The sequence below is a fragment of the Subtercola boreus genome (assembly GCF_003399625.1).
In the GTDB taxonomy this organism is placed as follows: Bacteria; Actinomycetota; Actinomycetes; order Actinomycetales; family Microbacteriaceae; genus Subtercola; species Subtercola boreus_C.
This window is the reverse complement of record NZ_NBXA01000021.1, coordinates 55,210-272,122: the sequence shown is the minus strand read 5'-3', so window position 1 is coordinate 272,122 and position 216,913 is coordinate 55,210. Positions and strand designations below refer to the sequence as shown.

General features: G+C 66.9%; 192 protein-coding genes, 9 tRNA genes, 1 other RNA gene and 1 pseudogene (1 of these 203 cut by a window edge). 140 read left to right on the top strand and 63 right to left on the bottom strand.

Features of this window, described 5'->3' with window-relative positions; all coding sequences use genetic code 11:
* Nucleotides 1-941 (top strand): HNH endonuclease signature motif containing protein (locus B7R21_RS10825; RefSeq protein WP_147305870.1); only part of this gene is annotated, 941 nt, incomplete at its 5' end.
* Between the two features lie 11 nt (nt 942-952).
* Here B7R21_RS10825 and B7R21_RS10820 read toward each other — a convergent pair.
* A tRNA-Asn gene (locus B7R21_RS10820) sits at nt 953-1,025 on the bottom strand.
* Nucleotides 1,026-1,191: 166 nt separating this feature from the next.
* Entirely contained in the window at nt 1,192-1,764 is a 573-nt protein-coding gene (gene def, locus B7R21_RS10815; RefSeq protein WP_116283260.1) for a peptide deformylase, read from the bottom strand.
* A 43-nt stretch (nt 1,765-1,807) separates the two neighbouring features.
* Here def and B7R21_RS10810 point away from each other — a divergent pair, with 43 nt between their 5' ends.
* Together B7R21_RS10810 and B7R21_RS10805 are read left to right on the top strand one after the other, a co-directional pair.
* Entirely contained in the window at nt 1,808-2,755 is a 948-nt protein-coding gene (locus B7R21_RS10810; protein WP_253259751.1) for a DMT family transporter, read from the top strand.
* Between the two features lie 72 nt (nt 2,756-2,827).
* The gene (locus B7R21_RS10805; RefSeq protein ID WP_253259750.1) at nt 2,828-4,141 is read left to right on the top strand and encodes a glycosyltransferase; all 1,314 of its coding nucleotides are present in this window, start codon (nt 2,828-2,830) and stop codon (nt 4,139-4,141) included.
* Between the two features lie 36 nt (nt 4,142-4,177).
* Here the strand turns inward: B7R21_RS10805 and B7R21_RS10800 are convergent.
* A tRNA-Ile gene (locus tag B7R21_RS10800) sits at nt 4,178-4,251 on the bottom strand.
* 265 nt (nt 4,252-4,516) lie between these two features.
* Between B7R21_RS10800 and B7R21_RS10795 the strand changes: the two genes are divergently transcribed.
* The gene (locus B7R21_RS10795) at nt 4,517-5,467 is read left to right on the top strand and encodes an alpha/beta fold hydrolase (protein ID WP_172592130.1); all 951 of its coding nucleotides are present in this window, start codon (nt 4,517-4,519) and stop codon (nt 5,465-5,467) included.
* A gap of 7 nt (nt 5,468-5,474) precedes the next feature.
* Here B7R21_RS10795 and B7R21_RS10790 read toward each other — a convergent pair whose 3' ends face one another.
* Nucleotides 5,475-6,044 (bottom strand): PadR family transcriptional regulator, encoded by a 570-nt coding sequence (locus B7R21_RS10790; protein ID WP_172592129.1) that lies wholly within the window; start codon nt 6,042-6,044, stop codon nt 5,475-5,477.
* 240 nt (nt 6,045-6,284) lie between these two features.
* Here B7R21_RS10790 and B7R21_RS10785 point away from each other — a divergent pair, with 240 nt between their 5' ends.
* Complete coding sequence (locus B7R21_RS10785; protein ID WP_116283278.1) at nt 6,285-6,788, top strand: DUF3145 domain-containing protein; 504 nt, start codon at nt 6,285-6,287, stop codon at nt 6,786-6,788.
* Nucleotides 6,789-6,793: 5 nt separating this feature from the next.
* On the opposite strand, the gene B7R21_RS10780 is transcribed toward B7R21_RS10785, so the two are convergent.
* The 6 genes from B7R21_RS10780 to aceE all read right to left on the bottom strand — a co-directional run bounded on the left by B7R21_RS10780 (nt 6,794) and on the right by aceE (nt 14,480).
* Nucleotides 6,794-8,029, bottom strand: coding sequence for a beta-ketoacyl-[acyl-carrier-protein] synthase family protein (locus tag B7R21_RS10780; protein WP_116283256.1), 1,236 nt, complete (start codon nt 8,027-8,029; stop codon nt 6,794-6,796).
* 93 nt (nt 8,030-8,122) lie between these two features.
* Nucleotides 8,123-8,371, bottom strand: a complete 249-nt coding sequence (locus tag B7R21_RS10775) for an acyl carrier protein (protein ID WP_116283255.1) — start codon at nt 8,369-8,371, stop codon at nt 8,123-8,125.
* An 82-nt stretch (nt 8,372-8,453) separates the two neighbouring features.
* A complete protein-coding gene (locus tag B7R21_RS10770; RefSeq protein WP_116283254.1) occupies nt 8,454-9,479 on the bottom strand; it encodes a beta-ketoacyl-ACP synthase III in 1,026 nt (341 codons plus the stop codon).
* Nucleotides 9,476-10,417, bottom strand: a complete 942-nt coding sequence (locus B7R21_RS10765) for an ACP S-malonyltransferase (protein WP_116283253.1) — start codon at nt 10,415-10,417, stop codon at nt 9,476-9,478. Before B7R21_RS10765 ends, B7R21_RS10770 begins: the two co-directional genes overlap by 4 nt.
* A 94-nt stretch (nt 10,418-10,511) precedes the next feature.
* Complete coding sequence (locus B7R21_RS10760) at nt 10,512-11,717, bottom strand: PucR family transcriptional regulator (RefSeq protein WP_116283252.1); 1,206 nt, start codon at nt 11,715-11,717, stop codon at nt 10,512-10,514.
* Nucleotides 11,718-11,750: 33 nt separating this feature from the next.
* Nucleotides 11,751-14,480, bottom strand: a complete 2,730-nt coding sequence (aceE, locus tag B7R21_RS10755; protein ID WP_116283277.1) for a pyruvate dehydrogenase (acetyl-transferring), homodimeric type — start codon at nt 14,478-14,480, stop codon at nt 11,751-11,753.
* Between the two features lie 197 nt (nt 14,481-14,677).
* Here aceE and B7R21_RS10750 point away from each other — a divergent pair, with 197 nt between their 5' ends.
* A complete protein-coding gene (locus B7R21_RS10750) occupies nt 14,678-15,151 on the top strand; it encodes a peroxiredoxin (protein ID WP_116283251.1) in 474 nt (157 codons plus the stop codon).
* Between the two features lie 51 nt (nt 15,152-15,202).
* Nucleotides 15,203-15,275 (top strand) — tRNA-Val (locus B7R21_RS10745).
* Here the strand turns inward: B7R21_RS10745 and B7R21_RS20975 are convergent.
* On the bottom strand, nt 15,235-15,684 hold the full coding sequence (locus B7R21_RS20975; protein WP_367379401.1) for a DUF418 domain-containing protein: 450 nt from the start codon (nt 15,682-15,684) through the stop codon (nt 15,235-15,237). The two genes, B7R21_RS10745 and B7R21_RS20975, sit on opposite strands and share 41 nt — an antisense overlap.
* A gap of 712 nt (nt 15,685-16,396) precedes the next feature.
* Between B7R21_RS20975 and B7R21_RS10735 the strand changes: the two genes are divergently transcribed.
* From B7R21_RS10735 to rnpB, 6 genes are all read left to right on the top strand, one after another.
* Nucleotides 16,397-17,572: a class I SAM-dependent methyltransferase gene (locus B7R21_RS10735; RefSeq protein WP_116283250.1), complete on the top strand. Its 1,176-nt coding sequence runs from the start codon at nt 16,397-16,399 to the stop codon at nt 17,570-17,572.
* A 37-nt stretch (nt 17,573-17,609) separates the two neighbouring features.
* Nucleotides 17,610-18,257 carry a SatD family protein gene (locus B7R21_RS10730; RefSeq protein WP_116283249.1) on the top strand — a complete coding sequence of 216 codons (648 nt, stop codon included), beginning with the start codon at nt 17,610-17,612 and terminating at the stop codon, nt 18,255-18,257.
* Nucleotides 18,251-19,117, top strand: coding sequence for a hypothetical protein (locus B7R21_RS10725; protein WP_116283248.1), 867 nt, complete (start codon nt 18,251-18,253; stop codon nt 19,115-19,117). The genes B7R21_RS10730 and B7R21_RS10725 overlap by 7 nt, the downstream gene beginning before the upstream one ends.
* A gap of 112 nt (nt 19,118-19,229) precedes the next feature.
* Entirely contained in the window at nt 19,230-20,075 is an 846-nt protein-coding gene (locus tag B7R21_RS10720; protein ID WP_116283247.1) for a Nif3-like dinuclear metal center hexameric protein, read from the top strand.
* An 88-nt stretch (nt 20,076-20,163) separates the two neighbouring features.
* Nucleotides 20,164-20,898, top strand: coding sequence for a zinc ribbon domain-containing protein (locus tag B7R21_RS10715; RefSeq protein WP_116283246.1), 735 nt, complete (start codon nt 20,164-20,166; stop codon nt 20,896-20,898).
* Between the two features lie 41 nt (nt 20,899-20,939).
* Nucleotides 20,940-21,346, top strand: an RNA gene (gene rnpB, locus B7R21_RS10710) — RNase P RNA component class A.
* Between the two features lie 56 nt (nt 21,347-21,402).
* Here the strand turns inward: rnpB and ppgK are convergent.
* Nucleotides 21,403-22,155: pseudogene (gene ppgK, locus B7R21_RS10705) on the bottom strand (polyphosphate--glucose phosphotransferase); the annotation flags it as partial.
* A gap of 47 nt (nt 22,156-22,202) precedes the next feature.
* Nucleotides 22,203-23,081: a type I methionyl aminopeptidase gene (gene map, locus B7R21_RS10700; RefSeq protein WP_116283245.1), complete on the bottom strand. Its 879-nt coding sequence runs from the start codon at nt 23,079-23,081 to the stop codon at nt 22,203-22,205.
* A 36-nt stretch (nt 23,082-23,117) separates the two neighbouring features.
* Here map and B7R21_RS10695 point away from each other — a divergent pair, with 36 nt between their 5' ends.
* On the top strand, nt 23,118-23,303 hold the full coding sequence (locus B7R21_RS10695; protein WP_116283244.1) for an SPOR domain-containing protein: 186 nt from the start codon (nt 23,118-23,120) through the stop codon (nt 23,301-23,303).
* A gap of 30 nt (nt 23,304-23,333) precedes the next feature.
* Here the strand turns inward: B7R21_RS10695 and panB are convergent, their stop codons facing one another.
* Together panB and B7R21_RS10685 are read right to left on the bottom strand one after the other, a co-directional pair.
* A complete protein-coding gene (gene panB / locus B7R21_RS10690; RefSeq protein ID WP_116283243.1) occupies nt 23,334-24,152 on the bottom strand; it encodes a 3-methyl-2-oxobutanoate hydroxymethyltransferase in 819 nt (272 codons plus the stop codon).
* Nucleotides 24,153-24,176: 24 nt separating this feature from the next.
* Nucleotides 24,177-25,925, bottom strand: a complete 1,749-nt coding sequence (locus B7R21_RS10685; protein ID WP_116283242.1) for an NAD+ synthase — start codon at nt 25,923-25,925, stop codon at nt 24,177-24,179.
* A gap of 55 nt (nt 25,926-25,980) precedes the next feature.
* On the opposite strand from B7R21_RS10685, the gene B7R21_RS10680 reads away from it, so the two are divergent.
* From B7R21_RS10680 to B7R21_RS19730, 3 genes are all read left to right on the top strand, one after another.
* On the top strand, nt 25,981-27,318 hold the full coding sequence (locus tag B7R21_RS10680) for a glutamine synthetase family protein (protein ID WP_116283241.1): 1,338 nt from the start codon (nt 25,981-25,983) through the stop codon (nt 27,316-27,318).
* A 10-nt stretch (nt 27,319-27,328) separates the two neighbouring features.
* Nucleotides 27,329-30,346, top strand: coding sequence for a bifunctional [glutamine synthetase] adenylyltransferase/[glutamine synthetase]-adenylyl-L-tyrosine phosphorylase (locus tag B7R21_RS10675; protein ID WP_116283240.1), 3,018 nt, complete (start codon nt 27,329-27,331; stop codon nt 30,344-30,346).
* Between the two features lie 131 nt (nt 30,347-30,477).
* Complete coding sequence (locus tag B7R21_RS19730) at nt 30,478-30,684, top strand: hypothetical protein (RefSeq protein WP_147305869.1); 207 nt, start codon at nt 30,478-30,480, stop codon at nt 30,682-30,684.
* A 97-nt stretch (nt 30,685-30,781) separates the two neighbouring features.
* On the opposite strand, the gene glnA is transcribed toward B7R21_RS19730, so the two are convergent.
* Nucleotides 30,782-32,206 (bottom strand): type I glutamate--ammonia ligase, encoded by a 1,425-nt coding sequence (glnA, locus tag B7R21_RS10670; RefSeq protein WP_116283239.1) that lies wholly within the window; start codon nt 32,204-32,206, stop codon nt 30,782-30,784.
* 162 nt (nt 32,207-32,368) lie between these two features.
* Between glnA and B7R21_RS10665 the strand changes: the two genes are divergently transcribed.
* A complete protein-coding gene (locus B7R21_RS10665; RefSeq protein WP_116283238.1) occupies nt 32,369-32,794 on the top strand; it encodes an RDD family protein in 426 nt (141 codons plus the stop codon).
* A 34-nt stretch (nt 32,795-32,828) separates the two neighbouring features.
* Here the strand turns inward: B7R21_RS10665 and B7R21_RS10660 are convergent, their stop codons facing one another.
* Together B7R21_RS10660 and B7R21_RS10655 are read right to left on the bottom strand one after the other, a co-directional pair.
* On the bottom strand, nt 32,829-35,003 hold the full coding sequence (locus B7R21_RS10660; RefSeq protein ID WP_116283237.1) for a glutamine synthetase III family protein: 2,175 nt from the start codon (nt 35,001-35,003) through the stop codon (nt 32,829-32,831).
* Between the two features lie 121 nt (nt 35,004-35,124).
* Entirely contained in the window at nt 35,125-35,847 is a 723-nt protein-coding gene (locus B7R21_RS10655; protein ID WP_116283236.1) for a DUF4191 domain-containing protein, read from the bottom strand.
* Between the two features lie 143 nt (nt 35,848-35,990).
* On the opposite strand from B7R21_RS10655, the gene B7R21_RS10650 reads away from it, so the two are divergent.
* On the top strand, nt 35,991-37,439 hold the full coding sequence (locus B7R21_RS10650) for a hypothetical protein (protein ID WP_116283235.1): 1,449 nt from the start codon (nt 35,991-35,993) through the stop codon (nt 37,437-37,439).
* Between the two features lie 19 nt (nt 37,440-37,458).
* Here the strand turns inward: B7R21_RS10650 and sucB are convergent, their stop codons facing one another.
* The 3 genes from sucB to B7R21_RS10635 form a co-directional block, all read right to left on the bottom strand.
* The gene (gene sucB / locus B7R21_RS10645) at nt 37,459-38,952 is read right to left on the bottom strand and encodes a 2-oxoglutarate dehydrogenase, E2 component, dihydrolipoamide succinyltransferase (RefSeq protein WP_116283234.1); all 1,494 of its coding nucleotides are present in this window, start codon (nt 38,950-38,952) and stop codon (nt 37,459-37,461) included.
* 175 nt (nt 38,953-39,127) lie between these two features.
* Complete coding sequence (gene lpdA, locus B7R21_RS10640; protein WP_172592128.1) at nt 39,128-40,522, bottom strand: dihydrolipoyl dehydrogenase; 1,395 nt, start codon at nt 40,520-40,522, stop codon at nt 39,128-39,130.
* A 73-nt stretch (nt 40,523-40,595) separates the two neighbouring features.
* Entirely contained in the window at nt 40,596-42,107 is a 1,512-nt protein-coding gene (locus tag B7R21_RS10635) for a leucyl aminopeptidase (RefSeq protein ID WP_116283232.1), read from the bottom strand.
* A gap of 104 nt (nt 42,108-42,211) precedes the next feature.
* On the opposite strand from B7R21_RS10635, the gene B7R21_RS10630 reads away from it, so the two are divergent.
* The 5 genes from B7R21_RS10630 (at nt 42,212) to B7R21_RS10610 (ending at nt 48,123) form a co-directional block, all read left to right on the top strand.
* The gene (locus B7R21_RS10630; protein ID WP_116283231.1) at nt 42,212-43,147 is read left to right on the top strand and encodes a proteasome assembly chaperone family protein; all 936 of its coding nucleotides are present in this window, start codon (nt 42,212-42,214) and stop codon (nt 43,145-43,147) included.
* Between the two features lie 30 nt (nt 43,148-43,177).
* Nucleotides 43,178-44,491, top strand: a complete 1,314-nt coding sequence (locus B7R21_RS10625; RefSeq protein WP_116283230.1) for an MFS transporter — start codon at nt 43,178-43,180, stop codon at nt 44,489-44,491.
* Between the two features lie 218 nt (nt 44,492-44,709).
* The gene (locus B7R21_RS10620) at nt 44,710-46,023 is read left to right on the top strand and encodes an RNA polymerase sigma factor (RefSeq protein WP_116283229.1); all 1,314 of its coding nucleotides are present in this window, start codon (nt 44,710-44,712) and stop codon (nt 46,021-46,023) included.
* Between the two features lie 4 nt (nt 46,024-46,027).
* Nucleotides 46,028-47,311, top strand: coding sequence for a MurT ligase domain-containing protein (locus tag B7R21_RS10615; protein ID WP_116283228.1), 1,284 nt, complete (start codon nt 46,028-46,030; stop codon nt 47,309-47,311).
* Nucleotides 47,308-48,123: a type 1 glutamine amidotransferase gene (locus tag B7R21_RS10610; protein WP_116283227.1), complete on the top strand. Its 816-nt coding sequence runs from the start codon at nt 47,308-47,310 to the stop codon at nt 48,121-48,123. The genes B7R21_RS10615 and B7R21_RS10610 overlap by 4 nt, the downstream gene beginning before the upstream one ends.
* A 128-nt stretch (nt 48,124-48,251) precedes the next feature.
* Here the strand turns inward: B7R21_RS10610 and B7R21_RS10605 are convergent, their stop codons facing one another.
* Nucleotides 48,252-50,339, bottom strand: coding sequence for a DNA gyrase/topoisomerase IV subunit B (locus B7R21_RS10605; RefSeq protein ID WP_116283226.1), 2,088 nt, complete (start codon nt 50,337-50,339; stop codon nt 48,252-48,254).
* Nucleotides 50,340-50,569: 230 nt separating this feature from the next.
* Between B7R21_RS10605 and B7R21_RS10600 the strand changes: the two genes are divergently transcribed.
* Entirely contained in the window at nt 50,570-50,800 is a 231-nt protein-coding gene (locus B7R21_RS10600) for a DUF7455 domain-containing protein (protein WP_116283225.1), read from the top strand.
* A gap of 76 nt (nt 50,801-50,876) precedes the next feature.
* Here the strand turns inward: B7R21_RS10600 and B7R21_RS10595 are convergent, their stop codons facing one another.
* Nucleotides 50,877-53,465, bottom strand: coding sequence for a DNA gyrase/topoisomerase IV subunit A (locus tag B7R21_RS10595; RefSeq protein ID WP_116283224.1), 2,589 nt, complete (start codon nt 53,463-53,465; stop codon nt 50,877-50,879).
* Nucleotides 53,466-53,554: 89 nt separating this feature from the next.
* Between B7R21_RS10595 and B7R21_RS10590 the strand changes: the two genes are divergently transcribed.
* Nucleotides 53,555-54,700, top strand: coding sequence for an alkaline phosphatase family protein (locus B7R21_RS10590; protein ID WP_116283223.1), 1,146 nt, complete (start codon nt 53,555-53,557; stop codon nt 54,698-54,700).
* Nucleotides 54,701-54,705: 5 nt separating this feature from the next.
* Here B7R21_RS10590 and B7R21_RS10585 read toward each other — a convergent pair whose 3' ends face one another.
* From B7R21_RS10585 to sepH (B7R21_RS20705), 6 genes are all read right to left on the bottom strand, one after another.
* Nucleotides 54,706-54,924 carry a hypothetical protein gene (locus B7R21_RS10585; protein WP_116283222.1) on the bottom strand — a complete coding sequence of 73 codons (219 nt, stop codon included), beginning with the start codon at nt 54,922-54,924 and terminating at the stop codon, nt 54,706-54,708.
* 425 nt (nt 54,925-55,349) lie between these two features.
* Nucleotides 55,350-56,381: a matrixin family metalloprotease gene (locus B7R21_RS10580; RefSeq protein WP_116283221.1), complete on the bottom strand. Its 1,032-nt coding sequence runs from the start codon at nt 56,379-56,381 to the stop codon at nt 55,350-55,352.
* Nucleotide 56,382: 1 nt separating this feature from the next.
* Entirely contained in the window at nt 56,383-59,187 is a 2,805-nt protein-coding gene (locus tag B7R21_RS10575) for an Ig-like domain-containing protein (protein WP_172592127.1), read from the bottom strand.
* A gap of 119 nt (nt 59,188-59,306) precedes the next feature.
* Nucleotides 59,307-59,771, bottom strand: a complete 465-nt coding sequence (gene sepH, locus B7R21_RS10570; protein WP_172592117.1) for a septation protein SepH — start codon at nt 59,769-59,771, stop codon at nt 59,307-59,309.
* Nucleotides 59,772-60,000: 229 nt separating this feature from the next.
* Nucleotides 60,001-60,498 carry a GNAT family N-acetyltransferase gene (locus tag B7R21_RS10565; RefSeq protein WP_253259748.1) on the bottom strand — a complete coding sequence of 166 codons (498 nt, stop codon included), beginning with the start codon at nt 60,496-60,498 and terminating at the stop codon, nt 60,001-60,003.
* 3 nt (nt 60,499-60,501) lie between these two features.
* Nucleotides 60,502-62,004: a septation protein SepH gene (gene sepH / locus B7R21_RS20705; protein ID WP_253259747.1), complete on the bottom strand. Its 1,503-nt coding sequence runs from the start codon at nt 62,002-62,004 to the stop codon at nt 60,502-60,504.
* A 202-nt stretch (nt 62,005-62,206) separates the two neighbouring features.
* Between sepH (B7R21_RS20705) and B7R21_RS10555 the strand changes: the two genes are divergently transcribed.
* A complete protein-coding gene (locus tag B7R21_RS10555) occupies nt 62,207-62,500 on the top strand; it encodes a DUF4193 domain-containing protein (protein ID WP_104244106.1) in 294 nt (97 codons plus the stop codon).
* Nucleotides 62,501-62,512: 12 nt separating this feature from the next.
* Here the strand turns inward: B7R21_RS10555 and B7R21_RS10550 are convergent, their stop codons facing one another.
* Entirely contained in the window at nt 62,513-62,965 is a 453-nt protein-coding gene (locus tag B7R21_RS10550) for a DUF3093 domain-containing protein (protein WP_116283218.1), read from the bottom strand.
* A gap of 51 nt (nt 62,966-63,016) precedes the next feature.
* Between B7R21_RS10550 and dut the strand changes: the two genes are divergently transcribed.
* From dut to B7R21_RS10525, 5 genes are all read left to right on the top strand, one after another.
* Complete coding sequence (gene dut, locus B7R21_RS10545) at nt 63,017-63,469, top strand: dUTP diphosphatase (protein ID WP_116283217.1); 453 nt, start codon at nt 63,017-63,019, stop codon at nt 63,467-63,469.
* A gap of 84 nt (nt 63,470-63,553) precedes the next feature.
* The gene (locus tag B7R21_RS10540; RefSeq protein ID WP_116283274.1) at nt 63,554-64,225 is read left to right on the top strand and encodes a DUF3710 domain-containing protein; all 672 of its coding nucleotides are present in this window, start codon (nt 63,554-63,556) and stop codon (nt 64,223-64,225) included.
* A gap of 8 nt (nt 64,226-64,233) precedes the next feature.
* Nucleotides 64,234-64,998, top strand: coding sequence for a DUF3159 domain-containing protein (locus B7R21_RS10535; RefSeq protein WP_116283216.1), 765 nt, complete (start codon nt 64,234-64,236; stop codon nt 64,996-64,998).
* A 22-nt stretch (nt 64,999-65,020) separates the two neighbouring features.
* Nucleotides 65,021-67,411 carry an HAD-IC family P-type ATPase gene (locus B7R21_RS10530; protein WP_116283215.1) on the top strand — a complete coding sequence of 797 codons (2,391 nt, stop codon included), beginning with the start codon at nt 65,021-65,023 and terminating at the stop codon, nt 67,409-67,411.
* Between the two features lie 111 nt (nt 67,412-67,522).
* Entirely contained in the window at nt 67,523-70,360 is a 2,838-nt protein-coding gene (locus tag B7R21_RS10525; protein ID WP_116283214.1) for an aconitate hydratase, read from the top strand.
* A gap of 71 nt (nt 70,361-70,431) precedes the next feature.
* On the opposite strand, the gene B7R21_RS10520 is transcribed toward B7R21_RS10525, so the two are convergent.
* The gene (locus B7R21_RS10520) at nt 70,432-72,108 is read right to left on the bottom strand and encodes a YncE family protein (protein WP_147305868.1); all 1,677 of its coding nucleotides are present in this window, start codon (nt 72,106-72,108) and stop codon (nt 70,432-70,434) included.
* Nucleotides 72,109-72,260: 152 nt separating this feature from the next.
* Here B7R21_RS10520 and B7R21_RS10515 point away from each other — a divergent pair, with 152 nt between their 5' ends.
* Nucleotides 72,261-73,520 (top strand): virginiamycin B lyase family protein, encoded by a 1,260-nt coding sequence (locus tag B7R21_RS10515; protein WP_116283212.1) that lies wholly within the window; start codon nt 72,261-72,263, stop codon nt 73,518-73,520.
* Between the two features lie 110 nt (nt 73,521-73,630).
* Nucleotides 73,631-75,574 (top strand): 1-deoxy-D-xylulose-5-phosphate synthase, encoded by a 1,944-nt coding sequence (gene dxs / locus B7R21_RS10510; RefSeq protein WP_116283211.1) that lies wholly within the window; start codon nt 73,631-73,633, stop codon nt 75,572-75,574.
* Between the two features lie 77 nt (nt 75,575-75,651).
* Here dxs and B7R21_RS10505 read toward each other — a convergent pair whose 3' ends face one another.
* The 4 genes from B7R21_RS10505 to B7R21_RS10490 all read right to left on the bottom strand — a co-directional run bounded on the left by B7R21_RS10505 (nt 75,652) and on the right by B7R21_RS10490 (nt 80,934).
* Entirely contained in the window at nt 75,652-77,787 is a 2,136-nt protein-coding gene (locus B7R21_RS10505) for a 3-hydroxyacyl-CoA dehydrogenase NAD-binding domain-containing protein (protein WP_116283210.1), read from the bottom strand.
* Nucleotides 77,788-77,802: 15 nt separating this feature from the next.
* The gene (locus B7R21_RS10500) at nt 77,803-79,011 is read right to left on the bottom strand and encodes a thiolase family protein (RefSeq protein ID WP_116283209.1); all 1,209 of its coding nucleotides are present in this window, start codon (nt 79,009-79,011) and stop codon (nt 77,803-77,805) included.
* Between the two features lie 80 nt (nt 79,012-79,091).
* Nucleotides 79,092-80,333, bottom strand: a complete 1,242-nt coding sequence (locus B7R21_RS10495; protein ID WP_116283208.1) for an HRDC domain-containing protein — start codon at nt 80,331-80,333, stop codon at nt 79,092-79,094.
* Nucleotides 80,326-80,934, bottom strand: a complete 609-nt coding sequence (locus B7R21_RS10490; RefSeq protein WP_116283207.1) for a DUF3000 domain-containing protein — start codon at nt 80,932-80,934, stop codon at nt 80,326-80,328. Before B7R21_RS10490 ends, B7R21_RS10495 begins: the two co-directional genes overlap by 8 nt.
* Before the next feature lie 88 nt (nt 80,935-81,022).
* On the opposite strand from B7R21_RS10490, the gene B7R21_RS10485 reads away from it, so the two are divergent.
* Nucleotides 81,023-82,234: an alpha/beta hydrolase family protein gene (locus B7R21_RS10485; protein WP_116283206.1), complete on the top strand. Its 1,212-nt coding sequence runs from the start codon at nt 81,023-81,025 to the stop codon at nt 82,232-82,234.
* A 163-nt stretch (nt 82,235-82,397) separates the two neighbouring features.
* Here the strand turns inward: B7R21_RS10485 and B7R21_RS10480 are convergent, their stop codons facing one another.
* The gene (locus B7R21_RS10480; protein WP_116283205.1) at nt 82,398-82,844 is read right to left on the bottom strand and encodes a SufE family protein; all 447 of its coding nucleotides are present in this window, start codon (nt 82,842-82,844) and stop codon (nt 82,398-82,400) included.
* Nucleotides 82,841-83,746: a sulfurtransferase gene (locus B7R21_RS10475; RefSeq protein WP_116283204.1), complete on the bottom strand. Its 906-nt coding sequence runs from the start codon at nt 83,744-83,746 to the stop codon at nt 82,841-82,843. The genes B7R21_RS10480 and B7R21_RS10475 overlap by 4 nt, the downstream gene beginning before the upstream one ends.
* Nucleotides 83,747-83,808: 62 nt before the next feature.
* Between B7R21_RS10475 and zapE the strand changes: the two genes are divergently transcribed.
* Together zapE and B7R21_RS10465 are read left to right on the top strand one after the other, a co-directional pair.
* Nucleotides 83,809-84,846, top strand: a complete 1,038-nt coding sequence (gene zapE / locus B7R21_RS10470) for a cell division protein ZapE (RefSeq protein WP_116283203.1) — start codon at nt 83,809-83,811, stop codon at nt 84,844-84,846.
* Between the two features lie 234 nt (nt 84,847-85,080).
* Entirely contained in the window at nt 85,081-86,388 is a 1,308-nt protein-coding gene (locus B7R21_RS10465) for an ammonium transporter (protein ID WP_116283202.1), read from the top strand.
* Between the two features lie 75 nt (nt 86,389-86,463).
* Here B7R21_RS10465 and B7R21_RS10460 read toward each other — a convergent pair whose 3' ends face one another.
* Complete coding sequence (locus B7R21_RS10460; RefSeq protein ID WP_116283201.1) at nt 86,464-88,155, bottom strand: long-chain-fatty-acid--CoA ligase; 1,692 nt, start codon at nt 88,153-88,155, stop codon at nt 86,464-86,466.
* Between the two features lie 164 nt (nt 88,156-88,319).
* Between B7R21_RS10460 and B7R21_RS10455 the strand changes: the two genes are divergently transcribed.
* The 3 genes from B7R21_RS10455 to B7R21_RS10445 all read left to right on the top strand — a co-directional run bounded on the left by B7R21_RS10455 (nt 88,320) and on the right by B7R21_RS10445 (nt 89,517).
* On the top strand, nt 88,320-88,514 hold the full coding sequence (locus tag B7R21_RS10455; protein WP_116283200.1) for a hypothetical protein: 195 nt from the start codon (nt 88,320-88,322) through the stop codon (nt 88,512-88,514).
* A gap of 106 nt (nt 88,515-88,620) precedes the next feature.
* Entirely contained in the window at nt 88,621-88,932 is a 312-nt protein-coding gene (locus B7R21_RS10450) for a DUF3072 domain-containing protein (protein WP_116283199.1), read from the top strand.
* A 36-nt stretch (nt 88,933-88,968) separates the two neighbouring features.
* Nucleotides 88,969-89,517 (top strand): type II toxin-antitoxin system PemK/MazF family toxin, encoded by a 549-nt coding sequence (locus B7R21_RS10445; RefSeq protein WP_253259745.1) that lies wholly within the window; start codon nt 88,969-88,971, stop codon nt 89,515-89,517.
* A 36-nt stretch (nt 89,518-89,553) separates the two neighbouring features.
* Here the strand turns inward: B7R21_RS10445 and B7R21_RS10440 are convergent, their stop codons facing one another.
* Together B7R21_RS10440 and B7R21_RS10435 are read right to left on the bottom strand one after the other, a co-directional pair.
* Nucleotides 89,554-90,798, bottom strand: a complete 1,245-nt coding sequence (locus tag B7R21_RS10440) for an alanine racemase (protein WP_116283198.1) — start codon at nt 90,796-90,798, stop codon at nt 89,554-89,556.
* A gap of 54 nt (nt 90,799-90,852) precedes the next feature.
* Nucleotides 90,853-90,928, bottom strand: a tRNA-Val gene (locus B7R21_RS10435).
* A 195-nt stretch (nt 90,929-91,123) separates the two neighbouring features.
* On the opposite strand from B7R21_RS10435, the gene B7R21_RS10430 reads away from it, so the two are divergent.
* From B7R21_RS10430 to B7R21_RS10415, 4 genes are all read left to right on the top strand, one after another.
* Nucleotides 91,124-91,195: transfer RNA gene (locus B7R21_RS10430), tRNA-Gly, on the top strand.
* Between the two features lie 36 nt (nt 91,196-91,231).
* Nucleotides 91,232-91,302, top strand: a tRNA-Cys gene (locus B7R21_RS10425).
* A gap of 68 nt (nt 91,303-91,370) precedes the next feature.
* Nucleotides 91,371-91,442 (top strand) — tRNA-Val (locus B7R21_RS10420).
* 160 nt (nt 91,443-91,602) lie between these two features.
* The gene (locus tag B7R21_RS10415; protein ID WP_116283197.1) at nt 91,603-91,893 is read left to right on the top strand and encodes a putative quinol monooxygenase; all 291 of its coding nucleotides are present in this window, start codon (nt 91,603-91,605) and stop codon (nt 91,891-91,893) included.
* Nucleotides 91,894-91,971: 78 nt separating this feature from the next.
* Here the strand turns inward: B7R21_RS10415 and B7R21_RS10410 are convergent, their stop codons facing one another.
* Both B7R21_RS10410 and folP read right to left on the bottom strand, forming a co-directional pair.
* On the bottom strand, nt 91,972-92,730 hold the full coding sequence (locus B7R21_RS10410; protein ID WP_116283196.1) for a dihydrofolate reductase family protein: 759 nt from the start codon (nt 92,728-92,730) through the stop codon (nt 91,972-91,974).
* A gap of 24 nt (nt 92,731-92,754) precedes the next feature.
* On the bottom strand, nt 92,755-93,654 hold the full coding sequence (gene folP, locus B7R21_RS10405) for a dihydropteroate synthase (RefSeq protein ID WP_216364200.1): 900 nt from the start codon (nt 93,652-93,654) through the stop codon (nt 92,755-92,757).
* A gap of 160 nt (nt 93,655-93,814) precedes the next feature.
* Between folP and thrS the strand changes: the two genes are divergently transcribed.
* The 12 genes from thrS to B7R21_RS10345 all read left to right on the top strand — a co-directional run bounded on the left by thrS (nt 93,815) and on the right by B7R21_RS10345 (nt 106,782).
* The gene (gene thrS, locus B7R21_RS10400; protein WP_216364204.1) at nt 93,815-95,737 is read left to right on the top strand and encodes a threonine--tRNA ligase; all 1,923 of its coding nucleotides are present in this window, start codon (nt 93,815-93,817) and stop codon (nt 95,735-95,737) included.
* Nucleotides 95,737-96,309, top strand: coding sequence for an HIT family protein (locus B7R21_RS10395; protein WP_437184186.1), 573 nt, complete (start codon nt 95,737-95,739; stop codon nt 96,307-96,309). Before thrS ends, B7R21_RS10395 begins: the two co-directional genes overlap by 1 nt.
* 83 nt (nt 96,310-96,392) lie before the next feature.
* Entirely contained in the window at nt 96,393-97,292 is a 900-nt protein-coding gene (gene pdxS, locus B7R21_RS10390) for a pyridoxal 5'-phosphate synthase lyase subunit PdxS (protein ID WP_116283194.1), read from the top strand.
* Nucleotides 97,243-97,881, top strand: a complete 639-nt coding sequence (pdxT, locus tag B7R21_RS10385; protein WP_116283193.1) for a pyridoxal 5'-phosphate synthase glutaminase subunit PdxT — start codon at nt 97,243-97,245, stop codon at nt 97,879-97,881. Before pdxS ends, pdxT begins: the two co-directional genes overlap by 50 nt.
* 29 nt (nt 97,882-97,910) lie before the next feature.
* Nucleotides 97,911-98,669: a YebC/PmpR family DNA-binding transcriptional regulator gene (locus tag B7R21_RS10380; RefSeq protein ID WP_116283192.1), complete on the top strand. Its 759-nt coding sequence runs from the start codon at nt 97,911-97,913 to the stop codon at nt 98,667-98,669.
* A gap of 12 nt (nt 98,670-98,681) precedes the next feature.
* On the top strand, nt 98,682-99,332 hold the full coding sequence (ruvC, locus tag B7R21_RS10375; protein WP_116283191.1) for a crossover junction endodeoxyribonuclease RuvC: 651 nt from the start codon (nt 98,682-98,684) through the stop codon (nt 99,330-99,332).
* An 87-nt stretch (nt 99,333-99,419) separates the two neighbouring features.
* Complete coding sequence (ruvA, locus tag B7R21_RS10370) at nt 99,420-100,055, top strand: Holliday junction branch migration protein RuvA (RefSeq protein ID WP_116283190.1); 636 nt, start codon at nt 99,420-99,422, stop codon at nt 100,053-100,055.
* Between the two features lie 11 nt (nt 100,056-100,066).
* Nucleotides 100,067-101,131 carry a Holliday junction branch migration DNA helicase RuvB gene (gene ruvB / locus B7R21_RS10365; protein ID WP_116283189.1) on the top strand — a complete coding sequence of 355 codons (1,065 nt, stop codon included), beginning with the start codon at nt 100,067-100,069 and terminating at the stop codon, nt 101,129-101,131.
* Nucleotides 101,132-101,208: 77 nt separating this feature from the next.
* Nucleotides 101,209-101,634, top strand: a complete 426-nt coding sequence (locus B7R21_RS10360) for a preprotein translocase subunit YajC (protein WP_116283188.1) — start codon at nt 101,209-101,211, stop codon at nt 101,632-101,634.
* 130 nt (nt 101,635-101,764) lie between these two features.
* Nucleotides 101,765-103,477, top strand: a complete 1,713-nt coding sequence (gene secD / locus B7R21_RS10355; protein ID WP_116283187.1) for a protein translocase subunit SecD — start codon at nt 101,765-101,767, stop codon at nt 103,475-103,477.
* Nucleotides 103,477-104,502: a protein translocase subunit SecF gene (gene secF, locus B7R21_RS10350; protein ID WP_116283186.1), complete on the top strand. Its 1,026-nt coding sequence runs from the start codon at nt 103,477-103,479 to the stop codon at nt 104,500-104,502. Before secD ends, secF begins: the two co-directional genes overlap by 1 nt.
* A 27-nt stretch (nt 104,503-104,529) precedes the next feature.
* Complete coding sequence (locus B7R21_RS10345; RefSeq protein ID WP_116283185.1) at nt 104,530-106,782, top strand: RelA/SpoT family protein; 2,253 nt, start codon at nt 104,530-104,532, stop codon at nt 106,780-106,782.
* Here B7R21_RS10345 and B7R21_RS10340 read toward each other — a convergent pair.
* The 3 genes from B7R21_RS10340 to B7R21_RS10330 all read right to left on the bottom strand — a co-directional run bounded on the left by B7R21_RS10340 (nt 106,769) and on the right by B7R21_RS10330 (nt 109,540).
* Nucleotides 106,769-107,338 (bottom strand): hypothetical protein, encoded by a 570-nt coding sequence (locus B7R21_RS10340; protein WP_116283184.1) that lies wholly within the window; start codon nt 107,336-107,338, stop codon nt 106,769-106,771. The two genes, B7R21_RS10345 and B7R21_RS10340, sit on opposite strands and share 14 nt — an antisense overlap.
* A 158-nt stretch (nt 107,339-107,496) precedes the next feature.
* Nucleotides 107,497-108,723, bottom strand: coding sequence for a DUF349 domain-containing protein (locus tag B7R21_RS10335; RefSeq protein ID WP_116283183.1), 1,227 nt, complete (start codon nt 108,721-108,723; stop codon nt 107,497-107,499).
* A 13-nt stretch (nt 108,724-108,736) separates the two neighbouring features.
* Nucleotides 108,737-109,540, bottom strand: a complete 804-nt coding sequence (locus B7R21_RS10330) for a peptidylprolyl isomerase (RefSeq protein WP_116283182.1) — start codon at nt 109,538-109,540, stop codon at nt 108,737-108,739.
* Between the two features lie 155 nt (nt 109,541-109,695).
* Between B7R21_RS10330 and B7R21_RS10325 the strand changes: the two genes are divergently transcribed.
* The 44 genes from B7R21_RS10325 to pyk all read left to right on the top strand — a co-directional run bounded on the left by B7R21_RS10325 (nt 109,696) and on the right by pyk (nt 158,932).
* Nucleotides 109,696-111,027, top strand: coding sequence for a replication-associated recombination protein A (locus tag B7R21_RS10325; RefSeq protein WP_116283181.1), 1,332 nt, complete (start codon nt 109,696-109,698; stop codon nt 111,025-111,027).
* Between the two features lie 184 nt (nt 111,028-111,211).
* A complete protein-coding gene (rpsD, locus tag B7R21_RS10320; protein ID WP_172582275.1) occupies nt 111,212-111,847 on the top strand; it encodes a 30S ribosomal protein S4 in 636 nt (211 codons plus the stop codon).
* Nucleotides 111,848-111,960: 113 nt separating this feature from the next.
* Nucleotides 111,961-112,389: a DUF948 domain-containing protein gene (locus B7R21_RS10315; protein ID WP_116283179.1), complete on the top strand. Its 429-nt coding sequence runs from the start codon at nt 111,961-111,963 to the stop codon at nt 112,387-112,389.
* A 53-nt stretch (nt 112,390-112,442) separates the two neighbouring features.
* Nucleotides 112,443-112,664, top strand: a complete 222-nt coding sequence (locus B7R21_RS10310; RefSeq protein ID WP_116283178.1) for a hypothetical protein — start codon at nt 112,443-112,445, stop codon at nt 112,662-112,664.
* Nucleotides 112,664-115,330, top strand: coding sequence for an alanine--tRNA ligase (gene alaS / locus B7R21_RS10305; RefSeq protein ID WP_116283177.1), 2,667 nt, complete (start codon nt 112,664-112,666; stop codon nt 115,328-115,330). Before B7R21_RS10310 ends, alaS begins: the two co-directional genes overlap by 1 nt.
* A gap of 67 nt (nt 115,331-115,397) precedes the next feature.
* Nucleotides 115,398-115,877 (top strand): Holliday junction resolvase RuvX, encoded by a 480-nt coding sequence (gene ruvX, locus B7R21_RS10300; RefSeq protein WP_116283176.1) that lies wholly within the window; start codon nt 115,398-115,400, stop codon nt 115,875-115,877.
* Nucleotides 115,878-116,022: 145 nt separating this feature from the next.
* Nucleotides 116,023-117,075, top strand: a complete 1,053-nt coding sequence (mltG, locus tag B7R21_RS10295) for an endolytic transglycosylase MltG (RefSeq protein WP_253259744.1) — start codon at nt 116,023-116,025, stop codon at nt 117,073-117,075.
* Nucleotides 117,072-117,932: a shikimate dehydrogenase family protein gene (locus tag B7R21_RS10290; RefSeq protein WP_116283175.1), complete on the top strand. Its 861-nt coding sequence runs from the start codon at nt 117,072-117,074 to the stop codon at nt 117,930-117,932. The genes mltG and B7R21_RS10290 overlap by 4 nt, the downstream gene beginning before the upstream one ends.
* 40 nt (nt 117,933-117,972) lie before the next feature.
* On the top strand, nt 117,973-119,319 hold the full coding sequence (gene aroC, locus B7R21_RS10285) for a chorismate synthase (protein WP_116283174.1): 1,347 nt from the start codon (nt 117,973-117,975) through the stop codon (nt 119,317-119,319).
* Nucleotides 119,316-119,816 (top strand): shikimate kinase, encoded by a 501-nt coding sequence (locus tag B7R21_RS10280; RefSeq protein ID WP_116283173.1) that lies wholly within the window; start codon nt 119,316-119,318, stop codon nt 119,814-119,816. Before aroC ends, B7R21_RS10280 begins: the two co-directional genes overlap by 4 nt.
* Nucleotides 119,813-120,928: a 3-dehydroquinate synthase gene (gene aroB / locus B7R21_RS10275; RefSeq protein WP_116283172.1), complete on the top strand. Its 1,116-nt coding sequence runs from the start codon at nt 119,813-119,815 to the stop codon at nt 120,926-120,928. The genes B7R21_RS10280 and aroB overlap by 4 nt, the downstream gene beginning before the upstream one ends.
* Entirely contained in the window at nt 120,925-121,371 is a 447-nt protein-coding gene (locus B7R21_RS10270; protein ID WP_116283171.1) for a type II 3-dehydroquinate dehydratase, read from the top strand. Before aroB ends, B7R21_RS10270 begins: the two co-directional genes overlap by 4 nt.
* Before the next feature lie 69 nt (nt 121,372-121,440).
* Nucleotides 121,441-122,004 carry an elongation factor P gene (efp, locus tag B7R21_RS10265; RefSeq protein WP_116283170.1) on the top strand — a complete coding sequence of 188 codons (564 nt, stop codon included), beginning with the start codon at nt 121,441-121,443 and terminating at the stop codon, nt 122,002-122,004.
* 12 nt (nt 122,005-122,016) lie between these two features.
* A complete protein-coding gene (gene nusB, locus B7R21_RS10260; protein WP_116283169.1) occupies nt 122,017-122,439 on the top strand; it encodes a transcription antitermination factor NusB in 423 nt (140 codons plus the stop codon).
* Nucleotides 122,440-123,049: 610 nt separating this feature from the next.
* A complete protein-coding gene (pyrR, locus tag B7R21_RS10255) occupies nt 123,050-123,685 on the top strand; it encodes a bifunctional pyr operon transcriptional regulator/uracil phosphoribosyltransferase PyrR (RefSeq protein WP_116283168.1) in 636 nt (211 codons plus the stop codon).
* Nucleotides 123,682-124,656: an aspartate carbamoyltransferase catalytic subunit gene (locus tag B7R21_RS10250; RefSeq protein WP_116283167.1), complete on the top strand. Its 975-nt coding sequence runs from the start codon at nt 123,682-123,684 to the stop codon at nt 124,654-124,656. Before pyrR ends, B7R21_RS10250 begins: the two co-directional genes overlap by 4 nt.
* Nucleotides 124,653-126,023: a dihydroorotase gene (locus B7R21_RS10245; protein WP_116283166.1), complete on the top strand. Its 1,371-nt coding sequence runs from the start codon at nt 124,653-124,655 to the stop codon at nt 126,021-126,023. Before B7R21_RS10250 ends, B7R21_RS10245 begins: the two co-directional genes overlap by 4 nt.
* Nucleotides 126,020-126,670, top strand: a complete 651-nt coding sequence (locus B7R21_RS10240; protein ID WP_116283165.1) for a PH-like domain-containing protein — start codon at nt 126,020-126,022, stop codon at nt 126,668-126,670. The genes B7R21_RS10245 and B7R21_RS10240 overlap by 4 nt, the downstream gene beginning before the upstream one ends.
* Nucleotides 126,670-127,830: a glutamine-hydrolyzing carbamoyl-phosphate synthase small subunit gene (carA, locus tag B7R21_RS10235; protein WP_116283269.1), complete on the top strand. Its 1,161-nt coding sequence runs from the start codon at nt 126,670-126,672 to the stop codon at nt 127,828-127,830. Before B7R21_RS10240 ends, carA begins: the two co-directional genes overlap by 1 nt.
* On the top strand, nt 127,830-131,171 hold the full coding sequence (gene carB, locus B7R21_RS10230) for a carbamoyl-phosphate synthase large subunit (RefSeq protein ID WP_116283164.1): 3,342 nt from the start codon (nt 127,830-127,832) through the stop codon (nt 131,169-131,171). Before carA ends, carB begins: the two co-directional genes overlap by 1 nt.
* Nucleotides 131,168-132,079, top strand: a complete 912-nt coding sequence (gene pyrF / locus B7R21_RS10225) for an orotidine-5'-phosphate decarboxylase (protein WP_253259743.1) — start codon at nt 131,168-131,170, stop codon at nt 132,077-132,079. Before carB ends, pyrF begins: the two co-directional genes overlap by 4 nt.
* Nucleotides 132,076-133,002 carry a guanylate kinase gene (gene gmk / locus B7R21_RS10220; protein WP_116283163.1) on the top strand — a complete coding sequence of 309 codons (927 nt, stop codon included), beginning with the start codon at nt 132,076-132,078 and terminating at the stop codon, nt 133,000-133,002. Before pyrF ends, gmk begins: the two co-directional genes overlap by 4 nt.
* Nucleotides 133,003-133,064: 62 nt before the next feature.
* Nucleotides 133,065-133,331, top strand: a complete 267-nt coding sequence (gene rpoZ, locus B7R21_RS10215; RefSeq protein ID WP_104243599.1) for a DNA-directed RNA polymerase subunit omega — start codon at nt 133,065-133,067, stop codon at nt 133,329-133,331.
* Between the two features lie 122 nt (nt 133,332-133,453).
* Nucleotides 133,454-134,710, top strand: coding sequence for a bifunctional phosphopantothenoylcysteine decarboxylase/phosphopantothenate--cysteine ligase CoaBC (gene coaBC, locus B7R21_RS10210; RefSeq protein WP_116283162.1), 1,257 nt, complete (start codon nt 133,454-133,456; stop codon nt 134,708-134,710).
* The gene (metK, locus tag B7R21_RS10205) at nt 134,703-135,914 is read left to right on the top strand and encodes a methionine adenosyltransferase (RefSeq protein ID WP_116283161.1); all 1,212 of its coding nucleotides are present in this window, start codon (nt 134,703-134,705) and stop codon (nt 135,912-135,914) included. The genes coaBC and metK overlap by 8 nt, the downstream gene beginning before the upstream one ends.
* 101 nt (nt 135,915-136,015) lie before the next feature.
* A complete protein-coding gene (locus B7R21_RS10200; RefSeq protein ID WP_116283267.1) occupies nt 136,016-138,052 on the top strand; it encodes a primosomal protein N' in 2,037 nt (678 codons plus the stop codon).
* Complete coding sequence (gene fmt / locus B7R21_RS10195; RefSeq protein ID WP_116283160.1) at nt 138,049-139,029, top strand: methionyl-tRNA formyltransferase; 981 nt, start codon at nt 138,049-138,051, stop codon at nt 139,027-139,029. The genes B7R21_RS10200 and fmt overlap by 4 nt, the downstream gene beginning before the upstream one ends.
* On the top strand, nt 139,026-140,675 hold the full coding sequence (locus B7R21_RS10190; protein WP_116283159.1) for an RsmB/NOP family class I SAM-dependent RNA methyltransferase: 1,650 nt from the start codon (nt 139,026-139,028) through the stop codon (nt 140,673-140,675). The genes fmt and B7R21_RS10190 overlap by 4 nt, the downstream gene beginning before the upstream one ends.
* A 108-nt stretch (nt 140,676-140,783) precedes the next feature.
* Entirely contained in the window at nt 140,784-141,296 is a 513-nt protein-coding gene (locus B7R21_RS10185) for a hypothetical protein (RefSeq protein ID WP_172592125.1), read from the top strand.
* 10 nt (nt 141,297-141,306) lie between these two features.
* Nucleotides 141,307-141,969 (top strand): ribulose-phosphate 3-epimerase, encoded by a 663-nt coding sequence (gene rpe, locus B7R21_RS10180; RefSeq protein ID WP_116283266.1) that lies wholly within the window; start codon nt 141,307-141,309, stop codon nt 141,967-141,969.
* Between the two features lie 58 nt (nt 141,970-142,027).
* Nucleotides 142,028-142,291, top strand: a complete 264-nt coding sequence (locus tag B7R21_RS10175; RefSeq protein WP_116283157.1) for a phosphoribosyl-ATP diphosphatase — start codon at nt 142,028-142,030, stop codon at nt 142,289-142,291.
* 36 nt (nt 142,292-142,327) lie between these two features.
* Nucleotides 142,328-143,167, top strand: a complete 840-nt coding sequence (hisG, locus tag B7R21_RS10170) for an ATP phosphoribosyltransferase (protein ID WP_116283156.1) — start codon at nt 142,328-142,330, stop codon at nt 143,165-143,167.
* Nucleotides 143,168-143,228: 61 nt separating this feature from the next.
* The gene (gene hisF / locus B7R21_RS10165) at nt 143,229-143,990 is read left to right on the top strand and encodes an imidazole glycerol phosphate synthase subunit HisF (protein WP_116283155.1); all 762 of its coding nucleotides are present in this window, start codon (nt 143,229-143,231) and stop codon (nt 143,988-143,990) included.
* The gene (hisI, locus tag B7R21_RS10160) at nt 143,987-144,397 is read left to right on the top strand and encodes a phosphoribosyl-AMP cyclohydrolase (protein WP_116283154.1); all 411 of its coding nucleotides are present in this window, start codon (nt 143,987-143,989) and stop codon (nt 144,395-144,397) included. Before hisF ends, hisI begins: the two co-directional genes overlap by 4 nt.
* 5 nt (nt 144,398-144,402) lie before the next feature.
* Nucleotides 144,403-146,052: an anthranilate synthase component I gene (locus B7R21_RS10155; RefSeq protein WP_116283265.1), complete on the top strand. Its 1,650-nt coding sequence runs from the start codon at nt 144,403-144,405 to the stop codon at nt 146,050-146,052.
* Nucleotides 146,049-146,777: a Trp biosynthesis-associated membrane protein gene (locus tag B7R21_RS10150; RefSeq protein ID WP_116283153.1), complete on the top strand. Its 729-nt coding sequence runs from the start codon at nt 146,049-146,051 to the stop codon at nt 146,775-146,777. Before B7R21_RS10155 ends, B7R21_RS10150 begins: the two co-directional genes overlap by 4 nt.
* 130 nt (nt 146,778-146,907) lie before the next feature.
* Nucleotides 146,908-147,138, top strand: a complete 231-nt coding sequence (locus B7R21_RS10145; protein WP_116283152.1) for a DUF6704 family protein — start codon at nt 146,908-146,910, stop codon at nt 147,136-147,138.
* Nucleotides 147,139-147,144: 6 nt separating this feature from the next.
* The gene (gene trpC, locus B7R21_RS10140; protein WP_116283151.1) at nt 147,145-147,918 is read left to right on the top strand and encodes an indole-3-glycerol phosphate synthase TrpC; all 774 of its coding nucleotides are present in this window, start codon (nt 147,145-147,147) and stop codon (nt 147,916-147,918) included.
* Nucleotides 147,915-149,252 (top strand): tryptophan synthase subunit beta, encoded by a 1,338-nt coding sequence (trpB, locus tag B7R21_RS10135; RefSeq protein WP_116283150.1) that lies wholly within the window; start codon nt 147,915-147,917, stop codon nt 149,250-149,252. The genes trpC and trpB overlap by 4 nt, the downstream gene beginning before the upstream one ends.
* An 11-nt stretch (nt 149,253-149,263) precedes the next feature.
* Nucleotides 149,264-150,049, top strand: coding sequence for a tryptophan synthase subunit alpha (gene trpA / locus B7R21_RS10130; RefSeq protein ID WP_116283264.1), 786 nt, complete (start codon nt 149,264-149,266; stop codon nt 150,047-150,049).
* A gap of 228 nt (nt 150,050-150,277) precedes the next feature.
* Entirely contained in the window at nt 150,278-151,261 is a 984-nt protein-coding gene (gene lgt, locus B7R21_RS10125; protein ID WP_437184187.1) for a prolipoprotein diacylglyceryl transferase, read from the top strand.
* Nucleotides 151,262-151,386: 125 nt separating this feature from the next.
* Entirely contained in the window at nt 151,387-155,964 is a 4,578-nt protein-coding gene (gltB, locus tag B7R21_RS10120; protein WP_116283148.1) for a glutamate synthase large subunit, read from the top strand.
* Entirely contained in the window at nt 155,957-157,414 is a 1,458-nt protein-coding gene (locus tag B7R21_RS10115; protein ID WP_116283147.1) for a glutamate synthase subunit beta, read from the top strand. The genes gltB and B7R21_RS10115 overlap by 8 nt, the downstream gene beginning before the upstream one ends.
* Before the next feature lie 66 nt (nt 157,415-157,480).
* Complete coding sequence (gene pyk / locus B7R21_RS10110) at nt 157,481-158,932, top strand: pyruvate kinase (RefSeq protein ID WP_116283146.1); 1,452 nt, start codon at nt 157,481-157,483, stop codon at nt 158,930-158,932.
* Nucleotides 158,933-159,151: 219 nt separating this feature from the next.
* On the opposite strand, the gene B7R21_RS10105 is transcribed toward pyk, so the two are convergent.
* Nucleotides 159,152-159,232: transfer RNA gene (locus B7R21_RS10105), tRNA-Leu, on the bottom strand.
* A gap of 39 nt (nt 159,233-159,271) precedes the next feature.
* Here B7R21_RS10105 and B7R21_RS20100 point away from each other — a divergent pair.
* The 3 genes from B7R21_RS20100 to polA are packed head-to-tail and all read left to right on the top strand — an operon-like array spanning nt 159,272 to nt 163,045.
* Nucleotides 159,272-159,877, top strand: coding sequence for an ANTAR domain-containing response regulator (locus tag B7R21_RS20100; RefSeq protein WP_172592124.1), 606 nt, complete (start codon nt 159,272-159,274; stop codon nt 159,875-159,877).
* A gap of 59 nt (nt 159,878-159,936) precedes the next feature.
* Entirely contained in the window at nt 159,937-160,281 is a 345-nt protein-coding gene (locus tag B7R21_RS10095; protein WP_116283144.1) for a hotdog fold thioesterase, read from the top strand.
* Nucleotides 160,282-160,339: 58 nt separating this feature from the next.
* Entirely contained in the window at nt 160,340-163,045 is a 2,706-nt protein-coding gene (gene polA, locus B7R21_RS10090; protein WP_116283143.1) for a DNA polymerase I, read from the top strand.
* Between the two features lie 62 nt (nt 163,046-163,107).
* Here polA and B7R21_RS10085 read toward each other — a convergent pair whose 3' ends face one another.
* Genes B7R21_RS10085 through B7R21_RS10075 form a run of 3 tightly spaced genes read right to left on the bottom strand, consistent with a single transcriptional unit; the run spans nt 163,108 to nt 169,181 of the window.
* Complete coding sequence (locus tag B7R21_RS10085; RefSeq protein WP_116283142.1) at nt 163,108-166,764, bottom strand: error-prone DNA polymerase; 3,657 nt, start codon at nt 166,762-166,764, stop codon at nt 163,108-163,110.
* Between the two features lie 30 nt (nt 166,765-166,794).
* The gene (locus tag B7R21_RS10080) at nt 166,795-168,387 is read right to left on the bottom strand and encodes a DNA polymerase Y family protein (RefSeq protein WP_116283141.1); all 1,593 of its coding nucleotides are present in this window, start codon (nt 168,385-168,387) and stop codon (nt 166,795-166,797) included.
* Between the two features lie 2 nt (nt 168,388-168,389).
* Nucleotides 168,390-169,181, bottom strand: coding sequence for a hypothetical protein (locus B7R21_RS10075; RefSeq protein ID WP_253259742.1), 792 nt, complete (start codon nt 169,179-169,181; stop codon nt 168,390-168,392).
* A 300-nt stretch (nt 169,182-169,481) separates the two neighbouring features.
* On the opposite strand from B7R21_RS10075, the gene B7R21_RS10070 reads away from it, so the two are divergent.
* The 4 genes from B7R21_RS10070 to coaE all read left to right on the top strand — a co-directional run bounded on the left by B7R21_RS10070 (nt 169,482) and on the right by coaE (nt 174,055).
* Nucleotides 169,482-169,811, top strand: coding sequence for a hypothetical protein (locus B7R21_RS10070; protein ID WP_116283139.1), 330 nt, complete (start codon nt 169,482-169,484; stop codon nt 169,809-169,811).
* Between the two features lie 98 nt (nt 169,812-169,909).
* Nucleotides 169,910-171,652: a DUF885 domain-containing protein gene (locus B7R21_RS10065; protein WP_116283138.1), complete on the top strand. Its 1,743-nt coding sequence runs from the start codon at nt 169,910-169,912 to the stop codon at nt 171,650-171,652.
* 183 nt (nt 171,653-171,835) lie between these two features.
* Nucleotides 171,836-173,296 carry a 30S ribosomal protein S1 gene (gene rpsA, locus B7R21_RS10060; protein WP_116283136.1) on the top strand — a complete coding sequence of 487 codons (1,461 nt, stop codon included), beginning with the start codon at nt 171,836-171,838 and terminating at the stop codon, nt 173,294-173,296.
* A 111-nt stretch (nt 173,297-173,407) separates the two neighbouring features.
* Nucleotides 173,408-174,055 (top strand): dephospho-CoA kinase, encoded by a 648-nt coding sequence (gene coaE, locus B7R21_RS10055; RefSeq protein ID WP_116283135.1) that lies wholly within the window; start codon nt 173,408-173,410, stop codon nt 174,053-174,055.
* On the opposite strand, the gene B7R21_RS10050 is transcribed toward coaE, so the two are convergent.
* Nucleotides 174,052-175,077, bottom strand: coding sequence for an ATP-dependent 6-phosphofructokinase (locus tag B7R21_RS10050; protein ID WP_116283133.1), 1,026 nt, complete (start codon nt 175,075-175,077; stop codon nt 174,052-174,054). The two genes, coaE and B7R21_RS10050, sit on opposite strands and share 4 nt — an antisense overlap.
* Nucleotides 175,078-175,170: 93 nt before the next feature.
* On the opposite strand from B7R21_RS10050, the gene uvrB reads away from it, so the two are divergent.
* From uvrB to B7R21_RS09985, 12 genes are all read left to right on the top strand, one after another.
* On the top strand, nt 175,171-177,234 hold the full coding sequence (uvrB, locus tag B7R21_RS10045) for an excinuclease ABC subunit UvrB (RefSeq protein WP_116283132.1): 2,064 nt from the start codon (nt 175,171-175,173) through the stop codon (nt 177,232-177,234).
* Nucleotides 177,235-177,350: 116 nt separating this feature from the next.
* A complete protein-coding gene (locus B7R21_RS10040; RefSeq protein ID WP_116283131.1) occupies nt 177,351-177,650 on the top strand; it encodes a helix-turn-helix domain-containing protein in 300 nt (99 codons plus the stop codon).
* Nucleotides 177,651-178,078: 428 nt separating this feature from the next.
* On the top strand, nt 178,079-180,970 hold the full coding sequence (uvrA, locus tag B7R21_RS10030; RefSeq protein ID WP_116283130.1) for an excinuclease ABC subunit UvrA: 2,892 nt from the start codon (nt 178,079-178,081) through the stop codon (nt 180,968-180,970).
* Nucleotides 180,967-182,820: an excinuclease ABC subunit UvrC gene (gene uvrC / locus B7R21_RS10025; RefSeq protein WP_116283128.1), complete on the top strand. Its 1,854-nt coding sequence runs from the start codon at nt 180,967-180,969 to the stop codon at nt 182,818-182,820. Before uvrA ends, uvrC begins: the two co-directional genes overlap by 4 nt.
* A 51-nt stretch (nt 182,821-182,871) precedes the next feature.
* Nucleotides 182,872-183,750, top strand: coding sequence for an RNase adapter RapZ (gene rapZ, locus B7R21_RS10020; RefSeq protein ID WP_116283126.1), 879 nt, complete (start codon nt 182,872-182,874; stop codon nt 183,748-183,750).
* Nucleotides 183,751-183,810: 60 nt separating this feature from the next.
* The gene (whiA, locus tag B7R21_RS10015) at nt 183,811-184,788 is read left to right on the top strand and encodes a DNA-binding protein WhiA (protein WP_116283125.1); all 978 of its coding nucleotides are present in this window, start codon (nt 183,811-183,813) and stop codon (nt 184,786-184,788) included.
* A 42-nt stretch (nt 184,789-184,830) separates the two neighbouring features.
* Nucleotides 184,831-185,454 carry a superoxide dismutase gene (locus tag B7R21_RS10010; RefSeq protein WP_116283123.1) on the top strand — a complete coding sequence of 208 codons (624 nt, stop codon included), beginning with the start codon at nt 184,831-184,833 and terminating at the stop codon, nt 185,452-185,454.
* Nucleotides 185,455-185,564: 110 nt separating this feature from the next.
* Entirely contained in the window at nt 185,565-186,572 is a 1,008-nt protein-coding gene (gene gap, locus B7R21_RS10005) for a type I glyceraldehyde-3-phosphate dehydrogenase (protein WP_116283121.1), read from the top strand.
* Between the two features lie 13 nt (nt 186,573-186,585).
* On the top strand, nt 186,586-187,806 hold the full coding sequence (locus B7R21_RS10000) for a phosphoglycerate kinase (RefSeq protein WP_116283120.1): 1,221 nt from the start codon (nt 186,586-186,588) through the stop codon (nt 187,804-187,806).
* Nucleotides 187,803-188,588 (top strand): triose-phosphate isomerase, encoded by a 786-nt coding sequence (tpiA, locus tag B7R21_RS09995; RefSeq protein ID WP_216364198.1) that lies wholly within the window; start codon nt 187,803-187,805, stop codon nt 188,586-188,588. Before B7R21_RS10000 ends, tpiA begins: the two co-directional genes overlap by 4 nt.
* 109 nt (nt 188,589-188,697) lie before the next feature.
* Complete coding sequence (secG, locus tag B7R21_RS09990; RefSeq protein ID WP_116283117.1) at nt 188,698-188,949, top strand: preprotein translocase subunit SecG; 252 nt, start codon at nt 188,698-188,700, stop codon at nt 188,947-188,949.
* Nucleotides 188,950-188,959: 10 nt separating this feature from the next.
* Nucleotides 188,960-189,331 (top strand): RNA polymerase-binding protein RbpA, encoded by a 372-nt coding sequence (locus B7R21_RS09985; protein ID WP_116283116.1) that lies wholly within the window; start codon nt 188,960-188,962, stop codon nt 189,329-189,331.
* 123 nt (nt 189,332-189,454) lie between these two features.
* On the opposite strand, the gene pgl is transcribed toward B7R21_RS09985, so the two are convergent.
* From pgl to tkt, 6 genes are all read right to left on the bottom strand, one after another.
* The gene (gene pgl, locus B7R21_RS09980) at nt 189,455-190,225 is read right to left on the bottom strand and encodes a 6-phosphogluconolactonase (protein WP_116283115.1); all 771 of its coding nucleotides are present in this window, start codon (nt 190,223-190,225) and stop codon (nt 189,455-189,457) included.
* A gap of 22 nt (nt 190,226-190,247) precedes the next feature.
* Nucleotides 190,248-191,222 (bottom strand): glucose-6-phosphate dehydrogenase assembly protein OpcA, encoded by a 975-nt coding sequence (locus tag B7R21_RS09975; RefSeq protein ID WP_116283113.1) that lies wholly within the window; start codon nt 191,220-191,222, stop codon nt 190,248-190,250.
* The gene (gene zwf, locus B7R21_RS09970; protein ID WP_116283112.1) at nt 191,219-192,760 is read right to left on the bottom strand and encodes a glucose-6-phosphate dehydrogenase; all 1,542 of its coding nucleotides are present in this window, start codon (nt 192,758-192,760) and stop codon (nt 191,219-191,221) included. The genes B7R21_RS09975 and zwf overlap by 4 nt, the downstream gene beginning before the upstream one ends.
* A 95-nt stretch (nt 192,761-192,855) precedes the next feature.
* Nucleotides 192,856-194,472 carry a glucose-6-phosphate isomerase gene (locus B7R21_RS09965; protein ID WP_116283110.1) on the bottom strand — a complete coding sequence of 539 codons (1,617 nt, stop codon included), beginning with the start codon at nt 194,470-194,472 and terminating at the stop codon, nt 192,856-192,858.
* Nucleotides 194,469-195,590 carry a transaldolase gene (gene tal, locus B7R21_RS09960; RefSeq protein WP_116283109.1) on the bottom strand — a complete coding sequence of 374 codons (1,122 nt, stop codon included), beginning with the start codon at nt 195,588-195,590 and terminating at the stop codon, nt 194,469-194,471. Before tal ends, B7R21_RS09965 begins: the two co-directional genes overlap by 4 nt.
* Before the next feature lie 43 nt (nt 195,591-195,633).
* Nucleotides 195,634-197,730, bottom strand: coding sequence for a transketolase (gene tkt / locus B7R21_RS09955; RefSeq protein ID WP_116283108.1), 2,097 nt, complete (start codon nt 197,728-197,730; stop codon nt 195,634-195,636).
* A gap of 181 nt (nt 197,731-197,911) precedes the next feature.
* Here tkt and B7R21_RS09950 point away from each other — a divergent pair, with 181 nt between their 5' ends.
* The gene (locus B7R21_RS09950; protein WP_116283106.1) at nt 197,912-198,847 is read left to right on the top strand and encodes a heme o synthase; all 936 of its coding nucleotides are present in this window, start codon (nt 197,912-197,914) and stop codon (nt 198,845-198,847) included.
* Between the two features lie 655 nt (nt 198,848-199,502).
* Here B7R21_RS09950 and B7R21_RS09935 read toward each other — a convergent pair.
* Entirely contained in the window at nt 199,503-199,991 is a 489-nt protein-coding gene (locus tag B7R21_RS09935) for a YajQ family cyclic di-GMP-binding protein (protein WP_116283104.1), read from the bottom strand.
* A gap of 200 nt (nt 199,992-200,191) precedes the next feature.
* On the opposite strand from B7R21_RS09935, the gene B7R21_RS09930 reads away from it, so the two are divergent.
* Nucleotides 200,192-201,001 (top strand): lytic transglycosylase domain-containing protein, encoded by an 810-nt coding sequence (locus B7R21_RS09930; RefSeq protein ID WP_216364197.1) that lies wholly within the window; start codon nt 200,192-200,194, stop codon nt 200,999-201,001.
* Nucleotides 201,002-201,098: 97 nt separating this feature from the next.
* On the opposite strand, the gene B7R21_RS09925 is transcribed toward B7R21_RS09930, so the two are convergent.
* On the bottom strand, nt 201,099-202,118 hold the full coding sequence (locus tag B7R21_RS09925; protein ID WP_116283103.1) for a LacI family DNA-binding transcriptional regulator: 1,020 nt from the start codon (nt 202,116-202,118) through the stop codon (nt 201,099-201,101).
* Between the two features lie 223 nt (nt 202,119-202,341).
* On the opposite strand from B7R21_RS09925, the gene B7R21_RS09920 reads away from it, so the two are divergent.
* A tRNA-Tyr gene (locus tag B7R21_RS09920) sits at nt 202,342-202,423 on the top strand.
* A gap of 52 nt (nt 202,424-202,475) precedes the next feature.
* Here B7R21_RS09920 and B7R21_RS09915 read toward each other — a convergent pair.
* From B7R21_RS09915 to B7R21_RS20970, 3 genes are all read right to left on the bottom strand, one after another.
* Entirely contained in the window at nt 202,476-203,729 is a 1,254-nt protein-coding gene (locus tag B7R21_RS09915) for a tyrosine-type recombinase/integrase (RefSeq protein WP_253259752.1), read from the bottom strand.
* 8 nt (nt 203,730-203,737) lie between these two features.
* The gene (locus B7R21_RS09910; RefSeq protein WP_116283100.1) at nt 203,738-204,112 is read right to left on the bottom strand and encodes a hypothetical protein; all 375 of its coding nucleotides are present in this window, start codon (nt 204,110-204,112) and stop codon (nt 203,738-203,740) included.
* 70 nt (nt 204,113-204,182) lie between these two features.
* Nucleotides 204,183-204,374 carry a helix-turn-helix transcriptional regulator gene (locus B7R21_RS20970; protein WP_116283099.1) on the bottom strand — a complete coding sequence of 64 codons (192 nt, stop codon included), beginning with the start codon at nt 204,372-204,374 and terminating at the stop codon, nt 204,183-204,185.
* A 203-nt stretch (nt 204,375-204,577) separates the two neighbouring features.
* Here B7R21_RS20970 and B7R21_RS20095 point away from each other — a divergent pair, with 203 nt between their 5' ends.
* From B7R21_RS20095 to B7R21_RS09850, 14 genes are all read left to right on the top strand, one after another.
* Nucleotides 204,578-204,799: a helix-turn-helix domain-containing protein gene (locus B7R21_RS20095; RefSeq protein ID WP_172592122.1), complete on the top strand. Its 222-nt coding sequence runs from the start codon at nt 204,578-204,580 to the stop codon at nt 204,797-204,799.
* Entirely contained in the window at nt 204,799-205,065 is a 267-nt protein-coding gene (locus B7R21_RS09895; protein ID WP_116283096.1) for a helix-turn-helix domain-containing protein, read from the top strand. The genes B7R21_RS20095 and B7R21_RS09895 overlap by 1 nt, the downstream gene beginning before the upstream one ends.
* 149 nt (nt 205,066-205,214) lie before the next feature.
* Nucleotides 205,215-205,655 carry a hypothetical protein gene (locus B7R21_RS19725; RefSeq protein WP_147305866.1) on the top strand — a complete coding sequence of 147 codons (441 nt, stop codon included), beginning with the start codon at nt 205,215-205,217 and terminating at the stop codon, nt 205,653-205,655.
* Nucleotides 205,656-205,661: 6 nt separating this feature from the next.
* Nucleotides 205,662-205,976 (top strand): hypothetical protein, encoded by a 315-nt coding sequence (locus B7R21_RS09890; protein WP_116283094.1) that lies wholly within the window; start codon nt 205,662-205,664, stop codon nt 205,974-205,976.
* 199 nt (nt 205,977-206,175) lie between these two features.
* Nucleotides 206,176-206,484, top strand: coding sequence for a hypothetical protein (locus tag B7R21_RS09880; protein WP_116283092.1), 309 nt, complete (start codon nt 206,176-206,178; stop codon nt 206,482-206,484).
* A 41-nt stretch (nt 206,485-206,525) separates the two neighbouring features.
* Nucleotides 206,526-209,633 (top strand): phage tail tape measure protein, encoded by a 3,108-nt coding sequence (locus tag B7R21_RS09875; protein WP_116283090.1) that lies wholly within the window; start codon nt 206,526-206,528, stop codon nt 209,631-209,633.
* A 37-nt stretch (nt 209,634-209,670) separates the two neighbouring features.
* The gene (locus tag B7R21_RS20090) at nt 209,671-209,913 is read left to right on the top strand and encodes a hypothetical protein (protein WP_172592121.1); all 243 of its coding nucleotides are present in this window, start codon (nt 209,671-209,673) and stop codon (nt 209,911-209,913) included.
* Nucleotides 209,914-209,964: 51 nt separating this feature from the next.
* Nucleotides 209,965-210,456, top strand: coding sequence for a hypothetical protein (locus B7R21_RS09870; protein WP_116283088.1), 492 nt, complete (start codon nt 209,965-209,967; stop codon nt 210,454-210,456).
* A 72-nt stretch (nt 210,457-210,528) separates the two neighbouring features.
* On the top strand, nt 210,529-211,185 hold the full coding sequence (locus tag B7R21_RS09865; RefSeq protein ID WP_116283087.1) for a hypothetical protein: 657 nt from the start codon (nt 210,529-210,531) through the stop codon (nt 211,183-211,185).
* Nucleotides 211,182-211,358, top strand: a complete 177-nt coding sequence (locus tag B7R21_RS20085) for a hypothetical protein (protein WP_172592120.1) — start codon at nt 211,182-211,184, stop codon at nt 211,356-211,358. The genes B7R21_RS09865 and B7R21_RS20085 overlap by 4 nt, the downstream gene beginning before the upstream one ends.
* Nucleotides 211,359-211,690: 332 nt before the next feature.
* A complete protein-coding gene (locus B7R21_RS09860; RefSeq protein WP_116283085.1) occupies nt 211,691-212,314 on the top strand; it encodes a hypothetical protein in 624 nt (207 codons plus the stop codon).
* A gap of 385 nt (nt 212,315-212,699) precedes the next feature.
* A complete protein-coding gene (locus B7R21_RS20080) occupies nt 212,700-213,089 on the top strand; it encodes a hypothetical protein (protein WP_172592119.1) in 390 nt (129 codons plus the stop codon).
* A gap of 10 nt (nt 213,090-213,099) precedes the next feature.
* Nucleotides 213,100-213,507, top strand: a complete 408-nt coding sequence (locus tag B7R21_RS09855) for a helix-turn-helix domain-containing protein (RefSeq protein ID WP_172592118.1) — start codon at nt 213,100-213,102, stop codon at nt 213,505-213,507.
* Nucleotides 213,504-213,974: a hypothetical protein gene (locus tag B7R21_RS09850; protein WP_116283082.1), complete on the top strand. Its 471-nt coding sequence runs from the start codon at nt 213,504-213,506 to the stop codon at nt 213,972-213,974. The genes B7R21_RS09855 and B7R21_RS09850 overlap by 4 nt, the downstream gene beginning before the upstream one ends.
* 367 nt (nt 213,975-214,341) lie before the next feature.
* Here the strand turns inward: B7R21_RS09850 and B7R21_RS09845 are convergent, their stop codons facing one another.
* Complete coding sequence (locus B7R21_RS09845) at nt 214,342-214,557, bottom strand: hypothetical protein (RefSeq protein WP_116283081.1); 216 nt, start codon at nt 214,555-214,557, stop codon at nt 214,342-214,344.
* Nucleotides 214,558-214,672: 115 nt separating this feature from the next.
* Between B7R21_RS09845 and B7R21_RS19720 the strand changes: the two genes are divergently transcribed.
* The 3 genes from B7R21_RS19720 (at nt 214,673) to B7R21_RS09835 (ending at nt 215,982) form a co-directional block, all read left to right on the top strand.
* A complete protein-coding gene (locus B7R21_RS19720) occupies nt 214,673-214,855 on the top strand; it encodes a hypothetical protein (RefSeq protein ID WP_147305863.1) in 183 nt (60 codons plus the stop codon).
* A 214-nt stretch (nt 214,856-215,069) separates the two neighbouring features.
* The gene (locus B7R21_RS09840) at nt 215,070-215,516 is read left to right on the top strand and encodes a Panacea domain-containing protein (protein ID WP_116283080.1); all 447 of its coding nucleotides are present in this window, start codon (nt 215,070-215,072) and stop codon (nt 215,514-215,516) included.
* A gap of 40 nt (nt 215,517-215,556) precedes the next feature.
* Nucleotides 215,557-215,982 (top strand): hypothetical protein, encoded by a 426-nt coding sequence (locus B7R21_RS09835; RefSeq protein ID WP_116283079.1) that lies wholly within the window; start codon nt 215,557-215,559, stop codon nt 215,980-215,982.
* Here B7R21_RS09835 and B7R21_RS09830 read toward each other — a convergent pair.
* Nucleotides 215,979-216,203: a hypothetical protein gene (locus B7R21_RS09830; RefSeq protein ID WP_116283078.1), complete on the bottom strand. Its 225-nt coding sequence runs from the start codon at nt 216,201-216,203 to the stop codon at nt 215,979-215,981. The genes B7R21_RS09835 and B7R21_RS09830 overlap by 4 nt on opposite strands.
* Before the next feature lie 432 nt (nt 216,204-216,635).
* On the opposite strand from B7R21_RS09830, the gene B7R21_RS09825 reads away from it, so the two are divergent.
* Nucleotides 216,636-216,913, top strand: partial view of a dihydrolipoyl dehydrogenase family protein gene (locus tag B7R21_RS09825; RefSeq protein WP_116283077.1) — the start only. 1,123 nt of this gene lie beyond the right edge of the window; only the first 278 of its 1,401 coding nucleotides appear in the window; the start codon lies at nt 216,636-216,638; the stop codon falls past the right edge of the window.

Sequence of the window (216,913 nt, the reverse complement as noted above, 5' to 3'; positions counted from 1 at the left end):
GGTTTGGGTATTCGGTTCGGGAGGTCGATGATCTTGCGATTCGGTACCGGGAGCACCTCGACCCTGACGGTACGGAACCCCGGGACGCGGACCTGTTCGAACGCCGCTTCCTGACGTTGACGCCGCATTGTTCGGGGATGACCCGTGTCACGGGGATGCTGACAGGCTCGATGGCCGGGGTCATCGGCGCCGCCCTGGAACCGTTCACCTCCCCCCGGATCGTGTCCTTCCAACCCGACGCCCCGGAGCCGCTTGCTTCGGATACGTCCGATGGCAGCGCACAGGCTGACGCGACTACCGCGGATGTGCGGAGTGCGGGTCAGAAGCGCGCCGACGGCCTGGTGCAGCTGATCGAGCTGGGGGCGAAGGACCCAGCCGTGCCACGGCTGAATGGTGCGGCTCCGACCGTGAACCTGCACGCCACCCTCGAGGATGTGACCTCGGGGCGGGGTGTGGGGTGGATCGATGGGCTCACGGAACCCGTCCCGTACAGCACCGTTGAGACGCTCCTGTGTCATGGGGACGTCATCACGACCCTGTTCGGTGAGCACGGGCAGGTCCTCCAGCACGGCAAGACCCGGCGCCTGTTCACCACCGCACAGAACCGGGCATTGGCCGCACGCGACGGCGGGTGTGTCTGGCCAGGCTGCAACGCACCACCGTCTTGGTGCGAGTCGCATCATGTCGACGGGTGGCTATCCCCAGCGCATCCGGGCGGGCTGACGGACCTCGACAACGGGGCTCTGCTCTGCCACTTCCACCACTCGAACGTGCACAAAACACGCTGGAAACTGACCATCCGAAATGGCACCCCCCACGTCATCCCACCCGCAACACTCGACTGGAACCAGACACCCAGACCCTGCCAACAGAACAGGGCCAGACAAGAGAGAGCCAGGCAAGACAGGGCACAAAAAAGGCCACCCGGGGTGGAGCCCTGAGTGGCCTTTCGCTCCCCGACTTGGACTCGAACCAAGAACCTGCCGGTTAACAGCCGGCTGCTCTGCCAATTGAGCTATCGAGGAATGCTGAAACAGCTTAGTCACGTTATCACGAAACCGTTGGAGTGCTTTTCAGATGGAATCAACCGAAGCGCACTGCCGAAACGCAGCAGGGAAAAGCATACCGCACTGGTGGCGAGACGACGATTCGAGGCCGACGCCAGGAGGGGAGAAGCGCGAGTGCGGCCGCTCAGGCTCCGCCGTCGAATGTGTCGACCCCGGGCATCCACTGCTGTCCGGGGCTTCCCCAGCTGCGTTTGCGCGCGATTTTCGAAGCCGCCTTGGCATACGAGAACTCCAGCCGGTCGACATACAGATATCCGTCGAGGTGGTCGTATTCGTGCTGGAAGATGCGCGCGAGCCAACCAGTGGCACTGACTTCGAAGGGTTCGCCGTCGACGGTGTAGGCCCGCAGGAGCGCATCGGTCGACCTCACCAGAGGGAACCGCTCGCCGGGAAACGAGAGGCAACCCTCCGCGTCGAGGTCTTCGTGCGCCTCCTCCACGGGCGGGGGACTGATCAGCAGCACCGGGTTCACCGCAGCACCCGAATGCAGCACGTCGTCGGTGTCCGTGTACTCGTAGACGAACAGGCGGAGCGCCACACCGACCTGCGGTGCTGCCAAACCGACACCAGGCGCGGCGTGCATGGTCTCGACCATGTCTGCGACGAGGCGATGAAGCTCGTCATCGAACGCTGTGACGGGCAGGGCGGGGGAGTGGAGTACGGGATCGCCGAAGATCCGAATGGGAAGAACAGCCATGTCGCCAAGCCTATCCGCGCAGAAACCGCGATACTGTCGAACGGTGCCTCCCGAACTCGAAGCTGTGACCGAGCTCGCCCCGAACCTCTTCCAGTCCGTGGGGATCCCCATCGCCCTGATCGGCGCTGTCTTCCTCTCGTTCGGTGCGCAGTTCCAGCACAGGGGGGTCGCGAAGGTCGAGGCCGCCAGCCGCGAGGTCAGCGGTGGCCTGGATGTGCGCCAGCTCCTGGCGCTCCTCGGTCGTCCGTCCTGGGTACTCGGCACTCTCATGCTGGGCCTCGCAATCGTGTTCCAGCTCACGAGCCTGAACTTCGCGCCGATCATCGTGGTGCAGCCGCTCGGCGCGGTGGCTCTTGTCATCACCTCGGTCCTGAACGCCCGAATCAGCCGCACGAAGCTCAACCGGGCATCCGTTGTCTCCATCGTCATGTGCGTCGGCGGGGTCGCGATCTTCGTGCTCATCGCTGCCTTCACCGCCGTCGACAAGCCGATCGACGACGCGCAGCTGGTGACGATCGTCATCATCCTGGCTGTTGTGCTCGCGGCCTTCATCACCCTGTTCGTTCTGTTCAGGGAGCGGATGCGCGCCGTCTCGTACATCCTCGGCGCCGGCGTGCTCTACGGGTTCGTCGCCACGCTCGCGAAGGTCGTCATCAGCCGGCTCCAGCAGGGCGACTTCGAGTGGCTGACGTTCGTCTGTCTGGTGGGGCTGCTGGCATCCGCAGCCTTCGGCGGGTATTTCGTACAGACGGCCTACGCCTCCGGCCCGCCCGACCTCGTCATCGCCGGACTGACCGTGATCGACCCGCTGGTGGCCGTCGGTATCGGCATCATCGTGCTCGGAGAAGCATCCCTCGCTCCGCCCCTGGCCCTGGTCGGCTTCGTGCTGTCCGGCGTCCTCGCAATCGTCGGAGTGTTCGGCCTTGCGCGGTACCACCCCCAAACCGGTGTGAAGTCCGTCACGAATCACTCCACACAGTCCGTTCACTAGGGTAGATTCACCCCCACAGCGAAACAATCCTCGGATGCTCGACCTCCTCGTCCCGAATCAGAAAGTTCTCACTTGTCAGTTTCTTCCGGCACAAACCCTGCTTCAGCAGACGCAGCCCCCGCGAAGCCCTTGAAAGTCATCATCGGTGCCGACACTTTCTCGCCGAACGTGAACGGCAGTGCGCGATTCTCGCAGCGTCTGGCATCCGGATTGGCTGCACGCGGGCACGAGGTTCATGTCGTCGCGCCCTCGGCCTCCCGCAAGCACGGCACCTGGACCGAGTCCTACGACGGCCAGAACATCACGGTGCATCGCCTCCGGAGCTTCCGCTGGTACCCGCATGACTGGCTGCGCTTTGCCGAACCGTGGTTCATCAACAAGAACAGCGACCGCATCCTGGCCGAGGTCGACCCTGACGTCGTGCACTTCCAGTCGCACATCATCGTCGGCCGCGGCCTGTCGATTGCTGCGCGCAAGCGCGGCAACGTGCGCGTGATCGGCACGAATCACTTCATGCCCGAGAACCTGCTCGAGTTCACCCTGCTGCCGAAGTCGTGGCAGGAGAAGGCCGTCGGCATGGCCTGGAAGGCTGCCAAGCGCACTTTCGGCCGCGCCGACGTCGTGACCACGCCGACCCAGAAGGCCGCGGAATTCCTTGAGAAGTCGACGGGGCTCGACGGAGTGCTCGCGATCTCCTGCGGCATCGACGCCGACAACTACACCCCGAGTTTCGAGCGTCGCACGGCCAACCGGATCCTGTTCGTGGGCCGCGTCACGGGCGAGAAGCAGATCGATGTGCTCATCAAGGCTGTCAGCCTGGTGCCCTCCGATCTCGACGTTCAGCTCGACATCGTGGGTGGCGGCGACCTGCTGAAGCACCTCGAGAACGTGTCGAAGACCCTGGGGGTGGGCGACCGGGTGCACTTCAGCGGCTACGTGACCGAAGACGAACTGCGCGAGGCGTACACGAATGCCACCATCTTCGGCATGCCGTCGATCGCCGAACTTCAGAGCATCGCGACCATGGAGGCGATGGCCTCGGGCCTGCCCGTCGTCGCCGCCAATGCGATGGCGCTCCCGCACCTGGTGAAGGACGGCGTGAACGGCTACCTCTTCGCGCCCGGCGACGCCCAGCAGATGGCAGACCGGATCGAATCGCTCCTCCGCCTGCCGCAGGACGAACTCGACGCCTTCAAGAACGCCTCTCTGAAGCTCATCGAGAAGCACGACCTGGTACGCACGATCGTGACGTTCGAGCGCCTCTACCGCGGCGAGAGCACAGTGGATGTTGCGGCCATCGACGAGATCATGGCGGCCGAGTCGCTCAACACATCGTCGATCCGTATCGTCGATGTGACGCCCGAGCAGTCCGACGCAGCGCACTGAGCGACGGCTCCCCCTGCCATGTCGGCAGTGTGAAAGTAGGGCGTGCGGGACTTGAACCCGCGACCGACGGATTATGAGTCCGCTGCTCTAACCAGCTGAGCTAACGCCCCGTGCGCGGAGGGCCATGGCTCTCGTTGCTCCTTCACGATACAGCGTCCGGAGCGGATGCCGGTGCAGCGCCGCCTCACGGGGCCTGTGGTGACGGCTGAGACTTCGGCAATAGCATTCTGAATTCCTTTGTTGACGCGGCTGCGGTGTGCCGTTATCGTTTTCACGGCCCGCTTTCCATGGGTCTTAGGGGACAGCATCACCGGGCGCGCACCTTCGGGCGGCGTGCCTCAGAATTGGGATAGACGCATGCCAGCACCTTCATCGGTGGACACATCTTCCTCGCAACCGGTCGACAGACACCTCACCAAGGACATTGCGGTTCGGGGCGGCGTCATGCGCGTGGGGGAGTGGTCTCCGGCGTCCCTGCAGACGGCGGGTTCCGCGTCGGCGCCCGTCGTGCTGGCGCTCCACTCGCTCGCCGGAGCGCATCTCTCCTGGGCATGGCTGGCCGATCAGCTTCCGGAAGCCCGGATCGTGGCCCCCGACCTCCGCGGTCGTGGCCTGAGCGCCGATCTCCCGGGCCCGTACGGCATCGATGCACACATCGACGACGTGCTGTGCGTCGCGGATGCCCTGCAGCTGTCGGAGGTCACGCTCATCGGTCACTCCCTCGGTGCCTTCGTGGCTCTGGGTGTCGCCGCGGCCCGACCGGGGATGATCGTGCAGGTCGTGCTCGTCGACGGCGGGCTCCCGCTCACGGTACCGCTCTCCCTGCATACTGACGATCTGGTCGAGCTGGTCTGCGGACGGCCGAAGTCCCGGGTCGACTTCGCCTTCAGCAGTCGTGCCTCCCACCGGCGCTTCTGGCAACTGCACCCTGCTCTCGCGAAGGTCTGGTCACCCCGTTCCGAGGAGTACGCCGACTATCTCGTCGATGAGGTGATCGCGAAGGACGCGAGCATCGAGTTCCGGCCGATCGCGTGCTCCGAGGCGATCGACGTGGATACCCGCGAACTCAGCGGCACCGTGACCATTCGTCGGCGGCTGAAGGAGGCACCCGGCCCTCTTCTCCTTCTGACGGCAGCGCGCGATCTCTCGAACCACGTGCCCGGCATCTACGCACCCCGGGAAGTCGAACTGACGACCGCCGACGTGTCGCACCTTCTCATTCGCGAGGTGAGGGAGGTCAACCACTACACGATCGTCGAGAGTGTTCGCGGAGCTTCAGCGATCGCCCGGTTCGTGCGGGAGGGTCTGCAGGCGAAACGGATCTGAACGAGCGTCAGCTCGGCTGGTGAGGTCGTCGTCCTCGCCGTGGCCGTTCGCTCGAGAGCGGGTGCGGTTGGATGTCTCCCCTGTCGATCGAGGCGCACAGGTCGTCGAGCCAGCTCAACGCCGCCGATGAGAGCAGCTGGTCGGCCTTCCCGGCTACCCGCGCGACTCCGTCGCCTCCGGAGCCCGTACCGAGCTCAGAGCCTCGCTGCAAAGCGCCCCAGGCTGCGGTGTAGTCGACGATCAACGGCCCCGGATCGACGCCCGGGAGTGTGGCGACGAGAAGAATGTGCTCAACCATCTCGGCCCAGTCGGGCTTTCCGGGCCCGCAGGTGGCGATCCACTGGCGAGCCTCTGCGAGGCCAGCCGGGGAGAGCGAGTAGCGCGGAAGCTGGGCCTCGTCATCCCGTGCCACCGGGTGGACGAGCCCGGCGTCCGTCAGGCGGTTCAGGGTCGAATAGATCTGGCCGACGTTGATTCTCTGTGCGCGGGCCGTGCGCATTTCGAGCTCCGTGTGGAGCTGGAGTCCGTACGCTGGCCCGAGTGTCAGGATTGCGAGGATGCCGGACCGCACAGACACGGAGAACTCCCCTTCATCGCTGACGGCCGGCCACAGGTGCGCCCGTCTAATTATCTACCGAGTATACGATCGGCGAATCACAGCCTTGTGATTCGCCCGGCCAGTCGTGCATACTGGGACGAGTGCACGGCCGGGAGGTCGAGCCACAACTGAACACGCAGGTCACCGTTCAGGGTCTCTTGGCCCGAGCATCCATTCACAGGTCGTTGGGGAAGACGTACCTCACGAATGGAGATGAAGATGGTGGCATCAGTCGCACGCGGAGTGATTTACGTTCACTCCGCTCCCCGCGCGCTCTGCCCTCACGTCGAGTGGGCCGCAGGTCGCGCCATTGGTCGTGCCGTGAACTTCGAGTGGATCGAGCAGCCCGTGCTTCGCGGTTCGCAGCGTTCGGAGTTCTACTGGGAGGGTGCCGCAGGCACCGGCGCCGCCATAGCGTCGGCCCTCCGCGGCTGGGAACACCTCCGCTACGAAGTCACCGAGGATCCCGCTCCCGGTCGCGACGGCGGGCGTTGGATGCACACGCCCGACCTCGGCATCTACTTCGCCCAGACCGACAGCGCCGGTAACACGGTCATCCCTGAAGACCGCGTGCGTGCGGCGATGGAGACGGCCGGCACCAATGCGCTCGAACTGCACCGCGAGCTGCGACTGGCCCTCGGCCAGGCCTGGGACGACGAACTGGAGCCGTTCCGTTACGCGAGCGATTTCGCCCCGGTGGTCTGGTTGCACTCAGTCGGCTAGCGGCGCTAGAGCGTCTTGAAGGCCGCCACAGCGTTGTGGCCGCCGAAGCCGAACGAGTTGCTGATTGCCAGCAGGTCTCCCTCGGGCAGGGCACGGGGCTCTGTCACGACGTCGAGGAGGATCGCCGGATCCTGTTCGGTGAGGTTGATGGTCGGCGGGGCCAGGCGCTCCTGCAGGGCTTTGACGACGAAGATCGCCTCGATCGCTCCCGCGCCGCCCAGCAGGTGGCCCGTCGAGGCCTTGGTCGCCGAGACGGGAATGCCTTCGACCGCTTCGCCGAACACCCGTCGGAGGGCGTTGTACTCGGCGATGTCGCCGACCGGCGTACTCGTCGCGTGGGCATTGATGTGGCCGACGTCGCTGAGCGAGAAGCCCGCATTCTCGACAGCGGCCTTCATGGCGCGCGCCGCGGCCGAACCCTCGGGGTCGGGTGCTGTGATGTGGTATGCGTCGCTGGTGACGGAGCCACCGAGCAGTTCTGCGTAGATCTTCGCTCCGCGGGCGACAGCGTGGTCATAGGTCTCGAGAACGACGGCTGCGGCGCCCTCGCCGAGAACGAATCCGTCACGGGTGACGTCGTACGGGCGGGAGGCGGTGGCCGGGTCATCCATGCGCTTCGAGAGGGCCTGCATGGCGGCGAATGAGGCGATGGGCAGGGGGTGGATGCACGCTTCTGAGCCGCCCGCGATGATCACGTCGGCGAGGCCGGCCTGGAGGTGGTCGTAGGCGTTTGCGATCGACTCGGTGCTCGAAGCGCACGCGGAGACGTCGGTGCGGCTGAACGCGCGCGCTCCGATATCCATGCTGATCGCCGCGGCCGCACCGTTCGCCATGAGCATCGGCACGGTCATCGGCAGCACGCGGCGGGGTCCACGCTCACGCAGGGTGTCCCACGCGTCGAGGAGGGTCCAGAGGCCACCGATTCCGGTCGCCCAGTTCACTCCGAGGCGTTCGGGCTCCACACCGGGCGAACCGGCGTCGGCCCAGGCTTCGCGGGCAGCGGTCAGTGCGAACTGGCTGTTGGGGTCGAGGCGCTTCGTCTCCTGGCGCGAGAGTACGTCGACCGAGGGCACCACGACCTGGGCGGCCATGGTGATCGGAACGTCCCACTTCTGAACCCAGTCCTGTTCGAGCGCACGGTTGCCGGAGACGCCGCCCAGGAGGGCCTGCCAGCTCTCTTCGGCGGTTCCGCCCAGGGGAGTGGTCGCACCGATTCCCGTGACAACGATTCTTTTGCTCATGCGAGGAACTTTCTGTGGTTCAGGAGATCAGTGGTGCAGGAGACCGGGGGCGCGGACGGCGACCCCGGTCATCCGGAAGCGAACGGGAAGCGGTTACGCCTGTGCGTTCGTGATGAAGGTGACGGCGTCGCCGACGGTCTTCAGGTTCTTGACCTCTTCGTCGGGGATCTTGACGTCGAACTTCTCTTCGGCGTTGACCACGATGGTCATCATCGAGATGGAGTCGATGTCGAGGTCGTCGGTGAACGACTTGTCGAGCTCCACCGTGTCAGCCGCGATTCCGGTTTCGTCGTTGATGAGCTCGGCGAGGCCGGCGAGAACTTCTTCGGTGGACAATGCCATTGTTTTTTCTCCTTGGGTGGTGCCCCTGGAAGGCGGGGATGCTCTCTCCAGTGAGGCGGTGTCGTTTGAGGCGACATTCAGTTTAGGTCAGGCTGGGCGTGTTCCCCGGCAGAACGACCACCTGCGCGCCGAAAACGAGCCCCGCGCCGAAACCGATCTGCAGGGCCAGCCCGCCGGCGGCTTCGGGATGCTCGGTGAGCAGGCGGTGCGCAGCAAGGGGGATCGACGCGGCAGAGGTGTTTCCTGTTGTGACGATGTCTCGCGCGATCAGCACGCTCGCGGGCAGCTTCAGCACCTTGGCGAACTCGTCGACGATTCTCATGTTCGCCTGGTGCGGGATGAACGCGGTGAGCTCGTCGGCAGTGATTCCCGCGGCATCCAGTGCCTGCTGCGCAACCTTCGCCATCTCCCACACCGCCCAGCGGAACACGGTCTGGCCGTCCTGGCGCATGGTGGGCCATTCGTTGTCGCCGGCGCGGAAGCCCGTGTACGTGCCGTCCATGCCGACGGCACCCCACTTCGACCCGTCCGAGCCGAGGATCGACTTCGAGATGCCGGGGAAGTCACTCGGCCCGACGACTGCGGCTCCCGCGCCGTCGCCGAGCAGGAAGGAGATGGAGCGGTCGGTGGGGCTGACGAAGTCGGAGAGCTTCTCGGCGCCGATGACCAGCACGTAGTCGGCCACGCCCACGCGCACGAGCGAGTCGGCCTGGGCGATGGCGTACGCATATCCTGCGCAGGCCGCCTCGATGTCATAGGCGGCGGCGGTGCCGGCCCCCACGCGGTGCGCGACGAGCGAGGAGACCGAGGGGGTGACGACGGGATTGCTGACGGTCGCCACGATGACGGCACCGATCTGGTCGGCCCGGATGCCCGACCGCTCGATCGCCTCGAGGCCCGCCTCGACTGCGAGATCCACGGCCGTCACCTCTTTGGGCGCACGGCGACGTTCGACGATGCCGGTGCGCTGCCGGATCCACTCGTCTGAGGAGTCGATCGCCTCGATGAGCTGGTCGTTTCCGACCACCAGGCTGCCGCGTGCGGCACCGAACGAGAGGATGCGGGTGAATTCGTGGCCGGTTGCCTGCTTCAGGCGCGGAGTCGTCATGAGGAGGCCTCCGAGCCGGCCTGGGCCGAGGTGAGGAGTGCAATCGCTGCCGGCAGGTCGTCGGGAGTCTTCACGGCGACAGACGGCACGCCCTTCAGCCCTCGCTTCGCCAGGCCGACGAGGGCCCCGGCGGGAGCGACCTCGATGATGCCGGTGACGCCCGCATCCTGGAACGAGGCCATGGTGCGATCCCAGCGGACGGGCGAGGAGACCTGGCCCACGAGCAGGTCGAGGAATGCGTCACCCGTGTCGACGACGCCGCCGTCCCGGTTGGTCCAGATGGTCAGCGACGGATGGGCCGGGGTGAGCGTGGCCGCAACCTCGGTGAGGCGCTCCACCGCGGGCTGCATGTAGCGGGTGTGGAAGGCGCCTGCGACCTGGAGCGGGATGACCCGGGCACCGCGCGGAGCGAGCGTGGCGAGTTCGGCCAGCCTGTCGAGCGCGCCGGCGACCACGATCTGGCCGCCCCCGTTGAAGTTCGCCGGCTGCAGGTCGAGCGTCTCGAGAACGGTGAGCAGTTCTGCCTCGTCGCCGCCGACGACGGCACTCATGCCGGTGGGAGCCAGTGCTGCCGCCCCTGCCATGGCCGAGCCGCGTTCGCACACGAACGTCATGGCCTCGCTTTCGGTGAGGATGCCCGCAGCCTGGGCGGCCGTGATCTCGCCGACGGAATGGCCGGCAACACCGCCGACAGCCGAGCGGCGGCCGTCGGCCAGGAGCGCCCCCAGAGCGAGAAGACCGGCCGCGACGATGAGGGGCTGGGCGATGCGGGTGTCACGGATGGTGTCGGCGTCGCTCTCGGTGCCGTACGTCAGCAGGTCGAGGCCTGCGAGTTCGGAGAGTGTGCCGAGGTGGTCGGCGAAGGCCGGCTCAGCCACCCAGGGCGCGAGGAAGCCGGGAGTCTGGGAGCCCTGTCCGGGGCAGACGATGACGATCATGGGTTCAGTCTTTCAAGGATGTGGAGCGGAGTGATGTGAGAAAGCGATCAAAGATTCGCGGAAAGGCTGTAGGAAGCCTCTCGCTGAGACGGAATCAGCGCCTCCGGACGGAGGGCTCGGGTTCGTTCATCGACCCGAGAATGAGCGCGGACTGCAGGATGAGGGCCTCCCGGGCACCCGTGGCGTCCCAGCCGATGACCTGCGAGACGCGCTTCAGCCGGTAGCGCACCGTGTTCGGGTGCACGAAGAGTTCGCGGGCGGTGCCTTCCAGAGAGCGCCCGTTGTCGAGATAGCACCAGAGCGTGGTCATCAGCTCCGGGCTCTGGTCCTGGAGGGGCCGGTACACCCGGTTCACCAGGGTCGAGCGCGCGAGAGGATCACCGGCAAGGGCCCGCTCGGGCAGCAGGTCGTCAGCGTAGACGGGGCGGGGGGCGTTCCGCCAGGACTTCGCAACAGCGAATCCGGCCAGAGCCGCCTTGGCACTCCGCGACGCCTCCACGAGGCTCGGAACCTCGTGCCCGAGCACGAGATGGCCCGGGCCGAACCCCGGTTCGAGCGCACGGGCGATGTCCATGAACGAGAGCGTCGGGGCCACCGCGGCGCCCGGGAGGGGCTCGTCAGCCGACCCGACGGCGGGTTGCGAACGACCGATGACCAGCACGAGCCGGCCGCCCTGCACCCCGATCAGCACATCAGCCGAGAGATGCCGGGCGGTGCGCCGCAATTGGTCGACGTCGAGCATCCGGGGCGTCGTGCCGACCAGCACGCTGACCTCACCGTGCCCGTGCCAGCCGAGCGCGGCGATCCGGCTCGGCAGTTCGTCGTCGTATTCACCCGAGAGGATGGAGTCGACGACAAGGGCTTCGAGCCGGGCATCCCAGAGTCCGCGTGCTTCGGCGGCCCGGGCATAGACGTCGGCCGAAGCGAAGGCGATCTCCCGCGAATAGAGCAGGATCGCCTCACGGAGGGACTGGTCGCCGTTCGCGATGCGTTCCTCCACCACCTCGACGACGACACGGATCAGCTGCAGCGTCTGCTGCAGGCTCACCGAGCGGAGCAGCTCCCGGGGGGCCGAACCGAAGACGTCGGAGGCAATCCACGTGGTCGTGGTGGGGTCGTCGTACCAGGTGATGAACGACTTGATACCAGCCTGCGCAACCAGCCCGACGGCCGAGCGCCTCCCCGGCGGCATGTCGCCATACCAGGGAAGCGTCTCGTCGAGCTTCTTGATCGTCGCCGTCGACAGCTCGCCTGACACCGTGCGGAGCCAGGCGAGCGTCTGTTCTTTCGTGCGGGCCATCGTGAGTCAGCCGTGCGCCTCAGCGTGCGCCGGTCAGCTCTCGCCGCCCGCCGACCCTGACGTTCCGGCCGACACGTCGTGCAGCCGGTACTTGTCGATCGCCCACTGCGGGGCGTTCGGGTCGACCTCGTTACGAGCGGCGAGCTGTTCGAGCACACGCACCACGACCGACGGGCCGTCGATCTTGAAGAACCGGCGGGCGGCGGGGCGCGTGTCGCTGAAGCCGAAGTCGTCGGCCCCGAGCGTCGCGTAGTCGCCGGGCACGAACTGCCGGATCTGGTCGGGGATCGCGTGCATGTAGTCGCTCACCGCCACGAACGGCCCCGCGGCACCCGAGAGCTTGTCGGTCAGATAGGGCACGCGCGGCTGCTCGCTCGGGTTCAGGAAATTGTGCTCCTCAGCCCTGAGGCCGTCGCGGCGGAGCTCGGTCCAGCTCGTGACCGACCAGACGTCTGCGGAGACTCCCCAGTCGTCGGCGAGCAGTTGCTGGGCCTCGAGCGCCCACGGCACACCGACACCCGACGCGAGCACGTTGGCCCGGGGGCCCCCGTCGACCCAGCCGGACTTCAGGTGGTGGATGCCCTTGACGATGCCCTCGACGTCGACGTTCTCCGGCTCGGCCGGCATCACCATCGGCTCGTTATAGAGGGTGATGTAGTACATGACGTTCGGGTCGGTGTGGGTTCCGCCGTACATCCGCTCGAGTCCGGCGCGCACGATGTGGCCGATCTCATAACCGTAGGCGGGGTCGTACGACACCACGGCCGGGTTGGTCGAGGCGAGCAGGTGGCTGTGGCCATCCGCGTGCTGCAGGCCCTCACCGGTGAGCGTGGTGCGACCGGCGGTGGCGCCCATCACGAAGCCCCGTGCCATCTGGTCGCCAGCGGCCCAGAGGGCGTCGCCGGTGCGCTGGAAGCCGAACATCGAGTAGAAGACGTAGACCGGGATGAGCGGCTCACCCTGCGTCGAATACGAGGTGCCAGCCGCGGTGAAGGCCGCCAGGGCGCCCGCCTCGTTGATGCCGACGTGCACGATCTGGCCCTGCGGGCTCTCCTTGTAGGCGAGCAGCAGGTCGCGGTCGACCGACGTGTAGTGCTGGCCGTTCGGGTTGTAGATCTTCGCGCTCGGGAAGAACGCATCCATACCGAAGGTGCGGGCCTCGTCGGGGATGACCGGCACGACGCGGTTGCCGAAGTCCTTCGACCTCGTCATCTCCTTCAGCAGGCGGACGAACGCCATGGTGGTGGCGATCTCCTGCGTTCCGGAGCCCTTCTTCATGATCGCGTAGGCCGAATCCTCGGGCAGTGTGATCGCAGTGTGCTTCGTGCGGCGCTCGGGCAGGTAGCCGCCGAGCGCGCGACGCCGCTCGTGCATGTACTCGATCGCCTCGTCGCCCTCGCCGGGGTTGTAGTACGGCGGGAGGTACGGGTTCTCCTCGAGCTTGGCGTTCGTGATCGGGATGTGCATCTCGTCACGGAACTGCTTGAGGTTGTCGAGCGTCATCTTCTTCATCTGGTGGGTCGCATTGCGGCCCTCGAAGCTCTTGCCGAGGCCGTAGCCCTTGATGGTGTGGGCCAGGATGACCGTGGGCTGGCCCTTGTGCTCACTCGCCGCCTTGAAGGCTGCGTACACCTTGCGGTAGTCGTGGCCGCCGCGCTTCAGGCCCCAGACCTGGTCGTCGCTGTAGTCCTCGATGAGCTTCAGGGCACGCGGGTCGCGGCCGAAGAAGTTGTCGCGCACGTACCCGCCGTCTTCGGTCTTGTATGTCTGGAAGTCGCCATCCGGAGTCGTGTTCATCAGGTTGAGCAGGGCGCCCTCGGTGTCGTTCGCGAGCAGCGAGTCCCATTCGCGGCCCCAGATGACCTTGATGACGTTCCAGCCGGCCCCGCGGAAGAAGCTCTCGAGCTCCTGGATGATCTTGCCGTTGCCGCGCACCGGGCCGTCGAGCCGCTGGAGGTTGCAGTTGATCACGAAGTTCAGGTTGTCGAGGCCCTCGTTGGCTGCCACCTGCAGCTGGCCGCGGCTCTCGACCTCGTCCATCTCGCCGTCTCCGAGGAACGCCCAGACCTGCTGGTCGCTGGCATCCTTGATGCCGCGGTTGGTGAGGTACTTGTTCGACTGGGCCTGGTAGATCGCGTTGATGGGGCCGAGGCCCATCGAGACGGTGGGGAACTGCCAGAACTCGGGCATGAGGCGCGGATGCGGGTAGGAGCTGAGGCCGCCGCCGGCGTGAGACTTCTCCTGGCGGAAACCGTCGAGCCGGTTCTCGTCGAGCCGGCCCTCGAGGAAGGCGCGGGCGTAGGTTCCGGGGGAGGCGTGGCCCTGGATGAAGACCTGGTCGCCACCGCCCGGGTGATCCTGGCCGCGGAAGAAGTGGTTGAAACCGACTTCGTAGAGGCTGGCGCTCGACGCGTAGGTCGAGATGTGGCCGCCGACCGCGATGCCGGGGCGCTGTGCACGGTGCACCAGCATGGCCGCGTTCCAGCGGATCCAGGCACGGTAGCGGCGTTCGATGTCCTCGTTGCCCGGGAACTCCGGTTCGTTCTCGGAGGCGATCGTGTTGATGTAGTCGGTGGTCGGAACCATCGGAACGCCGAGGTGCAACTCCTTGCTGCGCTTCAGCAGGCTGAGCATGATCTCCCTCGCCCGGCCGTGGCCGCGAGCGGCGACCAGAGCGTCAAGGGATTCGGACCATTCGGCGGTTTCATCGGGATCTGCATCGATGTTGGTCACCGAATACGGGTCTTGATCGTTGACAGTCAACGTCAACCTCTCTCTTCTGGGTTGTAGAGATCATTCATGGCTGGGGTCTCCGGTTCACGGAATCCACACCGCCCTCAAGCCTAGTGAATCCGAGTCGGCCGAGACGCCCTCGCGGAGGGGTTGTCTGCTGATTGGAGGAATAGACTGGATGATTGGGTCTGGCGGGCAAATTACCTGCCACCGGAAGGATCGCCGTCATGGCACTCGAAAACGACACATTCGCCCCCGACTTCGAACTCTCGAACCAGTTCGGCGAGAAGGTGCGTCTGAGCCAGTTCCGCGGCATCAAGCCCGTGGTGATCGTCTTCTTCCCGCTCGCCTACTCCGGCGTCTGCACCAGCGAGCTCTGCACGCTGGAGGACAACATCGCGATGTTCCGCGACAACAGCGTCGAACTCCTCGGCATCTCGGTCGACTCGAAGTCGGCCCTCCGCGCATGGAGCGAGGAGAAGGGCTTCGACTTCAACCTCCTGGCCGACTTCTGGCCGCACGGTGAGGTCGCCAAGGAATACGGGGTCTTCCTCGACGGCAAGGGGTTCTCGAACCGGGCGACGTTCGTGATCGACACGCACGGCATCATCCGTGCCAGCTTCATCACGGCGCCGGGCGAGGCGCGTTCCATCGAGGCCTATCGCGCCGCCCTGCAGGAGCTCGAGCCCGCCGGAGTGTAGGCTCTTTGCTGCCTGTAAAATTCTCCGCTGCCTGTAGAATTTTGGCACCAAGCGCCTTTAGCTCAGCTGGTAGAGCGCCACGTTTACACCGTGGATGTCATCGGTTCGATCCCGGTAGGGCGCACTTCGTTTCTTCTTCGGCTGCCGTCGAGCGCCCGCAGTACGCGTTCCAGGGGTCCCTGGCCGAACAGGGGCCGCCAGAGGGTCGCGAAGACCAGGCTCGCGAGCGTGAGCACCAGCCACGCCAGCTGGTTCTTCACCGGCTGGCCGGGGTCGAGCCAGTAGCGGAACGACAGCACCAGCACGTGGCCCGTGTAGATCGTGAGGGGCATCATCCCCACCGAGGCGAGCGGGTACAGGATGCCGCGGACGATCCGGTTCGTGCTGACGAGGCAGAGCCCGCCGACGAGCGCTGCAGCCACTCCGACGGCGGAGATGTGCAGCACCAGCTCGGCGGGGAACGTCTTCGGAGTCACCGCGTACTTCTGCACCAGCTGCCCGGCCACCCCCACGGCGAGGCCGCAGCCGAGCATCCAGAGCTGCGTGCGCCTCTTCGCGATGTCGAGCCGGGCCAGCACATACCCGACGGCGAGGAACGCGATCCAGATGAGGAGCGGATAGCTCCCGTCGACGAACCAGTCGAGGGGCTGGGTGAAGATGCTGCCGGGGATCCTCAGGTGCGGATCCCAGCCCGCGCCCGCGAGGTCGAGGGCGACGCCGATCGGCAGCGCGACGGCGGCGCCGCCCACCAGCCAGCGTGTCGGAATCCTCAGCAGCGGCAGGAAGAACAGAAAGAGCAGCCCCCAGGTGTCGAGCACGATCGACACGCCGCTGTACATGGTCTGGAGGAACAGGCCGAGGGCGATGAGTGCGACTCCGCGCACGGCCACCGTCTGGCGGATGCGGCGGCTGTCGTAGCCGGGCCGTCCCGTGAGGCTCTGCACGAAGAGGGCGAGCGAGAGGCCGCCCACCACGGCGAAGAGGGTGCGCGGCCGTTCACCACCCGCGAGCCCCTGGAGCACCGAGGAGAAGAGGCCGGGGGAGTCCGGCCAGGTGTGGGCCACGAACATACCGAGCACGGCGACGGCACGCGCGACGTCGAGGCCGGTGAGTCGTACGGAGCGATCTGCCATGGTGTGCGTCCCCCCGGGTTGCGTGAGACGACGATACCCCACCGGCCGGAAGGAGGGTCGCGGTCGCGGTGGCGGGCTGGGAGCGTCGGTGGTGTGGGCCAGACTGGGACGCATGTACGAACTGTTCGAGACGCTGCGGCGAAGCCCCGACATCGAAGCACCGAACCTGTTCGCGAGCGATGCGAGCGACCGGCTGGTGCTCGACGAGGCGGCGGGGATGCTCGCCGCGAGCAGCGCCGGCGAGGTGGTCGTCATCGGCGACCGGTACGGGGCGCTCACGCTGGGGGCCGCCGCCGAATTCGGGCTGGCGGGCATCCGCACCCACCAGGACAGGCTGGTGGGGGAGCAGGCGCTGGCCCGCAACGCCGAAGCCGCCGGGTTGGCCGACCGGTATCTTCCGCTTCCCCTGACAGAGGAGCTCCTCTCGGGCGCACGCGTGGTGCTTCTTCAGCTGCCGCGCGGTCTTGCCGAGCTCGACGAGCTCGCCGACGCCATCGCGCGGTACGCCCATCCGGAGGTCGTGGTGTTCGGCGGTGGCCGCATCAAGCACCTCACCCATGCCATGAACGACACCCTCGCGGTGCACTTCTCCGAGGTGCATGCCTCGCTCGCCCGGCAGAAGTCACGGGTGCTCGTCGCTCGCGGCGCGCGTCGGCCGGTGGATGCCCTGCCGTATCCGAAGCGCGAGCACAACGCCGAGCTCGGCCTCACCGTCGCCGCCCACGGAGGTGTGTTCGCCGGCGTGGGTCTCGACATCGGTACGCGGTTCGTGCTGGAGTTCCTCGAGCGGGCTGTCGGCGAGGTGACCGCTGCTCTGCCGACGGAGCGTTCCCTCACCGCCATCGACCTCGGGTGCGGCACGGGAATCATCGCGGCCGTCCTGGCGAGACGCTTCCCGTCGCTCACGGTGATCGCCAGCGACCAGTCCGCGGCGGCGTGCTCCTCCGCCAGCGAGACGATGGCTGCCAACGGGCTCGCCGGGGTGCAGGTGGTGCGTGACGCCGGGCTTGCGCTGCAACCGGATGCGTCGGCAGACCTGATCGTCTGCAATCCGCCCTTCCATGTGGGGAGTTCAGTACACACCGGGGTGGCTCTCGCCCTCTTCCGTGACGCGGGGCGGGTGCTCCGGCCGGGCGGACTGCTGCTCACCGTGTTCAATTCGTCCCTCGCCTACCAGCCCGATCTTCGCCGCCTGGTCGGCCCGACGCGGGTGTGGGGACAGAACACGAAGTTCTCGGTCACCGCCTCCACCCGATCTGCCGTCAGCCGGGCAAGCAATCAGTTCTGAACTTATATCTGGTGATTATCAGTGTTATGCTTATTTCATGAGCGATGCGAAGGTGGCGGTGATCCTGGATCTGGTCGACTCCCGGCAGATCGCCGACCGGGCCGCCGCCCAGAAGCTGCTCGAACGAGCCTTCGCTGTCGTGAATGACGCGGTGGATCATCTGGAGCCGTTCGCCGCGACCGTCGGCGACGAGTTCCAGGCGGTCTACTCCACGCTGGCCGATGCGCTCGAGGCGACACTGCTGGCGAGACTCTCGATGCCGGAGGGGCTCGATGCTCGGGTGGGCATCGGGTGCGGCAAGATCCGCTCCGTCGGTACGGGGATGACCGGCGTGCTCCAGGACGGCTCGGCCTGGTGGGCGGCGCGGAGCGCGATCGACGAGGCGCATCTCCGGGCCGACACCCGTGTGCCGACGCTCCGCAGCTGGTACCAGGGCAAGGGCGAGCCGCTGTTCGCCGACGCCGCCGTCAATGCGTACCTGCTCGGGCGGGACTACATCGTCGGCGGAATGAGCGCCCGCGAGAGGCGACTCGCTCTCGGGAGGTGGCTCGGCAACTCCCAGTCGGTGCTGGCCGAGAAGGAGGGTGTCTCGCAGTCGGCCGTGTCGCAGTCTCTGAGGCGCGCTGGCGTCACGGCTCTCCAAGCAGGAATCGTTGCGCTGCGAGAGGCGGGTGGAGAATGCTGACGGCCGTGCTGCTCGCCGCAATCGGGTCGGCCGACCTGTGGCGGAGCCTGTTCCGGGGCCGACGGGTCGGCCGGATTTCCGCCGGGCTGCTGGCGTCGATCGGCGCGAGCTGGGTGCTGCTCGCCGTGCTGGTCACCACCGGGCTCGGCGTGCCGCTCGGGTGGGTGGCGCTTTGCCTCCTGGCAGCGGGGGGATGGCTCGCGCTCACGACCTCGGACGAACATTCGACGGGGCGTGCCGGTCGCGCGGCGGTCGCCGTGCTCATCGCGCTGGTGGTCATCCTGCTGCTGGCCGACCGGACGGGGCTCACGCTCTCCGGCTACCTGGTCGACGGACAGCGGGATGCGGCAACCGCCGCCCTCCGCGACGCGCCGCTGCCCCAGATCGCGCTGTTCTTCGGCGTGGGGCTGTTCCTCGCCGAGAGTGCGAACATCGTGGTGCGGATCGCCCTGCACCCCCGGAGCCGGGTGTCGGCTGCGACGATGCCGGTCGATGTCGATGCTGGCCTGCACGACGATTCTTCCCACAACGATTCTTCCCACAACGATGCTTCCCAGGACAGTTCTGCCCGCGACGAGGATCTCACCCGCACCGACCTCACCCGCACCGACCTCAAGGGTGGCCGCCTCATCGGGCCGCTCGAGCGACTGCTCATCGTTGCCATCGTGCTGGCCGGTCTTGCCCCCATCGCGGCTGCGCTGGTCGCGGCGAAAGGCATCGTGCGGTTCCCGGAGATCGCCCAGGATGCCCGGGGCGGCGACAGTCTGTCGGGAACCAAGGCCGAGTACTTCCTGGTCGGCAGCCTGGTCAGCTGGGCCACTGCTGCCGGCGCCATCGCACTCCTGGTCGCTGCCCGCTGACCATCAGTCTGCACCTGATATTCGACGAATATAAGCCCCGCTCTTCAGCACCGAACCATCCCTGAGGGTAAAGGAATTCGACAGAACAGGGGTCGGCCCTAGAATCGGTGACGTGGAATCCTCAGCTCCCCGCTTCACCCTCCGGCAGGCCAACGACGTCATCGAAGGCCTCTGGCCGCTGGGGAACGCCGAGAGCTGGGATGCGCCCGGCCTGTTGTCCGGCTCGCCGGACGCCGTGGTGACGAGCATCCACCTCGCCGTCGATGCCGTCTCCGAGACGGTCGACGAGGCGCTCGAGCTGGGCGCCGACCTGCTGCTCGTGCACCACCCGCTTCTGCTCCGAGGCGTCACATCGGTCGCCGAGACGACGTACAAGGGATCGCTTCTGGCTCGACTCATCCGTGGCGGATGCGCACTCGTCGCCGCCCACACGAACGCGGACATCGTCGAGAACGGCGTCTCCGACGTCATCGCCAACAGGCTCGGGCTCACGGGTGCCGCGCCCATCGTGCCGGCGAGCGGTGCGTCAGCCGTGCCGGATACGGGCATCGGCCGCGTCGGTGACCTCGCCGGGCCCACCAGTCTCGGGCACCTCGCGCTGAAGCTCGCGGAACTGCTGCCCGCCACGGCGACAGGCATCCGCGTCGCCGGAGCGTACGATCATCCGGTGACGCGCGTCGCTCTCTGCGGGGGAGCAGGCGATTCGCTGCTCGGGGAACCGGCCGTTCGCACGGCGGATGTCTACATCACCTCGGATCTCCGGCACCATCCGGCATCGGAGGCGCGGGAACAGGCCGCCCTCGGAACAGGCCCTGCGCTCATCGACGTGTCACACTGGGCGAGCGAGTGGTTGTGGCTCGACGTCGCCGCGGCCGAGTTGCGCGCGGCCCTGCCGGGCGTCACCGTCACCGTGAGCGAGCTCCGCACAGACCCGTGGGACTTCGTCGTGACGCAGTAGGCCTGCCCGGCATCCGCAGGTCGCATCAGCCCGCACATTCCAGACAGAACTCCAGACAGAACTCCATACAGAACCGAAGGATCCCCTCATGAAAGCACCTGTCTCAGAGCAACGGTCGCTGCTCGACCTGCAGGCGGCCGACACGCGCCTCAGCCAGCTCGGGCACCAGGCGAAGACCCTCCCGGAGCTGAAGCGGCTCGCCGAACTGAAAGACCAGATCGGAACCGTGTCGCACCGGCTCTCCTCGGTTCGCGGTGAACTCGAAGACGCCGAACTGGAGATCTCGCGGGTCGAGTCCGACGTCGCCGTCGTGACCACACGCATGGAGCGCGACCGCACCCGCCTGCAGACGAGCACCTCCACGAAAGACATCCAGGGCCTCGAGCACGAGATCGCCTCCCTGCTGAAGCGCCGGAGCGACCTGGAGGACATCGAGCTCGCCGTGATGGAGCGGATCGACGAGATCAACGCTCGCCTCGCTGTGGTCACGGAGGAGATGGGTGCCCTGACGGCCGAGCAGGATGAGCTCCGAACGCATCGCGACGGCTCCCTCCTGACGCTCGACTCGGAGCGGAAGGGCGTGCAACTGAACCGCGACCTCATCGCGGGGGCGATCGGCGACGAACTCCTGGCCCTCTACGACCGGCAGCGGGCGCGCTACGGAATCGGCGCTGCCCTCCTCACCCGCGGCGTCTCGATGGGCAGCAATGTGAAGCTGCACGAGAGCGACCTCGCCAGGATCCGCCTCGCAGCCCCGGATGACGTGGTGCTCGACCCCGACAGCAGCTGCATCCTCGTGCGCACGGAGGAGTCCGGCCTCTGACACTGCTCCGTTCGCTGGCCCGGTAGACTGGGGCCCGCGAAAGGGTCGACAAGACGGTCGCGTCGGCTCGATCATCCGTTCTGCGGATGGGCAGCCGCCGAGGAACGTCCGGGCTCCGCAGAGCAGGGCGGTGGGTAACACCCACCCGGGGCAACCCGAGAGAACAGTGCCACAGAGAACAGACCGCCACGGGCGCCGCTTGCGGGGTTCGGGGTAAGGGTGAAACGGTGGTGTAAGAGACCACCAGCGGCCATGGTGACATGGCAGGCTCGGTAAACCTCGCCCGGAGCAAGGTCAGACAGAAGGCGATACGGCTGCTCGCCGTGCCTTCGGGTAGACCGCTGGAGGCGTGCGGCAACGTACGTCGTAGATAGATGGCCGTCCATGGGCGCGCGGGCTTCGGCACGCACGCCCAAGACAGAACCCGGCGTACTAGTCGGCCCTTTCGCTTTCGCCCGGCTCGCCGACGAGCTGGTTCGCATTCGGCAGCACCTTCGGCTCGAGGGCGAGGCTCGCCGCGCCGAGGATGCCCGCGTTGTTGCGGAGCGTCGCGGGGACCATCGGCGTGTTGATCGAGATCTTCGGCAGGAACTCCTGGTAGCTCTTCGACACACCGCCGCCGACGATGATCAGATCGGGCCAGAGCAGCTTCTCGAGTTCCGCGTAGTAGGTCTGCAGGCGTGCTGCCCACTGCACCCAGTTGAGGTCGTCGCGCTCCTTGGCTGCAAAGGACGCCTTGTGCTCGTAGTCGCCACCGTCGATCTGGATGTGCCCGAGCTCAGCGTTCGGAATGAGCACACCGTTGTAGATGATGGCCGTGCCGATTCCGGTGCCGAGCGTCGTCATGATGATCAGGCCGTTCTTGCCCTTGGCTGCGCCGTAGCGCACCTCGGCGTAGCCCGCGGCGTCGGCGTCGTTCACGAACGTGATGTCCCGCTTCAGCGCGTCTTCGAAGAGCTTCTCCGCCTCGAGCCCGATCCACTTCTTCGACACGTTCGCGGCCGACATGGTCTTGCCGTTCTGCACCACCGCGGGGAAGTCGATGCCGATGGGGGCGTCGTCGGGAGCATCCGTCAGCTGTGCGAGCAGTTTCTCGACGGTGCCGACGACATCCTTCGGCTTGCCGCCCTCGGGGGTGTCGAGCTTGATGCGGTCGCTCAGCAGCTCGCCGGACGAGGTGTCGACGATCGCACCCTTGATGCCCGTCCCGCCGATGTCGATGCCGATGGCTATCGAAGAGTCCGTGCTGCCAGTCATCGTGTTCCCTCGTTCTCTGTCTCGGCCGTGAGACGCGGCCGGCGGTTCTATTCTGCCGTGTCGGCGATGGTCAGGACTTCGGCGCCGCGCTCGGTCACCACAAGTGTGTGTTCGAACTGCGCGCTGAACGAGTGGTCGCGGGTGGCGACCGTCCAGCCGTCGGGCCAGAGCTCGTTGTCCTGGGAGCCGAGCGTGAGCATCGGCTCGATGGTGAAGACCATGCCGACCTGGATCTCGTCGTCGAACCGGGGTGCCGAATCGTAGTGCGGGATGATCAGCCCCGAGTGGAACTGTTCGCCGACGCCGTGCCCCGTGTAGTCGCGCACGACCCCGTAGCCGAATCTCTTGGCGTAGGACTCGATGGCGCGGCCGATGACGTTCACCTGCCGGCCGGGTGCCACGGCCTTGATTCCGCGGTTCATGGCTTCGCGGGTGCGCTCCACGAGCTGGCGCACGTCTTCGGCGGGCTGCCCCGCGAAGAAGGTGGCGTTCGTGTCGCCGTGCATGCCGTTCCTGTAGGCGGTGATGTCGATGTTCACGATGTCGCCGTCCTCCAGCACGGTGCTGTCGGGAATGCCGTGGCAGACGACCTCGTTCACGCTCGTGCAGAGCGACTTGGGGTAACCGCGGTAACCGAGCGTGGACGGATAGGCACCGTGCTCGACGAGGTAGGCGTGGCCGAGGGCATCCAACTCGTCCGTCGTGACGCCGGGCGCGACATGGGCTCCGACGTGTGCGAGAGCATTCGCGGCGATACGCGAGGATTCCCGGATGCCCAGCAGACGTTCGCCCGTGTAGACGTCGCTGCCGCCGCCCTCGTCAGGCTCCTGGCGACCGACATACTCGGGTCGTCCTATGGCTGCGGGGACGGTGCGGAGAGGGGAGATCCGGCCCGGGGTGAGGTGGCCGGCGGAGTCCTTGGGCATAGGATCTATCGTAGTTCACGACCCCTTGGAGCACTCATGTCAGGCGATCCCTCGAAGCAGTACTGGTACAACACCAACACCGGTGACGTGGAGTTCGGTTACGTCTCACCCGCTCCCGACCGGGTCGGCCCGTTCGAGACGAAGGAAGAGGCCGAGCACGCCCTCGAGACGCTCCGCGCGAATTCGGCCAAGTGGGCCGAGGAGGACGCCGCGAACGACTGACTCCGTCTTCGCCGCCTGCACTGAGTGCGGTCAGCCCTCGTACTCGTGCTCCGGGGCCGGGTAGGCGCCGGAGGCGACATCGGCGCGAAACGCGGTGACGGCCTCCGTCAGCACCTGGGTGAGGTTCGCGTACTGCTTAACGAAGCGGGGGGTGCGGCCCTGGGAGAAGCCCGCGAAGTCGGTCCAGACGAGCAGTTGGCCGTCGGTGTCCGGGCCCGCACCGACACTGATGGTCGGGATACGGAGTTCCTTCGTGATGCGGCCGGCGATGTCGCTCGGAACCATCTCGAGCACAACGGAGAAGGCCCCCGCGTCCTCCACGGCGTGGGCATCGGCGACGAGCGCTTCGGCGCCCTCGCCCCGGCCCTGGATGATGTGCCCGCCGAGGCCGTGCTCACTCTGCGGGGTGAAGCCGATGTGTCCCATCACGGGGATTCCGGCATCCACGATGCGGCGGATCTGCGCTGCGCTCCGCACGCCGCCCTCGAGCTTCACAGCGTGCGCATTCGACTCCTTCATGAATCGCACGGCGGTGTGCAGAGCATCGTCGGGGCCGCCTTCATAGGAACCGAACGGCATGTCTGCAATCACCAGGGCGCGCTTGGAGGCGCCGGCGACGGCCCGCGTCAGGGGAATGAGCTGGTCGACCGTCACCGAGAGCGTGGTCTCGTTGCCGAAGACGTTGTTCCCCGCTGAGTCGCCGACCAGCAGGAAGTCGATGTCGGCGGCGTCGAAGATCGCGGCTGAGAGCTGGTCGTAGGAGGTGAGCCCCACGATCGGGACGCCGTTCTCCTTCGCGTTCTGGAAGTGCCGGGTGCGTACGCGCTTGCGGGGGGACTGCTCCGTCATGCCCTCAGTCTACCGAGGGCAGTCTCACGAGACGGCGGTCGGGCGATAGGTGATCGGTAGGCGACGGTCGCGCCCGAAGGCGGTGCGGGAGATCTTCGTGCCGATCGCGCTCTGGCGACGCTTCCACTCGGAGTGGTCGACGAGACCGATGATCCGATCGACGGTCTCCGCCTCGAAACCGCGGGCGACCAATTCGTCACGGCCGAAGCCGCCGTTGATGTAGTCCTCCAGGAGGGCGTCCAGGATCTCGTACTCGGGCAGCGAGTCCTGGTCGGTCTGGTCGGGCCGGAGTTCGGCCGACGGGGGCTTCGAGATCGAGTTCTCGGGTATCGGCGGTGTCTCGCCGCGCCGCGCTGCAAAGGAGTTGCGCCAGCGAGCCAACTCCCAGACCAGCATCTTCGGAACGTCCTTCAGGGGCGCGAAACCGCCGACCGAGTCGCCGTAGATGGTCGAATAGCCCACCGCGAGCTCGCTCCTGTTGCCCGTCGTGAGAACGAGGTGGCCCAGCTGGTTCGAGAGCCCCATGAGGATGATGCCCCGGATGCGCGCCTGCAGGTTCTCGGCCGCGACACCGTCGAGCGCGAGCTGGGTCTCGATGGGCTGCACGAGATCGGCGATCGCCTGGGTCTCGTAGTGCACGCCGATCCGCTCTGCGAGATCGTCGGCGTCGGAGCGCGAGTGATCGCTCGACCAGCGACTGGGCATCGACACGCCGTACACGTTGGTGGCCCCGATGGCGTCGGCGGCGAGCACGGCGCAGACGGCCGAGTCGATGCCTCCGGAGAGCCCGAGGACGACCGAGCGGAACCGGTTTTTCCGCACGTAGTCGCCGAGGCCCAGCACGAGCGCGTTCCAGACCTGCTCGAGTTCGTCGGGCACGACGGCGATGTCGGAGGTGAGGGCGGTCTGCGGCGAGGAGGAGCCGGTGGCAGGCAGCGAGAGCGTCACGCGCGCGACATCCGGGGGCAGATCATCCAGCGTCGCCGCCTCGGGGTCGATGTCGACCACGAGCAGGTGCGGCTGGAACTGGGGTGCGCGCGCCAGGATCTCACCGCTGGGGGAGACCACCACGCTGTCGCCGTCGAAGAGCAGGTCGTCCTGGCCGCCCACGATGTTCACGTAGGCGACGATGGTGTCGTTCTCCTTTGCACGCCGCACCACGAGCGGCAGTCGCACCTCGTTCTTGTCGCGCTCATAGGGTGAGGCGTTGATGACGAGCAGCACCCCGGCGTCGGCAGAGGCGACGCGGTTCACCGGCCCGCCGTCACGCCAGAGGTCTTCGCAGATGATGAGCGCGACGTCGACTCCGCGCATCCGGAGCACGAGGAGTTCGTCTCCGGCGATGAAGATCCGGTACTCATCGAACACCGAGTAGTTCGGCAGGTGATGCTTGGCGTAGCGGGCCTTGATCTCACCGTTCTGGATGATCGAGGCCACGTTCTGGGCGATCGCCGTCGGCGCATTCGTGGTCGTGAAGGCGCGGGGCTCGAACGGCCCGTCGGGGTGCCCCACCACGACCACGATGTCGCCGAGGCCGGACTCGGCGAGCTCCGTCGCCAGCGCGGCGACGCGGGCGCGGCAGGCGGCCAGGAACGACGGCCGGGAGGCGAGGTCTTCGATGGGGTAGCCCGAGAGGGCCATCTCCCCGAACGCGACGAGGTCGGCGCCCGCGTCCCGGGCGCGGCGGACGGCGGCGACGATCTCGGCGGAGTTGCCTTCGAGGTCTCCGACAATGGGGTTGGTTTGGGCCAGCGCTAAGCGAAGTCTCGGCATAGCCACTAGCCTAATAGCGGCAGAACCACGTGCCGGAAAGAGGTAACAACCGTCGATGGATAAGCAGCGCGACTTCGTTCTTCGTACCATTGAAGAACGCGGTGTCAAGTTCGTTCGGCTGTGGTTCACCGACGTGGTCGGCACCCTCAAATCCGTGGCCATCGCGCCCGCAGAGGTCGAGGGGGCCTTTGCCGAGGGGCTCGGTTTCGACGGCAGTGCCATCGAGGGCCTGACCCGCTCGTTCGAGGCGGACGTGCTCGCGCATCCCGATCCCACCACCTTCCAGATCCTGCCGTGGCGAGGCGAGGTCGACCCGACCGCGCGCATGTTCTGCGACATCACGACGCCCGACGGGCAGCCCGCCGTGGCAGATCCTCGCAATGTGCTGAAGCGCACCCTCGCGAAGGCCGGGGATCGAGGATTCTCGTTCTACACGCACCCCGAGATCGAGTTCTACCTGCTGAAGTCGTCGAAGTACGGCCCCGACGGCCCCGAGCCCGTCGACAAGGCGGGGTACTTCGACAACGTCCCGGGTGGGACGGCCCACGACTTCCGTCGCCGGTCGGTGCGGATGCTCGAAGACCTCGGCATCTCGGTGGAGTTCAGCCACCACGAGGCGGGCCCCGGCCAGAACGAGATCGACCTCCGCTACGCCGACGCTCTCACGACGGCCGACAACATCATGACCTTCCGCACCGTCGTGAAGGAGGTGGCGATCGAGCAGGGCGTCTATGCGACCTTCATGCCGAAGCCGCTCTCCGGGCATCCTGGATCGGGCATGCACACGCACATGTCGCTCTTCGAGGGCGACTCGAACGCGTTCTTCGAGGCCGGGGCCGAGTACCAGCTGTCGAAGATCGGCCGCCAGTTCATCGCAGGGCTGCTGAAGCATGCCCCCGAGATCACGGCTGTGACGAACCAGTTCGTGAACTCCTACAAGCGGCTCTGGGGCGGCGACGAGGCGCCGAGCTTCGTCTGCTGGGGCCACAACAACCGTTCTGCGCTGGTGCGGGTTCCGCTCTACAAGCCGAACAAGGGGCAGTCGTCCCGCGTCGAGTACCGGGCGATCGACTCCGCCGCGAACCCGTACCTCGCATACTCGCTGCTGCTCGCTGCCGGGCTCAAGGGCATCGAGGAGGGCTATGAGCTGCCCGCCGAGGCCGAGGACAACGTCTGGAGCCTCAGCGACACGGAGCGCCGCGCGCTCGGCTACAACGCTCTGCCCGCGAGCCTCGACCAGGCCATCGGCGAGATGGAGAAGTCGGAGCTGGTGGCGGAGACCCTCGGCGAGCACGTCTTCAACTACGTGCTTCTGAACAAGCGCCAGGAATGGGCCGCCTACCGCGACCAGGTCACGCCGTTCGAATTGCAGAGCAACCTGGAGATGCTGTAGCGAGGCCCCGATGGCACGCATTCAGGGCCCGCTGAGCCTCACCGAACTGGCCAGGGTCGGCTTCTCAGAACTCTCGGCGGCGACGCGGGATCTGGAACTGGCGAGCGAACTGGGCTCGGTCGGCATCGATGATCTGCTCGCGTCGCTCCGGCTGACGGCCGACCCCGACCAGGCACTGACCTACCTCGTGAGGCTGTTGCGCCTGACTGCGACGCCCGTGGTGTCGTTGCTCGCTGAGGAACCGACGCGCACCCGCTTGCTGCGGATCGTCGGTGCGTCAGCCGGGTTCGGCGACTTCTTCCTCCGGCACCCCGAGGAACTCGGAGCGCTGGCTGAACGCATCTCGCGCCTGCCGACGGCCGACGAGCTCCAGGAAGACCTCCTGAACTCCGTCGCTGCCGCCGACGGCTTCGCTACGGTGCAGGGCGGCGGCAGTTCGGGCGACGGCGATTGGACCCTCCTCCGCATCCGGTACCGCCGCGTGCTTGCGCAGATCACCGCCTACGACCTCGAGCAGTCCGACCCCGTGGCGGGCGTCGGCGCGATCGCCCACACCCTCGCCGATCTGGCGGCCGCCGCGCTCGACGCCTCACTGGCGTGTGCGCGCAGCCGGGCATCCACCCGGGGCCGGAGCCGATGGGTGTTCGGGCACGACGAGGTCGCTCTGACGAAGCTGGCGATCATCGGCATGGGCAAGTCGGGGGCCCAGGAACTCAACTACGTGAGCGACGTCGACGTGATCTTCGTCGGCGAGGGTGACGAGGATGCGGGGCTCAGCACCGGCAGGGCGATCGACATCGCGACCGCCCTGGCCATGATGACCATGCACGGCATCATGGAGACCACCATGGAGCCGCCGCTCTGGGAGGTCGACCCGAACCTCCGTCCGGAGGGCAAGGCCGGCGCTCTGGTGCGCTCGCTCGAATCGCACCTCGCCTACTACGAGCGCTGGGCGAAGAGCTGGGAGTTCCAGGCACTCCTGAAGGCCCGGCCGCTGGCGGGGGATCGCCCGCTCGGTGCCCGGTACGTCGAGGCGGTCGCCCCCAAGGTCTGGACGAGCGCGTCGCGGGAGGGGTTCGTCGAGTCGGTACAGAAGATGCGGCAGCGGGTCACCGACCACATCCCGGCAGACGAGGTCGACTACCAGCTGAAGCTCGGCCCCGGGGGGCTGAGGGACATCGAGTTCACCGTGCAGCTGCTGCAACTCGTGCACGGGCAGAACGATCCGCTGGTGCGCCAGGCCGGTACCCTCGCCGCTCTGCCCGCGCTGGCAGACCAGGGGTACATCGGGCGGGTCGAAGCGCACGAGTTCGCCCACGACTACCGGGTGCTCCGCCTGATGGAGCACCGGCTGCAGTTGCGGCGGCTGAGTCGCACGCATCTCGTTCCGCGCGACGAGTTCGGCCAGCGGGTTCTGGCGCGGGCGACCGAGCTCGCGACCAGCGCACCGGCGCTGCTCGAGATCTGGAACGCGATCAAGGTGCGGGTGCGCACACTCCACGAGCGGCTGTTCTACCGTCCGTTGCTCGCCGCCGTCGCAGCGCTCGGGCCCGACGAGATCAGCCTCACCAGCGAGCAGGCCACCGCGCGCCTCGCCGCGATCGGCTTCCGTGACCCGAAGGGCGCGCTCGGGCACATCCGGGCGATGACAGCCGGCATGTCGAGGCGCGCCGCCATCCAGCGCCACCTGCTGCCCGTGATGCTGCAGTGGTTCGCGAACGGGGCAGACCCCGACTACGGCCTGCTTGCCTTCCGGCGGCTGAGCGACACACTGGGTGAGACCTACTGGTTCCTGCGGATGCTGCGGGACTCCTCGGGCGCCGCAGCACGCCTCACGCAGGTACTCTCCGGCTCCCGGTTCGCAGCCGAGCTGCTCGAACGCATCCCCGAGGCCGCAGCCTGGCTGGAGAACGACCACGAACTCCGGCCCCGGCCGTTCGACGTGCTCACCGGCGAGACCGACGCGATCATCGCGCGCCACGACACCCCCGACGCCGTTGCCGCGGCGCTCCGGTCGGCCCGCCGGCGGGAGGTGCTGCGGCTCGCCTGCGCAGCGATCCTCGGGCTGGTGACGGTAGAGGAGCTCGCCAAAGGCTTGACGGACATCACCACCGTGTTCCTCCAGGGGACGCTGAACGCGATCCGAGGCTCCGCTGCCCTGGCACGCGGTGACGGCATCGAGTTCGCGGTGATCGGCATGGGGCGCTACGGCGGACGCGAGATCGGTTTCGGATCGGACACTGACGTGATGTACGTCTACCGCGCCGTCTCCGTCGACGCCGAAACAGCCCAGTCGGTCGCACGCTTCATCGTGAACGAACTGGTGCGCCTCACCGAGGACCACCGTCTCCCGCTCGAACTCGACATCGACCTCCGCCCCGAGGGCAAGAACGGGATCGTCGTGCGCTCGCTCGACAGCTACCGCGCCTACTACAAGCGCTGGTCCCTGACCTGGGAGGCACAGGCGCTGCTTCGCGCCAGGGGAGTCGCGGGCGACGTGTCCCTGATGCGCGCCTTCGAGGCGGTCGCCGACGAGGTGCGCTACCCGCGCGCCATCGAGGAGAACGCGGTGCGCGAGGTCAAACGCATCAAGGCGCGGGTGGAGAAGGAACGACTGCCGCAGGGAGCGGACCCCGCCCGCCACCTGAAACTCGGCCGGGGATCGCTGAGCGATGTCGAATGGTATGTGCAGCTGCTCCAGCTCGAGCACGGGGCCGAGCATCCGGAGTTCCAGACCACGTCGACCCTCGATGCGCTCGATGCCGAGGTCAGAGCCGGGTACGTGAACGAGGAGGATGCCGCAAGACTCCGGGAGGCGTGGATCTTCGCCTCACGGGCCCGCTCGGCGATGACGCTGTGGATCAACCGCACGGTCGACGTGCTTCCCTCCGACCGCCGGCAGCTCGAGGGTGTCGCCCGGCTCCTGGAGTACCCGCCCGGCTCAGCGACGGCGCTCGAGGAGGACTATCTGGCCGTGACCCGCCGCTCCCGGGCGGTCTTCGAGCGGGACTTCTACGGCGTTCAGTAGGCTGCGGTGTGCTGACGCACTCGACCTCGAGTTCCTGTCGCGGGTCACGCTGGCACAGAACCTGCAGTGATTCCAGCGAACTTCGGTGCGAGGAGCAAACGGTCGTCTCCACGGCTCCGAACAAATCATCTGTGAAAGCGTCCAGACTCCTGAAATCCCACCGCCGTGCCCAGAGACTCGTGAAGAGCGAGGCAGAGGCGGCAGCGGAGCGGGAGGTGGAGCAGGGGCTCCGCGAACTCGGCCGGATGCGCCGTCACGGTTCGATCTCCGAGTCGGAGTTCGTCTCTCGCCGGAGCGCGCTCCTGCTGCCGGTGATCGAGCGGCCTGTCCTCGGCTAGAGCAGGCTCGTCGCCCGGACTCGCAGCCCGGACACGCAGAAGCGGGGCCGCCCCTTCCCGAAGGAAGAGCGGCCCCGCTCGGTCTGCAGAGGGGTGACTACACGCCGTAGTAGAGCTCGAACTCGAACGGGTGCGGACGCTGGGCGATCGGCTTGATCTCGTTCTCCCGCTTGTACTCGATCCAGGTCTCGATCAGGTCCTGCGTGAAGACGCCGCCCTTGGTCAGGAACTCGTTGTCGGCTTCGAGAGCCAGCAGGGCCTCACCGAGCGACGCGGGAACCTGGGGGATGTTCTTGGCCTCTTCGGGCGGAAGCTCGTAGAGGTCCTTGTCGACCGGCTCGTGCGGCTCGATGCGGTTCTGGATGCCGTCGAGGCCGGCCATGAGCTGCGCGGCGAACGCGAGGTAGGGGTTGCCCGAGGCATCCGGAGCCCGGAACTCGATGCGCTTCGCCTTCGGGTTCGTGCCGGTGATCGGGATGCGGATCGACGCCGAACGGTTGCCGGCCGAGTAGACCAGGTTCACCGGAGCTTCGAAGCCCGGAACCAGGCGGTGGTACGAGTTGACGGTCGGGTTGGTGAAGGCGAGCACAGCGGGAGCGTGCTTCAGGAGCCCGCCGATGTACCAGCGGGCGATGTCGCTGAGCCCGCCGTAGCCGGCCTCGTCGTAGAACAGCGGGGTGCCGTCGTTCCAAAGCGACTGGTGGGTGTGCATGCCCGATCCGTTGTCGCCGAAGAGCGGCTTCGGCATGAAGGTCGCCGTCTTGCCCCACTGGGCCGCCGTGTTCTTCACGATGTACTTGAACTTGAGGATGTCGTCGGCCGCGTGCACCATGGTGTCGAAACGGTAGTTGATCTCGCCCTGGCCGGCGGTGCCCACTTCGTGGTGCGCACGCTCGAGGATGAGGCCGGAGTCGATCAGCTTCAGCGAGATGTCGTCGCGGAGATCAGCGTGCTGGTCGACCGGGCTGACAGGGAAGTATCCGCCCTTGAAGGGGGTCTTGTTGGCGAGGTTGCCGCCCTCTTCCTCGCGGCCCGAGTTCCAGGCGCCTTCACTGGAGTCGACGGAGTAGAAGCTCTTGTTCTGCTTCACTTCGTAGCGCACGTCGTCGAAGATATAGAACTCGGCCTCGGGGGCGAAGAACGCGGTGTCGGCGATGCCGGTCGAGGCGAGGTACTTCTCGGCCTTCTTGGCGACCTGGCGCGGGTCGCGGGAGTAGATCTCACCGTTCCGCGGGTTGTAGATGTCGAAGATCACGATCAGGGTGCGCTCGACGCGGAACGGATCGATGTAGGCGGTCGAGACATCCGGGATGAGCTGCATGTCGGATTCGTGGATCGACGCGAACCCACGGATCGACGAGCCGTCGAACATCTGGCCGACGGAGAAGAAGTCCTCGTCAACTGTCGAAGCGGGAATGTTGAAGTGCTGCTGCACACCGGGAAGGTCGGTGAAGCGGATATCAAGGAACTTGACGTCGGTGTCCTTGATGAACTTGAGCACCTCGGAAGAATCACTGAACATTTGAGAGACTCCAAATGGCTTGGTACTGAATGGCTTGGATGTGCTCAGTTGTGAACACAACTTCCGTCAGGGTATCGCGAAGCCATTACTCCGCCGTGTCACGATTGTTTCGGGCATGTTACGTGCAGGCTCGTCAAAGAGAGGTGTCCTAGACTCGCACGCGTGTCGAACGTAAAGCCCCCGTCCCGCTGGTCTGGCGCTGCACCGAGCAAGTGGCCCGGTGAGCGACTGGGTTTCCCTGATGAGGGTCGTGGCTCTGTCGGCCGACCGGGGCGGCGCATCTTCGCGCTCCTGATCGACTGGGCAGCCTGTTTCGTGGTGTACGCCGCTTTCTTCTTCCAGAATCCCTGGGCTTCGACCATCATCTTCATGATCGAGCAGATCGTGCTGATCGTGTTCACGGGCGGCGGATTCGGCCACCTCATCCTCGGCCTCCGCGTGGTGAAGGTCGACGGCACCTACGCGGGATGGTGGCGCCCGATCATCCGCACCGCCCTGCTCGTGCTCACGATTCCCGCGCTGATCTGGGATTCAGACCAGCGCGGGCTCCATGATGTGTTCGCGGGAACGGTGTTGGTGCGCCGGTAGCGGCGCCGGGCATCCGGATGCCCGCTCCGACGGTCTACAGGATGAAGAGCATCTCCTGGTAGGTCGGCAGGGCCCAGAGGTCGTCGGCGACGATCTCCTCGAGCGTGTCCGCCGCGGCGCGCACCGCCGACATGGCGGGCAGCAGGGCGTTCCGGGCGTGCTCGGCCTCGGCCAGCGCTTCGTGGTGACCGTCGTCGTCGAGCGCGTCCTTCAACACGACGAGTGCTGCCCGGAGCTCTGCGAGAGGCGCTGAGACCACATCCAGCGTCGAGGTGTCGGTCTCGACCCCTGCGGCTTTGAGGGCGCCGATGTTCAGGGCGAGTTCGGTCTGGTGGCGAACGGCCGCCGGCAGCACGACAGTGGTCCCGAGCTCCAGCGTCAGGCGCGCCTCGACACCGATTGTGAGCGTGTACTGCTCGAGTCCGATCTCGTACCGGCTGTGCATCTCGCGGTGGTTGAAGACCTTGTACTTCTCGAAGAGTTCCATCGCCGGCTCGGTGATCAGCTCGGGCAGGGCATCCAGCGTCGTCTTCAGGTTCGCGAGCCCGCGCTTCTCTGCTTCGATCGGCCACGCATCGGCGTACCCGTCACCGTTGAAGACCACAGAGCCGTGTTCGTTGATGATCTCGGTGAGGAGGGTCTGAACGGCCTGGTCGAAGTCGGTGCCCTCGGCCACGGCAGCCTCGAGGTACGTCGCCATGTAGTCGAGCGAGTCGGCCATGATCGTGTTGATGGTCGTCATGGGCCCCGCGACCGACTGCATCGAACCGGGAGCACGGAACTCGAACCGGTTGCCGGTGAAGGCGAACGGGCTGGTGCGGTTGCGGTCCCCGGGATCGGTCGGCAGCACCGGCAGCGTGTCGACACCGATCACCATCTTCCCCTTGCCCTTCGAGCTCGTGGCCGGGCCCTTCGCGATCTGCTCGAACACGTCGGCCAGCTGGTCGCCGAGGAAGATCGAGATGATCGCCGGGGGAGCCTCGTTCGCGCCGAGACGGTGGTCGTTGGTCGCGCTGGCGACGGATGCCCGGAGGAGCCCCGCATACGTGTGCACGGCACGGATGACGCCCGCACAGAAGACCAGGAACTGCGCATTCTCGTGCGGGGTGTCGCCGGGCACGAACACGCTGCCGACCTGGGAGTTGCCGAGGCTGAAGTTCACGTGCTTACCCGATCCGTTGACGCCCTGGAAAGGCTTCTCGTGGAACAGGCACTCCATGCCGTGCTTCTTGGCGATCGTCTTGAACGTCGTCATCAGCAGCTGCTGGTGGTCGGCCGCGAGGTTGGCCTTCTCGAACATCGGGGCGATCTCGAACTGGCCGGGGGCGACCTCGTTGTGGCGGGTCTTCGCGGGGATACCGAGCTTGAAGAGTTCGCGCTCGGTGTCCATCATGAAACCAAGCACGCGCTCCGGGATCGCGCCGAAGTAGTGGTCGTCGAATTCCTGGCCCTTGGGCGGCTTCGCACCGAACAGCGTGCGGCCGGCGTTCAGCAGGTCGGGGCGGGCGAGGAAGAAGTGCCGGTCGACGAGGAAGTACTCCTGCTCGGGGCCGCAGTACGACACCACGTGTTCGGGATCCGTGTGTCCGAAGAGGGTCAGGATGCGCTCGGCGTGGGTTCCCATCGCCTGCTGCGAGCGGAGCAGCGGCGTCTTGTGGTCGAGGGCCTCGCCGGTCATCGACACGAAGACGGTCGGGATGCACAGGGTGTTGCCGTTCGGGTTCTCGAGCACGTAGGCGGGGCTCGTGACATCCCAGCCGGTGTAGCCGCGGGCCTCGAATGTGTTGCGGAGTCCGCCGTTCGGGAAGCTGGACGCGTCGGGCTCACCCTGGGTGAGTGTCTTGCCCGCGAACTCGGCGAGGGCCGTGCCATCGCCGATCGGTTCGAAGAAGCTGTCGTGCTTCTCGGCGGTGAGACCGGTCAGAGGGTAGAAGACGTGCGCATAGTGGGTGGCACCCTTCTCGAGCGCCCAGTCCTTCATCGCACTGGCCACGGCGTCGGCGACAGCCGGATCGAGCATTGCTCCGTGCTCGATCGTCGCGGTGACCGACTTGTAGACCGACTTCGGCAGGCGCTTCTGCATGACGACCTGGTTGAAGACGTTCTCGCCGAAGACCTCGCCGGGAGCCTCCGAGTCGATGAAACTGACCGCGGGAGGCACGTAGGCCTCGACGTCGCGAATGGCCTGCTGCCTGGCCTTGTTGCTCATGATTGCCCCTTGCGTGCGCGGACACGATCCGCACGTCGGCGGTATCCGGTGGGGTAAATCTAGAGAGCTGTTGAGTCCGGGTTGTTTCGGATGCGTGACGGTCTGTAACGGATCGCTACGGTCAGCGGCCGCGCTGCGGGCGGGCCTTCATCGGGTCGACACCCTTCGGGATCGGCAGGTTGCCCGAGCCGAGGGAGGTGAGCCTGTTGCTGACGGCGAGCACCTCGGGCTTGGTGAGGTTCGGCTTGATGCGGTTCAGCTTTGCGGGCACCTTGTGCAGGGGGATCGCGTCGTCGTCGGGCCCGACGTAGAGGAAGGTGACCGGAACGTTCGGCAGAACGCGCAGCACCTTGCGGCGCTCCTCCTCGAGCATGCGGGTGGTGCGGGACTTCGGTCCCTCGCTGATGAGCACGACACCGCCCCGGCCGACCGCACGGTAGACCGCGTCCTGCGTCTTGCCGTTGACGGCCACGGGCATCTCGCTGCCCCGCCAGCTGCGCTTCAGCGAGCTGCGGAGCACGGCGCCGACAGCGCCCGGCTGGCCGGCGATCTGGCCATAGGCGGCCGCTTCGGCCCGTCGACCGAGCACGATGAGCGCGATCAGCACGCCGGCGAGAACCCCGGCGACGATCCACATGGCGATCACGAAGCCGTTGCCGTCGCTGAGCAACAGGGCGAGAACGAGGCCGACGACCACCGGCACGAGGATGCTCAGCGCCAGCAGCAGGACGATGTTCTTGTCGTACCGGCGGGTCATCTGGAAGACCTGCCACATCTGCTTGAGGCGGCCGTCCTCCTTCGGCTTCTTGGGAGCCTTCGGGGCTTTGTCTTTGCTTCGTGCCATACCCCCATGGTACCGAGTCGGAACGTCGACGGATGCTCGGAAGGCCGCATCCGCTCGTCCACTTGTGGCGCTGTGGGCGAACTGTCCACAGATGCGGGTTCTGGATGCCCGGGTGCCGCTGTCTGGCGGCAGGCTCGTGTTCCATGCACCGAACACTCTCCGCGTCCCGCACACCCTCCGCGTCCCGCACCCCCTCCACGTCACGGATGACGCTCGCCACCCTGTTGGCCGAGCGCCCGCTTGCCGCGGGGGAGGCCGTCACCGTGCTCGTGCCTCTGCTGCACACCCTTGACGACCTGCACTCACTCGACTGCACTCACGGTCGGGTCTCGATCGAGACGGTGCTGTTCGACGACACGGGACGAGCAACCTTCGATGGCTGGGACGACTGCGTTGAGCACAGGCGAGGTGATGTTCTGGCACCGTCCTTCCGGGCGGCCATGGTCGATGACTGCCGGCGGTTCGTCGAGCTCGTGCGTCAGGTGGTGCCCGTCGGTTCGTCGGGTGCTGGCGGCGCGTTAGGTGCCGGCGGTGCGGGTGGTGGAGGCGGTGCGGGTGGTGGCGGCGGTGCGGGCGCGCTCCCGTTCCTCGTCGAGGCGTTGTCCAGGCTGGAGCACGGGCGACGGGAACCGTTCGTGCGGGAGTGCGAGGAGTGGTTGTTCGCGCTGGGCGTGCCGTTGCCGGTGCCAGTACCGGGGGAGGGCAGGGGTCTCGCCGAAGAGGAGTACGACTGGGGTTCGGAGAGTGCCGGCGCGCTTGCCAGCGTGCAGGCTGAGGTCGATGCGGTGGCCCGCGACGACGCGGAGGCGGATCGTCTTCGGGCGCGCATGAGGTCCGGGCTGACGGGGGCGATCACCTGGCTGCGCCAGCGAGGCGGCTCCGCGGGGGCGTGGGTGGGCGCGCGGGAGAGGGGCCGGCGGGTCCGGCTGCGTACTGTGGCAGTGGCCATCACGGTCTGCGCACTGGCCGTCGTCGGTGCGCTGGTCACCCTGCCGGTCGGCGGTGCTGGAGGCCGCGGAGCGGAATCGCCCGCGGCACCCACCTCCGCAGCACCCGGATCTGCTGCACCCACCTCCGCGACACCCGGATCTGCTGCACCCACCTCCGCGACACCCGGATCTGCTGCACCCACCTCCGCGACACCCGGATCTGCTGCACCCGCAACCGCTGCACCCGCAACCGCTTCACCCTCGGTGGCGGCCACGATCTCTGCGGCGGAATCGGCGGCCGTGGTGGCCGCGGACCCCGTCGCGGCGGCAAGCGCCCTTCTCGATCTCCGGGCCCGCTGCCTGGCGGCGAGATCAGAGACCTGTCTCCGTGGCGCCGAACAGGCAGCTTCGGCTGTACTGCAGGCGGACGCGGCGTCGGTCGCCGACGCGTTGTCCGCGGTCCCGCCGGGTGTCGGCGGAACTCTGGCGCCCGGCGTCGGCAGGACTGTGGCGCCTGGCATGCTCCGGCTGGTGCAGACCGCGGGGGCCTCGGCGCTCGTGGAGGTGGTGGAGGCTGATCCACAACGAGAACCGGCCTCGCTCCTTCTGGTGAAGGGCGAGGCCGGTTGGCGTCTTCGGGAGTTGTTCGGTGACTGGGCGTAGGCCCGGTTCCGGATTCCTCCTAGATTCCGAGCACAGCTTCGAAGTTGCCGTCTTCGAGGCGGTTCTTGACCGCGACGAGGAACCGGGCGGCGTCTGCGCCATCGACGATGCGGTGGTCGTAGCTGAGCGCGAGGTAGACCGTCGAACGGATCGCGATCGCGTCGCTTCCGTCGACCGTGACGACGACGGGCTTCTTCGCGACGATGCCGGTGCCGAGGATGGCCACCTGGGGGAGGAAGACGATCGGGGTGTCGAAGAGCGCGCCACGCGAACCGGTGTTCGTGAGCGTGAACGTGCCGCCACCGAGCTCGTCGGGCTTCAGTTTGTTGTCGCGCGTGCGGGCAGCGAGGTCGGCGATCTCCTTGGCGAGCCCGGAAAGATCGAGCTCGCCGGCGTTCCGCACCACGGGGGTGAGCAGACCGCGCTCGGTGTCGACTGCGATGCTGATGTTCTCGTGGTCGGGGTACACGATCGAGTCGCCGTCGATCGTGGCGTTGATGATCGGGTACGCCTTCAGCGCCTCAGCGGCGGCGAGGGCGAAGAACGGCAGGAACGAGAGCTTCGTACCGGTCTTCTCGGCGAACTGGCCCTTGACGCGGTCGCGGAAGGCCGCGACCTTCGTCACGTCGACCTCGACCACCGAAGTGAGCTGGGCGCTGGTCTGCATCGAGATGACGGCGCGCTCGGCGACCACCTTGCGGAGACGAGACATCTTGACGGTCGATCCGCGGAGCGGAGACGTCTCGAGTGCTACCGGTGCCTGCGCGGCGGCGGGCGCCGAGGCCGGAGTTGCCGATGCCTTCGCGTCGACAGCAGCCAGCACGTCCTCCTTGCGGATACGTCCGCCGACACCGGAGCCGGTGACCGTCGAGAGGTCGATGCTGTTGTCGTTGGCGAGCTTCCGGACGAGCGGGGTCACGTAACCGGCGTTGCTGCCGGTGGAGTCGGCGGCCGGGGTGGCTGCCGGTGCCGGAGCGGCTGCCGGAGCAGGTGTCGCGGCGGCGGCGGGCGCGGCCGCGACGGGTGCAGGCGGGGCCGCGACGGCGGGTGCGGGCGGGGCTGCCGGTGCGGGGGCTGCGGCGGCGGGAGCTGGTTCGGGAGCGGGGGCAGGAGCTGGTGCCTGGGCCTCGGTCGGAGCGTCCACGGACGGAACCTCGGCTGCGGGAGCTTCCGCTGCGGGAGCTTCCGCTGCGGGAGCCTCTGCGGCCGGTGCCGGTGCGGCCTCTGGAGCAGGTTCAGCGGCGGGGGCCTCAGGCTCGGCGGCAGCCGAGCCCGATCCGTCGCCGATCGTGACCAGCGGGGTGCCGACCTCGACGGTCTCGTCCTCCTGCACCAGGATCTGCTCGATGACACCTGAGATGGGAGAGGGGATCTCCGTGTCGACCTTGTCGGTGGACACCTCGAGTAGGGGCTCGTCGACTTCGACGTGGTCGCCCACGTTCTTGAGCCAGCGGGTGACCGTTCCCTCGGTCACACTCTCGCCGAGTGCCGGAAGGTTGACGGATTCGCTCATCGGTAGGTCTCCTCTTCGCAGAAGGTTTCAGTTCTGCGTGTTCAGTGTGTCAGTTCGTACAGTCACTCGGTACGAGTTTAGGCGGGCGGCCCTCTCGCGGGGTGCTGCTGCACGGCCCGGTTGCGCTGGGCGCGTGCAATGCCCGCCGCCGCAGGAGCGACGGCGGGCAGGGGTGCTACATCGCGTGAAGCGGTTTGCCGGCGAGCGCGAGGTGCGCTTCACCGAGTGCTTCGTTCTGCGTGGGGTGCGCGTGCACGAGCGACGCGACGTCTTCGGGGTAGGCCTCCCAGTTGACGATGAGCTGGCCCTCGCCGATGAGCTCGCCGACGCGGGCGCCGATCATGTGGATGCCGACGACCGGGCCGTCGTTCACCCGCACGACCTTCACCGAACCGGCGGTGCCGATGATGTGGCTCTTGCCGTTGCCGGCGAGGTTGTAGTCGTACGACGAGACCTTGTCGGCACCGAACTTCTCGGCGGCCTTCGCCTCGGTGTAGCCCACGGAGGCGACCTCGGGGTCGGAGTAGGTGACCTTCGGGATGTTCACGTCGTCGACGACCTGCGGCTTGAGGCCCGCGATCTCCTCGGCGACGAAGATGCCCTGCTGGAATCCGCGGTGCGCGAGCTGGAGACCGGGAACGATGTCGCCGACAGCGTAGACGCCCTCGAGGTTCGTCTGCAGCCGCTCGTTCGTGATGACGAACCCGCGGTCGATGGTGACGCCCGCCTCTTCGAAGCCGAGCCCCGCCGTCGACGGACCACGGCCGACGGCCACCAGCAAGAGGTCGGCCTCGACGGTGGTGCCGTTCTCGAGGGTCACGACCACGCCCTGGTCGTTCTGCGTGACGCTCTGGAAACGGATGCCCAGGGAGAACTCGATGCCGCGCTTGCGGTAGGCCCGCTCGAACTGCTTGGAGACCGACTCCTCTTCGTTGGGAACGAGGTGCGGGAGAGCTTCGATGATCGACACCTCGGCACCGAACGACTTCCACACGCTGGCGAACTCGACCCCGATGACACCGCCACCCAGGATCGCGACCTTCTTGGGGATGTAGTCGAGCGCGAGTGCGGTCTCGCTCGTGATGACGCGGCCACCGATCTCGAGGCCCGGGAGCGTGCGTGAGTACGACCCCGTGGCGAGGATCATGTTCTTGCCGGTGTAGAGGTCGTCTCCGACCTGCACCGTCTTGGGGGCGACGAGCTTGCCCTCACCGCGGACGACAGTGATCTTCCGCGCCTTGATGAGGCCCTCGAGCCCCTTGAACTTGCTGGTGACGATGCCCTCGCGGTATGCGGTGACCGCAGCGATGTCGACACCGTTGAACGTCGTGTTCACGCCGTACTTGGCGGATTCACGCGAGACATCCGCGACCTCGGCAGAGTGCAGCAGCGCTTTGGTGGGGATGCACCCGCGGTGAAGGCACGTGCCGCCGAGTTTGTCCTTCTCGACCAGCGCGACGGTGAAGCCGAGCTGCACGGCGCGGAGGGCGGCAGCGTAGCCACCACTCCCGCCGCCGAGGACGACGATGTCAAAATTGGTTTCCGACACTTGAGAGACTCCCTTATGCATCGAGCTTGGTGACTGCACCCGCGCCTCGGCAGGTGTCTTGACGGCGAGTTGTTTTTTCGCCCAACTGAGCCTACTACGCTCCCTCGGTGCTCATCCTTTCGGCCAGGTCGATCAGCGTGCGGACGGTCACGCCGGTCGGCCCCTTGCCGGTGAAACCGTAACCCTCGCCGCCGTTCAGCGCGGGGCCCGCGATGTCGAGGTGCGTCCACGGGATCGGACCGCTGCCATCGGCCTTCTGCCCGACGAACTCCCGCAGGAAGATCGCCGCGATGAGCATCCCACCCGCCGTGTTGCCCGGCTTGATGTTCTGCAGGTCGGCGATGTCCGAGTTCAGCAGCGGCCGGAGCTCCGCGGGCATCGGCATGTGCCAGAGCGTCTCTGCGGTGGATGTCGCCGACGCGAGTACTGACGCGACGAGATCGTTCTCGCCCATGACTCCGACATACCGGTTGCCGAGCGCCGTGACCTGCGCGCCGGTCAGTGTCGCCACATCGATGATCGCGTCAGGGTGCTCCTCGCTCGCCGCGACCAGGCCGTCGGCCAGCACGAGGCGCCCCTCCGCGTCGGTGTTCAGCACCTCGACGGTCTTGCCGCCGTGGATCTTCAGCACGTCACCGGGGCGGATCGCCGAACCCGAGGGCATGTTCTCGGCAAGACACAGCCACGCCGTGATGCGGACGGGCAGGTCGAGAGCGGCGGCGGCGAGAGCCACAGCGAGAACGGTCGCGGCTCCCGTCATGTCGTCCTTCATGCCGATCATCGAGGCCGGGGGCTTCAGCGAGAGTCCGCCGGAGTCGAACGTGATGCCCTTGCCGACGAGCGCGAGGTGCCGGGATGCACCGCTCGGCTGGTACGAGACCCTGACGAGTCGCGGGCCGCGCGTGGAGCCCTGCCCCACACCGACGATCCCGCCGAAGCCCTCGGCTTCGAGCGCAGGCACGTCCCACACCTTCAGGTCGACCGGAAGTTCACCCGCAGCCCGCCGGGCCTCCTCGACGAAGGACTCGGGATAGAGGTCGAGCGGGGGAGCGTTCACGAGGTCCCGCACCAGGGCGACGGCGCGGGCCGTCTCACGGGCCGGAACCACGGCCGACTCGGCGCCCTCGAACGCGGTCGCGAGCACCAGGCTGCTGGCCGCCCGGGAGCGGCCCTCCATCGTCGAGAACCGGTACTCGGTGTAGTCGTAGGCGCCCATGGCCGCGCCTTCGAGGATCGCCCGGGCATCCGCCACCGAGGTGACGGGAAGGCCGAGCGCGACGGTGTCGAAGCCCCGCACGCGACGGGTGGCGGCCCCGGCGGCGTACCGCAGGGCATCCGGCGTTGCATCGGACGCGCCGAGCCCCACCAGGATCACGACAGGGGACTGGATGCCCGCGATGGGCCCGACCCGCTGCACCTCATCCTTCTTGCCGCCGAACCCGAGGCCCTCGAACATGCCCTCGAGGGCGGATCGCGCCTCGCCCGGCAGGCCCTCACCGCCCAGGATGACCACGCGGTCATCCACCTTCGAGACAGCGAGGACGAGGGCATCCGCAGCGAACTCTGCGGCGGACTGTGACGTGACGGAAATATCGTAGAGGCTCATGCGCTTAACCCTATCTACGCCGATGTGTCACCACGGCGCCTGCGTTCGCCACGGGCGGACCGTTCCCAGCGGGTGCCGGGCGGTGACCGGATTAGAGTGGGTACATGAAGGATCCGACTGAGTTGTTCGAGCTGGCAGACGAGGTCGACCTGATTCCAGAGGGGTTGCCACTCGTGGCCGCGCTGACCGGTTTCACCGACGCGGGGGCCGCGGTGAGCCAGTTCGGCGACTACGTGCTCGACACCCTGAACAACCGCGTGGTCGCCGAGTTCGACCCCGACATCCTGCTGGACTACCGTGCCCGCCGGCCCATCGTGGACTTCGACCAGGACCACCTGAGCGACTACCAGCCGCAGACCCTCCGGCTCTATCTCGTCAGCGACGAGCTGGGCCAGCAGTTCCTCTTCCTGAACGGATTCGAGCCCGACTTCCGCTGGGAGCAGTTCACCGCGGCGATCGTGCACCTGGTCGACCGGTTCCAGGCGAAGACCACGACCTGGGTGCACGCGATCCCGATGCCCGTGCCGCACACCCGAGCCATCGGAGTGACGGTGAGCGGCAACCGGGTCGAACTGACCGATGCCCTGTCGGTGTGGCGGCCGCACACCCAGGTTCCGGCGAACGTGCTGCACCTGGCCGAGTACCGGCTGCAGCAGCTGGGACACCCGGTGGCAGGATTCGTGCTGCTCATCCCGCACTACCTCGCCGACACCGAGTACCCCCTCGCTGCGGTCTCGTCTCTCGAGAGCATCAGCGCGGCGACCGGGCTCATCTTCCCGACCGACAGGCTGCGGGAAGAGGGGCGTGAGTTCCTCACGAAGATCGACCAGCAGGTGAAGGCGAACGCCGAACTCGAGAAGCTGGTCGGCACGCTCGAGGAACGACACGACAGCTACATGCAGAATGCCGGCGTGCGTTCGCCGCTGACCGACGAAGACGGCGAGCTTCCCTCCGCCGACGAGATCGCAGCGGAACTCGAGAACTTCCTGGCGATCAAACGCCGCGGTGACGACTCGGGACCCGGTTTCGGCGGACTGTAGGGCACCTCTCACCATCGGTAAACTTGACCGGTGAACTCAAAACGGTCGTGGTTCGTCTTCGGGATCGCCGCCCTGGCCTACGTGTCGGCGGTGCTCCAGCGGACCACGCTCGGGGTGGCGGGCGTCTCCGCCGCTGAACGCTTCGATACGTCGGCCGCGATCCTGTCGAGCCTGGCCGTCGTGCAGCTGATCGTCTACGCGGCGCTCCAGATCCCGAACGGCATCCTGATCGACCGGGTCGGACCGAAAGCACTGATCGTGGTGGGAACCGCCGTGATGGTTGTCGGCCAGCTGACCCTCGCCTTCTCGACAGACGTCGGCACGGCGATCCTCGGCCGGATCCTCGTCGGTGCAGGAGACTCGGCTGTCTTCATCTCGGTCATCAGGCTGGTGAACTCGTGGTTCTCGGGTCGGATCGTGCCGCAGCTGTCCCAGTGGATGGGTAACCTCGGAGCGATCGGCCAGATCCTCTCGGCCGTGCCGTTCGCCATCGTGCTGCACGCCGCCGGCTGGACGACCGCCTTTGCTTCCGCGGCGGCCGTCGGTGTGCTGGCGTTCATCCTCGGTGTCATCGTGCTCGCCGACCGTCCGGCCGATGCCGTGGTCGGCACCCAGCCGACCCTTCGCGACGTGCTGTCCCGGCTCGGCCCGACTCTCCGCCGGCCCGGAACGCAGCTCGGGTTCTGGTCGCACTTCGTCACGCAGTCCTCGGGCACGGTGTTCACGATCTTCTGGGGCTTCCCCTTCATGGTGTCGGCCCTCGGCTACAGCCCCGGGCTGGCGTCGGGCCTCCTCGTCGTGATCGTGCTGGTGGGTCTGGTGTCGGGCCCGATCCTGGGTGTGCTGACGGCAAGGTTCCCGATGCGGCGCTCGAACCTGGTGATCGGGATCGTGGTGATGCTGGCTGTCGTCTGGACGGCCGTGCTCCTCTGGCCCGTCGCCCCGCCGCTCTGGCTGATGGTGGTGCTCGTCGTGTCGATGGGGGCCGGTGGGCCCGGATCCCTCATCGGGTTCGACTTCGCCCGCACCTTCAACCCGCCGCACACGCTCGGGTCGGCGAACGGCGTGGTGAACGTCGGCGGGTTCACGGCGAGCTTCGTGATGCTCTTTCTCATCGGAGTCATCCTGGATGCCCTGCACACCGCGGGATTCAGTGCGGATCTCTACGACGTGAACGCCTTCCGGATCGCGTTCGCGGTGCAGTACGTCATCATCGGGATCGGAGTGCTGTTCCTCCTCAACGCCCGTCGGCGGGCCCGCCTGCAGCTGGAGGAAGACGAGGGAATATCGGTGGGGCCGCTCTGGGTTGCACTCTCTGCGGCCTGGGCCCGAAAGCGGACTTGACAAAAGCGCCACCTGTCAGCCAAGGTTCGCAATCCGTGCAATAATTGTAGACAGAGACCCGTTCTTGTGTTGGGGTGGTCCGCATGTCGGCCACACAGAGTCCCAGCACTTGACATGGGTCTTAGTAATGTCAAAAAACAACTCTGGGTGACAGTGGCGCGGGGGCGCAGATCTCTTACGTCCCATCGCAACCTCTTCCCGTGTGAAAGGTGATCCATATGGCCACCACGAAGGCTCCTGCGGCAAAAGCCGCCGCCACGAAGACCTCCACTGCCGCGAAGGCGGCAGTCAAGACCCCCGCCAAGACGGCGGCTCCGAAAGCCACGAAGACAGCTGCCAAGGGCAGGGCGACGGCCAGCAAGGCGAAGTCCGATCCCGACTCCGAAGAAGAGGATGCGGTCGACGCCGGCGAGCTCGAGACTGACGCCACTGACGACGCCGTTGTGGTCGTAGCCGAGGGCGAGGCTGCCGTCGACGGTGATGCCGCTGCAACGGGCGACGACGACTCCGACGACGACAGCCCCAAGAGCGCGGCGACCGAGGCCCTGCCGACCGGTGCGCTCGTACTGTCGCTCGTCGACGACGACGACGACGTGCCCGTGTACTCGAGCGCCATCACAGGCGCGACGGCCGACCCCGTCAAGGACTACCTGAAGCAGATCGGTAAGGTCGCCCTGCTGAACGCGGCCGAAGAGGTCGAGCTCGCGATGCGCATCGAGGCGGGCCTGTTCGCCGAAGACAAGCTGGCGAACTCCGAGGGTCTCAGCCCGTCCGCCAAGCGCGAGCTGCAGTGGGTCGCGAAAGACGGACAGCGAGCGAAGAGCCACCTGCTCGGCGCCAACCTCCGTCTCGTGGTCTCGCTCGCCAAGCGCTACACCGGCCGCGGAATGCAGTTCCTCGACCTCATCCAGGAGGGAAACCTGGGCCTCATCCGTGCCGTCGAGAAGTTCGACTACACCAAGGGCTTCAAGTTCTCGACGTATGCGACCTGGTGGATCCGCCAGGCCATCACCCGCGCCATGGCCGACCAGGCCCGCACCATCCGTATTCCGGTGCACATGGTCGAGGTCATCAACAAGCTCGCCCGCGTGCAGCGCCAGATGCTCCAGGACCTGGGCCGCGAGCCCACGCCCGAGGAGCTCAGCCGCGAGCTCGACATGACGCCCGAGAAGGTCGTCGAGGTTCAGAAGTACGGCCGCGAGCCGATCTCGCTGCACACGCCTCTGGGTGAAGACGGCGACAGCGAGTTCGGTGACCTCATCGAGGACACCGAAGCGGTCGTCCCCGCCGACGCCGTGGGCTTCACGATGCTGCAGAAGCAGCTCGAGTCGCTGCTCGACTCCCTGTCCGAGCGTGAAGCGGGCGTCATCCGCATGCGCTTCGGCCTGGGGGACGGCATGCCGAAGACTCTCGACCAGATCGGCGACACGTTCGGTGTGACGCGTGAGCGCATCCGCCAGATCGAGTCGAAGACCATGGCCAAGCTCCGTCACCCGTCGCGGTCGCAGTCCCTGCGCGACTACCTCGAGTAGACCGGTGGGAGTTCGCACCAGCGCGGCCGTCGCAGTCGGCCGCGCTGTACGGGTTGCCGCACGGCTGCGCGGCGGCGGATCTGCTATCCCCGGTACAGTCGCGCTCCGCATCGCGCCGCGCTTCCTCGAAGACACCATCGCTGCTATCCCGCGCGGAGTCGTCGCGGTGTCGGGCTCGAACGGCAAGTCGACCACCACGAACATGCTGGCGGCGATCCTCCGGGAGCACGGCCTGACGGTGTTCACGAACCCGTCCGGCGGAAACCTGCCGCAGGGCATCGCCTCGTCTGTACTCTCGCAGGTGGCTCTGAACGGGCGCCTCGACGCCGACATCGCGATCCTCGAAGTCGACGAGGGGTATGGGCCAAAACTTGCGAAGCTGCTGAAGCCGCGCACTGTGCTGCTGCTGAACATCCAGATCGACCAGTTGAACCGCTACCACGAGCCCGACCGGGTCGTGCGGATGCTCGAACAGGTCGCCATGACGGCCACCACCTCGCTCATCCTGAACCGTGACGACAACCATCTCGTCGACATGGACAAGCGCATTCCGGGCAGCAGGGACGTCGCCTTCTTCGGTGCCTCTGCCGAGCTCATCTCCGGAGCGGTCCATGGCGTGGCCTCCGCCGATCGTTTCGGCGACGCCCACGCGGCCGCCGGTACGCGCGAAGCCGCCGTGACCGTCACCGCGCTCGGCGACTCGAGTGCGACCCTCAGCATCGACGGTCAGCAGATCGACGTGCGGCTCCCCGCGCGTGGCCTGCACTACGCTCTGGATGCCGCGGGCGCAGCCGCCACGGCCCGCTCCGTGCTCGGTGCCGACTTCCGTGCCGAGAAGGTCACCTCGGCCCTCGGCGGGCTCACGACGGTCTACGGTCGCGGCGAGCTCCTGGAGGTCGACGGCGAGAGCATCGAGATCATCATGATGAAGAACCCCGCCAGCCTCCAGCTGAACCTCGACTCGCTCGAGACCCAGCCTGAGCAGGTCTTCATGGCGATCGACGAGGGCACCCCCGATCCGTCGTGGATCTACGACATCGACCTGTCGAGCCTGTCGCATGTCGACGTGATCACGGGGTCGAAGGCCTGGCAGTTCGCGGTGCGCCTCGGGTATGCCGGCATCCCGGTCGGAACGGTCGATCTCGATGTGCGCGCGGCCGTGAAGCAGTTCCTCGCGTTGCCGCGCCCCGCGAGCGGCCGGAAGACGATGATCCTGAACTACGAACAGATGATGGGGATCCGCAAGATCCTCGGCTTCAAGGAGCTGGAAGGCGGTGGGCAGGCATGACGGATCTGAATATCCTGCATCTGTTCCCGCGCACCCTCGGGATGAACGGGGAGAACGGCAACGTCGACATCCTCGTCCACCGTGCCGAGGCCCGCGGTCTCAGCGTGAACGTGAAGCGCTACGAAGACGGCGATTCTCTGCCCGCTGCGGTGGACCTGGTGTTCATCGGAAGCGGCCCCGTCTCGGCACAACTCCAGACGCACCCGTACCTGAGCGTGGTCGCGCCTCCGCTTCGCGCGCTGGCCGCCCACGATGTGCCCTTCCTCGCGGTCGGCGCCGGCTTCCAGCTGCTCGGTGAGACGGTGACGCTCGCCGACGGTACGGTGCTCGCCGGTGCCGGGGTCTACCCGGTCACGACCACGGTCGCGGGAGAGCGCGTGGTGGGCGACTTCGTCGTCTCGTCGCCTGTGCTCGGCACGCTCGTCGGGTTCGAGAACCGTGGATCGTACGTCGACATCCGGGACGCGGCGCCGATCGGCCACGTCGTCTACGGCCGGGGCAACGTCGCGGCGACAGGGCCGGGAGCCTCTGCGGGTGCCGCAGCCGTCGCGGCCTCGGGTGCGACGGCCGAGGGCACCGTGCGGGTGGCACCAGATGATCGGGTCGAGGGGTACTGGGTCGGCAACCTGGTGGGAACCCACCTGCACGGCCCGGTTCTTGCGAACAACCCCGCCCTCGCGGACTGGCTGCTCACGGCGGCGCTGGCGCGTCGCGGCGAGACCCTGCCCGCCGCGCCGCCCTCGCTCGCCGAGATCGACCGCCGCGCATCCAAGGCGCGCGACACCATCGCCGCGGCCCCCCTCAGCGAATAGGTGAGCGCGGCGGGCGGCCTGAACGGCCGCTCGCTCCCAGCGCGGCACGCCTCGCCTGTTCGTCGAGTCGGGAGTCCCAGTCGTTCTGACGCGAGCGAAGCGACGGGAACTCCCGAGTCGAGGGGCTACTACGTGTCGATGCGGTCCTTCGACATGGTGTCGCTGCCCGCGATGATGAACTCCTTGCGGGGGGCCACGTCGTCGCCCATGAGCAGCTCGAAGGTACGCTCGGCGGCGGCGGCATCATCCACCCGCACCCGGCGGAGCATGCGGTGCGCCTTGTCCATCGTGGTGAGCGCGAGCTGGTCGGCGTCCATCTCGCCGAGGCCTTTATAGCGCTGGATGGGGTCCTGGTACTTCTTGTTCGTCTTCTTCAAGCCCGCCAGCACGCCGTTCAGTTCAGCCTCGGAATACGTGTAGATCGTCTCGTTCGGCTTGGTTCCGGGGTTCATCACGACCACACGATGCAGCGGCGGTACCGCGGCGAACACGCGTCCGGCGTCGATCATCGGCCGCATGTACCGGAAGAACAGGGTCAGCAGCAGGGTGCGGATGTGCGCTCCGTCGACATCCGCGTCGCTCATCAGGATGATCTTGCCGTAGCGCGCGGCAGAGAGGTCGAACGTGCGGCCGGATCCTGCGCCGATCACCTGGATCATCGAGGCGCACTCGGCGTTCGAGAGCATGTCGCTCACGGAGGCCTTCTGGACGTTCAGGATCTTGCCCCGGATCGGCAGCAGCGCCTGGAATTCGCTGTTGCGGGCCTGCTTGGCCGTACCGAGGGCGGAGTCGCCCTCCACGATGAACAGTTCGCTGCCCGTCACGTCGCTCGAGCGGCAGTCGACCAGTTTGGCGGGGAGAGACGAGCTCTCGAGCGCGTTCTTGCGGCGCTGTGTCTCCTTGTGGGCCCGGGCGGAGATGCGCGACTTCATCTCGGCGACGACCTTGTCGAGCACCAGGGCGGTCTGCGTCTTGTCGTCGCGCTTCGTCGAAGAGAACCGTTCGGTGAGCGTCCTGGTCACCACAGAGGTGACGATCGCCCGCACAGCGGGCGTGCCGAGGATTTCCTTCGTCTGCCCCTCGAACTGCGGCTCGGGCAGGCGCACGGTGAGCACCGCGGTGAGCCCGGCGAGCACGTCCTCCTTGTCGAGCTTGTCGTTGCCGACCTTCAGCCGACGCGCATTGTCCTCGACGGTCTTGCGGAGAAAGCGCAGCAGCCCCGCCTCGAATCCGGCGAGGTGCGTGCCGCCCTTCGGCGTGGAGATGATGTTGACGAAGGTCTTGAGTTCGGTCTCGTAGCCGGTTCCCCAGCGGAGGGCGATGTCCACCGCGCAGTCGCGCGTGAGTTCGGTGGGCACCATCGCCCCGGCGTCGCTCAGCACCGGCACGGTCTCGGTGAAGGTGCCGGCCCCTTCGAGACGCCAGGTGTCGGTCAGCGGGGCATCCGGAGCCAGGAAGTCGACGAACTCGGCCAAGCCACCGTCGTACTTGAACGACTCGTGGAGGGGCACTTCGCCGCGGTTGTCGGTGATGTCGAGAGCCAGGCCCGACACCAGGAAGGCCGTCTGCCGGGCCCGGTCGATGAGCTCCGAGGTCTGGAACTCTGTCGATTCGGTGAAGATCTGGGGGTCGGCCCAGTACCGGATGCGCGTGCCTGTGACACCGCGCTTCACCTTGCCCACCACCCGCAGCTCGCTCTGGTTCTCGAAGGGTGTGAAGGGAGAACGCGGAGAGGGAGTCGCCGGATCGGCGTCGGCGAAGTTGCCCGGCTCGCCTCGATGGAAGGACATCGCGAACGTCTTGCCGTCGCGATCCACTTCCACGTCGAGCCGCTCGCTCAGCGCGTTCACCACCGAGGCGCCCACGCCGTGCAGGCCTCCGGATGCGGCGTACGATCCCGACCCGAACTTTCCGCCGGCGTGGAGCTTCGTGAACACCACTTCGACACCGCTGAGGCCCGTGCGGGGCTCGATGTCGACCGGGATGCCGCGGGCCCGGTCACGCACCTCCACGCTGTTGTCGGCGTGGAGGGTGATGGAGATCTCGTTGCCGTGGCCGCCGAGCGCCTCGTCGACTGAGTTGTCGATGATCTCCCACAGGCAGTGCATCAGACCCTTGGGTCCGGTCGAGCCGATGTACATTCCGGGGCGTTTCCGCACCGCCTCGAGACCCTCCAGTACCGACAGGTGCCTGGCCGAGTAATCGGACGATGCCAAAGGAGCTCCTAGCTGAGACGTGACTGAAGATGACGGCAAGGGGGGCGCGGAGCCCGTCCCAACGATTTAGCCTAGTGAGATCATCCATCATCCACCGCGATGACACTCGCTCCAGAGGGCTCGGCTACGCGCAGAGCGAAACACAGGCGAATGTAACATCGTGGGAACATACTCATGCTTGTATGGGTTCTACAGATTGTCTGAGGTAACAACCCGTGAGGAGCCAGAAGATGCAATCAATTGCAACAGAGACCAACGTGGTGGGCGATCTGCAGGCGAGCCGCCAGCTGACCGGAGCAGACCGTTGCGACAGCTGCGGTGCACAGGCTTACATCCGTGTCGAGATGAACAGCGGCGACCTGCTGTTCTGCGCGCACCACGGCCGTGAGGTGCACGCCAAGCTGTTCCCGATCGCCAAGAGCTGGCACGACGAGTCCGACCGACTGCTCGAGCAGCGCTAGGCTCCACCGCCTCCCCGAACGCAAGCGGCCCCTTCGTCCACCGGACGAGGGGGCCTCTTCTTCGTGCCCGCTCCGGTCAGGGAAGGGTGGCGGCGGAGCCGACCGAGTCGACCGGGGCTGCCAGCGGAGTGCCGGAGGCGTCACGCTTCGCGCCCGCGTCGGGCAGGGTACGCACGGCACCGTCTGCCGAGACCGCCAGGGCAGGCGCCGATCCCACCCAGGCGAGCTGCAGGGCGTCTTCGCCGCGGAGGAAGCGGTGTGCGCGCACTCCGCCCGTGGCGCGGCCCTTCGGCGGGAACTCTCCGAACTCCGAGACCTTCGCCGAGCCCGCGTCGGTGCCGGGCAGGGTGCCGGAACTCGAGGCCACTGTCACAACCACGATCCGGGGGGCGGATGCCTCGGCCAGCTCACCCTCGATGGGATCGTCGCCATTCGCAGCCGTGGCGGGCGGTGACGAATCGACGGCGCTGAAGGCGATCACGGTCGCACCCGCGCCGAGGCTGATGCCGGCCATCCCGCCGGCGAGCCGGCCCTGGGGGCGCACGGCGGCCGCTCCAAAATGCAGCAGCTGGGCATCCGACGCCACGAAGACGAGGTTCGCCGCCTCGGGGGCCTGCTCGGCGCCGACAACCTCGTCGCCCTGCTTGAGCGTGATGAGTTCGAAATCGGGCTTGTTCGGCCAGTCGCCCGGGGTGACGCGCTTCACTGTGCCGAGCTTGGTGCCGAGGGCGATGGGTACCTCTGAGGTGAGCGAGACGAGGGCGAGAACCCGTTCGCCGCGCCCGAGGGTGAGGTAGTCGGCGATCCGCACCCCTGCGCCGAGCTGCACCGAGTTGGCCGGGGCGACGGGCAGGTCGAGCACGCTCATCCGGAGCACGCGGCCGAGGGTTGTGACGGCGCCGATCTCGGTGCGCGTCGTCGTGTCGACGACCGACCGCACGGCGTCGTGCTTGCTGCGCCGCGGGGGGGCACCGGAAGGGCGCGTGGAGGATGCCGCTGCCGGGCCGTCAGCACCGTCGCTGTCGCCACCGCCCGAGATGACCTCGGCCGCCGTGGGCAGGTCGACCCGCATGGTGCGCCCCGTCGTCGACAGGAACACGCGGCACGGCACATCCGCCAGCTCGAGCGACACCTGCGCCCTGCGGGCAGCGGCCGTCGAGGCGGGCGCTGCCCGCGCCTCGGTCAGGAGGGTGCGGCGGGGGGTTCCGAGGGCATCGGCGACCTCATCCAACTCCTCGGAGACGGTCTGGCGAATGAGAGCCTTGCTGGCCAGCAACGCCTCCAGATGCTCGATCTCCTTCAGCAGTTGATCGCGTTCGGTCTCGAGCTCGATGCGCGAGAAGCGGGTCAGCCGGCGGAGCCGCAGCTCGAGGATGTAGTCGGCCTGCAGCTGGTCGAGGTCGAACACATCGATGAGCCGCGTGCGGGCCTGATCGGTGTCGTCCGAGTTGCGGATGACCTGGATCACCTCATCGATGTCGAGGATGGCGATCAACAGCCCGAGCAGCAGGTGCAGACGCTCGCGGCGCTTCCTCAGCCGATACCGGGTGCGGCGCGTCGTGACCTCGATGCGGTGGTCGACGTAGACCTGCAGCAGCTGCTTCAACCCGAGCGTCTGCGGGCTGCCGTTCACCAGGGCCACGTTGTTGATGTTGAACGAGTCCTCGAGCGGGGTCTGGCGGTAGAGCTGCTCGAGAACGGCCTCCGGGCTGAACCCCGTCTTGATGCCGATCACGAGCCGCAGCCCGTTCACGCGGTCGGTCAGGTCGGTGACATCCGAGATGCCCTGCAGCTTCTTCGAGTTCACGCCGTCCTTGATCTTCGAGATGACCTTCTCGGCTCCCACGAGATAGGGGAGCTCGGTCACGACGAGGCCGACCTTTCGCGCAGTGAGGGTCTCGACACTGACCTTGGCGCGGGTCTTGAAGGCGCCGCGGCCGGTGGCGTAGGCGTCGCGGATGCCCGCCAGACCCACGATCGTGCCGCCGCCCGGCAGGTCGGGGCCCGGGATGAACTGCATCAGGTCATCCACACTCGCGTCGGGATGGGTGATGAGGTAGCGCGCCCCGGCGATAACCTCGATGAGGTTGTGCGGGGCCATGTTCGTGGCCATGCCGACGGCGATCCCGCTCGCCCCGTTCACCAGCAGGTTCGGGTATGCGGCGGGCAGCACATCCGGCTGCACCTCGGTGTTGTCGTAGTTGGGGATGAAGTCGACGACGTCTTCGTCGAGGCCGTCGGTCATGAAGAGTGCGGCGGGCGCCGGGCGGGCCTCGGTGTACCGGGATGCTGCGGGGCCGTCGTCGAGCGACCCGAAGTTGCCGTGGCCGTCGACCAGCGGCAGGCGGAGCGTCCAGCTCTGGGCGAGGCGCACCAGAGCGTCGTAGATGGAAGCGTCGCCGTGCGGGTGGAGCTTGCCCATCACGTCGCCGACCACCCGGGCCGACTTCACGTGCCCACGGTCGGGACGCAGTCCCATCACGCTCATCTGGTAGATGATGCGGCGCTGCACCGGCTTCAGCCCGTCCCGGGCATCCGGGAGCGCCCGCGAGTAGATGACCGAATAGGCGTATTCGAGAAAGGACCCCTGCATCTCACTCGACACATCGATGTCCTCGATGTTCTCGACGATGTCGGGCGCGGGCTCGGGTGTTCTCGGCGTCATTTGCCCCCCATGATACCGGCTCGGCCGGCTCGGGCCGGGTACCGCCGGGTACGTGTCCCGGCGGGGGTCGACCTGTCAGACTGGAGGGGATGACCGCACCGCTTCCCACCCTCTCTCCCGACGTGCCGCACCTCGTCGACGTGCTGCCCAGCTGTCTCCAGGCGTTCGACGGCCAGCCCAACGTGCTCGAGCTCCCTCGCGCCGAACGGATCGTCGTGGTGCTGGTCGATGGGCTCGGGGTCTCCTCCCTCCGGGCGCGGGCCGGGCATGCGCGTCACCTCATGGCGGCGCTCACGAAGAAGGCGAAGCTCGCAAGCGGGTTTCCCACCACGACGGCCGCCGCACTCGCCTCCCTGACGACGGGTACGTCGCCCGGCACGAACGGGATGGTCGGCTACACCGCTCTCGTTCCCGGGCACGACGTGGTGCTCAACCAGCTGAGCGGCTGGAATGCGCAGATGAAGCCTCTCGAATGGCAGGCGCAGCCGACCCTGTTCGAGCGGGCGAGTGCAGCCGGCATCGGATGCTCGGCCATCGGTGCGCCCCGCTACGAGTCGAGCGGCTTCAGCGAGGCAGTGTTGCGCGGCGCGCGCTACATCGCCGGGAAGAGCATCGCCGACCGCTTCGCCGCAGCGCGCACGGCACTCGACGCCGGTGGGCGCCAGCTCGTGTACCTCTACGTTCCCGAACTCGACATGGCGTCTCACGCGCACGGTTGGCAGTCCGCGCAGTTCATCACCGCCCTCGAAGCCGTCGACGCAGGCATGGCCGGGTTTGCCGGCACACTGCGAGCGGGCGAGGGGATGCTGCTGACCGCCGACCACGGAATGGTGGATGTCCCCACCACCTCCCACGTGCTCTTCGACACCGTGCCGGCCCTCGTCGACGGCGTGCGTCACGTGGCCGGCGACCCGCGCTGCCTGCAACTGCACCTCGAGCCCGGGTTGCCGGCGGGAGCGGCGGATGCCCTCGCCGCGGCCTGGCGCGCGGTCGAGGGGTCGCGGGCTTGGGTGGCGACCAGAGACGAAGCGATCGACGCCGGATGGTTCGGTGAGGTTCTGCCGGGCATCCGGAACCGCATCGGCGACGTGCTCGTGGCGGCGCGGAAGAACATCGCCTACTACGACTCCAGGCGCACGCCCCCGGCGAAGCGCTCGATGATCGGGCAGCACGGCTCGTGGAGCGACGATGAGCTCTACGTGCCGCTGCTGCGCTTCGGGGCGTTCGCGGCCTGACCCGCTCAGTTCGCGGGCAGGAACATGCAGTCGTCGAAGGCGACGTTGTTGGCGACGTTGCCTGTCTGGTGGGCCGTCCATGGCGCCGACAGTCCCAGATCGATGGTCTCTCCATCCATGAAGCTCTGCACCTTCTCCCCGGTATGCACCAGCTCGATCTCGTGCCCGACCAGCAGGGGAGTCAATTCGAGCAGGTAGCCCGATCGTTTAAGGTTTCCCGACACCCAGCGATGCGGCACGGTGTCATGGGCGCTGGGGTCGGCGATGGTAGTACCGGCTAGGCGCTTGCCGTCGCGCGCGAGATTGTCGACGAGTTGGAAGGTGGTGGTAGCCGAAGCTGGATCAGCATGGTCTTGGAGGACGATCCTCCTCGGATACTGGAAGGCGGCGTACGGGCATCGACGGCCAACGGATATTGCACCGGGGCACTGAGAACCCCGCCCTTCGCCGCGTCGGTCCTGATCGGGTCGAAGGCGTAGGTAATGGTCGAGGGCTCGGCTGCCGGCAGCACGCTGACAGGATCAGAACAGCGTGAGGAGGAGCACTGTGGCGGCGATCAGACCAACAAAGAGGATGAAAACCCTTTCGTTGTTTCGACTGCCGAATGAAGTTCAGGACATTTCTCCGGGTGGGTTTCACGAGCGCTCGCCTAGTTTGCTGGCAGGAACATGCAGGGGTCAAAGGCGCGCGAGTCATAGGCATTCTCTGTCTGGTGGGCTGACCAAGGCGCCATAACGAGGCCTACGGTGGCGATCGGTGCCATCACGGAATCGACATTTTCGGTCTGATGATCCAGCCCGAGAACGTGGCCGATCTCGTGTCCGACCACGGCCGGGGTGAGAAGGTTTGGATTCGTGGTCAGCCTGATTTCGCCTGACTTCCAACGAACATCGGAGCCTGAGCGGTCCCACTCATTGCCGTGGGTGATCCCTAGAGCGGGGTCATCGTCCGCCCCGTGCAGACTGGGAACCAGTTTGAAGAGAATGCTGGGCGGAACGGTGGAAGCCGGGTCGAGAGCGACCATCTGCTGGGGGTATTGGAATGCCGCGTCCTGTGCATCAATGGCGAGTGGATACTGCACCACAGCGCTCAGAATCACGGCCTTTGCCCAGTCGGGCACGCTCGGGTCGAACGCATACGTCAAGACGGAATAGCTGGGCGGACCCCACCCCTTACCCTCCTTCCGCTCCGCTGGACTCGTCGTTCGTGAGCGCACCTTGCAGCCCTCGTTCGCCGGACGAATACCCCGGAGAATCAGAGATTGCGCTTTGACGTTGGCCATTTCAAGGCGGAACACCGCTTTTTCGTCTTCTGAGATGGCCCTTCCGGTGGCTACTGCATCCTTGAACTTCTGCAGCGCGTCGAGAGCGTTGAAGGCGCTCAGATCGAACAGTGACCGTACGTCGAGCCTCCAGCTGGGCTCAGTCGGCGACTCGACAATAGTCATCTTGTCGGGACCGATCTTAATGGCCAGAACGGTCTTCCACTCACCGCCGATACAGGCCTGTGTCTCGAGGTAGTCGGTCGTGCCTGCTGTGTTCACTCTCTGCGGATGGCCCGCATCCGAGCATGCTTCTGCGTGGGCGACGGGGCTGCTGGCCGGTAGGACGACCGTGGTGACGAGGAGCGCGAAGACGACAGCGCCGAGCGTTCTGGTTCGGATGCGGTTGCTGGTCGACATGTCATTTCTCCAGGACGTGGATGGTCACGGTTGCGGCGGCGGATCGGGAGCCCTCAGCCCAGCCGGTTCCGCGAAGCAGATATTTGAAGGTCACATCGCCGACATAGTGCGCGTCTGGAGTGAACATGAAGGCGCCTGTGGAATCGTCCATTGCCAGCTTCCCGTGCAGGGGAGCGTTCCCCTCCTGAATGGGCCACGTACCTGCGGGACCGGTCAGGACATCGTTGGCGAGCACCCCCTGGGGAGCCGGCACGGTGAGCGACTGGCCCTTCGCGACGGAGTACTCGTCGTTCTTCGGGGTCGCGGCCGCGTTCACCGTGACGGGGATCAGCACGGATTCGCTCGAACGCAGAGCGCCGTCGAGGGTTGTGACTCTCACCGTGTCCGTTCCAGTGAAGGTGGCGTTCGCTGTGTAGGTGATGATCCCGGTGGCGTTGATGCTGGCTGAGCCGTGGGCGGCACCGACGGCGACCGTGGCTTTCGCCGAGGTGCACTGGGCACCCTTCAGTGCCGTAGCAACACCTGTCACGACGACCAGCGGGTCGCTCGGCAGGGTGCAGACGGGCTTCGCCGGAGCGAGCTTCGTTTCGGCCCGACTCGCTGTGCCCACACCGTTCACGGTGGCGTTGACAGCACTGACCTGCGCGGTGGCGAGCGCGTTCGTGTTCTTCAGGTGCAGCGAGAACACGGCAGAGTCGCCGGCGTTCATGAGCGTTGTGCGGTAGGTCAGGGTGTTGGGCGCATCGGATGCCGCTCGAGTCCAGTAGGTGGGGATGCTCGATTCCGACTCGAGCGACAGCTGATCCAGATCGAGCACGACTTCGGCCGAACCCGCCGAGGTCGCCGTCACGCTGAGTCCGTAGACGATGCCAGAAGCACCGGGTACGACTGGCGAGGGACTCAGGAAGCTGGTTGCAGTGACTGGCGCAGGCGCGTACGCCAGAGTGGGCTGTGCCTTGCCGCGCGTCTCGTAGTGCACCTCGGAGTTGAGTTGGGATGCGAGCTGGTTCCGGAGGTTCGCGGGAAGGTCGAGGTGAGGGTTGAAGGCATTGGCCGCCACAGTGAAGGTGCGGATGGGGTTGCTGTGTTCGTCCGGTACACCGCCGTCCACGTAGTTCGGTAGCTTCTCCAGAGGGAGAAAGTAAGGAGGGCCGCTGTCCTGGATCACTGTCAGATCCTTCACACCGCGGAGGTCCCCCGCCTCGGAGGAGAACGCGATCTGGCTCCCGTTCGACGTGGCCGGAGTCTTGCCGTCGGCGATGGAGTCACCACCGCCGGTGCTGGAATCGCGGAGGAAGAGGTCCATCGTGTTGCCGAATGTCTGGTTGTCACGCTTCAGCGAGATCGGTTGCACGGAGGCGGGGCGGCCGTCTGCGGTGAGCCTCACCTGGAACACGTCGAGAGCGTTGTTGTTGTCCTGGAAGGTCTGGCAGCTCATGCAGTCTCCGTGGATCTCGACGAGCGGATTCATGGAGGTCAGTACTGCGCTCTGACCGTCACTGGCCAGGGACACTCGGGTTGTCGAGACCCACGGCTCGAACCACCGCCGGGAGCGCATCATCGAGGGTTTGCCGCCCTTCGAGTCCGCGAGGTCTGCACGCGGTTCGTCGACCATGACGACCGAGATGCGGTGGGTGGTCCCGGTGGAGAGGGTGCGCACGTAGGCATCTGTCATGTGGTTGGCCGTCTTGGGTACCTCCGTGGTACCGATGAGGTTGGTTGCGCCCGAGATGAAGGCGACCTTGTCGCCGTCTGCGGAGATCGACGGGAGGTACGAATCCTCGTCTGTCTGAGTGGGCTTGTCAGGGGCGTCGGATGCCGCGGTGCTCACGAGCGCGGTCGTGCCCGTCTGGGCATCCCACCGGTAGACGTGACTGCGCGGCTTCTGGACGTCGGCGGGTGCCGGGGTGGCCGGAGCGGGCGGAGAAGACGGAGTGGGTGTCGAGGTGGCGGTCGCCGTCGGTGCCGCAGTCGGGGTGGGCGTGGATGTCGGAGCAGGGGCCGGCGCCGGCGCAACGACCTGCGGCACACCAAGGTTCGTCGCGACTGAGGTGAAGGCGACGAACCGACCGTCGGCCGAGAGCACCGCGCCGTAGCTGGCGCCGTTGACGGGAGTCGGATGGCCCAGAGAATCCACTCCTCCGGTGACGCCCGTGATGTCGCCGCTGCCGCGGTTCCATGACTCGATCGCCGCGAAGTCGCGGGTCACCGCGCCCCTGTTGCTCATGCCGGGCTGGCTCGAGGTGAACACGACGCGACTGCCGTCGGCTGAGATCATGGCGTCGGTGCTGTCGCCCTCCTGGCCGGGTGCGACCGAACCGCGTGGCGCCGATACGAGCGTCGTGGTGCCGGCGGAGAGGTCTCTCAGCGCGATCTGGATGCAGCCTGAACATCCGGGATCCTCTGCGAAGAGGCCGGTATCGGTCGTCTCGAAGGCGATCAGGTTTCCGTCGGACGAGATCGAGGGGTTGTAGGAGGATCCGAAGGGTGCGTCGGTACGCACGCGCTGGGAGACGAGAACAAGGCTGCCATCTGCGACCGTGCGGCGGTAGACATGGCGCTGGTGGCCGGTGGCGTCGGTGGTCAGCTGCTCATCTGATTCGAAGACCGTGTACACACCGTCACCGGAGAACGACTGGTTCATGCCGACAGCCGTGAGTGCCGGGCCACCGTACTCCCAGACCGCGGAGGGGAGTCCGTAGAAGAAGGCTGGCGGGGGTGAAGCGGCGGCGGGGGAACTCAGGACGCCCACACCGAGCAGGGCGACACCCACTGTCGCCAGGGTCTGGTGGATTCTCACGCGCATGCTCCTCATCGTCGGCAGGACTGCCATGAGGAGAGAGTCGGAGAACCCCCGTCCATTACTCGAAAGTGCGAAATCCGCTCAGAAGTGGCGGCGGAGGCGGGTGCGGCTTGCGCCTCCCGTCAACTGAGGTCGTCGTCGCTGCGGGCGCCGAAGACGATCTCGTCCCAGCTGGGCATCGAAGCACGGCTCTTGCGCCTGGCAGGAGCGGCGCCACGCTGCTTGGAGGTCGACTGGGTCTCCTCCGGCCCCGCCAGCGGAACGTCGGCGGAGGTGGATGACTCGGGCTCGACTTCTGGCGCCGAGGCATCTTCTGCGGATCCGGGCTTCAGGTGGGCCACGGGACGGGTGTCGCCCTGCGCACCGGGGGAGTGTGAGCCCGAGGAGTTCAGACCCGACGAACCTCTCGTGAACATGCCTGCATGGGCGTGCTGGGAGGGATGCTCCGACCGCGAGTCGTCGAACGAATCGAGATCGTCACCGTCACCCTCGCTGAGGAAGGACGCCGACTCCCGTTCGCCGCGTCGACGCCTGAGCGCCTCGAGGAGGTCGGCGGTCTCGTTGTGCGCGGCGGGGGCCGGGTTCACCCGGTTCACCGCGGCCGCCGCGGCCCGCGCGGACGATTCCTGCCCCGTGCGCGAGGAGGGGCGTGCGAAAGGGGTGGGCTGGGTCAGGACGGGCGGAGCGGCGGGACCGCTGCGGATGAGCTCTACGTGCCGCTGCTGCGCTTCGGGGCGTTCGCTGGCGCGTGACAGTGTGACGGTGTGACCGTATGCACGAGGAGCAGGTGATCCACCCGGCGTGACGCTCGAGCAGTCAGGACTGCCAGCGCTGTTCGCCGTCGACAGACTCCGGCGTCGGTCGGAGGCCGAGGTGGCGGGCGACAGCCTGCGAGGCGGCGTGGTCGGGATGGATGTGCGCGACGAAGGTGGTCGCACCCACGCTCTCTGTGAGCAATTCCACCACCGCCCCCGCAGCCTCGCTGGCGAAGCCCTGGCCCTGGTGCGCTGGCGCGACCACCCACGCCACCTCGGCAGAGAGTGCTGGCTCGCTCATCACGGTCGCCTGCACGAAACCGAGGGCTGGGCCATCAAGGCGGCACACGATCCAGTTCAGCCACTGCTCACGGCCGTCGGGCGACAGGCCCACGACCTGGCGTTCGTAGCGCGATCTCAGCTGCTGGATGCTCGGCGGCTCGCCCCCGGTGAAGCCGTAGAGCGAAGGGTCTGCCAGCACGTCGACCATCTGTTCCGCATCGGCAACCCGGAGCGGCCGGAGGATCAACCGTGCGGTGACCAGGCGCACGGCAGGCACAACTCAGCTCAGGTCGTCGTCGCTTCGCGCTCCGAACACGATCTCGTCCCAGCTCGGCATGGAGGCGCGTGCCTTCCGGCGAGGCTGGGAGCCCGTCTGTCGCTGCCTGCCCGCTGTTGCCTCCGTCGGTTCGAGACCCGCGAGCGGCGTGTCTGAGGCATCCTGGGCTGACTGCTCGGTGGTGTCTGCGTCATCGAGGGACGACGTCGCATCGCTCTCGACGGCCGGCGTGAGGTGCGCCACCGGGCGGCTGTCGCGGCCGAGACCGGAGGACCCGCGGGTGAACATGCCGGCGTGCGCGTGCTGGGAGGGGTGGTCGGCGCGGCCGTCGTCATAGCTGTCGAGGTCCTCGCCGTCGTCGGTGAACGAAGCAGATTCACGCTCGCCCCGTCGGCGGCGGAGCGCCTCAAGCAGATCGGCCGTCTCGTTGTGGGCGGCTGCCGGCGGGGTGGCGCGATTGACGGCGGCTGCTGCGGCACGCGCAGACGACTCCTGGTCGGTGCGGGATGCCGGACGAGCGAAGGGAGTCGGATCGACGATCACCGGGGGAGCGGTGGGGCCGCGACCCGGCTCGCGCGTGGTCTGCTCAGCCGATTCTGCCGGCGACACGGGAGCCGAGCGAGCGACCGAACCCCAGATGGAGCGCGCGGCCGGGCTCTCGGTGCGCTCTGCCGCCGGGGGAGCTGCGGGGCGGGCGTCCGGTTGGGCAGCCTCGTCGTCGGAGTCCGAGGCGTCGTCGGCGAAGCGGCCCTGGCTGCCCAGGTCGTGGTCGCTCCGGTCGACGCCGAACGCGGCATCCAACTCGTCGAGGCCGAGTCCGGCGTTCGCTGTGCGTCCGGAAGCATCGGTGCGCTGGATGCCCGGGCCTGCGGGCGTCGTCTCGACGCCGTTCAGGTCGACGGCGCGAAGGCGCGGGATCAGCCCGTCGGAGAGCTCTCCGTGCTGGGAGAGGGTGATCGCCCCCGAGTTGAGCGGCGTGAGGGAGTGCCTCTTCGGCTCGTACTGCCAGCGCGCATCATGCTCGATCTCGCTCGCCGCGAAGGTGAGCTTGACGATCCAGCCCGATTCCTCCTTCCAGCTCGCCCAGCGGAGGTCCGTGGCGCCGAGTCCTGCCAGGCGCTCCTCGATGATCTCGCCGAACGTCGACGACTGCTCGTCGCTGAGGGGGTCGCCGCGAAGCGGGTCGTTCGAGGAGGCGACCTTCACGGCGACCTTCAGGGCCGACGACACGATGTGCAGCCGCTCGGCCACCACCGGGCCCTCGAAGCGCTCGACGTATTCGAGCGAGGCTCCAGTTGCCCGGGCGACATCCTCGGCACTCATGCCCGCCCGGATCTGCGACTGGATCTCGCGCGGCGACACCTTCACGCCGGTGGTCGCGGCCGAGGTGCTCTGGCGGAGCCGTGACTGGAGCACTTCGTCGATGGCCACGCGGTAACGCTCGCCGGTCTCCGAGGAGACGAGGAGCGCCCCGTTCTCGATGCCGATGACTGTGAGATCTTGCATGGTTTCTGGCCCCGTCTTGGTCTGGAGTTCCCTGCAAGGATGCCACGACAAACCCCCGGATCCCGGGAATGTTCGGGGCGTGCCGTAAGTTGCTACGGGCATAGGAGATAGTGGTCGCCGAGGCGGTTTGCTATTCCTACTTGAATGATGCAAACTAACGCCGCCGATTTTGTTTCAGCTGGCGTATGAGAAGTGGATAAGCATGGCAACCGATTACGACGCTCCGCGCAAGACCGACGACGATTCCGACTCGATTGAGGCGTTGAAGGAGCGGGTCCCCGACAAGATGTCCGGGGTCGTAGACGTTGACGACGCCGACAACCCCGGTGGCTTCGAACTGCCCGGCGCAGATCTCTCAGACCTCGATCTCGACGTGGTGGTGCTCCCACCGCAGGCAGACGAGTTCACCTGTGTGAGCTGCTTCCTGGTGAAGCACCGTTCGCAGATCGATCACCAGACGAAGCTCGGGCCCGTCTGCATCGAATGCGAGATGTAAAAAACCAGACGTCTACGACGTGCGCTCGTGGTCAGCCTTCTCGAGGGCGGCCACGAGCTCTTTTGGATTACGGGTCGAGATGAGCCAGTAGGGCACGGGGTCTTCCGGATCGAGGATGCTCACCTTGACGACAGGCTGGATCCAGCCCCGGATGCACAGCCACGCCCGCGCGTCGAGCCGCTGCCCCCGGGCCATCGTGGCCGCAGCTCCGGTCATCGCCTCGGGCTCACCGACGAGCGACAGGGGAATGCGTGCCTTGCCGGCCACGAGCATCCCGCGCTCCACACTGATCACGGGTGAGAGAACGAACAGAACGAGCACGCTTCCGCCGTACAGAACGATGGCGCAGATGATTCCGGCCAGCATGTTGATCGGCGCGAAGACCAGGATGCTCGCAGGGATGAGCAGAATCAGGTAGAGGTAGATCCGCCCGCTGGGGCTGAGTCTCTCGCGATACGTCGACATGACCCTATTCGATCAGATATTCCCCGGAGCAAACTGCACTACCCTCGACTCGTGACTGAATCCGTCGAAGTTCTCATCAAGGCTGAGCACATTCCCAGCTACGCCCACCCGGGCGACGCGGGTGCCGACCTCCACTCGACCGAAGCACTGACGCTGGCTCCCGGCGAGCGCCGTACCGTCGGCACAGGCGTATCCCTCGCGCTCCCCGACGGTTACGCGGCCTTCGTCGTTCCGCGGAGCGGACTCGCCAGCAAGCACGGAATCACCATCGTGAACTCGCCCGGAACCGTCGATGCCGGCTACCGGGGCGAGATCCGGGTGGCACTTCTCAACACGGACACCTCTGTGGCGTACGATATCGCCGTCGGGGAGAGGATCGCCCAGCTCATCGTCATGCCGGTGACGCGAGCCGTCTTCATTCCCGTCGAACACCTCCCGGGCAGCGCCCGCGGAGCCGGCGGCTTCGGCTCGACCGGCACCACCACCCTCCCCTCAGGAAGCTGATTGAACGTGTCAGACAACGCAGAGAGCACCACCCCGGCAGGCAAGCGCGGAAGGGGAAAACGCTCCCGGTCGACCGCGGTCGAGTTGGCCGGCGAGGAGTCCACCGAGCTCGAACCGGGTACGGCAGACGCCGACCAGGTCGCTGTCAACGGCGGGGACTCGGATGTCGCCACCGCGCAACCCGTCGACGCGAAGTCGGCCCCGGAGAACCGTGCAACCGACGGCCCCTTCGACTCCGACGAAGCCAATCCGGCGAGGCCCTACGTCGACCTCGGCGGCGTGAAGATCCTTCCGCGTGAGGGCCTGCAGCTGCGACTCGAGGTCGAGGAGGGCACACAGCGGGTCGTCGCCGTCGGTCTGGACTTCGCCGGCTCCACCCTGCAGGTGCAGGCATTCGCCGCTCCGCGCTCGACGGGGCTGTGGAACGACATCCGGGCCCAGATCCGCGACCAGATCACCGGACAGGGCGGAACGCTCGTCGAGCAGGTGGGCGTCTTCGGGCCCGAACTCATCGCCGAGGTGCCCGCTCCGGGTCCCGACGGCACGCCGGTACTGCGCCTCGCGCGTTTTGTGGGTGTCGACGGTCCGCGCTGGTTCCTTCGCGGGGTCATCGCGGGCGACGCCATGCAGAACGAGGCATCACGGGCTGCGGTCGAGGAACTCTTCCGCAGCGTCGTCGTGGTGCGTGGCAACTCGCCGATGCCGCCCCGCGATCTCATCCCGCTGACCATCCCCAAGTCGAGCGCAGCGATCTGAGCCACCGGATGCCCGAGACCCCCGGTTCCCCCGAGACACCCGATTCACTGGCCGCCCGGGAGCCAGCCGAGCGCACGGCCTCGTTCTCCGATGCCTTCGCCGCTGCCGCCCGGCGCTCGGGTATCGGCCAGGTCGCGCCCGGCGAGACGCCGACCGCGCAGTCCCTTGTGCGCGCCATCGGGGGTGTCCGTGGCCTCGTCGAGTCGATCCTCCCGGGGCTCGCCTTCCTCGTCATCTACACCGTCACGAAAGACCTGACGCCGAGCGTGGTTGCTCCGCTCGTGGTCTCGGCCGTGTTCATCGTGGTGCGCCTCGCCACGCGGAGCCCCGTGATGCCGGCCGTCGCCGGGCTCGTCGGTGTGGCGATCTCCGCCGCTCTCGCGCTCTTCACCGGGCGGGCCGAAGACAACTTCCTGCCCGGGCTCATCATCAACGCCGTCTCGATCGTGGTGCTGCTGGTGTCGATCATCGTGCGCTGGCCGCTCATCGGGCTGATCGTCGGTGTGCTGACCGGCGACATGACGGGGTGGCGATCCGACCCGGCGAAGTTCCGCGTGGTGCTGATCGCCTCCTGGTGCTGGGTCGGGCTGTTCGCCCTCCGCCTGGGCGTCGAGGGGCCGCTGTATCTCGCGAGCCAGGCCGCGGCGCTCGCCTCGGTGAAGCTGCTGCTCGGGGTTCCGCTCTACGCGGCGATGCTCTGGGTGACCTGGTTGCTCGTGCGCGCTGCCTTCGGGCACCAGAAGAGCGACGCAGCGCCCGCCGAGCGCCCGTAGCGGCCACGACGACGAGCGCGGGATGACCCAGGACAAGGTGGCGACCGATCCCGGCCTGTCCCGTGCCGAAGTCGAGGAGCGGATCGCCGCGGGGCAGGTGAACGTCACCCGCACCCCGACCTCCCGGCCGGTCGCGAGCATCCTGGCCGAGAACGTCTTCACGCTGTTCAACGGCATCCTCACCGTCTGTTTCATCGTGGTCTGCCTCCTGGGAGATCTCCGTGACGGGTTCTTCTTCGGAGTCGTCGTCTTCAACGCGGCCATCGGGATCGTGCAGGAACTGCGCGCCAAGCGCGCCCTCGACCGCCTCGCCCTGCTCGCCTCGCCCGAGACGGCGGTGCGCCGGGGCGGTGAGCTGGTGGTCATCCCGCCGGAACAGGTGGTGCTCGGTGACCTGGTGATCGCGCGACCGGGCGACCAGATCACGGCGGACTGCGTGGTCGAGGCGACGACGGCTCTCTTCCTCGACGAGTCGATGTTGACGGGGGAGTCCGACCCCATTCTGAAGAAGGCCGGCAACACCCTGATGTCGGGGTCGCTGGTGTCCTCCGGCACGGGCGAGGCCCGCGTCGTCGCTGTCGGCGCCGACTCCTACGCGAGCAGGCTGACGGCCGAGATCAAGCGCCACAGTTTGGTGCACTCCGAGCTGCGGGCCGCCACGAACCGCATCCTCGTCTACCTGTCGTGGATCCTCATTCCCCTCATCGTCATCATCCTGCTGGGCCGGATCGGCGCCTACGGCGGGTTCGCCGCACTGTTCGACCCGAACGACCAGAGCTACCGCCAGGCGCTGATCGATGCGGTCGCGAGCGTGGTCGGCATCATCCCCGAGGGCCTGGTGCTGCTCACCAGCCTCGCCTTCGGGGTGGCCGCCATCCAACTCACCCGCCAGCGGGTGCTGGTGCAGGAACTTGCGGCTGTCGAGGTGCTGGCCCGCGTCGACGTGCTCTGCCTCGACAAGACCGGCACCCTGACCACCGGGGCCATCGGGTTCCACGGCCTGCAGCAACTGCCCGGCCGCGACGACGACCTTGCCGCGGCCACCCGCGCGCTGGCCGCGCTGTCGACGGATGACGCGGGCAACGCCACCTCACGGGCCCTCGCCAACCGTTTCGATCTCGGCGGTGCGGTCGTGGGAGAACGGCTCGCGTTCAGTTCGCTCCGCGGTTTCAGCGCGGTCAGCCTGACCCGTGGCGATGTTCCCACCACGTGGCTGCTCGGGGCTCCGGAGCGTCTGCTGGCCGGGCATCCGGAATACCTCGCCGAGGCGCACGCCATCGCGGCGACGGGGCGTCGCACGCTCGCCCTGTCTCAGACGACGGATGCACCCTCGAGCCTGCTCGACGATCCTGCTCTGCTCCAGCGGGCCGAACCCGCGTGCTTCGTGATCCTGGAGGAGACCCTCCGCCCGGAGGCACCCGGCACGCTCGGCTATTTCGCCGACGAGGGTGTGCGGGTGATCATCCTCTCCGGCGACAATCCGCACACCGTCGGATCGATCGCGCGCCAGCTGGGTCTCGGCGATGCGGCGGTGGACGCCAGCACCCTCGTCACAGACGAGGAACTGGCGGATGCCCTGGCCGCCGGCAGCGTGTTCGGCCGTGTCGCCCCCGAGCAGAAGCGCCGCATCGTGAAGACGCTCCAGGCCGAGGGCCGCTCGGTCGCGATGACCGGTGACGGCGTGAACGACGCGATGGCCATCAAAGACGCCGATCTCGGCATCGCAATGGGCAACGCCACGCCGGCGACCCGGGCCGTGTCGCGGCTGGTGCTGCTCGACAGCCGGTTCGACCGCCTGCCGGAGGTGCTCATGCTGGGGCGGCGGGTCATCGCGAACGTCGAGCGAGTGTCGAACCTGTTCCTCTCGAAGACGGTCTACGGCATCGTGCTGGCTCTCGTGACGGCGGCCGCGGCCTGGGAGTACCCGTTCCTGCCGCGCCAGCTGACCCTGGTGTCGACGCTGGCGATCGGGATCCCGTCGTTCTTCCTCGCTCTCGCCCCCAACCGGCGGCGCTACCGTTCGGGGGTGCTGCCGAGGGTGCTGAAGTTCTCCCTGCCCACAGGGCTGATCGCCGCGGCGACGTGCCTGGTCGCGTATGCGCCGCTCCGGGTGGCGCTGCCCCAGTCCGACGCGCGGAGTCTCACGACGATCGCCCTGTTCATGGTGTCGCTCTGGATCGTGTCGGTGCTCGCCAGGCCCCTGTCGAGGCCCCGGGTGATCCTCGTCGCTTCGGTGAGCGCGGCGTTCGTGCTGTCGTTCGTGGTGCCCTTCACGCGGGACTTCTTCATGCTGTCGTTCACGCTGTCCCCGTGGCTGGCCTACGTTGCCGCGATCGGTGCCCTCGGGGCATCCGGGATCGAGCTCTACTACCGGTTCGCAAAACGCAGGGGCCTCGTCGTCGACCGGGCCTGATCCAGGTGGTAAAGTTATCTCGACGTCAAGATACTTTGGTAAGGGGACCCTTGCTAGCCACTGTTGTCCCAGACGAACAAGATTGACGTAGTCAGCGAAGGAGAAGACGCCGTGTCTGCAGTAAACAGTTTTGGGTCGAAAGACACCCTCACCGTGGGAGACAAGGGGTACGAGGTCTACCGCCTCGACACCGTTCCCGGGTTCGAGAAACTCCCGTTCAGCCTGAAGATCCTGCTCGAGAACCTGCTGCGCACCGAAGACGGTGCGAACATCACGGCAGAGCACATCAAGGCCCTCGGCTCCTGGCAGCCCACCGCCGAGCCCGATACGGAGATCCAGTTCACGCCCGCACGCGTCGTGATGCAGGACTTCACCGGCGTTCCCTGCATCGTCGACCTCGCCACCATGCGCGAGGCCGTCGGCGAGCTGGGCGGCGACCCCACCAAGATCAACCCGCTCGCACCGGCAGAGCTCGTCATCGACCACTCGGTCATCGCCGACCTGTTCGGCAGCGAGAACGCGCTCGAGCGTAACGTCGACATCGAATACGAACGGAACGGCGAGCGCTACCAGTTTCTTCGCTGGGGCCAGACGGCGTTCGACGACTTCAAGGTGGTGCCGCCGGGAACCGGCATCGTGCACCAGGTGAACATCGAATACCTCGCGCGCGTCATCTTCACCAGAGCTGTTGTTGATTCTGAAGGAGCGAGCGTACTCCGCGCCTACCCCGACACCTGCGTCGGCACCGACTCGCACACCACAATGGTCAACGGCCTGGGCGTGCTCGGCTGGGGCGTCGGCGGCATCGAGGCCGAGGCGGCCATGCTCGGCCAGCCCGTCTCCATGCTCATCCCGAAGGTCGTGGGCTTCAAGCTCTCCGGCACCATCCCGGCCGGCGTCACCGCGACCGACGTGGTGCTGACCATCACGCAGATGGTGCGAAAGCACGGCGTCGTCGGCAAGTTCGTCGAGTTCTACGGAGAGGGCGTCACCGCCGTCCCGCTCGCGAACCGGGCCACCATCGGCAACATGAGCCCTGAGTTCGGCTCGACGGCCGCCATGTTCCCGATCGACGACGTGACGCTCGACTACCTGCGCCTCACCGGCCGGAGCGACGAGCAGGTCGCCCTGGTGGAGGCCTACGCCAAGCTCCAGCACCTCTGGCACGACGCATCCGTCGAGCCCTCGTTCAGCGAGTACCTCGAACTCGACCTGTCGACGGTCGTGCCGTCGATCGCCGGGCCGAAGCGGCCCCAGGACCGGGTCGAACTGAGTAATGCCAAGTCGCAGTTCGAGCTCGACCTGAACGACTACGCCACCCAGGACCTGTCGCGTGTCGACGCGGGCCTCGAGGAGACCTTCCCCGCCTCCGACCCGCCCAGCTTCACGCCGCAGGATTCGGATCGCGCCCATGAGCTGGCCCACAGCCATGTCTCGCACGCTCCCGGCAGCGTCTCGAAGCCGACGGCCGTCCACACCTCGGCCGGCGACTACACGCTCGATCACGGTGCGGTTGCGGTCGCCGCGATCACCTCGTGCACCAACACGTCGAACCCCTCCGTCATGCTCGCGGCCGGCCTTTTGGCCCGCAACGCCGTGAAGAAGGGCCTGAAGTCGAAGCCGTGGGTCAAGACGACCCTCGCGCCCGGCTCGAAGGTCGTCACCGACTACTACGAGAAGGCCGGCCTCACGGGCGACCTCGAAGCCCTCGGCTTCTACACCGTCGGCTACGGCTGCACCGTCTGCATCGGCAACACCGGTCCGCTCATCGAGGAGGTCACCGACGCGATCAACAAGAACGACCTCGCCGTGACCGCCGTGCTCTCGGGCAACCGCAACTTCGAGGGTCGCATCAGCCCCGACGTCAAGATGAACTACCTGGCCTCACCGCCCCTGGTCATCGCCTACGCCCTCGCCGGGTCGATGAACTTCGACTTCGAGGTCGACCCGCTCGGCCAGGACACCGAGGGCAACGACGTGTTCCTGAAGGACATCTGGCCCGACGCGGCCGAGGTGCAGGAGACGATCGACACCTCGATCAACACCGGGATGTTCACGCACGAGTACTCGAGTGTGTTCGACGGTGACGAGCGCTGGCGTTCGCTGCCCACCCCGACCGGTCCGACCTTCGAGTGGGCTGCCGAGTCGACCTACGTGCGGAAGCCCCCGTACTTCGACGGCATGACCATCGAGACGACTCCGGTCTCCTCGATCGTCGATGCCCGGGTGCTCGCCAAGCTCGGCGACTCCGTCACCACCGACCACATCAGCCCGGCCGGCAACATCAAGGCCGACAGCCCGGCCGGCAAGTACCTCGACGAGCACGGCGTCGACCGCAAGGACTACAACTCCTACGGCTCGCGCCGCGGCAACCACGAGATCATGATCCGTGGCACGTTCGCGAACATCCGCCTGCGGAACCAGCTCCTCGACAACGTGGAGGGCGGCTACACCCGCGACTTCACACAGCCGGATGCCCCGCAGGCGTTCATCTACGACGCGTCGCAGAACTACCAGGACGCCGGCACTCCGCTCGTCATCCTGGGCGGCAAGGAGTACGGATCGGGTTCCTCGCGCGACTGGGCCGCGAAAGGTACCTCGCTGCTGGGCGTGAAGGCCGTCATCGTCGAGAGCTTCGAGCGCATCCACCGCTCGAACCTGATCGGCATGGGCGTGCTGCCCCTGCAGTTCCCGGCCGGCGAGAGCTGGGCGTCGCTCGGTCTCGACGGCACGGAGGTCATCAGCATCTCCGGTGTCGAGGAGCTCAACGAGGGTCGCACCCCGAAGACGCTCCATGTCACCGCGGTGCCGTCGGCGAACTCGCCGGCGGGTAAGGCTCCTGTGGAGTTCGACGCGGTGCTCCGTATCGACACTCCCGGTGAGGCCGACTACTACCGGAACGGCGGCATCCTGCAGTACGTGCTCCGTTCGCTGGTCACTGCGGCCTAGGAACACGCTCGGCGCTTCGGCCGGAATGGCCCTCTCCCTCGTGGAGGGGGCCATTCCGCTGTCTCCGCGCGTCACACTCTGCGGGTGAGGGGGCGGATGCGCCTCCGCGCCGACAGTGTCGCCGCCAGACCGAGGATCGCAGCAGCGGCAGCAGCCGCCAGGATGGACCATCCCGAGGCCAGACCGGAGCCTGTCGACGCCAGGTGACGCGCATCCGCTCCGGTGCCCACCCCAGGGCGGTTCGGGATGCCGATGCCTGTGCCGATGCCTGTGCCGGTGCCACCGCCTGCCGTACCGGCGCCGGCAGTGCCGGCGCCGCCGCCGGGTGCGAGCGGGTCGATCGGCGGCGTGGGCGGTGTGGTCGGTGGCGCCGGGGCGGGCTGCACGACGAGCGTGAGGGTGGCCGAGGCAACCGGGTCGACACCGTTCGAGGCCGTCACTGTGAACGGAACAGGCGAGACGGGCAGCGAGGTCGGTGTGCCACTGATGGTGCCCGTTCCACTGCCGGCTGCCGCGGCGAAAGCGAGGCCGGGAGGAAGGGCGCCCGTGAGCGCCAGGGTCGGCGACGGTGTGCCGGTGGTCGTGATGGTGAACGAGTACGGCTCGCCGATGATGGCAGCGGGCGGCGTACCGCTGGTGATGGTCGGGCTGGTCTGTCGGCTGATCACCGAGAGCCTGTTTTTGCCGTAATCGGCCACGATGGCTGAGCCGAGCGTCGGGTCGACGACGATCTGCCGGGCATCCGACCCGACGGCGACCGTCTGGGTGAGGGCCGACTCGCCCTCGATCACCGACACGTTCTGCGAGGTGTTGTTCACGACGTAGGCCGTGTGGGTGGCACTGTCGACGGCGAGGGAGTCGGGGTCCGCGTTGACGCTCACCGTCCGCAGCACGGCTCTGGCCCGGATCTCGGTGACGTTCGTCGACTGCGCGTTCAGCACGTAGGCCGTGTGGGTCACAGGATCGACGGCGACGGCACGGGGATCGGCCCCGACCGGGACCGTCGTCGTCAGGATGCTCGTGCCCTCGATCACCGAGACGTTCTGCGAGGTGTTGTTCACGACATAGGCGGTGTGGGTGGTGCTGTCGACAGCGATCGCATCCGGGTCGGTATTCACGCTCACGGTGCGCACCACGGCGTTGCCGACGATCTCGGAGACGTTGGTCGAGAGTGTGTTCACGACGTAGGCGGTGTGCGTCGCGGTGTCGACGGCAACGGCCACGGGGAGGGTGCCCACGGGAACGGTGGTCGCCGCGAACGCACCCGGCGTCGTCTCCCGGATGATCGAGACGCTGTTGCTCAGACGGTTGCCGACATACGCGGTTCCCGTCGTGTCGTCGATGGCGACCGAGGTGGGCGCGGTGCCGACTCCGACGGTTCCGACGACCGTGTCGGCGCGGATCACCGTCACGTTGCTCGACCCGGCGTTCGTGACGTACGCCGTATGGGTGGTGCTGTCGACGGCGACAGCCGTCGCATCCGCCCCGATACTGAGCGCACGCACGAAGACACCCCCTCGGAAGACCGTCACCGTCGACCCGGCGCTGTTCACGGCGTAGAGAGTGTGGTCGATCGTGTCGACCGCCACGGCGAGAGGCGCGTTCACGGTGAGCGTCGAGGTCACCCGGTAGACCGTGGTCGCGGCGAGGGCAAGGGCGGGTATTCCGGCCAGGGTGAGGGGAAGGAGCGCGACGAGCGCACCGAGGGGGACGAGGGGGGAGTGGGGGGCCTGGTGCGTTCGCAGCATGGTGACCACCATAGATGACTTTTCGTCATGAAGTGTGAAAGATTGGAGCAGAAGATCCTGTGGTGGATATTCTTTGTGACAGATGAGAGACTGTCACCATTCGGGGGGACGATGGGGCCGACGCGCGCCCCTCCCAACCGGAATGGACACTCGTGAAGCCGCTCACCCGTCGACTCGCTGCGGTCCTCGTCGGCACCGCCATCCTGGCGCTGACGGGCATCGCTGCCGCTGGCCCGGCCGACGCCACGGCACCGGTTGTGGTCACCGCCGCCCTCGGATCCGCCGCCAAGCCCGTCGCCGCAGTGTCTGATGCCGCAGGCAGTGTCTACGTGCTGAACGAGGGCGACGCCACCGTCTCGAAGATCACTCCGGGCGGCGCTCTCACCAGGGTCTTCGCGGCACTCGGCACCGCCGCCAGTCCGCAGGCGATGACGATCGACCCGAAGGGGTATCTCTTCGTGGCCTGCGCGGGAACCGATTCGGTCACCCGCATCTCGCCGACAGGCACCGTCATCGCCTACTGGGCGTACGACGGTGTCGGGTCGATGCCCCGGGGAATCACCTCCGACGCCTCGGGCTCCGTCTTCGTGTCGAACTGGGGTACCTCGACCATCACCAGGATCGAGGCGACAGGCCGGGTGGTGCCGGTCTTCGCACGCCTCGACTCCGCCGACCGGCCACTCGGTCTCGCGACCGATGCAGCAGGGAACCTCTACGTGGCCGAGACGCAGACCGATCGCATCTCGAAGGTGTCCGCGTCAGGCGCGGTGCGGGAGGCGTTCGCTGTTCTGCCGAAGGGTCCGGGCGCCCCCACGGGGCCCGTCGCGGTGGCCGTCGATCCCTGGGGAACGGTCTACGTCGCATCCACTCGCGGTCTCTCGACGTTCGCCACCGACGGTTCTGTGCTCAAGGCAGAGGTCACCCTGCCGGCCGGCCCGCATCACCCGACAGGCGTACTCCTCGACGCGTTCGGCGATGCCTTCGTGCCCGACGAGCTCAGCGGCGGGGTGACGGTTGTCGACGCAGCCGGCGGCGCCGCGACATCCATCGCCGACTTCGGTCACGGTTCGATCGTCCGGGCCGTCGCCCTCGCGGGCAGCGGGTTCTTCGCGGCCGATTACGGCTCCGGTGCCATCGTGCGCGTCGAGCTGTCTCCCACGCTGGCCTCAGCGCCCCTGGCGACGACGATTCGCCGGGGTGTGGAAACGGCACTGGATGTCACCGCCACCGGTCTCGCACCGAGAGTCCTCGCCAGTGTCGGAGTTCTGCCACCCGGCCTCATCCTCGACGAGTCGACCGGGCGGATCTCCGGAACCCCGACCACGCCGGGCACATACGCCTTCGATCTCGTCGCGGTGAACCACTGGGGAGCGACGCCGGCACAGCACGAGGTGCTGGCCGTGACGGGCTGACCCCGATTCACGCTGTCAAGCGTGCGCCAGCCTTCAAGGGTTCTCATGAAGCACTTATAGACTCAGGGGTGCCCTCTTCCGGGCGACGAGAACTCGAAAGGTGGCATCAGGTGACACTTCTCGACAAGATCCACGGCCCGCGCGACCTCGACGCGCTGACGTCGGAGCAGCTGGTGCAGCTCGCCGCCGAGGTGCGGGACTTCCTCATCGCCGAGGTGTCGAAGACCGGCGGCCACCTCGGGCCGAACCTCGGCGTGGTCGAGCTGACCATCGCCATCCACCGGGTCTTCGACTCGCCGCGCGACGCAATCGTGTTCGACACCGGCCACCAGTCCTACGTCCACAAGCTCCTCACCGGTCGCCAGGACTTCAGCCGCCTGCGCGAGAAGGGCGGCCTCGCCGGCTACCCGCAGCGCTCGGAGAGCGAGCACGACGTCGTCGAGAGCTCGCACGCCTCCAGCTCGCTGAGCTGGGCCGACGGCATCTCCCGCGCCTTCACCATGACCGGCCAGGCCGACAGGCACGTCGTGGCCGTGGTGGGCGACGGCGCCCTCACCGGCGGCATGACGTGGGAGGCGCTCAACAACATCAGCGACGACAACGACCGCAACCTGGTCATCGTGGTGAACGACAACGGTCGCTCCTATGCCCCGACGATCGGCGGCATGGCGCGCTACCTCAACGGCGTCCGCACGAAGGCCGGCTACCAGGATCTGCACCACTCGAGCGAGCGGCTGTTCAGTCACTTCGGTGCGGCCGGCCGGGCCATCTACCGCGGCGCGCGCGGCGGGATGCACGGCTTCCTCTCCCGTCTCACGAACAACGAATCGCTCTACTCCAACCTCGAGATCAAGTACCTAGGGCCGATCGACGGCCACGACCTCAGCGCCATGGAGGAGGCCCTCCACCAGGCCAAGGAGTACCACGGCCCGGTCATCGTGCACGCCATCACCGAGAAGGGACGCGGCTACCTGCCCGCCCGGAACGACGAGGCCGACCAGTTCCACGCCGTCGGGCAGATCGACCCCGAGACGGGCGAGCCCATCGGGGGCGCGTCGAGCGGCCCGTCGTGGACGAGCGTCTTCTCGGCCGAGATCGCCACGCTCGCGGCATCCAACGACCGCATCGTGGGCATCACCGCCGCGATGCTCCGCCCCACGGGCCTGCACACGATGGCCGAACGCTTTCCGAAGCGGGTGCTCGACGTGGGAATCGCCGAGCAGCACGCCGTGACGAGTGCCGCCGGCCTCGCCTTCGGTGGCCTGCACCCCGTGGTGGCCCTCTACGCGACCTTCATCAACCGCGCCTTCGACCAGGTGCTGATGGACGTCGGCCTGCACAAGGCCGGTGTCACGTTCGTGCTCGATCGCGCCGGTGTGACGGGCCCCGACGGTCCGAGTCACCACGGGATGTGGGATCTCGCGATCCTGCAGGTCGTGCCGCACATCCGTCTGGCCGCGCCCCGCGACGCCGAGCGTCTGCGTGAGGAGCTCGCCGAGGCGATCGCTGTGGATGACGCCCCCACCGTCGTTCGCTTCCCGAAGGGTGCGGCGAGTGCGACCATCGACTCTGTCGAGCGCCTCTCCGACGGAGTGGATGTTCTCCGGCACGCTTCCCAGAAGGATGTGCTCATCGTCACCGTCGGTCCGTTCGCGGCCATGGGCCTCGAGGTCGCGGAGCGGCTCGCGGCACAGGGCATCGGGGCGACGGTCATCGATCCGCGCTGGGTCGTTCCCGTCGCCCAGAGCCTCATCGACCTCGCCGCGGAGCACCGCCTCGTGGTGACCATCGAGGACGGCGTGCGCGTCGGGGGAGTCGGCACCCGCATCCGGCAGGACCTCCGTGCGGCCGGCGTCGACACGGCGCTCACCGAGTTGGGGCTGCCCGACGAGTTCCTCGACCACGCCTCACGCTCCGAGATCCTCGAACGGGTGGGTCTCACACCCCAGCACATCGCGCGCGACATCGTGGCGCAGGTCATCGGCAGCAAGATCCCGCACGCCCGCGCCCTGCCCGACGATGCGGACTCGTCCCGCCAGCTCGACTCCCACTAGCCGTCTCGCGAAAGGCCCCGCCGGGCATCCGGAAGTGGATGACCGACGGGGCCTTTCGCCGTGTGGGAGGCCCCGCGCTACGCGACGCCCGCGATGCGGGGGTGGTGGAACGTGTCGCCGAAGACGCGCTCCGAGGCACCGACACGGTCGAGGTACGGCGTCACTCCGCCCATCTGGAACGGCCAGCCGGCACCGAGGATCATGCAGAGGTCGATGTCCTCTGCCGCGTGCACCACGTCGTCTTCGAGCATGCGGTGGATCTCGTCGGCCAGGCCGTCCTCGACGCGCCGCAGGATCTCCTCACCGGTCATGGGCGACGTTCCACCCGACACGATCTTCTCCGCGGTCCTGTCGAAGCCCTTGACCCTGCCCTTGGCGTCGCGCTCGAAGATCTTCCCGTGCTCGGCGAGCCGGTGCAGGTTGGTGCTCTCGAAGAACCGGTCGGGGAAGGCCGCGTGGTGCGTGTCGAGCACGTGCGCGCCGACCTTCAGCCCCACGAGCTCGAGCAGCTCGAACGAGGACATCGGCAGCCCGAAGGGATCCAGAGCCGTGTTGACGACCTCGAACGGGGTTCCGGTGTCGACGGCGTGCATCGCCTCACCGAGCAGCTTCGCCAGGATGCGGTTCACGACGAACCCGGGGGTGTCGCGCGTGATCACCGCGTTCTTGCGGAGCAGAGCGGCCGTCACCATCGCGGTCGACAGCGTCGCCTCATCGGTCTGCGGCGTGTTCACGACCTCCACCAGCGGCATCACGGCCACCGGGTTGAAGAAGTGGAAGCCCACGACGCGCTCCGGATGCGCCAGCTTCGCCGAGATGGCCTCGACCGAGAGCGACGAGGTGTTGGTGGCCAGCACGGCGGTCGCGGAGATGTACTGCTCGATGTCGGCGAAGACGTCCTGCTTCACCCCGAGCTCCTCGAAGACAGCCTCGATCACCCAGTCCGCGTCGGCGAAGTCGGCCTTGTCGGTCGTGCCCGAGATGAGGTGGTTGAGGCGGTTGGCTTCGTCGGGGGAGATGCGCTTCTTCGACAGAAGCGTGCCGATCTCCCCGCGGATGTAGGAGAGCCCCTTGTCGACCCGCGCCTGGTCGAGGTCGGTGATGACGACGGGCACCTGCAGACGGCGCACAAAGAGCAGCGCGAACTGCGAGGCCATGAGACCTGCTCCGATGACGCCGACCTTGGTGACCTTCTTGGCGAGTGCCTTGTCGGGGGCCCCTGCCGGCTTCTTCGCGCGCTTCTGCACGAGGTTGAACGCGTAGATGCTCGCGCGGAACTGGTCCCCGGCCACGAGATCGGCCAGCGCCTCGTCCTCCCTGGCGAACGCTTCCTCGCGGGTGCCCGACTTGGCAGCCTTGAGCAGGTCCAGCGCAGCGTACGGCGAACGGGCCACCGTACCGATACGGCCTTCGAGCATCTTGCGCGCGATGCCGATCGCGGCATCCCACTTCACAAGGCGCTCAACGCGCCCCGGTTCGTTGGCGCGCTTGACGGTGATCCGGCCGGTGAGCACGCCGTCGGCCCAGACCAGCGACTCCTCGAGGAAGTTCGCCGAGCCGAAGATCGCGTCTGCCATGCCAAGGTCGAAGACATCCTGCCCCTTGAGGGTGCGGTTGTTCTTCAGGGGGTTCTCGACGATGACCTTCAGGGCGTTCTCGATGCCGATCAGGTTCGGCAGCAGGTAGGCGCCTCCCCAGCCCGGGATGATGCCGAGGAAGACCTCGGGCAGGGCTGCGGCGGCAATACCGGAGTCGACGGTGCGGTAGTCGCCGTTCAGGCCGATCTCCACCCCGCCGCCGAGCGCGAGCCCGTTGATGAACGTGAACGAGGGCACACCCACCGAGCCGAGCTTCGACAGCATGAAGTGCCCGAGCTGGGCCATTTTGAGGGCGAGGTCACGGGAGGACACCTCGCCGACCTTGCTGAGATCCGCGCCGGCGGCGAGGATGAACGGCTTGCCCGTCACGCCTACGGCATGGATCTCCCCGGCGGCTGCACGGGCGGCGAGGGCATCCAGAGCGGTGCCGTACTCGAGCAGGGTCACCGGCCCGAGAGTGGACGGGCGCGTGTGGTCCCGCCCGTTGTCGAGCGTCAGTAGGGCGAGGACCTTGCCGCTCGGGAGCGGGATGTCGCGCACGTACGAGTGCGTGACGACCTCGTCGGCGGAGAATTCGAGCAGGTCGGTGAAATCGATGTCAGCGTAGTTCGTCATGTGAGGATCGCCGCGTCAGCGCGACTTCTTCGCCTTCCGGTCGTAGTTCGGGTTCTCCCAGATGACGGTGCCGCCCTGGCCGAGGCCGACGCACATCGCCGTGATTCCGTAGCGCACCTCGGGGTGTTCCGAGAACTGGCGGGCCAGCTGGTTCATCAGGCGGACGCCCGAGGAGGCGAGCGGATGCCCGATGGCGATGGCCCCGCCGTACTCGTTCACGCGCGGATCGTCGTCGTCGATGCCGAAGTGGTCGAGGAAGGACAGCACCTGGATGGCGAAGGCCTCGTTGAGCTCGAAGAGCCCGATGTCGGTGATCGCCAGGCCGGCCTTCTTCAGCGCCTTCTCAGTGGAGGGCACCGGGCCGATGCCCATGATCTCGGGCTCGACGCCGGCGAAGGCGAAGCTCACCATGCGCATCTTGGTGGTCAGGCCGAGTTCCTTCGCGACGGCGCCGCTCGCGAGCAGGCTCGCCGTCGCACCGTCGTTCAGGCCGGACGAGTTGCCCGCTGTGACGCGGCCGTGCGGCCGGAAGGGTGTGCGAAGGCCCGCGAGACCCTCCATGGTCGTCTCAGGGCGGGGCGCCTCATCCCTCGTGGCCAGCCCCCAGCCGCTCTCGCTCCGGGTGGCGACCGGAATCAGGTCGGGCTGGATCTTGTTCGCCTCGTAGGCGGCGGCGACCTTCTGCTGGCTGCGGAGCGCGTAGCGGTCGGAGCGCTCCTTGGTGAGCGCCGGGAAGCGGTCGTGGATGCGCTCGGCGGTCATGCCCATGTTGAGAGCTTCTGCGCCCACGAGCTTCTCCGAGAGGAACCGTGGATTCGGGTCGGCCCCGAAGCCCATCGGGTGGCGGCCCATGTGCTCGACGCCCCCCGCGATCACGAGGTCGTAGGCGCCGAAACCGATGCCGCTGCCGAGGGTCGTGACCGACGTCATGGCGCCGGCGCACATCCGGTCGATCGCGAAGCCGGGAACCGACTTCGGCAGCCCGGCGAGGAGGGCAGCCGTGCGGCCGAGGGTCAGGCCCTGGTCGCCCTGCTGGGTCGTGGCCGCGATGGCGACCTCGTCAATGCGGTCGTGCGGCACGTTCGGGTTTCTCTCGAGGAGGCCCAGCATCGCCTTGACGACGAGGTCGTCGGCCCGCGTGTTCCAGTACATTCCTTTTTCGCCGGCACGCCCGAAGGGGGTGCGGACTCCATCAACAAAGACGACTTCAGATATTTCGGCCACTGTGCCTCATGCCTTTCATGGATTCGCGTGGTTCCCACCCTACGCACCCACATTTTCGCCCTGAAATCGGTTGTTGCTTCCTACGATCCGCTCTCAGCGTCGTCGAGAAGCGTTTGGTGGGCTTCTACAAAGGCTTGGGCGATTGGCTGTGCGGTTAGCTCAATCTGCCACGGCCTCGCACCAGCCTTCTGAAGCGCTTCGCCGATGGTCTCCGGGGTGATGGGCGCCGGGGGAGTCCACGCTGTGCGGCGCAGGTACTCCGGGGTGAGCAGGTTCTCGAGCGGGATGTTCTGCTGTTCACCGAGTTCGACGAGAACCTGTCGCGCCGCCTTGAGCCGGGCATCTGCCTCGGGGTTCCGATCGGACCAGCTGCGAGGTGGGGGCAGCGTGTCGCCGTTCCGGGCAATCTGCGGCGGCTCGGTGGATGCCCGCCCCGCCTCGACGGCATTCCACCACCGATCGAGCTCCGACCGAGATGCCCGGCCGGTGAAGTCCCGCATCGAGGCAAGGTCGCGCTTGGTGGCGGGGAGCGCACGAGCTGCGGCCGTGAGGGAGAGATCGGGCACGAGCCGTCCCGGCGACACGTCGAGTTCCTGGGCGAGCGCGTCGCGGGCGAGCCAGAGCTCACGGGCAGCCGAGAGGTTCTTCGCCCCGCGGAGCGAGTGCACGCCCGAGAGCCGACGCCACGGCTCCGCTGCCGGCGGCTTCGCCTCCTTGTCGAGCGTCGCCTGGAACTCCTGCGCGGCGATGTCGGTCTTCCGCTGTTCGCCCAGCATGCCCACCATCACGTCGCGCACATCGATCAGCAATTCCACGTCGAGGGCAGCGTATTCGAGCCAGGTCGCGGGCAGGGGCCGCGTCGACCAGTCGGCCGCGGAGTGCTCCTTGGCGAGATGGATGCCCAGCAGCTCCTCGACGACGGTACCGAGCCCCACCCGGGGGAGCCCGAGGAGTCTCGCGGCGAGCTCGGTGTCGAAGATGCGGGTGGGTTCGAGGCCCACCTCACGGAGGCAGGCCAGGTCCTGGCTGGCTGCGTGAAGGATCCACTCCTCGCCCGCGATCAGCTCGGAGAGCTCGGTGAACGAGCCGATCGGCGGCGGATCGAAGAGGAACGTGCCGGCCCCGCGACGGTAGAGCTGGATGAGGTAGGCGCGCTGGGAGTACTTGAAGCCGGATGCCCGTTCCGCATCGATCGCGAGCGGGCCCGTTCCGGCGGCGATCTGTTCAACAGCGTCGAGGTAGGCCTCACGCGTGTCGATGACCGTGCGACCGGCGGCAGGTGCGGCGTCGGCGGGAGCGGGAGTCGAAGCAGGCTCAGCCACGCGCCTGGCGCCTCGCCTGGAGCAGGCTCACCCCTTCGGGAACGGGCGGGAGGCCGGCCAGCATGCAGAGCAGCTCGCCCCACCCTTCGACGTGCGCCTTCATCTGTTCGTCTCCTGGAGTCCACGATGCCCGCAGTTCGATCTGGGCACCGTCGCCCTGCTTGGCGAGCTCCCCGAACCCCGACGAGATGATCTTCGTCGCCGTTCCGGAGGCATGGGAATAGTCTGCACCCTTTGTGTCGAGAGCATCGATCAACCACGACCACGTGACGTCGGCCAGGAACGGGTCGAGCCCGATCTCGGTCTCGAGCGGTGCCTGCACGAAGCAGACCACGCGGAACGCCCCGCCCCAGGCCTCGGGTTCCTCCGGGTCGTGCAACAGGATGAAGCGGCCCGTGCCCAGGTCGCTGTCGGAGCCGTGGCGCGGCGATCCGTCGGCACGCCTCACGTCGGCGCTGAGGGCGAGGGAGTACGGGGCCAGGTTGGCGGGTGAGGCGATCTCGCTCACGACGAGTTCTGGCCGGGTGACCGCCTGGCGGAGTGAGCCGAGAGCCGCAGTGAAAGCCGCCGGCAGAGCAGGGCTGAAGGGAGAATCGGACACGACGCCAGACTAGAGTTTTTTTGTGTGTCCGCTGGGAGGCACGCCGTCGGCGTCCTGCCCCGGGGCGGGTACGTGAAAGGCTGGTCCGATGTCAGACGAACACGCTCCGATCGGGGCAGACGCCGGCCGAGCCGTTCCCGCCTGGGCGGTCACAGCCATCGCGGTCGGCTCCGTCGCGACTCTCGCCGCGGCAGGCCTCGCCTTCGTGACCGCCAAGTTCTCGCGGTCGGTCGTCATCCCGACCGATTCCGCCGTCGAGGATCTGCGCATCCACGCCGTCGACCTCGACGCCCGCACGGTGACCCTCGGCGTCTCAGCCGACTCGCTGGTGCCCGGCCGCTACAGCCTCTGGTTCGCGAACGGCCGAGGGCACGCCCGCGTCGGCGACATCGTGAGCGTGGGCGGTGGCCGCGTCATCCGGAGCCTCGAACGCATCGACCACGGCACGCTGCAGGATGCCCGCTGGGGCCGCCTCGGCAGCTGGTACTACCTCGACCCGAGGGAACTCGGGCTGGGCGTCGAAGACGTCGTCGTCGAGACGGAGCTCGGCCCGGCTCCGGCCTGGGTCGTGCGGGCCGATCCAGAGGCGCCCGGCGCGAGACCGGGCCGCTGGGTCATCGCCGTGCACGGCCGCGGAGTGCGGCGCGCCGAGACGATCCGCGCCCTGCCGCTGCTGCACGAACTCGGCTTCACCACGCTGCAGGTCTCCTACCGCAACGACGGTGAGGCACCGCGGAGCTCCGACGGACGCTATGCGCTCGGCGACACCGAGTGGCACGACGTGGAGGCGGGCATCCGGAACGCCGTGGATCACGGGGCGACGAGCATCGTGCTCTTCGGCTGGTCGATGGGCGGGGCGACCGTGTTGCAGGCGGCGACGCGGTCGGAGTTCCGAGATCGCATCACCGCGGTCATCCTCGACTCGCCGGTCGTCGCGTGGAGCGACACGATCGTGTTCCAGGGGCACCTCAATCACCTGCCCGAGCCGGTCTCCCAGGCGGTGATGGCCACAATCGGCAACGCTGTCGGCAAGGTGGTCACCGGTCAGCAGCAGCCGATCGACTTCAAGCGGCTCGACTTCGTGGCGCGTGCCTCGGAGATCTCGTTCCCCGTGCTCATCCTGCACAGCGACGACGACGGTTTCGTGCCCTCCACCGCATCCCGAAAGCTCGCCGAAGCGCGCCCCGACCTCGTGACGCTGGTGCCGTTCTCGATCGCGAAACACGTGCGCCTCTGGAACTACGACCCGGTCCGTTACACGGCCGCCATCCGTGACTGGATCACGTCCCGCGCGCTCTAACCCAGCCCGCGGCCACGCCCCCGCCCCCGCCCCTGCCCCCGCCCCGACCGAACGCCCCGCGCGCGCAATCGAGTGGGCAGTTCCGGCCCTGTTCCGCCGCCTTCAGGGCCCGAACTGCCCACTCGATTGCTGGGCGATGCCGGGGGGTGAGGGGGTCCGGGGGTCAGGATGTCGCGTGCATCCGTTCGCGCACCTGGCGCTTGGTGCGGCCGAGCATCGCGGTCATGCCCCGCACGCGGAGGGGTGAGACGGCCTCCATCAGGCCGATCATCTGCGGGAAGTCGTCGGGCACGGCCAGAACCTCGCCGGCGGTCATGCCGGCGAGGCCCTGCGCGAGGATCGACGCGAAACCGCGCGTGGTGGGCGACTCCTTCGGAGCTGTGGCGTGCAGGTGCACCACGTCGGCGTCGTCGACCTCTACGATGATGAACACCGGCGACTGGCACTCCTCGACACGCTCGAAGAGATCTGGATGCTCGGCGTAGCGTTCGGGAAGCTCGGGCAGCTCGTTCGAGAACTCGAGCAGCAGCTGCAGCCGCTCCTTGAGCGTCAGCGCGAGGAAGTCGTCCCGGATCTCCGCGAGCGATTCCGGCAGTTCGACAGTGCTCACGCCGTCGGAACCTCGCCGCGCTCAGCGCCCTTCACGATCGGCACCCGCACGGCGGAGCCCCACTCGGTCCACGAGCCGTCGTAGTTGCGCACGCCCTCGAAACCCAGCAGGTGCGTCAGGACGAACCAGGTGTGGCTCGACCGCTCGCCGATGCGGCAGTAGGCGATCACGTCGTCGTCGTCGGTCAGGCCGAGTCCTTCCCGGTAGATCTCGTTCAGGTCGGCCAGCGGCTTGAACGTGCCGTCTTCGGCCGCGGCCTTCGCCCACGGCACGTTGTGCGCGCTCGGGATGTGTCCGGCCCGGAGCGCGCCCTCGTCGGGATAGGCCGGGGCGGTGGTGCGCTCACCGCTGTACTCCTCGGGGGAACGCACGTCGATCAGCTTGCCGCCCATGTCGAGGTGGTCGAGCACGTCATCCTTGAACGCACGGATCTCCACGTCGCTCCGCTCTGAGACCGGGTACTCGCGGGGGATGATCGGGGGCTCGTCGGTTGTCGTCTCGCGGCCCTCGGCGATCCACTTGTCGCGGCCGCCGTCGAGCAGGCGCACGTCTTCGTGGCCGAAGAGGCTGAACACCCAGAGCGTGTAGGCCGCCCACCAGTTGCTCTTGTCGCCGTAGATGACCACGGTCGAGTTGCGGTCGATGCCGCGGGAGCCGACGAGCTCGGCGAACTGCTCACCGAAGATGTAGTCGCGGGTGACGGGGTCGTTGAGGTCGGTGTGCCAGTCGATCTTGACCGAACCGGGGATATGGCCTGTCTCATACAGCAGCACGTCTTCATCGCTCTCGACGACCACCAGGTCGAGGTCGCCCAGGTGTTCGGCGAGCCACTCGGTGCTGACCAGACGGTCGGGGTGGGCGTACTCGGCGAACTTCGGTGTGTTGTCGGTTTCGACAGCCATGGTGATACCTCCAGTAGCGGCCGTGCGGCCGGGCGTTCCTCATTGCGCTTTAATACTCAGTGATGACAACTGACAGCGGCAGTACAAGTATTCCTTTGCACCTCGTCGACCTCCGACCGACACTGAGCGGTGCGGAGATGGCGGCGGTGCTCGTGCCGCCCCGCCAGTTTGACACGGCATCCTTCGAGTCCTATCGGCCCGACCGGGATTACCCCTCCCAGGGCGAGACCCTGCACCGGATGCGCGACTTCGCCGCCTCGTGGGCCCCGGCCAGGGGCGGGGGATTCTTCTCCCGTGCGAAGAAGCTGCCCGCGGCAAAACCCGGCATCTACCTCGACGGCGGGTTCGGCGTGGGCAAGACCCACCTGCTCGCCGCCCTCTGGCATGCAGCCCCGGGGCCGAAGTACTTCGGCACGTTCATCGAGTTCACCGCGCTCGTGGGCGCGCTCGGCTACCTCGAGACCGTGAACCTGTTGAAGGGCGCCAAACTCATCGCCATCGACGAGTTCGAGCTCGACGACCCGGGCGACACGATGATGATGACACGGTTGCTGGGCGACCTCGTCGCCACGGGTACGAAGATCGCCGCGACATCCAACACGCCGCCGAACGCGCTGGGGGAGGGCCGGTTCGCGGCCCAGGACTTCCTCCGCGAGATCCAGGCCCTCGCCGACCGGTTCGAGATCATCCGCATCGACGGCACCGACTACCGCCGCCGCGACATCGAGGGGCACGCGAAGACGTACACCGCCGAACAGCTGGAGGCCGAGATCGACCGCCTGGCCGCCGCCGGTGAGACGTTCACCGCCGACAGCTTCCGGGAGGTGATCCAGTTCCTCGGGTCGCTGCACCCGTCGAAGTACGTCAAGCTGCTCGATTCACTCGATGCGCTGGTGCTGACCGACGTCGTGGAGCTCACGAACCAGACCGACGCCCTCCGCTTCGTGGCGTTCATCGACCGGGTGTACGACGCGCAGCTGCCCATCCTGGCGTCCGGGGTGCCGCTCGACAGTGTCTTCGCGGGAGACATGATGAACGGGGGATACCGCAAGAAGTATCTGCGATCCGTGTCCCGGCTGATCGCCTCGACCCAGCGCTAACACCTTTCGGGCGAGCCCCCAAACGGGGGCCACAGACCTCAATCGAACTTTCGGCTCCGCGAAACACAGTTGTTACAAAGGGCAGAAGCGCGTTACGTCCGCGAAACATAGTTTCACCTCAGCCGAAACGTCCACCCGCGATGCTGTTGGGCGTAGCCGAGGCAATCGCAGACCCGACAGTGGGGGCATCTGTGCACCGGTGCAACAACTCGGTTCGAGAGAGGTAACTTTTCGATGGATCCCACAATTGGAGACCTGACCACCACGGTCAACGCGCTCTGGCTACTTGTAGCAGCAGCGCTCGTTCTGATCATGACTCCCGGCGTAGCATTCTTCTACGGCGGCATGGTCAAGGCCAAGAGCGTTGTCAGCATGATGATGATGAGCTTCGGGGCCATGGGCCTCGTCGGTGTGCTCTGGGTGCTCTACGGCTACGGCTTCGCCTTCGGCACCTCGGTGGGCGACACCTCGAACGACCTCATCAAGGGCGTTCTCGGCAACCCGAGCGGCCAGTTCCTGCTCGGCGACCTGGTCTCCGCACCCGACGGATCGGGCCCGAACCTCTACGGCCTGGCCTTCGCGGGCTTCCAGGCGACCTTCGCCATCATCACCGTCGCCCTGATCTCGGGCGCCATCGCCGACCGTGCAAAGTTCGGCTCCTGGATGCTGTTCGCCTTCCTCTGGGTGACCATCGTCTACTTCCCGGTCGCGCACTGGGTCTTCAACTTCACCCTCACCGACGGCAAGACGTCCGACGGCGGCTGGATCGTCTTCGGCCTCGGCGTGAACGACTTCGCCGGTGGTACGGCGGTGCACATCAATGCCGGTGCCGCAGGTCTCGCTCTCGCTCTCGTTCTCGGCAAGCGCATCGGGTTCCAGAAGGGCATCCAGAAGCCTCACAACGTGCCTCTGACGCTCCTCGGCGCCGCGCTGCTGTGGTTCGGCTGGTTCGGCTTCAACGCCGGTTCAGAAGCCGGTGTCGACGGAACGGCCGCCCTGGCCTGGATCAACACCCTCGCCGCTCCCGCCGCCGCCATTCTCGGCTGGCTGATCGTCGAGAAGATCAAGGACGGCAAGCCGACCTCGATCGGTGCGGCATCCGGTGCCGTCTCGGGCCTCGTCGCCATCACCCCGGCCTGCAACATCCTGACGCCCGGCTGGGGCATGGTGCTCGGTCTCATCACCGGTGCGGTCTGCTGCCTGGCCATCGAGCTGAAGTTCAAGCTCGGCTTCGACGACTCGCTCGACGTCGTGGGCATCCACCTCGTCGGCGGCATCATCGGAACGCTCTACATCGGCATCTTCGGTACCGGCATCGGCCTGATCGACCGGATCGCCAACGGCGACGCCATGCCGCTCAGCCAGCTGGGCGCCCAGGCACTCGGTGCCGGCGCTGTGCTTGTCTTCTCGTTCGTCATCGCCTGGCTCCTCGGAACGGCGATCCAGAAGACCATCGGCTTCCGCATCAGCACGGAAGACGAAGTCGCCGGCGTCGACACGGTCGTTCACGGCGAAGAGAGCTACGCGCTCGATCCCGCCTGATCCGCCGCCTGCACCACAGGCTCTGCACACCGGCCGGGCGTCACTCCTTCGGGAGGGGCGCCCGGCTTCTGCGTCTCAGGCCGCGCTCTTCAGCAGGTCGTCGCGCACCTTCTTGCGGAGCACCTTGCCGATGAGCGAGGTCGGCAGCTCATCCACCACCACGACGCGCCTCGGCACCTTGTAGGCGGTCAGCGCCTCACGGCAGAAATCGCGGATCGCCTTCTCGTCGAGAGTCGCACCCGGGTTCAGCACGACGGCGGCGACCACATCCTCGCCGCCGTTCGCGCCGGGCAGGCCGACCACGGCGGCATCCTTCACGCTCCGGTGCTGGCGGAGCGCATCCTCGACCTCGCTCGGGGAGACGTTGAAGCCGCCCGTGATGATGAGTTCCTTGATGCGGTCGACCACGGTCACGAAGCCGTCGGCGTCGATCGAGACGATGTCGCCGGTGCGGAACCAGCCATCATCCAACAACACCTCACGCGTCTGGTCGGGCTTCTGCCAGTAGCCCTGGAACACCTGCGGACCCCGGATGAGCAACTCCCCGGGCTCGCCGGTCGGCCGTTCGCTCGTCACATCGTCGGGGTCGACGACCTTCACGTCGGTACTCGGGAACGGCACACCGATGGTTCCGGCTCGCCTGCTCGGCCCCACGGGGTTGCCGAGCGCCACGGGGGAGGTCTCGGTGAGTCCGTAGCCCTCCACGAGGAGCCCACCCGTCACGCGCTCCCAGAGCTCGACCGTCGGCGTGGGCAGGTTCATGGCCCCCGAGATGGCGAACCTGATGCCCGACAGATCGGTTCCGCGCATCTCGGCCGCCTCGGCGAGCCGTTTGTAGATCGGAGGCACGGCGGGCAGGAAGGTCGGTGGATGCTTTTTCGCCGCGTCGAGCACCAGGTCGACGTCGAAGCGGGGGAGCAGTACGAGCCGCGCCCCGGCGCTCATCGCGAACGTGAGGCAGAGCGTCAGCCCGTAGGCGTGGAACATCGGCAGCACCCCGTAGACGACCTCGCGGCCCTCCTCGAGCCCCGGCAGCCAGGCTCGGCCCTGCAGGGCGTTCGCGTGCAGGTTGAAGTGGGTCAGCATCGCACCCTTCGGTGTTCCCGTGGTGCCGCTGGTGTACTGCAGGAGGGCGATGTCGTCGACGCCGGGGCGCGGGTGGGACTTCCGGATGCGCCGGCTCTCGAGCAGGGACTCCCAGTCGATGGTGCGGCGCACCTTCGCGTGCAGGGCACTCCGGGCATCCCGAGCCTTCTTCAGAGGCAGCCGCAGGGCGATCCGCGTGTGCAGGGGCATCGCGTGGGTCAGGTCGACCGAGACGATGTGCTCGAACGCCACGTCGTCGGGCATCTTCTGGATGGTGTCCACCACCTTGTCCCAGGCGATGACGACGGTCGCGCCGTGATCCTCGAACTGGTGGCGGAGCTCCCGCGGGGTGTAGAGCGGATTGTGCTCGATCACGATGGCGCCGAGCCGCAGCACGGCGTAGAACGCGGCGATGTGCTGGGGGCAGTTCGGCAGCACGAGCGCCACCCGGTCGCCCTTCCCGACACCGAGCCGGCGAAGGCCCTCGGCCGCCCGGTCGATCTGGTTGCCGAGCTCACGGTAGGAGGTCTCTGCCCCGAAGAACACCAGGGCCGGCTTCTTCGCAAACCGTTTCACCGACGCCTCGATGAGATCGACGAGCGAACCCGTCGGCAGATCGATCTCGTGCGGAACACCCTCTGCGTAGCTGCTCAGCCAGGGCCTGGCGGTGTCACTCGTCATCGTCGTGCTGCCTTTCCTCGGCCTCGTCGCCTCCCTCATTATGTTGCCTTAGCACGACCCGTGAATCACCGCCAAGACCTTTACCGACCTTCGGAGAGGTCAATAAGCTCTGCTCACGGAGTGCCGGAGAGAACCGGCACCGAATGAGAGACGGAGCAGAAGACATGGGACTTCTTGACAACGCCAAAGAGGCAGCAGAAGCAGCAGGCGAGAAGCTGAGCCGCACATTCGAGGACACCAAGGGCCGTGTCTCCGACAAGGTCGACGAGGCCAAGGCAGACGCCGAGGTGAAGAAGGCGGAGCAGAACCGCGATGCCACCGAGGCGAAGAACGACTTCAAAGAGAACCTGCGCGACTGATCCCTGCGACTCGCGGATCCCGGGCCCTGGCGCTGCACTTTCGTGCGGTGTCAAGGCCCTCGCCGTTACTGGGCCGGTGTCGGTGGGCTGATTTACTCTGGCGTACATGAGCGACACGAACAGCACAGACGACAACACCGAACCCGTGACCGAATCGACCGAGGCGACTGGGCAGACTGAGCGGACTGAGCCGACCGGCGACACGCTCGGCGGCGACCGCCCCGATCCCAGCACGAGCGCCAGCAAAGACCCGAGCGACTGGGTCACCGGCGACGAGCCAATGACCGGTCCGCAGCGGAGCTACCTCGACACCCTGGCGCACGAGGCGGGCGAGACGCTCTCTGCCGACCTCACCAAGGCCGAAGCCTCCGAGCAGATCGACCGGTTGCAGCAGGAGACGGGCCGCGGGCAGGCCTGACCCGTCGGGAGGGCACGCTCACGTAGATTGGTGTCCGTGCCCTCCTTCACCCACTTCCTCGGAACGGTTCTGCGGTCGATCGCCTCCGGGCTGGCTCCGCAGAAGTCCTCGCCGCGCGGGCTCGTGCCGCGCGGCACGAGCCCGCGCGGCACAGCCTCTCGGCCCGCACCATCGTCTTCTGATGCCACTCGCACGGTCGAGATCGACTCCCGCACCCTGGGTCACCAGAGGCTCGCCTACGCCCCGCACCCCGATGCGCGGCCCGACCCGGGCGAGGTCGTCTGGACCTGGGTGCCGTACGAGGAGAACGACGGCCGCGGCAAGGATCGCCCCGTGCTGGTTCTTGCGCGGCTGAGTGCGACGACGGTGCTGGGCATCCAACTCACCAGCAAGGCGCACCCCGACGACCGGGGGGCTCTGGAGCTCGGCCCCGGCCCCTGGGACCCTTCGGGCCGGGCATCCTGGGTGCGCCTCGACCGGCTGTTCCGGGTCACCGATGCCGGCATGCGCCGGGAGGGCGCGGCCCTGGATGCCCCGGCCTATGCCCGCGTTGCGAAGGCCCTCCAGCAGCGCTACCGCTTCTGACCCGCCCCCGCGCGCGCCGCGCCGTCCCCGTAGAGGTCAGAGCTCGGGCGTGATCTCGCCGAGCATGCCGTAGTGCGCATCGACGAGCGGGATGCTCCGCCAGCGGTCGAAGGCGCCGCAGGGGTGACTGATGCCGAACCGCAGCACCGTGCCCATGGGCACGGTGGACTCCGCCGGTACGCGCAGGTAGGCGTGGTGGTCGTTCACCGCCGTCACCGTCCATCCTGCGGTGTTGAGCGGAACGCCCCCCTCCGGGTCCGCTACTCCCAGCACCACCGGCAGAGTGTCGTCGGTGGGCGCCTCGCGGCGGCCGAAGCCGACGATCACGAGCCCCGGCTCGGGCGCTGACAGAACACTCGCCAGCAGCTCGAAGGCGGGCTCGAACGCGGCGACGGGCGTGACGGCGGCGGCATCAGTTTCGGGCGATCCGGCCGTCCCTGCCGGCCGTGCAACCTCCCGCGGGCTGTCACCCAGCGGCGATGTGCGCGCGTACACGCCGTGGTCGTGCGTCAGGTAGCAGCCGCTCCGGAGCACCGGCAGAATCTCGAAGTCGAAGTTCTGCGGCCCGAGCTCGGCCGCCACGAGGTCGAAGTACGAACTCCCGCCCGCCGTGACCACCGGCGTGCCGGCGAAGAGCCCCTCGCCGTGAAAGTACGTGGCGAGGCGCCGGATGCCCGCCAGCAGTGCGGGCGCTGCATCCGGGAACACGTTCTCGCCCCGAGGCATCAGCCCCTCGTAGCCCGCGACGCCCGCGAGCTCCAGCCGGGTCGACGCCGCTACCCTGTGGCCGATGTGGCGCGCATCCGATTCGCTCCGGGCACCTGTGCGGCCGCCCTGATACCCCAGCTCGACCAGCACCCGGAGCTTCTTCGCGGGGGAGAGCATTTCCAGAGCGTGTTCCAGTAAGTCGAGGCCGGCCAGGCTGTCCACGTAGCAGAGGTACTCGGTGGCGGAATCAGCAGCGAGGAACGTCGACGCGACGAACTCGATGGCGCGAGCATCCACCAGCACGTTCGCGTGCAGGATGCGCGGCGAGCCGAAAGCAACGAGGGTTCGCACCTGCGACGTCGTGGCGGCAGTGAGCCCCCAGGCGCCTGCAGCAAGCTGGCGGTCGCAGAGATCCTTCGAGAGATGCGTCTTGGCGTGTGGGGCGAGGAGCATGCCGGCCTGTTCGCAGAAGGCACTCATCAGAGCGAGATTGTGCTCGATGGCGGCTTCGTGCAGCACCATGCGGGGCAGATCATCGACGGTCATCAGGGTGTCTCCCGGAGCTCTCGGCATGAACGAACAACACCCCCGACACTCGCGCCGGGCGGCGGAATGTCGGGGGTGTGGTGGTGGGCGATACCGGACTCGAACCGATGACCTCTTCGGTGTGAACGAAGCGCGCTACCAACTGCGCCAATCGCCCGAGAACTGCCCAGGGTGACCGTGGTCTCCCCATCTCGTGCTCGTCGATCTTAGCCGACGACGGGCTCCGAACGCACATCGAGCGAGTGTGACGACACGCGCTCCGGCCGGTTTTGTTTTGTGCCGGGGCTTCCGGTAGAGTCTTCCGAGCACGCAGTAATGCAGGCAAAGCAACAAACCGAGCAGTCGTAGAAATGCGGATGTGGCGCAGTGGTAGCGCACAACCTTGCCAAGGTTGGGGTCGCGAGTTCGAATCTCGTCATCCGCTCGAGTGTAGATGTACCGTTGGGGAAACCCTCCACATGGTGGCGTGGCCGAGAGGCGAGGCAGCGGCCTGCAAAGCCGTCCACACGGGTTCAAATCCCGTCGCCACCTCGCTCAAATTGTCTTCGATGTCCTCGCCGTCGGAAACATGCAGCACGAAGTCGCGAGGAAAGTAAATTGGGCGGTTGGCGCAGCGGTAGCGCGCTTCCCTGACACGGAAGAGGTCGCTGGTTCGATCCCAGTACCGCCCACAGAAGAATGGCCCCGAATTCGTTCGGGGCCATTTCTGTTTCCCGCACCTGTGTTTCCCGCACCTCTGTCCTGCATCGGTCGTCGACCTGTGCGGACCGGCGGTCGGCGTGTTAGCGTCGCTGGATCCGGCAGCGCCGCCGGCCACGGAAGCGAGAGACCATGCCAGACCTGAACGTCGTTGCCATTCTGAAGGCGAAGCCGGGCTCCGAACAGATCGTCGGAGACGCTCTCCGCGGTCTGGTCGAACCGACCCGCGCAGAGGAAGGCTGTCTCAGTTACGAACTGTTCGTCTCGGCGGCGAGCCCCACCACCTTCATCACCATCGAGAAGTGGCGTTCCCAGAACGACCTCGACGGGCACATGAAGACCCCGCACATCGCGGAGGCGCTCGGCACCGCGGGGGAGCACCTCGCAGAGGCCCCGGACATCAACCCGCTCATTTCCGCCTGAATCCGGCCGGCCCTCGTTACCGCACGATGAGCCAGCCGCGCGACTGGAAGATGTGCCCCGCCGAGGGGAGGTCCTGCGTCAATGCGCCCGGGAGTACTGCGACAGCAGCATGCTGCCGGAGAGGAGCAGGTGGTCGAGCCGCATGGGGCGGAGGGGGAGCGCGCCGCCGGCGTGCGTGATACGCGGGCCGGCACCACCCTCGAGGGCGGGCGAGGTGGTGAGGCAGAGACTGTCGAGGGCGTCGGCCGCGAGGAGGGAACCGAGCAGTGAAGGGCCACCCTCGCAGTGGATCTGCCGCAGCCCCCGAGAGGTGAGCGTGTCGAGCATCGTGGGGATGTCGAGCGTTGACGAGCCGCAGTCGACGACGTCCGCAACGGCGGCGAGGGAGGCGCGCGCGGCAGCAGGCGCCGAAGAGACCGTCAGCACGAGGGGCCGCACGGGCGCCTTCGCAAAGACGTCGCTGGCGGGGTCGAGGTCGAGGCGCCCCGACACGAGGGCGAACACCGGATGCTCGGGGTGGCCGTTCGCTACACGCCAGGCCGCGGCATCCGGTGCCAGGCGCATCGCGCCGTAGCCCTCGGAGCGCACCGTGCCGGCACCCACCAGCACCACGTCGGCGAGCCGCCGCAGCAGGTCGAAGACGCGCTTGTCAGCCGGGCCGCCAAGCCCTCCCGAGAGCCCCGAGGCGGTTGCCGAGCCGTCGATGCTCGAGACGAAATTCGCCCGCACGAGCCGCTCTCCCCGCGACGCTGGCGCATACAGGGTCAGCAGCTGGTCGTCGGTCAGGGCCGCAGGTGAGGCGCCGGTGGGGTACAGCTGCAGGATGTCGTCGGTCATCGGTCGCCTTCCTGGTGTGCCGGGTCAGAGGTTGTGGCGGGGAGCGAGGGGCTGTCGCCAGCCGAGGATGGCTTCGAGCATCCGCATCGCCTCGACCGACGCACGCACGTCGTGCATCCGCACGATGCGGGCGCCGAGCAGCACGCTGGCCGAGGCGGCGGCGAGCGACCCTGCGAGACGTTCCGGTTTCGGCAGGTCGAGCGTCTCGCCGATGAAGTCCTTGTTCGAGACCGCGGCCAGTACCGGATAGCCGAGGGCGGCGATCTCGGGCAGGCGGCGCGTCAGCTCGAGGGTGTGGAAGGTGTTCTTGTTGAGGTCGTGACCCGGGTCGACGATGATGCGGGACGACGGCACGCCGCGAGAGAGCGCCAGTTCCACCCGTGACAGCAGAAAGTCCCGGACCTCACCCGCCACGTCGGCATACTGCGGCGTCGGGAACGGCTTCCGCGGCTCGGCGCGCGAATGCGTGATGACGAGGGTCGCTTCGCTGTCTGCCACCACATCGGCCAGCCGGGGGTCGTGGATGCCCGTCGTGTCGTTGATCACGGATGCCCCCGCCGCGATCGCCGCCACCGCGACCTCCGGGCGGAAGGTGTCGACGGAGATCACCACGTCTGACGAAGCGGCGAGCGCATCGATGACGGGGATCACCCGTGCGGCCTCCTCTGCCGCCGGCAGTTCGGGGCCGGGCGCGAAAGGCACGCCCCCGATGTCGACCCAGTCGGCGCCCTCGGCCGCGGCGCGCATCGCCGCTGCCACCGCCTGGTCGAGCGCAAACGTACGCCCCTGGTCGTAGAACGAGTCAGGTGTGCGGTTGACAATGGCCATGACCGCGATCTGCCTCGAGAAGTCGAAGCGGCGGCTGCCGATCATCCTCACCGGCTCAGTGATGGGCGGCAGGCAGAGGCCCGAGGGAGCGGTCATGGCTTTATCTTCGCAGCACTAAAGTTGAGGTCACGCCCGTTCACGCCAGGACACGAGTACCACCGCCACACCCGAGGAGCCCCAGTACGTGAGTGACATCATCCAGGTCGAGAACACCAGCACCGGCTTCGAACTGTTCACCGAGCGAACGATCGTGGCCATGAAGGTGAACGGCGAACTGCGTGACCTTGCGGCGACTGCAGCGCCCGGCGACTACGTCGAAGGAGTGGAGATCTCGTCGCCCGACGGCCTGAACATCCTGCGGCACTCCGCCACCCACGTGATGGCACAGGCCGTGCAGTCGGTGAATCCCGAGGCGAAGCTCGGCATCGGGCCGCCCGTCACCGACGGTTTCTACTACGACTTCGACGTGGCGACGGCGTTCACGCCCGACGACCTGAAGACCCTCGAAAAGGCGATGGAACGCATCATCCGCCAGGGCCAGCGCTTCATGCGCCGGGTCGTCACCGAAGAAGAGGCTCGTGCGGAGCTGGCGAATGAACCGTACAAGCTCGAACTGATCGGCATCAAGGGCGGTTCCGCCGCCGAAGACGAGTCGGTCGAGGTGGGCGGCGCCGAGCTGACCATCTACGACAATGTCGACCCGAAGACCGGCGAAACGATCTGGAGCGACCTCTGCCGCGGCCCGCACCTGCCGAACACCCGCATGATCGGCAACGGATTCGCGCTCACCCGCCTGGCCGCCGCCTACTGGCGCGGTTCGGAGAAGAACCCGCAGCTGCAGCGCATCTACGGCACCGCGTGGCCCTCCAAAGACGAGCTGCGTGCCCACCAGGCCCGGCTCGAGGAGGCTGCGAAGCGCGACCACCGCCGTATCGGTGCCGAACTCGACCTCTTCTCCTTCCCCGAGGAGATCGGATCGGGTCTCGCGGTGTTCCACCCGAAGGGCGGCATCATCCGCCAGGAGCTCGAGAACTACTCCCGGCAGCGCCACATCGCGGCCGGGTACGACTTCGTCAACACCCCGCACATCACCAAGGCGAACCTGTTTATGACCAGCGGCCACCTGCAGTGGTACGCCGACGGCATGTTCCCGCCCATGCACCTCGATGAGGAGCGCGACGCAGAGGGCAACATCACCCGGCAGGGCCAGGACTACTACCTGAAGCCGATGAACTGCCCCTACCACAACCTCATCTTCCGGGCGCGGGGTCGGAGCTACCGGGAGCTCCCGCTCCGCATGTTCGAGTTCGGTTCGGTGTACCGCTACGAGAAAAGCGGAACCCTGCAGGGGCTCACCCGTGTGCGCGGCATGACGCAGGATGACGCACACATCTATGTGACCCCCGAGCTGGTGAAGACCGAACTGACAACCACCCTGCAGTTCGTGCTCGACCTGCTGAAGGACTACGGGCTCGATGACTTCTACCTCGAGCTGTCGACCCGCGACGCCACCAACCCGAAGTTCATCGGGGCGGACGACCTCTGGGAGAGCGCGACGGAGACCCTCCGCGAGGTCGCGGTCGAGTCCGGCCTCGAGCTGGTGCCCGACCCGGGTGGGGCAGCGTTCTACGGCCCGAAGATCTCGGTGCAGGCGCGTGACGCGATCGGCCGCACCTGGCAGATGTCGACGATCCAGCTCGACTTCAACCAGCCCGAGCGGTTCGAACTCGAATACACGGCGAGCGACGGAACCCGCCAGCAGCCGATCATGATCCACCGCGCCCTGTTCGGTTCGATCGAGCGCTTCTTCGCAATCCTCACCGAGCACTACGCCGGGGCGTTCCCGGTCTGGCTCTCGCCGGTGCAGGTGGTGGGCATCCCGATCGCCGAGCAGTACGAGGAGTACCTGGGCGAGGTCATCCAGCAGCTGAAGCTGAAGGGTGTGCGGGCGGAACTCGACCGTTCGGACGACCGCATGCAGAAGAAGATCCGCACACACACGAAGGAGAAGGTGCCCTTCCTCCTGATCGTCGGTGAGGATGACCGGGCGGGCGGCACCGTGAGCTTCCGCTTCCGCGATGGCAGCCAGGAGAACGCTGTGCCGATCGCCGATGCGGTCGACCGCATCGTGGCCGCGATCGAGAACAAGGTGCAGGTCAGCACAGCGGGGGAGGCGTGATGCCGGGCGGCGACGACATGCCCGTCGATTTCGACGGTGTGGAGATCACCGATTCGAGCACCATGGCTGGAGTGCCTGACGAATTCCAGCGGCTCTGGACCCCGCACCGCATGGTTTACATCCAGAACGGCACCCAGCCGGGAGAGGCGGAGTGCCCGTTCTGCATCGCTCCGACTCTGGACGACGAACAGTCCCTGATCGTCGCCAGGGGTGTCCATGCCTACGTGCTGCTGAACCTGTTCCCCTACAACAGTGGTCATCTGCTCGTCTGCCCGTACCGCCACATCCCGCTCTACGACGAGGCGACCCCCGAAGAGACAGCCGAGATCGCGAGCCTCACCCAGACCGCCATGCGGGTGCTCCGCACGGTCTCGCGGTGCGATGGCTACAACCTCGGCATGAACCAGGGCCGGATCGCGGGAGCGGGCATCGCAGACCACCTGCACCAGCACATCGTTCCGCGTTGGGCAACCGACGCGAACTTCTTCCCCATCATCGCCAAGACCAAGGCACTTCCCCAGCTTCTCGGTGAGGTGCGCGCAGCAGTCGCTGCCGCGTGGCCTGTCGCCTGAACAACTTCCCAATTCTACTCTGCGTAGAACTCGAGTGACACCCGCCGAACGAAGCGTTCGCGCCCGAATAGAATAGATCCACTATGACAGACACACCCTCGTCCTCCGTCGGCAGCGATCGCGTCAAGCGCGGGCTCGCAGAGATGCTGAAAGGCGGCGTCATCATGGACGTCGTGAACGCCGACCAGGCCCGCATCGCTGAAGATGCCGGTGCCGTGGCCGTGATGGCGCTCGAGCGAGTGCCCGCCGACATCCGTTCGCAGGGTGGTGTCGCACGCACCAGCGACCCCGACCTCATCGAGGGCATCCAGAAGGCTGTGTCGATCCCGGTGATGGCAAAGGCCCGGATCGGCCACTTCGTCGAGGCGCAGATGCTGCAGGCGCTCGACGTCGACTACATCGACGAGTCCGAGGTGCTCTCGCCCGCCGACTACGTGAACCACATCGACAAGTGGAACTTCACGATCCCGTTCGTCTGCGGCGCGACCAACCTCGGCGAGGCGCTCCGCCGCATCAACGAGGGTGCGGCCATGATCCGGTCGAAGGGTGAGGCCGGCACGGGCGACGTGTCGGAGGCCACCAAGCACATCCGCAAGATCCTCGGCGAGGTCCGCGCGCTCACTGCGCTCGCTCCCGACGAGCTCTACGTTGCCGCGAAGGAACTGCAGGCGCCCTACGCCCTCGTTGCGGAGATCGCGTCGACGGGCAAGCTGCCGGTCGTGCTGTTCACGGCCGGCGGAGTCGCCACACCTGCGGATGCGGCCATGATGATGCAGCTCGGTGCCGACGGTGTGTTCGTCGGCTCCGGCGTCTTTAAGTCCGGGGACCCGGCGAAGCGTGCCGCCGCGATCGTCAAGGCGACGACGTTCTATGACGACCCCCAGGTCATCCTCGATGCCTCCCGCGGCCTCGGCGAGGCCATGGTCGGCATCAATGTGTCGGACATCCCCGCGCCCCATCGCCTCGCGGACCGTGGCTGGTAGCCCGGTCGGAGTCCTCGCCCTTCAGGGCGACTACCGGGAGCACGTCGGAGTGCTGGAGTCCTTCGGGGCGGAGGTCATCACGGTTCGCCGCCCCGAGGAACTCGGCCGCGTCGCGGGCCTGGTGATTCCGGGCGGCGAATCGAGTGTGATGGACAAACTGTCGAGGATGTTCGGCCTCGCCGATCCCCTCAAGCAGGCGATCGCAGCCGGGCTTCCGGTCTACGGCACCTGCGCCGGACTGATCATGCTCGCCGATCGCATCACCGACAAGATCGCCGGGCAAGAGAGTCTCGGCGGCCTCGACATCACTGTTCGCCGGAATGCCTTCGGGCGCCAGCGGGAGTCGTTCGAGGCGGAGGTCGCCGTTCCCGAGCTCGGCGAAACGCCGGTGCACGCCGTCTTCATCCGGGCCCCCGTCGTCGAAGAGGTGGGGGAGAAGGTGTCCGTTCTCGGTGCCCTCGCCGACGGACGGGTGATCGCCGTCGAACAGGGAAACCTGCTCGGCACCTCGTTCCATCCCGAGATGACGGACGACTATCGTTTCCATCGCCGTTTCTACGACCGAGTGCTCGCGACGCGGTTCGTTTAGACTGGGTGAGAATTTTTTAGGAGAACACTGTGTCAGGACATTCCAAGTGGGCGACCACCAAGCACCAGAAGGCGATCACCGACTCGCGTCGGGCCAAGTCGTTCGCGAAGCTGATCAAGAACATCGAGGTCGCTGCGAAGCTCGGCGGCGCAGACCTCTCGGGTAACCCCACCCTCGTCGACGCCATCCAGAAGGCGAAGAAGACTTCTGTGCCGAAGGATCTCATCGACCGGGCCGTCAAGCGCGGCGCGGGCATCGGCAGCGAGGCCGTCGACTACCAGACGATCATCTACGAGGGCTACGGCCCCAACGGCGTCGCCATGCTCATCGAGTGCCTCACCGAGAACAAGAACCGGGCGGCCGCAGATGTGCGCACGGTGATGTCCCGGAACGGCGGCACGATGGGCGACCCGGGCAGCGTGGCCTACAACTTCCACCGCAAGGGCGTCATCACCGTGGCCCACACCGACGGGCTGAGCGAAGACGACGTGCTCGTCGCCGTGATGGATGCCGGCGCCGAAGAGGTCACCGACCACGGGCAGTCCTACGAGGTGCTCACCGAGGCCTCCGACCTGGTTGCGAACCGCACCGCCCTGCAGGAGGCCGGCATCGACTACGAATCCGCTGATGTGGAGTTCGTGCCCAGCCTGAAGATCGAGGTCGATGCCGACACGGCACGAAAGGTGTTCCGCCTCATCGACGCGCTGGAAGACAATGATGACGTGCAGAACGTCTACAGCAACTTCGACCTGACCAGCGAGGTTCGTGCCGAGCTCGAGAACGACTAGCGGCCGACGGCCGTGCGGATCCTCGGGATCGACCCCGGCCTGACCCGTTGCGGTGTGGGGATTGTCGATGTGTCCGAGAGCCGGCGTGCGACGCTCGTGCACGTCACGGTCATCCGCACGGCACCCGGCACCCTCCACGAGAGCCGGCTGTTGTCGATCAGTACCGTACTCGACGAACTGCTCGACGAATACCGGCCCGCCAGGGTGGCTCTCGAGCGGGTCTTCGCCGACACCAACGTCAGCACGGTCATGGGCACGGCGCAGGTGAGCGGCATCGCCATGGTAGCCGCTGCCCGCCGCGGGCTACCCGTCGGCATGCACACTCCGACCGAGGTGAAGGCGGCGGTCACGGGCTACGGCCAGGCCGACAAGAAGCAGGTCGGCACGATGGTCGCGAAGATCCTGCGACTCGAAGCCGTGCCGAAGCCAGCGGATGCTGCGGACGCCCTCGCCCTCGCCATCTGCCACGCGTGGCGCTCCCCCCTCGGAGCCCTGGCTGCCGGCGCAGCCCCCGCCGCCGGTGACCTGCACGGCGGCGCCTCGCCACGCTCGGCTGCCGGCACCGGGGGAGTGCGTGCGCTCACCGGCGCGCAGGCGGCCTGGTTCGCCGCCGAACAGGCCGCGAAGGCCGCCAGCCCCGAGAGGCGCGGCCTCCGCCGCTGAGCGCCTACTCTCGAGCGTCGCACTCGCGAGTGTCGCATTCCCGAGTGTCGCACGTTCGAAGGTGTGTACGAGTAATAGGCTGGCGTCGTGATATCCAGTCTTCGTGGCACCGTGCTCCAGGCGGTCGGCTCCTCTCTCGTGATCGAGGTCGGCGGGGTCGGCTTCGCCGTGCAGGTGACGCCCAGCCATGCCCTCACCCTGCGGTCCGGTCAGGAGGCTCTCGTTCTCACCACCCTGATCGTGCGGGAGGACTCACTCTCGCTCTTCGGTTTCGCCGATGCTGAGTCGCTGGAGATCTTCTCGCTCCTGGTCGGGGTGACCGGTGTCGGCCCGAAATCCGCTCTCGGCGTGCTCGCTGCTCTGACCGCCTCCGAGATCGTGCGAGCGGTGACCCACGACGACGATGCGGTCTTCCGACGCGTGTCCGGCATCGGTCCAAAGACGGCGAAACTCATCGTCGTCTCGCTCACCGGCAAGGTCGCCGGTCTCGGCGCTGTTCCGGCTGCCGGACAGGCTCCGACCTTCGTCGGCACCACCTCGATCCACGACGACGTGCTGGTCGCGCTCGTCGGGTTGGGCTGGAATGAACGCAATGCCTCCGAGGCCCTCGACAGGGTGGTCTCCGTGGCGAACGACGACGTCGACACCATGAGCGTGCAGTCGCTCCTGCGACTCGCCCTCACCGAACTCGGGCCCCGCCAGGGCTCGGCCGGTCCCCGATGAGCGCCGAGGGAATGGCAGCCGGCGAGGTGTTGCAGCCCGAACTGGGTTCCGAGGCGGAGGTGGCCTTCGAGGGTGCGCTCCGCCCGAAGAGCCTGGCCGAATTCGTGGGGCAACAGCGGGTGCGCGGGCAGCTCCAGTTGCTGCTGGATGCCGCGACCATCCAGAACCGCACCCCTGACCACATCCTGCTGGCCGGGCCGCCCGGCCTCGGCAAGACGACACTCGCGATGATCGTCGCCCACGAGAGCGGGCGCCCCCTCCGCATGTCGAGCGGACCTGCCATCCAGCACGCGGGCGATCTCGCCGCGGTGCTGTCGTCGCTCGTGCCGGGTGAGGTGCTCTTCGTCGACGAGATCCACCGCATGGCGCGCTCGGCTGAGGAGCTGCTCTACCTCGCGATGGAGGACTTCCGCATCGACATCATGGTGGGCAAAGGGGCGGGGGCGACATCCATCCCCCTCGATCTCGCACCGTTCACCCTCGTGGGGGCGACGACGCGTTCGGGACTGCTGCCGAACCCGCTCCGCGACCGGTTCGGATTCACCGCACACCTCGAGTTCTACGACCCCGAGGAACTGGTGCACGTGCTCCGCCGTGCCGCGGTGATGCTCGAACTCTCGATCGAGGAGTCCGCGCTGATCGAGATCGCCGGCCGGTCACGGGGAACACCCCGGATCGCGAACCGGCTGCTCCGCCGGGTGCGGGACTACGCGCTCGTTCACGGGGGAGAGGCTACTCGTGCCGTCGTGCGCTCGGCGCTCGAACTGTACGACGTCGACGAGCGGGGGCTCGACCGACTCGACCGTGCCGTGATGATGATCCTCCTCACCCGGTTCAACGGTGGCCCGGTGGGCCTCAACACGCTCGCAGTGAGCGTGGGTGAGGAGTCGGAGACCATCGAATCGGTCGTCGAACCGTTCCTGGTGCGGATCGGACTCATCGTGCGGACGCCCCGCGGACGAATGGCGACGCGCGAGGGATGGCAGCACTTCGGGCTCGAACCCCAGGCCGTTCCCGGCCAGCAGAACAGCACCCCCGGGGCCCGCGCCCAGCCGCTGTTCGGGGATGAACTATAATTCAAGCTGGCGTTCAGCCCCGATCAGTACACTGGGGACGTCAATCCCCCCACTTCTTGGAAGGCTCTCCCCTCTACATGGATCCGTTGAATCTGGTCATCCTGGCCGTTCTGGCCGTTCTCATCATCTTCATGGTGCGAAACAGTCGCAAGCGCAAGCGTGAGACCGAAGAGCTGGCGCAGAAGATCACCGAGGGCGCCTACGTGATGACCAACTTCGGCGTCTACGGCACGATCCTCTCGATCGACGCGGAGAACAACCAGATCTTCCTCGAGTCCACGCCCGGCACCGTGCTGAAGGTGCACCGCCAGACCGTCACCCGCGTCGTTCCCACCGAAGATGCTGTTGCGATCGACGATGTCGAGACCTCAGGCGAACAGGGCGAGCCCGAGTTCGGCGAGCGTGTCGCTCCATCGCTCGAGAAGACGACCACCGATGAGGGTACGATCCTGAACGGTGTTCCTTTCGACGAGCACGGCAACCCGCGTAAGTCGGCTGAGTAACAACCCCAACCGTTCACGAGTTCGCGGCAGCGGTCTGCGCGGGCGACAGGTCTTTGCGGCGCGCATGCCGTAGGCTCTAGCGTCGGCAGCACTCTGCCGCGGGGGCGTTATAGAAAGCTGAGTTTCGCAGGTGGCAAAATCAACTGCCGTCAAGAGGGCCAGACGCACACTGGTGTGGCTCCTTGTCATCTTCATCGCCCTTGCCGGCGTCAACACCGCTGGTGCCATCTGGGGCGGTGGAACATTCACTCCGAAGCTCGCACTCGACCTCGAGGGCGGAACCGAGATCATCCTCGCCCCGAAGACCGGCGGCGCGGCCGTCTCCGACGAGCAGGTCTCGCAGGCCGTGGCGATCATACGGCAGCGTGTCGATGCAAGTGGTGTGTCCGAGGCCCAGATCTCCACCCAGGGCGGCCAGAACATCGTCGTGTCGATCCCCGGCACGCCCGACGACGCCACTCTCGCTCGCATCGAGGCCTCGGCGAAGCTCGACTTCCGCGCAGTTCTCGTCTCGACGACCGCCGACGTGCCGACGACCACCCCGACACCGGGTCTGGATGCCACGCCCACCGTTGCTCCGACCAACGCCAGTGACCTGAACTACATCACGCCGGCCCTCGAGGACCAGTTCCTCAACATCGACTGCACCTCGACTGCCGCGACGGATGCCGGTCAGGCTCCAGCCGACCAGCCCCTCGTCGCCTGTGGCGAAGACGGCGCGAAGTACATCCTCGGCCCGGTCGAGGTGGCCGGAGACACGATCTCCAACGCGACGAGCGGAGTCGCCCAGACCAGCTCCGGAGCCTCCACCGGCCAGTACGTCGTCAACATCTTCTTCAACGAGCAGGGCACGAGTGAATTCGCGTCGGTGACCACGCGGCTCTCGGGCCTCACCGGCGCCCAGAACCAGTTCGCCATCGTTCTCGACGGCAAGGTCATCTCAGCCCCCCGTACCCTCGCGGTGATCACCAACGGCCAGCCGCAGATCTCCGGCAACTTCGACGCCGCGTCGTCGAAGACGCTGGCCGACCAGCTGAAGTTCGGCGCATTGCCCATCAGCTTCGTCGTGCAGAGCCAGAACACGATCTCGGCGACCCTCGGATCCACCCAGCTCATCAGCGGCCTGATCGCGGGTCTGATCGGCCTCATCCTCGTGGTGCTCTACTCGATCGCCCAGTACCGCGTGCTCGGTGCCGTGACGATCGCATCGCTCGTCGTCGCTGCGGCAGCGACCTACCTGGTCGTCGACCTGCTCTCCTGGCGCGCCGGATACCGCCTCTCACTCGCGGGCGTCGCGGGTCTCATCGTGGCCATCGGTATCACTGCGGACTCCTTCATCGTCTACTTCGAACGAATACGTGACGAACTGCGTGATGGCAGAGGTCTCGAATCCTCCGTGCAGGCCGGCTGGAAGCGCGCCATCCGCACGATCTTCGCCTCCGACCTCATCAACCTCATGGCGGCCGTCGTGCTCTACATCGTTGCCGTGGGCAGTGTGAAGGGCTTCGCCCTCACGCTCGGCCTCACGACGATCATCGACATCGTGGTGGTGATGATGTTCACTCACCCGGTGATGACGCTCCTGGCGGAGCTGCCGTACTTCCGCGACGGCCACAAGACGAGCGGACTCGATCCGCGTCAGCTCGGAGCCGTCTACCGGGGCCGCGCACAGTTCAAGACGCCCACGGCAGCCGTTCCGCGCTCGAAGCAGGAGTCGGCCGGCCGCGAGGCCGCACGGCGCCAGACCATCGCCGAACGCCGCGCCGCGGGGGCATCGACTCTCGTTATCGATCCACCCGCCGAGACAGAAACGCCCACCCGAAGCAAGGGAAAAGACAGCTGATGGCCTCGTTCAGTGATCTCGGAAACGATCTGTACACCGGCAAGCGTTCGTTCAACATTGTCGGTCGACGCAAGCTCTGGTATGCGATCGCCGGTCTTCTCATCCTCGTCTCTGTGGTCGGGCCCTTCCTCCGTGGTGGGTTCGTCTTCGGGATCGAGTTCAGCGGCGGTTCGCAGTTCTCGATCTCGCAGGTGTCGAACGCCTCGCAGCAGGCCGGTATCGATGCGGTGAAGTCCGTCGACCCCGCCGTCGTACCGCTGGTCTCCACCCTCGGCCAGAGTGGTATCCGCATCCAGACCGACCAGCTCGACGACGCCGAGAGCAACCAGGTGCGCGACGCCCTCGCCGCGGCGTACAACGTGCAGCCCTCCGACGTGACGATCAACTTCATCGGCCCGACCTGGGGCGCCGACATCACCGGCCAGGCAATTCGGGGCCTGCTGATCTTCATCGTGCTCGCCGCCGTCTTCATGGCGATCTACTTCCGAACCTGGAAGATCGCCGTCTCGGCGATGGTGGCGCTGCTCCACGACCTCGTGATCACTGCAGGCATCTACGGCATCACCGGGTTCGAGATCACTCCTGCGGCCGTGATCGGCTTCCTGACCATCCTCGGATACTCGCTCTACGACACCGTGGTGGTGTTCGACAAGATCCGGGAGAACACGGTCGAATGGGGCGACAAGGCGACGCGCACCTTCGGTGAGACGGTGAACCTTGCGGTGAACCAGACCCTGGTGCGCTCGATCAACACGTCCGTCGTTGCGATGCTGCCTGTCGCCTCCATCCTGGTCATCGGAGCCTTCGTGCTGGGCGCCGGAACCCTCCGGGACATCTCGCTCGCGCTCCTGATCGGGATCTTCGTCGGAACCTACTCGACGATCTTCATCGCGTCGCCGCTCTACGCCCAGCTGCGGCAGAACGAACCCAAGGTGAAGAAGATCGACCAACGGGTGCTCTCCCAGCGAGCCAACCGTGAGAAGCCGGCCGAGACCCGGGCTTCGGCGGAGCAGCTCAAGGCTTAGTGGGATAATGGTCGTGGAGGCCCTCTCATGACCGAAACCACTGCACCGACAAACGCGTCGCTGCGGCGGCTCGTTCCGCGCCTGTTCTCCCGCGCCCAGCCCGCGGGTGCGGTCGACACACTGATCCGCACGGTTCGGGCGAATCATCCGAAGGCCGACCTCAGCATCATCGAGCGGGCCTACACGGTTGCCGAGCGGGCCCACGACGGGCAGAAGCGCCGAAGCGGCGAACCGTACATCACTCACCCGGTCGCCGTGGCGCAGATCCTGGCAGAGCTCGGCATCGGCACGAAGACCATCGCAGCGGCGCTCCTGCATGACACCGTCGAAGACACCGAGTACTCGCTCGACGAGTTGCGAGCCGAGTTCGGTGACGAAGTGGCCATGCTCGTCGACGGTGTGACGAAGCTCGACAAGGTCACGTACGGCGAGAGCGCCCAGGCCGAGACGGTGCGGAAGATGATCGTCGCGATGTCGAAGGACATCCGCGTGCTGATCATCAAGCTCGCCGATCGCCTCCACAACGCGCGCACCTGGGGTTTCGTGTCCCCGGAGTCCTCGACGCGGAAGGCGCAGGAGACCCTGGAGATCTACGCCCCCCTCGCACATCGGCTGGGTATCCAGGCGATCAAGTGGGAGCTCGAAGACCTCTCGTTCGCGGTGCTCTCGCCGAAGCTCTACGTGGAGATCGAGAACCTCGTGAGGCAGCGCACGCCGCAGCGCGAGGAGTACGTGCAGCAGGTCATCGACATGGTCAGCGACGACCTCAAGACGTCGAAGATCCGCGGCAAGGTGGCCGGGCGACCCAAGCAGTACTACTCGATCTACCAGAAGATGATCGTTCGCGGCCGCGAGTTCGACGAGATCTACGACCTGGTGGGCATCCGGGTCCTGGTGAACTCGGTTCGGGACTGCTACGCGGTGCTCGGATCGATCCATGCCCGCTGGACCCCGATGCCGGGCCGTTTCAAGGACTACATCGCCACACCGAAGTTCAACCTCTACCAGTCGCTCCACACCACAGTGGTGGGCCCGGGCGGCAGGGCTGTCGAGATCCAGATCCGCACCAACGAGATGCACCAACGGGCAGAGTTCGGTGTCGCCGCGCACTGGAAGTACAAAGAGCGGATGAACGCCGGCCGTGCCGGAACCGCCGAGGACCGGGGCGACACCGACATGGCGTGGCTCGCCCGCATCTCCGACTGGCAGGCCGAGACGGTCGACCCGGGGGAATTCCTCGACTCGCTGCGCTTCGAGATCGGCGCCAAGGAGGTCTACGTCTTCACGCCGAAGGGTCGTGTCATCGGTCTTCCGGCCGGAGCGACACCGGTCGACTTCGCCTACGCGGTGCACACAGAGGTGGGCCACCGCACGATGGGCGCCAAGGTCAACGGGCGGCTGGTGCCCCTCGAGAGCACGCTCACCACGGGTGACGTGGTCGAGGTGTTCACATCGAAGAATCCGGACTCGGGTCCGAGCCAGGACTGGCTCTCGTTCGTGCAGAGCCCCCGCGCCCGCAACAAGATCCGCCAGTGGTTCACAAAGGAACGCCGCGACGAGGCCGTCGAGCAGGGCCGGGACTCGATCGCCCGCGCCATGCGCAAGCAGAATCTCCCACTGCAGAAGCTGATGAGCCAGGACTCGTTCTCCGAGGTCGCATCGCAGCTCAGCTACAACAACGTCGAGGCGCTGTACGCCGCGATCGGCGAGGGACACGTCTCCACCCAGTCGGTGATCGAGAAGGTGCTGCAGTCGCTCCAGACCGAGGTCGAGAGTGATGACAGTGAGATCGACGTCGGAGTGGGGAGGCGACCGCGGTCGACCCACAGCGAGTCCGGCGTGCTGGTTCGAGGCGCTCCCGACATCCTCGTCAAACTCGCGAAGTGCTGCACCCCGGTGCCGGGCGATGAGATCGTCGGCTTCGTGACCCGCGGCGCGGGCGTGTCTGTGCACCAGTCCGACTGCCACAACGTGAAGTCGTTGCTGATGGAGCCGGAGCGGATGATAGAGGTCGACTGGGCCCCATCGTCGAAGAGCGTGTTCCTCGTGCAGATCCAAGTCGAGGCGCTCGACCGTTCGGGCCTGCTGTCGGACGTCACCCGCGTGCTCTCCGAACACCACGTCAACATCCTCTCGGCCACGGTGAGCACGTCGAGAGACCGCCTCGCTATCAGTAGGTTCGTGTTCGAGATGGGAGACACCACCCATCTCGATCGGGTTCTGAACGCCGTTCGTCGGATCGACGCCGTCTATGACGTCTACCGGGTCAGCGGGGGCTGAGCACAGCACCGAAGGCCTCATGGAGCCGAACGCTTGCACGAGTCTTGTTCGGCATGTTGCGGCATCGTTCCAGGCGTTCGAGGCACTCGTCGAGGGTGGCGCCCGATGCTTCGAGGAGCAACCTGAGCCGACCACCCTGGACGTCGTCGACCGTGGCCTGGGCCCGTGCCAGGTCGATGGCCGTTCGGATCATGGACGTCAGGGCGATGCCTGCGACCATCACGACATCATCCGGCTCGAGGACGACCTCGCGCACCTGCAGCCGCACCGAACCCGGAGCCCGTCGGCCGACCCCCGCGCGCACGCACGCCTGATGACGCGCCGGCGGGAACGGCCGGAACCCGTAGACCCAGAGGGCACTCTGTCGTTCGACGATGGCCGTCTTCGGCAGGAGGGGTACCAGTGCCCGGAGCCGGAGGGCGACCGTTCCCGGGCAGTCCAGCGGCGCGAAGCCGGAATCGACGGGTGTCAGCTCGCCGTCGAGACGAGCCGCGCTGAGTTCAGCGAGGCCGAACGTAGCGGTGGGGAACAGGAGGTCGGGAAGGAGTCGGGGCATGTCTCCATGGTGCCCCTCCCGGGCGCCGGCTCCGGTTCCAGAACACGGATCTGTGGAGAACCCCGTGACCGACAGGACTGTGGAGGACCGGCGTCGGAGGACTGAGCTGTGGAGGACCGGGCGACGGAGGACTGAGCTGTGGAGGACCAGCCGGTGGATCAGCCCAGGGCGTCGAGCCAGACCTTCCGGGCATCCAGAGCCTCTTGCAGCTCGGCCACCTTCGCGGCGTTGCCGGCAGCCTTCGCCGCATCTATCTCGGCCTGCAGCTTGGCGATCGCGTCGGTCAGCTGGCCGGCCAGACCCTCGGCACGGGCCTTCTTCTCAGGGTTGTTCTTCTGCCAGAAGTCGTCATCGAGCTTGCGAACGGCAGCCTCGACCTTGCGGAGGCGTTCGTCGACGGCCTTGACCGAATCGCGGGGAACCTTGCCGATCTCGTCCCACCGGCGCTGGATCGAGGTGAGGCGCTCACGCGCAACGGCCCGGTCGGTCTCGGTGAGCAGAGGTTCGGCCTCCGTCAGCAGTTCGAGTTTCAGCGTGAGGTTGCCGGCGAACTCCTCGTCGTCTTTTGCAACGATCTCGGTGCGGGCAGCGTAGATGAGGTCACCGGCCGCCTTGAACTTCTCCCAGAGGGTGTCGTCGACGCGCTTGCCCGCACGCCCCGCGTTCTTCCATTCCGTGAGGAGGTCGCGATAGGCGTTCACGCCGTCGGCGCCCTGGGGAATGAGCGCCTCAGCGCGCTCGACCAGCTGTTGCTTCTTCGCACGGGCATCACGGTGGGTGCTGTCGAGCTCTGCGAAGAACGCCTTGCGGTGGCCCTCGACGATGGTGCGGGCATCCCGGAATCGCTTCCACAGCTCGCCCGCTTCGGTGCGGGGCAGACGCGGTCCGTCCTGCTGGTGCTTCTGCCAGCGCGCGAACATGTCGTCGAGGCGGGCCGTGACCTGCTTCCACTGTGCCTTCGCGGGGTCTTCGGCCGCGAGTGCCTCGACCTCTTCGACGATGGCGGTTCGCTCGGCGATCGCGTCGGTGAGCTGGGCCTTCGACTCTTCGTTCTGCTTCTCGGTGAGCGACGACACGACCTCGGTGAGGGCATCCACCCGGCGCTTCAGCGACGCGAGGTCACCGATCGCGTTCGCGGTCTCGATGGCCTTCGACAGTGACGAGACAGCCTTGCTGACGTCGGAGGCCGACGCTCCGCGTTTGACCCGCTGCTCGAGCAGCGTCACCTGGCCGGCGAGATCGGTGTACTTGCGCTCGAAATAGGCGAGCGCCTCCTCGGGCGAACCGTCGGGAAACTGGCCGACGACCCGTTCTCCTTCAGGCTCGCGAAGGTAGACCGTTCCGGTTTCATCGACACGGCCCCAGGGCTGTTGGTCACTACTCATCACGAAATTCACCCTACTGCACGGTGACGTTCGTGATGGTGGCAGGAACAGCGGGGGTCTCCGTGCCGCTCGTGACGCCGGCGGCGATGACTCCGCTCTGGAGCTGGTCGAGTCCGCTGGTGACCTGGCCGAGCACGGTGTAGCCGCCCGCGGTGTCGGAGGGGATGGTGGAGTCGGCATAGACGATGAAGAACTGGCTGCCGTTGCTGTAGCCGTTGTCGCCCTGTCGCGCCATGGCGAGCGTGCCTGCCGGGTAGACGTTGTCGGCCGGAGCATTCTCCACCGGGCCGTACGAGTAGCCGGGACCACCCGTTCCGTCGCCCTTCGGGTCACCGCACTGCAACACGAAGATGCCCGTCGTCGTCAGACGATGGCAGGTGAGCCCGGTGTAGAACCCGGCCTGGACCAGGGAGATGAACGACGAGACGGCCTGGGGGGCTGCCACACCGTCCAGGCCGATGGCCAGGGGGATGTCGTTGATCGTGAGGGTGCCTGTCCAGTCCCGGCCCTCGGCCACGGATTTCGGCGGCACATCGCCGGTGTTCTCGGTGGAACTCGGCGTCGCCGAGGGTGAGGCTGTCGGTTCGGCAGTGGCGGATGCGGACGGCGACGGCTGGGGTGTACCCGGGCCACCGGAGAAGTAGAAGACCTGCACGACGATGGCGACGATGACCACGACGAGCACGACGATCACCGAGACGAGGTTGTCACGCTTCCGACGGGTCACCTGCGACGCGTGCACCCTCTGTCGTGCCTGGTAGTTGCGGAGTCGCTGCTTGGACTCGCGTGCTTCACGATCAGAATTGCTCGGTGCCACGAATCCTCCGTCAACGACTGTTCCGGCGCTGACAAGCGACGGACCCCCCGAGAACTTTACGGTGAATCCGGCCCTCAGCTCAAAAGCTCCCTGCGGAGCAGCCCGTGCAGTCCCTGCGCAGCAGCCCTGTCGGTGGGTCGGGCTACCCTGAAGCCATGGTCTCGACACAGCAGGGGCTCCATTCGGGAGCCGTCCCTCTCGCGGTGCGAATGCGCCCGCGAAGCCTCGACGAAGTGGCCGGCCAGAAGCACCTCCTCCGCCCGGGTTCGCCGCTGGTGAACCTCGCCTCCGACTCCGGCGGTGCCCAGGGATCGGTGTCGATCATCCTCTGGGGGCCGCCCGGCACGGGCAAGACCACCCTGGCGCAGGCCATCGCGCACAGTTCCAACCGCAAGTTCGTCGAGTTGTCGGCGGTGACGGCTGGGGTGCGGGACGTGCGCCAGGTGATGGAGGAGGCCTTCACCAGCCGCGACCTCTACGGAGTGTCGACCGTGCTCTTCCTCGACGAGATCCACCGTTTCACCAAGGCCCAGCAGGATGCTCTGCTTCCCGGAGTCGAGAACGGCTGGGTCATCCTGGTGGCCGCAACGACCGAGAACCCGTCGTTCTCTGTCATCTCACCCCTGCTCTCCCGCTCCCTCCTGCTCACCCTCGAGCCGCTGAGCGACGACGACCTCGGCCTGCTGGTCGACCGTGCGGTGGTGGATGCCCGGGGCCTGGCCGGGCGCGTCACGCTGACGCCCGAGGGCCGGGCCACGATCATCCGCCTCGCGTCGGGAGACGCCCGGCGGGCACTGACGGCGCTGGAGGCCGCGGGCACCAGTGCGCTGGCCGGTGGCGATGCCGACCCGGTTCCCCAGATCACCGACGAGACCGTGGCCCAGGCCGTGGACCGCGCGCTCCTTCGGTACGACCGCAACGGCGATGAGCACTACGACGTGATCAGTGCGTTCATCAAGTCGGTGCGAGGGTCGGATGTCGATGCGGCGATCCACTACCTGGCGCGCATGATCGAGGCGGGTGAGGATCCGCGATTCATTGCCCGCCGCATCATCATCTCCGCGGCCGAAGACATCGGTATGGCCGATCCGCAGGCGCTCGTCATCGCGACCGCAGCCGCCGATGCCGTGCAGTTCATCGGCATGCCGGAGGGGCGCATCCCGCTGGCCGAGGCGGTCGTGTACCTGGCGACGGCGCCCAAGTCGAACGCGTCGTACCTCGCCATCGACAAGGCGATAGCCGACGTGCGCGCCGGAAAGATCGGGCGTGTTCCGAAGCCGCTCCGGGATGCGCACTATCCGGGTGCGAAACGGCTCGGTCACGGCAAGGGCTACGCATACCCGCACGACAGCGATCTCGGCGTGGTGGCGCAGCAGTACCTGCCCGATGAACTGAAGAGCACGGAGTACTACCGGCCGACCGAGCACGGTAACGAGCGGGACGTCGCAGCACGGCTGGAGAAGATCCGCAGGATCACGCGGGGTTGAGCCGTGGTTCGGGTGTCTCCTGTGGTAATCTTCTCGAGGCCTACTTTTGGGTGTCTTTAGCGCGGCTGCGAGAGACCCCGATCAGGAACGATGAATTCTGTAGCCGAATCATCCGGCCCATCCCTCGATTTCCGTGAGTACCCATGTATTCACGGGTCATACCTTTCACCACTTTATTTGAAGGATGTTTGTGTCTACCAAGTCACGTACCCGCAGCAAGACCCGCCTTTCCCGGGCCCTCGGCATTCCGCTGACCCCGAAGGCCGCCAAGTACCTGGAGAAGCGTCCCTACGCTCCGGGTGAGCACGGCCGCACCAAGCGCAAGACCGACTCCGACTACGCGGTGCGCCTCCGCGAGAAGCAGCGCCTGCGTGCCCAGTACGGCATCCGCGAGGCCCAGCTCAAGATCGCCTTCCAGGAGGCCCGTCGCGGCAGCGGCCTGACCGGTGAGAACCTGGTCGAGCTGCTCGAGATGCGTCTCGACGCTCTCGTACTCCGTGCCGGTTTCGCCCGCACGACCGCACAGGCCCGCCAGCTGATCGTGCACCGCCACATCCTCGTCGACGGCGCCCGGGTTGACCGCCCGTCGTTCCGCGTCAAGCCGGGACAGATGATCCACGTGCACGCCCGTTCAGAGGCCCTGCCTCCGTTCCAGGTCGCAGCTGCCGGTGGCCACGTCGACGTTCTGCCCAAGGTTCCGGGCTACCTGTCGGTCGAGATCGACAAGCTCCAGGCCCGTCTCGAGCGTCGCCCGCGTCGCGCCGAGGTTCCCGTGACCTGTGAAGTGCAGCTGGTCGTCGAGTACTACGCGGCTCGCTAGTTCCCTCGTTCGTTACAGATACGCTTAGGGCGGTCCACCTCAGGGTGGGCCGCCTTTTTCGTATCCTGCCCAGCTGACCTGCTGGTGCACACCGAGTTGTAAGGAGTGTCCACATGTCTGGTGGAGACATCGCCGGGCTGATCGCCGCGGGAGTTTTTGCGGTGCTGGTCGTGTTCCTCGCTCTTCCGCTCATCAAGCTCGGCAAGGTGTTCGACGAGACCACTCTGGCGATCAGGGATGTCAGCAAGGGGATCACGCCGATCCTCGAGGAGACGACGGTCACGGTGCAGGAAGCGAACAAGCAGCTGGCACGGGTCGACTCGATCACATCGAACGTCGCAGAGGTGACCGGCAACGTGAACTCGCTGGTCGCGCTCTTCGCCGCCTCCGTCGGAGGCCCCCTCATCAAGATCGCCGGATTCAGCGCCGCGGTGCGTGCGGCCATCCGGGGCGGCCGCGAGCTTGCGGATGACTCCTCGTCCACACAGGCGAAGTCGAAGAAGAAATCCACCGGTCGCCGCGCCCGTAAATCGGACTACTGAGAGCCACTAAACTGGCCGGAGTTCGAAAACCAACCCCCAAGAAGGAGCCCGCCTTGAAGAAAGTCCTGTGGTTTGCAGCCGGAATCACCGTCGGTGTCGTGGCAGCCCACCAGCTCAACCAGACGGCCCAGGGCAAGAGGTTCTTCGCCGAGCTGGACGCCAAGATCAAGGACTTCTCCGAGGCGCTGGCCGACGGTTACCACGAGCGTGAGAACGAACTGCGTTCCGCCATCGGTGACGCGGGCGACGCCGTGAAGAAGGCTGCACAGAAGTAGTGCAGACCGCAGACATCCGCCGTCGCTGGCTCGAGTTCTTCGGCGACCGCGGCCACACCGTCGTTCCCTCCGCGTCCCTGGTGAGCGACGATCCCACTCTCCTGTTCACCGTCGCGGGGATGGTTCCGTTCATCCCGTACATGTCGGGGCTCGTGCCGGCGCCGTTCCCGCGCGCGACGAGTGTGCAGAAGTGCATCCGTACCCTCGACATCGAAGAGGTCGGCAAGACGACCCGGCACGGCACGTTCTTCCAGATGAACGGCAACTTCTCGTTCGGCGACTACTTCAAGGAGACCGCCATCGAATACGCCTGGGAGCTGCTGACCTCGAGCGAGGCCGACGGCGGGCTCGGGTTCGCCGAGAAGGACCTCTGGGTCACCGTCTACGAAGACGACGATGAGGCGATCGGCATGTGGAAGAAGACGGCCGGCCTTCCCGACCATCGCATCCAGCGCCTCGGCAAAGAAGACAACTACTGGTCCACAGGCCAGCCGGGGCCGGCCGGACCCTGCTCGGAGATCTACTTCGACCGAGGGCCCGCCTATGGCGCAGAGGGTGGGCCGATCGCCGATGAGAACCGCTACATCGAGATCTGGAACCTCGTGTTCATGCAGTACCTCATCGGGAACGTGAAGTCCAAGGTCGACTTCGACATCCTGGGCGAATTGCCCCGCAAGAACATCGACACGGGGATGGGCCTCGAGCGAGTGGCGTTCATCAAGCAGAACGTCGAGAACCTCTACGAGATCGACCAGGTGAGGCCGGTGCTCGACCGGGCCGCCGAACTCTCCGGTCGCCGCTACGGCGCCGACCACGAAGACGACGTGCGCATGCGGGTCGTTGCAGACCACGTGCGCTCGGCGCTGATGCTGATGTCAGACGGCGTGACCCCGTCGAACGAGGGGCGTGGCTACGTGCTCCGGCGCCTGCTCCGGCGCACCGTTCGCAGCATGCGTCTGCTGGGCGTCGACCGGTCGACGTTCCCCGAGCTCTTCCCCGCCTCGCGCGACGCGATGTCGACCGCCTATCCGGAGGTCTCGGCGGACTACGAGCGCATCTCCCGCACGGCCTACGCAGAAGAGGAGGCCTTCCTCCGCACGCTCACCGGCGGCATGACCATCCTCGATCTCGCTGTTCTGAAGACGAAGGAGAAGGGCGCCCCGGCTCTCGCCGGCGACACGGCCTTCCAGCTGCACGACACCTACGGTTTCCCCATCGACCTGACGGTGGAGATCGCTGAGGAGGCCGGCCTCTCTGTCGATCGCACGGCCTTCGAACGCCTGATGACCGAGCAGAAGCAGCGGGCGAAGGCCGACGCGAAGTCTAAGAAGCTCGGCAACGCCGACCTCAGCGCCTTCGCTGCCTTCCGGGCACAGGGTGAGACCGTCTTCACCGGCTACACCGAGCTGGAGACCGAGTCGCGGGTGCTCGGCCTGATCATCGACGCCCAGTCGGTGAACACCGCGGTGTCGGGAGAGCTCGTCGAGGTCATCCTGGCCGAGACGAGCCTCTACGCCGAATCGGGCGGCCAGGAAGCAGACTCCGGAACCATCGTCGGCGACGGCTTCGTTCTCGAGGTGCTGGATGTGCAGAAGCCCGTGAAGGGCCTCATCAGCCACCGTTCCCGGGTCGTGAGTGGGCAGGTCGCCGTGGGCGACATTGCACGCAGCGTGGTCGACAGCGACTGGCGGAAGGGTGCGACGCAGGCGCACTCGGCCACCCACATCGTGCATGCGGCACTGCGGGAGATCCTCGGATCGACCGCTCACCAGTCAGGGTCGTACAACAAGGCCGGGTATCTCCGCCTCGACTTCACCTGGAGCCAGCCGCTCTCGGCCGCGACGAAGTCGGAGATCGAGGAGATCTCGAACACGGCCGTCCGGGCGGATTTCGGCGTGGTCACCCGCGAGATGGCCGTCGACGACGCAAAGGCGCTCGGCGCCATGGCCCTGTTCGGTGAGAAGTACGGTGACGTCGTGCGGATGGTCGAGATCGGCGGCCCGTGGTCGAGAGAACTCTGCGGCGGCACCCACGTCGTGCACACCTCGGAGATCGGGCTCATCAACCTGCTGGGCGAATCGTCCATCGGCTCGACGAACCGCCGGGTGGAATCCCTCGTCGGTGCCGACGCGTTCCGGGAGTTCGCCACCGAGCGGGCGATCGTGTCGCAGTTGACGTCGTCGCTGAAGGCACCCCGCGACGAGCTCACGAACCGCATCGCCGATCTCGTGGCCAACCTCAAGTCGGCCGAGAAGAAGATCGCCGCCTACGAGACGAGCGCACTGTCGTCACGGGTGCCCGCCCTGGTGGACTCCGCCGAACGGCTCGGTACCGTCTCCCTCGTCAGTGCGAACGTCGGGGAGCTCCGTTCGAGCGACGACCTGCGGATGCTCGTCACGGCTGTTCGCGAACGGCTCGGCAGCGCGCCCGGCGTGGTCGCACTGGCCGCCAGCGTCGCTGAGAAGCCGGTGGTCATCGCCGCGACGAACGATGCTGCACGCGCCGTCTCTCTTCGTGCCGGCGCCCTGGCCAAGCTCGCCGCAGGCGTGCTCGGCGGCGGAGGCGGCGGCAAGGACGACCTCGCGCAGGGCGGTGGAACGAATGTCTCGGCCATCGACGATGCCCTGACTGCGATTCGTTCCGCCGTGGTCGACGGGCGAGCGTGACTCCTCCCGTGGGCCGGCTCCAGCGGGTGCGGGCGGCGGCGTTCCTGCCGTCGCCCGGGGGTCTCTCGTGAGGCAGGGAGTACGAGTCGGCATCGACGTCGGCAAGGCCAGGGTCGGCGTTGCGCGATCCGACCTGCACGGCATCCTCGCGACCCCGGTCGAGACGGTGGCACGTTCGAGTTCCGGCAGAGCGGACATCGAGCGGATCCTCGCCATCGCCACGGAGATCGACGCCACCGAGTTCATCGTGGGGTTACCGCTCTCGATGTCGGGTGGCCGTACGCCGTCCACCGATGATGCCTCCGCGTTTGCACTGGAGCTCGCCCGGGCGGCCTCACATCCGGTTCGGATGATCGACGAACGCCTGACGACTGTTTCAGCCCAAGCTGCTCTTCACCGCTCGGGCAAGAACACGAAGAACTCACGCCCAGTGATCGATCAAGTAGCCGCCGTTATACTTCTGCAACATGCCCTCGACGTCGAGCGCTCCACGGGTAACCTCCCAGGGCTCCCGGTCGACCCGAACCAAGGACCACACAGTGACTGACCCCCAGCCACCCGAGAACCACCCCTTCGCCGAATTCTTTCGAGAGTCGCCTCCGAGCGACAGTCGGCGGGGGGCGCGACGGGAACACCAGCAGACCAGTAGGGCGAGTCGCCCCGGCGGGCCTCGCCGACGGCGTCCTGCCCGCGTGATCGTCACTGTCGTCGTCACGCTGGTGCTGGTGGGCGGCCTGGCCGCTGCGGCCAGCGCGGTCATCCCGCCGCTGGTTCCGGGAATCCAGAAGATCTTCGGCGGTTCGAGTACTGCAGCCGACTTCACCGGCACGGGAACAGGGGAGAAGGTCGACTTCGTCATCAACTCCGGCGATGACGGCTCGATGATCGGCGACAATCTGGCTGCCCAGGGAATCGTCGGGTCATCGGCGATCTTCTACAAGCTCCTCCTCACCCAGCCCGACGTGGTCTTCCAGCCCGGCACCTACACGCTCTCGAAACAGATGAGCGCGCAGTCCGCGCTGACGGCGCTCGAAGACCCGGCGAACCACGTGACCAACCAGGTGGTCATCCCTGAGGGCACGCTCGCGGCCGAGGTGCTCACGACCCTCTCCACCGACACGGGAGTGCCGCTCACCGATCTTCAGGCGGAGGCCGCCAACTTCACCCAGTTCGGCATCGACGCGTCGGCGCCGAACATCGAGGGGTACCTCTTCCCGGCGACGTACACGTTCGAGCCGAACACGTCCGCGAAGGATCTGCTGAAGACGATGGTCGATCGCACCTTCCAGTCCCTCGATACCGCCGGTGTGCCGGTGGCCGACCGGGAGAAGGTGCTGACGCTGGCCTCGGTCATCCAGAAGGAGGCCCGGCTGGAGCCGGACTTCTACAAGGTCTCGCGGGTGTTCACGAACCGCATCGCCGACGACATGCCACTCCAGTCGGACGCGACGGTGGCCTACGGCACCGGCGAGAAGCGTGTGGACACGACGGATGCCGAACGGAACGACGAGTCGAACCCGTACAACACCTACGTGCACACCGGGCTCCCGGTCGGCCCCATCTCGAATCCCGGGGACACCGCCATCGACGCGGCCATGCACCCCGCCGACGGCACGTGGCTCTACTTCGTCACCATCAATCTCGACACCGGTGAGACCGTGTTCTCCACCTCCTACGACGATCACCTGAAGGCCGTCGCCCAGTACCAGGCCTGGTCGGCAGCCAACCCCGGCGCGGGGGGATGACCGGGCAGGGGCGACCCCGCCTCGCCGTTCTCGGTTCGCCCATCGCGCACTCCCAGTCGCCGGCCCTGCACGCGGCGGCCTACCGGGTGCTCGGTTTCGACGCGGAATACGGATCTGCCGAAGTGGAATCGGGGGGGCTCCGAGCCTTCGTCGACAGCCTTTCGCCCGTCTGGCGCGGGCTCTCGCTGACGATGCCGCTCAAGGAGGAGGTGCTCCCGCTGCTCGACTCGGCAGACAGACTGACCACGCTGGCGCAGGCGACCAACACCGTGCTGTTCACCGATCACGCCGGCAGCCGGAGGATCGACGGGTTCAATACGGATGTCGCCGGCATCGTCAACGCCTTGGCCGACGGGGGAGTGCGCGACGCCCGGGACGTGCTGTTACTGGGGGCCGGAGCCACGGCTCGCTCCGCCGTCGTCGCTGCCGCGAGCCTCGGCGCCCAGCACATCACCGTCGCCGTGCGGAACGCCGCCCGCGCCGAGTCCGTCGTGCAGACGGCCCACGAATCCGGGGTGGCCACCACGATCATCCCGCTCTCCGAGGGGCTCGCCCGAACAAGCGCTGCAGTCGCCATCAGCACTCTGCCCGGAGGCGCGCTGACCTCGGTCGACGTCGCCCGCGTGATGCCCGAAGCAGGGTCGGTGCTGCTCGATGTCGCCTACGCGCCCTGGCCCAGCCTCCTCGGCCGGCAGTGGGCGGCCGGCGGCGGCGAGGTCGTCTCCGGTCTCCGGATGCTGGTGCACCAGGCCCTCGCGCAGGTGCGCGTCTTCGTCGGAGGCGACCCCGAGCTTGTACTCGAGAACGAGCCGGCCGTACTCGCCGCGATGTTCGAGGCTGTGGGCCTGCCCGCCTGACCGCGACGCGGCGACCGAAATCCTGTGGGAGGATTTCAGCATGCTCCGTTGGCTCACAGCCGGAGAATCCCACGGCCCCGAACTCATCGCCATCCTTGAGGGTCTGCCGTCTGGAATCCCCGTTTCCGTCGAAAACATCCAAACCGATCTGGCGCGCCGGAAACTCGGCTACGGCCGGGGTGCGCGCATGAAGTTCGAACAGGACGAGGTGTCGCTCTCGGGCGGCATCGTGCACGGATTCACCCTCGGCAGCCCCGTCGCCATCCGGGTCGGCAACACCGAGTGGCCGAAGTGGACAGAGGTGATGGGAGCAGCACCCCTCGACGGCGAGGCGAAGTCGACGGGCCGCGGAGCCCCGCTCACCCGCCCCCGGCCCGGCCACGCCGACCTCGTCGGCATGCAGAAGTACGGGTTCGAGGAGGCCCGCCCGATCCTCGAGCGCGCAAGCGCCCGCGAGACCGCCGCCCGGGTAGCCCTCGGTGCCGTGGCCCGCAGCTTCCTCGCCGAGCTGGGGATCACCCTGGTCAGCCACACCCTCTCGATCGGGCCGGTGCGGGTGCCCGAAGGCTCGCGCCTGCCACGGCCGAGCGATGTCGACACGCTCGACGCCGATCCACTCCGCTGCTTCGACCCGGACACCTCCGCCCTGATGGTGGCCGAGGTCGACGACGCCCACAAGGAGGGCGACACCCTCGGCGGTGTCGTCGAGGTTCTGGCCTACGGACTGCCGCCCGGGCTCGGCTCCCACGTGCACTGGGACAGGCGGCTCGACTCGCAGCTCGCCGCTGCGCTGATGGGCATCCAGGCCATCAAGGGTGTCGAGGTGGGTGACGGGTTCCTCACGACGACCCGCCGCGGCTCCCAGGCGCACGACGAACTCTTCGAGGTCGACGGCGAGATCGGCCGCTCCAGCGACAGGGCCGGCGGCACAGAGGGCGGTATGAGCACCGGTACCGTGTTGCGCGTGCGCGCCGGTATGAAGCCCATCGCGACCGTGCCGCACTCCCTCCGCACGGTGGATGTCGCCACCGGCGAAGCGGCAGCGGCGAACCACCAGCGCTCCGACGTGTGTGCGGTTCCGGCGGCCGGTGTCGTGGCGGAGGCGATGGTCGCGCTCGTGCTCGCGAATGCGGTTCAGGAGAAGTTCGGCGGCGATTCGGTGCGGGAGACGAAGCGGAACCTGGATGGCTACCTCGCGGCGATCCCCGCGGCGCTCCGAAGCGGGCACGAGGCGGTCGAGGCGCCGGTGCGAAGCGATGAGACCCCCGCGGTGCGAAACGACGGCACGAGCAGAGCGCCGGTGCGGGACGGATTCGATGTGGGCCTGCCAGCCAAAGAGCCCGCGCCCGAAGGCCCCACGCACGACGGCCCAGCGGGCATCCGGTGACCGTCGTCATCATCGGCCCGCCGGCCGCCGGGAAGACCCGCATCGGCCGCCGTGTCGCAAAGCTGCTCGAGATGACGTTCACCGACACCGACAAGCAGATCCAGGCCCAGCACGGGCCGATCGCAGCGATCTTCGAGACCGAGGGCGAGCCGCGGTTCCGCGAGATCGAACGGGCGGAGGTCGTGCAGGCGCTGAAAGGCGGCGGCATCGTCTCGTTCGGTGGCGGAGCCGTGCTGAACCCTGCCACCCAGCACGATCTCGACGGCTGCCTCGTTGTACTCTTCACCTGCACCGCCGAGGCCGTCGAAGCGCGGCTCGGCAACTCCAAGCGCCCCCTCGTTCCCGACGTGGCAGCCTGGCAGAAGGTGGTGGATGCCCGGCGGGAGCTCTACGACGAACTCGCCGACTTCACCGTCGACACCTCGCACCACCGGGCCGACGACATCGCCGAAGACGTCGCCGCCTGGATCCGCACCCGACTGGGAGAGCACGTATGAGCACCGAGACCAACACAGACAGAGACAACACAGACAGAGACGCCCCCACCACCATCACCGTTCCGGGCGACCAGCCCTACGACGTGATCGTCGGGCGCGGGGTTCTCGCAGGGCTCGGAGCGTCGCTCGCGCCCGGTGTGCGGAAGATCCTCATCGTGCATGCACCGCAACTGGCGGACTGGGCCGGGGTGCTTCGCGATGGGCTGAAGACCGACTTCGAGGTGCTGCTCGCCGAGATTCCCGACGGCGAGGGCGCCAAACGGGTCGAGGTCGCGTCGTTCCTCTGGCAGATCCTCGGGCAGGCCGACTTCACGCGCTCCGACGCCATCGTGGGCTTCGGTGGGGGAGCGACCACCGACCTCGCGGGCTTCGTCGCCGCGACGTGGCTGCGCGGAGTGCAGCTCATCCAGGCTCCCACGACCCTCCTCGGAATGGTCGATGCGGCCCTCGGCGGCAAGACCGGCATCAACACCGCTGAGGGCAAGAACCTCGTCGGCGCCTTCTACGCTCCGACAGCCGTGCTCGCCGATCTCGACACGCTGGCCAGCCTGCCGCGGAACGATCTGCTCGCCGGATTCGCCGAGGTCGCCAAGGCCGGCTTCATCGCCGAGCCGGAGATCCTCGACATCATCGAACGCGATGTGGATGTCGCCACCGACCCGGCCTCGCCCGAATTCCGCCGGCTCGTCGAGCTCGCCATCGGACTGAAGGCCAGGGTCGTCGGCGAAGACTTCAGGGAGTCGGGCCTCCGCGAGATCCTCAACTACGGCCACACCCTCGGTCACGCGATCGAGCACACCGAGCGCTACCAGTGGCGGCACGGGGCCGCAGTCGCCGTCGGCATGGTCTTCGCCGCCGAGCTCGGGCGGCTCACCGGCTCGCTCTCCGACGAGGCGGTCGACCGTCACCGCCGCGTGCTCGAACTGCTGACGCTGCCGACCAGTTACCCGGTCGGCCGCTGGAACACCCTGCTCGCGGCGATGCAGCGCGACAAGAAGGCGCGCGGCAGCATGCTGCGGTTCATCGTGCTCGACGACATCGCGAAACCGACCGTGTTGCAGGGTCCGGAGACGGCGCTGCTGTTCGCCGCGTACCAGGAGATCGGGTCATGACCCGGGTGCTCGTGCTGAACGGTCCAAACCTCGGCAGGCTCGGCAGCCGCGAGCCCGACGTCTACGGCCACCAGGATCTGGATGCCCTCCGGCAGTTGCTCCTGACCAACGCCCCCGAGGGGTACGACGTCGAGGTGCGCCAGACCGACGACGAATCGGAGCTGATCGGCTGGCTGCACTCTGCGGTGGATGAGCGCACCCCCGTCATCCTGAACCCCGCCGCCTTCACGCACTACTCCTACGGGCTCCGGGACGCGGCCGCACTCGTGACCCGAGCGGGCCTGGCGCTGATCGAGGTGCACATCTCGAACCCGCACGCGCGTGAGACGTTCCGGCACACCAGCGTCATCTCCGCTGTGGCGACCGGTGTCATCGCGGGATTCGGCTTCGACGGCTACCGGCTGGCCCTCGAACAGCTCTCCCGCATCTCGACTACACTGTGATGTCGGGCCGGACGGGCCCGCTTCAGTGTTCCACCCGCAACTTCCCAACCGAATGGATCCACCTCTCCCATGGCTTCGACAAGCGACATCCGTAACGGCGTAGTGATGAAGATCGACGGCCAGCTCTGGGCTGTCATCGAGTTCCAGCACGTCAAGCCCGGCAAGGGTGGCGCGTTCGTGCGCACCAAGATCAAGAACGTGCTCTCGGGCAAGGTCGTCGACCGCACCTTCAACGCGGGTGCCAAGATCGAGACGGCCAACGTGGACCGCCGCGACTACACCTACTCCTACAACGACGGCCAGGACTTCGTGTTCATGGACAACGACACCTACGAGCAGCTCAGCGTGACCGACAAGGTCGTCGGCGATGCGAAGAACTACATGCTCGAGAACCAGCCGGTGACCATCGCGCTGCATGAAGACGCGCCGCTCTACGTCGAGCTGCCGGCATCCGTGATCCTCGAGATCACCTACACCGAGCCGGGCCTCCAGGGCGACCGCTCGACCGGCGGCACGAAGCCCGCGACCGTCGAGACCGGGCACGAGATCCAGGTTCCGCTGTTCCTCGAGCAGGGCACCAAGGTCAAGGTCGACACCCGCACGGGCGACTACCTCGGCCGCGTCAGCGACTAGGGCTGCTGTTCTGTGAGTGCGCGCACGAAGGCCCGTAAGCGGGCGCTCGACATCCTGTACGCGGCGGATGTCCGCCAGATCTCCATCAACGAGTCGCTCGCGGCAGAGGCTGCGCGCGCGCTGACCGAACCCGCGCGGGAGGCCTCGTGGGAGTATGCGCGTGAGATCGTCGACGGTTTCGTGTCGCACGGCTACGAGATCGACGAGCTGATCGAGACCTACGCCGTCGGCTGGACCCTCGGCCGCATGCCGCACATCGACCGCGCACTCCTCCGCATCGGCATCTGGGAGATCCTCTACAACGATGGCGTTCCGGATGCCGTGGCCATCGCCGAGGCGGTCGAGGCGGCCCAGTCGATGTCGACCGACGACTCGGCCGGCTTCATCAACGGCATCCTGGCGAAGATCGCCCAGACCAAGGGCGTCGCCCACTAGCCTTCACGGCAGTATGACTGACGACCGTGGCCGTCGGCAATCCCGATTTCGACCCGGCCCCGACGGCAGCCCGACATTACGGAATGCCCACAGCCCATCCTCGCCGTATATCGCCGAGGTTTGACCTCGGGCATTCCGTAGTTGCGTGATGGATCTGCTCGCCGAGCTCGCTTTCCGCTGAGAACGCTCGGTTTTTTTCATCCGCATATTCTTGTGTTCGTCGCTGGCGATGCAACAGCTGCCCGCGCCGAGATGGCGGTTCCGCCGATCCACAGGGGCTGGACGCCCGGAGGCGGGGGACCTGCTCGACCGGCACCGGGTGCAGACCAATTTCCGTACCGTGGGTCGCGGGTGAATGTAGCTTCTCGATGACCGGCACCCGTTTCAGCGACGCCGTCATCCTCGTGACATGAACTACGGCGGCGAATACGTCGTTCCCCGGTGACGCGGGGCTGTATTCTAGCGACCTCGAGCGAGAGTCTCCCGATCTCGGTGTGGCCCGGGGCCCCGCGGCTCGGAGAGCCCGGCGGCCCGGCGAGGCGGGCTGGTATGGTGGAGGAACACGACAACCTTTAAGAGCCGTACTGTGAGACGGAGAAGGGAGTCCGACATGGCGCGCACTGTGCTGTCTCAGGCTGACATTTCGCGGGCGCTGACCCGCATCTCGCACGAGATCCTGGAGTCGAACCGGGGGGCCGACGGTCTCGTGATCCTCGGTGTTCCGACGCGCGGCGTCTTTCTCGCCCGGCGGATCGCCGAGATCATCCAGCGCATCGAACAGGGCGCTCCGGCGTCGCTGGTGGGCGCGCTCGACGCCACGATGTACCGCGACGATCTCGGCCGGAACATCACCCGCACCCCGCAGCCGACGGACATTCCGGCCGGGGGAGTCGACGGCAAGACCGTCGTGCTGGTGGATGACGTGCTGTACTCGGGTCGCACCATCCGCGCTGCGCTGGATGCGCTGAGCGACATCGGACGGCCGAAGGTCGTGCGGCTCGCGGTGCTGGTCGACCGAGGACACCGGGAGCTTCCGATCCGGGCCGACTTCGTGGGCAAGAACCTGCCGACGTCGACCGATGAGCGTATCAACGTGCGACTCCTGGAGGTCGACGAGGTCGAAGAGGTGAGCATCGAGGGCCCGCGCGACTCTGGGGCTGCGACATCCGGAACCACCGCAGCCCCGCGCGTCTTCCACGACCCCTTCGACGAGGGCAGCAACGAGCCCGACGGCGGCACCCGATGAGGCACCTTCTCTCGACGAAGACCCTAAGCCGTGACGAGGCGCTGCAGATCCTCGACGTCGCCGAGGACATGGCCGCCGTCAACGACCGGGAGGTCAAGAAGCTCCCGACGCTTCGCGGCAAGACCGTCGTCAACCTCTTCTTCGAGGACTCGACCCGCACCCGCATCTCGTTCGAGGCCGCAGCGAAGCGCCTCTCCGCCGACGTGATCAACTTCAGCGCCAAGGGCTCGAGCGTGTCGAAGGGTGAGAGCCTGAAGGACACCGCCCAGACGCTCGCGGCGATGGGTGCCGACGGGGTCGTCATCCGCCACCATGCAAGCGGCGCGCCGCTGGTGCTTGCCGAGAGCGACTGGATCGACGCGCCCATCGTGAATGCGGGCGACGGAACCCACGAGCATCCGACCCAGGCCCTCCTCGACGCATTCACGATGCGGCGCCGCCTCTTCGGCGCAGCGAGCCGCGGACGCGACCTGGACGGTGTGAGCGTGGTGATCGTCGGCGACATCCTGCACTCCCGCGTCGCCCGGTCGAACCTCTGGCTGCTCGAGACCCTGGGGGCGCACGTGACCTTCGTCGCCCCGGCCACGCTCGTGCCGTTCGGTGCCGAAAAGCAGTGGCCCGCCACGATCAGCTACGACTTCGACCAGACCATCCGCCAGGCCCAGCCCGATGTGGTGATGATGCTCCGCATCCAGAGCGAGCGGATGAACGCGGCGTTCTTCCCCAACGCCCGGGAGTACGCCCGCGAGTGGGGCCTCGACGATGCGCGCCTCGCCACGCTCCGCCCGGATACGATTGTGATGCACCCGGGCCCGATGAACCGGGGCCTCGAGATCTCCGCGGCAGCGGCGGACTCGGCCCAGTCCACCGTGCTGGAGCAGGTCACGAACGGGGTGTCGATCCGCATGGCGGTGCTCTACCTGCTGATGTCCGGCCAACCCGAAGCTGCCGAACGAGAGGCCGCCGAATGAAAGGCACACACGTGGGCAACCCGAGTCACCTCATCGTCGGAGCCACCCTTCCGTCTGGAGAGCGAACCGACCTGCTGGTGCGGGATGGCCGGCTCTTCCGTGTCGGCCCGGGCACCGATGACGCCTCGACGCGAGACGCGATCCGGATCGACGCCGACGGCCTCGTCGCTCTTCCGGGCCTCGTCGACCTGCACACGCACCTCCGGGAGCCCGGCTTCGAACAGAGCGAAACGGTTCTCACCGGAACGCGCGCCGCGGCGGCCGGCGGATTCACCGCCGTGTTCCCGATGGCGAACACCCTCCCCGTCTCCGACACCGCTGGCGTCGTCGAGCAGGTCATGACCCTGGGCGACGACGCGGGGTACGCCACGGTGCGCCCGATCGGCGCCGTGACGGTGGGGCTTGCCGGCGAACGACTGAGTGAGATCGGCGCCATGGCCCACTCGAAGGCCCGGGTGCGGGTCTTCTCCGACGACGGCAAATGTGTACACGACTCCCTGCTGATGCGTCGCGCGCTCGAATACGTGAAGACATTCGATGGCGTCGTCGCCCAGCATGCGCAGGATCCGCGGCTCACCGAGAACGCGCAGATGAACGAGGGCGCCCTCTCCAGCGAGCTCGGGCTGAAGGGCTGGCCGGCCGTCGCCGAGGAGTCGATCATCGCCCGGGATGTGCTGCTCGCTGAGCATGTCGGTGCACGCCTGCACGTCTGCCACGTGTCGACGGCCGGGTCGGTCGACGTCATCCGCTGGGCCAAGGAGCGGGGCATCGTCGTGACCGCCGAGGCGACACCGCACCACCTCCTGCTGACCGAAGACCTGATCCGGAGCTACGACGCCCGGTACAAGGTGAACCCGCCGCTCCGCCGCGACGAAGACGTGCTCGCTCTCCGGGCCGGGCTGGCCGACGGCACGATCGACATCATCGCCACCGACCACGCCCCGCACCCGACGGAGTCGAAGGAGGCGGAGTGGGATGCCGCGAGCTTCGGCATGGTCGGCCTCGAGTCCGCGCTGAGCGTCTCGCAGACGGCGCTCGTCGACACCGGCCTCCTGGGCTGGGACGACATCGCCCGGGTGCTCTCCCGCACGCCGGCCGGGATCGGCCGGCTGACAGACCACAGCCACGACTTCGAGAACGGCGCTCCCGCCAACTTCACCCTGCACGACCCGACGTCAACAAGCGTCTTCGACCTGTCCCGCCTGGCGGGCAAGAGCCACAACTCTCCGTTCCTCGGGCGCACCCTCTCGGGCCGGGTGCAGCACACCTTCCACCACGGGTATCCGACGGTGCAGGGCACCCGGGTGCTCGAGAGCGACATCGTCGCGGCATCCGCAGCGACCCAGAAAGCAGGTCCAGCACTGTGAACACCCTCGTTCTCGCCATTCCGGTGATCGCCCTCCTCGTCGTTCTCTACCTCGCCATGGCACTCGGCTGGCGTGCCCGCAAGCGCCGGCAGGCGGGCTTCGCGGCTGCGGCCACGACTCCGGAGGATTCCGGCGCCCTCCTGTTCGAGGCCGCAATGCTCTACGTAGCGACGACCCCCGCGGCCAAGCCACTCGAACGGCTCGTGCTGCCGGGGCTCGCCTTCCGCGGCCGCGGCACGTTCATCGTCTGGGAGAAGGGCGTCACCCTCTCCATCGACGGTGAGCGCGACATCTACGTGCCGTATGGCAATATCCGTTCCATTGGAACCTCGACCTTCACGATCGACCGCGTCGTCGAGACGGGCGGCCTCGTTCGCCTCGACTGGACGACCCCTCTGGTCGGCGATGAGAAGGCCCGCACCGCCGCCGCGACCGCCGGCGCGACGAGCACAGAGAAGAAGGACATCCTCGCCAGAGCCGCGGCCGGTGACCGCCCCTCGAACGCCGACATCGAGTCGTACGTGCGCATCCTCGACCAGGTCGACAGCGTGCGTGTTCTCGACACCGTTCAGTCGCGCCTCACCTTCACCAGCAGCACAGACACAGACACCACAGACACCCCGAAACAGGAAGGCCAGGTCGCGTGATCGTCACCGAACCGGCAGTATTCGTTCTCGAAGACGGCAACCGCTACACCGGACGGGCCTACGGCGCCCGCGGGCGTACCTTCGGTGAGGCCGTCTTCGCCACCGGCATGACCGGCTACCAGGAGACCCTGACCGACCCGTCGTACGCCGGCCAGATCGTCATGATGACGGCCCCGCACATCGGCAACACCGGCACCAACGACGAAGACCTCGAGTCCGCCCGCATCTGGGTCTCCGGCTTCGTCGTGCGGGACCCCTCCCGCATCGTGTCGAACTTCCGCGCGACAAGGGCGCTCGACGACGACCTCGTGCGCGATGAGGTCGTGGGCATCAGCGGTATCGACACGCGAGCCGTCACCCGCCACATCCGTTCGGCCGGGGCCATGCGCGCCGGCATCTTCTCGGGGCCCGACTTCGAGCTGTCACCGGATGCCCAGCTGAAGCTCGTGCGGGAGGGCGCCGAGATGGCGGGCCAGAACCTCTCGAAGCGTGTCTCGACCGCCGAGCGTTACACGGTTCCCGCGGTGGGCGAACGGATCGGGTCTGTCGCCGTGCTCGACCTCGGCGTCAAGAAGTCGACGCTGAACTACCTCGCCGACCGCGGTTTCGACGTGGAGGTGCTGCCCGAGTCGATCTCGTCGGCCGAAGTGCTGGCGCTTTCGCCCAGCGCGCTGTTCTACTCGAACGGGCCCGGTGACCCCGAGGCATCCGAGGGTCATGTCGAGGTGCTCCGCGACGTGCTGCGCGCCGGTGTGCCGTACTTCGGAATCTGCTTCGGCAACCAGCTGCTCGGCCGGGCCCTCGGCTTCGGCACCTACAAGCTGCCGTTCGGCCACCGCGGGATCAACCAGCCGGTGCTCGACCGCACCACCGGTCGCGTCGAGATCACGAGCCAGAACCACGGCTTCGCGGTCGATGCACCGAGGGAGGGCGTCACCCAGAGCCCCGAGGGCTTCGGCCGGGTCGAGGTGAGCCACATCAGCCTGAACGATGACGTGGTGGAGGGCATCCGGTGCCTCGACATCAAGGCGTTCAGCGTGCAGTACCACCCGGAGGCGGCGGCGGGGCCGCACGATTCGATGTACCTGTTCGACCGGTTCAGAGAGATGGTGCTCACAGGCTCCCTCGACACCGCCGAGATCACGAAGGAAGGCAACTGATGCCCAAGAGAGAAGACATCACGAGCGTCCTGGTCATCGGATCGGGACCCATCGTCATCGGCCAGGCGTGCGAGTTCGACTACTCGGGCACGCAGGCCTGCCGGGTGCTCCGCGAGGAGGGCGTGCGCGTCATCCTGGTGAACTCGAACCCCGCCACGATCATGACCGACCCCGATTTCGCCGATGCGACCTACGTCGAGCCGATCACCTGGCAGGTCATCGAGAGCATCATCAAGAAGGAGAAGCCCGACGCCATCCTGCCGACCCTCGGCGGCCAGACGGCCCTGAATGCGGCGATCGACCTGCACAAGCACGGCATCCTCGAGAAGTACGACGTCGAGCTGATCGGCGCGAACTTCGAGGCGATCAACAAGGGCGAGGATCGCCAGATCTTCAAGGAACTGGTGCTCGAGTGCGGCGCGGATGTCGCACGCTCGTTCATCGCGCACACCGTCGAGGAGGCCGTCGAGTACGCACTCGACCTCGGCTACCCGCTGGTGGTGCGCCCCTCGTTCACGATGGGCGGACTCGGATCGGGTTTTGCGTACACAGAGGCAGAGCTCCGTCGCATCGTCGGTGACGGCCTCCACCAGAGCCCGACCACCGAGGTACTGCTCGAGGAGTCGATCCTCGGCTGGAAGGAGTACGAGCTCGAACTGATGCGCGACACGGCCGACAACACCGTGGTCGTGTGTTCGATCGAGAACGTGGATCCGGTCGGGGTGCACACCGGCGACTCGATCACCGTCGCGCCCGCCCTCACGCTGACCGACCGCGAGTACCAGAACCTCCGGAACATCGGCATCGACATCATCCGCGCCGTCGGGGTGGACACGGGTGGCTGCAACATCCAGTTCGCCATCGACCCGGCCAACGGGCGCGTGATCGTCATCGAGATGAACCCGCGCGTGTCGCGGTCGTCGGCGCTGGCCTCGAAGGCCACCGGCTTCCCGATCGCGAAGATCGCGGCCAAGCTCGCGATCGGCTACCGGCTCGACGAGATCCCGAACGACATCACCAAGGTCACGCCGGCCTCGTTCGAGCCGACGCTCGACTATGTCGTCGTGAAGGTGCCGCGCTTCGCCTTCGAGAAGTTCCCGGCAGCAGACGCCACGCTGACGACCACCATGAAGTCGGTCGGCGAGGCGATGGCCATCGGTCGCAACTACTCCACCGCCCTGCAGAAGGCGCTCCGGTCGCTCGAGAAGCGCGGCTCGTCGTTCCACTGGGACGGACCCGTCTCGGCGCTGCCATCGAAGGAGGAGCTGCTGGCGATCGCTGCGGTTCCGACCGACGGCCGCATCGTGACCGTGCAGCAGGCGCTTCGCGCGGGCGCGACCCTCGAGGAGGTCTTCGAGGCCACCAAGATCGACCCGTGGTTCATCGACCAGATCGTGCTGATCAACGAGGTGGCCGACACCATCGCCGCTGCGCCCCTGGCGGATGAGGCGACACTGCGGCTCGCGAAGGACCACGGCTTCTCCGATGTGCAGATCTCGGCCCTCCGGGGAGTCTCCGAGGAGGAGATCCAGGGCATCCGCTACGGCCTCGGTGTGCGCCCGGTCTACAAGACGGTCGACACCTGTGCGGGGGAGTTCCCCGCCCTCACGCCGTACCACTACTCGTCGTACGATTCCGAGACCGAGGTCACGCCATCGGATCGCCGCAAGGTCGTCATCCTGGGCTCCGGCCCGAACCGCATCGGGCAGGGTGTCGAGTTCGACTACTCCTGCGTGCACGCGTCGTTCGCTCTCTCGGATGCCGGCTACGAGACGATCATGATCAACTGCAACCCGGAGACCGTGTCGACCGACTACGACACCAGCGACCGGCTCTACTTCGAGCCGCTGACGCTCGAAGACGTGCTGGAGGTCATCCACGCCGAGCAGCAGAGCGGCGAACTCGTCGGCGTTGTGGTGCAGCTCGGCGGCCAGACCGCCCTCGGGCTCGCGAAGGGTCTGAAGGCCGCAGGCGTTCCGATCGTCGGCACCACTCCCGAGGCGATCGACCTCGCCGAGGAGCGTGGGCTCTTCGCCGGGATTCTGGATGCCGCGGGCCTTCTTGCTCCAAAGAACGGCACCGCCTACGACTACGACTCGGCCGTCACCGTGGCCGAGGAGATCGGCTACCCGGTGCTGGTGCGTCCGTCGTACGTGCTCGGCGGCCGGGGCATGGAGATCGTCTACGACAGCCCCTCGCTCGAGGACTACTTCGAGCGGGTCGCCGGCCAGGGAATCGTCGGCCCGTCGCATCCGCTGCTCGTCGACCGCTTCCTCGACGATGCGATCGAGATCGACGTCGACGCGCTCTACGACGGCGACGAGCTCTACATCGGCGGCATCATGGAGCATATCGAGGAGGCCGGCATCCACTCCGGCGACTCGTCGTGCACCCTGCCGCCGGTCACCCTCGGCCAGGACGTCATCGCCCGGGTCAAGATCGCCACACTGGGCATCGCGTCGGGCATCGGCGTGCGCGGACTGCTCAACGTGCAGTTCGCGGTGGGCGCGGGCATCCTCTACGTGCTCGAGGCGAACCCCCGGGCATCCAGAACCGTCCCGTTCGTGTCGAAGGCGCTCGGCATCCCCCTCGCCAAGGCGGCGTCGCGCATCATGGTCGGCGACTCGATCGCCCAGCTGAAGGCCGAGGGAATGCTGCCGGTCATCGACGGGTCGATCGTGCCGTTCGATGCTCCGGTCTCGGTGAAGGAGGCCGTGCTGCCGTTCAAGCGGTTCCGCACCAAGGAGGGCCTGGTCGTCGACTCGGTGCTCGGGCCGGAGATGCGCTCGACAGGCGAGGTCATGGGCATCGACCGCGACTTCCCGCGGGCGTTCGCGAAGAGCCAGGAGGCCGCGTACGGCGGGCTGCCGCTCTCGGGATCAGTGTTCGTGTCGGTCAGTGACCGGGACAAGCGCGCGATCGTGCTGCCGGTGCTGCGGTTGCAGCAGCTCGGATTCGAGATCCTCGCCACGGCCGGAACCGCGGAGGTACTGAACCGCAACGGCATCAAGGCGCGTATCGTTCGGAAGTATTCGCAGGGCGCAGACGCGTCGACGTCGGAGCCGACCATCGTCGATCTGATCAACCGCAACGAGGTCGACATCGTGATCAACACGCCCTCGGGGCGGTCGGCGCGGGCCGACGGGTACGAGATCCGGGCGGCGGCGGTGGCGGCCGACAAGCCGCTGTTCACTACGATCGCGCAGCTCGGTGCCGCGGTGGCATCGTTCGACGGGATGAAGGACGGCTTCACGGTGACGAGCCTGCAGGAGTACGCGTGGGAGCGCGCCGAGGCCCTCGAACGGGCCGAGGTGCTCGCCCTGGCGAACGCGGCGCTGTGACGGAGGGCGTGGTGCCGAGCGGCCGAGCGCCGTTCGGCGAGCGGCTGGCCGGCGTCTTCGAGACGTTCGGTCAGCTCTCGGTGGGTATCGACCCGCACGACTATCTGCTCGATGCGTGGGGGCTTCCGCGTTCGGCATCGGGTGTGCGCGAGTTCGGACTCCGAGTGGTGGATGCCGCGGCCGGCCGGGTGGGCATCCTGAAGCCGCAGGTGGCCTTCTTCGAGCTCTACGGATCGGCCGGCTTCAGCGCCCTCGAAGACGTGCTCGCTGCCGCCCGCGCGGCCGGACTGCTGGTGATCGCCGACGCCAAGCGGGGTGACATCGGCACCAGTGCGGCGGCGTACGGTCGTGCCTGGCTCGAGCCGGGATCACCGCTCGAGGCCGATGCGGTGACGCTCACGGCCTACGCCGGTGTCGGGTCGCTGCTGCCGGTCTTCGAGTTGGCCGAGCAGGCCGGCAAGGGCGCGTTCGTGCTGAGCGCGACATCCAACCCCGAGTCGTTCGCGCTGCAGACCGCGCGCGCCAGCTGGGGAGGAGAGGACCTCTCGCTCTCAGGGCTCGTTGCGGGCGAAGTCTCCACCTTCAACCGTTCGGCGACGCCCGGGCCCGGCGGCGTGCGTGCCGCTGTCGGTAACATCGGACTCGTGCTTGGAGCGACAAAGAACCTGACCGACTACGGAATCGACCGCGATGCCCTCGCGGAGGGTCCCGCGACGCCGGTGCTCGCGCCCGGATTCGGCTTCCAGGGGGCGACCTTCGGAGACGTGCGTCCCGTCTTCGGCGCGCTCACGGCGACGACGGTGGTCGCGGTCTCACGCTCCGTGCTCGCTGCCGGAGCGTCTGGGCTCGCCTCGAGCATCCAGAACCAGGCGATCGAGCTCAACGACGCTCTGGCGGCCACGCGATGAGGCCCCCCGAGGTCGACAGGGTCGCCGCCTCCCGGGCAGCTGTCGCGGCCCGGCGCGCACGGGCCGACGTGAAGAAGAACGTCGTGATCGGCGTGCGGAGTCCCGAAGACGTCGTGCGGGCCGGCCTCGCCGAGCCGGCGGGAGCCGAAGGCAGCCTGCGGGTGCGCGACCTGCTGCTGAGCATCCCGGGTCTCGGGCCGGTACGCAGCGACCGGATGCTCGAGAAGCTGGCGATCTCGCCGTCGAAGCGGGTGGGCGGCCTCGGCCGGCACCAGCAGGAGCGGCTGCTCGACTCCCTCAGTGCGCGTGCTGGCGGCTCGGCGACGGCGCGCCCGGGCGGCGGCCCAGGCGACGGGTCCCAGCTGGTCGTGCTCGCCGGTCCCACAGCGGTCGGCAAGGGAACGGTCTCCACGTACATCCGCGAGAACTACCCCGAGGTGAAGCTCTCGGTGTCGGCCACGACCCGCGCGCCCCGCCCCGGTGAGATCGACGGGATCAGCTACTTCTTCGTCACCGACGCGGAGTTCGACCGGATGGTCGCCGAGGGCGAGTTCCTCGAGTGGGCGACCGTGCACAACTCGTCGCGCTACGGCACCCCCCGGGGCCCTGTGCAGGAGGCGCTCGACGCCGGTCGCAGCGTTCTGCTGGAGATCGACATCCAGGGTGCACGGCAGGTTCGGGCATCCGCACCGGAGGCGGTACTGGTGTTCCTGCTCCCGCCCACCTGGGATGAACTCGTGCGCCGGCTGATCGGTCGAGGAACCGAATCGAGCGAGGAACAGGCCCGCCGTCTGGCTACTGCGAAGGTCGAGCTGCGAGCCCAGAACGAGTTCGATTTCCGTGTCGTGAACAACAAGGTCGAAGATGCGGCCCGCGAGGTCGTAGACTTGATGAATATTTCCGCACGGCCTGCCACGGCCTGATGCACGTTCTGAAGGCCCCTTTCACGACCTCGGCCTTCCCCTTCGAATCAAGGAGTACCCCCATGCCAGCCAAGCCCCTCGGCATCATCGACCCGCCCATCGACGAGCTGCTCTCGAAGGTCGACTCCAAGTACGCCCTCGTGATCTTCGCCTCCAAGCGTGCGCGCCAGATCAACGACTACTACGCCGACCTGCACGAAGGCAGCCTCTTCGACAACGTCGGCCCGCTGGTCGACTCCGGCATCGACGACAAGCCGCTCTCGATCGCCCTGCACGAGATCAACGAGGACAAGCTCACCGTCAAAGCCAATGCTCCGATCCCTGAATAGGGATCGGACGAGGAACGCTCCGGTCCCGGAGTAATCCTGTTTCGTCACGGAAGGCTCGCTGTCACCTCGACTGCGGGCCTTTCTTTTTCCCTCGCCCGCTTTCGACCTGCCAGAGTAGAGCCATGAACATCGTCGTCGGAATCACCGGGGGAATCGCCGCCTACAAGGCGGTCGGGGTCGTCCGCGGCTTCGTTCTCGCGGGCCACAGCGTGCAGGTCATCGCCACGGAGCACGCCCTGCGCTTCGTCGGCAAGCCGACGCTCGAGGCGATCTCCCGCAACACCGTGCACACCGACCTCTACGAGGGTGTCGCCGAAGTGCGCCACGTGGCGCTCGGGCAGGCCGCTGATCTCATCGTGATCGCCCCCACCACGGCCAACACCCTTGCGAAGCTCGCGGCCGGGCTCGCGGACGACCTGCTCGGCAACACGGTGCTCGCATCGACTGCGCCTGTGCTCCTGGCTCCTGCCATGCACACCGAGATGTGGCAGAACGCTGCGACCGTCGCCAACACGGCACTGCTCCGCTCTCGCGGGTACCGGTTCATCGGGCCAGCGGTGGGTCAGCTGACCGGCACCGACTCGGGGCCCGGGCGGATGCCGGAGCCCGACGAGATCGTCGCCGCGGGCCTGGCGCTGCTGCCCTCGGGCGCGCAGGCTCCGGATGCCGCAGCGCCAGCCCCGGGCGAGGCAGACCTCACGGGCCTCCGCATCCTCATCTCCGCCGGCGGAACACGCGAGCCGCTCGATCCCGTGCGCTTCCTCGGCAACCGCTCGAGTGGCAAGCAGGGTGTGGCCCTTGCCGAAGCCGCGCTCGGCCGGGGCGCCTCCGTCACTCTCGTCGCCGCTCACCTGGAGGTACCGGTGCCTGCCGGAGTCGAGAGCCATGCCGTCGAGACGGCAGAGCAGTTGCGCACGGAGATGAACGCCCTGCTCGGCGGGGCCGACATCGTGATCATGGCTGCAGCCGTCGCCGACTACCGCCCTCGCGAGGTGGCGGAGGGCAAGATCAAGAAGGACACCGTGGGCGACGTCCTCACCCTGGAGCTCGTGAAGAATCCCGACATCCTTGCTGAGCTGGCAGCGAGCCGCGCACCCGGGCAGCTCGTCGTCGGCTTCGCCGCCGAGACCGCTGCCAGCCGCGACGAACTCCTCGAACTCGGCCGCACGAAGGCCGCCCGCAAGCGCGCGGACTATCTTGTCGTCAACAGGGTGGGTTGGACAGAGGGTTTTGCCACAGACGGCAACACCGTCGTGGTGCTCGACGGGGCCGGGCATATAGTGATCGAGGCCACCGGCTCGAAGTTGTCAGTGGCACACAGCATTCTGAATGTGCTGGCAGAAGCCGGCCGTTCGAACCACCAGGAGCACAATGACTAGTCTTCGCCTGTTCACGTCAGAGTCGGTCACCGAGGGCCACCCCGACAAGATCTGCGACCAGATCTCCGACAGCATCCTCGATGCTCTCCTCACCGTCGACCCGAAGAGCCGCGTCGCCGTCGAGACGCTGGTGACCACCGGGCTCGTGCACGTCGCGGGCGAGGTCACGACCGAGGGCTACGTCGACATCCCCACGATCATCCGGGAGCGGGTGAACGCCATCGGCTACACCTCCTCCGACATCGGGTTCGACGGCAACAGCTGCGGCGTCTCCGTGTCGATCGGTGCGCAGTCGCCCGACATCGCGCAGGGCGTCAACAACGCGTGGGAGACCCGCCAGGCTGCGAGCGTCTCAGGGGGTCACGACGACGACCCGTTCGACCGGCAGGGCGCAGGCGACCAGGGCATCATGTTCGGCTTCGCGACCACCGAGACCCCGCAGCTCATGCCGCTTCCGATCTGGCTCGCCCACCGGCTCTCCGAGCGGCTCGCCGAGGTACGGAAGACCGGGCAGCTCGACTACCTCCGGCCCGACGGCAAGACCCAGGTGACCATCGGCTACGACGGCCTCACTCCGCGCACGGTCGAGACCGTCGTGCTCTCCACCCAGCACACGCCGAGTGTGACGAGCGAACAGCTCGCACACGACGTGGAGGAGCTGGTCATCCGTCCCGTTCTCGCCGACGCACCGCTCGACTCCCAGGCGGCGGCCCTGCTGATCAACCCCACCGGCCGGTTCGAGATCGGCGGGCCGCAGGGCGATGCCGGTGTCACCGGGCGGAAGATCATCGTCGACACCTACGGCGGAGCGAGCCGTCACGGCGGCGGTGCCTTCAGCGGCAAAGACCCGTCGAAGGTCGACCGTTCCGCCGCGTACGCCATGCGCTGGGTCGCGAAGAACGCGGTCTCGGCCGGGTTCGCCGACAAGCTCGAGGTGCAGATCGCCTACGCGATCGGCAAGGCGGCACCGGTGGGTCTCTACGTCGAGACGTTCGGCACGAACCACATTCCCGACGAGCGCATCATCGACGCCATCAGGCAGGTCTTCGACCTGCGGCCGGCCGCGATCATCCGCGACCTCGACCTCCTTCGCCCGATCTACGCCCAGACGGCCACCTACGGCCACTTCGGCCGGGAGCTCCCCGACTTCACCTGGGAGCGCCTCGACCGCGTGGGCGATCTGCAGGCCGCAGCAGGCTTGTGAGCCCTGACGGCGACGCTCCCGCCGCTGAGGAGGGTGCCGCAGGGCAAGGCGTCGCAGACGTGCACGGCTCCGCCCGCGCTCCCACCTGGGTCGCCCGGGTGATGCTGGAGTCCCCGCTTCCGCAACTCGACCGATTGTTCGACTACCGCATCCCCGAGGCCCTGCTGTCGGATGCCCAGCCGGGCGTGCGGGTGAAGGTGCCGCTCCGCTCGGCCGGGCGGGTGTCGCGCGCCTACATCGTCGAGGTGACGAACCACGCCGACTACGTGGGCACCCTCAGCGACATCGAGGAGGTCGTGTCGCCGGTCGCCGTGCTCACCCCCGATGTGTGGCAGCTCGCCCGGCGGGTGGCCACACGCGCCGCGGGAAATGCGAGCGACGTCGTGCGGATCGCCGTGCCGCCGCGAACCGTGCGCGTCGAGAAGGCGTGGGCGGCGAAGCAGGCGGCAGCAGCCGCAACGACGGCGGGCGCAGCTGCGGCCCCCGTGGCGGCCGCAGCGTCAGCAGCAGCAGCCAATGATGCAGCCGCACCGGCAGGGGTGACCCCGGCCATCGCCGGATACGGCGACGGTGTCGTCGAGGGCGCGCTCCGCGCGCGGGCGCGCCTCGCCATCACGGCGGTGCCCACCGTTCGGCAGACTCCCGGCGGGGAGTGGGTGGGCGCCTGGGCCGAGACGATGGCCGCCATGGCCGCATTCACGCTCGGGCTCGGCCGGTCATCCATCCTGGTGGTACCCGACTACCGCGACCAGGAACAGCTCGCCACCGCCCTCCGCGGTGCAGGTGTGCCGGTCGATCTGGTCTCGCCGCTCGACGCCCACCAGACCAATCCCGAGCGCTACGGGCACTTCCTCGAGTGCCTGGAAGCCGTTCCGCGCGTCATCATCGGCACCCGCTCGGCGATCTATGCCCCCGCTCACGATCTCGGCCTGATCGCCCTCTGGGACGAAGCCGATCCGCTGCACGACGAACCGCTCAGCCCCTACGTCTCCTCCCGCGACACGGCGCTCGTCCGCCAGGAGTTGAGCGGCGCGGCCCTGGCCTTCGTCTCCCACTCGCGCAGTTCGGAGGTCGAACGGCTGGTCGAACTCGGGTTCCTCCGCGACGTGGCGCAGAGCCCCCGGTTCCTGCCGAACGTGGTCCCGACCTCCGCTCAATCGTCGAACGACAGGCTCGCCCAGTCCGCCCGCATTCCCTCGAGCGCCTGGAATGCTGTGCGGAAGGCCCTCGAGACCGGGCCCGTGCTCGTGCAGGTCGCCCGCCCCGGCTACGCTCCCGTGCTCGCCTGCGCGAGCTGCACCAACCCCGCGCACTGCCTCGTCTGCGAGGGCCCGCTCCGCCAGGCCTCCCGCAGCTCTCCGCCCTCCTGTGCCTGGTGCGGCGCCATTGCCGCCCAGTGGCAGTGCAGACACTGCGAGGGCACAACCTTTCGTCTCGTCGGCCAGGGCAGCACCCGCACCGCCGAAGAGCTCGGCCGCGCCTTCCCCGCAACTCGGATCATCGTCTCCGACGGATCCCGATCGCTCGGCGATGTGGGGTCGGCCCCAGCCCTCGTGATCGCGACCCGCGGCGCAGAACCCGTGGCCGCCGGTGGGTACCACGCCGTGCTGCTGCTCGACGGAGAACGGATGCTCGCACGCGAGTCGCTCACAGTGGGGGAGGACTGCCTCCGATGGTGGTCGAACGCCATCGCCCTCGCCGCGCCCCGCGCCCCGGCCATCATCGTGGGCGTCGGAGGAGACCTCGCCCGAACGTTGGTCACCTGGCAGCATGCGCGCTTCGCCAGTGCAGAACTCGCCGACCGGAGGCGACTGCGTTTCCCCCCGGCGGTGCGGATCGCCACCGTGCGCGGAACCCCGGAGGCCGTCGCTAAGGCTGTTCAGGAGCTCCACGATTCGGTCCAGGGCGAAGACAGCGCGAAGATAGATGTGCTCGGACCGGTTCCCGACGAGACCGACGACTTCGTGCGGTCCATCGTGCGGTTCGACTATGCGGTGGGGGCGAACGTCGCCTCCACGCTCAGGGCCGCTGTCATCAAGAACGCCACCAGCCGGCGGAAGATCCCCGGCAAACCCGCCAACTACCGCCCCCCGCCCACCCTGCGGGTGCGGTTCGACGACCTGGAGATCCTCGATTGAGACTTGTCTTCGCCGGAACCCCTGAGGTTGCCAACCCCACCCTCCGCCGGCTGGCCGCCGAACACGAGGTCGTCGCCGTCATCACCCGGCTGGATGCCCCGCAGGGCCGGAAGCGCGTGCTCACCCCGTCACCCGTGGCCGCCGTGGCCGAGGAGCTCGGCATCCCTGTCATCAAGGCGAACCGGCTCGACGACGAGGTGACCACTCGCGTTGAGGCGCTCGACGCCGAACTCGGAGTGATCGTCGCCTACGGCGGCTTCGTGCGGGAACCCCTGCTCAGCACACCCCGCCTCGGCTGGATCAACCTGCACTTCTCCCTCCTGCCTCGCTGGCGCGGGGCGGCGCCTGTGCAGCACGCCATCATCGCGGGCGACGCCGTCACCGGGGCATCCGTGTTCCAGCTCGTGCCGGGAATGGATGCAGGCCCCGTGTTCCAGACACTCCGCACGCCGATCGGCGCCCACCAGAGCGCCGGCAGCCTGCTCGGTTCGCTGGCCGACGATGGCGCCGGGCTCGTCTCCGAGGTCGTGCGCGGACTCGTCGACGGCACCGCGGTCTCAGCGGAGCAACAGGGCGAGCCGACCCTGGCTCCGAAACTCGGTATCGAGGATGCCCGGCTCGACTGGACGCTGGGTTCCGCCGAGATCTACCAGCGCCTCCGCGGTGTCACGCCAGAGCCCGGAGCCTTCACGACGGTCGCGGGTGAGCGCTTCAAGATCCTGGAGGCGGAACCCGCGCGGGATGCACCTCAACTGCCGCCCGGGCGCATCCGGCTCGACGGGCGCACACCGGTCATCGGCACGGCCGACACGCCGCTCCGCCTGGTGCGTGTGCAACCATCGGGGAAGAAGCCGATGGCGGCCGCGGACTGGTGGCGCGGTGCGCAGGCCGGTGGCGGGCAGGCTGGCGGCGGGCAGGCTGGCGGCGGGCAGGCCAGCAACGCAGCAGGATCGACGATCGAGATGGTGGCGGAATGAGCGGCACGAATGACGGCGGCACAGGCGGCACCGGCGGCACCGGTGGTACGGGCGAGACCCCGGGCGACCGGCCGAAGCACGGCCGCCGGGGCGCCAACCAGGGGCGGAGTTCCAGTCCGGGCCGGGGCAGCTCGGGTCGAGACAGTACTGGCAGCGACAGCGCCGGCCGCGACACACCCAGCCGCGATCGCGGCCGCGGCCACGGGGCCGGGCGCGACCGCTCCGGCACCGCTCCAGGCCCCCGCGAACGCACGCAGAGCGCCACCGCCGTGCAGCCGGCCCGGCGGATCGCCTTCGAGGTGATCCGGGCGGTGCGGGAGGACGACGCCTACGCCAACCTGCTGCTGCCCACCAAGCTCGCCCGCGCGAAACTCAGCACCGCCGATGCCGGTCTGGCCACAGAACTGACCTACGGAACGCTCCGCCTCCGCGGGTACTACGACCGTGTCATCGAGCTTGCGGCCAACCGCCGGATCGACGAGATCGACGGCCCGCTCGTCGATGTGCTCGAACTCGCCGCGCACCAGCTGCTGTCGCTCCGCGTCGCGAGTCACGCCGCCGTCAACGAGGCCGTGGAACTCGCCCGTGTCGTGGCGTCCCGGTCCTCGACCGGTTTCGTCAACGGCGTGCTCCGTACGATCACCCGTTCGACGCCCGAACAGTGGCAGGACAGGGTGCTGGCGAGCGCCCAGGGTGAAGACGGTCGCCTCGAGGTGTTGTACTCGCATCCGTCCTGGATCGTCCGTGCCTTCCGCCGGGCTCTTCTGACCGACGGTGCAAACGCCGACGAGGCAGAAGTCGACCTTGTCGCCCTCCTCGAAGCCGACAACGAACCCGCACGGCTCGGCCTGGTCGCCCTGCCGGGGCTGGCGAACCGCGACCAGATCGCCGTCGACGGGCATCCTGCGCCCTACTCGCCGTTCGGCTTCATCACCGACTCGGGCGATCCGCGGGACATCCCCGAAGTCACGGCAGGCACCGTCCGCGTGCAGGACGAGGGATCACAGCTCGCTGCGCTCGCCCTCACCCGGGCACGGCCGATCGCGACAGGCGAACGGTGGCTCGACCTCTGTGCCGGCCCCGGCGGCAAGTCCGCCGTGCTGGCGGCAGAGGCGCGGGAGGGCGGCGCGGTCCTCACCGCGAACGAACCCGTGCCCGCCCGGGCCGAACTCGTGCGGAACGCCCTTGCGGCCTTCCCCGACCCGCCGGTCGTCTGGGAACTCGACGGCACCATCGTCGGCGCATCGAACCCCGGTGAGTTCGACCGCATCCTCGTCGACGCCCCCTGCACCGGCCTCGGGGCCCTCCGGCGTCGGCCGGAGGCACGCTGGCGCAAAACCCCGAAAGACGTCGCCGAACTCGTCGTTCTGCAGTCGAAGCTCATCGACTCGGCCGTCGCAGCCCTGAAGCCCGGCGGCATCCTCGCCTACGTCACCTGCTCGCCGCATGTCGCCGAGACGCGCGGGCAGGCGACGGATGCCCTGAAGCGCCACAGCGGAGCACTGGAGCCCCTCGGCACCCAGGCCACGCTCCAGTCGTTCGCAGACACGCCGCTGGCGCTCGGCTCCGACGAGACGCAGGCTCAACTCTGGCCGCACGTGCACGGCACCGATGCGATGTTCATCGCCCTGTTCCGAAAGCTCTGACCGGTTCGGTCCTGCGGTATGGTCGGGTCCCATGAAGACACGACAGAAGCTCATGAACTCACGGTGGGCTGTGCGGGCCCGATGGGCTGTACCTGCCTGGTGGGCACGATGAATGACGTGCCGGTGTGGCTGGCCGCCCTGACCTCCGTCGGCGCGCTCGTCGCGGCGGTCTTCGCCGGTGTGGCGGCTTGGCGCGTCGCCCGGATCGAGCAGCAGCGGGACCGTCGGGCGCAAGCAGTCGCCGTCTCCGCGTGGGCCTCCCAACACACCGCCGACGGTCGCGGAACGGTCGGCATCCATCTCCTGAACACGTCAGGCGCGCCCGTCACCGACGTCGTCGTCTCCTTCGTCGACGCCGATGGGTCGCCCTACGCACCCCTCCGCCTCAGGATCCTCCCGCCGGGTTCGTACTTCGTGCAGCAGAAGAGGTCGTCACCGTACAAGTGGGGGTTCCCCGAGCCGGCTGCAGATTCGCTCGTGGCTATCATGAAGAGCGGCACCTGGCGGGTGGACTCGCTCGGCTTCGTCGACCAGGGTCACGTGGGGTGGCTGCGCGGCTCGTCCGGAGCACTCCGCGAAGCCCCCGCCCCGATGCCTGATCGGGCGGTGCCGGTCAACTAGGGTGGGAGGCGTGCCCGTGAGAATCGACCCCAGTATCCTTGCCGCCGACTTCGCCAACCTGCAGGCCGAGATCGACCGCGTCTCCACTGCCGACATGATCCACGTCGACGTGATGGACAACCATTTCGTGCCGAACCTCACCCTCGGCCTTCCGGTCGTCGAGAGCCTGCAGAAGGTCTCGCCGCTGCCTCTCGACCTGCATCTCATGATCACGGATGCCGACCACTGGGCACCCGTCTATGCCGAGACCGGTGTGTTCTCGGTCACGTTCCACGCCGAGGCTGCGGTGGATGCCGTGGCCACCGCCCGGCGTCTCCGGCAGATCGGCGCCCGAGCCGGTCTCGCCGTGAAGCCGGGCACGAGCATCGCGCCCTACCTCGAGTTGCTGGCCGAATTCGACATGCTGCTCATCATGACGGTCGAGCCCGGCTTCGGCGGACAGTCCTTCATGGCCGACACGATGCCGAAGCTCGCCGCCGCTCGCGAGGCCGTGGCGAAGACCGGCCTCGACGTGTGGCTCCAGGTCGACGGGGGTATCAGCGAGACGACCATCGAGATCGCCGCGGCGGCCGGTGCCGACACGTTCGTCGCCGGTTCCAGCGTCTTCGGTGCCGAGAACGCGGCGGCCCAGATCGGGCTGTTGCGTGAGCTGGCCGTGAGGCACTCGCACTGACGCACGCGGCAACCGTGACGCACCCGGTAACCCTGAACCACCCGGTAACCTAGAACACGTGAAGACCTTCGACTCCCTGTTCGAGGAGCTGCAGCAGAAGCAGCAGCTCCGCCCCGAGGGCTCCGGCACCGTGCGCGAGCTCGACGCCGGCGTGCATGCCATCGGCAAGAAGATCGTCGAAGAGGCCGCAGAGGTGTGGATGGCAGCCGAATTCCAGAGCCTCGACGAGACGGCCGAGGAGATCTCACAGCTGCTCTACCATCTGCAGGTGATGATGCTGGCGAAGGGCCTCAGCCCCGCCGACGTGTACAAGCACCTGTAAGAGCACCACACCCCCCACTTTCCACGAAAGATCACCATGCTGAAAATCGCGGTACCCAACAAGGGTTCGCTGTCGGAGACCGCTGCCCAGATGCTCGCAGAGGCCGGCTACCACGGCCGCCGCGACCCCCGTGAGCTGGTCACCCAGGATCCACGCAACAACGTCGAGTTCTTCTACCTCCGCCCGCGGGACATCGCTACCTACGTCGGCTCGGGCGCGCTCGACGTCGGCATCACGGGTCGCGACCTGCTGCTCGACTCCGAATCGCCGGCCGCAGAGGTCGCCGAGCTGAACTTCGGCGAGTCGACCTTCCGCTTCGCCGCACCCGGCGGTCAGTTCGACAGTCTCGACCAGCTGCAGGGCCGCCGCGTCGCCACCAGCTACCCGGGCCTCGTCGGTGCCTTCCTCGCGAAGACGAACGTCACGGCGACCCTCGTCAAGCTCGACGGCGCCGTCGAATCGGCGGTGCGCCTCGGCGTCGCGGATGCTGTCGCCGACGTCGTCTCGACCGGCAGCACGCTCCGGAAGGCCGGGCTCGAGATCTTCGGCCCGGTCATCCTGCAGTCGACGGCCGTGCTCATCTCCTCCGGGGTGGAGAACCCCGGCGCCGACACGCTGCTCCGGCGCCTGCAGGGTGTTCTCGTCGCTCGCCAGTACGTGCTGATGGACTACGACGTGCCCCGCGTGCACCTCGACGCCGCCACGGCGGTCACCCCCGGCATCGAGTCGCCGACCATCTCCCCGCTCGCCGACCCCGACTGGGTCGCTGTTCGCGCGATGGTTCCGCGAACGGAGATGAACCTGGTGATGGACTCCCTCTGGGAGGTCGGTGCCCGCGCCATCCTGGTGAGCCCGATCCACGCCGCGAGGCTCTGACCGTGTCGCTCACACGCCGCGAGGCTCTGACCATGTCGCTCACACGCCGCGAGGCTCGATCATGACGCTCGCCGTGCGCGTCATCCCGTGCCTCGACGTTGCCGCCGGCCGGGTCGTCAAGGGTGTCAACTTCGAGAACCTCCGCGACGCGGGCGATCCCGTCGAACTCGCGCGCCTCTACAGCGCGCAGGGAGCGGATGAGATCACCTTTCTCGACGTGACCGCGACGGTCGACGAACGCGAGACGACCTACGACATCGTGCGCCAGACCGCCGAGCAGGTCTTCATCCCGCTGACCGTCGGCGGGGGAGTGCGGAGCGCCGAAGACGTCGCCCGGCTGCTCGCGAGCGGAGCCGACAAGGTGGGCGTGAACAGCGCCGCGATCGCCCGGCCCGAGCTGCTCGGCGAGATCGCCGACCGCTTCGGCGCACAGGTGCTCGTTCTCTCGCTCGACGTCAAACGCTCCTCCAGAACAGACTCGGGTTTCGTCGTCACGACACACGGCGGCCGCCGCGAGACCGAACTGGATGCCCTGGCCTGGGCCGCGCGCGCCATCGAACTCGGTGCGGGCGAACTGCTCGTCAACTCCATCGACGCCGACGGCACGAAAGACGGCTACGACCTCGAGCTGATCCGTCTGATGAAGTCCATGAGCAGCGTGCCGGTCATCGCCTCGGGAGGCGCAGGCAAGCTCGGCGACTTCCCCGAGGCGGTCGGAGCGGGCGCCGATGCGGTGCTCGCGGCATCCGTGTTCCACAACCGTGAACTGACCATCGGCGACGTCAAAGAGGCGCTGGCCGAGAGCGGAGTGACCGTCCGATGAGCGAGAACACCCAGCGGAACGACAGCATCCAGGAGCTGCCTGTCGACGTGGAGGCGGTGATCGCCCGAGCGAGGTTCGACGCGCAGGGACTCCTGCCGGCCGTCATCCAGCAGTTCGACACTCTCGAAGTGCTCATGCTCGGGTACATGGATGCCGAAGCCCTCCGCCGCACGTACACCAGCGGCCGCGTGAGCTTCTGGTCGCGGTCCCGCCAGGAGTACTGGCGAAAGGGCGACACCTCCGGCCACGCCCAGTACGTGCGGAGCGCCGCGCTCGACTGCGATGGGGATACGATTCTGGTGACGGTCGACCAGATCGGCGTCGCGTGCCACACCGGCACCCGCACGTGTTTCGACGGCGACCCGCTCGCTCCGGTGCAGGGTGCACCGCACGCTACCGAGGGATGATGGTGATGGCTGAGACTCCCACGGTGTCGAGTGTGCCGACGTCCACGACGCCGACGTCCACCACGGCCGCCTCCACAACGGCGACCTCCACCACACGGGCAGAGTTCGACACACTGCTCCCGACGCACCGCGTGCTGCCGGTCATCCGCACCCTCTTCGCCGACGGCGAGACCCCGGTGGGCATCTACCGGAAGCTCAGCGACAACCGGCCGGGCACGTTCCTGCTCGAGTCGGCGGCCCAGGGCGGTGTCTGGTCGCGCTTCTCCTTCATCGGTGTGTCGAGCTACGGCGTGCTGAGCGCCGACGGCGACCGCGCGGTCTGGATGGGGTCGGGCCTGAGCGCCGCGCGCGCGTTCCCCCAGGGCATGCCCGCCGGCCCCCTCGAGGCCCTCGCCGAGCTCTACGAGGAATGGAAGACCCCGGTCATCCCCGGGCACCCGCCCCTCACCGGCGGACTCGTCGGCTTCATCGGCTGGGAGACGATCCGCCAGATCGAGCATCTGCCGAACCGGCCGCCCGCTGACTTCAGCATGCCGAGCCAGGCCCTCTCGTTCGTCTCCGACCTGATCGCCGTCGATCACCTCCTCGGCACGGTCACCCTCGTCTCGACCGTGCTCGCCGACGGTTTCGCCCCGGCCGGCTCGGGTTCCGGTTCCCGCCGGCGCCAGGCGGCCGAGGCGGAGAGACTCAGCGCCGACGAGCTGTGGCGAGACGCCCAGACCCGCCTCGACTCGATGCAGCGCCGGCTCGCCAAACCGGCGGAGGCCTGGCTCGCCGAGGCCGACTTCGGCCTGGCCGCGGCTCCGGATGCCCGAACCACGCGCGACGAATTCCTGGCATCGATCGACATCGCCAAGCAGCACATCCGCGACGGTGACGTGTTCCAGGTCGTGATCGCGCAGCGGTTCGACCTCGAATGCGTGGCCGAACCGATCGACGTCTACCGGGTGCTCCGCACCCTGAACCCGAGCCCGTACCTCTACCTGCTGAACCTCGAGTCGCCGGCCCGCGAGCCCTACGCGATCGTGGGCTCGAGCCCCGAGGCGCTCGTGAAGGTGGCCGGTGGAACGGCGTTCACCCACCCGATCGCCGGCTCCCGGCCACGCGGCCGAACGGTCGAGGCCGATCTCGAACTCGAGACCGACCTGCTGGCCGATCCGAAGGAGCGCGCAGAGCACCTGATGCTCGTCGACCTGGCGCGGAACGACCTTCTGAAGGTCTGCGAGGCCGGATCCGTCGAGGTCACCGAGTTCATGCGCATCGAGCGGTTCAGCCACATCATGCACATCGTGTCGTCTGTCGAGGGCACGTTGGCCGACGATGTCACGGCGATCGATGTGTTCCGGGCGACGTTCCCCGCCGGCACCCTCTCCGGCGCTCCGAAGCCGCGGGCCCTGCAGATCATCGACGACCTCGAGCCCGCCCAGCGGGGGGTCTACGGGGGAGTGGTGGGGTACTTCGACTTCGCCGGAGACGCCGACCTCGCCATCGCCATCCGCACGGCGGTCATCTCCGATGGGGTCGCGCGCGTACAGGCCGGCGGCGGTCTCGTCGCAGACTCCGACCCGGACTCGGAGTTCGCCGAGTCGCAGAACAAAGCGGCCGCACCCCTGCGAGCTGTGGCGATCGCGAACGCGATGACGAGGGTCGGATGACCGGCGGAACAGCTGCGCCGGAGCCGGTGCCGAGCGCGACAGAACTCACGGCAGCCAGGGCCCGCCGGCTGAAGTCGTACACCATCCTGGCCGTCATCCTCTGGAGCGGGCTCGTCTTCCTGGCCTGGTCGCAGCCGTGGTTCAGCCTGCACGCCCAAGGGCGCGCAGGCGACACCGTGACGGTCACCGTGCAGGGCGCCGTCGCGGCTCCCGCGCTCTCCGCCCTCGCCCTCGCGGGGCTGGCGCTGTCGGCCGCCCTCGCCATCGCCGGCCGGGTGATCCGTGTGGTGCTCGGCGTGCTGGAGTTCGTGCTCGGAGCCTCGATCACCGTGTCGTCGGTCTCCGCGCTGGTGGATCCGGTTCAGTCGGGCCAGTCGGCCATCACGACGGCCACGGGCGTTGCCGGAACCTCCTCCATCGGCCAGATCGCCACCTCTGCCGGAACGGAGCTGTGGCCCTTCCTGGCCGTGGTCAGCGGTGTGCTGATGGCCCTGACGGGCATCCTCATCGTGGTGTCGATGCGGCGCTGGCCGGCCTCCGGCCGCAAGTACCAGCCGGTGACGTTCGCTGCCGCCGACGGGCGGACGTCGGGCAATCCCGTCGACCTGGTCGTCGAGAGCCCCGCCGAGCCGGTGAAGCCGGTCGCCAGAGACGTCAACACGACGCGCACCGCCGCAGTCGACAGCTGGGACAGCCTGACGCGCGGCCAGGACCCGACGGACTGACCTGAAACGGCGGCACCCGAGCGACATGCGCCCGTCCGTCAAGCCACCACCCGGCACCAGCCGCACCGACCGGCACCGGATACACTGGATGCCGACCCGCGAACACGAATTACAAGGAGCAAGGAGCAAGATGAGCATCGAGTCAGAAGAACCGGGCCACGGCAGTTCGACGGCATCGTGGACTGCAGTCGTCATCATGCTGGTGGCCTTCGCCATCGGCACGACCGCCTTCTTCTTCAGCATCGTGTGGCTCGTCTGGGCATCGGCAGCGCTCGTCATCGTGGGTCTCCTGGTGGGCTACGGCCTCGCCCGGGCCGGTTACGGTGTCGGCGGCATCAAATCTGCTGCCAGGGGGCACTGACCTCCCGTGCTCTCCTCCCTCACCGCCGGGGCTGCCGAAGATGCAGCAGCGCGGCTCGAACTCGTCCCCTTCGATGAGGTCGAGCGCCGGGCTCACGCTGCCCCGGCCGCGCTCGACGCCCTGGCCTTCCTCGCCCCGGCCGAACGTGTCAAGATCATCGCCGAAGTGAAGCGTTCGAGCCCTTCCCGGGGTGCCCTCGCCGCCATCACCGATCCCGCAGCCCTGGCCTCCACCTACCAGTCGGCGGGTGCCAGCACCGTCAGCGTGCTCACGGAGGGTCGCAAGTTCAAGGGAACGCTCGAAGACCTTGAACTCGTGCGAGAGGCGATCTCGATCCCGGTTCTCCGGAAGGACTTCATCACCCTCGACTACCAGGTCTACGAGGCGCGTGCCGCCGGCGCCGACCTGGTGCTGCTGATCGTCGCCGCGCTCGACCAGGGACAGCTCGAGCACCTTCAGGAGCTCATCCAATCCCTCGGCATGACGGCCCTCGTCGAGACGCACTCCGCCGACGAGGTGGAGCGGGCGCTCGATGTGGGCGCATCCCTCATCGGGGTGAATGCCCGCAACCTGTCGACATTCGAACTCGACCCCGACCTGTTCGGCACGCTCGCCGACCGCATTCCGGCCGGCATCATCCGTGTGGCTGAATCCGCTGTCAAAACGGCTGCGGATGTCAGCCACTACCGCGCGAGCGGTGCTGACGTGGTCCTCGTGGGCGAAGCACTCGTCACCGGCGATCCCGCACGCACGCTCGAAGAATTCCTGGGAGTCTCATGACCACGCACCTCCGCGACGAGCAGGGGCCGTTCTTCGGCGAGTTCGGCGGGAGGTTCATGCCCGAGTCGCTGATCGCCGCCCTCGACGAGATCGCCGCCGCCTACGACGAAGCCAAGAACGACCCGGCCTTCGCCGCCGAGCTCACGGAGCTCCACCGGAGCTACACCGGTCGGCCGTCGATCCTCACCGAGGCACCGCGCTTCGCCCGGCATGCCGGGGATGCCCGCATCATCCTGAAGCGCGAAGACCTGAACCACACGGGCTCGCACAAGATCAACAACGTGCTCGGCCAGGCCCTTCTCGCCAGACGCCTCGGCAAGACGCGGCTCATCGCCGAGACCGGCGCCGGCCAGCACGGTGTGGCCACGGCGACCGCGGCCGCCCTGATGGGCATGAGCTGTGTCGTCTACATGGGCGAGGTCGACACCGAGCGCCAGGCCCTGAACGTGGCCCGCATGCGGCTGCTCGGGGCAGAAGTCGTCCCCGTCACCACGGGCACGCGCACGCTGAAGGATGCCCTCAATGAGGCCTTCCGCGACTGGGTCGCCAACGTGGAGGACACCCACTACGTGCTCGGCACGGTCGCCGGTCCCCATCCGTTCCCCGTGATGGTTCGCGACTTCCACAAGATCATCGGCGAGGAGGCGCGCCAGCAGGTGCTCGACCTCACCGGCGCACTGCCCGATGCCGTGATCGCGTGCGTCGGCGGCGGCTCGAACGCCATCGGGATCTTCCACGCCTTCCTCGACGATCCCGACGTCACCCTGATCGGGTACGAGGCGGCAGGCGACGGCGTCGACACCCTCCGCCACGCGGCGACCATCACGATGGGTCGCCCCGGGGTGCTGCACGGCTCCCGCAGCATGATGCTGCAAGACGAGGATGGCCAGACCTCGGATTCGCACTCCATCTCCGCCGGCCTCGACTACCCGGGCGTCGGCCCGGAGCACGCCTGGCTCGCCTCGATCGGCCGCGCCCAGTACCTGCCGATCACCGACAAGGAGGCCATGGCCGCCTTCCGGCTGCTCTGCGAGACCGAGGGCATCATCCCGGCCATCGAGTCGGCCCACGCTCTCGCCGGCGCCCTCACCCTCGGTCGTGAGCTCGGCCCCGACAAGGTCATCCTCATCAACCTCAGCGGTCGGGGCGACAAAGACGTGGAGACGGCGGCGCGCTACTTCGGTGTTCTCGACGAGGTCGCCCTCGTCGCCACCGAGCTCGAGGCGAGCTCGCTCGAAGCCGGCGAACTGGCCAGCGATGCGCTGACTGACGAGCTCCACGCCGGATCCGGGGAAGCGGCCGAGCTTGCTTCCGGTCGAGGGGTGCAGCTGTGAGCGACACCACGATCGTCTCTCCCGTCGGCACCCGCATCGCCCAGGCGAAGCACGACCGGGCCGGTGCTCTGATCGGCTACCTGCCCGTCGGCTTCCCGACTCTCGAAGGGAGTATCGACGCGGCCGTCGCGCTCGTCGAGAACGGCGTCGATGTGCTGGAACTCGGTCTGCCCTACACCGATCCGGTGATGGACGGCCCGGTCATCCAGAAGGCGACGCAGACCGCCCTCGAGAACGGCTTCCGCCTGCGCGACGCCTTCACGGCCGTCGAGGCGATCCGTTCGCGAGTGGATGCTCCCATCCTGCTCATGACGTACTGGAATCCCGTGGTGCAGTACGGCGTCGACCGGTTCGCAGACGACCTCGTCTCCGCGGGCGGCGCGGGCCTGATCACGCCCGACCTCACGGTCGACTCGGGTGCGCCGTGGCTTGCCGCAAGCGACCGCACGGGCCTCGACCGGGTGTTCCTGGCAGCGCCCACGTCCACCGGGGAGCGCCTCGAACTGGCCGTCACCAACAGCCGCGGCTTCGTCTATGTGGTGTCGACGATGGGCGTCACCGGCGCCCGGAACGACGTGGATGCCTCGGCGCGAACGCTCGTCGACCGGCTGCGGGCCGTCGGCTCCACCAGCGCCTGCGTCGGCATCGGCATCTCGACGGGGGAGCAGGTCGCCGAGGTACTCGAATACGCCGACGGTGCCATCGTCGGTTCGGCCCTCGTGCGTGCGCTCAGCGAAGACGGGGTGCAGGGAGCTGCGAAGGTGGCGGCATCCCTCGCCGTCGGCACACGGCGCTGACCCTCTGCACGGAGCGGCCCGTTCCCGAGAGACCCGCCGGACTCTGAGAGGCCCGCCAGACTCTGAGAGACCGGGCAGACAGCAGGCCCCTGTCACGCGCCCCCTCACGACGCACCCTAGAATTGGGCTTGCCGATTGCCGTCTTCGCCTTCGGTTCCCGCATGGAAGGTCTACCACCAGGTGTTTCTGCCGCAGAGCATTCCCAGCCCGTCGATCAACTCGCTTGACATCACCGGGTGGATTCGCACGTTGGGCCTCGCCCTGCCCGAGAACTGGAACCTGAGCATCCGCATCTATGCCCTGTGCATCCTGCTCGGCATCGTGATCGCGACGATCATGACGTCGCGCCGGCTCACGAAGCGGGGGGCGGAGCCTGGCATCGTGCTCGACATCATCCTCTGGGCGGTTCCGCTCGGAATCATCGGATCCCGTGTCTTCCACGTTCTGACGCACCCCGGCGACTACTTCTACCCGGGTGCCGACCTGTTGAAGACCCTCTACATCTGGGAGGGCGGCATCGCCATCTACGGCGGTCTGCTCGGTGGTGCTCTCGGTGCCTACATCGGTTGCCGCCTCACGGGCATCCGCCTGTGGACGTTCGGTGACGCCCTGGCCCCCGGCCTCCTGCTGGCCCAGGCCTTCGGCCGCTTCGGCAACTACTTCAACCAGGAGCTGTTCGGCTACCCGACGGACGGCTGGTGGGGACTCGAGATCGCTTCCCCCAACCCCGCCATCCCGATCGGCCTCGAGCCCGGCACACTCTTCCAGCCCACCTTCGCCTACGAGGTCATCTGGGATGTCGTCGGCGTCATCGTGCTCCTGGCGCTCTCGAGCCGCCTGAAGCTCCAGTGGGGCAAGGTCTTCGGGGCCTACCTGATCTGGTACGGCGCCGGCCGGAGCGTCTTCGAGACGATCCGCATCGACCCCAGCGAGATCTTCTTCGGTGTGCGTACGAACGTGTGGGCCTCGTGGATCTCCATCGCGATCGGCCTGATCCTCATCATCGTGCAGACGAAGCGTCACCCCGGTCTGGAACGCGGGCCGTACCGATCGGGAATTGCGTGGTCACCGGCGAACGCTGAGGTAGACTCGGTCGACAGGTACACAGACGAAGAACTCCGTGGCGACGACGCCTCTGGTGAGTCTGTGGCAGACGCACCTCTCGAACCGAAGGCCACAAGCACACTCGGAAAGAAGCCAGTCTCGAAATAGCACGGCCACTCACGAGCTGCAGTCACACACCACTGCACTCATCACCATCGCACTTCTCCACTCGGGCCGCCGGCGTCCCAATTCAGTACAACCCGGTTGTCACAGTTCCGGGGGGATGGATTCCTATGGTTGAGCACAGCATCTCGCCCAGCTTCAGCATGAACCCGAACGCTCAGGGTATGTATGACCCCGCGAACGAGAAGGACGCGTGTGGCCTGGCCATGGTCGCGACCCTTCGCGGCACGGCCGGTCATGACATCATCGACACGGCTCTGGATGCCCTGCGGCACCTCGAGCACCGGGGCGCCGTCGGTTCAGACGCCGGCACGGGCGACGGTGCCGGCATCCTGACCCAGATCCCCGACGAGTTCCTGCGCGCCGTCGCGGGCTTCGAGCTCCCGGCGGTCGGGCACTATGCCGTGGGCAACGCCTTCCTCCCGCTCGACCACGACGAGCGGGAGACCGTGATCGCCCGCCTTGCGGAGATCGCCGACGAGGAGGGCCTCACGGTTCTCGGCTGGCGCGACGTTCCGGTGCGCCCCGACGAACTCGGCCGGCTGGCCCGCGAGGCCATGCCCGCGATCCGGCAGTTGTTCGTCACCGCGAAGCACCACGACGCCTCGGGCGACACCCCCTCGGGCATCCACCTCGACAGGCTCACCTACCGGCTCCGCAAGCGCGTCGAGCACGAGCACGAGGTGTACTTCATGTCGCTCTCGGCCCGCACGCTGACCTACAAGGGCATGGTCACGACGCTGCAGCTCGAACCGTTCTACCCCGACCTCAGCGACGAGCGCTTCGCGTCGAAACTGGCGCTGGTGCACTCGCGCTACTCCACCAACACGTTCCCGTCGTGGCCGCTCGCGCAGCCGCTTCGCATGATGGCGCACAACGGCGAAATCAACACTGTGCAGGGAAACCGCAACTGGATGCGCGCCCGCCAGTCGCAGCTGAAGAGCGAGCTGCTCGGCGACATGCAGCCGCTGCTGCCCATCGTCACCCCCGGCGCGAGTGACTCCGCCTCCTTCGACGAGGTCGTCGAGCTGCTGACCCTCGCCGGTCGCCCGCTGCCGCACGCCATCATGATGATGGTGCCGGAGGCGTGGGAGAACAACGCCGACTTCGATCCCGAGCGCCGTTCGTTCTACGAGTTCCACTCCATGCTGATGGAGCCGTGGGACGGCCCCGCAGCACTCGTCTTCACCGACGGCGACCTCGTCGGTGCGACCCTCGACCGCAACGGCCTCCGCCCGGGGCGCTACCTGATCACCGACGACGGCCTCGTCGTGCTCGCGAGCGAGATCGGTGTGCTCGACGTCGACCCGGCCCGTGTGGTGCGGAAGGGCCGGCTCCGTCCCGGCAAGATGTTCCTCGTCGACACCGAGGCCGGTCGCCTGATCGAAGACGATGAGATCAAGTCCGACCTCGCTGCATCCGAGCCCTGGGCCGAATGGCTCGAGAAGGGCCGCATCAACCTCCGTGACCTGCCGGAGCGTGAGCACATCGTGCACACCCCCGCGTCGGTCACGCGCCGCCAGCGCACCTTCGGTTTCACCGAGGAGGAGATCCGTATCCTCCTCACGCCGATGGCGAAGAACGGTGCGGAGCCGCTCGGTGCCATGGGCTCCGACACGCCGATCGCCGTGCTGTCGAAGCGCCCGCGACTGCTGTTCGACTACTTCACGCAGCAGTTCGCACAGGTGACGAACCCGCCGCTCGACTCGATCCGCGAAGAGGTCGTCACTTCGCTCCGCCTCGGGCTCGGCCCCGAGCGAAACCTGCTCGACGCGACACCCGGCCACACCGGCCAGGTCATCCTCGACTTCCCGGTGATCGACAACGACGAGCTGGCGAAGATCCAGCACATCGACCCCACGTCCGGCAGTTCCACCACCACGACCATCCGCGGCCTCTACCGGGTCGAGAACGGTCCCTCTGCGATGCAGGAGCGCATCGCAGAGATGTGCGCGGAGGCCGACGAGGCCATCGCCAACGGGGCGCTCTTCATCGTGCTCTCCGACCGCGACTCGAACAAGGAGTACGCGCCCGTTCCGTCGCTGCTGATGCTCTCCGGGGTGCACCACCACCTCATCCGTCGCGAGACGCGCATGAAGGTCGGCATCATCGTCGAGGCCGGTGACGTGCGCGAGGTGCATCACGTCGCGCTGCTGATCGGCTACGGCGCCTCGGCGATCAACCCCTACCTCGCCATGGAGACCTGCGAGAACCTGGTGCGAAGCGGAATGATCACCGGCATCACGCCGGAGAAGGCTGTGAAGAACGTCATCAAGGCGCTCGGCAAGGGCGTTCTGAAGATCATGTCCAAGATGGGCATCTCGACGGTCTCGTCCTACGCCGGCGCCCAGGCGTTCGAAGCCGTCGGCCTCGACCAGGGCTTCGTCTCCGAGTACTTCACGGGAACATCCTCGAAGCTCGGCGGCATCGGAATCGACGTCATCGCGGCCGAGAGCGCCAGCCGGCACCGGGCGGCCTTCCCCGAAGACGGCGCCATCACCGTGCACGAACCGCTCGCTGTGGGCGGGGAGTACCAGTGGCGCCGCGAGGGCCCGCCGCACCTGTTCAACCCCGACACCGTCTTCAGGCTGCAGCACTCCACGCGGGCACGCCGGTACGACATCTTCCGGGAGTACACAAAACTCGTCGACGACCAGGCCGCCGAACTCATGACCCTCCGCGGTCTCTTCAAGCTGAAGACGGATGCCCGGCCAGCGGTGCCGCTCGACGAGGTCGAGTCGGTCGAATCGATCGTCAAGCGTTTCTCCACGGGAGCGATGAGCTACGGTTCCATCTCCGAGGAGGCGCACACCACGCTCGCCGTCGCGATGAACCGGCTCGGCGGCAAGTCGAACACCGGTGAGGGCGGCGAGGACACCGATCGTCTCCTCGATCCCGAACGCCGCAGCGCCATCAAGCAGGTGGCATCAGGCCGGTTCGGCGTCACCAGCATGTACCTCACGCATGCCACCGACATCCAGATCAAGATGGCCCAGGGCGCGAAGCCCGGCGAGGGCGGCCAGCTGCCCCCGACCAAGGTCTACCCGTGGATCGCGCGCACCCGTCACGCAACGGCGGGCGTCGGTCTCATCTCGCCGCCCCCGCACCACGACATCTACTCGATCGAAGACCTCAAGCAGCTGATCTTCGACCTGAAGCGGGCGAACCCCGAGGCCCGCGTGCACGTGAAGCTCGTGAGCCAGAACGGCATCGGGGCGGTTGCCGCCGGTGTCACGAAGGCCCTGGCCGACGTGGTGCTGGTCTCCGGACACGACGGCGGAACGGGCGCCAGCCCGCTCAACTCGCTGAAGCACGCCGGAACCCCCTGGGAGCTCGGCCTCGCCGAGACCCAGCAGACCCTGATGCTGAACGGGATGCGCGACCGCGTGGTCGTGCAGGTCGACGGCCAGATGAAGACCGGCCGCGACGTCATCGTCGGTGCGCTGCTGGGAGCCGAGGAGTTCGGTTTCGCCACCGCACCGCTCGTGGTGTCCGGCTGCGTCATGATGCGCGTCTGCCACCTCGACACCTGCCCGGTGGGCGTCGCGACACAGAACCCCGAGCTCCGCGCGCGCTTCACCGGCAAGCCCGAGTTCGTGGTGAACTTCTTCGAATTCCTGGCGCAGGAGGTACGCGAGTACCTCGCCGAGCTCGGTTTCCGCTCCCTCGAGGAGGCCATCGGCCACCACGAGCTCCTGAACGTCGACCACGCCGTCGACCACTGGAAGGCCGACGGCCTCGATCTCAGCCCGATCCTCATCGGCCCCGAGTTCGGTGACGACGAACCCCGCGTGAACCACCGGCAGCAGGAGCACGACCTCGACAAGCACTTCGACAACCGTCTCATCCGGGACTCAGCCGAGGCCCTCGAGTTCGGTGAACCCGTCGTCATCAGCCTGCCGATCCGCAACACCGAACGAGCGGTCGGCACGATGCTCGGCCACGAGGTCACGGTGCGACACGGCGAAGACGGGCTCCCCGACGACACCATCCAGATCACCCTCACGGGCTCCGCCGGCCAGTCGCTCGGCGCGTTCATGCCGCGGGGCATCACGCTGCGCCTGGAAGGCGACTCGAACGACTACGTGGGCAAGGGTCTCTCGGGCGGCCGCGTCATCGTGCGCCCCAACCGGGCCGCCACCTTCGCTGCCGAGCAGAACGTCATCGCCGGCAACGTGATCGGATACGGTGCGACGAGCGGCAGCATGTTCATCCGCGGCATCGTCGGTGAGCGCTTCCTGGTGCGGAACTCGGGTGCTACGGCCGTCGCCGAGGGCGTGGGCGACCACGCTCTCGAATACATGACGGGTGGCATCGCCCTCATCCTCGGCGAGACAGGGCGAAACCTCGGAGCGGGTATGTCGGGCGGCACCGCCTATGTGTACAAGCTCCGTTCCGAACTCGTCAACACCGACTCGCTCGGCTCGGGCGAGCTGCAGCTGTCGGCGCTCGACGAGAACGACACCGCGCTCGTACGCTCCCTGCTCGTCGAGCACGAGTCGGAGACCGGGTCGGCCGTCGCCTCAGCGATGCTGGCCGACTTCGACACGACTGTCCGTGATTTTGTGAAGGTGCTCCCGCGCGACTACGCGGCTGTGCTTGCGACCCGCCAGAGCGCCGTCGACGAGGGTCTCGACCCCGACGGCGACGTGGTCTGGGAGAGAATTCTGGAGGTTACCGGTGGCTGATCCCAAGGGATTCCTGAAGGTCACGGAGCGCGAAGTCCCCAAACGGCGCCCCGTTCCCATCCGCCTGATGGACTGGAAAGAGGTCTATGAGGCCGCCGATCCGTCGGAGACCCGCCGCCAGGCCGGGCGCTGCATGGACTGCGGCATTCCGTTCTGCCACCACGGCTGCCCGCTCGGCAACCTCATTCCCGAGTGGAACGACCTGACGTGGCGCGGCGAGGGTCGCCAGGCGATCGAGCGCCTGCACGCCACGAACAACTTCCCCGAGTTCACCGGTCGACTCTGCCCGGCGCCCTGTGAGAGCTCCTGCGTGCTCGGCATCAACCAGCCCGCGGTGACCATCAAACAGGTCGAGGTCTCGATCATCGACCAGGCCTTCGCCAACGGCTGGGTCACCCCGCACCCGCCGGAGCGCCTCACCGGAAAGACGGTGGCGGTCGTCGGATCGGGCCCTGCGGGCCTCGCGGCGGCGCAGCAGCTGACCCGGGCCGGCCACACCGTGGCGGTGTACGAACGCGACGACCGCATCGGCGGACTGCTGCGATACGGCATCCCGGACTTCAAAATGGAGAAGAAGCACCTCGAGGCGCGCCTGACGCAGATGATGGCCGAGGGCACCCGCTTCCGTGCCGGCATCAACATCGGGGTCGACATCACCTGGGCCGACCTCCGCTCACGCTACGACTCGGTGATCATCTGCACCGGCGCGACCGTTCCCCGGGATCTCCCGATCCCCGGCCGCGACCTCGAAGGCGTGCACTTCGCCATGGAATACCTCGTGCAGGGCAACAAGGTCGGCGCCGGCGACACCGTGCACGACCAGATCACCGCAGAGGGCAAGCACGTCGTGGTTCTGGGCGGCGGCGACACCGGCGCAGACTGTATCGGCACCGCGCACCGCCAGCAGGCGATCTCGGTGACGAACCTCGCCATCGGGCAGCAGCCGCCGGCCGAGCGTCCCGAGGAGCAGCCGTGGCCGATGGTCGCGAACCTCTTCGAGGTGTCCAGTGCCCACGAGGAGGGCGGAGAGCGCGTCTACCTCGCCTCCACCGTCGAGTTCCTGTCGAACGAATCCGGTGAGGTGCGCGCCATCCGTGTCGCCGAGACCGAGTACCTCGACGGTCGCCGGGTGCCGAAGGCCGGCACCGAACGCGAGATCCCGGCCGACCTCGTGCTGTTGGCGCTCGGCTTCACCGGCCCCGAAGACCAGAGCCTCACCCACCAGGTGGGCGCGGCCTTCGACAGGCGCGGCAATGTCGAACGCGGTGACGACTACGAGACGAGCATCCCGGGCGTCTTCGTCGCCGGCGACGCGGGTCGCGGCCAGTCGCTGATCGTCTGGGCCATTGCCGAGGGTCGTGCAGCAGCCGCAGCCGTCGACAAGTATCTCGAAGGCGCCACCGAACTGCCATTCCCCGTTTCCCCGCGCGACCGTGCAATCACGGTCTAGAGCGCGCAGACTTACCCGTACCCCATCGATGCGCCCACGCGCAGAAACACGGAGCAACTCACACATATGAGACGCGCTAAAATCGTCGCCACCCTCGGGCCGGCAACGTCGTCGTACGAAAACCTCAGGGCGATCATCGATGCCGGTGTCGATGTCTGCCGCATGAACCTCAGCCACGGAACCTACGATGTGCACGAGGCCATCTACGCCACCGTGCGGAAGGCCGCCGAAGACTCCGGCCGCGCCGTCGCCGTGCTGGTCGACCTGCAGGGCCCGAAGATCCGCCTCGGCAAGTTCGAGGCAGGTCCCTACTATCTCGAGCAGGGCGACATCTTCAAGATCACCACCGAAGATGTGCTCGGCACCCGCGAGCTCTCGGGCACGACCTTCAAGGGCCTGCCTCAGGATGTCGCCCCCGGCGACTTCCTCCTCATCGACGACGGCAAAGTCAAGGTGCGTGTCGTCGAGACCGACGGCGTCGTCGTCACCACCGAGGTCATTGTGGCCGGCAACGTGTCGAACAACAAGGGCATCAACCTGCCCGGTGTTGCCGTGAACGTTCCCGCTCTGTCCGAGAAGGACGAGGCGGATCTCCGCTGGGGCCTCAAGCTCGGTGCGGACATGATCGCGCTGTCATTCGTGCGCGACGCCGCCGACATCTCGCGCGTGCACGAGATCATGGCCGAAGAGGGCCGCCGCATCCCGGTCTGCGCGAAGATCGAGAAGCCCCAGGCCGTCGACAACCTAGAAGAGATCATCGACGCCTTCGACAGCATCATGGTCGCCCGCGGCGACCTCGGAGTGGAGCTTCCCCTCGAAGCCGTGCCGATCGTGCAGAAGCGTGCCGTCGAACTCTCCCGCCGCATGGCCAAGCCCGTCATCGTGGCGACGCAGATGCTCGAATCGATGATCTCCTCACCGATTCCGACCCGCGCAGAGACCTCGGATGTCGCAAACGCCGTACTCGACGGGGCCGACGCCGTCATGCTCTCCGGTGAGACGAGCGTGGGGGAGTACCCCGTCATCACGGTGCAGACCATGGCCCGCATCGTGGAATCCACCGAGGTCCACGGCCTGGAGCGCATCCCCGCCCTCGGCACGAAGCCCCGCACCCAGGCCGGCGCCATCACTCTCGCGGCCTCGGAGGTCGCCGACTTCGTGGGCGCCAAGTACCTCGTCGTCTTCACGGAGTCGGGCGACTCGGTGCGACGGATGACGCGACTGCGGTCGAGCATCCCGATCATCGGTCTCACACCGGAGCCGGGCATCCGCAACCGCATGGCTCTCTCCTGGGGCGTCGAGTCGTACCTCGTCGACCGCGTGAAGCACACCGACCAGCTGATGGTGCAGGTCGATGACGTGCTGCTGGGTGAGAACCTGGCCGCCCTCGGCGACAGGGTCGTGGTGATCTCCGGATCCCCTCCCGGAAAGGCCGGTACCACCAACGACATGCGCGTGCACATCGTCGGTGAGGGCCACAACCCGCAGAAGCCCGACCCGGAGGAGCTCGACCACTAAGAGGAGCTCCGCGCTCTGCCCTCACAGAAATGCCCCGGACTGCCGGGGCATTTCTGTGTCGTACCGGTGGTGGTCTTGCGGCGCGTCGCTACGCGCCGCGCACGCGCCTGGCATTCGGGGTGCACCTTGGCGTACCAGTCCGTCAAGCCACCTTTGTCGCCACGATCCGGCTTAGACGAGTGAAGGGGCAGGCCATTCGGCCTGCCCCTTCACTCGTCGTACCGGTGGTGGGACTCGAACCCACACGTCTTGCGACAACGCATTTTGAGTGCGCCGCGTCTACCATTCCGCCACACCGGCTCGCATCAACACCGTTCAGAATACCGTAGGGTTATCTCTGTGACCGACCAATCTGCCTCCACCCCCGCACCCCGACGGGTGGTCGTCGCTGAAGACGAATCCCTGATCCGACTCGACATCGTGGAGATCCTCCGCGACGCCGGGTTCGAGGTCGTCGGCGAGGCCGGCGACGGCGAGACCGCTGTGGCACTCGCCACCGAGCTCCGGCCCGACCTCGTCATCATGGACGTCAAGATGCCGCTCCTCGACGGCATCTCCGCCGCCGAGCGCCTCAGCAAGGGTCACATCGCCCCGGTTGTGCTGCTCACGGCCTTCAGCCAGAAGGAGCTCGTCGAGCGCGCCACCGAAGCTGGCGCCCTCGCCTACGTCGTCAAGCCGTTCACTCCGAACGACCTTCTCCCGGCCATCGAGATCGCCCTCTCGCGCTACGCCCAGATCATCACGCTCGAGGCAGAGGTCGCCGACCTCGTCGAGCGGTTCGAGACCCGCAAGCTCGTCGACCGGGCCAAGGGCCTGCTGAACGAGAAGATGGGGCTCACCGAGCCCGAGGCGTTCCGCTGGATCCAGAAGGCCTCGATGGATCGCCGGCTCACCATGCACGATGTCGCGCAGGCGATCATCGAGCAGCTGAGCGCCAAGAAGTAGGCGGCATCATCAACGAAGCCGACGCATTCGCTCTGGGCAGCGGCGCCCTGGCCGAGCGCATGGGTATCGTCTTCAGCCAGTTGACGGCTGAGCACTCGGTCGCGACGATGCCTGTCGAAGGCAACACCCAACCCTTCGGTGTGGTTCACGGCGGTGCCTATGTCGTCCTCGCCGAGAGCCTCGGCTCTGGTGCCGCGAACCTCCATGCGGGCGAGGGCCGCGTTGCCATGGGCATCGAAGTCAACGCGAGTCACACCGGTTCCACGGCATCCGGAACCGTCACCGGCGTGTGCACCGCGATCAAGCTGGGTCGCACTCTGACCGTGCACGAGATCGCGATTTCGGACGACGCCGGCCGCCGCCTGTCGACGGTCCGCATCACGAACCTGCTGCGGGACGCCTAGCCCGAGCCTGCCTCCAGCGCCTCCGGATGCTGTCGGTGGGCTTTAGTAGGCTTGCCCTGTGCCCGACAACGAACAGCCCACCCTCCTTCTCATCGACGGCCACTCGCTGGCCTTCCGGGCGTTCTACGCGCTGCCGGTCGACAGTTTCCAGACCCGCGACGGGCAGCACACGAACGCCATCCACGGCTTCCTGTCGATGCTCCTCAACCTGCTGAAGAACGAGAAGCCCACCCACCTCGCCGTCGCCTTCGACATCTCGCGGCACTCCTTCCGAACAACCGAGTATCCCGAATACAAGGGCACCCGCGGTGAGACTCCGCCAGAGTTCATGGGCCAGGTCCCCCTGCTCAAAGACGCCCTTCACGCGATGAACATCGTCACCCTCGAGAAGGAGAACTACGAGGCCGACGACATCCTCGCGACCCTGTCGGTGCAGGGCGCCGAACAGGGCTTCCGTGTGCTTGTGGTCTCGGGCGACCGCGACACGATCCAGCTCGTGAACGACAATGTCACACTGCTCTATCCGTCCAGGCAGGGCGTCACCGACCTCACCCGGTACGACCGCGACAAGGTGTTCGAGCGCTACGGCATCGAGCCGCACCAGTATCCCGAGATCGCCGCGCTCGTGGGCGAGACGAGCGACAATCTGCCGGGCATCCCGAAGGTCGGCGAGAAGACCGCGGTGAAGTGGCTGAACCAGTTCGGCAGCCTCGAGGAGATCCTGCGGCGTTCCGACGAGATCGGCGGCAAGGTCGGCGAGAGTCTTCGCGAATTCCAGGAGAACGCTGTGCGGAACCGCCGGCTCAACCGCCTGCTGACAGATGTCGAGCTCGAGGCCGGACCGGCCGACTTCGATCGGCGGCCGGTCGACGAGCAGGGGGTGCGCGACCTGTTCGAGCGGCTCGAGTTCCGCACCCTCCTCGAGCGGGTCTTCAAGCTCGACGGCCTCGATGCCGCTTCGGGCGGAAACGGCGGCGCGGGCGGTTCCGGCGGCTCTGGATCGGGTGAGGGCGGGGTCGACCCCAAGGCCATCGTGGCGCCGGTGCCGAGCACCCTGCTCGACGAGGAACTCGCCGCGTGGCTCGCCCGGGTCACCGCCGCCGAACCGTTCGGGCTCGCCCTGTCGACCGAACTGCTCGACGGTCGGCCCATCGGTTTCGGCCTGGCCGCCTCCGACTCTGCCGTCTTCCTGCCGTGGATCCCCGACAGCCGCGACTATCTGCCCTTCGAGAACTGGCTGGCCTCGGATTCTCCCAAGATCCTGCACGGAGCGAAACACCAGCTCAAGGCCCTCCTGACCGCGGGCCTGACGGTCTCCGGTGTGACCTTCGACACGTCGATCGCTGCCTGGTTGCTGAAATCCGACGGCACTCCGCCCACGCTGGCCGACCTGGTCGACCGGATGCTCGCCGAGACCCTTCCCTCGCCCGACCCCAACCAACTGGTGCCCGACGACGACTCGGTGATCGGCCCGGCCGTGCAGGCCTGGTTCATCGGGCGGGTCGCCCGCGTGCTCGACGGCAAGCTCGATGCGGGCTCGCGCTCGGTGCTCGAGACCATCGAGATGCCCGTTCTGGCTGTGCTCGCGCAAATGGAGCTCGACGGTGTCGCCGTGAGCCACCCCCAGCTCTCGGAGCTCTCGGCCGAGCTGACCGCACGCTCGACCGATCTCGCCACACAGGCCTTCGCGATCATCGAACGGGAGATCAACCTCGGTTCGCCGAAACAGATCCAGGAGGTGCTCTTCGACCAGCTGGGCATGCCGAAGACCCGGGCCACCAAGACCGGCTACTCGACAGACGCGGTCTCGCTCGCCGATCTCCAGGCCAGCTCGCCGCACCCGTTCCTCGACCTCCTCCTCTCGCACCGCGACGCCACGAAGCTCAACCAGATCGTCGAGACACTCGACAAGTCGATCGCGCCCGACCGCCGCATCCACACCACGTATGTGCAGACCGGTTCGTCGACCGGGCGCATCTCGTCGACCGACCCCAACCTGCAGAACATCCCGGTGCGAACAGAGGAGGGTCGCCGCATCCGCAAGGCCTTCATGGTCGGCGAGTCGTACGAGACCCTGCTCACCACCGACTACTCGCAGATCGAGATGCGCATCATGGCGCACCTCTCGGAAGACGCGGGGCTCATCGCCGCCTTCCAGTCGGGCGAAGACCTGCACCGCTTCGTCGGCGCGCGCATCTTCGGGGTGGAGCCCGCCGACGTGACTCCCGCCATGCGCTCGAAGGTGAAGGCCATGTCCTATGGGCTCGCCTATGGCCTGTCGGCGTTCGGCCTCTCGAAGCAGCTCCGTATCCCCACAGCCGAGGCGAAGCAGCTGATGACCGACTACTTCGAGCGTTTCGGTGCGGTGCGCGACTACCTGCGGAACGTGGTCGTCCAGGCCCGCGAAGACGGCTACACCGAGACCATCTTCGGGCGCCGGCGCATGTTCCCCGACCTGAACAGCGGCAACCGGGTGCTGCGCGACAATGCGGAACGTGCCGCGCTGAACGCCCCGATCCAGGGCACGGCGGCCGACATCCTGAAGATCGCGATGGTGAACATCTCACTCGACCTCGCAGCGCAGGGCCTCCAGTCGCGCATGCTGCTGCAGGTGCACGATGAGCTGGTGTTCGACGTGTATCCGGGGGAGTGGGATGCGCTGGCGGCCGTCGTGACGTCGCGCATGTCGACTGCGGCCACCCTCAAGGTGCCGCTCGACGTGCAGCTGGGTCGCGGGCAGAACTGGAACGAGGCTGCCCACTAGAGGCACCCCGTCGGGCGCGGCACGTGCGGGCGGGCAGAGGCGGGCGCGAGGTCGGGGTCGGGTCAGCGGAAGTCGCGGGAGCGGGTGGGCGCGCCGAGCGGCAGCAGCTCGATGCGGTCGGCCACGAGGTTGACGATGCCGTCTTCGGTGCGCTCGAGGATGCCGCGCACCACCATCGCCGGAGCCTCCCGGGCGACCCGGCGGTAGCGGCTCCAGACTCCCACGCTGCAGATCACGTTCAGGATGCCCGTCTCATCCTCGAGGTTCACGAAGGTGATACCACTGGCGGTCGCCGGACGCTGCCGGTGCGTCACGACCCCACCGACCTCGATGCGGCGCCCGTTCTCGCACGTCTGCAGCTTCTCGATCGAGAGGGCGCCCCGGTCATCCAGCCAGTCCCGGGAGTGCGCGACCGGATGGTCGTCGGGCGAGATGCCGGTGCTCCAGAGGTCGTAGACCACCTGTTCGGTCGGACTCAACATCGGCAGCAGCGGCGGTTGCACGCTCACGTGGGTGCCCTGGAGGAACTCGGGGCGGTCCTGGGCGGCATTGCCGGCCTCCCAGAGCGCCTCGCGCCGGGTCAGGTCGAGACTGGTGAAAGCTCCGGCGGAGGCCAGCGCCTCCATCTGCGCGGTGTTGAGGTCGTTGCGCCGGGCGACGTCGGCCATGTCCCGGTAGGGGCCGCCGCGATCGCGCTCCGCCACGATGCGTTCCGCGAGCTTCGCACCGATCGACGTGATCTCGGCAAGCCCGAGCCGCACAACGAGGTTGCCGTCACGACGGTGCTCCCGGTAGTCGGCCGGAACCGACCGGTCGAACACCTCGGTCGGCAGATGGCCGGCCGTGTGCAGGCAGGCGTCCATGCCTGTGGCGGCGGTGAGTCGACCTGCCCCGGCGCCACCATCAGCCGCCGTTCGGCCACCCGCAGCCGTTCGGCCACCCGCAGCCGTTCGGCCACCCGCCTCCGTTCGGCCACCCGCACCCGCCGTTCGGCCACCCGCCGCCGCGCTCGGCTCGAGCCCCGCCATCACCCCGGAGCACTGGATGTCGGGGCGATGCACCACGACACCGTGCCGCCGGGCATCCGCCACCAGCGTCTGCGGAGAGTAGAACCCCATCGGCTGGGCCCGCAGCAGCGACGCGAGGAAGGCTGCCGGATAGTGCAGCTTGAACCAGGAACTCGCATACACCAGCAGCGCGAAGCTGTTCGAGTGGCTCTCGGCGAAACCGAAGCTCGCGAACGCTTCGATCTTCTGGTAGATCTGCTCCGCGACATCCGGAGCTATGCCGTTCGAGGCCATGCCGGCGAACAGCTTCGTCTTCAGCGACGAGATCTTCTCGATGCCGCGCTTCGAGCCCATCGCCCGCCGCAGCAGGTCGGCGTCTTCGGGTGAGCAGTTGCCGACCGCCTGCGCCACCTGCATCAGCTGTTCTTGGAAGAGTGGCACCCCGAGCGTTCGTTCGAGAGGTTCTTCGAGCAGCGGGTGCAGATAGGTGACGGGCTCCTGCTTCAGCTTGCGGCGGATGTACGGATGCACGGCCCCACCCTGGATGGGCCCGGGCCGGATGAGCGCGATCTCCACCACGAGGTCGTAGAACCGGCGTGGCTGGAGCCTGGGCAGCGTACCCATCTGAGCGCGGCTCTCGACCTGGAACACACCGATCGAGTCGGCGCGGCAGAGCATGTCGTAGACGCCCTGCTCCTCCTTCGGGATGCTCTGCAGGCTCCACGCCTCACCAAGGTGCTCGCGCGCCAGATCGAGCGAGTGCTGCAGTGCCGACAGCATGCCGAGCCCGAGCAGGTCGAACTTGACGAGACCCATCCACGCGCAGTCGTCCTTGTCCCACTGCAGAACGGTGCGCCCATCCATCCGGCCGTTCTCGATCGGGCAGACCTCACCGACGGGCCGGTCGGTGAGCACCATTCCTCCCGAATGGATGCCCATGTGCCGCGGGAACTTCAGCACCTGCTCAGCCAGGTCGATCACATCGGCCGGAATGTCATGGTCTTCGCTCGCCACCTTCGACCCCCAGCGCTCGATCTGCTTCGACCAGGCATCCTGCTGACCGGGGCTGTGTCCGAGTGCCTTCGCCATGTCGCGCACCGCGAACTTCGGCCGATAGGTGATCACGTTCGCGACCTGGGCAGCGTTCCGGCGACCGTACTTGCGATACACGTACTGGATGACCTCCTCCCGACGATCGGAGTCGAAATCCACATCGATGTCGGGTTCTTCATCACGCATGCTCGACAGGAACCGTTCGAACGGCAACTTGTAGAAGATCGAGTCGACCGCTGTGATGTCGAGGATGAAACACACCGCCGAGTTCGCGGCCGAGCCCCGACCCTGGCAGAGGATGCCCAGCCGCCGGGCCTCGTGCACGATGTCGCGCACGATCAGGAAGTACCCCGGAAAGTCCTTCTGCTCGATCACCGCGAGTTCGCTCTGGATGCGCTTCAGATCGTCGTCGGTCGCATGGGGGTAGTGCGTGGGCATCGCCTCGTCGACCAGTTGGCGGAGGTACGACATGGGGGTGTGCCCCTCTGGCACCTCCTGCCGGGGCAGCTTCGGCTTGGCCGTGCGCAACTGGAACGACAGATCGTCGGCGATCTCGACCGTGCGTTCGACGGCACCCGGGTATCTCGCGAAACGCGCAGCCATCTCGGCACCCGAGCGCAGATGCGAGCCCGCGGATGCCGGCAGCCACCCCTCGAGGTCGTCGAGGCTGCGGCGTGCCCTGACGGCGGCCAGCGCCTGCCCGAGCGGGAACTGTTTGGGCGTGGCGTAGTGCACATTGCCGGTTGCGACCGTGTCGACACGGTGCTTCGCGGCCAACTCGGCGAGGGCGTCGTTCGCGTCGCTGTCGAGTGGATTGCCGTGGTCGAAGAGTTCGACCAGCACGTTCTGCCGCCCGAACAGGGCGACGAGACGGTCGAGCTCACGGGAAGCCCCGGGTAGTCCGTCGGAGGCGAGCGCCTGCCGTACCGCTCCCTTGCGGCAACCCGTCAACACCAGCCACGCGGAGTCGCCGGAACCGTCGCCGAAGGCAGAACCCCCGCCGAACCCGGAGCCGCCACTGACCGTGGAACCGGACCCGGAACCCCAGCCCGCCGCCTCGCTCCCGTCGGCCCCGCTCCCGCCGCGGGACTGGTCGGCCAACTGCTCGAGGTCGTAGCGCGGTCGCCCCTTCTCGGCACCGACGGCGAGCTGGCCTGTCGTGATCGCACCGGAGAGCCTGTGGTATCCCTCCTGCTTGCGGGCGAGCACCACGAGGTGGGTTCCCTCGGGGTCGGCCATCCCGTTCTGCGGCTTGCTCAGCCCGAGGGAGAGTTCCGCGCCGAAGACCGTCGAGACGCCCGGGTAGGCCTCCGCAGCCTCGGCCAGGTGCACGACCCCGTAGAAACCGTCGTGGTCGGTGAGGGCGAGCCCGTGCATCCGGAGCCGCGCAGCTTCTTCGAGGAGTTCCTCGGGAGAGGAGGCTCCGTCGAGAAAACTGAAGTTGGAGTGGGCATGCAGTTCGGCGTAGCCGACCAGGGGCCCATCGTCGAACTCGAGTTCTGGCTTCGGCGGGAGGGTCGGCGGAACGTACGGCATACGCTTCCGCGAGAACGCCGGTCCGTCGCCACCGTCTTTGCTCTCGTCGGCCCCGGGTCGGCGCACATCGGAGAGACGCCGCTCGAGCTCGGACCAGGGAATCGGCGGATTATTGAACCCCATCAGCACTCACCGCCCGACGGCGCCAGAGACTCAGTCATAACGAGCCTCCGCCCACCAGCCGTGGTCGTGCAAGGCCAGGAGCCATGCGGTTCCTTCGGCGTCGACGACTTGGAAACGGTGGAACGACCGGGCCACCGCCTGGTCCCACCACCGCTCGTGCACCGGCCACGGCCCCGTCCAGGCGGCCAGGGGCTGCGGCTGCGATGGCTGTCGCGACGGCGATGCCGATGCAGATCGCCCTTCGGTATCAGTCAGTTGGAACAGCGCAGGAATACCGCTCAACGCGCCCCGCTCGCTCACCTCGATGGGGCCGCCTTCGCGGGTCAGCACGGTCACGCCCCGTGGCTTCTCGAACACCGTCGACGGCGCGGGCAGGGGTACGCTCCCCGGCCAGGGCTTCGCACCGTCACCACTGCCAGTCGCCCGCGGGTCACCCCACGGGATCATGACCTGCCGCTCGGAGACACCGCGCCCCCCGGCAATGACCGCCGTCGTCACAGCACCGTGCCCCAGCAGGCTCTGCACCCTCGAAAGCCCGTGGTGCACACGGTCGTCGGGCGCACTGCCCCAGAGCCCCGTCTCGTAGTTGCCGATCGAGTCGAGGCTCTCCGGCAGCACTCGCACCTTCATGATCGCCGAGGTCAGCGCGCCGGCGCCTGCACCTGTTCGCCCCTGCACCTGCCAGCGGATACGGTCGAGCACATCGTTGGCGCTGAACCACCGGGGATGACCCCACCCGCGATCATGCACCACCCCGTTGTCGGTGTGGAGTTCGACCCGGATGCTCGTGCAGACCAGCAGCGCACGGGTGAGTTCGTCGACGAACCGCTCTGCAGCGGTTCGCACGGCGAAGGTGATCTGGTCGACCCGGTCGAGGGGAGGCTCGAAGACGACCTCGATGTCCCGCAGCTGTGGGGGGAGCCGGGGAACGACCCGCCGGGCATCCCGGCCGCTCGCCATGGTGTGCGCGTGCACACCCGCCTCACCGAACCGCGCCCGCACATCGCGAAAGTCGAGCGCGGCAAAGGCGCCGAGCGTCGAGAGCCCCAGGCGTCGCAGCAGAATTGCCAGCTGGGGGTCGCCGATGGCGTCGATCGGATGTTCGGCAAGGAACTCCGGCGAACCTCCGGGTTCCACGATGCGGATGCCCTGCTCACCGGGCATCCGGGCAAGCTGCTCGGCGGCGAACCTGCCGTCGGCGATGGCGATACGGGCATTCTCAGCGCCCAATCCGACCAGAGTGGTGAGCAGCACCCCGGCAGCTCCCCGCTCGCTGCCGTAGTACCGGCTCGGGCCCTTGGCAACGAGCGCACACATACCCGGACGGAGCACCTGCACCCCCGGCATAAGCTCCTCTATGGCTGCCACCACCACCTCGAAACTCCGGTGATCAAGCGCAGGGTCGTAGTCGAAGGTCATCAGGTCGACGCAGGCTGCCTGTGCCTCCCGCACGCGCTGCCCCCGCCGTACGCCGTCGGCCCTGGCACGCGGGGAACACGCGAACACGAGGCCGTGGTCGATCAGCGCGATCGGCTCATCGAGCGACAGCTCTTCGGACTGGGCGACGGCCCGCACCGGCCAGTCCGGGCACCACACCACGATGGTGCGCACAGCAGTCGTCATGGTCAACTCGCCAACTCCCGCACCGCGGGGAAGGCCGGCCAGGCACCCCGAGCGGCATCCGCACTCCGACCAGCATCCGCACTTAGCACCGCCTCAACGCCCCGCGCTGTGTCAACGCCCCGCACCGTGTCTGCACCCCGAACCTGCTCCGAGGCATCCGGCAGCCACAGCCGGGCGCTGCGCTTCTGGCCCATGAAGCCCCGGCCGACGGCGCTCACCGTCACCCGGCGGCTCGCAAGGTGCCCGAAGCCCTGGCCGATGCCCTCCCAGCTGCTCTCGGTGACGCGAAGCGTGGCTTCGCTCTGCGGCCAGCCGCCCAGCACGATCATCGTGGCCTCACGCTGCCGGATTCGCGCCGCGAGCCGCGCCGCCAGCGCATCGCCGAGCCTCGGGGGAGCGATGGTGACGACCACGGTGACCACGTCGATGACGGCTGACACCACGGCCAGCCACTGCTCACCGGGGTGCGGGACGAAGACGAGCCGGTCGAGGTCGATTCCGGAGCGACTGGCCGCCTCTGCACCGAAGTCGGGCAACCCGATGACGCCGCACCACGCCCCGGCAGCCGACGGCCCCGCCATCATTGCCATCACCAGGGAGTGCGAGCCCTCGACCGAGTACGCCGCGCCGGCCTTCAGCGCCCCACCGGGCAGCAACGGCGCCAGCGCCGGTGAGGTCTGCAGGCTGCGGGTCTCGAGTTTCGTGACCTGCATCTGGCGGATCCGCTCCTGCAGCTCGCGCACCGAAGGCGCCGCGGGGGCGGCTTCGGCGAGGAGGACGGCAGGGTCTGGCATCTCCCAATATTCGAACATATGTTCGAATAAGTCAACCCGGAAGGAGCCGTCGTGAAGAACCCCTGATCACTTCAGCAGGTCGCGTCCCCGTTCATCGGAGAGTACCTCCAGCGGGCGTTCGAATCACCGGTTAGAGCCACTCCTCGAGCTGGGACGCGGTCATGTTCACCGCAGAAAGAACTCTGTGAGCGTCGCTCTGTCATCGGAATCCTGCTGGTCAGCCATACGAGCAGTACAACCCGCCGAGCGTGCAATCTCAACGGGTTGTGCATCGTTCGCTCGCCTGCGTAGCGTCAAGGTATGACATTCGAGAGCGAAGACCACCGTACCCGCCATGCCGAGGAGGATGCCGCGAAGCACCACTCCAGCCACGGGATCTCCGAGCGCGACCAGGCCGCCCTCGACCGGGTGGGCACCGCGCAGAGCGAGAACGACACCGAGGCACTGCAGAACGAACCCATTGCCGACAGCGACGCGGTCGACGATGACACCGATCTCGCCGACATCAACGTGTTGCCGGGCACCGGCGGCCCCGACGACGACGGGGATGTCGAAGTCGACCCTGCAGAGCTGAACCTCAGCGGAGACTCGATCCCCGGGCACCCGAAGCCCGCCTCGCACCCCCACTGAAGGGGATTCCACTCCTCCACAGATAGGTCCATCAGCGACTTCTCCACAGATGTGACCATCCTGCGGGCGCCCTCGGATGCGAGGCATAGTCTGAATGGATGACCGATAGAACTCCGACCGGCACCCCTGCCGCGACATCCGAACCCCGTACCCCCACCGCCGTCGATGCCATCGCCGAGCGCTGGGTCGACACCCTGGTGCAGCTCGAACCGGCCATCGGCACCTACATCGGCCGGAACGACGTCAACGACCGTTACGGCGACTACTCCCCGGAGGGACACGAGCGCTACGTCGCTGAGGTGCGGCGCACGCTGGCCGAACTCGAAGCCGCGCGGCCGGCTGACGAGGTCGACGAGGTCACCCTCTCCGACCTCGGCAGCGAACTGCGCCTCACCCTCGAGAGCTCTGAGGCCAAGCTCCACCTCCGCGACCTCAACGTGATCGAGTCGCCGTCGCAGCAGATCCGTGAGGTCTACGACCTCATGCCCACAGAGACCGTCGACGACTGGGAGATCGTCAGCCACCGCATGTCGGGGGTGGGTGCCGCGATCGACGGCTACATCGAGACCCTGCGGCAGGGCATCCGCGAAGGCGTCGTGCCGGCCCGCCGCCAGGTGCGCGAGGTGCTGCTGCAGGTCACCAAGAACGTGGGCGAGAGCGGGTTCTTCGCAGACCTCGCCCGGTCCGCCTCGAACCCGGATCTCGCTGCTCCCGAGCTCGGGCGACCCGAGGCTCCGGATGCTCTTCCCGACTCACTCGCCAGGCAGCTCCGGCACGGGGCAGGCGTCGCCTCCGCGGCCTACGAGCGGTTGGCAGACTTCCTGAGCGGAGAACTCGTGCCAGCGGCATCCACAACCGACGCGGTGGGCCGCGAGATCTATGCCCTCGAATCGCGCAAGTTCCTCGGCGCAAGCGTCGACCTCGACGAGACCTACGAATGGGGCGTCGCGGAACTCGCCCGCATGGTCAGCGAGCAGGAGTCGATCGCGAACGAGATCCTTCCGGGCGCATCGGTGCACGAGGCGATCGCCCACCTCGATGCAGACCCCTCGCACAAGCTCTTCGGCACGGTCGCCCTCCAGCAGTGGATGCAGGAGACGAGCAACAGGGCGATCGCCGACCTGTCAGGCAGCCAGTTCGACATCCCCGCCGAGATCGCCACGATCGAGTGCATGATCGCGCCCACCAACGAGGGAGGCATCTACTACACCGGTCCGACCGACGACTTCTCGCGCCCGGGCCGCATGTGGTGGTCGGTACCCGAGGGCGTCACCGAGTTCGACACCTGGCGGGAGCTGACCACGGTCTACCACGAGGGAGTTCCCGGCCACCACCTGCAGATCGGCCAGGCCGTCTACAACCGGTCGAAGCTGAACACCTGGCGGCGCCAGCTCGCCGGTACGTCCGGCCACGCAGAGGGCTGGGCCCTCTACGCCGAGCGGCTCATGCAGGAGCTCGGCTACCTCGACCGGCCCGCCGACCGGCTCGGAATGCTCGACGGCCAGCGGATGCGCGCGGCCCGTGTTGTGCTCGACATCGGCGTGCACCTCGGCAAGCCCCGCCTCGACGGCACCGGAGTGTGGGACGCGGAGTACGCCCTCCAGTTCATGCGCGAGAACGTCAACATGAACGACGGATTCATCCGCTTCGAGGTCAACCGCTACCTCGGCTGGCCGGGGCAGGCACCCTCCTACAAGGTGGGGCAGCGCATCTGGGAGCAGCTGCGTGACGACTACCGTGCCCGACAGGGATCCGCGTTCGACATCCGGGAGTTCCACCGCCGCGCCCTTGACCTCGGCGGCGTGCGGCTCGACACACTCGCGTCCTCGATGGAGCGCTGAACCGGCTGAACCGGCTGAACCGGCGGTGCGGGGCAGGTTGCTCGCACCTCTTTCGCGGGGCTAAGATTACATGGCGCAATTTGCGTCGATCACTCATCTGCCGTGCGGCGAAACACTACCTCGAACACGAGGCAGTTTCCTGCTGCCCGGCCCGATATATGTCCATACTGGAGCAACTACTACATGACAATCGTAACGACCGACAGGGCACCCAAGCAGGTCGCCGTCAACGACATCGGGTCTGCTGAAGACTTTCTTGCCGCGGTCGAGAAGACACTGAAGTTCTTCAACGACGGAGACCTCATCGAAGGCACCGTTGTAAAGATTGACCGCGACGAGGTTCTCCTCGACGTCGGTTACAAGACAGAGGGCGTCATTCCCTCTCGCGAACTTTCCATCAAGCACGACGTCGACCCGACAGAGGTCGTCCAGGTCGGCGACCTGGTCGAGGCCCTTGTTCTTCAGAAAGAAGACAAAGAAGGCCGCCTCATCCTGTCGAAGAAGCGTGCGCAGTACGAGCGTGCGTGGGGCGACGTCGAGAAGATCAAGGATGCCGACGGTGTTGTCACCGGTTCGGTCATCGAGGTCGTCAAGGGTGGCCTCATCGTCGACATCGGTCTCCGTGGCTTCCTGCCGGCCTCGCTCATCGAGCTCCGCCGCGTTCGTGACCTCACGCCGTACCTCGGCCAGGAGATCGAAGCGAAGATCCTCGAGCTCGACAAGAACCGCAACAACGTCGTCCTGTCGCGCCGCGCGCTGCTCGAGCAGACGCAGTCGGAGAGCCGCACCACGTTCCTGAACAACCTCCAGAAGGGACAGGTCCGCAAGGGCGTCGTCTCGTCGATCGTCAACTTCGGTGCGTTCGTCGACCTGGGCGGCGTCGACGGTCTGGTTCACGTCTCCGAGCTCAGCTGGAAGCACATCGAGCACGCCTCCGAGGTCGTCGAGGTGGGCCAGGAGGTCACCGTCGAGATCCTCGAGGTCGACCTCGAGCGCGAGCGCGTCTCCCTGTCGCTCAAAGCGACGCAGGAAGACCCGTGGCAGGTCTTCGCCCGCACCCACGCCATCGGCCAGGTTGCACCGGGCAAGGTCACGAAGCTCGTCCCCTTCGGCGCGTTCGTTCGCGTCGCAGAGGGCATCGAGGGCCTCGTGCACATCTCCGAGCTGTCGGGCAAGCACGTCGAACTCGCCGAGCAGGTTGTCTCGGTCGGCGACGACGTGTTCGTCAAGGTCATCGACATCGACCTTGAGCGTCGCCGCATCTCGCTGAGCCTCAAGCAGGCCAACGAGGGTGTCGACCCCGAGGGCACCGAGTTCGACCCGGCACTGTACGGAATGCTCACCGAGTACGACGACCAGGGGAACTACAAGTACCCCGAGGGCTTCGACCCGGAGACCAACGAGTGGCGCGAAGGCTTCGAGACCCAGCGCGAGAAGTGGGAGCAGGACTACGCTGCAGCCCAGGCTCGCTGGGAAGCCCATAAGAAGCAGGTTGCGACCTCCAACGAGGAGACCCCGCTCAATGAGGTCAGCGGCGGCGCTTCCGCTGGTTCGTCGTTCTCGAGCGAGTCGACCGGAGCCGGCACCCTCGCCGACGACGAGACCCTCGCGGCGCTTCGCGAGAAGCTCAGCTCCAACAACTAGTCACACCGTTTCACCACGAGAGGCCGTTCTCCTTCGGGAGGGCGGCCTCTCGCCATTCCCGGCAGACGCAACGCCCCTGATGGCCGCCGACGCCTTCGCTAATATGAAGACGTGCATCTCGTAGCCCTCACCGGCGGCATCGCCTCCGGAAAGTCCACCGTCTCCGCCCGCCTCGCCGAGCTCGGGGCCGTCATCGTCGATGCGGACAAGCTCGCCCGCGAGGTCGTCGAACCGGGAACGGATGCTCTGCAGAAGATCAGTGACACGTTCGGAGCCGACCTCATTGGGCCCGACGGTTGCCTCGATCGTCCGGCTCTCGGCAAGCGCGTATTCGGCCAGCCCGAGCAGCTGCAGAAGCTGAACGCCATCACGCATCCGGCTGTGCATCGCCTTGGCCTCGAGCGCATCACCGCTGCCGGGGAAGCCGATCCGGGGGCCATCGTCGTCTACGACGTACCGCTCCTCCTCGAGGCGAGCAAGCGACCCTACGATTTCGACTTCGTCGTCGTGGTGAGCGCCAAAGAGGAGACGCGCGTGAAGCGGCTCGTCGAGCTTCGAGGGATGTCCGAGGTGGATGCCCGGTCGCGGGTAGGCTCACAGGCCACGGAAGCCGAGCGCCTGGCGATCGCCGATGCCGTCATCGACACCAACGGCACCCTCGACGAGACGATCGCTCAGGCGGATGCCGTCTGGCAGACCGTCAGGGCGTTGCCCGGGATCGGCGCGCGCAGCGCGACGGCATCCGGAGCCGGCGCCTAACCGAACAGCTGGGCGGCCTCGTCGTAGCGCGACTGCGGAACCGTCTTCAGTTTGCCGAGGGCCTCCTCGAAGCCCACGTTGACGATCTCGGTGCCGCGGAGAGCGACCATCTGGCCCCAGTTGCCGGCCTGCACCGAATCGCTGGCGGCCATGCCGAGCCGGGTCGCGAGAACGCGGTCGAAAGCGCTCGGTACTCCACCGCGCTGGATGTGCCCGAGAGTGGTTGCACGGGTCTCGATGCCCGTCATCTCCTCGATCATCGGGGCGAGGCGTTCCCCGATCCCGCCGAGGCGGGGGCGGCCGAATGCATCGAGTCCGCGCTCGGAGTGGGGGTCATCCGTCGTGCCGGGGATGAACCCTTCGGCAACGACGACGAGCGGAGAACGCCCGCGGGCATTGGCGCTCTCGACCCAGCCGCGCACCTCCTCCATGGTGGTCTTCTGCTCGGGGATGAGGATGGCGTGGGCGCCGGCCGCCATGCCGGAGTGCAGTGCAATCCATCCGACGTGTCGGCCCATGACCTCTGCGACCATGCAGCGGCTGTGCGAGTCCCCGGTGGTGCGGAGCCGGTCCATCGCGTCGGTCGCGATCTGCACGGCGGTGTCGAAGCCGAAGGTGTAGTCGGTGGCATCGAGGTCGTTGTCGATGGTCTTCGGCACTCCGACGATCCTGAGTCCGGCATCCGTGAGCCGCTTGGCTGCTGCGAGCGTGCCTTCGCCGCCGATGGCGATGATGGCGTCGATGCCCTCACGCTCCATGTTCGCCTGGATGCGCTCGGGGCCACCGTCTCCCTCGAAGGGGTTCGTGCGGGACGTGCCGAGGATGGTGCCGCCCTCTTTGGCGATGCCGCGCACGTTCGCACGGCCGAGCTCGATCAGGTCGGACTTGACGACACCGCGCCAGCCGCCGCGGAAGCCGACGAACTCCTGGTCGTTGATCTCGGTGCCTTTCAGCACGATGCCGCGGATGACCGCGTTCAGGCCCGGGCAGTCTCCACCACTGGTCAGAATTCCAATTCGCATGGCTATACCCTATGGCTTTCCCGCACAGCGTAATCGACGGGCGATCGGGGCCGGAGGGGAGCCGGTGTCAGTGGCCCTTCGTAAACTTGGACCATGGAACCCACTCGCTCTGTCCGCCCCTTCGAAGTCATCAGCGACTACACGCCGAGCGGCGACCAGCCGACCGCGATTGCCGAACTGACGGCCCGTATCAATGCCGGCGAGACAGATGTGGTGCTTCTCGGCGCGACCGGTACCGGCAAGTCGGCAACGACGGCCTGGCTCATCGAGGCGGTGCAGCGGCCGACGCTCGTGCTGGCCCACAACAAGACCCTGGCGGCGCAGCTGGCGAACGAGTTCCGTGAGCTGATGCCGAACAACGCTGTCGAGTACTTCGTGTCGTACTACGACTACTACCAGCCGGAGGCCTACGTTCCGCAGACCGACACCTTCATCGAGAAGGACAGCTCGATCAACTCGGAGGTCGAGCGGCTGCGGCACTCGACGACCAATTCGCTTCTCAGCCGACGCGACGTCATCGTGGTTTCCACCGTCTCCTGCATCTACGGCCTCGGCCAGCCCGAGCAGTACATGAACGCCATGATGGCACTGCAGGTCGGCATGAAGCTCGACCGGGACTGGCTGATCCGCAAATTCATCTCCATGCAGTACCAGCGGAACGACATCGACTTCTCCCGGGGCAACTTCCGGGTCCGGGGCGACACCATCGAGATCATCCCGATGTATGAAGAGCTCGCGATCCGTGTCGAGATGTTCGGTGACGAGATCGAGGCGCTCTACCAACTGCACCCGCTCACCGGCGACGTCGTCCGGAAGATGGACTCGGTCTCGGTGTTCCCGGGATCGCACTACGTCGCCGACACCGATGTGATGCACCGCGCCATCGGCACCATCCAGGAGGAGCTGGCCGACAGGCTGAAGCAGCTCGAACGCGAGGGCAAGCTGCTCGAGGCCCAGCGGCTCCGGATGCGCACCACCTTCGACCTCGAGATGATGCAGCAGATCGGTTTCACCTCGGGCATCGAGAACTACTCCCGCCACATCGACGGCCGGAACCCCGGCGAGGCGCCGCACTGCCTGCTCGACTACTTTCCCGACGACTTCCTCGTGGTCATCGATGAGTCACACGTCACGGTTCCGCAGATCGGGGCGATGTACGAGGGCGACTCCTCTCGGAAGCGCACGCTGGTCGAGCACGGCTTCCGGCTCCCGAGCGCCCTCGACAACCGGCCGCTCCGCTGGAACGAGTTCAACGACAGGGTCGGCCAGAAGGTCTACCTCTCGGCGACGCCCGGCAAATACGAGATGGGCATCGCCGACGGGGTGGTCGAGCAGATCATCCGGCCGACCGGCCTGATCGACCCCGAGATCATCGTGAAGCCCTCCAAGGGGCAGATCGACGACCTGCTCGAGGAGATCCGCATCCGCGTGGCGAAAGACGAGCGCATCCTCGTCACCACCCTGACGAAGAAGATGGCCGAGGAGCTCACCGATTTCATGGGGGAGCACGGAGTGCGTGTGCGTTACCTGCATTCGGATGTCGACACGCTCCGCCGTGTCGAACTGCTCACCGAGCTGCGCGCCGGCGTCTACGACGTGCTGGTCGGTATCAACCTGCTTCGGGAGGGTCTTGACCTTCCCGAAGTGTCACTGGTGGCGATTCTGGATGCCGACAAGGAGGGGTTCCTCAGGTCGTCGACGTCTCTCATCCAGACCATCGGCCGAGCGGCGCGGAACGTGTCGGGCCAGGTGCACATGTACGCGGACGTCATGACGGATTCGATGGCCCGCGCGATCGAGGAGACCACGCGGCGACGCGAGAAGCAGGTGGCCTACAACCTCGAGCGCGGTGTAGACCCTCAGCCGCTCCGCAAGAAGATCAACGACATCACCGAGATGCTCGCGCGGGAGGGTGCCGACACGGCCGAACTCCTCGCCGGTCGCGGCGGCAGGAAGAAGAGCCCGACACCGAACCTCCGTCGCGAGGGCATCGCGGCCGCTGGAGCAAACGAGCTCGAAGGTCTGATCGCCGATCTCAACGACCAGATGATGACAGCGGCGGCCGAGCTGAAGTTCGAGCTGGCTGCGCGGCTCCGCGACGAACTCGGTGATCTGAAACGCGAACTCCGCCAGATGGAGAAGGCAGGCCATATCTGAGCTATACTCATGAAATCTGCGTCCACTCCAGATTCACAGCACAACATGAGCAAGGTTTCAAAGCATCTGGCCTCTGCGCTCTGGTAGCGAATCACTCAGGTGAGTACTCATGAGGTATGCCAGAACTGCATTCTGAAGCCGCCCGCATCTTCGGCGATCGCGTGCGATCGTCCCGCCTCCACCTCGGGGTGAGTCAGGAGCACGTCGCCGAGCTGGCAGAGATGCACGTCACGAACGTCGGCAAGATCGAGCGAGGCCAGACGAATCCGAGCCTCTCGACCATCGTCGCGCTGGCGGGTGCTCTGAGTGCGGATCCGGGATCGTGGCTCACGGGTATCCGCCCGGAGATGGTGCCCGGGCGCTCGCACACACTGACGGCGGCTGAGTTCATCCGTGAGCGCACCCAACGCGGCTAGAGCGACGGCCGCAGGTGTGCTGCACCGGACAGCGGGCGCGAGCCGTGCACGGTTGGTGTTCGCGGGCGCCGTGAGTGCACGGTTGGCGTTCGCGGGCGGTGACGGTGTCGACCTGATCGCGGGGCACGGTCACGAGCCTCCCCTGCGGTGCGCCCCCGCGATCAGATCGGTTCCGCTGCAGTTTGGCGCTTCCGCGGGTGCGCGCGCAGGCGCGGAAGCGACAAACATGCGCGGAACCACAGGGAGAGCGCGAAGCGTGGGGCGGGGGAGCGTGGGGCGGGGGAGCGTGCGGCGGGGGAGCGTGGGGCGGGGGAGCGGGGCGCGGGGGCGCGCGCCGGGCGCCGCAACCGGCTCCGCTCTCAGCGTAGAACGGGAGGCCTGCGCACCCCGCGGGAGGGAGTGTCAGTGGCAGACCATAGACTTCTAGGGTGTCAATTACCAAGGTGGATTCCGCCGGAAAACTGAGTGTACGCGGTGCCCGCGTGCACAATCTTCGAGACGTCGATCTCGACATCCCACGCGATTCACTCGTCGTCTTCACGGGCCTCTCCGGCTCCGGAAAGTCGAGTCTCGCCTTCGACACGATCTTCGCCGAGGGCCAGCGACGCTACGTCGAGAGCCTCTCCGCATACGCGCGCCAGTTCCTCGGGCAGGTCGACCGCCCCGACGTGGACTTCATCGAGGGGCTCAGCCCCGCGGTGAGCATCGACCAGAAGTCGACGAACCGCAACCCACGGTCGACGGTCGGCACCATCACCGAGATCTACGATTACATGCGGCTCCTCTGGGCTCGCATCGGCATCGCCCACTGCCCCGTCTGCGGCGAGGTCATCTCCGCCCAGACGGTGCAGCAGATCGCCGACCAGCTGATGGAGCTCGAGGCGGGCATCCGGTACCAGATCGTCAGCCCGGTCGTCTCGCAGAAGAAGGGTGAGTTCGTCGACCTCTTCAAGGAGCTGGCAGCCGGTGGGTACTCTCGCGCCGTGGTCGACGGTGACACCATCCAGCTCACCGAGCCACCGAAGCTCAAGAAGCAGTTCAAGCACGACATCTCGGTGGTCGTCGACCGCCTGGTGGCCGGCCCCGACATCCTCGGCCGGCTGACCGATTCGCTCGAGACCGCCCTGCGGCTCACCGACGGCATCGTGCAGGTCAACTACGTCGACGCCGACGGCCCGGATGCCTGGCAGACGTTCAGCGAGAAGCTGAGCTGCCCGAACCAGCACCCGATCCAGCTCACCGAGATCGAGCCGCGCACCTTCTCGTTCAACGCTCCCTTCGGCGCCTGCCCCGAGTGCTCGGGCCTCGGCACGCGCATGTCTGTCGACGCAGACCTCCTGCTCGGCGATCCGGAGCTCAGCATCAACGAGGGTGTGCTCGTCCCGTGGTCGACGCAGGGCAAGGGCCTTTACAACTACTACGACAAGCTGCTTCAGGGCCTCGCGCGCGACCTGGACTTCGAACTCAGCACTCCTTGGAACGAGCTGAGCAAGACGGTGCAGGAGGCCGTGCTCCGCGGAGACAACTTCGAGGTGCGGGTGAAGTGGAAGAACCGCTTCGGCCGCGAGATGAGCTACACCTCCGGCTTCGAGGGCGTGGTGCCCTACATCGAACGCCAGTACCTGCAGGCCGAGACCGACAACCAGCGGGCCCGCTGGTCGGAGTACCTCCGCGAGGTGGCCTGCCCGGTCTGCAACGGCAAGCGACTGAAGCCCGAGGTGCTCGCTGTTCTCGTAAACGGGCACAGCATCGCCGACGTCACCGACATCAGCCTCTCCGACGCGCAGTCCTTCATGGACGAACTGACCCTCACCGACCGTGAGGCGCACATCGCCGCGCAGGTGCTCCGCGAGATCCGGCTCCGGCTCGACTTCCTCATCCAGGTCGGGCTGAACTACCTGAATCTCGCCCGAGCCGCCGCCTCCCTGAGCGGTGGCGAGGCCCAGCGCATCCGTCTCGCGACGCAGATCGGATCGGGTCTCACGGGAGTGCTCTACGTGCTCGACGAACCGAGCATCGGCCTGCACCAGCGCGACAACCGTCGTCTCATCGAGACCCTCGTCAAGCTGAAGAACCTCGGCAACACGCTGATCGTCGTCGAGCACGACGAAGACACGATCCGCACCGCGGACTGGGTGGTCGACATCGGCCCCGGTGCGGGCGTCAACGGCGGCAGGGTCGTGCACTCGGGCTCCTATGAGGGCCTGCTCGCGAACACCGAGAGCCTCACGGGCGACTATCTCTCCGGCCGCAAGTCGATCGACATCCCCGACCGGCGACGCCCACTCGACCCGAGCCGCGAGATCGTCGTCGTCGGTGCCGAAGCGAACAACCTCAAGAACGTGACGGTCAGCTTCCCTCTCGGTACTTTCATCGCCGTCACCGGTGTGAGCGGCTCCGGCAAGTCGTCGCTGGTCAACGACATCCTCTACCGGGTGCTCGCCAACAAGCTGAACGGTGCGCGGAAGCTCCCGGGCAAGCACAAGCGGGTCACGGGTCTCGAGAACCTCGACAAGGTCGTGCACGTCGACCAGAACCCGATCGGCCGCACCCCACGGTCGAACCCGGCGACCTACACAGGGGTCTTCGACCGCATCCGTACGCTCTTCTCCGAGACGATCGAGGCGAAGACCCGCGGCTACCAGCCCGGCCGGTTCAGCTTCAACGTCAAGGGCGGCCGGTGCGAGGCGTGCTCCGGCGACGGCACGATCAAGATCGAGATGAACTTCCTGCCCGACGTCTACGTGGCGTGCGAGGTCTGCGGGGGAGCGCGCTACAACCGCGACACCCTCCTCGTGCACTACAAGGGCAAGAACATCGCCGAGGTCCTGGAGATGCCGATCGCGGAGGCGGCCGAGTTCTTCGAGCCGATCGGCGCGATCCACCGGTTCCTCAAGACGCTCGTCGAGGTCGGCCTCGGTTACGTGCGTCTCGGCCAGAGCGCCACGACCCTCTCGGGCGGCGAGGCACAGCGCGTCAAGCTCGCGACCGAGTTGCAGAAGCGCTCCAACGGCCGCTCGGTGTACGTGCTCGACGAGCCGACCACCGGTTTGCACTTCGAAGACGTGCGAAAGCTCCTGCTGGTGCTGAACGGGCTCGTCGACAAGGGCAACACCGTCATCGTGATCGAGCACAATCTCGATGTCATCAAGAGTGCGGACTGGCTCATCGATCTGGGTCCCGAGGGTGGCTCGGGCGGTGGCAAGGTGCTCGCCACCGGCACGCCGGAGCAGCTCGCGCGGGTCAAGAAGAGCTTCACCGGTTTCTTCCTGAAAGAGATCCTGGATGCGGAGGAAGGCACGCGGCGAAAGGCGTCATGACCGACACCGTCAGCTACCGGCCCAAGGCGGGGGAGATCCCGACCCAGCCCGGCGTCTACCGTTTCCGCGATGCGAACCAGCGCGTGCTCTACGTCGGCAAGGCGCAGAACCTCCGTGCCCGGCTGAGCAACTACTTCGGGCCGCTCCGGAGCCTGCATGAGCGCACCCGGCGGATGGTCACGACGGCGTCGAGCGTCGAGTGGACCGTCGTCGGCACCGACATCGAAGCCCTGCAACTCGAGTACACGTGGATCAAGGAGTTCGATCCGCCCTTCAACGTGAAGTTCCGCGACGACAAGAGCTACCCATTCATGGCGATCACGCTCGGCGACGAAGCTCCGCGGGTGATGGTCACGCGCAACCAGAAGATCAAGGGCGCCAAGTATTTCGGTCCGTACCCGAAGATCTGGGCCGTTCACGACACGATCGACCTGATGATCAAGGCCTTCCCCATCAGAACCTGCTCCGATTCGAGCTACAAGAAAGCCATGCAGAGCGGCCGGCCGTGCTTCCCCGGCCAGATCGGGCGTTGCGGCGGGCCGTGTTCGGGCAAAGTCACAATCGAGGAGCACCGCGAGCTCGTCAGCGACTTCATTGCTTTCATGAACGGGCATGACAAACGCTTCGTCACCGAGACGACGAAGCGGATGCGCGAGGCCTCCGAGAGCCAGGAGTACGAGAAGGCGGCGCGGTACCGCGACCAGTTGCACGCGCTCGACGCTGTGCTCGAGAAGAGCACCGTCGTGCTCGCCGACAGCGTCGACACCGATCTCTTCGGCATCGAGCACGACGAGCTGGCGGCGGCGGTGCAGCAGTTCATCGTGCGCGGCGGGCGCATCCGCGGCGTGCGGGCATGGATGGTCGACAAGGAGCTCGACCTGACCACCGGCGAACTCGTCGACTCGATCCTGCAGACCGCCTACGAGGGCCAGGTCCCACCGCGCGAGATCATCGTGCCCGACCTCCCCGACGACGCCGCAGAACTCGAGCAGTGGCTCTCCGAGCGCCGCGGAACATCCAAAGTCGCTCTGAAGACGGCCCAGCGCGGCGAGAAGGCCGCCCTCATGCAGACGGCCACCCTCAATGCGAAGAACGCCCTGATGCTCTACAAGATGCGCCGCAGCACCGACTTCGTGGCGCGCACAGAGGCTCTCACCGACATCCAGAACGGGCTCGGGATGCCGGATGCCCCCTTGCGCATGGAGTGCTTCGACGTGTCGCACCTCGGCGGCACGAACGTGGTCGCGTCGATGGTCGTCTTCGAAGACGGACTCGCCCGCAAAGACCAGTACCGCCGGTTCTCCATTCCCGAGACCACCGACGACACCGACTCGATCTACCAGGTGATCACCCGACGCCTCGCCTACCTCGAGGAGGGCTCCGAACGGAGCGAGTCCGACAGCGCCACCAAGAAGTTCTCCTACCCGCCCAACCTTCTGATCGTCGACGGTGGCCAGCCCCAGGTGCAGGCGGCGGCCCGAGCGCTGAAGGAATCCGGTGTGCAGGGGATCTTCCTCGCCGGCCTCGCCAAGCGACTCGAGGAGATCTGGCTTCCCGACGACGACTTCCCGGTGATCCTCCCGCGTGGCAGCGAGGCGCTGTTCCTGCTGCAGCGCATCCGCGACGAGGCCCACCGTTTCGCCATCACGCACCAGCGTGCACGGCGGAAGCGCGACATCACGAGTGTGCTCTCCGAGATTCCCGGCCTGGGTCCCGCGCGGGTGAAGACCCTCCTGAAGGAATTCGGCTCTGTCTCGAAGCTCCGGCAGGCGACGCCCGAGGAGATCGCCGAAGTGAAGGGTGTCGGCGAACAGCTGGCGACGACCATCCACCGGCAGCTGCGGGTCTGATGCGAGGGATGCCGCGGGCTGCCCTGCTCCCCGGCCCGCTAGGCTGAACGCATGACACCCGACACTGCTGGCCAGCAGGAAGTGCTCATTGTGACCGGGATGTCGGGCGCAGGCCGGTCGACGGTGGCGAATGCCCTCGAGGATCTCGGCTGGTACGTCGTCGACAACCTCCCCCCGCAGATGCTCCGGCCGATGGTCGATCTCGCCGAGCATGCCGGGTCGACCCTCCCGCGGATCGCGGCCGTAGTTGACGTGCGCGGGCGCGACTTCTTCACCGACCTGCAGGACATCATCCAGGCCCTCCGGAGTGGCGTCACCGTGCGCGTGGTCTTCCTCGAGGCGACGGATGCGACCCTCGTCCGTCGATTCGAGCAGGTGAGGCGCCCGCACCCGCTGCAGGGCAACGGCACCCTGCTCGACGGAATCGGGGCGGAGCGGGCCCGGATGACCGCCATCCGTGAGTCGAGCGACATCATCATCGACACGTCGGATCTGAACGTGCACCAGCTGGCCAATGCAGTTCAGGAGCGCTTCTCTGCCGTCGACACGGCCGGCGTTCAGGTCACGATCATGAGTTTCGGCTTCAAGTACGGCGCCCCGGCCGATGCCGACGCCATGGCCGACTGCCGCTTCATCCCGAACCCGTTCTGGATTCCGGAGCTCAAAGACAGGACCGGCCTCGATCCTGAGGTGAGCGACTACGTGCTCGAGCAGGAGGGTGCACTGGATTTCATCGAGAACTACGCCCGGGCCCTCGCTCCCGTGCTCGCCGGGTACCAGCGTGAGAACAAACGCCACGCCACAATTGCCATAGGCTGCACGGGCGGCAAACACCGCTCAGTCGCCGTGGCCCGAAGGCTGGCAGACCTGATCAGCACCAACCCCGGCGTCGTGGTGAGTGTCAAGCATCGCGACCTGGGTCGCGAATAACTGCAGCGACACCACGCCCCACGAGGGTCACGGTGACGCTGGCGAAGGAGATGGAAGAGATTGGCTCTCACCGCCGATGTCAAGAACGAACTGACCGATGTTGTCGTCACCAGAACGTCGGCCCGTGCCGCTGAACTCGCGACCATCCTGCGATTCGCTGGAGGCCTCCACCTGATCTCGGGGCGTATCGCCATCGAATCCGAACTCGACACCCCGGAACTCGTCAAGCGGGTCCGCAAAGACCTGGCCGAGCTCTACGGCGTGCGCGGCGAGGTGCAGCTCGTTCCGGCCTCCGGTGTGCGGCGCGGCAGCTACTACCTCGTGCGCGTGCTCGAGGGGGGCGAGACCCTCGCCCGCCAGACGGGGCTTCTGGATGCCCGCCGCCGCCCCATCCGCGGGCTCCCGAACCGCCTCACCACCGGCTCCGTCGACGAACTCGGGGCCGTCTGGCGGGGTGCGTTCCTCGCCCAGGGCTCCCTCACCGACCCCGGCCGCTCTGCGGCTCTCGAGGTCATCTGCCCGGGCAACGAGGCGGCGATGGCCCTGGTCGGCGCCGCGGCGCGGCTGCATGTGGCTGCCAAGGCCCGCGAGGTGCGCGGGGTCCACCGCGTGGTCATCCGCGACGGGGAGGCCATCGCCTCGATGCTCGCGCTCATGGGCGCGAAGCAGTCGGTGGCCCGCTGGGAGGAGATGCGCCAGCGACGGGAAGTCAGGGCGACCGCGAACCGGCTGGTGAACTTCGACGACGCGAACCTCCGTCGATCGGCCCAGGCTGCCGTGGCGGCGTGCTCCCGGGTGGAGCGGGCGCTCGAGATCATCGGCGACGAGGTTCCGGAGCACCTGCGCTACGCGGGCGCACTCCGATTGAACTTCCGGGATGCCAGCCTCGACGAGCTCGGACACCACGCCGAACCGCCCATGACCAAAGACGCCATCGCCGGGCGCATCAGGCGGCTGCTGGCGATGGCGGACAAGAAGGCGCTCGACCTGGGGATCCCCGGCACGGACGCGAACCTGCCGCCCGACCTCGACGACTGAACCATTCAATAGACTGTTACAAACGAGTACAAGGAGAAAAACATGGCTGAATACACCCTTCCAGACCTTCCCTACGACTACGCAGCACTCGAGCCGCACATCAGTGCGACCATCATGCAGCTGCACCACGACAAGCACCACGCGACCTACGTCGCCGGCGCGAACACGGCCAACGCCGCCCTCGCCAAAGCCCGCGACTCCGGCAACCTCGGCGCCGTCAACAAGCTCGAGAAAGACCTGGCTTTCAACCTCGGCGGCCACGTCAACCACTCCATCTTCTGGACGAACCTGACTCCCGACACCTCGGAGCCCACCGGCGCACTCGCCGAGGCCATCGGTTCCGACTTCGGTGACCTCGAGAAGTTCAAGGCCCACTTCACCGCGACCGCGCTCGGCGTGCAGGGTTCGGGTTGGTCGGTTCTCGCCTACGACGTGCTGGGCCAGAAGCTCAGCATCTTCCAGCTGTTCGACCAGCAGGGCAACGTGCCCTTCGGCCTCGTGCCGCTGCTCATGCTCGACGTCTGGGAGCACGCCTACTACATCGACTACAAGAACGTGCGCGCCGACTACATCAAGGCGTTCTGGAACATCGTGAACTGGGAGAACGTGGCCGCCCGCTACGCAGCCGCAACCGAGAAGACGAACGGCCTGCTGGTACTGTCATAGCGACGCTGTGAGCGGGCCCTCCACGGGGGGCCCGCCACCCTTTCTCCACCGGTAACACCTGTACGAAAACATCATCCAGCCCCGCGGGGCCACACTCACAGGAGCACTACGTGTCCGTAAAGATCGGCATCAACGGCTTCGGCCGCATTGGCCGTAACTACTTCCGAGCAGCCCTCGCCAAGGGCAGCGACATCGAGATCGTCGCCGTGAACGACCTGACCGACAACAAGGCTCTCGCCCACCTCCTCAAATACGACTCCATCAACGGCCGCCTCGACGCGACCGTCGAGCTCGACGGTGACAACATCATCGTGAACGGCAAGCCGATCCTGGTTCTCGCCGAGCGCGATCCCGCCAACCTGCCGTGGGGCGAGCTGGGTGTCGACATCGTCATCGAGTCCACCGGCCGGTTCACCAAGTCGTCGGATGCCCGCAAGCACATCGAGGGTGGCGCCAAGAAGGTCATCGTCTCGGCTCCCGCCACCGGCGACGACGTCGCCACGCTGGTGCTCGGCGTCAACGAGGGAACGTACGACCCCTCGATCCACGACATCATCTCGAACGCCTCCTGCACCACGAACTGCCTCGCGCCCCTCGCCAAGGTCTTCATGGAGAACTTCGGCATCGAGCGTGGCCTGATGACCACCGTGCACGCCTACACCGCCGACCAGAACCTGCAGGACGGCCCGCACAGCGACCTCCGCCGTGCACGTGCAGCGGCTGTCAACATCATCCCGACCTCGACCGGTGCCGCCAAGGCGCTCGGCCTCGTCATCCCCGAGCTCGTCGGCAAGCTCGACGGTTACGCACTCCGCGTTCCGGTTCCGACCGGCTCGATCACCGACCTCACGGTCGAGGCGACCAAGCCCGTCACTGTGGCCGAGGTCAACGCCGCGTACAAGGCTGCCGCCGAGGGACCGCTGAAGGGCATCCTGAAGTACACCGAGGACGAGATCGTCTCCAGCGACATCGTCGGCGACCCGCACTCGTCGATCTTCGATGCCGGCCTGACCAAGGTCATCGGCAACCAGGTCAAGGTGGCTTCGTGGTACGACAACGAGTGGGGCTACTCCAACCGTCTCGTCGACATCACCGAGTTCGTCGCCGGCAAGCTGTAGAGAATACCGAGAAGTGACGATACGTACGCTTGAGTCCCTCGGGTCGCTCGATGGCAAGACAGTCATCATCCGCTGCGACCTGAACGTGCCGTTGAAAGACGGCACCATCACCGACGACGGGCGTATCCGCGCGTCACTTCCCACGCTCCGGGCACTCGCCTCTCAGGGCGCCAAGGTGGTTATTGTGAGCCACCTCGGGCGCCCTGAGGGCAGGCCCGAAGCGAAGTACAGCCTGGCGCCTGTCGCGGCACGGCTCTCCGAGCTCCTCGAGGAGCCGGTCGCCTTCGCCGTCGACACCGTCGGCCAGGCGGCTCAGGATGCCGTTGCCGCCCTTTCCGGCGACGGGCACTTCCTCTTGCTCGAGAACCTCCGATTCAATGCGGGAGAGACCTCGAAGGACGACGCCGAGCGTCGTGCTTTCGCCTCCCAGCTCGCCGCCTTCGCCGATGTCTTCGTGTCCGACGGCTTCGGCGTGGTGCACCGCAAGCAGGCGAGCGTCTACGAACTCGCCGAACTGCTGCCGAGCGCTGCGGGCCTCCTGATCGAGACCGAGCTCGATGTGCTCGAGAAGCTCACCGAGAAGCCCACCCGCCCCTATGCGGTCGTGCTCGGTGGCTCGAAGGTCTCCGACAAGCTCGGGGTCATCGGCCACCTGCTGCCGAAGGTCGACTCGCTGCTGATCGGCGGGGGCATGCTCTTCACGTTCCTGGCGGCCCAGGGCTACCAGGTGGGCGCCAGCCTGCTCGAGAAGGACCAGATCGACACCGTGAAGGGCTATCTCGACAAGGCGGCCGAGCTCGGGGTGAAGATCGTCCTTCCGACCGACGTCGTCGTGGCGTCGAAGTTCGGTGCAGATGCCGAGCACACCGTCACCAGCGCGCAGACCATCGAGGAGACCCCGTTCGGTGAAAGCGGGCTCGGCCTCGACATCGGTCCGGAGACTGCTGCAGCCTTCGCCGACATCATCGAGTCCTCGCACACCGTCTTCTGGAACGGCCCGATGGGCGTCTTCGAACTCGCCCCGTTCGCCGAGGGCACCCGATCCATTGCCGCCGCACTGACAAAGGTCGACGGCCTCGGCGTGGTCGGCGGTGGCGATTCCGCAGCGGCCGTTCGCGCGCTCGGTTTCACCGACGACCAATTCGGTCACATCTCCACGGGCGGGGGAGCGAGCCTCGAATTCCTCGAGGGCAAGCGCCTGCCCGGCCTCGACGTTCTTGGATGGACAGCATGACAACCCGCACCCCCCTCATCGCCGGCAACTGGAAGATGAACCTCGACCACCTGCAGTCGATAGCGTTTGTGCAGAAGCTCGCTTGGAGCCTGAAGGACGCATCGCACAGCTTCGACGACGTCGAGGTCGCGATCTTCCCGCCGTTCACCGATCTGCGTTCGGTGCAGACACTCGTCTCGGCCGACAAGCTCGAACTGGCCTACGGTGCGCAGGATGTCTCGGCGCACGACTCCGGTGCATACACCGGTGAGATCTCGGGCGCCTTCCTCTCCAAGCTCGAATGCGGCTACGTCATCATCGGTCACTCCGAACGCCGTACCCTGCACAACGAGTCCGACGAGGAGATCGGCGCCAAGGTCGCCGCTGCCCTGAAGCACGGGGTCGTTCCCGTTCTCTGCGTCGGCGAGACCGCCGAGGACCTCGAGAAGTTCGGACCGAGCGCCGTTCCCGTCGCCCAGCTGAAGGCAGCCCTTGCGGGTGTGGCGTCCGACGCGAACATCGTCGTCGCCTACGAGCCCGTCTGGGCCATCGGCTCCGGCCAGGCGGCAACACCGGACCAGGCCGAACAGGTCTGTGCGGCCCTCCGGGCCGAGCTCACCGAGACCCTCAGCGCCGACACCGCCGCCGCAACGCGCATCCTCTACGGCGGTTCGGTCAAATCGGGCAACATTGCCGGCTTCATGCGTGAGCCCAATGTCGACGGCGCCCTGGTCGGCGGCGCGAGCCTCGATCTCGACGAGTTCAGTGCCATCGTGCGCTACAAGAAGCACGTCGGAGTCTGAGCCTCCAGCGCGCCCTTCAGGCGCCGCGATCGAATTCGTCGAACCAAGGTATACTTGCCTTGGTCTAGCGGGGGGCTGATCGTCTCCCGTCGTGTGTGAAAGGTAACCGTTGCAAATCCTCCAGGTCGTCTTGCAGGTTCTGCTCGGCATAACCAGTCTGCTTCTGACACTTCTGATCCTGCTCCACCGCGGTCGCGGTGGTGGGCTCTCAGACATGTTCGGTGGTGGTGTCACCTCGAACCTCGGTGCATCCGGTGTCGCAGAGCGAAACCTCAACCGCATCACCGTCATTCTCGGTGTGATCTGGGTCGCGAGCATCATCGTCCTGGGTCTCATCACCAAGTTCGATTCCGGAAACTAGGGGACATTCCATGGCATCAGGCGGAAGCGCCATCAGGGGTTCGCGCGTCGGCGCAGGGCCCATGGGCGAACAGGATCGGGGCTACCACGCCGATCGCATCAAGGTCTCCTACTGGGACGCACTCGGCAACGAGACCGTGCGCTACTTCGCGGCGAGCCTGCCGATCGAGGAGATCCCCGAGACGATCGACTCTCCCCAGTCGGGCCTTCCGGCAGGCCGAGACCAGCTGAACCCACCCTTGGTGGCAAAGCTCGAGCCCTACAAGACGCACCTCGCCTACGTGAAGGAGCGTCGTACCGAAGAAGAGGCAGCCCAGCTCCTCGAAGACGCTCTCGCCCAGCTGCGTGCGCGCCGCGGCACGGCGGCACCCAGCACGAAGTAGCGTCACGCGCCACGCATAACGAATGAAGAAGGGCCGGAGAGATGATCTCCGGCCCTTCTTCGTTGTGTCAGTGGCCAGTGGGAGTGTGGCCCAGCGGGAGTGTGGCTCCGTAGGAGCGCCGGCTCAGTAGGAGGGAGCGATGAGGTTCTCGGGAACCTCGGCCGCAGCATCCTGATCGACGAAGAAGACGGTGCGCTTGCGGCCCTCGGCGCCTGCGGCCGGCACCTCTTCAATGGATGCCCCGGCCAGCGCCAGACCGAGAGGCGACGCCTTGTCGGAGCCCGCCATGACCAGCCAGATCCGGTCGGCCGACTGGATGACCGGAAGAGTCAGGCTCAACCGGAGAGGCGGCGGCTTGGGGGAGTTCAGCACCGGGATGACGGTCTTCTCGGTCTCGGTGATGCCGGGGAGCCCGGGGAAGAGCGAGGCGATGTGCCCGTCGGGGCCGACCCCGAGGAACATGATGTCGAAGCGCGGGTACCGCGCGCCATCCGGAGCCGCGGCCTCGAGTTCGGCAGCGTACGACGCCGCAGCCTCGTCGATGTCGGTGATCTCGTCCGACGAGGCGAAGGCGTGGACCTTCGCCTCGTCGACAGGGACGTGGTCGAGCAACGCCTCACGAGCCTGCCCGTCATTGCGGTCGGCGCTTCCCGCCTCAACGAAACGTTCGTCGCCCCACCAGAAGCTGATGCGCTTCCAGTCCACATTGTTCTGGGCCGGGGAGTTTCGGATCGCGGCCAGGACGGCCGTGTTCACGCTCCCGCCGCTCAGCACCACGTGGGCTTCGTCGTTCTCATCGAGTATGTCGATGATCTTCGTGATGAAGCGAGCGGCGACCGCCCCGGCCAGAGAATCCTTGTCTGGGTGCACCAGTACGCGGCGATCGGTTGTCATAGTTTTCAGCCCTAATAACTACTTATGAACGGCTGCGAAGGCCGACATCGGTCGATTCGAACAACTCAGCAAGACCCACCGAGATGACTTCACCATACAGGTCGTCGGGGTCGAGGCGGCGCAGCTCCTCGGCCAGGCAGTCGCGGAGGTTGCGACGGGGCAGCGCGAGGTCGTGGGTCGGCTGGTTCGGCTGCACGAGGGTCGCCACATTCGGGATCTCGCGAGCGAGCTCGATGACGCCGGACTCACGCACGAGCTTCACGCTGTGGATGCCGCTGGACCCGTTGGCACGCTTGGTGAGCCCATAGGTCACCGGCACTTCGAGCTGATGCCCGAGCCACGCAGCGAGCAGCAGCGTCGACGGGGAGTCGGACGCGCCCTGGACCTCGACAGAGAGAACCGGTTCGAAAGGCGGCTGGTCGAGAACCGCGGCGAGCTGGGCCCGCCAGAGCGTGAGGCGAGTCCATGCGAAGTCGGTGTCGCCGGGTGCATACGTCTCGGAGAGCCGGATGAGGGACTCCACCGGGTTCGGGTGGTTGGAGGCATCCGTGATGCGACGCTGCGCAATGCGCCCGAGGCTCGACGTCGACGCCTTGTCGGGCGACTCGCCGGGCCACCAGACGACGACGGGAGCGTCGGGCAGGAGGAGGCCCGTCACGAGCCCCTCCTCGTCGGATGCCGCAGCGCCGTAGGCCTTCAGCAGCACCACCTCGCTCGCGCCGGCATCGCCGCCCACCCGGATCTGAGCGTCGAGCCGGGCACCGCGTCCGCTCCGGGCGGCGTCGATGTCGGTATCGGTGGAGACAACGATCACGCGCATCGGATGCTCGCGCGAGGCGTCGTTGGCGGCCTCGATGGCCTCCTCTTCGTGCCCGAGGCTCGTGCGGATGACCAGCGTCAGAACCCGTCCGAGGGCGACAGCGCCGCCCTCTTCACGGATCTTGACGAGTGCTTTCGAGATCTTGCTGGTGTTGGTGTCGGGAAAGTCGACGATCATGGGCGTCTCCAGGTTCTTCCGTCGCGGGCTAGTAGTTCATCGGCCGAATCGGGGCCCCAGGTGCCGGGCCGGTACTGGTCGGGCTGGCCCTGCGTTGCCCAGTACTCCTCGATCGGGTCGAGGATCTTCCACGAGAGCTCCACCTCCTGGTGGCGCGGGAAGAGGGGCGGGTCACCGAGCAGCACGTCGAGGATGAGACGTTCGTATGCCTCAGGCGAGGCCTCGGTGAAGGCGTGGCCGTAGCCGAAGTCCATCGTCACGTCGCGCACCTGCACTCCAGCACCCGGAACCTTCGATCCGAACCGGATGGTCACACCCTCGTCGGGCTGCACACGGATCACCAAGGCGTTCGAGCCGAGCTCAGACGTCTGGCTCTCGGCGAACAGATGCTGGGGCGCCCGCTTGAACACGACAGCGATCTCGGTGACCCGGCGGCCGAGGCGCTTGCCCGCCCGCAGGTAGAACGGCACGCCATCCCACCGGCGGGTCGCGATGTCTATGCGCACAGCGGCATATGTCTCGGTGGTCGACTCGGGGTTCATGCCGTCTTCCTCGAGGAAGCCGGGAACATACTCGCCGCCCTGCCAACCGCTGGAGTACTGGCCGCGTGCGGTCGAGTGGGAGAGGTCCTTCGGCAGCTTGACGGCCGCCAGCACCTTCTCCTTCTCGGCGCGCAGGTCTGCGGCGTTGAACGAGATCGGCTCTTCCATCGCGGTGAGCGCCATCAGCTGGAGCAGGTGGTTCTGGATCACGTCGCGTGCGGCGCCGATTCCGTCGTAGTAGCCCGCGCGGCCGCCCACACCGATGTCCTCGGCCATGGTGATCTGCACGTGGTCGACGTAGTTGCCGTTCCAGATGGGTTCGTAGAGCTGGTTGGCAAAACGGAGGGCCAGGATGTTCTGCACCGTCTCCTTGCCGAGGTAGTGGTCGATGCGGAAGACGTCATCCGGCGCGAACACCGACTCGACGACATCATTGAGTTCGCGGGCCGTCTTCAGGTCGCTGCCGAAGGGCTTCTCGATGACGACACGGCGCCACTGGCCGGGCTCCGGTCGGGCGAGGCCCGAACGACGGAGCTGCTCGGTGACCAGCGGGAATGCCTTGGGCGGGATCGACAGGTAGAACGCGTGGTTGCCCATCGTGCCGCGGTTCGCGTCGAGTTCGTCGATGACCTCCTTGAGGTGCTCGAACGCCGAGTCGTCGTCGAATTCCCCCGACACGAACCGGATGCCCTCGGAGAGCTGGCGCCAGACATCTTCATCGAACGGCGTGCGGGCGTACTCCTTGACCGAGTCGTGCACGACCCGCTCGAAGTCTTGGTCCTCCCAGTCACGGCGTGCGAACCCGACGAGCGAGAAGCCCGGCGGAAGGAGACCTCTGCTGGCGAGGTCGTAGACCGCCGGCATGAGTTTCTTCCGTGACAGGTCGCCTGTCACACCGAAGATCACCAGGGCGCTCGGCCCTGCGATCCGGTTCAGACGGCGATCCGTCGAAAGCCTCAGCGGATTGAAATCCGGTGTGATCTCTACCGGTGGCATCGTGCTCCTTGCGTGTGCTGTGGTGTGGGGGAAGGGAGAGAAGGCCCGGCGCACCCAGGGGTCGCGCCGGGCCGGGTTGCCTGGCTGTGGAGGTTCTATCCGACGGCGTCGAACAGGTGCGAGACGCCCGCCGACGGGGAGGTCAGGTTCAGACGGAGCACCGGTCGACCGAGCTGCTCGAGCACACTGGCGTCGCCCGCCGCCTGCGCCTGGATCAGCTGGCCGAACGTGAACGGCCGATCCGGCACGGCGAGATCCTCCGCAGCGTTCTCCGTGATCTGGAGGAACGCGCCGATCAGAGGCCCACCCTTCTGGAACTGTCCGGTCGAGTGCAGGAACCGCGGGCCCCAACCGAACGTGACCGGGCGGTCGATCGTCGCCGCCACGGCGTCCCGGAGCTCGGCCAGCCGGGGAAGCGACAGCCGGTCGACATAGGCCTGGATGGCCACGTAGCCGTCGGCCGGTGTCTCGGCGAGCAGACCGGCGAGTGCGGCGGCGACGGTGTCGACGCCTCCGATCACCGAAGCCGTGCCCCGCACTTCGATACCCGCGTCGACGAAGGCCGGAGCCTCCGGCGTGGGCTGGGCATCCAGCAAGCCCCGTGTCGCGACTTTCGCCGATTCCACATCGGGCTGGTCGAACGGGTTGATCCCGAGCAGCCGTCCCGCGACAGCGACGGCATACTCCCAGGTCAGCAGCAGTCCGCCGAGGGAGCCGCTGACGAGGATCTCGCCGTCGTGACGGTGCCCCCTCGAGGGAATGAGGTGGAACTGGTCGGCATCCTTCACCAGACGGACGATCTGGAGATCATCCAGACCCTCCTTCAGCTCGGGTGCGCCCGTGCCTAGCACGACGGGAAGCAGGCCCGTACCGATCTTGCCCGTCGATTCGGCGATGAGCTGCTCGGCCCAGTCCGCGAAACCGACGATGTGGGTGCCGTCGGAGACGATCCCCAGCTTGTTCTTCAGGGGTGAGGTGCCAGCGATAGCCGCACCGAGGATGAGCCCCGGGTTGTCGACGTCGTCATTCGCGAGGTAGAGCTCGATCGCCTCTGCCTCGTCGAGCAGCTCAGAGATGTTGGCACCCGCGAGGCCCGACGGCACCAGCCCGAAGGCGGTGAGCGCCGAATACCGGCCTCCCACATTCGGGTCGGCCGTGAACACGCGGTAGCCCGCCTCCCGCGCCGACACCTCGAGCGGCGAGCCCGGGTCGGTCACGACGACGATGCGCCCCGCCGGGTCGATCCCTGCGTCGCGGAAGGCCTTCTCGTACACCCGTCGCTGGCTGTCGGTCTCGACAGTCGAACCGGATTTCGACGAGACGACCAGTGCGGTCGCCTCGAGCCGGTTGCGAAGGGCCGCCACGACCTGCGTCGGTGCAGTGGAGTCGAGAACAGTGAGCTCGACACCGGCCGTACGCGTGATCACTTCGGGAGCAAGGGAGGATCCACCCATGCCGGCGAGCACGATGTGGTCGATCCCCTGCGCGAGCAGCTCACTGCGGAGCGCCTCGATCTCGGCGACAAGCGGACGGGAGACCGAGACGGCCTCCGTCCAACCGAGCCGCCGGGACGCCTCGGCCTCCGCCTCGGGGCCCCAGAGCGCCGGGTCGAGACCCGTGATGCTCGAGGCGACGAGGTCGTCGACCAGCTGGGGAACATGGGTCTCGACCGCTACGGCCGCCGGTCCACTGACGTGGATCCGTACGCTCACTTCGCGGCGTCCAGCGCCGTCTGGACGGTCTCGAGCAGTTCGTTCCACGACACGATGAACTTCTCGACACCCTCCTTCTCGAGGAGCTCGGTGACCTCTGCATACGAGATCCCCTGGGCGGCAACGGCGTCGAGCACCTTGTTCGCGGCGGCGTAGCTGCCGGCAATGGTGTTGCCCGCGATGACGCCGTGGTCGAAGGTCGCGTCGAGCGTCTTCTCGGGCATGGTGTTGACGACCTCGGGTGCGGCGAGTTCCACCACGTAGGTGGTGTCGAGCACGTCGGGGTCCTTCACACCGGTGGAGGCCCAGAGGGGGCGCTGCTTGTTCGCGCCGGCTTCGAGCAGCACCTTCGCGCGCTCGGTCGAGAATGCCTGCTCGTAGACCTCGTAGGCGAGCTGGGCGTTCGCGACGCCCGCCTTGCTCTTCAGTGCGAGGGCGTCATCGGTGCCGATGGCGACCAGGCGCTTGTCGATCTCGGTGTCGACGCGCGACACGAAGAAGGAGGCGACCGAGTGCAGCTTCGAGAGGTCGAGGCCCGCGGCCTGGGCCTGCTCGAGTCCGGCGAGGTACGCGTTGATGACGTCGCGGTAGCGCTCGAGGCTGAAGATCAGCGTCACATTCACGCTGATGCCGGCCGCGATCGTCGCAGTGATCGCTTCGAGACCCTCGATCGTTGCGGGGATCTTGATGAGCACGTTCTCTCTGTCGACCTTGTCGAACAGCTCTTTCGCCTGCTTGATCGTCGCCGCAGCGTCGTTCGCGAAGCCGGGCTCGACCTCGATCGAGACGCGACCGTCGAAACCGTTCGTGGAGTCGTAGATCGGTCGGAAGATGTCGCAGCCCTGCGCGACGTCGCTCGTGGTGATCTCGAACACGGCGTCGGTGACGTTCGTGCCCTTCGCCGCGAGCTCGCGCACCTGCTCGTCGTACGCCTCGCCCTTGGCCAGGGCTGAAGCGAAGATCGACGGGTTGGTGGTGACACCGACGACGTTCTTCTCGGCGATGAGCTTCTGCAGGTTGTCGGTCTTCAGGCGCTCGCGCGAGAGGTCGTCGAGCCAGATGCTGACACCGACAGCGGAGAGCTGTGCGGTGGGAGTGGATGTCTGTGTATCAGTCATGCGTGTTGTCTCCTTGGAACGAGTGAGAGTGAAGGGAAGCGGACTACTTGAGGCCGGCGATCGAGACCTTGGCGGCCTCGATTGCTGCGCCGGTGGTCATGCCGAACTCGCGGAAGAGGGTCTTGTAGTCGGCGGATGCTCCGAAGTGCTCGATCGAGACGCTCCTGCCGGCGTCGCCGACGTAGCCGCGCCAGGTGAGCGCGAGGCCGGCCTCGATCGACACGCGCGCCTTGACCGCCGCGGGGAGGACCGACTCGCGGTACTCGGCGCTCTGCTCCTCGAACCACTCGAGGCACGGGGCGGAGACGACGCGGGCGTTGATGCCGTCGGCCTTCAGGAGCTCGCGCGCCTCGACGGCGATCTGCACCTCTGAACCGGTCGCGATGAAGATCACGTCGGGGGTGCCGTTCGGCGCCTCGGCGAGGATGTACGCACCCTGGGCGGTGTACTTCGCCGACGCGAACGTCTCACCGGATGCCTCGCCCTCGCCACGCTCGTACACAGGGATGTTCTGGCGGGTCAGCGCGAGGCCGGCCGGGCCCTTCCGGCGCTCGAGGATGGTCTTCCACGCGTAGGCGACCTCGTTCGCATCCCCGGGGCGGACGACATCCAGACCCGGGATCGCGCGAAGCGTCGAGAGCTGCTCGATCGGCTGGTGGGTGGGGCCGTCTTCGCCGAGCGCCACGGAGTCGTGGGTCCAGACATAGATCGCCGGTGACTTCATGAGGGCGGCAAGACGCACCGCGGGGCGCATGTAGTCGGAGAAGATCAGGAAGGTTCCACCGAACGGGCGGGTGTTGCCGTGCAGCACGATGCCGTTCAGGATCGAGCCCATGGCGTGCTCGCGGATGCCGAAGTGCAGCACGCGACCGTATTTGTTGCCCGTCCACTCGTGAGTGGAGTGCTCAGCGGGAACGAAGGACGCGCCGGACTCGATGGTCGTGTTGTTCGACTCGGCGAGGTCGGCGGAGCCGCCCCAGAACTCGGGCATGATCTCGGCGATGGCGTTGATGACCTTGCCGGACGACGCACGGGTCGACACCTCCTTGCCCGCTTCGAACACGGGGAGGGCTGCTTCGAGGCCCTCGGGGACCTCACCGGACAGGACGCGGTCGAGCAGCACCTTCTTCTCGGGGTTGGCCTCGGCCCAGGCGTCGAAACCGACCTGCCATTCCTCGTGGGCTGCGGTTCCGCGGGTCAGTGCTTCGCGGGTGTGGCCGATGACCTCGTCGGAGACAGCGAAGGTCTCCTCGGGGTTGAAGCCGAGCACCTCCTTGAGCCCGGCGAGTTCTTCTGCGCCGAGAGCCGATCCGTGGATCTTGCCGGTGTTCTGCTTCTTCGGGCTCGGGAACCCGATGATGGTCTTCAGGATGATCAGGCTGGGCTTGCTCGTCTCGGCCTTGGCGGCCTCGATGGCCTCGCTCAGAGCCTCAACGTCTTCGACGTAGACGCCGGTCTTCTTCCAGTCGACGACCTGCACGTGCCAGTGCAGCGCCTCGAACCGGGCGTGCACGTCTTCGGTGAAGGCGATGTTGGTGTCGTCCTCGATCGAGATCTGGTTCGAGTCGTAGAACGCAATCAGGTTGCCGAGCTGCTGGTGGCCGGCGAGCGAGGATGCCTCGTTGGTGACGCCCTCCTCCATGTCGCCGTCGCCGGCGATGGTGTACACGAAGTGGTCGAACGGGCTGGTTCCGGGTGCGGCATCCGGATCGAACAGGCCGCGCTCGAAGCGCGAGGCGTAGGCGAATCCGACAGCGGAAGCGAGGCCCTGGCCGAGCGGGCCAGTGGTGATCTCGACGCCGTCGGTGTGGCCGTACTCGGGGTGACCGGGCGTCAGCGAGCCCCAGGTGCGGAGCTTCTTCAGGTCGTCGAGCTCGAGGCCGTAGCCGCCCAGGTAGAGCTGGATGTAGAGCGTCAGTGAGCTGTGGCCCACCGAGAGGATGAACCGGTCGCGGCCGATCCACTCGTTGTCGTTGGGGTCGCGGCGCATCTCCTTCTGGAACAGGAGGTAGGCGAGCGGCGCAAGGCTGATGGCGGTACCCGGATGACCGTTCCCGACCTTCTCGACGGCGTCAGCAGCGAGAACTTTCGCTGTGCTAACGGCCTTGTCGTCAATTGAATCCCACTGCAGTGATGCCACGAGGTTTAGAGCCCTTCTTCGGTTGCCGACGCGGTAGGACCCCGGACACCATTGAGCCGCAGGTGATTCCCACCTCGTGTCCAGTATAGAGATTCGGTGGGTGCCGCCGCCCGCCCGTGCCGACTTCTACGCGCCGTAAACTATGCTGGGTTCTGGTATGTCGAACCCAGTTAGAGGAGCAATGGACGTTGCTGTAGAAGGCCGAGTCGAGCGCCCGCGTATTTCCGCGGGGCAGAAGGCCAGGGCATACGTCGCGTTGACGAAACCGCGCGTCATGGAGCTGTTGCTCGTGACGACCGTGCCGGTGATGATCCTGGCGCAGGGCGGCATCCCGAGCCTCTGGCTGGTGGTCGCCACGCTCATCGGAGGTGCGCTCAGCGCCGGCGGTGCGGGTGCCTTCAACTGCTATGTCGACCGCGACATCGACCGGGTCATGAATCGCACGCAGGGGCGGCCGCTCGTCACGGGCGAGCTGACGGATCGCCAGGCGCTCGTCTTCGCCTGGGTTCTCGCGATCGTCTCCACCCTGTGGTTCGGGCTGCTCGTCAACTGGTTCACCGCTCTTCTGTCGGTCATCGCGATCTTCCTCTACGCAGTGGTCTACACGATCATCCTGAAGCGCCACACCTCGCAGAACATCATCTGGGGCGGTACGGCGGGCTGCATGCCGGTCCTGATCGGCTGGGCGGCTGTCACCGATTCGCTCGACTGGCCCGCATGGATCCTTTTCGGCGTGATCTTCCTCTGGACGCCGCCGCACTACTGGCCCCTGTCGATGCGCTACCGCGAGGACTACAAGTCGGTCGGCGTGCCGATGCTCGCGGTGATCCGCGGACAGTCGGTCGTCGGGCTGCAGACCATCCTCTACGCGTGGGCCACGGTGATGTGCTCACTGCTGCTCATCCCGGTCGCCTCGATGGGAATCGTCTACACGGTGTCGGCTCTCGCCTCGGGTGGCTGGTTCATCTATGAGACGCACCGCCTTTACAGCACGGCCATCCGACACGGTTCGGTGAAGCCCATGCGTGTCTTCCACGCGTCGATCACGTACCTCACGATCCTCTTCCTCGCGATCGCGATCGACCCCCTGGTGCGCATCTTCCCCTTCACCTTCTAGCCTTCCCGCCGCTGCTGCGTAGCAGGCGGTAGAGGAACCCACCACTCTGTGGGGACAACTCGCGCGCCATGCTCTGGGCGTCAGCCGTCACCGCCTCCGTCAACGCGCTCTCGACGCTCCCTATCGCGGAGTGCGTATTCTGCGAGAACCACCCGACGAGAACGAAACCGATCTGGCGGCAGTTACGCGATCGAGCCGGAACTACAGCCCACGACTGCGGCCGAACGAGATGTTCTGGGGCGAGACCGCTGCCGCGCTCTGGGACTGTCCTCTCCCTCACAGGCAGCAACTCGAAAAAATTCACGTCGCCGTGTTGGCGCCGTTGAATGCGACCCGAGAGGCCAACGTCGTCGGGCACCAGACGACACTCCGTGACGCGCAACTACCGGAGCCGGAGGTCAACCCCGAGATTCTGGATGTTCGTGGAAGGCGTATCGGCAGGGTCCACCGTGCGTCGAGTGGCGGACGCCCTCTCGGGCGAGTTGTGACACCCCCCCGCCCCCCGTCGACTTTCCCGTTTGTGCGGCTATTCGGCGAAGTCGGCGCGCAAACGGGAAAGTCGACACACACGGGGGGGGGGGGGGGGAGGGGGGGGGGGGGGGGGGGGGGCGGGGGGGGGGGGGGGGGGGGGGGGGGGGGGGGGGGGGGGGGGGGGCTAGCGGAAGTTGACGAACTGCACCGCGACCTCGAGGTCGGCGTTCTTCAGCAGCGCCATCACGCCCTGCAGGTCGTCACGGCTCTTCGACGAGACGCGCAGCTCGTCACCCTGGATCTGGCTCTTGACCGTCTTCGGCGACTCGTCGCGGATCAGCTTCGAGATCTTCTTCGCCGCCTCCTGCTCGATGCCGTTCTTCAGCTCGGCCTCGAGCCGGTACTCCTTGCCGCTCGGGTACGGCTCGCCGGCATCCAGGCTCCGCAGGCTGATGCCGCGCTTGATGAGCTTCGCCTCGAACACCTCGAGGATGGCCTTGACCCGCTCCTCGGAGTTCGCCTTCATGAGGATCTTCTCGCCGCTGTAGTCGATCGAGGCGCCGATGCCCTTGAAGTCGTAGCGCGACTCGACCTCCTTCTGTGCCTGGTGCAGAGCGTTGTCGGCCTCCATCTTGTCGACCTTGCTCACGATGTCAAAACTTGAATCAGCCATGTTGCGATTCTACCGGCGACAGCCCTGTCGGGCATCCTCCAAGGCTCTGTCGCTAGGGTCGGACGGTGGCAGAACGGCGAACGACGGGTGGGCGGTCCGGACGCGGGGGCGCTCGGGGATCGGAGGCGGCGGCCCAGCGACGACGCGCAGCACGGCGTCGTACGCGAACGTCGCAGGCGGGCATCCGGAGCCGCCGTCGGGTGCGAACCACCCTTGTGATCGCGGGCGCCTCCGTCGGGGTGCTCGCCGTGCTGGTGGCCGGGGTCTTCGCCGCGGGGCCGCTCGGTGACGCGATCCGGCAGGCGGTGGTCTCCGCCGAGGGCGGTACGGCTCCGGATGCCCAGACCGATGTGGAGCTTCCGCCGCTGTCGACCGCGGTCGCCGCCCTGCCGGATGCTGCGGGCGCGTCGGGCTCGCTTCCGGGCCTCGCGGGCAACACGGATGTCGCGTGGGCGACGCGCATGGCGGATGCGACGAACGTGAGCGTGCGCGCCATCCAGTCGTACGCCGGTGTCGCCCTGGCGAAGCAGGCCGAGAATCCGGGCTGTCACCTCGGCTGGAACACGCTGGCGGCGGTCGGCTCGGTCGAGAGCGGAAACGGCACGCACGGCGGGAGCAGCATCGCCGCCGACGGGCAGGTGTCGCCGCCGATCTACGGCATCGCGCTCGACGGCGTCGGCGTGACGAACATTCCCGACAGCGACGGCGGTGCCATAGACGGCGACCCGAGCATCGACCGGGCCGCCGGCCCGATGCAGCTCATCCCTGAGGCGTGGCGGAATTGGGGCACCGACGGCAGCGGTGACGGCGTCGCCGATCCGCAGAACTTCGACGACTCGGTGCTCGCCACCGCGAACTATCTCTGCCACGCGGGCGGCGACCTCTCGACGCTTGCCGGCTGGGAGCGCGCCATCGCGGCCTACAACGACGCCACGCCCTACGCGCTGAAGGTCTCGTCGGCCGCCGTCACCTTCGCGGCCACCGCGGCCCGCGCGGATGCCGCGGGCTGACGCCCCCGGGCTGGCCGAAACACCGAAATCTGTCGGTATCAGGCGGTCAGAGCGACAATTTTCGGGGTTTCGATGAGGTGCGGGGCAGGCGACGCAGTCAGCGCGCGGGCGGCGGAGCCGTCGAGGTGCGCACGATGAGCTCCACGGGGAGCGGGATGTTCGTGGGGGTCGGGTCGCGGCGGCCCGGGTGGAGCTGGTCCATGAGGATCTCGACCGCGTGCGCGCCCTGCCGCTCGGGGAACTGCGCGAGGGTCGTCAGGCCGAAGAAGCCCGAGTGCTCGTGGCCGTCGATGCCGATGATCGACACATCGCCGGGCACGCTCAGCCCGAGGTCGCGGGCGGCGAGGATCGACCCCATCGCCATCTCGTCCGACGCCGCGAAGAGGGCGGTCGGCCGCGCCGCCGGGTCGCCGAGAAGAGCGGTCGCGGCCTGGTAGCCACCCCGGATGGTGAAGTCCGCCGGGAGGAAGAAGCGCGGCGACGGCTCGATTCCGGCCGTGCGCAACGCGCGCTCGTACCCCGCCCGGCGGTTCGTCGGAAGGTGGAAGTCGAGTTCGAAGCCCGACTCGCCCCCGATCATCCCGATGCGCCGGTGCCCGAGGCCGAGCAGGTGCTCCGTGGCAAGGAGGGCCACGCCGACGTCGTCGATGCTGAGCGTCTGCACTCCGGCCAGCGGGCCGCCGATGCCCACGATCGGCTTCTTCAGATCGAGCAGGGACTGCAGTTCGCCCGAGGTGAGTTCGATGGTGAGGGCGAGCACGGCATCCACCCGCTTGCGCAGCAGGAAGTGCTCGAACACGCTCCGTCGTTCGTCGTCGCCGCCCGTCAGGCCGTAGAGGGTGAGGTCGTAGCCGTTCTTCAGCAGTGCGGAGCCCGCGCCTTCGAGAACCGAGGAGTAGAACCAGCGGCTGATGAACGGGACCACGACTCCCACGTTCTTCGTGCGCCCACTCGCGAGACTCGATGCGGGAGAGGAGACGACGTAGCCGAGCGAACTGGCCGCCTCGTGCACTCGCACCCGCGTGGACGGTGAGACGTGTCCGTTGCCGCTCAACGCGCGGGAAACAGTTGCTGTGGATACGCCAGCGAGCGCGGCGACAGCATCGATTCCTGGCATAGCGTCCTCGCTCGTGAGCGCTCCGAGTGAGCGCGCAGGGATGTGAGAAGAGTTTAGCGACCGCTGGCCGGGCCGGTGCGCACTGAGGAACTCTGCGGGGATTCGATACGGATTCGGTATCTTCGTCGGCACGGATGCCCGCCGATTTCGCCCACGCCCGTTCAGTGAGTATTCTTGTCCGAGCGCCTTCGGTTGTGTTGTACGACGTGGTCGGGTGCGCCTCGGCAAGTTACCCTAGCGGCCAAAGGGATCTGACTGTAAATCAGACGGCTGAGCCTTCGGGGGTTCGAATCCCTCACTTGCCACCCCAGTAAAACAAAGGGCTCCACGCATCTCGCGGGAGCCCTTTACTGTTTCTCAGACCGGTTGTGTGTGCAATGTGTGTGCACGGGCCTTCTTCGGCGGCAGCATCGACTCCGCCGCGTCTGCCGCTGCTCGGTTGGCGTCGGATAGGAGGTGGCTGTAGAGGTCGCTCGTAATCGCGATTGTCGAGTGCCCCAAGCGCTTGCTCACGATGGCGATATCGACGCCGCCGGACAGCAGGAGAGAGGCGTGCTCGTGCCGGAGGTCGTGCAATCGCATGTGCGGCAGCCCCGACCGCTCGACGAGTGTCTCGAACGTGCGGGAGATATGCGCAGGTCGCAGCGGCCGCCCATTCTCATAGGTGAACACGTGCCCGCTCGACTCGTAGGCCACCCCCCAGGCCTCGCGCTCAGCGTCCTGCCGGATCTTCCACGCGATGAGCGCACCGATGGCCTCGCTGCCGAGAGAAACGCGCCGGTCCTGCCCTGAGTCCGTCTTGACGGCGCCCTCGAGCACGGCACCACCGAGCTGCACGCGTTGCTGCCTCACGGTCAGCTCACGTTTGGTCAGATCGACGTCGACCCAGCGGAGCCCGGCGAGCTCGCCGCGGCGGAGTCCCGTGAAGATGGCCAGCTCAAAGACTGGCGCCAGACGTGACTCAGAGGTCTGGTCGAGAAACTCTCTCACCTGCTCAGGCTCCCAGATCCTCGTCTTCGCCTTGCTCGTCGCCGGCAGGGCGATCTTCGTGGCAGGGTTCGTGTCGATGAGGTCGAGCCGCTCAGCTGAGGTCAATGCGCTACGGATCACGGCGTGAATACGCCGGACCGTGGTCGCCCCCCGGCCGTCGGCTGTCAGCTGTCGAATGAACGCGTCGACATGGTGCTTCCGCACCTCTGCGAGCTTCAGCGCGCCTAGCGCGGGGACGATGTCCATCTCGACATAGCGGCGGTACATTCGGACTGTCGAAGGGCGCATGCCATCGAGAATGCTCCTTTCGAGCCATGCCGGCATGTAAGCCGCGACGCTCAGCTTTCGGTCGCCTCGGTACTTGCCAGTCGCCACCTGGTCGATGGCCTTCGCGCGCTCCTGCTGCGCCTCCCGCTTCGTGCTGAAGCCCATGCGCCGGATCTGCTGCCGCTTCCCGGTCCCGGGCGCGACCCCGGCAGAGGTAGCGAATCCCCACGACCCGTGCTTGGAATCTCGCAACAGGATGGGGCAGGTAGCGGTTTTCTGAACGGCCGTGGGTCGCTCGGGGAGAAGCGCGAAGAGCTTCCCCTCCCCGGTCCGACAACCGCACCGGCGATACACATCGTTGCTCACTGGTCAGCCCCGTCTTCCGTCACGAGCACGGCAATGTTGTGCTGCCTTTCCCGCCGAAGGACTGAGTACTTCCCCAGATACTTGTATGAGAAGTCGTCACCCTGCCATACGTCCTCGACAGCGCGATTCACGCATCCATGCGGGTCGCCCTCCATCAGGTAGACGCGGCTGTATCCGGTCGGTTCGATCTGGCGGAACACATACCCTCGATCAGCTCGGATGTTGGAGGAATCGACGCGCAAGGCCGCACCGAGCATTGCATCTTCGAGGGCGTCCGCACGAGCGAGCATGGCGGCAGCGTCCGATCGAAGATCACTGATGAGCTTCTCGGCGTCTGAGGGAGTCTGGTTCGCTACAATCACAGTGTTCATTTCGTTCCTATCTGGGTGAAATTGAGCAGTTGCCCTCGACCTGTTGACGCAGGCTCGGGGGCCTTTTTCGTTATTCCTCGTTCGCCGAAGTGCGCCTCGAATTGCGAATGAACTCTTGGACATCCTCTTCGGTGTATCGAATGACGCGAGGCGTCAGCCGGACGAAGGCGGGCCCCGTTCCTTTCGAGCGCATATTTGCGAGTGTGCCTTCGGTGAGGCCAGTTATTTCGCTCACCTGAGCCGCCGTGAGTAGTGGTTCCATGTGGCTTCCAATGATTGCAGATGATCAACTGTGATTATCTAAGCACACTCCGTGTCCGCTCGGTGTCCATTACGGTCCCATGTTTTCAGCGCGATCGGTCTGCATTCCGCGGTCTTGTGTCAGATCTGACACCAAGAGTCCGAATTGGCTGGATCGGGCCGTGTCCAGCGTGTGTCCTTGAAGGGTTCCAAGAGGAGGACACGATGAGCCTGATCGAAGAAGTGCGCGCCATGAGCGCCCTGCCGCGCCCTGAGTCGGCTCGTCGGATCCGTGAAGCTGCCGGCGTCTCGCAGAGCCGACTCGGCCAGGAACTCGGGGTCACGAAGAAGACCGTCTCACGCTGGGAGAACGGTCTACGCGCTCCGCGGGGACCTAATCGCATCGCCTATGCGGCTCTTCTCGCCAACCTGGTCGAGGTTGCCTGATGGCCGCCGTCGAGATCCCCGCCGTACTCGGGGGTCGTCTGACTGTGCCCCTCTGGCCAGAGACGGGAACTCTCCTCGGTCTCTCCAAGAATTCGACGTACGCCGCAGCGAAGGCCGGGGAGATCCCGACCCTTCGCGCAGGCGGACGTTACCTGGTTCCGGTTGCGAAGCTGCTCGAGCTGGTGGGCATTGAGGCTGAGTCGCCGGAAAATGAAGGGGGCTGTTCGGACTCCTGCCCCGGGCAGCCCCTTCGAATCGTCGCCTGATGCCGTGGTTCAAAGTCGATGACGGTCTCGCGTCCAAGATTGAGACGACTCGCATACCCCGGGCCGCTCGCCCTGCTGCAATGGGCCTCTGGGTGCTGGCCGGGTCGTGGTGTGCACAGCAACTGACAGACGGACACTTCCCCACACACATGCTGGACGAGCTCGCAGGCACCCAAGAGAGCGCGGACTGGCTCGTCGCCGCCGGCTACTGGGAAGCACTTGCGGACGGCTGGCAGTTCGTGGCTTGGGAAGGTCAGCAGCCACTCCGAGCAGCAACACTTGAGAGTCGTCGCAAGAACACTGAGAAGGTCGCCAACTGGAGAAACAAACAGGTTGGTAACCCGGTTACCAATGCAGGCACCAACCCGAAGGAAACCCTGCCCCCGTCCCGAACCCGTACCCGACCCAACCAAGTACAGAAAGACTCTGTTCAACGAGTTGAACGTGTCGGGCATGTGTATTCGGTCGAGTTTGAGTCCTTCTGGGAGGTCTACCCAAGGCATCAGGCGAAGCGGGATGCAGAGAAAGCTTTCGAGAAGGTTCAGCGGACGACGGAACTCGACGTCATCTTGGCTGGAGCGAGAAGCTAGGCGCTGATGAGCGCGGGTGCCGACAGGAACAAGATCAAGCTGGCCGGCGGGTGGTTGCTCGGTGAACGGTGGAACGACGACCCGCAGCCTATGGCGGAAGCAAAGCCGACGAAGGCAGATCGAGCGCGAACCGTCATTGAGATGGGCGTGAGACTGCAGGCCGAGCAAGACGACTTCAGTGGCCCTGACGGGTGGCAGGAGATCGAATCCGGGGGATGCGTCAACGGTGGTCTTCACAAGCGGGACGCGGCCGGATGGTGCATGCTCTGCACCGATTTCGTGCCAGCCCTGGCCGATATCCCGAAAGCGAGCAACTTCTAATGCGCGCGATCGATATCGGCGCCAGGTGTGAGGCCCACGTCGGGGAGGTGTACCCGCCCCGATGCGCGGAGTGCGCCGCAGCGGCCTCGGTGTCTCCTCTTGCGGGGATCCTGGCCACTCACCACTGGGACTGCGTCGCGGGCCTCCACAAGCTCGACGCCGCCGGATGGTGCGTTCTCTGCGGTGGGAGGGCGAACGCATGATCATCGAAGACGCGGACGGCATCTACGTCGTGGATGACGCGCAGCTCGCGGCGGACGTCGAGCGGCTGTTCGTCGGCATGGCGTCACCGGCCGTCTTCAACGTCGACAGACTCCGGGAGTTCGCAGCTGCGACCGGCTCCAGCTCTTACGTCCACCTGGTGCTCGTCGGCATCACCCACCGATGGGCTGACTGGTTCGTCATCGAGTGCCCAGACGAGCAGCTCACTAACCAATCCCAGCGGCTTCAGGCCTTCGCTATGACCTGTCGACTCATCCGCATGCAACGAGACAGCCCGCCCACCTGAACCCCAAGTATTCGGATTCACCACCACGAAGGAGCGCCACCATGGACGCTGGAAAGATCGTCTACACGATCCTCATGCAAGGCGCGGCCGTTTTCAAACGAGACGCCGCAGACGCTGAGACGGCTGTCAGAAGGCTCGGCGACACGTCCCAGACCTCAACGGGCAGAGTCGCCGGAGCCGGAACAGCTGTCGACGGGCTCAGCGCTGCAGCTGGTCGCTCGCGCGCCCCGCTCGAGACTGCCGCGCAGGCGGAGACGAGACTCGGCAGGGAGGCTGAGCAAGCCGCGGAGAAGACGAAGAAGGCCGCCCAGGTCGTTGGGACCGCGGCACTTGGGATCGGTGCAGCACTCGGCGCAGCCTCTGTCGCGGCTATCAAGACATTCGCGGACTTCGATTCCGCCGTCTCGGAGGTCGGAGCGTCCACCCAGGCATCGAAGAGCGAGCTTCTGGCGCTGTCCGACGCGGCGCTCGACGCCGGCGCAAAGACATCCTTCTCCGCCACCGAGGCGGCGAACGCTGAGGATGAACTCGCCAAGGCGGGACTCTCGGTCGCCGACATCCTCAACGGAGGCCTGACGGGCTCCCTGGCCCTCGCAGCAGCTGGCACGCTCGACGTCGCCAAGGCCGGCAGCATTGCCGCGACGACCTTGAAGCAGTTCAACCTCACCGGCGCGGACACCGGCCATGTCGCGGATCTCCTCGCCGCGGGTGCAGGCAAGGCTCAGGGATCTGTGGAGGATCTCGGCGAGGGCCTCAAGTACGCGGGACCGGTCGCATCAAGCCTCGGCGTTTCTCTGGAAGAGACGGTGGGAACTCTTGCACTGTTCGCCTCGTACGGGCGACTCGCGGGCGAGGGTGGCACTGACCTGAGAGGCGTGCTCGGCTCGCTGCTCTCGCCCTCGAAGCAGGCCCAAGTGACCATGGAGGAATACGGGGTCTCGCTGTTCGACGCGAACGAGAAGTTCATCGGCGTGGCGGGCACGGCGCAGGAGCTCAAGGATGCCTTCGGGGATCTGACGGACCAGGAGCGGGAGCAGGCGCTCGGCCGGATCTTTGGCAACGAGCAGATCACCGCCGCGAAGAACCTGATGAAGGGCGGCGCGGCCGCAGTCGCAGAGTCGACCGCGGCGGTCACTGCCCTGGGGTACGCCACCGACGTTGCGGCGCAGAAGCAGGACAATCTTTCTTCCGATGTCGAGAAGCTCGGCGGGTCACTCGACACCGCACTGATCAAGACTGGATCCGGCGCCAACAACGTGCTGCGCGACATGACGCAACTCGTCACCGGCCTCATCGACTTCTACTCCGGGCTCCCGGCCCCAATCCAACAGGCAACACTCGTCATCGGTGTCGGGACCGCGGCGATCCTCCTCCTCGGCGGAACAGCGCTCCTCGCCATCCCGAAGATCGTCGAGTTCCGTCTCGCGGTCGCCACGCTCACGAAGGCGATGCCAGGACTCACGAAGGGCGCCCGAGGTGTTGCGGGATTCCTGTCGGGCCCGTGGGGCGCTGCACTCCTCGTGGCCGGCGCGGCGCTGGCCATCCTGCACAACGAGATCGAGAAGGGAGTACCGACGCAGGAGAAGCTGACGAACTCCCTGAAGACCTCTGCGAACGCCGTCGAATTGCTTCGGGCAGCGTCGCAGCGATCGGACACGGAACGGACGATCTGGGGCGACTACGCCGACTCGCTGAAGGACCTCCCGGGACTGCTCGACAAGGTCTCGAACGACGGGGTCGCCGACTGGCTCACCCTCACGTTGAACCAGCAGGGCGCCGTCGACTCACTCCACCGAGTCGGGGAAGCGCTCGGCACCATGGCGGAGACCGACCTCCCCTCAGCGGCACGATCGTTCAAGAACCTCTCGGACGAGAACCACCTGAACGCGGAGCAGCAGCAGAAGCTCCTCGACGCCATGCCGGCGTACCGTGACGCGCTCACGAAGCAGGCGACCGCGCTCGGGCTCGGCGCAGACAACACAACCCTCCTGAAGCTCGCAACCGAAGGTGTGCCACCCGCGCTGGCGAAGACGAAGGCTGCGATCGAGGAGCAGGTGAAGGCCACCGAGGCGGAGCAGAAGGCGCTCGAGGACTGGCTGAAGATGATCTCGGAATCTGATGCCGCGTTCATCGATCTCGGCGGCGCGTACGACACGATCGTGCAGAAGAACCAGGACCTCGCCCAGTCGACAGCCGATGCGACGGAAAGCTCAGAAGACAGCTGGCAGGACTACTACGACGGCGTGACCGTGAACGTCGACGGGTACCTCGAAGACCTCCAGAAGCAGGTGGACGCTCAGAACAACTGGGAACGGAACATGCTTCTCCTCTCGGGGAAGGTCACGCAGGGCACCCTCGACCAGCTCGCGCAGCTCGGCCCTGAGGGCGCCCCGCTCGTCGCCCAGCTGGTGAACGCTTCGGGAGACGAGCTCGCGAAGCTCGACGCGGTTGTCGCTGAGAAGGTCGGCCAGTCCGTGGGCACTTTCGCGAACACCCTCTCCACCTCGGCCCCGGTCATCGCAGCGGCAGCCGCTCAGCTCGGGCAGGGCGCCGCGGACGAGATCGCGACGAAGCTCGCCAACGGCACCGCGACCGTCGAGCAGATCATCGCGGACTACAAGCTGAAGGTCGAGGGCTTCAACCCGGTCGTGAACGTCGAAACGGCAACGGCCGCGGAGAAGATCAACAGTTTGCTGAACCTGTTTCGAACCGCGAACAACCAGCAGGTGAGCGCCCCGGTCGGTGTCGGTGTTCTGCAGCCGCAGTTCCAAGCAAACGGCGGCCGGATCGACTTCTTCGCCAACGGGGGAGCGACTGAGAAGCACGTCGCCCAGTACGCGAAGGCCGGCGACATGCGGGTCTGGGCGGAGCCGGAGACCGGTGGCGAGTACTACGTCCCCATGGCCGAGTCGAAGCGGGCGCGGTCCCTCCAGATCGCCGCGGCGATGGTCGCAGAGATGGGCTACCAGATGATCCCGGCCGGCGCGCAGCGGTTCGCTGACGGCGGCTTCACGGGCGCTCCAGCGAAGTCCGGCGGGCTCACCTGGACGGGAGACATCGTGCTCCAACTGCCGCCCGGGATCGACGGCCCGTCCATTTCAAAGCTCGTCCGCGCTGAAGTGAACCAGATCGTCCGCGAGACCAGATAGTCACCTTTCAACTACTGCAACAGGAAGAGAGAACAACATGCCCGAACCAATCCGCTTGCTCGAAAAGTCAGACCCAAACGGACCTTCATCTCGCGCGCTAGAGGACGGACCTCCAGCCGGTCGGCTCTGGATCGTGGTTGCTGACGACGAAGGCAACCTCTACCGGATGCCTTCACGAACAGGTCCCCGACCGAACCTCCATATCGAATGGAGCGACGACCCCGAGACGCGCGGCAACATCAAGCGGATTGCAGATGAGGACCTGCCAATCACTCTCTGATCTCTCAGCACACACGATGCGCCACCCAAACCCACCAGAGAAACGAGAACCATGATCACCGCAACACTCGCCGGCCGTAACCTCGAGCTCACCCTCGACAACATCGACCAGCCGTTCATCATCAAGCCCCTACCCGGCCGGATGGGGAAGCAGGTCACAGACCACTACCTCCGCATCACGGCACGCGCGATCCCCGCCGACGGGATGGAAGATCTCCTCCGCATCTGCGTCGACGGTGGGCGGTGGCACGAAGACAAAACACTCGTGCCGCTGCCCGAGGCGCACCGCACGAACTACCTCCGCTGCGAGGACGAGCTCTCCACCGCTGAGGCGCAAGATGTGCTCCTCCCGGCGCTGCTGTGGCAGACCGTGCTGGGCATGGATGGAGTCACCACGTATGTCGACGGTGGGGGAGGGATGGCCGGCGGCGTCGCAGCGCTCCGGCTGCTCGTGACAACCCTCGGCATCTCACCGCATGCCGTCTCGCCTCGCATGGAGGAGCTCATCGAAGCCGCCGCCGGCGGGACCGAGACGACCGCCTGACCCCACGATCTCCGGACGCTGCAGGGCCGCCGGATCCGCAGCACCCAACCACTCAAACAGAAAGGCTCCACCGTGAGCGACCAGAACATTGAAACCGACCTGACACCCGAAGATGCCGAGAAGGCTGTCGAGGCGCTGGAGAAGGCGGTGATCGACGGCGAGGACGTGACCGTCACCCAGCTCACCGAAGCCCGCGAACGGCTCTCTTGGGCGAAGCTGCGCCGCCAGGGCGCGGAGAGAAAAGCAGAGACGCAGAAGGCGCGCGACGCCGAGCTGCTGCGAGGAAAGACAAAGCGGGAGGTCGCGGACCTGTTCAACAGCGGAGGGTTTTTCGACCCGGTCGATGCGTACGACGAAGCGGTGGCAGCGCTCGAGCGACTGGGCCAGGTCATCGAGAGCAACAAGGCGCTGCTGAACGTCGCGTCGACGGAGTTCTCACGCGGGGGAGTTCCGGCACGATCCAACTGGGGGGAGGGCACGGAGCCGGAGCACTTCGACCGGGCGAACTTCGCGGTCATGGCCCAAGGCAACGAGACCATGAGCATCACGGTCGACGGGGTGCAGTATGGCCAGGAGCACGAAGGGCTTTGGGTGCGTGCGGCCGTGCAGGCTGTCGCGCAGAGCCGGGGTGGTCTTCCTCTGCCGTACGGCTCGAACCTTCAGGAGATTGTCCGGGGTGATCTGCCCGCCACGCTGCGGGTTGCGCTGAGCGAGCGCGTCGCGCGATGACGGCCGCTCGCTTGACGGAGGAGCAGAAGGCCGAGATCGCTGCAGCGGAGGATGCTCGCGCTGAGTTCGAGGCGCGGCGTGACGCTGCGCAGGCGGAACAGGACGCATCGCACGATCGAGTGCACGCAATCGTCACCACCCGCCGGCAGCGGCTCCGTGACGAGCAGTTCTGACCGTGGCTGACCCGACGCTCACAGAGCGCCTCAGGGCCGCGCAGGAGTCAGGCGACCTTACGCCTGTCTTCAGCCATCCCGAGCCGCCCACCACCCCCACGCCGCTCCAGCGGTTGTAATCGTTCCATCCCCTCGCGTGCTCGGTGTGCATCGCGCCGAGCACGCCCCCAACACCTTCAGAGCTGATCAAGTCCGGCCAGGTAGACCACGAACTGAGCACGCGAGGCCGCGAGGTCCGCATGGTGCAGCTCCGGCGAGTCCTCGAAAGCCAAGTCCGCGGCCACCCATTCGGGTCGGCATCATCGAAGTACTACGGGTAGGAGAAGCAGCAGATGGGCGAAGGAATCATCCCGGCGGAGGGCGAACGTGCTCGGGCGAAGCAGCGGGAGATACTCGCGATCGATGAGTCTTACGCCGAGCAGTGGCTAAACACCATGCGCGCGCTCCTCGCCCGGGATCTCGGCGACGTCGATTTCACCACCGCCCGTATGGAAGCCCTGAAGCTGTGGACGCGGCAGAGGAAGCTCGCCCAGCACAACGTCCATTATCGGTACAACTTGCAACGCCGGCGGCCGGGGCTCGTCGAGCGCGAGATCAGGACCACCCTCGACCTTGAGGTACTTCGAGCGAAGATCGAGCGGCAGCGGGCAAAGCTCCACGCGACGCACCCCGAGCTCGCTCCAGTCGTCGAGCAGCCGGCCGCCGCCGTGGAAACACCAGCAACGCCCGCGCCGTCAGACGCGCTACCGCAGGCTGCACCGGTGTACCGCGCTTCAGCAGTCGACCGCGGCCTACTCGACCTCGATGACAAGACCATGCGCATCATCCGCCAAGGCGTCGGCAACCTGGACCTCCGCACAGCGACCGACGAGCAGCTCCTGCAGGCGTTCAGGTCCCGGGGTGTGCCAATGAGCCAGGCGCTGCCGTTCATCGCCATGCTCAATGCTCGGATCTGAACTACACGCGCAACACGTGCACGCGCTGGGTCAGCAGTTCATCGGTGCACCGTCGCGAAATGTGAACTACACGCGCAACGCGCCTGCGCGCGATTTCGCAGGCGAACGTTCGCCACACACGTCGTTGTGAACTACACGCGCATAGCGCCTTGCGCGCGGCAGCCAGTTTGACCGGTCAAATGTCAGCTGATGTGAGGTGTTCCTTTGCTCAATCGGACAATTGCTGCGTGGACGTCGTCTGCGTCGGTGGCGGCTGGTAAACATGTAGGTGACGGTTGTTCGACGCGGGGGACGTTTTGTGCGCTGTTGAGGGGCTGCACGTTTTCTCTGTGTTTTGTCAATAGCGCAACGTTCGTTGTGAGGAAGGATCCGCGCGTGTTAAGTTATGACAGAACACTCTGAACGTCAGCTACTCGAAGGCGTGGACAGTGTTCTCGCCATTGTTCAACTCTCCGGAAGGTGTGATGCATGGGACTACATCGACGGCTTGGCAGACCAGGCAAAGGCACATTTTCAGAGGTATTTCGAGTACCTCGCTGAGGGAAAGCACATCAGGTCGCCTGAAAAAATGCGACATCTCGCCACTGACTCAATGGGCAACGAAGTCCACGAATTGAAGGTTCACCTCAACGGTGGGTCGCGGGTCTACGTCGTCAAGCATGGCGACCGATGGTTCGCAACACACGGCTCTAGGAAGCCGAAAGACAGTCGCGTCCCCACAGAGATTGGGGTTGCGTGGGCAGTCTTCTATGAATGGTATGACAGAGAAAAATAGGGGGTCCGAAATGGCACTGTTCCCAGTCCATGACGACAAATACGCAGCAATTTACGCCGCCGAATCAGCGATGGTCGATGCAAGCGAGCTCATCGCGGAGGCTCTTCAGAACAAGGAGATCTCCCGCTCGGATCTTGCCCAGATGCTCGGGGTGAGCCGAAGCGAGATCACCGCACGCTTGCAAGGAGAGCGCAATATCACTGTTCGCAAGCTGGCGGAGACCCTGCATGCACTTGGTGAGCGGCTTGAACTTCGGTTGGCGCCGAAGACGGTCGAGGATTCGAGGGATGCCTACTTGGTATGGCAGCACCGAACGAAGCGTCGGCCAGGTCGGGTCGTAGCTGCCGCTTCAGGTTGCTCGCACTCGGTCCGGCAGGCGGAAAAGTTTCGCACCAATCTCATGACGCGGCCAGCGTGACCAAGTTAGGTCGGCAGTTCCTGTTGGAGGATCTTCAAGTGCTCGCCGTTGAGGCTGATTCGGATCCAGTCGGGGAAGAAAATGAACATATCGACTGGTTCGTCAGCTTCGCGCCCGAGCGCGAAGAAAGAAGCAATGCTCGAGTCGTCATCGGGACTTTGCACGCGGCGATCGCGGACTGTCGTGCGTACGTGACGGTCGGTTCGATGTTCTTCGACTCCTCATCGGAGGACGTCCAAGATGACCTGACTAAGTTGCCTAAACTGATTGCCGAGTCATCGGCTCTTGAAACCTTGTATGACTATGCCCGGACCAACCTTGGTGCGCTGTTCGGAATGCTTGGAATCTACGCGCCGATACCGAGGAAGAGCCCTGACCCAGAGGTCAGCCCGTTCAACTCTGATGACGAAGACGAAGAGTCTCCGGACGTCGAGGTCATCGCGGTGGCGTCCCAGGTAGAGGCTTGACCACTGAGACTTCTAAAGGCACCGCCGATGTCGCGGGCGGAGTTCGAGACAGCTCTCAATGACGCGCACCGCGGCGTGGTCATCTCCGACAGAGGAGGGACTCCCGCACTAGCTGCAGCCGTCGACGCGGTTCTCTGGTCTGAGCCTGATGCTGAGGCGAAGATCCTAACTGCTCGCCAGAGCCTGAGACTCCGCGCGTGATTCTGCCGGGCGTGGACCCAGAGACCTCAACGGATCAGCAAATCGTCGACGCCTATCTCCGAGACGGCTGGGCTGAGGATGAAGCGCAGAACCGTCTCTGGATACTCAGGACGGGTGGGGCAACCCCGGACGCCCCGCTGGACTGAGACGGCGTCCGGGCGGCTGGTCAACGGTGCCAGTCGGTTTTACCCGCGGCCGGCGCGAAGTGGCGGGCAAGGTCAACGATCGATTCGGAGAAAGTCGATTCGCCTTCATTGATGCGGCTGAGGTGCTGACTGACCGAGAGGATCGCGAGCACGTTTGCCCGCGCGATTTTCTGTTCAACGGTCTGAGTGTCTCGCTCTGGGGGTAGAGCGTCGTATGCGATGTCGAAGAGGTCCATGCTGTGTCCTGACGTGATGGCTCGGCGCGGGTCGCTGAGCTTCCCCGAACCTACGGTGACCCACTGACATGACTCGTGGTAGACGGCTGGCCTGGCGGAGCGCTACGGTCGCGGCATGGATGATCGCGCATGCATGGTGGATACGTGCGACCAGCCGCCCGCCGAGGAGTTGACGGTCGAGTCCTCTGGCCTCCTGCTGGTCTACGCGGTGTGCCCTGCCCACCTAGTAGCGATCCGCGCCGGCGCGATGATCGCGCAAGCACCTGAGTCAAACCGCGGCTTCATCGGCCTGGCCTAGCGACCGAAGGTGCGCGACTCGATGAACCTGAGCAGCTCGGGCGCCGCCGACTCGGATCATCGAAGCACCATAACAGCGGAAATCCTTACAAGATAGGGCGATCGGGAACAGGGTGGCGCTCAACTCAGTTGGGCAACGGTGGCGCTACAATCGCCGTGGGCCCCGAATCGTCACCGAGGTCCATCTCGCTCACACCCGGAGGAGGGCGGACAACATGACCAACATCCATGACGTCGCTGCATATGTCCTGCGGGAACGGGGTCAGATGACAGCGATGAAGCTCGAGAAGCTCGTCTACTACGCCAAGGCGTGGCATCTTGTTTGGGACGAGCAAGCGTTGTTCCCGGAGCGCATAGAAGCCTGGGCCAATGGTCCGGTTGCGCCCGACCTGTACAGGGTGCATAAGGGACAATTCAACGTAGCAACGTGGCCGAAGGGCGATCCCGACGTTCTCGGCCCTTCTGAGCGCGGCAGCGTCGATGCAGTGTTGCGCTTCTACGGGCCAAAGCCCGCCTTCGAATTGAGTGACATGACGCACTCAGAGGGGCCCTGGCGCGAAGCGCGAAAAGGTGTGCCCGCCGGAGAGCGGAGCGACATCGAAATCAGCGAAGCATCCATGTACGAGTACTACGACGGACTCGTAGGCATTGGCGAAGAGTAAGCCAAGGAGCAAGGTCCCGGTCTCATCGACAGCGCCATCTGTGGAGAAGGTGGTCTTCGACGCTTCTTCCCGGTTGGGAAAGGTCCCTGCCGCTGGCGCGAACTCTGACGATCAGCACCTGCGGTTCCGTTTCGACGAAGTCGACGAGCATCACTGGCAGTTGCACAACATCACAAAGACGGACCATATCCGCTTGATCAAACGCCTCAAGCACTTCGAGAAGCTCACCCTTCAGCAGGCGCGGGCTACGAAGGTGCTCGGCGATTACGACATGGCTGACTGCCCGAATAAGAACGCCACAGCAGTGCTCGAAAATCAGTACGACGGGCAAGACAGCCTCGCCAAGCTGGTCATCGAGCCCTCAGGCAGCTTGCGCCTTTTCGGAATCAGGCGGGGACACGAAATACACATTGTCTGGTGGGATCCGAACCACGAAGTCTGGCCTGAAGGAAAAACGCGTCGCTAGCGGTCCGGCTCTGGCTCCGGATTGGCCCGCGGATAAGATCGGGCTTCGATAAATTTGAGCAGCTCAGGCGCTGAGATCCGCTGCTTCGTGCGACTATGCCCCAGTTCGACGACTGCCAGCTCGCCAGCTTTGATCCGGTCGTACACGTAGTCAGTTGACGTCTCGAGCTGCTCGGCGGCGGACGCGACAGAGTAGAGCCTGATTGGGCTGTAGTCGCTCATGGGCGGGCCACCGGCTGCCGTAGTTCGAGCCCGCAGCTGCGCTCTGACCTCTTCAGCGATTGCGCGTCGGATGGCTTGAGTGAGTGAGTCCATCCCCTCATGTTGTCGGACTCTGTGTGTGCAGCTGTGTGTGCAATCTGTGAGGGAACGGATGGGAACCGTTGAGAAGGTGGTCCGCCCGGCGCTGGATTTTCCCCGTATTTCCGGGCTGTAGGGGAACGGATGGGAACCGTTGGGACAGTGGCCAATTTACTGTAAATCAGACGGCTGAGCCTTCGGGGGTTCGAATCCCTCACTTGCCACCGAGAGAAGCATCGAGAGAAGCCCCGTGATCCCTGTGGTCCGGGGCTTCTTCGCGGTTCACGGCATTCACCGACCGGTCCCGGATAGGGTCGGCTGGAACCCTGTTTCTGCCGACTGAACGAGGACCTCATGCCAGACACCTCCGCGCACTACGACGTTGCTGTCATCGGGGCAGGGCCGGCCGGCACGGCGGCAGCACTCCGGGCCGCTGAACTCGGCGCCCGGGTCGTCGTTCTGGAGGCTGCGCGCGTCGGCGGAACATGCGTGAACACGGGCTGTGTGCCGACACGTGTGCTGGCGAAGACGGCGCGGCTGATCCGGGAGACCCGTCACGCCGACGTCTACGGCGTCGAGGTGAGGGAGCCCGTGATCGACTGGCGGTCGACCGTCGCGCGCGTCGCCGAACG

Excerpts from the sequence above, each read along its gene's own strand:
- def (WP_116283260.1), bottom strand. The coding sequence starts at position 1,764 with ATGGCTGTTCTTCCCATTCGGATCTTCGGCGATCCCGTACTCCACTCC.
- B7R21_RS10785 (WP_116283278.1), top strand. The coding sequence starts at position 6,285 with ATGGTGGCATCAGTCGCACGCGGAGTGATTTACGTTCACTCCGCTCCC.
- B7R21_RS10780 (WP_116283256.1), bottom strand. The coding sequence starts at position 8,029 with ATGAGCAAAAGAATCGTTGTCACGGGAATCGGTGCGACCACTCCCCTG.
- B7R21_RS10775 (WP_116283255.1), bottom strand. The coding sequence starts at position 8,371 with ATGGCATTGTCCACCGAAGAAGTTCTCGCCGGCCTCGCCGAGCTCATC.
- B7R21_RS10770 (WP_116283254.1), bottom strand. The coding sequence starts at position 9,479 with ATGACGACTCCGCGCCTGAAGCAGGCAACCGGCCACGAATTCACCCGC.
- B7R21_RS10765 (WP_116283253.1), bottom strand. The coding sequence starts at position 10,417 with ATGATCGTCATCGTCTGCCCCGGACAGGGCTCCCAGACTCCCGGCTTC.
- B7R21_RS10760 (WP_116283252.1), bottom strand. The coding sequence starts at position 11,717 with ATGGCCCGCACGAAAGAACAGACGCTCGCCTGGCTCCGCACGGTGTCA.
- B7R21_RS10750 (WP_116283251.1), top strand. The coding sequence starts at position 14,678 with ATGGCACTCGAAAACGACACATTCGCCCCCGACTTCGAACTCTCGAAC.
- B7R21_RS20975 (WP_367379401.1), bottom strand. The coding sequence starts at position 15,684 with ATGCTCGGCTGCGGCCTCGCCGTGGGGGTGGCCGGGCAGCTGGTGCAG.
- B7R21_RS10735 (WP_116283250.1), top strand. The coding sequence starts at position 16,397 with ATGTACGAACTGTTCGAGACGCTGCGGCGAAGCCCCGACATCGAAGCA.
- B7R21_RS10730 (WP_116283249.1), top strand. The coding sequence starts at position 17,610 with ATGAGCGATGCGAAGGTGGCGGTGATCCTGGATCTGGTCGACTCCCGG.
- B7R21_RS10725 (WP_116283248.1), top strand. The coding sequence starts at position 18,251 with ATGCTGACGGCCGTGCTGCTCGCCGCAATCGGGTCGGCCGACCTGTGG.
- B7R21_RS10715 (WP_116283246.1), top strand. The coding sequence starts at position 20,164 with ATGAAAGCACCTGTCTCAGAGCAACGGTCGCTGCTCGACCTGCAGGCG.
- map (WP_116283245.1), bottom strand. The coding sequence starts at position 23,081 with ATGCCCAAGGACTCCGCCGGCCACCTCACCCCGGGCCGGATCTCCCCT.
- B7R21_RS10695 (WP_116283244.1), top strand. The coding sequence starts at position 23,118 with ATGTCAGGCGATCCCTCGAAGCAGTACTGGTACAACACCAACACCGGT.
- panB (WP_116283243.1), bottom strand. The coding sequence starts at position 24,152 with ATGACGGAGCAGTCCCCCCGCAAGCGCGTACGCACCCGGCACTTCCAG.
- B7R21_RS10685 (WP_116283242.1), bottom strand. The coding sequence starts at position 25,925 with ATGCCGAGACTTCGCTTAGCGCTGGCCCAAACCAACCCCATTGTCGGA.
- B7R21_RS10680 (WP_116283241.1), top strand. The coding sequence starts at position 25,981 with ATGGATAAGCAGCGCGACTTCGTTCTTCGTACCATTGAAGAACGCGGT.
- B7R21_RS10675 (WP_116283240.1), top strand. The coding sequence starts at position 27,329 with ATGGCACGCATTCAGGGCCCGCTGAGCCTCACCGAACTGGCCAGGGTC.
- glnA (WP_116283239.1), bottom strand. The coding sequence starts at position 32,206 with ATGTTCAGTGATTCTTCCGAGGTGCTCAAGTTCATCAAGGACACCGAC.
- B7R21_RS10660 (WP_116283237.1), bottom strand. The coding sequence starts at position 35,003 with ATGAGCAACAAGGCCAGGCAGCAGGCCATTCGCGACGTCGAGGCCTAC.
- B7R21_RS10655 (WP_116283236.1), bottom strand. The coding sequence starts at position 35,847 with ATGGCACGAAGCAAAGACAAAGCCCCGAAGGCTCCCAAGAAGCCGAAG.
- B7R21_RS10650 (WP_116283235.1), top strand. The coding sequence starts at position 35,991 with ATGCACCGAACACTCTCCGCGTCCCGCACACCCTCCGCGTCCCGCACC.
- sucB (WP_116283234.1), bottom strand. The coding sequence starts at position 38,952 with ATGAGCGAATCCGTCAACCTTCCGGCACTCGGCGAGAGTGTGACCGAG.
- lpdA (WP_172592128.1), bottom strand. The coding sequence starts at position 40,522 with ATGCATAAGGGAGTCTCTCAAGTGTCGGAAACCAATTTTGACATCGTC.
- B7R21_RS10635 (WP_116283232.1), bottom strand. The coding sequence starts at position 42,107 with ATGAGCCTCTACGATATTTCCGTCACGTCACAGTCCGCCGCAGAGTTC.
- B7R21_RS10630 (WP_116283231.1), top strand. The coding sequence starts at position 42,212 with ATGAAGGATCCGACTGAGTTGTTCGAGCTGGCAGACGAGGTCGACCTG.
- B7R21_RS10620 (WP_116283229.1), top strand. The coding sequence starts at position 44,710 with ATGGCCACCACGAAGGCTCCTGCGGCAAAAGCCGCCGCCACGAAGACC.
- B7R21_RS10610 (WP_116283227.1), top strand. The coding sequence starts at position 47,308 with ATGACGGATCTGAATATCCTGCATCTGTTCCCGCGCACCCTCGGGATG.
- B7R21_RS10600 (WP_116283225.1), top strand. The coding sequence starts at position 50,570 with ATGCAATCAATTGCAACAGAGACCAACGTGGTGGGCGATCTGCAGGCG.
- B7R21_RS10595 (WP_116283224.1), bottom strand. The coding sequence starts at position 53,465 with ATGACGCCGAGAACACCCGAGCCCGCGCCCGACATCGTCGAGAACATC.
- B7R21_RS10590 (WP_116283223.1), top strand. The coding sequence starts at position 53,555 with ATGACCGCACCGCTTCCCACCCTCTCTCCCGACGTGCCGCACCTCGTC.
- B7R21_RS10580 (WP_116283221.1), bottom strand. The coding sequence starts at position 56,381 with ATGTCGACCAGCAACCGCATCCGAACCAGAACGCTCGGCGCTGTCGTC.
- B7R21_RS10575 (WP_172592127.1), bottom strand. The coding sequence starts at position 59,187 with ATGCGCGTGAGAATCCACCAGACCCTGGCGACAGTGGGTGTCGCCCTG.
- sepH (WP_253259747.1), bottom strand. The coding sequence starts at position 62,004 with ATGCAAGATCTCACAGTCATCGGCATCGAGAACGGGGCGCTCCTCGTC.
- B7R21_RS10555 (WP_104244106.1), top strand. The coding sequence starts at position 62,207 with ATGGCAACCGATTACGACGCTCCGCGCAAGACCGACGACGATTCCGAC.
- B7R21_RS10550 (WP_116283218.1), bottom strand. The coding sequence starts at position 62,965 with ATGTCGACGTATCGCGAGAGACTCAGCCCCAGCGGGCGGATCTACCTC.
- B7R21_RS10535 (WP_116283216.1), top strand. The coding sequence starts at position 64,234 with ATGCCCGAGACCCCCGGTTCCCCCGAGACACCCGATTCACTGGCCGCC.
- B7R21_RS10530 (WP_116283215.1), top strand. The coding sequence starts at position 65,021 with ATGACCCAGGACAAGGTGGCGACCGATCCCGGCCTGTCCCGTGCCGAA.
- B7R21_RS10520 (WP_147305868.1), bottom strand. The coding sequence starts at position 72,108 with ATGCTGCGAACGCACCAGGCCCCCCACTCCCCCCTCGTCCCCCTCGGT.
- B7R21_RS10505 (WP_116283210.1), bottom strand. The coding sequence starts at position 77,787 with ATGACGAACTACGCTGACATCGATTTCACCGACCTGCTCGAATTCTCC.
- B7R21_RS10485 (WP_116283206.1), top strand. The coding sequence starts at position 81,023 with ATGTCAGACGAACACGCTCCGATCGGGGCAGACGCCGGCCGAGCCGTT.
- B7R21_RS10475 (WP_116283204.1), bottom strand. The coding sequence starts at position 83,746 with ATGGCTGTCGAAACCGACAACACACCGAAGTTCGCCGAGTACGCCCAC.
- zapE (WP_116283203.1), top strand. The coding sequence starts at position 83,809 with ATGACAACTGACAGCGGCAGTACAAGTATTCCTTTGCACCTCGTCGAC.
- B7R21_RS10465 (WP_116283202.1), top strand. The coding sequence starts at position 85,081 with ATGGATCCCACAATTGGAGACCTGACCACCACGGTCAACGCGCTCTGG.
- B7R21_RS10460 (WP_116283201.1), bottom strand. The coding sequence starts at position 88,155 with ATGACGAGTGACACCGCCAGGCCCTGGCTGAGCAGCTACGCAGAGGGT.
- B7R21_RS10455 (WP_116283200.1), top strand. The coding sequence starts at position 88,320 with ATGGGACTTCTTGACAACGCCAAAGAGGCAGCAGAAGCAGCAGGCGAG.
- B7R21_RS10450 (WP_116283199.1), top strand. The coding sequence starts at position 88,621 with ATGAGCGACACGAACAGCACAGACGACAACACCGAACCCGTGACCGAA.
- B7R21_RS10440 (WP_116283198.1), bottom strand. The coding sequence starts at position 90,798 with ATGCCGAGAGCTCCGGGAGACACCCTGATGACCGTCGATGATCTGCCC.
- B7R21_RS10415 (WP_116283197.1), top strand. The coding sequence starts at position 91,603 with ATGCCAGACCTGAACGTCGTTGCCATTCTGAAGGCGAAGCCGGGCTCC.
- B7R21_RS10410 (WP_116283196.1), bottom strand. The coding sequence starts at position 92,730 with ATGACCGACGACATCCTGCAGCTGTACCCCACCGGCGCCTCACCTGCG.
- folP (WP_216364200.1), bottom strand. The coding sequence starts at position 93,654 with ATGACCGCTCCCTCGGGCCTCTGCCTGCCGCCCATCACTGAGCCGGTG.
- thrS (WP_216364204.1), top strand. The coding sequence starts at position 93,815 with ATGAAGGTGAACGGCGAACTGCGTGACCTTGCGGCGACTGCAGCGCCC.
- B7R21_RS10395 (WP_437184186.1), top strand. The coding sequence starts at position 95,737 with ATGCCGGGCGGCGACGACATGCCCGTCGATTTCGACGGTGTGGAGATC.
- pdxS (WP_116283194.1), top strand. The coding sequence starts at position 96,393 with ATGACAGACACACCCTCGTCCTCCGTCGGCAGCGATCGCGTCAAGCGC.
- pdxT (WP_116283193.1), top strand. The coding sequence starts at position 97,243 with ATGTGTCGGACATCCCCGCGCCCCATCGCCTCGCGGACCGTGGCTGGT.
- ruvB (WP_116283189.1), top strand. The coding sequence starts at position 100,067 with ATGGCAGCCGGCGAGGTGTTGCAGCCCGAACTGGGTTCCGAGGCGGAG.
- B7R21_RS10360 (WP_116283188.1), top strand. The coding sequence starts at position 101,209 with ATGGATCCGTTGAATCTGGTCATCCTGGCCGTTCTGGCCGTTCTCATC.
- secF (WP_116283186.1), top strand. The coding sequence starts at position 103,477 with ATGGCCTCGTTCAGTGATCTCGGAAACGATCTGTACACCGGCAAGCGT.
- B7R21_RS10345 (WP_116283185.1), top strand. The coding sequence starts at position 104,530 with ATGACCGAAACCACTGCACCGACAAACGCGTCGCTGCGGCGGCTCGTT.
- B7R21_RS10340 (WP_116283184.1), bottom strand. The coding sequence starts at position 107,338 with ATGCCCCGACTCCTTCCCGACCTCCTGTTCCCCACCGCTACGTTCGGC.
- B7R21_RS10335 (WP_116283183.1), bottom strand. The coding sequence starts at position 108,723 with ATGAGTAGTGACCAACAGCCCTGGGGCCGTGTCGATGAAACCGGAACG.
- B7R21_RS10325 (WP_116283181.1), top strand. The coding sequence starts at position 109,696 with ATGGTCTCGACACAGCAGGGGCTCCATTCGGGAGCCGTCCCTCTCGCG.
- rpsD (WP_172582275.1), top strand. The coding sequence starts at position 111,212 with ATGTTTGTGTCTACCAAGTCACGTACCCGCAGCAAGACCCGCCTTTCC.
- B7R21_RS10315 (WP_116283179.1), top strand. The coding sequence starts at position 111,961 with ATGTCTGGTGGAGACATCGCCGGGCTGATCGCCGCGGGAGTTTTTGCG.
- B7R21_RS10290 (WP_116283175.1), top strand. The coding sequence starts at position 117,072 with ATGACCGGGCAGGGGCGACCCCGCCTCGCCGTTCTCGGTTCGCCCATC.
- aroC (WP_116283174.1), top strand. The coding sequence starts at position 117,973 with ATGCTCCGTTGGCTCACAGCCGGAGAATCCCACGGCCCCGAACTCATC.
- aroB (WP_116283172.1), top strand. The coding sequence starts at position 119,813 with ATGAGCACCGAGACCAACACAGACAGAGACAACACAGACAGAGACGCC.
- B7R21_RS10270 (WP_116283171.1), top strand. The coding sequence starts at position 120,925 with ATGACCCGGGTGCTCGTGCTGAACGGTCCAAACCTCGGCAGGCTCGGC.
- efp (WP_116283170.1), top strand. The coding sequence starts at position 121,441 with ATGGCTTCGACAAGCGACATCCGTAACGGCGTAGTGATGAAGATCGAC.
- pyrR (WP_116283168.1), top strand. The coding sequence starts at position 123,050 with ATGGCGCGCACTGTGCTGTCTCAGGCTGACATTTCGCGGGCGCTGACC.
- B7R21_RS10250 (WP_116283167.1), top strand. The coding sequence starts at position 123,682 with ATGAGGCACCTTCTCTCGACGAAGACCCTAAGCCGTGACGAGGCGCTG.
- B7R21_RS10245 (WP_116283166.1), top strand. The coding sequence starts at position 124,653 with ATGAAAGGCACACACGTGGGCAACCCGAGTCACCTCATCGTCGGAGCC.
- carB (WP_116283164.1), top strand. The coding sequence starts at position 127,830 with ATGCCCAAGAGAGAAGACATCACGAGCGTCCTGGTCATCGGATCGGGA.
- gmk (WP_116283163.1), top strand. The coding sequence starts at position 132,076 with ATGAGGCCCCCCGAGGTCGACAGGGTCGCCGCCTCCCGGGCAGCTGTC.
- rpoZ (WP_104243599.1), top strand. The coding sequence starts at position 133,065 with ATGCCAGCCAAGCCCCTCGGCATCATCGACCCGCCCATCGACGAGCTG.
- coaBC (WP_116283162.1), top strand. The coding sequence starts at position 133,454 with ATGAACATCGTCGTCGGAATCACCGGGGGAATCGCCGCCTACAAGGCG.
- metK (WP_116283161.1), top strand. The coding sequence starts at position 134,703 with ATGACTAGTCTTCGCCTGTTCACGTCAGAGTCGGTCACCGAGGGCCAC.
- B7R21_RS10200 (WP_116283267.1), top strand. The coding sequence starts at position 136,016 with ATGCTGGAGTCCCCGCTTCCGCAACTCGACCGATTGTTCGACTACCGC.
- B7R21_RS10190 (WP_116283159.1), top strand. The coding sequence starts at position 139,026 with ATGAGCGGCACGAATGACGGCGGCACAGGCGGCACCGGCGGCACCGGT.
- B7R21_RS10185 (WP_172592125.1), top strand. The coding sequence starts at position 140,784 with ATGAATGACGTGCCGGTGTGGCTGGCCGCCCTGACCTCCGTCGGCGCG.
- hisG (WP_116283156.1), top strand. The coding sequence starts at position 142,328 with ATGCTGAAAATCGCGGTACCCAACAAGGGTTCGCTGTCGGAGACCGCT.
- hisF (WP_116283155.1), top strand. The coding sequence starts at position 143,229 with ATGACGCTCGCCGTGCGCGTCATCCCGTGCCTCGACGTTGCCGCCGGC.
- hisI (WP_116283154.1), top strand. The coding sequence starts at position 143,987 with ATGAGCGAGAACACCCAGCGGAACGACAGCATCCAGGAGCTGCCTGTC.
- B7R21_RS10155 (WP_116283265.1), top strand. The coding sequence starts at position 144,403 with ATGGCTGAGACTCCCACGGTGTCGAGTGTGCCGACGTCCACGACGCCG.
- B7R21_RS10150 (WP_116283153.1), top strand. The coding sequence starts at position 146,049 with ATGACCGGCGGAACAGCTGCGCCGGAGCCGGTGCCGAGCGCGACAGAA.
- B7R21_RS10145 (WP_116283152.1), top strand. The coding sequence starts at position 146,908 with ATGAGCATCGAGTCAGAAGAACCGGGCCACGGCAGTTCGACGGCATCG.
- trpB (WP_116283150.1), top strand. The coding sequence starts at position 147,915 with ATGACCACGCACCTCCGCGACGAGCAGGGGCCGTTCTTCGGCGAGTTC.
- gltB (WP_116283148.1), top strand. The coding sequence starts at position 151,387 with ATGGTTGAGCACAGCATCTCGCCCAGCTTCAGCATGAACCCGAACGCT.
- pyk (WP_116283146.1), top strand. The coding sequence starts at position 157,481 with ATGAGACGCGCTAAAATCGTCGCCACCCTCGGGCCGGCAACGTCGTCG.
- B7R21_RS10095 (WP_116283144.1), top strand. The coding sequence starts at position 159,937 with ATGGGTATCGTCTTCAGCCAGTTGACGGCTGAGCACTCGGTCGCGACG.
- B7R21_RS10085 (WP_116283142.1), bottom strand. The coding sequence starts at position 166,764 with ATGGGGTTCAATAATCCGCCGATTCCCTGGTCCGAGCTCGAGCGGCGT.
- B7R21_RS10080 (WP_116283141.1), bottom strand. The coding sequence starts at position 168,387 with ATGACGACTGCTGTGCGCACCATCGTGGTGTGGTGCCCGGACTGGCCG.
- B7R21_RS10075 (WP_253259742.1), bottom strand. The coding sequence starts at position 169,181 with ATGCCAGACCCTGCCGTCCTCCTCGCCGAAGCCGCCCCCGCGGCGCCT.
- B7R21_RS10070 (WP_116283139.1), top strand. The coding sequence starts at position 169,482 with ATGACATTCGAGAGCGAAGACCACCGTACCCGCCATGCCGAGGAGGAT.
- B7R21_RS10065 (WP_116283138.1), top strand. The coding sequence starts at position 169,910 with ATGACCGATAGAACTCCGACCGGCACCCCTGCCGCGACATCCGAACCC.
- rpsA (WP_116283136.1), top strand. The coding sequence starts at position 171,836 with ATGACAATCGTAACGACCGACAGGGCACCCAAGCAGGTCGCCGTCAAC.
- B7R21_RS10050 (WP_116283133.1), bottom strand. The coding sequence starts at position 175,077 with ATGCGAATTGGAATTCTGACCAGTGGTGGAGACTGCCCGGGCCTGAAC.
- uvrB (WP_116283132.1), top strand. The coding sequence starts at position 175,171 with ATGGAACCCACTCGCTCTGTCCGCCCCTTCGAAGTCATCAGCGACTAC.
- B7R21_RS10040 (WP_116283131.1), top strand. The coding sequence starts at position 177,351 with ATGCCAGAACTGCATTCTGAAGCCGCCCGCATCTTCGGCGATCGCGTG.
- uvrC (WP_116283128.1), top strand. The coding sequence starts at position 180,967 with ATGACCGACACCGTCAGCTACCGGCCCAAGGCGGGGGAGATCCCGACC.
- rapZ (WP_116283126.1), top strand. The coding sequence starts at position 182,872 with ATGACACCCGACACTGCTGGCCAGCAGGAAGTGCTCATTGTGACCGGG.
- B7R21_RS10010 (WP_116283123.1), top strand. The coding sequence starts at position 184,831 with ATGGCTGAATACACCCTTCCAGACCTTCCCTACGACTACGCAGCACTC.
- tpiA (WP_216364198.1), top strand. The coding sequence starts at position 187,803 with ATGACAACCCGCACCCCCCTCATCGCCGGCAACTGGAAGATGAACCTC.
- B7R21_RS09985 (WP_116283116.1), top strand. The coding sequence starts at position 188,960 with ATGGCATCAGGCGGAAGCGCCATCAGGGGTTCGCGCGTCGGCGCAGGG.
- pgl (WP_116283115.1), bottom strand. The coding sequence starts at position 190,225 with ATGACAACCGATCGCCGCGTACTGGTGCACCCAGACAAGGATTCTCTG.
- B7R21_RS09975 (WP_116283113.1), bottom strand. The coding sequence starts at position 191,222 with ATGATCGTCGACTTTCCCGACACCAACACCAGCAAGATCTCGAAAGCA.
- zwf (WP_116283112.1), bottom strand. The coding sequence starts at position 192,760 with ATGCCACCGGTAGAGATCACACCGGATTTCAATCCGCTGAGGCTTTCG.
- tal (WP_116283109.1), bottom strand. The coding sequence starts at position 195,590 with ATGACTGATACACAGACATCCACTCCCACCGCACAGCTCTCCGCTGTC.
- B7R21_RS09950 (WP_116283106.1), top strand. The coding sequence starts at position 197,912 with ATGGACGTTGCTGTAGAAGGCCGAGTCGAGCGCCCGCGTATTTCCGCG.
- B7R21_RS09935 (WP_116283104.1), bottom strand. The coding sequence starts at position 199,991 with ATGGCTGATTCAAGTTTTGACATCGTGAGCAAGGTCGACAAGATGGAG.
- B7R21_RS09925 (WP_116283103.1), bottom strand. The coding sequence starts at position 202,118 with ATGCCAGGAATCGATGCTGTCGCCGCGCTCGCTGGCGTATCCACAGCA.
- B7R21_RS09910 (WP_116283100.1), bottom strand. The coding sequence starts at position 204,112 with ATGAACACTGTGATTGTAGCGAACCAGACTCCCTCAGACGCCGAGAAG.
- B7R21_RS20970 (WP_116283099.1), bottom strand. The coding sequence starts at position 204,374 with ATGGAACCACTACTCACGGCGGCTCAGGTGAGCGAAATAACTGGCCTC.
- B7R21_RS20095 (WP_172592122.1), top strand. The coding sequence starts at position 204,578 with ATGAGCCTGATCGAAGAAGTGCGCGCCATGAGCGCCCTGCCGCGCCCT.
- B7R21_RS09895 (WP_116283096.1), top strand. The coding sequence starts at position 204,799 with ATGGCCGCCGTCGAGATCCCCGCCGTACTCGGGGGTCGTCTGACTGTG.
- B7R21_RS19725 (WP_147305866.1), top strand. The coding sequence starts at position 205,215 with ATGCTGGACGAGCTCGCAGGCACCCAAGAGAGCGCGGACTGGCTCGTC.
- B7R21_RS09890 (WP_116283094.1), top strand. The coding sequence starts at position 205,662 with ATGAGCGCGGGTGCCGACAGGAACAAGATCAAGCTGGCCGGCGGGTGG.
- B7R21_RS09880 (WP_116283092.1), top strand. The coding sequence starts at position 206,176 with ATGATCATCGAAGACGCGGACGGCATCTACGTCGTGGATGACGCGCAG.
- B7R21_RS09875 (WP_116283090.1), top strand. The coding sequence starts at position 206,526 with ATGGACGCTGGAAAGATCGTCTACACGATCCTCATGCAAGGCGCGGCC.
- B7R21_RS20090 (WP_172592121.1), top strand. The coding sequence starts at position 209,671 with ATGCCCGAACCAATCCGCTTGCTCGAAAAGTCAGACCCAAACGGACCT.
- B7R21_RS09870 (WP_116283088.1), top strand. The coding sequence starts at position 209,965 with ATGATCACCGCAACACTCGCCGGCCGTAACCTCGAGCTCACCCTCGAC.
- B7R21_RS20085 (WP_172592120.1), top strand. The coding sequence starts at position 211,182 with ATGACGGCCGCTCGCTTGACGGAGGAGCAGAAGGCCGAGATCGCTGCA.
- B7R21_RS09860 (WP_116283085.1), top strand. The coding sequence starts at position 211,691 with ATGGGCGAAGGAATCATCCCGGCGGAGGGCGAACGTGCTCGGGCGAAG.
- B7R21_RS20080 (WP_172592119.1), top strand. The coding sequence starts at position 212,700 with ATGACAGAACACTCTGAACGTCAGCTACTCGAAGGCGTGGACAGTGTT.
- B7R21_RS09855 (WP_172592118.1), top strand. The coding sequence starts at position 213,100 with ATGGCACTGTTCCCAGTCCATGACGACAAATACGCAGCAATTTACGCC.
- B7R21_RS09845 (WP_116283081.1), bottom strand. The coding sequence starts at position 214,557 with ATGGACCTCTTCGACATCGCATACGACGCTCTACCCCCAGAGCGAGAC.
- B7R21_RS19720 (WP_147305863.1), top strand. The coding sequence starts at position 214,673 with ATGGATGATCGCGCATGCATGGTGGATACGTGCGACCAGCCGCCCGCC.
- B7R21_RS09840 (WP_116283080.1), top strand. The coding sequence starts at position 215,070 with ATGACCAACATCCATGACGTCGCTGCATATGTCCTGCGGGAACGGGGT.
- B7R21_RS09830 (WP_116283078.1), bottom strand. The coding sequence starts at position 216,203 with ATGAGCGACTACAGCCCAATCAGGCTCTACTCTGTCGCGTCCGCCGCC.